This window comes from Cupriavidus necator N-1 (assembly GCF_000219215.1).
Taxonomy (GTDB): domain Bacteria; phylum Pseudomonadota; class Gammaproteobacteria; order Burkholderiales; family Burkholderiaceae; genus Cupriavidus; species Cupriavidus necator.
Genome location: NC_015727.1, coordinates 690,760 through 921,445, shown reverse-complemented (window position 1 = coordinate 921,445; position 230,686 = coordinate 690,760). Strand labels below are relative to the sequence as shown.

Annotated in this window: 188 protein-coding genes, 2 tRNA genes and 36 pseudogenes (1 of these 226 cut by a window edge); 70 read left to right on the top strand and 156 right to left on the bottom strand. The window is 61.9% G+C overall.

All coding sequences use genetic code 11. The features are described from left to right. The 5 genes from CNE_RS34210 to CNE_RS34190 form a co-directional block, all read right to left on the bottom strand. Positions 1-387 carry the 5' portion of a sensor histidine kinase gene (locus CNE_RS34210; RefSeq protein WP_013959330.1) on the bottom strand. 330 nt of this gene lie to the left of the window's left edge, so only the first 387 of its 717 coding nucleotides appear in the window; its start codon is at positions 385-387; its stop codon lies beyond the left edge, outside the window. A gap of 148 nt (positions 388-535) precedes the next feature. Then, the gene (locus tag CNE_RS34205; RefSeq protein WP_013959329.1) at positions 536-1,303 is read right to left on the bottom strand and encodes an SDR family NAD(P)-dependent oxidoreductase; all 768 of its coding nucleotides are present in this window, start codon (positions 1,301-1,303) and stop codon (positions 536-538) included. 72 nt (positions 1,304-1,375) lie between these two features. Beyond that, entirely contained in the window at positions 1,376-2,554 is a 1,179-nt protein-coding gene (locus CNE_RS34200; protein WP_013959328.1) for a thiolase family protein, read from the bottom strand. 324 nt (positions 2,555-2,878) lie between these two features. Beyond that, complete coding sequence (locus tag CNE_RS34195) at positions 2,879-3,865, bottom strand: Bug family tripartite tricarboxylate transporter substrate binding protein (protein WP_013959327.1); 987 nt, start codon at positions 3,863-3,865, stop codon at positions 2,879-2,881. A gap of 47 nt (positions 3,866-3,912) precedes the next feature. Next, positions 3,913-5,649, bottom strand: a complete 1,737-nt coding sequence (locus CNE_RS34190) for a long-chain fatty acid--CoA ligase (RefSeq protein ID WP_013959326.1) — start codon at positions 5,647-5,649, stop codon at positions 3,913-3,915. A 238-nt stretch (positions 5,650-5,887) separates the two neighbouring features. On the opposite strand from CNE_RS34190, the gene CNE_RS34185 reads away from it, so the two are divergent. Further along, a complete protein-coding gene (locus CNE_RS34185; protein ID WP_041229072.1) occupies positions 5,888-6,532 on the top strand; it encodes a TetR/AcrR family transcriptional regulator in 645 nt (214 codons plus the stop codon). A 190-nt stretch (positions 6,533-6,722) separates the two neighbouring features. Here CNE_RS34185 and CNE_RS40710 read toward each other — a convergent pair. The 3 genes and pseudogenes from CNE_RS40710 to CNE_RS34175 all read right to left on the bottom strand — a co-directional run. After that, positions 6,723-6,959, bottom strand: a pseudogene (locus CNE_RS40710) (FlhC family transcriptional regulator); the annotation flags it as partial. 67 nt (positions 6,960-7,026) lie between these two features. Further along, entirely contained in the window at positions 7,027-7,368 is a 342-nt protein-coding gene (locus CNE_RS34180) for a flagellar transcriptional regulator FlhD (protein ID WP_013959323.1), read from the bottom strand. Between the two features lie 559 nt (positions 7,369-7,927). Continuing rightward, positions 7,928-8,641, bottom strand: a complete 714-nt coding sequence (locus tag CNE_RS34175) for a TetR/AcrR family transcriptional regulator (protein WP_013959322.1) — start codon at positions 8,639-8,641, stop codon at positions 7,928-7,930. Positions 8,642-8,873: 232 nt separating this feature from the next. Between CNE_RS34175 and CNE_RS34170 the strand changes: the two genes are divergently transcribed. The 5 genes from CNE_RS34170 (at position 8,874) to CNE_RS34150 (ending at position 15,390) form a co-directional block, all read left to right on the top strand. Beyond that, the gene (locus CNE_RS34170) at positions 8,874-9,983 is read left to right on the top strand and encodes an NAD(P)-dependent alcohol dehydrogenase (protein ID WP_013959321.1); all 1,110 of its coding nucleotides are present in this window, start codon (positions 8,874-8,876) and stop codon (positions 9,981-9,983) included. 24 nt (positions 9,984-10,007) lie between these two features. Continuing rightward, positions 10,008-11,300, top strand: a complete 1,293-nt coding sequence (locus tag CNE_RS34165) for a cytochrome P450 (protein ID WP_013959320.1) — start codon at positions 10,008-10,010, stop codon at positions 11,298-11,300. 35 nt (positions 11,301-11,335) lie between these two features. After that, on the top strand, positions 11,336-12,301 hold the full coding sequence (locus CNE_RS34160) for a PDR/VanB family oxidoreductase (RefSeq protein WP_013959319.1): 966 nt from the start codon (positions 11,336-11,338) through the stop codon (positions 12,299-12,301). 99 nt (positions 12,302-12,400) lie between these two features. Continuing rightward, entirely contained in the window at positions 12,401-13,822 is a 1,422-nt protein-coding gene (locus tag CNE_RS34155) for an aldehyde dehydrogenase family protein (protein WP_013959318.1), read from the top strand. A gap of 563 nt (positions 13,823-14,385) precedes the next feature. Beyond that, positions 14,386-15,390 (top strand): NAD(P)H-dependent flavin oxidoreductase, encoded by a 1,005-nt coding sequence (locus CNE_RS34150; RefSeq protein ID WP_041229071.1) that lies wholly within the window; start codon positions 14,386-14,388, stop codon positions 15,388-15,390. A 65-nt stretch (positions 15,391-15,455) separates the two neighbouring features. On the opposite strand, the gene CNE_RS34145 is transcribed toward CNE_RS34150, so the two are convergent. Both CNE_RS34145 and CNE_RS34140 read right to left on the bottom strand, forming a co-directional pair. Continuing rightward, positions 15,456-16,502: a phosphotransferase family protein gene (locus tag CNE_RS34145; protein WP_013959315.1), complete on the bottom strand. Its 1,047-nt coding sequence runs from the start codon at positions 16,500-16,502 to the stop codon at positions 15,456-15,458. 47 nt (positions 16,503-16,549) lie between these two features. Further along, positions 16,550-17,311 (bottom strand): SDR family NAD(P)-dependent oxidoreductase, encoded by a 762-nt coding sequence (locus CNE_RS34140; RefSeq protein WP_013959314.1) that lies wholly within the window; start codon positions 17,309-17,311, stop codon positions 16,550-16,552. A gap of 296 nt (positions 17,312-17,607) precedes the next feature. Between CNE_RS34140 and CNE_RS34135 the strand changes: the two genes are divergently transcribed. Next, the gene (locus CNE_RS34135; RefSeq protein WP_013959312.1) at positions 17,608-19,248 is read left to right on the top strand and encodes a long-chain-fatty-acid--CoA ligase; all 1,641 of its coding nucleotides are present in this window, start codon (positions 17,608-17,610) and stop codon (positions 19,246-19,248) included. Between the two features lie 93 nt (positions 19,249-19,341). Then, positions 19,342-20,610, top strand: a complete 1,269-nt coding sequence (locus CNE_RS34130) for an ABC transporter substrate-binding protein (protein WP_013959311.1) — start codon at positions 19,342-19,344, stop codon at positions 20,608-20,610. 40 nt (positions 20,611-20,650) lie between these two features. On the opposite strand, the gene CNE_RS34125 is transcribed toward CNE_RS34130, so the two are convergent. Then, on the bottom strand, positions 20,651-23,347 hold the full coding sequence (locus CNE_RS34125; protein WP_013959310.1) for a LuxR C-terminal-related transcriptional regulator: 2,697 nt from the start codon (positions 23,345-23,347) through the stop codon (positions 20,651-20,653). Between the two features lie 244 nt (positions 23,348-23,591). On the opposite strand from CNE_RS34125, the gene CNE_RS34120 reads away from it, so the two are divergent. Continuing rightward, complete coding sequence (locus CNE_RS34120) at positions 23,592-24,749, top strand: acyl-CoA dehydrogenase family protein (RefSeq protein ID WP_013959309.1); 1,158 nt, start codon at positions 23,592-23,594, stop codon at positions 24,747-24,749. 210 nt (positions 24,750-24,959) lie between these two features. Here the strand turns inward: CNE_RS34120 and CNE_RS34115 are convergent, their stop codons facing one another. From CNE_RS34115 to CNE_RS34105, 3 genes are all read right to left on the bottom strand, one after another. Continuing rightward, positions 24,960-27,113: a 3-hydroxyacyl-CoA dehydrogenase NAD-binding domain-containing protein gene (locus CNE_RS34115; RefSeq protein WP_013959308.1), complete on the bottom strand. Its 2,154-nt coding sequence runs from the start codon at positions 27,111-27,113 to the stop codon at positions 24,960-24,962. A gap of 54 nt (positions 27,114-27,167) precedes the next feature. Further along, positions 27,168-28,373 (bottom strand): acetyl-CoA C-acetyltransferase, encoded by a 1,206-nt coding sequence (locus tag CNE_RS34110; protein ID WP_013959307.1) that lies wholly within the window; start codon positions 28,371-28,373, stop codon positions 27,168-27,170. Positions 28,374-28,575: 202 nt separating this feature from the next. Continuing rightward, the gene (locus tag CNE_RS34105) at positions 28,576-29,460 is read right to left on the bottom strand and encodes a LysR family transcriptional regulator (protein ID WP_041229069.1); all 885 of its coding nucleotides are present in this window, start codon (positions 29,458-29,460) and stop codon (positions 28,576-28,578) included. 146 nt (positions 29,461-29,606) lie between these two features. Between CNE_RS34105 and CNE_RS34100 the strand changes: the two genes are divergently transcribed. Both CNE_RS34100 and CNE_RS34095 read left to right on the top strand, forming a co-directional pair. Beyond that, the gene (locus CNE_RS34100) at positions 29,607-30,581 is read left to right on the top strand and encodes an NADPH:quinone oxidoreductase family protein (protein ID WP_013959305.1); all 975 of its coding nucleotides are present in this window, start codon (positions 29,607-29,609) and stop codon (positions 30,579-30,581) included. 42 nt (positions 30,582-30,623) lie between these two features. Further along, complete coding sequence (locus CNE_RS34095; protein ID WP_041229068.1) at positions 30,624-30,845, top strand: enoyl-CoA hydratase-related protein; 222 nt, start codon at positions 30,624-30,626, stop codon at positions 30,843-30,845. A 125-nt stretch (positions 30,846-30,970) separates the two neighbouring features. Here the strand turns inward: CNE_RS34095 and CNE_RS34090 are convergent, their stop codons facing one another. From CNE_RS34090 to CNE_RS34035, 12 genes are all read right to left on the bottom strand, one after another. Further along, the gene (locus CNE_RS34090; RefSeq protein WP_013959303.1) at positions 30,971-32,158 is read right to left on the bottom strand and encodes an adenylate/guanylate cyclase domain-containing protein; all 1,188 of its coding nucleotides are present in this window, start codon (positions 32,156-32,158) and stop codon (positions 30,971-30,973) included. A gap of 15 nt (positions 32,159-32,173) precedes the next feature. After that, complete coding sequence (locus CNE_RS34085) at positions 32,174-33,766, bottom strand: PAS domain-containing hybrid sensor histidine kinase/response regulator (RefSeq protein ID WP_013959302.1); 1,593 nt, start codon at positions 33,764-33,766, stop codon at positions 32,174-32,176. A 1,216-nt stretch (positions 33,767-34,982) separates the two neighbouring features. Beyond that, positions 34,983-37,652, bottom strand: a complete 2,670-nt coding sequence (locus tag CNE_RS34080; protein WP_013959301.1) for a LuxR C-terminal-related transcriptional regulator — start codon at positions 37,650-37,652, stop codon at positions 34,983-34,985. A 54-nt stretch (positions 37,653-37,706) separates the two neighbouring features. Next, positions 37,707-37,913: a hypothetical protein gene (locus CNE_RS34075; RefSeq protein ID WP_041229067.1), complete on the bottom strand. Its 207-nt coding sequence runs from the start codon at positions 37,911-37,913 to the stop codon at positions 37,707-37,709. Then, the gene (locus tag CNE_RS34070; protein WP_013959299.1) at positions 37,910-39,910 is read right to left on the bottom strand and encodes an acetoacetate--CoA ligase; all 2,001 of its coding nucleotides are present in this window, start codon (positions 39,908-39,910) and stop codon (positions 37,910-37,912) included. Before CNE_RS34070 ends, CNE_RS34075 begins: the two co-directional genes overlap by 4 nt. Next, the gene (locus CNE_RS34065) at positions 39,904-40,758 is read right to left on the bottom strand and encodes a hypothetical protein (protein ID WP_013959298.1); all 855 of its coding nucleotides are present in this window, start codon (positions 40,756-40,758) and stop codon (positions 39,904-39,906) included. Before CNE_RS34065 ends, CNE_RS34070 begins: the two co-directional genes overlap by 7 nt. 14 nt (positions 40,759-40,772) lie before the next feature. After that, complete coding sequence (locus tag CNE_RS34060; protein ID WP_013959297.1) at positions 40,773-41,549, bottom strand: glucose 1-dehydrogenase; 777 nt, start codon at positions 41,547-41,549, stop codon at positions 40,773-40,775. Beyond that, complete coding sequence (locus tag CNE_RS34055) at positions 41,546-43,792, bottom strand: hydantoinase B/oxoprolinase family protein (protein WP_013959296.1); 2,247 nt, start codon at positions 43,790-43,792, stop codon at positions 41,546-41,548. Before CNE_RS34055 ends, CNE_RS34060 begins: the two co-directional genes overlap by 4 nt. 37 nt (positions 43,793-43,829) lie before the next feature. Next, positions 43,830-45,959: a hydantoinase/oxoprolinase family protein gene (locus CNE_RS34050; RefSeq protein ID WP_013959295.1), complete on the bottom strand. Its 2,130-nt coding sequence runs from the start codon at positions 45,957-45,959 to the stop codon at positions 43,830-43,832. Positions 45,960-45,979: 20 nt separating this feature from the next. Continuing rightward, on the bottom strand, positions 45,980-46,444 hold the full coding sequence (locus CNE_RS34045) for an acetone carboxylase subunit gamma (protein ID WP_013959294.1): 465 nt from the start codon (positions 46,442-46,444) through the stop codon (positions 45,980-45,982). Next, entirely contained in the window at positions 46,441-48,441 is a 2,001-nt protein-coding gene (locus CNE_RS34040; protein ID WP_013959293.1) for a hydantoinase/oxoprolinase family protein, read from the bottom strand. The genes CNE_RS34045 and CNE_RS34040 overlap by 4 nt, the downstream gene beginning before the upstream one ends. Before the next feature lie 261 nt (positions 48,442-48,702). Then, a complete protein-coding gene (locus CNE_RS34035; RefSeq protein ID WP_013959292.1) occupies positions 48,703-49,518 on the bottom strand; it encodes an SDR family oxidoreductase in 816 nt (271 codons plus the stop codon). Positions 49,519-49,952: 434 nt separating this feature from the next. Here CNE_RS34035 and CNE_RS34030 point away from each other — a divergent pair, with 434 nt between their 5' ends. Beyond that, complete coding sequence (locus CNE_RS34030; protein ID WP_013958931.1) at positions 49,953-51,059, top strand: IS110 family RNA-guided transposase; 1,107 nt, start codon at positions 49,953-49,955, stop codon at positions 51,057-51,059. A gap of 261 nt (positions 51,060-51,320) precedes the next feature. Here CNE_RS34030 and CNE_RS40100 read toward each other — a convergent pair. Further along, a pseudogene (locus CNE_RS40100) lies at positions 51,321-51,533 on the bottom strand (IS630 family transposase); the annotation flags it as partial. A 518-nt stretch (positions 51,534-52,051) separates the two neighbouring features. After that, positions 52,052-53,175: pseudogene (locus CNE_RS34025) on the bottom strand (8-amino-7-oxononanoate synthase); the annotation flags it as partial. 90 nt (positions 53,176-53,265) lie between these two features. Between CNE_RS34025 and CNE_RS43360 the strand changes: the two are divergent. From CNE_RS43360 to CNE_RS34015, 3 genes and pseudogenes are all read left to right on the top strand, one after another. Continuing rightward, complete coding sequence (locus CNE_RS43360) at positions 53,266-53,589, top strand: DUF7696 family protein (RefSeq protein WP_080569686.1); 324 nt, start codon at positions 53,266-53,268, stop codon at positions 53,587-53,589. A 58-nt stretch (positions 53,590-53,647) separates the two neighbouring features. Further along, positions 53,648-54,542, top strand: a pseudogene (locus tag CNE_RS34020) (metallophosphoesterase family protein); the annotation flags it as partial. A gap of 171 nt (positions 54,543-54,713) precedes the next feature. After that, positions 54,714-54,914 (top strand): hypothetical protein, encoded by a 201-nt coding sequence (locus CNE_RS34015; RefSeq protein WP_041229283.1) that lies wholly within the window; start codon positions 54,714-54,716, stop codon positions 54,912-54,914. A 117-nt stretch (positions 54,915-55,031) separates the two neighbouring features. Here CNE_RS34015 and CNE_RS34010 read toward each other — a convergent pair whose 3' ends face one another. The 4 genes from CNE_RS34010 to CNE_RS41920 form a co-directional block, all read right to left on the bottom strand. After that, entirely contained in the window at positions 55,032-55,487 is a 456-nt protein-coding gene (locus tag CNE_RS34010) for an HU family DNA-binding protein (protein ID WP_041229066.1), read from the bottom strand. A gap of 108 nt (positions 55,488-55,595) precedes the next feature. Beyond that, positions 55,596-55,847, bottom strand: coding sequence for a hypothetical protein (locus CNE_RS34005; protein WP_238553225.1), 252 nt, complete (start codon positions 55,845-55,847; stop codon positions 55,596-55,598). A 61-nt stretch (positions 55,848-55,908) separates the two neighbouring features. Continuing rightward, the gene (locus CNE_RS34000) at positions 55,909-56,826 is read right to left on the bottom strand and encodes a tyrosine-type recombinase/integrase (protein WP_041229065.1); all 918 of its coding nucleotides are present in this window, start codon (positions 56,824-56,826) and stop codon (positions 55,909-55,911) included. Further along, the gene (locus CNE_RS41920) at positions 56,774-57,235 is read right to left on the bottom strand and encodes a hypothetical protein (protein ID WP_193351103.1); all 462 of its coding nucleotides are present in this window, start codon (positions 57,233-57,235) and stop codon (positions 56,774-56,776) included. Before CNE_RS41920 ends, CNE_RS34000 begins: the two co-directional genes overlap by 53 nt. A 680-nt stretch (positions 57,236-57,915) precedes the next feature. On the opposite strand from CNE_RS41920, the gene CNE_RS33995 reads away from it, so the two are divergent. Beyond that, a complete protein-coding gene (locus CNE_RS33995; RefSeq protein WP_013959283.1) occupies positions 57,916-58,404 on the top strand; it encodes a hypothetical protein in 489 nt (162 codons plus the stop codon). Between the two features lie 210 nt (positions 58,405-58,614). Next, complete coding sequence (locus CNE_RS33990) at positions 58,615-59,226, top strand: 3'-5' exonuclease (protein ID WP_013959282.1); 612 nt, start codon at positions 58,615-58,617, stop codon at positions 59,224-59,226. A 132-nt stretch (positions 59,227-59,358) separates the two neighbouring features. Here CNE_RS33990 and CNE_RS33985 read toward each other — a convergent pair whose 3' ends face one another. The 11 genes and pseudogenes from CNE_RS33985 to CNE_RS33930 form a co-directional block, all read right to left on the bottom strand. Beyond that, entirely contained in the window at positions 59,359-59,907 is a 549-nt protein-coding gene (locus CNE_RS33985; RefSeq protein WP_013959281.1) for a plasmid pRiA4b ORF-3 family protein, read from the bottom strand. 680 nt (positions 59,908-60,587) lie between these two features. Continuing rightward, a pseudogene (locus CNE_RS33980) lies at positions 60,588-60,740 on the bottom strand (type II toxin-antitoxin system RelE/ParE family toxin); the annotation flags it as partial. Between the two features lie 760 nt (positions 60,741-61,500). Further along, positions 61,501-62,190 (bottom strand): DUF6884 domain-containing protein, encoded by a 690-nt coding sequence (locus CNE_RS33975; protein ID WP_238553153.1) that lies wholly within the window; start codon positions 62,188-62,190, stop codon positions 61,501-61,503. Positions 62,191-62,550: 360 nt separating this feature from the next. Further along, positions 62,551-63,714, bottom strand: a complete 1,164-nt coding sequence (locus CNE_RS33970; RefSeq protein WP_013959277.1) for a YgeY family selenium metabolism-linked hydrolase — start codon at positions 63,712-63,714, stop codon at positions 62,551-62,553. Positions 63,715-63,730: 16 nt separating this feature from the next. After that, a complete protein-coding gene (locus tag CNE_RS33965) occupies positions 63,731-65,065 on the bottom strand; it encodes an MFS transporter (protein ID WP_041229280.1) in 1,335 nt (444 codons plus the stop codon). Between the two features lie 120 nt (positions 65,066-65,185). Next, positions 65,186-66,133: an N-carbamoyl-D-amino-acid hydrolase gene (locus CNE_RS33960; protein ID WP_013959275.1), complete on the bottom strand. Its 948-nt coding sequence runs from the start codon at positions 66,131-66,133 to the stop codon at positions 65,186-65,188. Between the two features lie 31 nt (positions 66,134-66,164). Continuing rightward, complete coding sequence (locus CNE_RS33955; RefSeq protein ID WP_013959274.1) at positions 66,165-67,412, bottom strand: M20 family metallo-hydrolase; 1,248 nt, start codon at positions 67,410-67,412, stop codon at positions 66,165-66,167. Beyond that, positions 67,409-68,641: a diaminopropionate ammonia-lyase gene (locus CNE_RS33950; protein ID WP_013959273.1), complete on the bottom strand. Its 1,233-nt coding sequence runs from the start codon at positions 68,639-68,641 to the stop codon at positions 67,409-67,411. The genes CNE_RS33955 and CNE_RS33950 overlap by 4 nt, the downstream gene beginning before the upstream one ends. A 21-nt stretch (positions 68,642-68,662) precedes the next feature. Beyond that, entirely contained in the window at positions 68,663-69,511 is an 849-nt protein-coding gene (locus tag CNE_RS33945) for a MurR/RpiR family transcriptional regulator (RefSeq protein ID WP_041229063.1), read from the bottom strand. 970 nt (positions 69,512-70,481) lie between these two features. Next, the gene (locus CNE_RS33935; RefSeq protein ID WP_013959271.1) at positions 70,482-71,504 is read right to left on the bottom strand and encodes a hypothetical protein; all 1,023 of its coding nucleotides are present in this window, start codon (positions 71,502-71,504) and stop codon (positions 70,482-70,484) included. Between the two features lie 17 nt (positions 71,505-71,521). Then, positions 71,522-74,185 (bottom strand): DEAD/DEAH box helicase, encoded by a 2,664-nt coding sequence (locus CNE_RS33930; protein WP_041229061.1) that lies wholly within the window; start codon positions 74,183-74,185, stop codon positions 71,522-71,524. Between the two features lie 642 nt (positions 74,186-74,827). Between CNE_RS33930 and CNE_RS38815 the strand changes: the two genes are divergently transcribed. Next, on the top strand, positions 74,828-75,319 hold the full coding sequence (locus CNE_RS38815; protein WP_049800725.1) for a helix-turn-helix domain-containing protein: 492 nt from the start codon (positions 74,828-74,830) through the stop codon (positions 75,317-75,319). On the opposite strand, the gene CNE_RS33920 is transcribed toward CNE_RS38815, so the two are convergent. The 3 genes and pseudogenes from CNE_RS33920 to CNE_RS33910 form a co-directional block, all read right to left on the bottom strand. Continuing rightward, positions 75,316-75,687: a type II toxin-antitoxin system VapC family toxin gene (locus tag CNE_RS33920; protein WP_013959269.1), complete on the bottom strand. Its 372-nt coding sequence runs from the start codon at positions 75,685-75,687 to the stop codon at positions 75,316-75,318. The genes CNE_RS38815 and CNE_RS33920 overlap by 4 nt on opposite strands. Then, positions 75,684-75,881: a type II toxin-antitoxin system VapB family antitoxin gene (locus CNE_RS33915; protein ID WP_013959268.1), complete on the bottom strand. Its 198-nt coding sequence runs from the start codon at positions 75,879-75,881 to the stop codon at positions 75,684-75,686. Before CNE_RS33915 ends, CNE_RS33920 begins: the two co-directional genes overlap by 4 nt. Positions 75,882-76,059: 178 nt before the next feature. Further along, positions 76,060-76,251 (bottom strand): annotated as a pseudogene (locus tag CNE_RS33910) (hypothetical protein); the annotation flags it as partial. 274 nt (positions 76,252-76,525) lie between these two features. Between CNE_RS33910 and CNE_RS42505 the strand changes: the two are divergent. Next, positions 76,526-76,654, top strand: a pseudogene (locus tag CNE_RS42505) (helix-turn-helix domain-containing protein); the annotation flags it as partial. A 564-nt stretch (positions 76,655-77,218) separates the two neighbouring features. Here the strand turns inward: CNE_RS42505 and CNE_RS33905 are convergent. The 4 genes and pseudogenes from CNE_RS33905 to CNE_RS33890 all read right to left on the bottom strand — a co-directional run bounded on the left by CNE_RS33905 (position 77,219) and on the right by CNE_RS33890 (position 80,999). After that, the gene (locus CNE_RS33905) at positions 77,219-77,974 is read right to left on the bottom strand and encodes an antitoxin Xre/MbcA/ParS toxin-binding domain-containing protein (RefSeq protein WP_238553152.1); all 756 of its coding nucleotides are present in this window, start codon (positions 77,972-77,974) and stop codon (positions 77,219-77,221) included. Positions 77,975-78,261: 287 nt separating this feature from the next. Continuing rightward, positions 78,262-78,648, bottom strand: a pseudogene (locus CNE_RS33900) (cation:dicarboxylate symporter family transporter); the annotation flags it as partial. A gap of 156 nt (positions 78,649-78,804) precedes the next feature. Then, on the bottom strand, positions 78,805-79,797 hold the full coding sequence (locus tag CNE_RS33895) for a tripartite tricarboxylate transporter substrate-binding protein (RefSeq protein WP_013959264.1): 993 nt from the start codon (positions 79,795-79,797) through the stop codon (positions 78,805-78,807). Positions 79,798-79,832: 35 nt separating this feature from the next. Then, positions 79,833-80,999 carry a mandelate racemase/muconate lactonizing enzyme family protein gene (locus tag CNE_RS33890; protein WP_013959263.1) on the bottom strand — a complete coding sequence of 389 codons (1,167 nt, stop codon included), beginning with the start codon at positions 80,997-80,999 and terminating at the stop codon, positions 79,833-79,835. A 109-nt stretch (positions 81,000-81,108) separates the two neighbouring features. Between CNE_RS33890 and CNE_RS33885 the strand changes: the two genes are divergently transcribed. Then, complete coding sequence (locus tag CNE_RS33885) at positions 81,109-82,020, top strand: LysR family transcriptional regulator (RefSeq protein ID WP_013959262.1); 912 nt, start codon at positions 81,109-81,111, stop codon at positions 82,018-82,020. Between the two features lie 310 nt (positions 82,021-82,330). Here CNE_RS33885 and CNE_RS33880 read toward each other — a convergent pair whose 3' ends face one another. Continuing rightward, on the bottom strand, positions 82,331-82,885 hold the full coding sequence (locus CNE_RS33880; RefSeq protein WP_013959261.1) for a hypothetical protein: 555 nt from the start codon (positions 82,883-82,885) through the stop codon (positions 82,331-82,333). Between the two features lie 296 nt (positions 82,886-83,181). On the opposite strand from CNE_RS33880, the gene CNE_RS43230 reads away from it, so the two are divergent. From CNE_RS43230 to CNE_RS33865, 4 genes are read left to right on the top strand one after another with little or no spacing between them, the layout of a single operon-like run. Next, positions 83,182-83,301, top strand: coding sequence for a hypothetical protein (locus CNE_RS43230; protein ID WP_080569685.1), 120 nt, complete (start codon positions 83,182-83,184; stop codon positions 83,299-83,301). Beyond that, positions 83,270-85,792 (top strand): DNA ligase D, encoded by a 2,523-nt coding sequence (ligD, locus tag CNE_RS33875; protein ID WP_041229060.1) that lies wholly within the window; start codon positions 83,270-83,272, stop codon positions 85,790-85,792. Before CNE_RS43230 ends, ligD begins: the two co-directional genes overlap by 32 nt. Before the next feature lie 31 nt (positions 85,793-85,823). After that, positions 85,824-86,717, top strand: a complete 894-nt coding sequence (gene ku, locus CNE_RS33870) for a non-homologous end joining protein Ku (RefSeq protein ID WP_013959259.1) — start codon at positions 85,824-85,826, stop codon at positions 86,715-86,717. Further along, positions 86,714-87,529 carry a tetratricopeptide repeat protein gene (locus CNE_RS33865; protein ID WP_013954363.1) on the top strand — a complete coding sequence of 272 codons (816 nt, stop codon included), beginning with the start codon at positions 86,714-86,716 and terminating at the stop codon, positions 87,527-87,529. The genes ku and CNE_RS33865 overlap by 4 nt, the downstream gene beginning before the upstream one ends. 44 nt (positions 87,530-87,573) lie before the next feature. On the opposite strand, the gene CNE_RS41620 is transcribed toward CNE_RS33865, so the two are convergent. The 4 genes from CNE_RS41620 to CNE_RS33850 form a co-directional block, all read right to left on the bottom strand. Beyond that, positions 87,574-87,741: a hypothetical protein gene (locus tag CNE_RS41620; RefSeq protein ID WP_158310043.1), complete on the bottom strand. Its 168-nt coding sequence runs from the start codon at positions 87,739-87,741 to the stop codon at positions 87,574-87,576. Between the two features lie 377 nt (positions 87,742-88,118). Further along, positions 88,119-88,433, bottom strand: a complete 315-nt coding sequence (locus CNE_RS33860) for an H-NS histone family protein (RefSeq protein ID WP_013959258.1) — start codon at positions 88,431-88,433, stop codon at positions 88,119-88,121. Between the two features lie 436 nt (positions 88,434-88,869). Beyond that, positions 88,870-88,946 (bottom strand) — tRNA-Ile (locus CNE_RS33855). A 106-nt stretch (positions 88,947-89,052) separates the two neighbouring features. Continuing rightward, positions 89,053-89,520 (bottom strand): hypothetical protein, encoded by a 468-nt coding sequence (locus tag CNE_RS33850; protein ID WP_013959257.1) that lies wholly within the window; start codon positions 89,518-89,520, stop codon positions 89,053-89,055. Between the two features lie 780 nt (positions 89,521-90,300). Between CNE_RS33850 and rpoD the strand changes: the two genes are divergently transcribed. After that, positions 90,301-92,331 (top strand): RNA polymerase sigma factor RpoD, encoded by a 2,031-nt coding sequence (gene rpoD / locus CNE_RS33845; protein ID WP_085959711.1) that lies wholly within the window; start codon positions 90,301-90,303, stop codon positions 92,329-92,331. A gap of 108 nt (positions 92,332-92,439) precedes the next feature. Here the strand turns inward: rpoD and CNE_RS33840 are convergent, their stop codons facing one another. Continuing rightward, complete coding sequence (locus tag CNE_RS33840) at positions 92,440-92,643, bottom strand: cold-shock protein (RefSeq protein WP_013959255.1); 204 nt, start codon at positions 92,641-92,643, stop codon at positions 92,440-92,442. Between the two features lie 348 nt (positions 92,644-92,991). Between CNE_RS33840 and CNE_RS40060 the strand changes: the two genes are divergently transcribed. Next, positions 92,992-93,192: a hypothetical protein gene (locus tag CNE_RS40060; protein ID WP_080569644.1), complete on the top strand. Its 201-nt coding sequence runs from the start codon at positions 92,992-92,994 to the stop codon at positions 93,190-93,192. Between the two features lie 394 nt (positions 93,193-93,586). Further along, positions 93,587-93,961, top strand: coding sequence for a hypothetical protein (locus CNE_RS33835; RefSeq protein WP_013959253.1), 375 nt, complete (start codon positions 93,587-93,589; stop codon positions 93,959-93,961). 110 nt (positions 93,962-94,071) lie between these two features. Here CNE_RS33835 and CNE_RS33830 read toward each other — a convergent pair. From CNE_RS33830 to CNE_RS33820, 3 genes are all read right to left on the bottom strand, one after another. After that, a tRNA-Ile gene (locus CNE_RS33830) sits at positions 94,072-94,148 on the bottom strand. Positions 94,149-94,794: 646 nt separating this feature from the next. Continuing rightward, entirely contained in the window at positions 94,795-95,787 is a 993-nt protein-coding gene (locus CNE_RS33825) for a quinone oxidoreductase family protein (protein WP_013959252.1), read from the bottom strand. Between the two features lie 47 nt (positions 95,788-95,834). After that, entirely contained in the window at positions 95,835-96,812 is a 978-nt protein-coding gene (locus tag CNE_RS33820; RefSeq protein ID WP_013959251.1) for a Bug family tripartite tricarboxylate transporter substrate binding protein, read from the bottom strand. A gap of 233 nt (positions 96,813-97,045) precedes the next feature. Between CNE_RS33820 and prpR the strand changes: the two genes are divergently transcribed. Beyond that, on the top strand, positions 97,046-98,968 hold the full coding sequence (gene prpR / locus CNE_RS33815; protein ID WP_013959250.1) for a propionate catabolism operon regulatory protein PrpR: 1,923 nt from the start codon (positions 97,046-97,048) through the stop codon (positions 98,966-98,968). A 566-nt stretch (positions 98,969-99,534) separates the two neighbouring features. Next, complete coding sequence (locus CNE_RS33810) at positions 99,535-100,761, top strand: MFS transporter (protein WP_013959249.1); 1,227 nt, start codon at positions 99,535-99,537, stop codon at positions 100,759-100,761. 466 nt (positions 100,762-101,227) lie between these two features. Here CNE_RS33810 and CNE_RS33805 read toward each other — a convergent pair whose 3' ends face one another. From CNE_RS33805 to CNE_RS42495, 7 genes and pseudogenes are all read right to left on the bottom strand, one after another. Continuing rightward, positions 101,228-102,244, bottom strand: coding sequence for a transketolase family protein (locus CNE_RS33805; RefSeq protein ID WP_013959248.1), 1,017 nt, complete (start codon positions 102,242-102,244; stop codon positions 101,228-101,230). Then, positions 102,241-103,086 carry a transketolase gene (locus CNE_RS33800; RefSeq protein ID WP_013959247.1) on the bottom strand — a complete coding sequence of 282 codons (846 nt, stop codon included), beginning with the start codon at positions 103,084-103,086 and terminating at the stop codon, positions 102,241-102,243. Before CNE_RS33800 ends, CNE_RS33805 begins: the two co-directional genes overlap by 4 nt. A gap of 45 nt (positions 103,087-103,131) precedes the next feature. Next, on the bottom strand, positions 103,132-104,460 hold the full coding sequence (locus tag CNE_RS33795; protein WP_013959246.1) for an MFS transporter: 1,329 nt from the start codon (positions 104,458-104,460) through the stop codon (positions 103,132-103,134). Positions 104,461-104,544: 84 nt separating this feature from the next. Then, a complete protein-coding gene (locus CNE_RS33790; RefSeq protein WP_013959245.1) occupies positions 104,545-105,294 on the bottom strand; it encodes an SDR family NAD(P)-dependent oxidoreductase in 750 nt (249 codons plus the stop codon). A 157-nt stretch (positions 105,295-105,451) separates the two neighbouring features. Next, positions 105,452-106,339: a LysR substrate-binding domain-containing protein gene (locus CNE_RS33785; protein WP_013959244.1), complete on the bottom strand. Its 888-nt coding sequence runs from the start codon at positions 106,337-106,339 to the stop codon at positions 105,452-105,454. A gap of 433 nt (positions 106,340-106,772) precedes the next feature. Continuing rightward, positions 106,773-106,859: a topoisomerase DNA-binding C4 zinc finger domain-containing protein gene (locus CNE_RS42990; RefSeq protein ID WP_238553224.1), complete on the bottom strand. Its 87-nt coding sequence runs from the start codon at positions 106,857-106,859 to the stop codon at positions 106,773-106,775. A 111-nt stretch (positions 106,860-106,970) separates the two neighbouring features. Continuing rightward, a pseudogene (locus CNE_RS42495) lies at positions 106,971-107,235 on the bottom strand (restriction endonuclease); the annotation flags it as partial. A 262-nt stretch (positions 107,236-107,497) separates the two neighbouring features. Between CNE_RS42495 and CNE_RS41915 the strand changes: the two are divergent. Both CNE_RS41915 and CNE_RS33775 read left to right on the top strand, forming a co-directional pair. After that, complete coding sequence (locus CNE_RS41915) at positions 107,498-108,154, top strand: hypothetical protein (RefSeq protein ID WP_013959243.1); 657 nt, start codon at positions 107,498-107,500, stop codon at positions 108,152-108,154. A gap of 1,249 nt (positions 108,155-109,403) precedes the next feature. Further along, the gene (locus CNE_RS33775; RefSeq protein WP_041229059.1) at positions 109,404-110,741 is read left to right on the top strand and encodes an IS110 family RNA-guided transposase; all 1,338 of its coding nucleotides are present in this window, start codon (positions 109,404-109,406) and stop codon (positions 110,739-110,741) included. Between the two features lie 394 nt (positions 110,742-111,135). On the opposite strand, the gene CNE_RS33770 is transcribed toward CNE_RS33775, so the two are convergent. From CNE_RS33770 to CNE_RS38810, 3 genes are all read right to left on the bottom strand, one after another. Continuing rightward, positions 111,136-111,486 (bottom strand): type II toxin-antitoxin system ChpB family toxin, encoded by a 351-nt coding sequence (locus CNE_RS33770; RefSeq protein ID WP_013959240.1) that lies wholly within the window; start codon positions 111,484-111,486, stop codon positions 111,136-111,138. Then, the gene (locus CNE_RS33765; protein WP_013959239.1) at positions 111,480-111,731 is read right to left on the bottom strand and encodes an AbrB/MazE/SpoVT family DNA-binding domain-containing protein; all 252 of its coding nucleotides are present in this window, start codon (positions 111,729-111,731) and stop codon (positions 111,480-111,482) included. The genes CNE_RS33770 and CNE_RS33765 overlap by 7 nt, the downstream gene beginning before the upstream one ends. Before the next feature lie 198 nt (positions 111,732-111,929). Continuing rightward, positions 111,930-112,142, bottom strand: a complete 213-nt coding sequence (locus tag CNE_RS38810; RefSeq protein WP_148271768.1) for an integrase — start codon at positions 112,140-112,142, stop codon at positions 111,930-111,932. A gap of 815 nt (positions 112,143-112,957) precedes the next feature. Here CNE_RS38810 and CNE_RS33755 point away from each other — a divergent pair. Further along, positions 112,958-114,073 (top strand): helix-turn-helix transcriptional regulator, encoded by a 1,116-nt coding sequence (locus CNE_RS33755; protein ID WP_013959237.1) that lies wholly within the window; start codon positions 112,958-112,960, stop codon positions 114,071-114,073. Positions 114,074-114,153: 80 nt separating this feature from the next. Then, positions 114,154-115,182 carry a hypothetical protein gene (locus CNE_RS33750; RefSeq protein WP_013959236.1) on the top strand — a complete coding sequence of 343 codons (1,029 nt, stop codon included), beginning with the start codon at positions 114,154-114,156 and terminating at the stop codon, positions 115,180-115,182. A 939-nt stretch (positions 115,183-116,121) separates the two neighbouring features. Here CNE_RS33750 and CNE_RS33745 read toward each other — a convergent pair. The 4 genes and pseudogenes from CNE_RS33745 to CNE_RS41350 all read right to left on the bottom strand — a co-directional run. Then, complete coding sequence (locus CNE_RS33745) at positions 116,122-116,700, bottom strand: phasin family protein (protein ID WP_013959234.1); 579 nt, start codon at positions 116,698-116,700, stop codon at positions 116,122-116,124. Positions 116,701-116,779: 79 nt separating this feature from the next. Beyond that, positions 116,780-117,523, bottom strand: coding sequence for an acetoacetyl-CoA reductase (gene phbB / locus CNE_RS33740; RefSeq protein WP_013959233.1), 744 nt, complete (start codon positions 117,521-117,523; stop codon positions 116,780-116,782). A 228-nt stretch (positions 117,524-117,751) separates the two neighbouring features. Then, positions 117,752-118,012, bottom strand: a complete 261-nt coding sequence (locus CNE_RS33735; protein WP_013959232.1) for an XRE family transcriptional regulator — start codon at positions 118,010-118,012, stop codon at positions 117,752-117,754. A gap of 417 nt (positions 118,013-118,429) precedes the next feature. Beyond that, positions 118,430-118,720: pseudogene (locus CNE_RS41350) on the bottom strand (hypothetical protein); the annotation flags it as partial. 73 nt (positions 118,721-118,793) lie between these two features. Between CNE_RS41350 and CNE_RS41345 the strand changes: the two are divergent. After that, positions 118,794-119,222, top strand: coding sequence for a BRCT domain-containing protein (locus CNE_RS41345; protein WP_148271767.1), 429 nt, complete (start codon positions 118,794-118,796; stop codon positions 119,220-119,222). A 309-nt stretch (positions 119,223-119,531) separates the two neighbouring features. Here CNE_RS41345 and CNE_RS33725 read toward each other — a convergent pair whose 3' ends face one another. The 4 genes from CNE_RS33725 to CNE_RS33710 all read right to left on the bottom strand — a co-directional run bounded on the left by CNE_RS33725 (position 119,532) and on the right by CNE_RS33710 (position 123,077). Continuing rightward, on the bottom strand, positions 119,532-120,314 hold the full coding sequence (locus CNE_RS33725; RefSeq protein WP_013959229.1) for a PIN domain-containing protein: 783 nt from the start codon (positions 120,312-120,314) through the stop codon (positions 119,532-119,534). 537 nt (positions 120,315-120,851) lie between these two features. Further along, positions 120,852-121,157, bottom strand: a complete 306-nt coding sequence (locus CNE_RS33720; protein ID WP_013959228.1) for a type II toxin-antitoxin system RelE/ParE family toxin — start codon at positions 121,155-121,157, stop codon at positions 120,852-120,854. Then, entirely contained in the window at positions 121,154-121,423 is a 270-nt protein-coding gene (locus tag CNE_RS33715) for a type II toxin-antitoxin system ParD family antitoxin (protein ID WP_013959227.1), read from the bottom strand. Before CNE_RS33715 ends, CNE_RS33720 begins: the two co-directional genes overlap by 4 nt. Positions 121,424-121,706: 283 nt before the next feature. Further along, on the bottom strand, positions 121,707-123,077 hold the full coding sequence (locus tag CNE_RS33710) for an APC family permease (protein WP_041229056.1): 1,371 nt from the start codon (positions 123,075-123,077) through the stop codon (positions 121,707-121,709). 191 nt (positions 123,078-123,268) lie between these two features. On the opposite strand from CNE_RS33710, the gene CNE_RS41615 reads away from it, so the two are divergent. Further along, on the top strand, positions 123,269-123,418 hold the full coding sequence (locus CNE_RS41615; protein ID WP_013959225.1) for a hypothetical protein: 150 nt from the start codon (positions 123,269-123,271) through the stop codon (positions 123,416-123,418). A 121-nt stretch (positions 123,419-123,539) separates the two neighbouring features. Here the strand turns inward: CNE_RS41615 and CNE_RS33705 are convergent, their stop codons facing one another. The 8 genes from CNE_RS33705 to bufA1 form a co-directional block, all read right to left on the bottom strand. Next, a complete protein-coding gene (locus tag CNE_RS33705) occupies positions 123,540-123,932 on the bottom strand; it encodes a SpoIIAA family protein (protein ID WP_013959224.1) in 393 nt (130 codons plus the stop codon). 526 nt (positions 123,933-124,458) lie between these two features. Beyond that, complete coding sequence (locus CNE_RS33700) at positions 124,459-125,376, bottom strand: DUF2242 domain-containing protein (protein WP_013959223.1); 918 nt, start codon at positions 125,374-125,376, stop codon at positions 124,459-124,461. Between the two features lie 4 nt (positions 125,377-125,380). Further along, complete coding sequence (locus CNE_RS33695) at positions 125,381-126,478, bottom strand: DNA-binding protein (protein ID WP_238553151.1); 1,098 nt, start codon at positions 126,476-126,478, stop codon at positions 125,381-125,383. Beyond that, entirely contained in the window at positions 126,454-126,750 is a 297-nt protein-coding gene (locus tag CNE_RS42490; RefSeq protein WP_238553150.1) for a hypothetical protein, read from the bottom strand. Before CNE_RS42490 ends, CNE_RS33695 begins: the two co-directional genes overlap by 25 nt. A 55-nt stretch (positions 126,751-126,805) precedes the next feature. Continuing rightward, complete coding sequence (locus CNE_RS33690; RefSeq protein ID WP_013959221.1) at positions 126,806-127,282, bottom strand: DoxX family protein; 477 nt, start codon at positions 127,280-127,282, stop codon at positions 126,806-126,808. Then, complete coding sequence (locus CNE_RS33685) at positions 127,279-128,091, bottom strand: HvfC/BufC N-terminal domain-containing protein (RefSeq protein ID WP_013959220.1); 813 nt, start codon at positions 128,089-128,091, stop codon at positions 127,279-127,281. Before CNE_RS33685 ends, CNE_RS33690 begins: the two co-directional genes overlap by 4 nt. Then, positions 128,063-128,953: an MNIO family bufferin maturase gene (gene bufB, locus CNE_RS33680; RefSeq protein WP_013959219.1), complete on the bottom strand. Its 891-nt coding sequence runs from the start codon at positions 128,951-128,953 to the stop codon at positions 128,063-128,065. The genes CNE_RS33685 and bufB overlap by 29 nt, the downstream gene beginning before the upstream one ends. A gap of 14 nt (positions 128,954-128,967) precedes the next feature. Continuing rightward, entirely contained in the window at positions 128,968-129,288 is a 321-nt protein-coding gene (bufA1, locus tag CNE_RS33675) for a BufA1 family periplasmic bufferin-type metallophore (protein ID WP_013959218.1), read from the bottom strand. A 116-nt stretch (positions 129,289-129,404) separates the two neighbouring features. On the opposite strand from bufA1, the gene CNE_RS33670 reads away from it, so the two are divergent. Further along, entirely contained in the window at positions 129,405-130,100 is a 696-nt protein-coding gene (locus CNE_RS33670) for a sigma-70 family RNA polymerase sigma factor (protein WP_013959217.1), read from the top strand. Continuing rightward, positions 130,097-130,750, top strand: a complete 654-nt coding sequence (locus tag CNE_RS33665) for an NrsF family protein (protein WP_013959216.1) — start codon at positions 130,097-130,099, stop codon at positions 130,748-130,750. The genes CNE_RS33670 and CNE_RS33665 overlap by 4 nt, the downstream gene beginning before the upstream one ends. Before the next feature lie 671 nt (positions 130,751-131,421). On the opposite strand, the gene CNE_RS33660 is transcribed toward CNE_RS33665, so the two are convergent. From CNE_RS33660 to CNE_RS33645, 3 genes are all read right to left on the bottom strand, one after another. After that, positions 131,422-131,634, bottom strand: a complete 213-nt coding sequence (locus tag CNE_RS33660; protein WP_238553148.1) for a hypothetical protein — start codon at positions 131,632-131,634, stop codon at positions 131,422-131,424. Positions 131,635-132,157: 523 nt separating this feature from the next. After that, positions 132,158-132,469 (bottom strand): helix-turn-helix domain-containing transcriptional regulator, encoded by a 312-nt coding sequence (locus CNE_RS33650; protein WP_013959214.1) that lies wholly within the window; start codon positions 132,467-132,469, stop codon positions 132,158-132,160. Between the two features lie 90 nt (positions 132,470-132,559). Then, entirely contained in the window at positions 132,560-132,787 is a 228-nt protein-coding gene (locus tag CNE_RS33645; RefSeq protein WP_013959213.1) for a hypothetical protein, read from the bottom strand. 113 nt (positions 132,788-132,900) lie between these two features. On the opposite strand from CNE_RS33645, the gene CNE_RS33635 reads away from it, so the two are divergent. Then, positions 132,901-134,078, top strand: a protein-coding gene (locus tag CNE_RS33635; RefSeq protein ID WP_238553147.1) for an IS3 family transposase whose coding sequence is annotated in 2 segments (ribosomal slippage) — positions 132,901-133,168 and positions 133,168-134,078 — 1,179 coding nt in all. Because the reading frame shifts where the segments join, the coding sequence is not laid out codon by codon here. Between the two features lie 79 nt (positions 134,079-134,157). Here the strand turns inward: CNE_RS33635 and istB are convergent. The 13 genes and pseudogenes from istB to CNE_RS33575 all read right to left on the bottom strand — a co-directional run bounded on the left by istB (position 134,158) and on the right by CNE_RS33575 (position 149,155). Further along, a complete protein-coding gene (gene istB, locus CNE_RS33630; RefSeq protein ID WP_041229269.1) occupies positions 134,158-134,949 on the bottom strand; it encodes an IS21-like element helper ATPase IstB in 792 nt (263 codons plus the stop codon). Positions 134,950-134,975: 26 nt separating this feature from the next. Next, entirely contained in the window at positions 134,976-136,517 is a 1,542-nt protein-coding gene (gene istA, locus CNE_RS33625) for an IS21 family transposase (RefSeq protein ID WP_041229055.1), read from the bottom strand. A 101-nt stretch (positions 136,518-136,618) separates the two neighbouring features. After that, a complete protein-coding gene (locus CNE_RS33620; protein ID WP_013959210.1) occupies positions 136,619-137,611 on the bottom strand; it encodes a hypothetical protein in 993 nt (330 codons plus the stop codon). Further along, complete coding sequence (locus CNE_RS33615) at positions 137,608-141,279, bottom strand: ATP-binding protein (RefSeq protein ID WP_013959209.1); 3,672 nt, start codon at positions 141,277-141,279, stop codon at positions 137,608-137,610. The genes CNE_RS33620 and CNE_RS33615 overlap by 4 nt, the downstream gene beginning before the upstream one ends. Beyond that, positions 141,269-141,955 carry a DUF4194 domain-containing protein gene (locus tag CNE_RS33610; protein ID WP_041229054.1) on the bottom strand — a complete coding sequence of 229 codons (687 nt, stop codon included), beginning with the start codon at positions 141,953-141,955 and terminating at the stop codon, positions 141,269-141,271. Before CNE_RS33610 ends, CNE_RS33615 begins: the two co-directional genes overlap by 11 nt. Then, the gene (locus CNE_RS33605) at positions 141,948-143,378 is read right to left on the bottom strand and encodes a Wadjet anti-phage system protein JetA family protein (protein WP_041229053.1); all 1,431 of its coding nucleotides are present in this window, start codon (positions 143,376-143,378) and stop codon (positions 141,948-141,950) included. Before CNE_RS33605 ends, CNE_RS33610 begins: the two co-directional genes overlap by 8 nt. A 376-nt stretch (positions 143,379-143,754) precedes the next feature. After that, a complete protein-coding gene (locus CNE_RS33600; protein WP_013959206.1) occupies positions 143,755-145,533 on the bottom strand; it encodes a hypothetical protein in 1,779 nt (592 codons plus the stop codon). A gap of 231 nt (positions 145,534-145,764) precedes the next feature. Further along, a complete protein-coding gene (locus tag CNE_RS33595; RefSeq protein WP_013959205.1) occupies positions 145,765-146,133 on the bottom strand; it encodes a calcium-binding protein in 369 nt (122 codons plus the stop codon). Positions 146,134-146,291: 158 nt separating this feature from the next. Next, positions 146,292-146,399: pseudogene (locus CNE_RS40035) on the bottom strand (H-NS family nucleoid-associated regulatory protein); the annotation flags it as partial. Positions 146,400-146,477: 78 nt separating this feature from the next. Further along, positions 146,478-147,050: a PIN domain-containing protein gene (locus tag CNE_RS33590; RefSeq protein ID WP_013959204.1), complete on the bottom strand. Its 573-nt coding sequence runs from the start codon at positions 147,048-147,050 to the stop codon at positions 146,478-146,480. A gap of 2 nt (positions 147,051-147,052) precedes the next feature. Continuing rightward, positions 147,053-147,514, bottom strand: coding sequence for an excisionase family DNA-binding protein (locus CNE_RS33585; RefSeq protein ID WP_012354456.1), 462 nt, complete (start codon positions 147,512-147,514; stop codon positions 147,053-147,055). Positions 147,515-148,355: 841 nt separating this feature from the next. Beyond that, positions 148,356-148,580: a DUF3470 domain-containing protein gene (locus CNE_RS33580; RefSeq protein WP_238553146.1), complete on the bottom strand. Its 225-nt coding sequence runs from the start codon at positions 148,578-148,580 to the stop codon at positions 148,356-148,358. Positions 148,581-148,738: 158 nt separating this feature from the next. Next, positions 148,739-149,155, bottom strand: a complete 417-nt coding sequence (locus CNE_RS33575; RefSeq protein WP_013959202.1) for a cupin domain-containing protein — start codon at positions 149,153-149,155, stop codon at positions 148,739-148,741. A gap of 260 nt (positions 149,156-149,415) precedes the next feature. Between CNE_RS33575 and CNE_RS33570 the strand changes: the two genes are divergently transcribed. From CNE_RS33570 to CNE_RS33560, 3 genes are all read left to right on the top strand, one after another. Further along, a complete protein-coding gene (locus tag CNE_RS33570; RefSeq protein WP_013959201.1) occupies positions 149,416-150,756 on the top strand; it encodes an MFS transporter in 1,341 nt (446 codons plus the stop codon). Positions 150,757-150,901: 145 nt separating this feature from the next. Then, positions 150,902-151,603, top strand: a complete 702-nt coding sequence (locus CNE_RS33565) for a helix-turn-helix domain-containing protein (protein WP_148271766.1) — start codon at positions 150,902-150,904, stop codon at positions 151,601-151,603. 76 nt (positions 151,604-151,679) lie between these two features. Continuing rightward, the gene (locus CNE_RS33560) at positions 151,680-152,333 is read left to right on the top strand and encodes a DJ-1/PfpI family protein (protein WP_013959199.1); all 654 of its coding nucleotides are present in this window, start codon (positions 151,680-151,682) and stop codon (positions 152,331-152,333) included. Positions 152,334-152,655: 322 nt separating this feature from the next. Here the strand turns inward: CNE_RS33560 and CNE_RS41340 are convergent. The 6 genes and pseudogenes from CNE_RS41340 to CNE_RS33530 form a co-directional block, all read right to left on the bottom strand. Beyond that, positions 152,656-152,831, bottom strand: a pseudogene (locus CNE_RS41340) (IS5-like element ISCARN85 family transposase); the annotation flags it as partial. Beyond that, positions 152,797-153,378, bottom strand: coding sequence for a transposase (locus CNE_RS40025; RefSeq protein ID WP_085959710.1), 582 nt, complete (start codon positions 153,376-153,378; stop codon positions 152,797-152,799). The gene CNE_RS40025 and the pseudogene CNE_RS41340, both read right to left, overlap by 35 nt. Positions 153,379-153,392: 14 nt before the next feature. Further along, positions 153,393-153,929 carry a hypothetical protein gene (locus CNE_RS33550; protein ID WP_013959196.1) on the bottom strand — a complete coding sequence of 179 codons (537 nt, stop codon included), beginning with the start codon at positions 153,927-153,929 and terminating at the stop codon, positions 153,393-153,395. A 248-nt stretch (positions 153,930-154,177) separates the two neighbouring features. Beyond that, positions 154,178-155,368 (bottom strand): extracellular catalytic domain type 1 short-chain-length polyhydroxyalkanoate depolymerase, encoded by a 1,191-nt coding sequence (locus CNE_RS33540; protein ID WP_013959194.1) that lies wholly within the window; start codon positions 155,366-155,368, stop codon positions 154,178-154,180. Positions 155,369-155,421: 53 nt separating this feature from the next. Continuing rightward, positions 155,422-155,856 carry a CopG family transcriptional regulator gene (locus CNE_RS33535; RefSeq protein WP_013959193.1) on the bottom strand — a complete coding sequence of 145 codons (435 nt, stop codon included), beginning with the start codon at positions 155,854-155,856 and terminating at the stop codon, positions 155,422-155,424. A gap of 498 nt (positions 155,857-156,354) precedes the next feature. Then, complete coding sequence (locus CNE_RS33530) at positions 156,355-156,762, bottom strand: lipocalin family protein (protein ID WP_269148753.1); 408 nt, start codon at positions 156,760-156,762, stop codon at positions 156,355-156,357. A 1-nt stretch (position 156,763) separates the two neighbouring features. Between CNE_RS33530 and CNE_RS40860 the strand changes: the two are divergent. The 3 genes and pseudogenes from CNE_RS40860 to CNE_RS33520 form a co-directional block, all read left to right on the top strand. Next, a pseudogene (locus tag CNE_RS40860) lies at positions 156,764-156,889 on the top strand (IS5/IS1182 family transposase); the annotation flags it as partial. Between the two features lie 248 nt (positions 156,890-157,137). Next, positions 157,138-157,419, top strand: a complete 282-nt coding sequence (locus CNE_RS33525; protein WP_013959191.1) for a hypothetical protein — start codon at positions 157,138-157,140, stop codon at positions 157,417-157,419. A 159-nt stretch (positions 157,420-157,578) separates the two neighbouring features. Then, a complete protein-coding gene (locus CNE_RS33520; RefSeq protein ID WP_013959190.1) occupies positions 157,579-157,995 on the top strand; it encodes a hypothetical protein in 417 nt (138 codons plus the stop codon). Here the strand turns inward: CNE_RS33520 and CNE_RS33515 are convergent. Continuing rightward, a complete protein-coding gene (locus tag CNE_RS33515; RefSeq protein ID WP_013959189.1) occupies positions 157,981-158,706 on the bottom strand; it encodes a GntR family transcriptional regulator in 726 nt (241 codons plus the stop codon). The two genes, CNE_RS33520 and CNE_RS33515, sit on opposite strands and share 15 nt — an antisense overlap. A gap of 201 nt (positions 158,707-158,907) precedes the next feature. Between CNE_RS33515 and CNE_RS33510 the strand changes: the two genes are divergently transcribed. The 4 genes and pseudogenes from CNE_RS33510 to CNE_RS33495 all read left to right on the top strand — a co-directional run bounded on the left by CNE_RS33510 (position 158,908) and on the right by CNE_RS33495 (position 163,057). Next, the gene (locus tag CNE_RS33510; protein WP_013959188.1) at positions 158,908-159,819 is read left to right on the top strand and encodes a TauD/TfdA dioxygenase family protein; all 912 of its coding nucleotides are present in this window, start codon (positions 158,908-158,910) and stop codon (positions 159,817-159,819) included. Positions 159,820-159,865: 46 nt separating this feature from the next. Beyond that, positions 159,866-161,287, top strand: coding sequence for an aldehyde dehydrogenase family protein (locus CNE_RS33505; protein ID WP_013959187.1), 1,422 nt, complete (start codon positions 159,866-159,868; stop codon positions 161,285-161,287). A gap of 162 nt (positions 161,288-161,449) precedes the next feature. Next, positions 161,450-161,566: pseudogene (locus CNE_RS40855) on the top strand (IS6 family transposase); the annotation flags it as partial. A 207-nt stretch (positions 161,567-161,773) separates the two neighbouring features. Continuing rightward, entirely contained in the window at positions 161,774-163,057 is a 1,284-nt protein-coding gene (locus CNE_RS33495; protein WP_013959185.1) for an MFS transporter, read from the top strand. Positions 163,058-163,084: 27 nt separating this feature from the next. On the opposite strand, the gene ubiT is transcribed toward CNE_RS33495, so the two are convergent. The 5 genes and pseudogenes from ubiT to CNE_RS33475 all read right to left on the bottom strand — a co-directional run bounded on the left by ubiT (position 163,085) and on the right by CNE_RS33475 (position 165,003). After that, a complete protein-coding gene (gene ubiT, locus CNE_RS33490) occupies positions 163,085-163,525 on the bottom strand; it encodes a ubiquinone anaerobic biosynthesis accessory factor UbiT (protein WP_013959184.1) in 441 nt (146 codons plus the stop codon). Positions 163,526-163,545: 20 nt separating this feature from the next. Further along, a complete protein-coding gene (locus CNE_RS41610) occupies positions 163,546-163,716 on the bottom strand; it encodes a hypothetical protein (RefSeq protein WP_158310042.1) in 171 nt (56 codons plus the stop codon). A 108-nt stretch (positions 163,717-163,824) separates the two neighbouring features. Beyond that, positions 163,825-164,130 (bottom strand): annotated as a pseudogene (locus CNE_RS33480) (DDE-type integrase/transposase/recombinase); the annotation flags it as partial. Then, positions 164,120-164,257, bottom strand: a pseudogene (locus CNE_RS40020) (IS5/IS1182 family transposase); the annotation flags it as partial. The pseudogenes CNE_RS33480 and CNE_RS40020, both read right to left, overlap by 11 nt. Before the next feature lie 494 nt (positions 164,258-164,751). Beyond that, positions 164,752-165,003 carry a hypothetical protein gene (locus CNE_RS33475; protein ID WP_013959180.1) on the bottom strand — a complete coding sequence of 84 codons (252 nt, stop codon included), beginning with the start codon at positions 165,001-165,003 and terminating at the stop codon, positions 164,752-164,754. Between the two features lie 546 nt (positions 165,004-165,549). On the opposite strand from CNE_RS33475, the gene tnpA reads away from it, so the two are divergent. The 3 genes from tnpA to tnpC all read left to right on the top strand — a co-directional run bounded on the left by tnpA (position 165,550) and on the right by tnpC (position 168,035). Beyond that, positions 165,550-166,038: an IS66-like element accessory protein TnpA gene (gene tnpA / locus CNE_RS33470; RefSeq protein ID WP_013954296.1), complete on the top strand. Its 489-nt coding sequence runs from the start codon at positions 165,550-165,552 to the stop codon at positions 166,036-166,038. Next, entirely contained in the window at positions 166,019-166,372 is a 354-nt protein-coding gene (gene tnpB / locus CNE_RS33465; protein WP_013954297.1) for an IS66 family insertion sequence element accessory protein TnpB, read from the top strand. The genes tnpA and tnpB overlap by 20 nt, the downstream gene beginning before the upstream one ends. Before the next feature lie 79 nt (positions 166,373-166,451). Beyond that, a complete protein-coding gene (gene tnpC / locus CNE_RS33460; RefSeq protein ID WP_404997160.1) occupies positions 166,452-168,035 on the top strand; it encodes an IS66 family transposase in 1,584 nt (527 codons plus the stop codon). 80 nt (positions 168,036-168,115) lie between these two features. On the opposite strand, the gene CNE_RS33455 is transcribed toward tnpC, so the two are convergent. Continuing rightward, positions 168,116-168,376 (bottom strand): hypothetical protein, encoded by a 261-nt coding sequence (locus tag CNE_RS33455; protein ID WP_041229049.1) that lies wholly within the window; start codon positions 168,374-168,376, stop codon positions 168,116-168,118. A gap of 172 nt (positions 168,377-168,548) precedes the next feature. Between CNE_RS33455 and CNE_RS41910 the strand changes: the two are divergent. Next, positions 168,549-168,758: pseudogene (locus tag CNE_RS41910) on the top strand (IS5/IS1182 family transposase); the annotation flags it as partial. 8 nt (positions 168,759-168,766) lie between these two features. Here CNE_RS41910 and CNE_RS40010 read toward each other — a convergent pair. Then, positions 168,767-169,084 (bottom strand): annotated as a pseudogene (locus CNE_RS40010) (integrase core domain-containing protein); the annotation flags it as partial. A gap of 65 nt (positions 169,085-169,149) precedes the next feature. Between CNE_RS40010 and CNE_RS33445 the strand changes: the two are divergent. Next, complete coding sequence (locus tag CNE_RS33445; RefSeq protein ID WP_017510466.1) at positions 169,150-170,403, top strand: IS256 family transposase; 1,254 nt, start codon at positions 169,150-169,152, stop codon at positions 170,401-170,403. Between the two features lie 46 nt (positions 170,404-170,449). On the opposite strand, the pseudogene CNE_RS33440 reads toward CNE_RS33445, so the two are convergent. Further along, a pseudogene (locus tag CNE_RS33440) lies at positions 170,450-171,327 on the bottom strand (IS3 family transposase); the annotation flags it as partial. Positions 171,328-171,396: 69 nt separating this feature from the next. Here CNE_RS33440 and CNE_RS33430 point away from each other — a divergent pair. Continuing rightward, positions 171,397-172,200, top strand: a pseudogene (locus CNE_RS33430) (IS5 family transposase); the annotation flags it as partial. A 251-nt stretch (positions 172,201-172,451) separates the two neighbouring features. On the opposite strand, the gene CNE_RS33425 reads toward CNE_RS33430, so the two are convergent. From CNE_RS33425 to CNE_RS33410, 5 genes and pseudogenes are all read right to left on the bottom strand, one after another. Then, a complete protein-coding gene (locus tag CNE_RS33425; protein WP_013959175.1) occupies positions 172,452-173,918 on the bottom strand; it encodes an ATP-binding protein in 1,467 nt (488 codons plus the stop codon). 263 nt (positions 173,919-174,181) lie between these two features. After that, the gene (locus CNE_RS33420) at positions 174,182-174,865 is read right to left on the bottom strand and encodes a hypothetical protein (protein ID WP_013959174.1); all 684 of its coding nucleotides are present in this window, start codon (positions 174,863-174,865) and stop codon (positions 174,182-174,184) included. 372 nt (positions 174,866-175,237) lie between these two features. Continuing rightward, positions 175,238-175,503, bottom strand: a pseudogene (locus CNE_RS42485) (DUF1016 N-terminal domain-containing protein); the annotation flags it as partial. A 20-nt stretch (positions 175,504-175,523) separates the two neighbouring features. Beyond that, positions 175,524-175,724 carry a hypothetical protein gene (locus tag CNE_RS33415; RefSeq protein ID WP_013959173.1) on the bottom strand — a complete coding sequence of 67 codons (201 nt, stop codon included), beginning with the start codon at positions 175,722-175,724 and terminating at the stop codon, positions 175,524-175,526. A gap of 532 nt (positions 175,725-176,256) precedes the next feature. Continuing rightward, the gene (locus CNE_RS33410) at positions 176,257-176,547 is read right to left on the bottom strand and encodes a hypothetical protein (RefSeq protein ID WP_013959172.1); all 291 of its coding nucleotides are present in this window, start codon (positions 176,545-176,547) and stop codon (positions 176,257-176,259) included. Positions 176,548-176,922: 375 nt separating this feature from the next. Between CNE_RS33410 and CNE_RS33405 the strand changes: the two are divergent. After that, positions 176,923-179,849, top strand: a pseudogene (locus CNE_RS33405) (Tn3 family transposase). 333 nt (positions 179,850-180,182) lie between these two features. Here the strand turns inward: CNE_RS33405 and CNE_RS33400 are convergent. Further along, a pseudogene (locus tag CNE_RS33400) lies at positions 180,183-180,723 on the bottom strand (DNA-binding protein); the annotation flags it as partial. Between the two features lie 5 nt (positions 180,724-180,728). Then, positions 180,729-180,848: pseudogene (locus tag CNE_RS43225) on the bottom strand (Tn3 family transposase); the annotation flags it as partial. Positions 180,849-181,507: 659 nt separating this feature from the next. On the opposite strand from CNE_RS43225, the gene CNE_RS33395 reads away from it, so the two are divergent. From CNE_RS33395 to CNE_RS43355, 3 genes are all read left to right on the top strand, one after another. Beyond that, positions 181,508-182,686 (top strand): hypothetical protein, encoded by a 1,179-nt coding sequence (locus CNE_RS33395; protein WP_013959170.1) that lies wholly within the window; start codon positions 181,508-181,510, stop codon positions 182,684-182,686. A gap of 139 nt (positions 182,687-182,825) precedes the next feature. After that, positions 182,826-183,152 (top strand): hypothetical protein, encoded by a 327-nt coding sequence (locus CNE_RS33390; RefSeq protein ID WP_013959169.1) that lies wholly within the window; start codon positions 182,826-182,828, stop codon positions 183,150-183,152. Between the two features lie 224 nt (positions 183,153-183,376). After that, positions 183,377-183,622, top strand: a complete 246-nt coding sequence (locus tag CNE_RS43355; RefSeq protein WP_420872221.1) for a hypothetical protein — start codon at positions 183,377-183,379, stop codon at positions 183,620-183,622. Here CNE_RS43355 and ybgF (CNE_RS33385) read toward each other — a convergent pair. The 3 genes from ybgF (CNE_RS33385) to CNE_RS41905 form a co-directional block, all read right to left on the bottom strand. Further along, positions 183,505-184,263 carry a tol-pal system protein YbgF gene (gene ybgF / locus CNE_RS33385; protein WP_013959168.1) on the bottom strand — a complete coding sequence of 253 codons (759 nt, stop codon included), beginning with the start codon at positions 184,261-184,263 and terminating at the stop codon, positions 183,505-183,507. The genes CNE_RS43355 and ybgF (CNE_RS33385) overlap by 118 nt on opposite strands. Positions 184,264-184,341: 78 nt before the next feature. Continuing rightward, positions 184,342-184,608, bottom strand: coding sequence for an H-NS histone family protein (locus CNE_RS33380; RefSeq protein ID WP_013959167.1), 267 nt, complete (start codon positions 184,606-184,608; stop codon positions 184,342-184,344). A gap of 175 nt (positions 184,609-184,783) precedes the next feature. Continuing rightward, positions 184,784-185,740: an H-NS histone family protein gene (locus CNE_RS41905; protein ID WP_013959166.1), complete on the bottom strand. Its 957-nt coding sequence runs from the start codon at positions 185,738-185,740 to the stop codon at positions 184,784-184,786. 1,255 nt (positions 185,741-186,995) lie between these two features. Here CNE_RS41905 and CNE_RS41325 point away from each other — a divergent pair. Continuing rightward, positions 186,996-187,289, top strand: a pseudogene (locus tag CNE_RS41325) (ISKra4-like element ISBte1 family transposase); the annotation flags it as partial. A 26-nt stretch (positions 187,290-187,315) separates the two neighbouring features. Here CNE_RS41325 and CNE_RS43220 read toward each other — a convergent pair. From CNE_RS43220 to CNE_RS38785, 5 genes and pseudogenes are all read right to left on the bottom strand, one after another. Further along, positions 187,316-187,651, bottom strand: a pseudogene (locus tag CNE_RS43220) (ISKra4-like element ISBte1 family transposase); the annotation flags it as partial. Between the two features lie 66 nt (positions 187,652-187,717). Next, a pseudogene (locus CNE_RS43215) lies at positions 187,718-187,982 on the bottom strand (ISKra4-like element ISBte1 family transposase); the annotation flags it as partial. Between the two features lie 46 nt (positions 187,983-188,028). After that, complete coding sequence (locus CNE_RS33360; protein ID WP_148271735.1) at positions 188,029-189,282, bottom strand: IS256 family transposase; 1,254 nt, start codon at positions 189,280-189,282, stop codon at positions 188,029-188,031. A gap of 77 nt (positions 189,283-189,359) precedes the next feature. Beyond that, positions 189,360-189,605: pseudogene (locus tag CNE_RS42465) on the bottom strand (ISKra4-like element ISBte1 family transposase); the annotation flags it as partial. Positions 189,606-189,665: 60 nt separating this feature from the next. Further along, positions 189,666-190,295 (bottom strand): plasmid pRiA4b ORF-3 family protein, encoded by a 630-nt coding sequence (locus CNE_RS38785; RefSeq protein WP_013959161.1) that lies wholly within the window; start codon positions 190,293-190,295, stop codon positions 189,666-189,668. Positions 190,296-190,558: 263 nt separating this feature from the next. On the opposite strand from CNE_RS38785, the gene CNE_RS33345 reads away from it, so the two are divergent. Beyond that, positions 190,559-192,070, top strand: coding sequence for an ATP-binding protein (locus CNE_RS33345; protein WP_013959160.1), 1,512 nt, complete (start codon positions 190,559-190,561; stop codon positions 192,068-192,070). Positions 192,071-192,275: 205 nt separating this feature from the next. Continuing rightward, positions 192,276-192,621: pseudogene (locus CNE_RS42460) on the top strand (EthD domain-containing protein); the annotation flags it as partial. 1,089 nt (positions 192,622-193,710) lie between these two features. Here CNE_RS42460 and CNE_RS33330 read toward each other — a convergent pair. Both CNE_RS33330 and CNE_RS33325 read right to left on the bottom strand, forming a co-directional pair. Next, a complete protein-coding gene (locus CNE_RS33330; RefSeq protein WP_013959158.1) occupies positions 193,711-195,192 on the bottom strand; it encodes an FAD-dependent oxidoreductase in 1,482 nt (493 codons plus the stop codon). A 132-nt stretch (positions 195,193-195,324) separates the two neighbouring features. Beyond that, positions 195,325-196,080 (bottom strand): SDR family NAD(P)-dependent oxidoreductase, encoded by a 756-nt coding sequence (locus CNE_RS33325; RefSeq protein WP_013959157.1) that lies wholly within the window; start codon positions 196,078-196,080, stop codon positions 195,325-195,327. A gap of 1,057 nt (positions 196,081-197,137) precedes the next feature. Here CNE_RS33325 and CNE_RS41605 point away from each other — a divergent pair. Continuing rightward, on the top strand, positions 197,138-197,689 hold the full coding sequence (locus CNE_RS41605; RefSeq protein WP_158310040.1) for a hypothetical protein: 552 nt from the start codon (positions 197,138-197,140) through the stop codon (positions 197,687-197,689). Positions 197,690-197,850: 161 nt separating this feature from the next. Next, positions 197,851-198,576, top strand: a complete 726-nt coding sequence (locus CNE_RS39990; protein ID WP_013959154.1) for an AbiU2 domain-containing protein — start codon at positions 197,851-197,853, stop codon at positions 198,574-198,576. Positions 198,577-198,798: 222 nt separating this feature from the next. Here CNE_RS39990 and CNE_RS43210 read toward each other — a convergent pair whose 3' ends face one another. The 8 genes and pseudogenes from CNE_RS43210 to CNE_RS39980 form a co-directional block, all read right to left on the bottom strand. After that, positions 198,799-198,861 carry a hypothetical protein gene (locus CNE_RS43210; RefSeq protein ID WP_404997166.1) on the bottom strand — a complete coding sequence of 21 codons (63 nt, stop codon included), beginning with the start codon at positions 198,859-198,861 and terminating at the stop codon, positions 198,799-198,801. Next, positions 198,846-199,088, bottom strand: a complete 243-nt coding sequence (locus CNE_RS33310) for a hypothetical protein (protein ID WP_404997159.1) — start codon at positions 199,086-199,088, stop codon at positions 198,846-198,848. The genes CNE_RS43210 and CNE_RS33310 overlap by 16 nt, the downstream gene beginning before the upstream one ends. A 133-nt stretch (positions 199,089-199,221) precedes the next feature. Next, positions 199,222-201,384, bottom strand: a complete 2,163-nt coding sequence (locus tag CNE_RS33305) for an endonuclease (protein WP_148271762.1) — start codon at positions 201,382-201,384, stop codon at positions 199,222-199,224. A 389-nt stretch (positions 201,385-201,773) separates the two neighbouring features. Further along, positions 201,774-201,914 (bottom strand): annotated as a pseudogene (locus CNE_RS39985) (methylated-DNA--[protein]-cysteine S-methyltransferase); the annotation flags it as partial. Positions 201,915-202,195: 281 nt separating this feature from the next. Next, the gene (locus tag CNE_RS33300; protein WP_148271761.1) at positions 202,196-203,485 is read right to left on the bottom strand and encodes a hypothetical protein; all 1,290 of its coding nucleotides are present in this window, start codon (positions 203,483-203,485) and stop codon (positions 202,196-202,198) included. Between the two features lie 18 nt (positions 203,486-203,503). Further along, positions 203,504-205,056, bottom strand: a protein-coding gene (locus CNE_RS33295; RefSeq protein WP_238553039.1) for an IS3 family transposase whose coding sequence is annotated in 2 segments (ribosomal slippage) — positions 203,504-204,594 and positions 204,594-205,056 — 1,554 coding nt in all. Because the reading frame shifts where the segments join, the coding sequence is not laid out codon by codon here. Positions 205,057-205,096: 40 nt separating this feature from the next. Beyond that, on the bottom strand, positions 205,097-208,261 hold the full coding sequence (locus CNE_RS33285) for an NACHT domain-containing protein (protein ID WP_148271760.1): 3,165 nt from the start codon (positions 208,259-208,261) through the stop codon (positions 205,097-205,099). A 349-nt stretch (positions 208,262-208,610) separates the two neighbouring features. Beyond that, positions 208,611-209,379: pseudogene (locus CNE_RS39980) on the bottom strand (IS110 family transposase); the annotation flags it as partial. Between the two features lie 495 nt (positions 209,380-209,874). Here CNE_RS39980 and CNE_RS43205 point away from each other — a divergent pair. Further along, positions 209,875-210,135 (top strand): annotated as a pseudogene (locus CNE_RS43205) (hypothetical protein); the annotation flags it as partial. Here the strand turns inward: CNE_RS43205 and CNE_RS43200 are convergent. Continuing rightward, on the bottom strand, positions 210,130-210,528 hold the full coding sequence (locus CNE_RS43200; protein ID WP_013959148.1) for a hypothetical protein: 399 nt from the start codon (positions 210,526-210,528) through the stop codon (positions 210,130-210,132). The pseudogene CNE_RS43205 and the gene CNE_RS43200 overlap by 6 nt on opposite strands. Before the next feature lie 852 nt (positions 210,529-211,380). Between CNE_RS43200 and CNE_RS33265 the strand changes: the two genes are divergently transcribed. The 3 genes from CNE_RS33265 to CNE_RS33250 all read left to right on the top strand — a co-directional run bounded on the left by CNE_RS33265 (position 211,381) and on the right by CNE_RS33250 (position 214,441). After that, entirely contained in the window at positions 211,381-211,935 is a 555-nt protein-coding gene (locus CNE_RS33265; RefSeq protein ID WP_013959146.1) for a YfbU family protein, read from the top strand. Between the two features lie 5 nt (positions 211,936-211,940). Further along, on the top strand, positions 211,941-212,681 hold the full coding sequence (locus tag CNE_RS33260) for an FRG domain-containing protein (RefSeq protein WP_158310039.1): 741 nt from the start codon (positions 211,941-211,943) through the stop codon (positions 212,679-212,681). Positions 212,682-213,263: 582 nt separating this feature from the next. Continuing rightward, positions 213,264-214,441 (top strand): IS3 family transposase gene (locus CNE_RS33250; protein ID WP_202947886.1). Its coding sequence is split into 2 segments (ribosomal slippage): positions 213,264-213,531 and positions 213,531-214,441, totalling 1,179 coding nucleotides; the frame shifts between segments, so codons are not numbered across the junction. Positions 214,442-214,539: 98 nt separating this feature from the next. On the opposite strand, the gene ybgF (CNE_RS33245) is transcribed toward CNE_RS33250, so the two are convergent. The 14 genes and pseudogenes from ybgF (CNE_RS33245) to CNE_RS42445 form a co-directional block, all read right to left on the bottom strand. Next, positions 214,540-215,298: a tol-pal system protein YbgF gene (gene ybgF / locus CNE_RS33245; RefSeq protein ID WP_013959144.1), complete on the bottom strand. Its 759-nt coding sequence runs from the start codon at positions 215,296-215,298 to the stop codon at positions 214,540-214,542. A gap of 75 nt (positions 215,299-215,373) precedes the next feature. Beyond that, the gene (locus CNE_RS33240) at positions 215,374-215,640 is read right to left on the bottom strand and encodes an H-NS histone family protein (protein ID WP_013959143.1); all 267 of its coding nucleotides are present in this window, start codon (positions 215,638-215,640) and stop codon (positions 215,374-215,376) included. Further along, entirely contained in the window at positions 215,624-216,172 is a 549-nt protein-coding gene (locus CNE_RS42455) for a hypothetical protein (RefSeq protein ID WP_238553218.1), read from the bottom strand. The genes CNE_RS33240 and CNE_RS42455 overlap by 17 nt, the downstream gene beginning before the upstream one ends. 291 nt (positions 216,173-216,463) lie before the next feature. Continuing rightward, on the bottom strand, positions 216,464-217,303 hold the full coding sequence (locus tag CNE_RS33235) for a hypothetical protein (RefSeq protein WP_041229042.1): 840 nt from the start codon (positions 217,301-217,303) through the stop codon (positions 216,464-216,466). 1,134 nt (positions 217,304-218,437) lie between these two features. Further along, positions 218,438-219,034: a hypothetical protein gene (locus tag CNE_RS33230; RefSeq protein ID WP_148271759.1), complete on the bottom strand. Its 597-nt coding sequence runs from the start codon at positions 219,032-219,034 to the stop codon at positions 218,438-218,440. A 367-nt stretch (positions 219,035-219,401) separates the two neighbouring features. Then, positions 219,402-220,133 carry a hypothetical protein gene (locus CNE_RS33225; protein ID WP_013959138.1) on the bottom strand — a complete coding sequence of 244 codons (732 nt, stop codon included), beginning with the start codon at positions 220,131-220,133 and terminating at the stop codon, positions 219,402-219,404. Positions 220,134-220,554: 421 nt separating this feature from the next. Continuing rightward, positions 220,555-221,589 carry an H-NS histone family protein gene (locus tag CNE_RS33215; RefSeq protein ID WP_041229041.1) on the bottom strand — a complete coding sequence of 345 codons (1,035 nt, stop codon included), beginning with the start codon at positions 221,587-221,589 and terminating at the stop codon, positions 220,555-220,557. A gap of 94 nt (positions 221,590-221,683) precedes the next feature. Beyond that, a pseudogene (locus CNE_RS33210) lies at positions 221,684-222,730 on the bottom strand (DNA-binding protein); the annotation flags it as partial. A gap of 176 nt (positions 222,731-222,906) precedes the next feature. Then, complete coding sequence (locus CNE_RS42985) at positions 222,907-223,098, bottom strand: GIY-YIG nuclease family protein (RefSeq protein ID WP_330995921.1); 192 nt, start codon at positions 223,096-223,098, stop codon at positions 222,907-222,909. Next, positions 223,025-223,384, bottom strand: a complete 360-nt coding sequence (locus CNE_RS42980) for a GIY-YIG nuclease family protein (RefSeq protein WP_330995922.1) — start codon at positions 223,382-223,384, stop codon at positions 223,025-223,027. The genes CNE_RS42985 and CNE_RS42980 overlap by 74 nt, the downstream gene beginning before the upstream one ends. Before the next feature lie 148 nt (positions 223,385-223,532). Further along, positions 223,533-223,749: pseudogene (locus tag CNE_RS39960) on the bottom strand (H-NS family nucleoid-associated regulatory protein). Positions 223,750-223,871: 122 nt separating this feature from the next. After that, a complete protein-coding gene (locus CNE_RS33205; protein ID WP_013959132.1) occupies positions 223,872-224,576 on the bottom strand; it encodes a dienelactone hydrolase family protein in 705 nt (234 codons plus the stop codon). A gap of 91 nt (positions 224,577-224,667) precedes the next feature. Further along, positions 224,668-224,814 (bottom strand): annotated as a pseudogene (locus tag CNE_RS43350) (H-NS family nucleoid-associated regulatory protein); the annotation flags it as partial. Further along, positions 224,803-224,975: pseudogene (locus CNE_RS42445) on the bottom strand (DNA-binding protein); the annotation flags it as partial. The pseudogenes CNE_RS42445 and CNE_RS43350, both read right to left, overlap by 12 nt. Positions 224,976-226,605: 1,630 nt before the next feature. Between CNE_RS42445 and CNE_RS33200 the strand changes: the two are divergent. The 3 genes from CNE_RS33200 (at position 226,606) to CNE_RS39945 (ending at position 230,176) form a co-directional block, all read left to right on the top strand. Next, the gene (locus tag CNE_RS33200; RefSeq protein WP_013959130.1) at positions 226,606-227,343 is read left to right on the top strand and encodes a hypothetical protein; all 738 of its coding nucleotides are present in this window, start codon (positions 226,606-226,608) and stop codon (positions 227,341-227,343) included. 173 nt (positions 227,344-227,516) lie between these two features. Then, the gene (locus CNE_RS33195; protein ID WP_013959129.1) at positions 227,517-229,358 is read left to right on the top strand and encodes a hypothetical protein; all 1,842 of its coding nucleotides are present in this window, start codon (positions 227,517-227,519) and stop codon (positions 229,356-229,358) included. 26 nt (positions 229,359-229,384) lie between these two features. Beyond that, on the top strand, positions 229,385-230,176 hold the full coding sequence (locus tag CNE_RS39945; RefSeq protein ID WP_013959128.1) for a hypothetical protein: 792 nt from the start codon (positions 229,385-229,387) through the stop codon (positions 230,174-230,176). Positions 230,177-230,686 lie beyond the last annotated feature (510 nt).

The window sequence follows — 230,686 nt, the reverse complement described above, 5'->3', positions numbered from 1 at the left end:
GCATGCTGCATCGTTGCGCAGTGAGAAGTCCTCTGTCAGCCATTCCAGGGCCGCAACTATCCCGTAGTTCAGCGCCACGGGACGCAAATGATTGGCAACGTGGCGGACCGTTCCAATGGTTCGTTCCACCAGTTTCCGCATCTCGCTCAGTTTCTGTTCGGCTTGCGGGTACTCGGCCAGCTCTAGCCTCATTTCCAGCAAAGAAATATCTATCTTGAGCGCCGTCAGAAACTGGCCCAGCTCATCGTGAATTTCCATCGCGATGCGCTTGCGCTCTTCTTCGCGCACAGCCTCGAAGTAAGTAGAAAGCTTACAGAGCTGCTCACGCGAGGCAAGCAGCTTCTCCTCAAGGAGTTTGCGCTGTGCTATGTAAGTGCCAACGAGCATTGGCGCATTGCCGGCCCGCGTGTGCTGGCGCCCTCCTGGAGTTGAATGATATGCTCCGAGCTATCCGACAGACGGATGTGATGGTTCACGCTCAGGGGCATGCTGTTCTCCAGCACTTAGCGCAGCGCTTTTCGTATTGGCAGGCCGCTCAGCGCGGTGCCATTCGGATGGCGCCGTCCAGGCGGATGGTCTCGCCGTTGAGCATCGGGTTCTCCAGGATGTGCAGCGCGGTGGAGGCGTATTCGTCAGGCGCACCCAAGCGTGATGGGTGCGGTACCATGGCGCCAAGCGAGGCGCGCACGTTTTCGGGCAGCTTCGCCAGCAGCGGCGTATCGAACAGGCCCGGGGCGATGGTGCACACGCGGATGGCGCGCTGGGCCAGGTCGCGAGCGGCCACCAGCGTCATGCCGACAATGCCGGCTTTGGCCGAGCTGTACGGGATCTGGCCGATCTGGCCTTCATAGGCGGCTACTGAAGCGGTCAGCACGCAGACGCCGCGCTCGCCGTCCACCAGTTCGTTCTTCGCCATGCGCGCGGCACCCAGGCGCAGCGAGTTGAAGGTGCCGATGAGGTTGATGCGCACCACCGACTCGTATTTTTCCAGCGAGCCCGGCGAGCCGTCCTTCTCGACCACGCGCACCGGCGCACCCAGCCCGGCGCAGTTGATCAGCGCGCGCAGCGGGGCCATGGCCTCGGCGGCGTCGTAGACCGCGTTCATCTGGTCGGTGTCGCAGACATCGGCCTTGACGAAGCGCACCTTAGAGCCGAGTTCGTCGACCGCCGCGTTTCCGCGTTCTTCGGACAGATCGGCAATCACCACGCTAACACCGCGCTCCACCAGGCGGCGCGCTGTGGCAAGGCCGAGGCCGGAAGCGCCGCCGGTTACAACCGCGGACATTGTGCTATTCAGATTCATCTTGGGTCTCCAGTACTGGTATGGAAAAAAGCGGTCCGGCCGCGCGCTGTTGCAGTCGCGGCTCGGGGGGGCTTACAGGCGTTCAATGATGGTGGCGTTGGCCATGCCGCCGGCTTCGCACATCGACTGCAGTCCATAGCGCTGACCGCTGTCTTCCAGCGCATGCAGCATGGTGGTCATCAGCCGCACGCCGGAGGCGCCCAGGGGGTGACCCAGTGCAATCGCGCCACCACGCGGGTTCAGGCGTGCCGGGTCGGCTCCGAGCGCCTTCTGCCAGGCTAGCGGGACGCAGGCAAAGGCTTCGTTGATCTCGTAGTGGTCGATCTGGTCCAGCTTGAGTCCGCTCTTCTTGATCGCACGCTGGCTAGCGGCAATCGGTGCGGTGAGCATCATCATCGGGTCGTCGCCACAGACGTCGAAGGCCACAAAGCGCGCACGCTGCTTCAGACCCAGGCGCTGCGCCGCGGATTCGCTCATCAGCAGCATGGCCGAGGCGCCGTCACTGATCTGCGAGGCGTTGCCGGCGGTCACGTTCCAGCCGATCTGCGGGAAGCGCGCGCCCAGTTCGTCGGTGCGGAACGAAGGCTGGAGCGTGCCCAGCTTTTCCACCGAGGTGCCCGGCCGGATGGTTTCGTCATGCTCGACCACGCCGTTGGGCGTGACGATCGGCAGGATTTCGCGGCGGAAAACGCCGCTCTCGCGGGCAGCGGCGGCCAGTTCGTGCGAGCGCGCCGAATAGCTATCCATGTCCTGACGCGACAGCTCGTACTTTGCCGCCACCAGCTCTGCCGCCACGCCTTGCGAGACCAGGCCCGGCGCGTATCGCGCTTCAATCGACGGACCATAAGGGTTCTGGCCGATACGCGCCGAGCCCATCGGCACACGGCTCATCGACTCGATGCCGCAGGCGATGACGATGTCATAGGCGCCCGCCATGATGCCCTGCGCGGCGAAGTGCACTGCCTGCTGGCTGGAGCCGCACTTGCGGTCGATGGTGATGGCGGGTACGTGGTCGGGAAAACCGGCGGCCAGCCAGGCCACGCGACCGGGGCCGGCGGACTGCTCGCCGGCCTGCGTCACGCAGCCGGTGATGACGTCGTCGACCAGGCCCGGGTCCAGCTGGTTGCGCTCGACCAGGCCCTTGAGCACTTGCGCCAGCAATTCGGTGGCGTGCAGTTCGGTAAAGGCCGACCCCGGCTTGGAGCGGCCCATCGGGCTGCGGATGGCGTCGACGATGACGGCTTGTTGCATGGATTGTCTCCTTTAATGTGGCTGGTAAAGTTGGATGTTGGAAGAGAGGCGCTGTCGAATGGCTGGTGTTAGCTGCATCAAAGCTGAAATTCGGCACTGTCGATGGCCCGTGCCGCGGGCGAACAGAGGAGGGAAATAGCGTAGCCGCCTCCATCTAGTAGCGAGGCCGAAGAGCGGCGCGCCGGCTGATGCGTAGGTTCGCGTAATCCATCACATTGATGCCTGCCTTCATGCCATCGGCGGGCAGACCACGATCGGACGACTCACCGCCGGCGTGTTGTTGCGCGGCTGACGGTAGATGGGCCATTCGGGTACCGGCTGCTTTCAATCGAGCTGGATCTGAGCATTGCGCACGATGCTGGCCCACTTGGGCGTATCCGTTCTCACTACGTTCGCCAGCTCCTCCGGCGTCGACCCCACCGGCTGCAGACCCATTCCCATTAGGCGTTGTGATACCTCGGGTAGCCTGACAATGCGGGCAATCTCTGCCGAAAGCTTGGTCGTAATGTCGTGTGGCGCGCGTCCCGGGAGGAAGAAGGCCATCCAGCCATTGGGCTCGAACCCGGAGAGGCCGGTTTCGGCGAACGTCGGCACCGACGGCAGTGCTTTGTGGCGCTGCGTGCCGGTGATGCCAAGGATGCGGAACTTTCCAGAATTGAGATAGCTGTAAGCCGTACTCACATCGACAAAGGCTGCATCCACCTGCCCGCCCAGCACATCGCTCACCAGCGGCGCGGCGCCCTTGTACGGGATGTGTACCAAGTCGATGCCGGCCCGCAGCTTAAGTTGCTCTCCGTGCAGGTGGGACGACGTGCCGTTGCCGTAGGAGCCATAGCTGAGCTTGCCCGGACTGGCCTTGGCCAGCGCGATGAACTCGGCCAGGGTACGGGCTGGCACGCGGTTGGGCACAACGAGCAGGTCGGAGGAACGCACCGCCAGCGAGACCGCCGTGAAATCGCGTTCAACATTGTAGGGAACCCTCTTGTACAGGCTAGGTGACTGGATCATCGCGGTGATGGCCATCAGGATGGTGTATCCGTCCGGCGCAGCCTTGGCCACGATGTCATTACCCAACATGCCGCTGGCGCCCGGCCTGTTGTCCACCACTACAGACTGGCCCCAGCTCTGGGACAGCCGCTGCCCAATCAGGCGCGCTACCGTATCGGTGCCGCCGCCGGCAGGATAGGGCACCACCAAGCGCAGCGGCCGCGATGGGTAAGCACTCTCGGCCAGAGCGTTCCATTGTCCAAGTGCCGCGGCGCCTCCTAGGGCGATTGCCCGCGCCAGCCATTGCCTTCTACTGCAATGCATTGCTATCTCCTTTGCCTATAGCTTCTTCTTCGTTAGCGCTATGAGGGTCAAACCGTTGAGCCCGACCGGTGCGCGGCGCTCTCTGCGTCCTGTAGGGCGCGCCACTGGACCTTTCCAGTAGCCGACTTCGGCAGCGCCTCGACGAACTCCACTATGCGGGGCACCTTGTAGGCTGCGAGGCGCTCACGGCACCACTGCATGATCTGCTCAGCGCCGGCCTCTTCGCGCCCCTGCATGCCCGGCTTGAGGGTGACAACCGCCTTGACGGTCTCGCCGCGCCGCTCGTCTCGGGCAGCGATCACACAAGCTTCGTGGATGGCCGGGTGCCCGTATAGAAGGTTCTCCACTTCGGCCGGCCAGACCTTGAACCCAGAGGCGTTGATCATCCGCTTGAGGCGATCGCGCATGAAGAAGTAGCCGTCCTCGTCGATATAGCCGAGATCGCCCGTACGGAAGAAGCGCTTGCCGTCGATCTTGATGAAACTCTCGGCATCCGCCTCGGGATTGCGCCAATAACCGCGCATTATCTGGGCACCGCTGGCCACAATTTCACCCAGCTCGCCCTGGGGCAGTTCTACGCAGCTCTTCGGGTCGATCACGCGAGCGTCGACACCGAAGGTGGCGATGCCCAGGCATTCCCGCTTGGGCCGGTGGCGCGGGTTGGACAGCAGGAAGGCAGCAGTCTCGGTCATGCCATAGGCCTCGATATAGTTCAGGCCGAAGCGTTCCTGCAGCATATTGGCCACAGCATCGGGCATGGCCGCGCCACCGCCGCCCAAAAAGGCGAGGCAAGTGAGGTCGCGCTCTAGGATGCTGGGCTGGGAGAAGATATCCACCAGCATTGCTGGCGGCGCGTTCCAGTTCGAGACCCGGTAGCGCTCGATCAAGTCGGCTGCGAGCAGAGGGTCCCAGCGCGGCAGCAACACGATGGTGGCGCCCAGGTAAAGGGGGGCATGGATGCCGTTCTGCATGCCCAGCAGGTGGAACATCGGCGCCACTGCTAGGAATACCGCGTTGGGCGTATTGCCGCGCCAAGCTTGGGAGCCCACTGCAGCACTCATCAGCGTGCCATGGGTATGCATGCAGCCCTTGGGGTGGCCGGTGGTGCCGGAAGTGTAGGCCAACATGCACAGCGTATCGAAGCCGGCGGCATGGGGCAGCGGTGCCAGGCCGGCTGCGTCTGCGTCCTGCCAGCGCACGAGTGTGCCGCCGGCCGGTATGAGCCCCGCCAGCGATGTGCGCTCGCGCAGCCAGGCCGGCACGGCTGGGCTGCCATCACACTCTCCTTCATCGGGCAGCATATCGGCATAGTCATGGACAATGACATGCTGGAGCCCGTCGCCATGCAGCGGCGCAAGCCGCTCGTAGAGCTCCGCTGCGGCGAAGGCCACGCGGGCGCCGCTGTCGGCGACCACATGCTCCAGCTCGGCGGTCAGCCACATCGGGTTGGCCGGCACCACTATGGCGTCGGCACGCAGGATGGCGTAGTAGGCAATGATGAACTGCGGGCAGTTCTGGCTATACAGCAGCACGCGGTCACCGGGCGCAATCCCGCATTGGCGCTGCAGGTAGCCGGCCATTCGCTCGATCTGACCGAGTAGGGCGGCATAGGAAATCGCGCTGCTGAAGTACCGGATGGCAGGCTTGTCCGGATAGCGGTGCGCAGCCACTTCCACGTTGTAGACCAGGCTGGTGCGCGGCACTGTCGCCTCGGCGGGCAGGCCGGGTGGCCAGAAGGGAGAGCGGCGGGGCTGGCCGACGGCGGTGCTGGGGAGCTGGGTCATTTGGACCGGCTCCCCGACGAGTTGCGCAGCGGCGCTGTCTTGTTCTTTGCTGTGTTCAATGCATGTCTCCGCTATTTCTCGATCTCAATGCCGCCAGAGTACGCGACATGGTCTGCGGTATCATATTAACTTGCCAGACGGTTGGCAAGTTTTGTAGTTGGTGCCTCATGCAACACCTGTGCCGGCTGATAACCTGGTTGTATGATGTTGGCTACAAATAGGTAATGCTTTCTCCACCATGGACAATCCACTGCAGTCCCAGAAGGCGGGCCAGTCCCGCCGTACCCAGCATGAAAGACGGGAAGAAGCCACGCGACGGATCATCGACAGTGCCGTCGAACTGATCTGCGAGAAGGGCATGGCTGGAGTCACCATGCGCGAAATAGGATCTCGTTCGGGCTACAGCCGTGCGCTGACAGCTCATCACTACGGTGACAAGGAGGGCCTGCTGGTAGCGATGATTGATCAGATCGTGGTCAACATCCGCACGGCGCGGCTGGCCCACAGCCAGGCCCGGCCTGGCTTGGAGTCCGTGCTGGATATCGTTCACTTCACCTTGGGGCGTGATCCGGCTCAGGTAAGGACGCTGCAGGCTTTTCACGCCATTCTTGCTGAGCGACGCAACACCGAAGGCGCCGTAGCAGAGGCTTTGGAGCGCATGACGAACGAGTCAACGACCCATGTCGAAGCGGAACTGCGCATCGGCATGGAGGCCGGAGAAATCCGCTCGGACCTCGATCCCGCCGTGGAAGCAATCGCGATCATTGGCGCGATGCGAGGCGTCTCCGCACAGCTGATCGGAGCTAGCCATGACCGCGCTGAGGCCGTTCGCCATGCGTTTGTGGGTATCATCGAGCGCGGCCTGCGGCACGGGATGAAATAGCCAGCCAAGTAGGCTGCTGGGAAGCCTGCGACTGCGGATCACGCGACGCTGACTTGCTCAGGCCAAAGTATCGCCAGTCTTGGCGGCTGATGGCCTCAGCCATCGGGTGCGCGGACGAGCGTCCAACTGTTCAGCGGGACGCACTCGTGGTCTTCAAAGCAGATCAGCTAGCCCAAGCCCAATTTGGCCATTGCGTTATGAATTGATAAGCAGCGCAAAAAAGAGACGGATGGATATTCGGTAACCAGGTGGAGAACCAGTCCGTCGAGAAGGGAAGCATACCTTTGGGAGGTGACACGCCGCGGATTTCTTTGTAGAGGCGAATCAATCGATCCCGCGAGAGCGTCGTCTCGCATTCGAGTACCTGCAGGCACGCGCCCAGGGTGATCAGCTCAATAGCGAGTTGAGTCTGGTTGACCTCCTGCAGAACGCTCTTGCGTTTCGGAAGTGGGGTAGCCGTGAAGAAGGGGCTGGCTGTGCCTTTACGAACGCTATCAACCGAGCGACTCCACTGATGATTGTGCTTGCAGTGTTGTGCGCTGGATTTGCATTTCGCGGTTCTTGATTGCAGCGGTCAAATTAGACAAAATTGCATGGTCATCGAAGCGGAACCTGCACAGTACCATGTCCGATGTCGCCAGCTTGGAGAGGTCCTCGGTTGATGTCAGGCTTATCAGGATACTCGCAACTTCCTTGCTGACACCGAGCTTAAGCATGGCTTCCATAGGGTTTCGCGCACCAGTCGCTGCGCCAGGTTGCAGGTAGGCGATATTAACCTCTCCGATTTCCTGGAGAAATTCATCGCGCCCATATCCAACCCGATTGGAGGTATTCATAGATACTTTCCTGCAACCCATCAGCCCCAGCAGGTCGCAAGCCATGGCGTTGAACAGGCGCGCGGGGATGGCGTCCGTGCGACACAGCCTATGCGTCAACAATCGGGACAGTGAAGTACGCCGCGCGACGGGGCTGGAGCGTGCATGCTGCCGCAGCGGGCGTGATTGCCCGTCGCGGACAGAAGTTGTCTGAGCGATTGCCGCGCGCCCGCACGGATGTCCGTGTTCCGGTGCGATGGCGCCATGAGTCCTGCGGTTACCTGTAAGGAAAGACTGCAGATCGCGACAAGGTGCCTGGGGCAAGGTTCATGCAGCGTACAGGAGTCTGGTGCGCGAGGCTCGCAGCCGGTCGCGCGTCTGCGCGGCCAGGCGTCAGCACCGTTGGCCGAAGCCCTCCGGCTTCGCCCTCCAGCAAGGACCACCGTTCGCCTTGCGCCATTCTGAATATTCAGATTTGCACATCTTTAAAGTCACGGTGAGAAAACGTTGTTCGGCCTATGAGTTTGATCAGCCGTGTAGAGCCGGCCGTCATAGGAGACGCCTTTGGCCGGTTGGAAAATCAAGCCAAGAGCAGAAACCGCTGCATCATCGCCGTCAGCTTGGTTTCAAGCTGGTCCCCCTCAAAGCGCATAGGCCCAGGGTCGGTCAGCAGGGTGAGCGTAAGCGTTCCCACGACCATCTGCAGGACGATCCGAACTTCTGACTCGGCACCGTCCCCGGCTTGGGCTTGCATCTTCTGTGCGAGCATCGGCGCGACCATGCTTTGGATGTGCCGGCTCAACCATCGCATCGGGTTGGCATCGGGGTCGAGCGCCGCAAAATGACGCAACACGGCTTTGAACATGCCCTGGTTCCGGCGGCACATGTCGACGTAGTATTGGACAATTCGGGCGGCGAGCTCCGCTGCCGTGCCTTGAGCCCAAGCCTCATCGTCCCGAAAAGCCCTGTCTGCTTCGGCCTTCATTTCCGCAAAAGCGGCATCCAGTACAGACGAAATGAAGGCGTCCTTGTCTTTGAAGCGGCCGTAGAAGGCTCCGGTAGAGGTATCAGCGGTACGGATAACATCGTTGATCAGGACGAGATCAAAATTTCTGTGCTGCTCGATCAGGCTCCGTCCGGCCAAGATCATCTTGGCAAGATTCGCCTCGCTGCGCAGCTGACGAGGCGGACGTAGCGCTGGCGCCTCCGCCGCTTCTGCCTTCCGGCGTTCGGCGCTGCTGGCATGGGTTAGGCGTTTCTTGTCATCTTCTTGGCGCTTTAGCGTGGCGGCCATGGAAATTGCAATCCTGAGGCTGGTACAGATCAGCATTATGCAGCAGACGGCCCCGCCGCTCGGCGGAGGTAGTCGATGCCATCGGCCTAGTTTGCCGAGATAGAGGTCCTCTAGGGAAAGCCCGCATTGAAGCCCTGAGATTGTACGCCAATAATAGAACCAGAGTTCTGATTCGCAAAAAGCGCCGGGCGCAACACACCGTTCCCCGGTGATAAGGCAACACGGAGACACAATGAAAATCACTGCTGCCGTGACACGGGCGCCGCACGCGCCGTTTGTCTTGGAAGAGGTCGACTTGGATTCTCCCGGCGCGGGAGAGATCCTGGTCAGGATCGTCGGCGCCGGGCTTTGCCATACCGATCTGGTCGCTGCCGAAGGATTGCTGCCGATCACCATGCCCGCAGTGTTCGGGCACGAGGGCGCCGGGGTTGTCGAGCAGGTTGGCGCCGGGGTGACCAAGGTGAAGCCCGGCGACAACGTTGCTATTACGTTCACGTCCTGCGGGCATTGCCCCCGGTGCGACCGAAACGAGCCGGCCTACTGCCATTCGATGGCAGCGCTGAATTTTGTCGGCCTGCGAAGCGATGGCTCGAAATCGATTCAGGATGACCACGGAGAAATCTCCGGAAACTTCTTCGGCCAGTCCTCCTTCGCTACGCATGCTCTGACGACCGAAAGCAACGTGGTGAAGGTGCCAGATGGAATTCCGCTGGAGATCGCCGGCACCCTTGGCTGCGGGATTCAGACCGGCGCGGGGGCGGTCATGCGCTCGATGGCATGCCATGAGAATGCATCGCTGGTGGTGCTGGGCGGCGGCGCGGTCGGACTAAGTGCCGTGATGGGCGCCGTGCTGCAGAAATGCCGAGCAATTATCGTGGTCGAGCCCAGCGCCAACCGACGCGAGCTGGCCTTGTCGCTTGGTGCGACGCATGCGATCGATCCAGGCCAGAGCCCCGATCTGGCTGTCGCGGTTCGCGCTATTGCCCCGCAGGGGGTCGATTATGCGCTGGATACCAGTGGCATCCCGGCGGTCATCGAGGCGGTGCCGAAGTTCCTGGCGCCGCGTGGCACCTTCGGCTTTGTCGGCGTGCCGCCCGCCCATGCGACCAGCTTGGGTCTGCCGGGCACGCTGCGCGAGGTCATGCGCGGCGGCTTCACCTATCGCGGGATCATTGAAGGCGATAGCGATCCCGACGTTTTCATCCCGCAGTTGATGTCCCTGTATCTGGAAGGGCGCTTCCCCTTCGACAGGCTCATTAAGACCTATCCGCTTTCCGATATCAACCGCGCAGTCGCGGAGCAAAAGCAGGGGCTGTGCGTAAAGCCCGTGCTGCTGCCCTGAGTCCCCAATACACCCCTCGATACCATGAACCACAACGATTTCGATCTTCCCGGCGACGTGGCTAGCGTACTGGTCGACCCCAGAGCCTACGCCGATCCTGTCCGACTGCACGCGGCCTACACTTGGGCGCGGGAGAACAATCCCCTGGGGCGCGCCGTCAATGACGGTTTCGACCCGTTCTGGGTCGTGACCAAGCACGCCGACGTGACTGCCATCTCGCGCGACCACAATCTCTTCCACAACGGTGACTACTCCGTCGTCTGCCGACCCAAGGCCATGATTGACCATGTGATCGCGACCACCGGGAGTCCGAACGTCGTTAGGGCGCTGGTCCACGTGGACGGCGACGAGCACAAGGGCCTGCGTGGGCTGACGCAGTCGTGGTTCATGCCCAATAGCATCCTGAAGCTGGATGAGCGCATCAGGGCGCTGGCTCGGCAGATTGTCGACAAGCTTCAGAAAAGTGATGGCAACACCATCGATTTCGCCAAGGACATCGCCCTGCATTATCCGCTGCACGTCATCATGGACATTCTCGGCGTGCCGCCGGAAGACGAAGCTCGGATGCTGATGCTGACGCAGGAGTTGTTCGGCGGCGAGGATCCTGAACTCAAGCGGGCCAAGCAAGAGCAAAACCCGAATGCGAATGTCTCGGCACAGAGCATGATGGCGGTCGTGGCGGATTTCAAGGATTACTTTGAGAGAGTCACCGCCGACCGCCGCGTCAATCCGCGAAATGACGTGGCGACACTGCTCGCAAACGCCGTTGTCAACGGCGAGCCAATCAGCGAGGTCAGCCGTCTCGGTTACTACGTCATCATCGCGACGGCAGGGCACGACACTACATCGTCCTCCTCCGCGGTCGCAATGTGGGCGCTGAGCCAGTTTCCCGAACTGCTACCCCGGCTCCAGGCCGACCCGTCGCTCATATCGCAGTTTATCGACGAAGCGGTGCGCTTCGCCTCGCCGGTGCGGCATTTCATGCGGACCGCGACGGCAGACACCGAGATCCGCGGGCGCAAGATTCGCAAGGGCGACTGGCTGATGCTGTGCTACGGCTCAGCGAATCGTGATGAAGAGGTCTTCGAGAAGCCCTTTGATTTCAACATCGATCGCAAGCCAAATCGCCACTTGGCGTTCGGCTTTGGCGCGCATGTCTGCCTGGGCCAGCACCTCGCGAAGATGGAAATGCGCATCCTGTTCGAGGAAATGATTCCGCGCCTGAAGCGCGTGGAACCAGCGGGCCAGATGGAACTGATTGCCTCTACTTTCGTCGGCGGGCCCAAGCATCTTCCCGTTCGCTGCGTCATGCAGTAACCGTTTTATCGCAGTCTGCAGCAAGGTATCGCGCCATGAATCCTCAAGACACTTTCTTCGTTCGCATTGCGCAACGCAACCAGGAAACCGACGACATCATCAGCCTGGAGCTGCGCGACCCGAATGGCAGCGTGCTGCCGCCATTCGACGCCGGTGCGCATATCGACGTCCACGTCGCTCCCGGTGTCGTCCGGCAGTATTCCCTGTGCAACGCGCCGTCGGAGCGCGATAGTTACCAGATTGGCGTGCTTCGAGACCCGGCTTCTCGTGGCGGCTCCATCGCCATCCACGAGCGGCTTGAGGCAGGCGAACTCATCGAGATCAGCGCGCCCCGGAATCATTTTCCGCTGAAAGAGGGAGTCAGAAGCATCCTGATCGCTGGCGGGATCGGAGTCACGCCGATGCTCTGCATGGCCGAGTCTTTGCACGCGTCGGGAGCCGGCTTCACTCTGCATTACTGTGCGCGCAGCCAGGACAAGGCAGCCTTTCGCAGCCGTATCGCGCAGTCCCCTTACAGCCAGCAGGTCGCCTTCCACTACGACGATCAGGCTGACGCGCAGAAGCTGGACCCCGCCACGCTGTTCGCCCAGGCAGGCAGCGATGCCGAGATATACGTCTGCGGCCCCGCCGGCTTTATCGAATGGATATGCCGCGCAGCAGAGCAAGCGGGAATCCCGAAGCAGCGTGTGCACTACGAGTACTTCAGTGCCAAGGCGGTTGATACGTCCGATGATGGTGCTTTCGATGTCAAGCTCGCCAGCACTGGCCAGGTGTTCCAGATTCCCGCGGAGCGCTCGATTACGTCGGTGCTGCTCGAGGCTGGCATCGATATCTATACGTCGTGCGAGGAGGGAACGTGCGGAACTTGCGTGACCCGCATCCTGGAAGGCGAACCCGATCATCGGGACGTCTTTCTTACCGATGAAGAGCACGCCTGCGGTAACCAGTTCACGCCTTGTTGCTCGCGCGCGAAGTCCTCGTTACTTGTCCTCGATCTATGAAGCGCCGATCCGCCACCCGGCGACCCAGGCCCGGCTTCGGCCTGCCGCGTGTCCCCTTGTGGCCTGTTGAAATCCGTTTGATTAAATGAGGTCCGAATAATGGGTGACACTGCTGAATTCAGCATGACCATCGATGGCAAAGCCGTGCCCATGCTGGCCGGCTTTGACGTACTCAACCCCGCCACGGAGCGCGTTATTGCGGTGGCACCGGCTGCGACGCCCGTACAGCTGGACGAGGCCGTTGCCAGCGCGCGGCGCGCAGCGCAGGCATGGGCGGGCTTGACACTGCAGGCGCGCCAGCAATATGTCGTCAGGATCGGTGAGACCATCCTCGCAAACCTAGAGGAACTGGCGCAACTGTTGACGCAAGAGCAGGGTAAGCCTTTGGCTCGGGCGCGGTGGGAAGTGGAAAGGGCAGCCTTCTGGTGCACCGAAATGGCCAGGGTCGAACTGCCCATGGAGACTGTCCGGGAATCCGCCACCGAGCAGGTTCGCATCCTGCGTGTGCCGCTGGGCGTGGTTGGCGGCATCGTGCCGTGGAACTTCCCGCTGGCGCTGGCGATGTGGAAAGTGGCGCCGGCCCTGATTACTGGCAATACGATGGTGCTAAAGCCATCCCCGTTCACTCCGCTGACGACTTTGAGGCTGGGCGAACTGCTGCGCGATGTCCTGCCTACGGGCGTTTTGAATGTCATCAGTGGCACCGATGCCCTCGGACCGTTGATGTCGGCCCACCCGGGTATTGACAAGCTCAGCTTTACGGGCTCGACCCAGACCGGCCGAGCCGTGATGGCCTCCGCAGCGGTTAACCTGAAGCGACTGACGCTGGAACTGGGGGGCAATGATGCCGCCATCGTTTTGGCCGACGCCGATGTCGAAGCCATTGCGCCTGCGCTCTTCTGGGGCGCGTTTGCCAACAGCGCGCAGTATTGCCTGGCGATCAAGCGGCTGTATATCCATGAGGACATCTACGACCGGCTGGCGCAGGCGTTGGTCACGCTGGCGCAGGAGACGCGCGTTGGCCCGGGTGATATGGAAGGCGTCCAGCTTGGGCCGGTGCAGAACTACCGTCAGTTCGAGCGGCTCAAGGCGTTGCTCGAGGACACGCGCAGCGCTGGATATCGCATTCTTGCCGGCGGTGATGTGCCGGAGGGAAGCGGCTATTTCTTCCCTGTCACGCTTGTGGACAATCCTCCGGATACTGCACGGGTGGTCTGCGAAGAAGCTTTCGGCCCGATCCTGCCGCTGCTTAAGTTCCGCGCCGTGGACGAGGTCATTGCGCGCGCGAATGACAGCGAATACGGGCTAGGCGGTTCGGTCTGGGGGCGCGACGAGGAGGCCGCTATGGAGGTGGCGTTGCGGCTCAACACCGGTACCGTCTGGGTCAACCAGATCCATACCATCGGGCCCGACAAGCCCATGGCCGGCCACAAGCAATCGGGGGTCGGCATTGAGAACGATGTCGATGGGCTGTTGGAATATACCGTGCCCCGAACGGTGTCGCTGAGGCGATCACAATAGAAAAAAGGTTCGTGACAGCGGCTCCGTGTCTCGTGGCGACGCGCAACCGGCCCAGCGCGCCACTTGGCTATCGCCCTAGTAAAAAGGGCAGGCTCCCTTGGTTTTGAAGACGAATGCACCCGATGTACCACCGAAGAGATCAAGCCGGCGCGGAAAGCCGCGAATTTGCCGACGATGATAGCAAGGCGCGAGACGGCCAGAAACGAAGCGAGCGTCGCGATAGCAATGAGCAATCGCCAAGGCAAACGAACTGGGCGTGGGCGGCTGCGACGGGGCACCGTGACTGGATGGAATCGCACACCCCGCTTGCGCACTACGATTAGCAGCCCGGAAGTCCTAAGTCATTGCTCGCGCCTTGGGTCCACCTCGAAATCGAACGGCTCTCGGCATATTAGCCTCCACCACTGGCAGTGGCACTCCCCGTCTTCCGGTGGGTGTGTCAACTGTCCGCGATCAAGCCGCTTCCATGGGGGCGTGTACTGCCGGCGAGCGCCAACCTAAGCCGCGTGCTACGCCTGCATCTCACGTCGCATTTAGCGCTGTTTTTCTATCCGGATATCAACATGTCCCTCCCTGCCGTTCTAGAAGGCCGCTTATCGCTGCCGGTCGTGTGCGCCCCCATGTTCATTATTTCCAATCCCGACCTTGTCATCGCGCAATGCAAGGCCGGCGTGGTCGGCTCCTTTCCCGCCCTCAATGCACGCCCGGCACCAGTACTGGAAGAATGGCTGGACCGCATTACCACCGATCTGGCAGAGCACAATGCCAAGCACGCTGACCGACCCGCAGCGCCGTTTGCGGTTAACCTGATCGTGCATAAGTCGAACGACCGCTTGGAGGGCGACCTCGAGCTGTGTGCCAAGTACAAGGTGCCCATCATCGTCACCTCGCTGGGCGCGCGCGAAGAAGTTAATCAGCAGGTGCACAGCTACGGCGGCATCGTACTGCACGACGTCATCAATAAAAAGTTCGCGAAGAAAGCTGTTGAAAAGGGGGCCGACGGTCTGATCGCGGTAGCGGCCGGTGCGGGCGGGCATGCCGGCGTGCAGTCGCCGTTCGCGCTTCTGCATGAGATTCGCGAGTGGTTTGATGGCCCGCTGCTGCTGTCGGGCGCCATTGGCAACGGCAATGCGATCCTGGCCGCAAAGGCCGCGGGTGCCGACTTGGCCTATATCGGCTCGGCGTTCATCGCCACGGAGGAGGCAAATGCGAATGAGGGCTACAAGCGGATGATCGTCGACAGCGGCGCCGGCGACATCGTCTATTCCAACCTGTTCACCGGCGTGCACGGTAACTACCTGCGACAGAGCATCGTCAACGCAGGCTTGGACCCCGACAATCTGCCGGTATCGGACCCGTCCAAGATGAACTTCGGCTCGGGCGATAACACCAGGGCTAAGGCCTGGCGCGACATTTGGGGGGCCGGACAGGGCATCGGCGCGATCAAGCGCGTGGTTCCCGTCGCCGAGTTGGTCGAGCGCTTCGCCGAGGAGTATAACGCGGCGCGGCATCGCCTGGGCTTGGCGCCCTTGGCCACGGCAGGCAGGGACAACACTGCCGCAGCCTGATGCCGGCTGGGGCACTGCGGTAGGGCATGGCCCCCCCTCGCGGCCGGCGACCTACTCCCCGGGAGCTACCGGCTCCCCTCGCGCCGCGCGCAGCGGAGCCCCAGCTCAGCCAGCGGCCGGACCTTGCGGCCCATCTCCAGGGCGCCGGGGCCTGCAGCGTTGCCGCCCGCCGCACGGGCAGAAACACCCTGCAGGATGGCAGCCATACGGAACAGATTGTAGGCCAGGTAGAAGTCCCAGTGACGGATGTCCGAGATGCCGCGTGCCCGGCAATAGTCCTCGACGAACGCATGCTCGGGCGGTATGCCCAGCGACAGGATGTCCACGCCGGCCACGCCGCGCCAGAGTTCCGGCGGCACGCGCCAGCACATGCAGTAATAGGACAGGTCAGCCAGTGGGTGACCCAGTGTTGACAGTTCCCAGTCCAGCACCGCGGTTACGCGTGGTTCAGTGGGATGCAGGATCAGGTTGTCCATGCGAAAGTCGCCATGCACGAGGCGGGTCTCGTCGCCGTCGGGTATGTTGGCCGGCAGCCATTCGATCAGGGATTCCATTGCCGCGACTGGCTCCCGGGTCGATTCGCGGTACTGCCGCGTCCAGCGATCGATCTGCCGCGCGAAGTAATTGCCCGGCCGCCCGAACGTGTCAAGTCCGACCGCGCGGTAGTCCACGGCATGCAGCGTTGCCAGCACGCGGTTGATATCGGCATAGACCTCCTGCCGTTCGCCCTTCGCCAGGCCTGGCAGCGTAGGGTCCGTGAAGTTACGGCCCTTTACGTACTCCATCAGGAAGAACGGCGTACCTACCACCGAGGGTTCTTCGCAGAACGCCAGCATGCGCGGCACCGGCACGCCGCTGTCCGCCAGCGCAGCCATCACGCGGAACTCACGGTCGATGGCATGCGCCGATGGCAGGAGCTTACCGGGCGGCTGCTTGCGCAGCACGAGCGATCCCGAACCGGTATCGATCACGAATGTGGGGTTGGACTGGCCGCCCGAGAGGGGGCGCACCCGCAGGCCGCCGGCGTCAAGGCCGCGGTCGCGGAAAAAGCCAGCAAGGCGCGCGGTGTCCGGCGCCCCCGCAGCGGCCGGCGTGTGGATATCGTTTTGCATGATTCGCGTGGGTTTTTGCCTGGCGAGTCCGTCGGATGGCCCGGCGTCTAGAGGGACGAAACGAGGTGGCCGCCATCCACGGCCAGCACCGATCCCGTCATGAATTCGGACGCATCTGACGCCAGCAGCAGAAGCGGAGCGTCCAGATGCGCCGGCTGGCCGAGGCGTCGCTGCGGCACACGCCGGATCAGCGCCTGGCCCGCTTCGCTGGCGAAGAAGTCGCGATTGAGCGCGGTTGCGATGTAGCCCGGCGCAAGCGCGTTGACGCGAACGCCGTGGCGCGCCCATTCGAGCGCCAGTGCCTTGGTCAGCTGGATCAGCCCGGCCTTGGCGGCGGCGTAGGCCGGCACCTGCTGCGCTACCCGCAGGCCCAAGATGGAAGCCACGTTGACGATGCTGCCGTGCTTGCGGACAATCATGCGCTCGCCCGCGACACGCGCCACCCGCCAGGCGCCGTTCAGGTTCACGTCAATAACCCCCTGCCAGTCGGAATCGGTGTATTCCACCGCCGGGCGCGTGAGCGCCACGCCCGCGTTGTTGACGACGCAGTCGAGCGGCGCGCCAAGATCTGCAACTGCCCGGTCGAAGGCGGCGGAAACGCTGTCCGCGCTGGTGACATCCATTTCCACCACGCACGCCATGCCGCCGGCCGCCCGGATTTCCGCCGCCAGCCGGTTGCCGGCATCCAGCCGGCGACCGGCCAATGCCACATGGGCGCCGGCAGCGGCCAGCACCTTCGCGAAGTGCGAGCCCAGTCCGCCGAATGCGCCGGTGACAAGCACCCGTTTCCCGTTGAGATCTTCGAACATTTGCCTTCCAGCTATTCCCCTGCGCACCCAGGCGCATCGTTATCTGCTGAAGCATTATCTCCAGCAACGCTGCCACGTGCCTCGTTCGAAGGAATGATTTGCGAGCGGCGCCATCGCGATCCTCTCCCCGCAACCGCGGGAAAACCCGGGCCGCGGCGCGGCCGTGGATTCATCCGTTCGAACGAGGCGACGCCCCGCCAACCCCGCAGATAATCGACTCGCAGGCTGTGGCCGGCCCATCTCGGGAATTCCGCTCGGCAGTGCACCACAACGACAAGACAGATGGAGACAACCGGATGACCACCGCGCCACTTTCCTGTTCGATGGAAATGCCCATGCTGCTTTCCACTCTGCTGCATGGGGCAGCGCGCCACCACCGCAAGACGGAAATCATGTCGGTGATCGACGGCGGCACGCATCGATATACCTATGCAGAATGCGAACAGCGCGCACGCAAGGTCGCGCAGATGTTGCTTGCGCAGGGCGCCCAGCAGGGCGACCGAATCGCCACGCTGGCGTGGAACGATCATCGCCACCTGGAGCTGTACTTCGGCGTTAGCGGCATGGGAGCGATCTGCCACACCGTCAACCCGCGTCTGTTCGCCGAGCAAATCGTGCACATCGTCAACCATGCGCAGGACCGCTTCGTGGTGTTCTCGCCCGACTTCCTGCCGCTGCTCTCGTCCATCGCGCAGAAGTGCCCGGGCGTGGAGAAGTGGATCATGCTGGCCGAGCCGGGCGATGGGCTGGAACTGAATGGCATCGCCGTGGCCGGTTTTGAGGCCCTGTTGGCGCGCCAGGACGGCATCTACGACTGGCCCGAGCTGGACGAGCGCAGCGCCGCCTTCCTTTGCTACACGTCCGGTACAACCGGCCTGCCCAAGGGCGTGGAGTATTCGCACCGCGCCACAGTCCTGCACGCCTATGCGTGCGCACTGCCCGACGCGCACAACCTCTCGGCGCGTGACGTGGTGATGCCGGTAGTGCCGATGTTCCATGCCAATGCCTGGGAGGCTCCTTTCTCGGCCACACTCACCGGTGCAAAGCTTGTACTGCCCGGCGACCGGCTTGACGGCGAATCGCTGCATCGCCTGGTCGAGCAAGAGGGGGTGACGTTCTCCATTGGCGTGCCAACGGTCTGGTTCACGCTGCTGCGTCACCTGCAGCAGCATGGCCTGCGCTTGCGCACCTTGCGTCGGCTGCTGCTGGGTGGTGCGGCCACCCCGCCGGCAATGATCGAAGGCTTCGCCCAGCTCGGCGTCGAGATCTACCAGGGCTGGGGCATGACGGAAACTGCCGCGCTGACAACGTGCGCCCGGCCGCTGCACCACCAGACGAGACTGTCGGACGCCGAACTGCGCAAGACTATCTTCCGCACCGCCGGCCGTGCCGCAGCCGGCGCCGACATACGCGTTGTCGATCGAGAGGGCCGCGAAATCGCCTGGGGCAGCGGGATTGCCGGCGACTTGCAGGTGCGGGCGCCCTGGGCCATCGCCCGCTACTACGGTGCCGCCGAATCTGCATTGCAGGACGGCTGGCTGCCCACCGGCGATATCGCCGAGATCGACGACGACGGCTTCATGCGGCTCATGGACCGTAGCAAGGACGTCATCAAATCCGGCGGTGAGTGGATTTCCTCGGTGGAGATCGAGAACATCGCCGCCAATGTGCAAGGCGTGCATCTGGCGGCATGCATCGCAGCCGCCCACCCGAGATGGGGCGAGCGCCCGCTGCTGGTCGTGCAGCGCAAGCCAGGCAGCAGTGTGTCCGAGCAGGAAGTGCTGGCCGAGCTGGAAGGCAAGATCGTCAGATGGTCGCTCCCGAATGCGGTCGTATTCATCGACGAGATGCCGCTGACGGCAACGGGCAAGCTCTTCAAGCTGCGATTGCGCGAGCGCTACGGCAATTACTTGATGGAGAGGATGCAGACCGCCTGACTGCAAGCACCAGGCAAAGCGAAACGCGACGACGGCACCAGAACCGTCCACGCGCAATACAGGCACAAAGCGCCAATTCAAGGAGACTATCCGATGAAGTCGCAGCAATCCCGGGCACGCGCCCGTCCCCGTCTTTCACTGTCCATGCTGTCCGTGCTGATACTGGCCGGCGCCGCGCCAGGCCTGGCATCCGCCACCGCGCAGCCGGCCGGCCTGTCGGACGGGGAAGTCCGCATCGGCGTGCTGACCGATCTGTCGGGCATTTACGCGGATGCCAGTGGCCGCGGCTCCGTGCTGGCCGCGCAGATGGCCATCGACGACTTCACGGCGCAAGCCAAGCCCAGCTTCAAGGTCAAGCTGCTTTCCGCCGACATGCAGCTCAAGCCAGACGTGGGCGCCAATATCGCGCGAACATGGTTCGACCGCGAGGGCGTGGACATGATTGTCGACTTGCCTTCCTCCGCCGTGACACTGGCCGTGATGAACCTCGCAGCCGAGAAGAATCGCGTGGTCATTCCTACGGGCCCGGCCTCGCTACGAATCACCAACGAAGACTGCATGCCCACCACGCTCCACTGGGCCTATGACGAGTTCTCGCAGGGGCAAGGCACGGCGCGAGCCATTACGGAAGCCGGTCACAAGACCTGGTATTTTATCGAGGCCGACTACGCCGGCGGCAAGGCGCTGCGCAACGGGTTCGAGGAAGCGCTGAAGTCTGCCGGCGGCAAGGTCGTGGGCGGCGCGAAACACCCGCTCGGCGCCTCCGACTTTTCGTCGCAGATCGTGCAGGCCCAGGCCTCGAAGGCGGAAGTCATCGCTATGGCCAACGCGGCCGGCGACTCGGCAAGCCTGATCAAGCAGGCCGCGCAGTTCGGCGTCACGCCCAGGCAGATCATGGCCGCGTCGCTGATCCATATCACCGACATCCACGGGCTAGGCCTGAAGTCGACCCAGGGCATGTACCTGACTGACGGCTTCTACTGGGACCGAAACGAAGAGACCCGCGTGTGGTCGCGCCGCTTCTTCGAAAAGCAGAAGAAGATGCCGACCATGGTCCAGGTTGGAACCTACTCGGCGGTGCTCCACTACCTGAAGGGCGTCAACGCCGCCGGCACCGACGAGGCGAAGGCCACCGTGGCAGCCATGAAGGCGATACCGGTCAACGATGTGTTCGCCAGGAACGGCCGCATCCGCGAAGACGGGCGCATGGTCCACGACATGTACCTGTTCGAGGTCAAGAAGCCCGAGGAATCCAGCTACGCGTGGGACTACTACACGCTGCGCTCGACCATCCCGGCCGACAAGGCCTTCCGCCCGCTGTCACAGTCCAGCTGCAAGTACGTCAAGCAGCAGAAGACCTGATCCGCGTGCGTGCCGGCGCTGTCCCGCAGCGCCGGTATCGTCAGGCGATCAGCCCCAGCTTGCGCGCGACGGCCACCGCGTGCGTGCGCGACGAAGCGCCGAGCTTGGCATTTATGCTGCGCAGGTGAGTCTTGACGGTCGTTTCTGAGACAAAGAGCCGGACCGCCATTTCCTTGTTGGCCATCCCGCCCGCCAGCAGGCCGAGCACCTTCAGTTCCTTCCTGGTCAGGCCATGATTGGCCTGCACTTGATGCGCGTCCGCTAAGGCTTCCACTGTGCCGGCCGGCCCGGAGCCGGCGCGTTCGGCAAACATGCCCGCGAGTTGCGCCACCAGGTCCCGGGCCGCCGGCGAAAGCCGCGGGCCGCCGCGCGCCCCCGCTGTGCCCATGGCGCAGATCAGGCGCGCCACCGGCTCGCCTTCGTCGATGAACGTACTGACAAAGCCCTCACTGGAAGCAAGTTCCAGTGCTGGCGCCAGCTCGTCTAGGGCAAGCGCGCTGTTGCCGGCCGCCTGCAACGCTGTCGCCAGCAGTATGCGCAGCTTCAGTGCCCGACGCCCTCGCTGTGCTGCCTGGGCCAGCGCCAGCGCAACGCGTAGCATCTGCGCGGCGCCGGCGGCGTCGCCGAACGCGATCGCCAGCCTGCAACGCGCCACCTCCACGGTCTCCACGTCGTTGGCATGCGGCGCAAACTCCGGGCCGAACGACCAGGCGTGCAGCGCCTGCGCCGCCGTCAGTTCCAGTTCCGCGCCATCGCGGTCGCCGGACAGCACAGCGATGCGCGATCGCTCCAGCCGCGCGCTGGCGACCATGCGCAGCAGGCCGGTCCGGTAGCCCATCTGTTCGCAGTCGTGCAGCCACTGCATCGCATCGTCCTCGCGGCCGTCGGCGAGCGCGCTGCGGCACAACAGCACGAACGTGACGATCAGGGGATCGATATAGGCCGCCTCGCGAATCAGTGGCAGGTAGGCGATCAGCAGCCGCTGCGCCTGATCGCCGCGCCCCGCTTCGTAGAGGGCTTCGGCGAGGAAGGCGCCGGCGATCTCCTGCCCGTCCACGCGTTGCTCGCGCCGGCTGGCGTCGGGCTCGTGCGCGCTGCGGAAGCGAGTCAGCGCCTGGCGTAGCCGCCCCTGGGTCAGGTCGATTGACCCGTCCAGGCATTGCGCCACCCGCATGTTCGCCCCGCCGCCGATCCCGGCGTGGACCTGCCGGCTGCTGTCCAGCATCCGGCGCGCCTGGTCGAAGTGCCCCAGGTAGATATGGCAGGACGCCAGCGAATTGAGCTGCACGCCGTAGGGAAACACGTGGCTTGGCGAGAGCTTGCGCAAGCAGTCCTGCCATGCGGAGTAGGCGTGGTCGAGCTTGTCGGTCAGCGCCAGGATGAACGCATGCAGCGCAAGCATGTGCGCGGCAATCTCGGCATCGCGCTCGCCGGCATCGTGCATGTCTTCGAGCAGGCGCAAGGCTTTGTCGCCGTGATGCAGGAACGTCAGCGCCCAGGCCTGCACCAGCCTCAGCCGTGGACGGTTCGACAGGCTGCTGGGCGGCAGGCATTCAAACCAGCGTGCCAGCAGGCGAACGCGCCCCTGCCACAGCAACGGGTCTGCGTGCTGCTGCAGCAAGTCCAGCGCAGCGGGAAAATCCTCCGCCTTGAGCGCGTGCTCGATGGCCGGCACCGGCCGGCCTTGTGCGATAAACCACTCGCTCGCCAGGCGGTGCAGCCGGGCGATTTCCGCGCTGCCATGCAGCTGCGCCAACCGGACCTTGAGAAAGTCGGAGAACAGGCTGTGATAGCGATACCACTGTCCGGCCGCATCCAGGCTGGTGAGAAACAGGTTCTCGTGCGCGAGCCGATCCAGCATCGCGGCGCCGTCGCCGCGCATTGTCACCGCATTGCAGAGGTCGGCGCTGAACGGGCTCAGCAGCGATGTCTTCAGCAGGAAGTCCTGCACCTGCGGCACCTGGCGCGAGAGCACATCTTCGGCCAGGTAGTCGGCCACGGCAGCATCGGAGCCGGAGAATGTTCCGATGAAAGCCGAGACATCCTCGCAGCGCTGCATCGCCAGCACCGCCAGCCAGATCGCCACGACCCAGCCCTCCGTGCGCCGGTGCAGCTTGCGCACGTCGTCCATGGAAACCGCCTGCCCGATGCGCTCGCGCAGGTAGGCGCCCGTCTCCTCGAGGGTGAAGCGCAATGCGTCGGTTGTGATCTCCAGCAGCCGTCCGTGCGCGCGCAGCCTGCCGAGCCCCAGTTCCGGCGTGCCGCGCGAACCGACCACGAACTTGCCGTGCGCCGGCATCTGCCCGAGCAACTGGCGCAGGAACTCCAGCGCGGCCGGGTGGTGGAGCGCCTCGAAGTCATCGATGAATATGGCGAACGGCATCGGGAAGCGCGTCAGCCGGTCGACCAGCGTATCCGTCGGCAAGCTGTCCTGCCTGGCGGCGACCACGCCTTCGTCCGCCTCGCACAGGGCGTCCACCGCCACGTTAAGGGATGCGAGGAAGATGGAGAAGTCGTTATCCGCGGCGCCAAGCTGGCACCACGCCGTACGCATGCCGGCGGCCACGCAGGCCGCGTGGATATCGAGCATCGTGCTCGTCTTGCCGAAGCCTGCCGGTGCCTGGACCGATACGAGCCGCACATCGCTGGCCTGTACGACGGGCGCCGCCAGGCGGTCCCGGGTCAGGTGCGTGCGCAATCGCTGGGGAGCGAGGAACTTGGCGGGCGGGGTACGCATGGCAATCTGGATGGGCCTTGCTGCTGGAGAGACACGCGTCGATTCTATCCGCTCATGGGGCTAGGCTGTAGCCATGGCGTGCTTTGCCGGCACCGGCGCCAAAATGCGGGAAAATCGTCCCTTTGGATGAAGTGCCGCGCGTGCGCAGGCGCTAATCTTGGCGGCATCCCGGCTTGGCCCGGCCAAAGCATGTAGCCGCCTGCCGACCGCACACCGGCAGGCGTCACCTGAGCGAGACAGGAATATGGACTTCAGTTTGAACGCCGCGCAGCAGTCACTGCAGGCACGCACCCGCGAGTTCATCGCGGAACACATCATGCCGATGGAGCGCGATCCCAGGCAGACCGCGCACGGACCCACCGAAGCTCTCCGCGCGGAACTGGTCGCAAAGGCCCGCGCTGCCGGCCTGTTGACGCCGCACGCCTCGAAGGAAGCAGGCGGCCTGGGACTGAGCCATGCCGACAAGGCGATCGTCTTCGAAGAAGCGGGGTATTCGCCCCTCGGTCCGGTGGCGCTGAACATCCACGCCCCCGACGAAGGCAACATCCACCTGATGGAAATCGTCGCGACGTCGGAGCAGAAGAAGCGCTGGCTGCAACCGCTGATCGACGGACACACACGCTCCTGCTTCTGCATGACGGAGCCGTCGCCCGGTGCCGGCGCGGACCCGTCCATGCTCCAGACCATCGCGGTGCAGGATGGCGACGACTACCTCATCACCGGCCGCAAGTGGTTCATTACGGGTGCCACGGGCGCCACCTTCGCCATAATCATGGCGCGCATGGAAGACGGCACGGCAACGATGTTCCTTGCCGACATGGACCAGCCCGGCGTGGAGATCGAGCGTCAGATGGACGCACTCGACACCTGCTTCACCGGCGGCCATGGCGTCGTGCGTTTCGACAAGCTGCGCGTGCCGGCCGCCGATGTCCTCGGCCAGGTGGGCGAAGGCTTCCGCTATGCGCAGCTGCGCCTCGCCCCCGCCCGCCTCACCCACTGCATGCGTTGGCTTGGAGCCGCCCGGCGTGCTCATGACGTGGCTGCGGACTATGCCCGGCAGCGCCGCGCGTTCGGCCGTAGCCTGGTCGAGCACGAGGGCGTAGGCTTCATGCTTGCCGACAACGAGATGGAACTGCATATCTCCCGGCTGACCGTCTGGCATTGCGCCTGGGTCCTGGACCAGGGCGGGAAAGGCCGGCACGAGTCAAGCCAGGCCAAGGTTATTTGTTCCGAAGCCCTGTGGCGCATCGTGGATCGCTCTGTCCAGGTGCTGGGCGGCAGCGGCGTGACCGACGAGACCATTGTCGCCCGCATTTTCAGGGACATGCGTGCATTCCGCATCTACGACGGCCCTTCGGAAGTCCACCGCTGGAGCATGGCAAACCGCATCGCCAGGGGATAGAAGAATGGCGTTTCCGGCCAACGGAAGCGCCCTTTTTCTCTTGTCGGGCGGTACACTGGGGCGGCCCCGGCCTTGCATCTTTGCGCGCCACCCCATGCGCTACAACAATCCCAGCGCGCGGCCGACAATCTCCAGCATGATCTCCGAACTTCCCGCGTAGATCCGCGACACCCGGGTCGTGCTCGGGCTCGAAGAGCCTTCATTTTGTGCTCATGCCGCTTCCGTGCGGTAGAACGATTCGCCGCGCCATGCCCGCTCGCGCAGCGCCTGCGTAGGCCGGAACCGGGAGCCGTGCGCGTCGGCAAGCGTATCGCAGGCAAGCACGAACGCGCGCACGCCGACGGTGTCGACCAGCGACAGCGGCCCGCCGGTCCATGCCGGGAAGCCCAGGCCGAGGAGGGCGCCGATGTCTGCGTCTTCAGGTGCTGCGATCACGTCCGCCTCCAGGCAACGCACCGATTCCAGTGCCTGGATATAGAGCAGGCGCCGTTTCACTTTCTCCACGTCGGGCTGTTGCCGTGCCGGCGGGTATTCCGCCGCCAGCCCCGGCCACAGGCGCTTCTCGCCGCCCTCGGGGTAGTCATAGAAGCCGCCGCCGCGCTTGCGGCCCAGCCTCCCGATTGCGTTCATGCGGGCGATGACCGGCAGGGCGTGGATGCGGCGCAGCGGCTCGGGCACGGCATCAGCCTCCGCCTGCCTGACCACACGCTGCTGCAGGTCCAGCGAGACTTCGTCCAGCACCGCCAGCGGGCTCGTCGCCATGCCGGCCATGCGGGCGCCGTTCTCGATCAGCGCCGGCTTGACGCCCTCGGCAAGCATCGCCATGGCCTCGTCGACGTATGCGCAGAAGATGCGGCTGGTGTAGAAGCCCGGGCTGTCGTTGACCACGATCGGCGTCTTCTTCAGCCGGGCAGCCAGGTCCATCGCGTGCGCGAGGGTTTCGCGCGACGTGCGCTCCCCCAGGATGATCTCCAACAAGGGCATGCGCTCCACCGGGGAGAAGAAGTGCATGCCGATGAAGCGCTCCGGCTTGCCAGTGTCTGCGGCCAGGCTGGTGATGGGCAGCGTGGACGTATTCGAGGCAAGGATCGCGGTGGGCGACAGTACGGCCACCGCACGGGCGATCACGTCGGCCTTGAGGGCACGATCTTCATAAACGGCCTCGATCACGAAACCGCAACCGTCGAGATCGCCATAGCGCTCGGTGGCCCTGATCAGCTTGCCCACGCGGTGCGCCGCTTCGCTTTCCGTGATCGGTGCGCTGGCGCCGGTGGCAATCTCCATGGCGCGCCGCCGGCCGGCAGCTGCCCGTTCGCGCGTGGTATCGATCAGCACGACTTCGATGCCGGCTAGGGCGGCTGCATGCGCAATGCCGGCTCCCATCATGCCGGCGCCGAGAATGCCAAGCCGCTGCACGGAAGCCTGGGGGATACCCTGTGGACGATGCGCCAGGCGCTCGTAGCGCTTGCGGTTGACAAACTGCGTGCGGACCAGATTGCGTGCGACCGGGTTGGCCGCGAGCTGTGCGAAGTACTGGGCTTCGATCGCCATGCCGCGCTCGAAGGGAAGCTGCGTCCCTTCATAGACCGCCGAGAGGATGGCGAGTGGCGCCGGATAGTTGCCTTGCGTGCGGCTGCGGACCTGGGCCATGCCGGCATAGAAGCTGCGCGATGCGTGCCCGGCCAGTGCGCCGGCGCACCCGGGAATACGGTAACCGTCCCGGTCCCATGGCTGGCGTGCGTCGCGATTGGCCAGCAGCCAGCGCCTTGCGCGCGTCACCAACTCCGCGCGGGGCGCGATCTCGTCCACAATCCCAAGCGCAAGCGCGCGCGCGGGTGTCATGGCCGAGCCTTCGAGCAACAGCGGCAATGCGGTCTCGATACCGAGCAAACGCGGTAGGCGCTGGGTGCCGCCGCCGGCCGGCATCAGGCCGACCCCGACTTCAGGCAGCCCCACACGCGCATCGGCCGCATCGGACAGGACGCGATAGTGGCAGGCAAGGCACAGCTCCAGTCCACCACCCAGCGCGGTGCCGTTGATTGCTGCCGCAAACGGTTTGCCGCCGGTCTCCATGTGGCGCATGAAGCGGTTCTCGGCCACAAAGCCGCGCACTGCGCTCAGCCCTGCTGCCAGCGCGGCGTCCAGGCGTGTGCGTACCGCTTTAAGGTCGGCGCCGGCAAGGAAGCTGTCCTTGGCGGAGGAGATGACAGCACCGACGATCGCGTCATCGGCCAGCACACGCTCCACGGCCTGGGTCATCCCCGCCGTGAACGCCGGCGTGTAGACATTGACGGGGAGATCGGCGCAGTCAATGGTGATCAGTGCAATCCCGTCTTGGTCGACGGAAAAGGAAATGGGATTCATCAATGCGTTTCCTGGTTCGGGATTCAGCAGTGCAAGCCTGGCGAATGGTGTGCTTCAGACACGCTCGATCAGCGTTGCCGTGGCTTGCCCGGCAGCGGCGCACAGGGTCACCAGGCCGCGGTGCAGGCCGCGGCGCTCCAGTTCGTCGAGCAGCGTGCCTAGCAGCATGGCGCCGGTTGCGCCCAGTGGATGACCCAGCGCGATCGCACCGCCGTTGACGTTCACCTTGGCATGGTCGATATCTAAGGCTCGCATGTACGCCAGCGGCACGACCGAGAACGCTTCGTTGACTTCGAACAGGTCGATGTCGGCAATGCCCAGCCCACTGCGCGCCAGCAGCTTCCGCGTAACGGGGACGGGCCCGCCCAGATTCATGTTGGGATCGCTGCCGATCGACGCAAAGTACCGGATGCGAGCGCGCGGTTTCAGCCCCGTGCGCTCGCCAAACGCCTTGCTGCCGACCAGTACCGCGGCGGCGCCGTCGACAATGGCGCTGGAGCTGCCGCCGGTGTGCAGATGCTCGATCCGTTCCAGTTCCGGATAGGATTGCAGCGCGATGGCGTCGAAACCCTGCTTGCCCAGGGCGGCAAACGCCGGCGCCAGTTTTGCAAGATCGTCCATGCTGGTGGCGGGCCGCACGGCTTCATCCCGCGCCAGGACGGTTTCGCCGATCACGTTTTGGACGGGAACCAGCGAGCGGTCGAAATAGCCTTGTGCGCTGGCATGTGCCGCGCGCATCTGGCTTTCCATGGCGTAGGCGTCCACGTCGCGGCGCGTCAGCCCCTCCAGCGTGGCGATCAGGTCGGCTGCCACGCCGTTCGGCATGTAGGCAAACTGCCTCGTGATGGACGGATCCGTATAGATAGCACCGCCGTCCGAGCCAATGGCGACGCGCGACATCGATTCGATGCCGCCGCCGACGGCCGCGTCGATCTGGCCCGCCATGATCGCCGCCGCTGCCTGGTTGACGGTGTCGAGTCCCGACACGCAGAAACGGTTGAGCTGGTAGCCCGGCACGCTGTCTCCGTAGCCCGCCGCCAGCAGTGCGATGCGGGGCAGGTCGGAGCCCTGTTCGCCCAGCGGCATGACGATTCCCAGGCCGACCTCCTCGATCAGCGCCGGGTCCAGTGCGTGGCGCTCGCGCAGTGCCCGCAGCACCTGCGCGGCCAGCGCAACGGGCGTGATGTCATGCAGGGCTCCGGTGTCGCGCCCCTTGCCACGCGGCGTGCGGACGGCGTCATAGAGAAAGGCTTCATTCATCTGGCTTCCTGGTCTGCAATCATTCGATTGGGTGCACCGCGCTGCTGCTGCCCCATGTTGCAGACGGATTATCTTGTGGCGCCCGGACGGCCTGCCTCGTTCAAAGGGATGAATATTTGGCGACTGCCACCCACGCTGCTCGCGGGGCGCCTCCATGGCGCCGCTGCCGGCCAGTCTCCCGCGGTCCGATGGACCCGCACGATCACCCGATCCTGCTCAACTCGTCCACAAAGACCTTGACCTTGCTGAGGTCGCCGCGATGCCGCGGATATGCCACGTACATGTCCCGGCGCGGAAGGCCAAGACCGGGCAAAGCGTCGACGAGGAATCCCGCCGCCAGGTCTTCGGCGACGAGGTAGGTCGGCAGGACCGCGAGCCCGGCGCCTGCAATCACGAGATTGCGAAGCGACGTGGAGTCACTGACGATGATCCGTGGCGTCAGATCGACTTCCACCTTCTTTCCGCGCCAGTGCGAATTCCACTTCAGGCGGGGCGCATAGGTGCGTAACGCCAGGTAGGTATGCGTGCTCAGGTCCGTCGGGCTGGCGGGCAAGCCATGTTGCCGTTCGTAGCCTGGCGAGGCGCAGAGCAGCAAGCCGAAGGACTGGACTACGCTGGTGACCACGCCTGTCTGGTGCGACGCGTCCAGCCTGACGGCCACGTCATACGAGCCATCGAGCAAATCGGCATAGCGATCCGACAGATCCACGTCGAAGCGCAAGCGCGGGTAGCGCTCAGCCAGCCTGGCAATGCAGGGCAGGACGCAGATCCTGCCGAATGCCGTCGGCATGGTGACGCGCAGCAAGCCTTCCGGCTCGGCCGCCTGGTTCTGTACGCGAGCCTCGGCATCCTGCAGATGTAGCAGCACATCACGCAACTCGTTGGCGTAGGTCTGCCCGGCTTCCGTCAGGCTCACGCGGCGGGTGGTCCGCTGCACAAGCATGCGCCCCATGCGGGCCTCCAGCGCCGCGATGCGCCGGCTGATGGTGGACTGCGTGACGCCAAGCTCCCGCCCCGCGGCGCCGAAGCCGCCGAAGTCCGCGACGGCGAGGAATGCCTCTGCCTCTGAGAAGTTAGCCTTATTCATGCGAACAGCGGATTTGTTATATCCCTCTGAATGTATATCCATTCACTAATCGTATCAATATACTCCTCCCACTCCCTCGCCTTCGGCAGTGCTGCGCAGTAGCACGCCACGCCATGCGTTTCGTTGATTTTCAGAGGATTTGAACGATGAAAGCCTTGCGGGTCCACCACTACGACAGCAGCGATGCCATCCGGCTCGACGAGGTCGCCATCCCTGAACCCGGGGACGGCGAGGTGCGCATCCGCATCGAGGCCAGCGGCATCTCTTTCGTCGACATGCTGATTGCCCGGGGTGGCTATCAGGTCAGGCTCACGCCGCCGTTCGTCCCGGGTTCGGAGTTCAGTGGGATTGTCGACGCAATCGGGCCCAGCGTTGCGCCTGGCCTGAAGGTTGGTGACCGCGTATGCGGTACGGGCAGTGCGGTGTGGGCGCAGTACGTATGTCTTCCGGCCAGCCACTTGCACCCCATACCGGGCAACGCCAGCATGCCGGAAGCCGCGGTCCTCACGGTCTCCTTCGGGACAGCGCTCTATGGCCTGCGCGAGCGCGGGGAACTCGTCACGGAAGAGACGCTACTTGTCCTCGGCGCCGCCGGCGGGGTGGGTTACGCGGCCGTCCAAGTCGGGAAAGCGCTCGGCGCGCGCGTCATCGCAGTGGCTTCGACGGCGCAGAAGCGCTTCGCGTTGCTGGCTGCAGGCGCTGATGAGGTGGTGGACGGCGCAGGCGATTGGAAAGACGCAGTGAAATCGCTCTCGGGGCGAAGCGGGGTTGACGTCGTGTTCGACCCGGTCGGCAACGACGCGACCGACGCCGCCTTCCGCACGCTTGGCTGGGGCGGGCGCCATCTCATGGTGGGCTTTGCTGGCGGTGATGTCCCCTTGCTGAAGTCCAATCTCGCCATCGTCAAAGGCGCGTCACTGGTCGGCGTTGACTACCGGCAGTTCGGGGAGCGCGACCCCGGGCGTCGCTTTGACCTCGAGCGGGAGGTGCTCGAGATGTGGAGCGACGGCAAGGTCAAGCCACTGGTCACGCACACCATCCCCCTGCACCGCTTTGATGCGGCGCTGGAGCACGCCCAGAGCCGGTCCACGGTCGGGCGTGTCGTCTTCACCGCTGAATAATCGCATCACAAATCGAAAGGGCGAATTGGCATCAGAGGCACCGTGAACTCGAGCGAATACGTCGGTCTCCACCGGGAAGGTAATATCCTCACGATAACGTTGAGGCGCGAGGGCAAGCGCAATGCGGTCAACCGGCAGTTGGCCGACGCGCTGGACGCTGCTCTTAACACGCTGGATGACGATCCCGGTCTATACGTCGGGGTGCTCGGAGGCACTGAATGCTTCTGCGCAGGCAGCGACCTGTCCTCCCGTGGGGACTATTGAGCGCCGCCACAGACTACGACCTTGAGAGTGTAGAAATCACGCCCACTCTGAGGCTGCTAGATCCCTTCGGTATTCGCGCGACAGGATCAATGGGGGCCGGCCGAGCCGAAGCCAAGGGCGCGGCTTCAATCGGGGGCATTTCCGGTTCTTCCAATCAGGAACCACGTACGCAGCTCACCTAGGCCCTTGGCCGCAATCGTACCGCGCTCCTCGACCTTGAATGATTTTCCTAGCCGCTGTCGGGTAGCCTCCGTTACCTGCACGCGACCAGCTACGCCATGGGACTCCATCCGGCTAGCAATATTAACGGCGTCACCCCAAAGATCGTAAATGAACTTTCGCCTGCCGATAACACCGGCTACCACCGCACCGCTGTTGATACCGACGCGCAACTGCAGGCTATGGCCGCTTCGCTTACTGAATTCTTCCAGCGACTCGATCATATCCAGCCCCATATGCGCCGCCCGTTCGGCATGATCGTCCGCCGGCATAGGTAGACCGGAGGCTGCCATGTAAGCGTCGCCGATCGTCTTAATTTTCTCCAGTCCGCGCCTGTCAGCGATATTGTCAAAATCGGCAAAGATTTCATTTAGTACGGCCACGAGTCCATTGGGACTCATGCCAGCAGAAAAACGGGTGAACTGCACGATGTCCGCGAACAACACGGATACCTCCTGGAAGTTGTCGGCGATGACTTCCGGAGGGCTAGCTGCGATAAGCTCGGATCGGGCCTTCAAACGCTCGGCTATGGGGGAGGGCAGCAGGGTCAGCAACAGGCGCTCGGATACCTGTTGTTCGTGAAGGAGCTTTTCATAAAGACGCTTGAGTTCATCACTCTGGCGAACGATTGTCTCTCGGCTAGCTTCCAGTTCGCGCACCTTCTGCTCTAGTGCTTTGCCGTATTTCAACGATTCCCTGTGCAACAGACGCACTTCCAGCATGTTGTGAACCCGCATGAGTACTTCGGCCAGATCAAACGGCTTGCTGACGAAGTCCTTCGCACCGGCTTGCAGTGCGCGCAACTTGTGATCAGACTGGGCAGTGATTACGATCACCGGAAGGTAGCTCTCAGGCTCGACTTCCTTAAGGGCGTCCATGACCTGGAACCCGTCCAAGCTAGGCATCTGGAGATCAAGCAAGATAAGGTCATAGCGGCTCTTGCGATGAAGCTCGCTAACCACACGCGGATCCGTCGTTGACATGACGCAAGTATAGCCGGCCCCGCGAAGCATTTGCTCAAGCAACAGGACATTGGCCTCCAGATCGTCGACGATCAGGATTCTTGCCCCAAGAATGTCGGATAAGCTGAGCATATCGAGCGTCCTACTTCATTGCTCCTGACCAGTCTCATGTTTCGTCCTTTCTAAAGCTGTGTTCAGTGCCTCCATAAATTCATTGAGCTTGATCGGCTTGGTCAGGTAGAGAAAAAAACCTGCTTTGATGCCCTTCTCAATGTCGCGCGGCATCGCGTTTGCGCTGAGGGCGATGACGGGAATATGCGCTGTCCTCCGGTCTTCCTGAAGCATTCTCAGCGCTTCGACGCCGTTAATGTCCGGCAGGTGGATGTCCATCATAATCACTTCTGGCAATGAAGTGCGCGCGAGTTCGACGCCGAGCGCCCCGGTTCCGGCAGTCAGTAGGTGCATATCGGTCCGACGCGCGATGAGTTGCTCAACCAGCTTCAGGTTGGCGGGGTTGTCTTCGACATACAACAGGGTATGCGGCGAAGAGCGGTTCTCTAGTTGTGCGTAGGCTGATACCCCAGGCCCGGCGCTCTCGTCTGTCATCTCCGGGGCGCTTGCCGCACCCAGTTCTACCCAAAATACGCTGCCCGCGCCAACCGTGCTTTCAGCGCCAATGGTCCCGCCCATCAGTTCCACCAGTCGCTTGGTCACCACAAGGCCGATGCCCGAGCCTTCCTCAGGCCCGGCTTCTTGCCCAAGGCGGTTGAACGGTTGAAATAGTTGTGCCAGCCGTTCCGGTGCTAATCCCGCGCCGGTGTCGCGTACACTGATGCGAACTCGCTCCCCCGTGGTCACACTCACTTCGACCGTTCCTTGATCACGATTGTATTTGATGGCGTTGGAAAGGAGGTTGACAAGAATCTGCTTCAGCCGGGTGCGATCAGCGCGGACAAAACACGGGGAATCGAGCAATGGAAAGCGCATGCGAATGCCGCGCTTCAGCGCCTGCTGCTCGATCATGCAGTGGCATTCGCGCAAGGCGTCCGACAGGGATACCGGCTCTGGCGAGAGCGATGCCTGGCCGGCCTCAATTTTTGCGAGATCAAGTACCTCATTGATCAGTTCGAGCAAGTGCCATCCCGCCTTCAAAATTTGGTCGATGCTGGCCTGCTGCGAGGGAGTTGGTGGCAGAGAATCCGAGGCCATCAACTGTGCGAAACCGAGGATCGCATTGAGCGGGCTGCGCAACTCGTGGCTCATGCTGGACAGGAAATCCGATTTCGCGCGGTTGGCCCGCTCGGCCGCAGCCTGCGCCTGCTTTTGGTCCTCGACGTCGGTGGCGGTGCCGAACCACTTGATGATATTTCCGTTGACGTCTTTAAACGGTAACGCGCGGCAAAGAAACCATCGATACGCACCATCGGCAGCTCTTTTCATACGGAATTCAATTTCAAATTCACTTCCGCTGTTTATGGCCACCTTCCAACGATCAATCGTGGCTTGCAGATCATCCGGGTGGACCCCTTGCCCCCAACCCCAACCCGATATTTGATCGAGCGCGAGGCCAGTATAGGTCACTCCCCGCTGGTTGACGTAGTCAACCCAACCATCGGGCTTGGCTGTCCAAACTATGTGCGGCAAGGCACCCGCGAACTGTCGGAAATACCGCTCGCCCGCGACAAAGTCAGGCTTAGAAGGCGAAAATTTTGCCGATGGATGCTTACGCGGGCTGCGCATGATCTGACCCCCCGAACCTAGCATACGAATAACTATATCCCCAGGCCGGCCTGAGAATCGATCGGATGAGCAAGGTGGCTTTGCAGGGGCTGCACGGTATAGCGGATTTCTGTGCGGATCGCCAACACATTAGTCAGGAAGGTCTTGCTAAGACCTGAGCCATTCTATCGGCCCTGGGCGAAAACGCAATTAACCGCCGTGCAGCTGATAGAGCATTGGCCATCAACGTTGTGTAAGCGGGCGAGGAAAACGCGGTTTGATGTGGGCATTAGGGGATTTGGCGGTGGGGCATGTACTCCAGCGTCGACTGCTCGCCCTGGTTGCCCGACCGCGCAGCGGTCTACCCCAGCATGGGCGAGGGAAAGGCAAAGATCGCGCGTAGGACGAATGGTTATTCCGGTTCAATTTTTACGCTTACCTTTGAAAGGGAACCCTGTACCGTTCCTCGCTGGAGGATATCCGCCACTCTATGGCTAGGGACAGCCGAAGGCCCCCAGCATGGTCAGTGCCGGGTACCTTCTGCCATTCTGGTTGGATGGTTCAGACAGTCATTTGAGCCACGCGCTATCTTCGCCCGCGTGCTGGTCGTCTCAACTCCCCACAGAGACCGTCTCCCCCGTCGCTGCCGTATCTAGCCGACCAACAGTGCGGTCACTCACCGAAGCCTTTCGGATGGAAAGGGCGGCCCTATCGCCGGACGGCTCGTTTCGGCCGACGCGTGAAAATATCGTATATCTCCATGGGGCTTCGTAGCTTGGATCGATTGGCTATGTCACGCGCCCCGGTCTGCCAAACAAAGCATATGGTTGGTCTGCTTGCGGGAGGATGGTTCCAATACGTTTAAGAGCTTCCGTTCGCCCAGCTACCGCGGGAGCGTTGGGGTAGCGTCATCGGGCTTTTCGCTGGCCTGCCGACGTTCCGCGCTCAGCAGGGATATGCCACCGTGACCATCGCTCTCAGCGGCGCGGTCGCTTTAGCTGTCTTGAATCCGCAGGCCATGAACGGTCTCTTGCTCGACCCTTGGCGGTCATCCGCCAAAGCTGAACCGAGCGACCGATACGGCCGATATAAAGACAATCGAATCTCTGACTCGCATGTCCGCTCATGACTTTCCGGCCCATCGCCCCGGCCAGACGCCTCTCATCGGCCAATTCCGCCAGTATGCGGCTCGGCGCGACCTACACAGGGCTAGATTCGCCCAACGGGCTCGCGCCAGTCACCGGATTTCCGCCTGCGCCTTGAGAATCGCCTGCGCTCGATTCTTGACATCCAGTTTCAGGTAGAGCTTCTTCAGATGGAACTTCACTGTGTTTTCCGAGAGGAACAGCCTTTCGGATATCTCGCGGTTCGATGCCCCGCTGCACAACAGATGCAGGATCTCGTGCTCTCTTTGCGAAAGCGTGTCGAACCAGGCAGCTTTGCGAGCGCGAGGTGCAGCGGGCGGAGGGGCGCGATCTACCTCCGATCCGGTTACCGGATCCAGCATGACGGCCAGCTCCGCGCCCTCGTCGAGCAGTGCCCGGTAGCAGCCACCGCTGCGCGCCGTCTCGCACGCGTGCTGAAACGTACGAAGCGCAAGCCTCGTCTGCCCCTGTCTGTGCTGGACCAATGCCTGCAGCACATTCAGCTTGACCGACAACAGCGGCCGGACTGGCACGATGGCCAGCGCCGACTTGAGCAGGTCGGCCGCCCGATCGAGTCGACGCTGCTGCAATGCGAGTCGTATTCTTCCCAGCAGCGGTCCGCTCAGCGCTTCCGTCACAGGAATCCATACAGGGTCCGGTGGCGCTGCGTCGCCTGACACGTGTGGCAGAAGCACTTCCATGCGCGCCGCGTCGCCGCTTCGTCCCGCAAGATAGAGGCGCTCCCAGGCAACCATCTCGCGCACGCCGGACCACTGACTCTGGAAGCTCAGGCGCTCCAGCGTGTCGAGCGTGTCGCCTGCCTGCATCATCCGCCCGCGGGCGACATGGACGCGCGCGATCGATACCATCGATAGCGCGATGAACTCCGGGACCGCGGCGAGCGTGATGTCTTCCTCGAACTGCGTCGCGAGACGTTCGGCAGTGTCAAGCGCGTCCGCCTCGTAGCATGCCCAGATGCGCGCCGCCGCCAGCGCCGCAGCCGCCATCCCGCGGTTAACGTAAGGTCGGGTGCCGGACGTCGCGCGCGGCGCCTCTGTCGCGAGCCGCGGCCGCCCGCCGAGGACCTGCAGCATGCACCGCAAAGCGAGCGTGTATCCGTGGCTGAACGCCGCTTGGGCGTAATCGTTGTGGCTGTCCGCCAGCACGAGCAAATGATTGATTTCTTCTTCGTGCCACGCAGCCATTGCGCTGAATGCGAGCAGGTTGGCAGCCGCGCCGAGTTCGAACGCCTCGAAGATTTCACGTGCGGGATGCTGCAGCGCCGGCACGTTCGCGAGACGCGTGGCGCCACGCAAGTCGTTATTGAACAGCGTGGCCATCGCCAGCACCACGTCGGGACTATGCGCTTCGGGATTGCCGCCTTGCGCACGGGTTGCTTCGAGATACAACAGCAGGGGATGCTTCGGGCCGCCGCGACGCAGGAACACCAGCGCCCATGCGATCTTCACCGAGAGGCTTCGATTGGCGATCACTTCTTGCAGTGGCAGCTTGTCGAACCAGTACGCGACCGTCACCAGTTCGGCCCCCGCGATGAGCCGCGATGCCCACTCGTCGAGCGTCCTGATCGCCAGCGCGTATTCGCGCGATTCGACCGCATGGAACATCGCTTCCTCCGGTACGCCGTGGTCCGCGTACCAGAGTGCGGCGCGTCGATGCACGTCGAGCACGCCATCGGGACGTTCGTGGCCGAACCGCTCCGCCAGGAATCGAGCGAACAGGCTGTGATAGCGATACCAGCCGGGACTCCCGTCGAGTGCCTCGAGAAACAATCCGCCTTGTTCGAGTTCCTGCAACAAGGCGTCCGCCCGATGTATGCCAGTCACTGCCTCGCAGAGCGGACCGCTCAAGCGCCGCAGTTGCGACGTCTTCAGCAAGAAGATCTGTACCTCGTCGCGTTGCAGCGACAGCGTATTTTCCGAGAGATATCGTACGAGCTCGAGCGGGGCGATATCGCGCGTCTCCTCGAGCGTGTGCCGGATGTCGGCGCGTACGAGCGCGAGCTTGAATAGCTGCACGCCGGCCGGCCAGCCTTCGGTCCGGGCCTGGACGAACGACGCCGTTTCCGCGTCGAACGTTTCATCGCCCGCGCTAATCAGGAGTTCGGCTGATTCTTTCGCTGAGAAACGCAGGTCCTCCATGCGCAGCACGAGGGCCTCCTCGGCCACGAGCAGTGCGCTCACCCCGATGTTCGGGAGGTTGCGCGAACCGATGTACACCCGACATCGTCCGGGGAGCGCGCGCAGCAGGTCGCGGAAGAAGCGCAGGATTGCGGCCTCATGAATCCACTGGAAGTCGTCGATGAAAAATCCGAGCGGCCCAGGGATCTGCGCGATCTGAGCGAGCACCCAGTCGAGCATGTTGTCCGTCGTCACGCGCGACTGTGCCGTCATGGTCACCCCGGCTTTAGCGACCATGCGCGCCACGAGCGCGATAAAGTACGCCTCGAAGCGGCGCGGATCGTTATCGTTTTCGTCAAGTGTCAGCCAGGCCATCGCCCAGTGCTTGGCGTGGCCGCCATCCATGATCTGCTGTAGTAGTGTGGACTTGCCGCTGCCCAGCGGGGCCTGCAGGATTACAACGTGCGGCACGCCCATCCGCGTCACGCGTTCCAGCAATGCGTGACGGACGATCGCGCCCGGGCGAGCGGCAGGCGGAAAGAACTTGTACTCGCGAAGATTGACGTCAAGCGTCGGGCCATCCTGACGCAATCCGCGTCGATTCGGGTTCGGAGAGACGGTCACGATCGTCCGGGCGGTTGGTTTGTCGGCACATCGTGCCCTATTCCCGCGACACCTTCAAGCATCACCGCGTTCGTCCTTCCCAATCGCGTCGGGCAACGGCGGCGTCCACCCGCCGACGCCCGCGTACGCAGACAGGGCGGCGGACAGCGCGCCGAACGGATTGCAGCAGAACGGCCGCAGGCAGGCCGCTTCGTGCGGCGCCTGCTCGTCGCCGCGCATCACGGGCGCTACTACGCCGGGGTTATCGGAAGCCGCCATCATCGCGGCACCGTGCCGGCGAGCGCCACGTATGCATCCAGCGCGTCGGGATTGACCATCGCGTCGCGGCTCGCCGCCTGCTCGACCGGATGCCCCATCAGGACCTTGCGCACAGGCACCTCCATCTTCTTGCCAGTCAGGGTGTAGGGAATCTGCGCCATCTCGACCATGACGTCCGGCACATGGCGCGGACTGCACAGCGTACGCAGCCGTTCGGCGATGTGCGCACGCAGCGTGTCGTCGAGCGTCGAGCCATCGCGCAGCCGCAGGAACAGCGGCATAAAGAAGCCTCCGCCAGGCAGCTCGCAGCACACGACCAGGCTGTCGGCCACCGCTTCGATTTCCTCGACGACGCGATAGATCTCCGCCGAGCCGATCCGTACGCCATAGCGGTTGAGTGTCGAGTCCGCGCGGCCGTAGATATAGCAGCCGCCGTCCGGCGTCAGGCGCATGAAGTCGCCGTGCCGCCAGACGCCGGGAAAGTACTCGAAGTACGACTCGCGGTAACGCGCGCTGCCTTCATCGTTCCAGAAGAAGATCGGCATCGACGGCGCAGGCTGCGTGACGACCAGCTCGCCGACCTCGTCGGCCACGGGCTCGCCCGCGTCGTTCCAGACGTCCACCGCCATCCCGAGCATGCGCGCCTGGATCTCGCCCGCCCGCACCGGCAGTACCGGGACTGCACCGACGAGCCCACTGCACAGCTCGGTGCCGCCCGACTGCGACGTGACCCACAGATCGGGCTTCACGCAGCGATAGAACCACGCGAACGTCTCCGGTGTGCTCGGCGCGCCGCTCAGCACGACGCTCCTGAGGTGCGAAAGGTCGAACTGCCGGCCCGGTGCGATGCCGGCCTTCTCCATCATCTGCACGAAGGTCGGGCTGCAGCCGAAGCTGGTCGCGCCGGTGTCTGCAGCGAGCTGCCACAGGCACTCGGGACCGCTCAGCATCGGGCTGCCGTCGTAGAGTACCGCGGACGCACCGGTCATCAGCGCCGCGACAAGCAGATTCCACATCATCCAGCCGGTCGTGCTGTAGAAGAACATGACGTCGCCGGCGTGCAGGTCCATGTGCAGATGCATCAGCTTCAGATGCTCGATCAACACGCCGACGTGGCTATGCACGATGGCCTTGGGCAGGCCGGTCGTGCCGGAAGAAAACACGATCCACAGCGGATGTTCGGCGCCCACGCGCTCGAAGCGGAACGCGTCGGCCGGTATGTCGGCGCCGGACAGCAGCGCATCCCACGCCAGCACCTCGCACGAAAGCGACGACGTTTCCACCGGCATCTCGCCGCCGATGTTCGGCAGCCAGACGAGCGTCTTCAGTGAGGGCAGCGATCGCGCGATCTCGAGTACTTCCCCAGCCCTGTCGAACACCTTGCCGCCGAAACGGTAGCCGTCTGCAGCGATCAGGACTTTGGGGGCGATCTGCTGGAACCGGTCGACCACGGTACGCACGCCGAAGTCAATCGCCGCCGATGACCACACCGCGCCGATGCTGACGGTCGCGAGCATCGCGACCGCGCACTCGGGCACGTTCGGCAGATAAGCGACGACGCGGTCGCCCGGTTCCACGCCCAATTCCCTCAGGCGCGTCGCGATGCGCCTCACCTGGCCCGCGAGGCCCACCAGCGTCAGCACCTGCAAAGGTTGCGCCTCGGCCGCGTGATGAAACGCCGGATGCGTTGGATCGGCGTGCGCGGCGTGCCGCAGCAAGTGCTCCGCGTAGTTCACGCGCGCGTCGGGGAACCAGCGGGTATCCGGCATGGGCGCGCCGTTAGTCACGCGCTGCGCCGAGCCATCGTGCTGCACGTCGTAGTATTCCCAGACCGCCCTCCAGAACGCGTCGGCTTCGTCGATGGACCACCGCCGCAGCGCATCGTAGTCCGCAAACGCCAGATCGCGATGGGCGGCGAGCCAGCGCATGAAGCGGGCGATATTGGAGCCGCGCGTGAACGTCTCGTCGGGCGTCCACATCAGTTCGCCTTCGGTCACCATGTCAATCGCCTTTCCCGCAAGACGGCAAGCCGTGCGAGCACGGTCTCCGGACGCGCCGTCGCGGGAATGTCCGCGACGTCGAACGTATTCGGCTGCGGCGCCGGCAGATCGTCATCGCTCCAGAATGCCTCCGGCACAAGGAGCCCGACCGGCCCGTGGCAGCAGGTCGACGGCGCCACCGTGAAGTCGGGGCCCGGCCCCTGGCCGAATTTGACCGCCGCCGGAAGCCGCAGCCCCCAATCCCAGCCATAGTGCCGCGCGACATTCGTCACGGGCTGATAGAGTTCGAGCCAGTGCGCTGCATCGTCCTCATCCCAGGCGCGCAATTCGTCCAGTACTACCGCATCGACCCCCGTGGTAGCGAACACCCGCAGGAAGTCGGCGATACTGGCTGCTGCGGCGTCGGCAGCGTCTTCATCGACCTCAACGTCCGGCGGCCCGCCGGCGAGCGCGAGCGTCTGGCCCGCCCAGTCGCGCGGCGTTGGTATTTTGAGCGTGAAGATCGTATCGGGCAGCGCCGCCCGCAGCGCCGTCGCGAGCGCCGCCGTATGCTCGCGTAGTGGCGCGCTCGCCAGGCACGCCTTCAGCGGAAGATGCGCACGCCTGGTCTTCCCAGCCATTTCTGCCTTCAGTGCCGGGTTGCGCACGAGCCAGGCTGCCACGATGTCAGCGAGGGGCACGGTGAGCACGTCCGAGCCGAGGAGTCCCTGCGCCTGGCGCATCCACGCGGCACACGCGGCGCTTTCGAGCCAGGGCGGGCTGCTTCCGGCAAGTAGTGGCGCGCTGTAGCTGTCGTGGTTGAGCCATAGCAGTCGGCGAATGCGGTTTGCTTCGGCAAGTCGGGACATGTGTGTCTCCCTGTTCAACACGCCGTGTAGCCGCCATCGATCACGAGGTCGGCACCCGTCATGTATGAAGAATCGTCCGAGGCGAGAAAGACGACGGCACGCGCGATCTCGTCGGGATCGGCAAAGCGATGCATCGGAATGCGGGACATCAGCCGCAACGCAAATGTGTCTGCGTCTCGCGGCGACATCGTGCCGACCGCGCCCGAGATCATGCGTGTGTTGGCGAATCCTGGGCATACCGCGTTGATACGGATGCCGTAGCCGCGGCTGGCGCAATGAATGGCCGCCGACCGCGTCAACAGGCGCACGCCGCCCTTGCTGGCGTTGTACGCCGGCAGGAGCGGTTCGCCGACCAGCCCCTCGATCGACGCGACATTGACGATTGCGCCGCCGCCCGAGACCTTCATCCGTGCAATCGCGGCCTGCGTGCCAAGGAAGACGCTGTCGAGATTCACCGACAGCGTACGTCGCCAGCCGGCGAAGTCGAGCGTTTCGATATCGGCGATCTCGGCGATGCCCGCGTTGTTGACCAGGATGTCCACCCGCCCCCAGCGTCCTACAGCGACGTCGAGCAGCGCTGCCCAGTCGGCGGGATCGGTCACATCGTGCGCGACGAAATAGGCGTCATGGCCTTCGCCCCGCAGGATGCCGGCCTGCGCCTCGCCTTCGTCCGCGCACGTGTCGGACAGCAGCACGTGCGCGCCGGCGGCGGCCAACCGGCGCGCGGTGGCGAGGCCAAGGCCGCGCGCCGCGCCGGTGACCACCGCACAGCGGCCGTCGAGCCGGCTCATGTCCGCGCCTCCATTGCATTGATCTGCGCCTCGAGTTCTGCTATGCGCACGTCCTTCGGATCGGGCATGAACGCGCCTTGCATCTGATCAGCCGGCATCGTGATGCGCTGGCCCATCGTCGTCGCATAGATCTTGGTGTTGTCCTCCCAGCTACCGAAGTAGGGCAACGTTGCGGGCGGCTGCGGCGTCACCCATTCCTGGCAGAACGCGTCGAATGGCCGGCCGCGTGCGATGCGTGCGAGCCGTTCCACTGCCCGCGCCTCGGCGGTCGCCTCCACGTTCACGACGAGCGTGTCCTCGTCGTAGACCACCTTGTAGATGTCGCGCGCATTGTCGTGCGACATCAGGTCTTCGCGCAAGTCCTTCATGACCAGTTCTGGGTCGCGTTCAAGCACGTCGCCGTAGCCGCCGCCGGAGCCCTGGCAGATCATGTAGATCTCGCCCTCGTTGCAGATCTCGAACGTCATGCCCATATCGTGGCTGCTGTACTGCGCGCCGGGAATCGGCTGCTTGTTCATCAGCTCCACGATATCGAACGCTTCGACGGCCTTCGGATTCTCCTCCAGCACCTTGAAGATGTTGATGCCCTTGATCTTCATGAGCTGATAGCTCGGGCATGAGTATCCGCCGAACAGGCCCTGCGCCGACGGGAACTTCGACCCTTCGCAGCCAGTCATGAACCCCCACAGCCCCGAGCCGCGCGCGGTCGCGATTTGCTCGTAGCCCATGCCCCCGCGGTATTTGCCCCAGCCGATCCGGTCCTTGGCGAGCCGCTGCGCGCCGAGCCGGATGATCGGCGTGTCTTCCTCCGCGATCTCGTGCTCGCCGGTGTCGCACATGAAGCCGAACACGGGCGATATCGAATGCTCCCCGTCGGCGTGACTGCGCGCGCCCTGGCCGTTGCCGTTGATGTCGGCGCAGAAGTTTCCGGTTACGTCACCGTGCTGCGTGAGGCCACCATAGATGAAGGTCGCGGCCTGGTCGTACTGCGACGCGATCACCGCCGAATAACGATGCGGGAGGCTGTAGCTGAGCTTGTTCATCGGAATCGTCCAGACCACGCAGCCCTTGAACAGCGGCATCAAGCTCATTGCCTGCGGCATCTCGCCCTCGGCGTCGAGGATCGAGTTGCGGTCCGTGATGATCTCGATCGGCGATAATACCGCCATCGTATGCGGCAGGTCTGGCCAGATGTTCTGCAGGAGGCCGGTGCAGAGCGCCGCCTTGAACGACGCAATATTCGTGTTCACCGAGCGGTTCAGGAACTGTGGCGACGATCCGCGGAAGTCCATGATCATCCGTTCACCCTTCACTGTGATCGCACAGGAGATCTTCTGCAACGCGTTCTCGCGCAGCGTCGAATCCATGAACTGCAGGACGCGCGTGGTGCCATCGGGCAGCTCGCGGATGCGGCGGCGCATCTCCGTTTCGACATCCTCCAGGTGGGTGCGCAGCGTGCCGATCAGCGCATCGCGGCCATATTGGTCCAGCAGGGAAATGATGCGCTCACGCAGACGCAGCACGGCATGCAGCTTGACCTTCATGTCCTCGAGCTGCAGGCGGGGATCGCGCACCGAATTCTGCAGGAACGTGACGAGGTCGCGCTTGAGCTCGAAGTTCTCGACGATCTTGAAGGGCGACATCTTGATGCCTTCGTCGTACTTGCTCTCGGCGCGCGCGGGCAGGCCGCCCGGCTCGGTGGAGCCGTTCTCGCCCTCGTGGATCGTCGACGACAGCCAGCAGACCAGCTCGCCCTTGTAGAAGAGCGGCATCATCATCGACTGGTCGGTGTTGTGGATGCCACCGTAGCGCGCATCGTTGTGGATGAAGCCGTCGCCGTCCTTTACGCCGACCGTGGGATCGTTCACCCAGTTCTTGATAATGAAACGGATCGGATAGAAGCAGCAGGCGGCGAACGCGATGATGCCGTGCGGCGCGATCATCGACAGGTCGCCCTGCGCAGTGTAGATGGCGGTAACGAGGTCGCCCCACTTCGCGCCTGGCGCGGCACCCATCTGGTTCACCATCGTAAAGGCCTCGGACAACGCCGAGTTGATCAATCCGCGCACATGGTGGACCTGGTGCGGATCGACCCCGCGCTCGAGCACTTCGTGCTCGGTCTTCGACCGCGGGAGGATGCTGTGATTGCGCATGATCTCGGGGTCGGGACCGAGGAACAGCGTGTTGTCGGCGATGAACTTGTCGAGCAGCGCCCGGTCTTCCGCGGTGATTTCGTCTTGCATGTCGAACTCCTTCGCTTGCGTTTAGCGCACTCGGAACTTATTTGCGCAGGAACCATGCGCCGCCTTGGGCCACGGCCTGGTAGATCCAGCCGGGTTCCACGAGGTAGGTGGTCGCGCGCGTGGTGATGACGGCCGGGCCTTCGATCTGCGTGCGTTCCGCCCGTGCCCGGTCGTCATAGATCGCCGTGCGAATGGGGCCGTCGTGGCCGACGAAATGGCATTCGCGCCAGCCGACCGGCTCAGGCGGCGGCAGCGGGTTATCAGTGACGGCGAGCTTGGCGAATTTGACCGACGGCTGCTCGACGTATGCGCACACGCGCAAGGTGTTGATCCGCACGCCAGTCTCCGGACTCTGCGACCCGTCTCCGAAGCGTGCGCCGTAGCTCTCGTGGAACAGTTCCATCAGCGTCAGCACGTGGCGCTGCGTCTTGAGGCGGGAGATCGGCGTGACGACCGCCGTCTGCACGCGCTGGTTGCCATAGCGCATGTCGAGCTCAAGGCGATACCGGATCTGCGTTGGATCCATGCCCTGCCGTTCGAGGTCTTCCCGCCCGCGTCGCTCGAGTTCCTCGACGCCTTTGTTGAAGGTGTCGTAGTCCATGAAGAATGATTTCGTATTCGGGTTGAAGAGGACCGTCCAGGTGTTCATCTCGTGGATGTGCATCTGATTGACGGTCCCCGCGCCGCATGCGGAGAAGGTAGACGAGTACGGCGGCGCCAGCACTTTCGTGATGCCTAGCGCCGCGGCGATTCCGCAGGCATGTAGCGGCCCGTTGCCGCCATAGGCGAGCACGGTGAAGTCCTTCGGCTCGTAGCCGCGCGTGCGCAGCTCCGTCGCGATGCCGTTCGCCATCGACGCGTCGACCTGCTTCTTGATCAGTTTCGCGGTATCGATGACGTCGAGATCGAGTTCATCGCAAAGATCGTCCTGCATCGCCTGCTTCGCGCGGCGCGGATTGAGCGAAATGCGGCCATTCGCGTAGTTCTTCGGGTCGAGATAGCCAAGCAACAGGTCGGCGTCGGTGACGGTCGGGTGCTGGCCGCCGCGGTCGTAGCATGCGGGACCGGGATCGGAACCGGCCGACTGCGGGCCGATCTCGACCGTCTTGTACATCCGCTCGTAGCGTGCGATCGAGCCGCCGCCCGCGCCGAGCGCGACGAGATGGACCATCGGTACACTGACCAACCAGCGGTCGATCACCGGATTGAAATCGTAGAACTTCTGCCCCCCTTGCACGACGATGCCGATATCGAAGCTCGTGCCTCCCATATCGGTGGCCACGACGTTGCCGAGTTCTGCCGCGGCAGCGAGGTATTCGCTGGCGGCAATACCCGAGACCGGGCCGGAGTGGACAGTCTGCAGCGCATCGGTCGAGTTGAGCTGCGCCATACCACCGGAATTGTGATTGACGAGCATCGGCTTCGCGTAACCCTGCTGGCGCAGATTCAGTTCGAGCGTGCCGAGGCCGTGGTACATGATCTGGTGCAGGAACGCGTCGATGATCGATGACGTGGCGCGCGAATACTCGCCCTTACGGCCGACGACCTGGTGCGACAGCAGGATCGGAATCGCGCCGAGCATGTGGGCCGGATACTCCTCCAGGAAGATCTCGCGCACTCGCAGTTCATGGACGGGATTGACGACACTGTTCGTGAACATGACCACGAGCGCCTGCGCGCCGGCGTCGACGAGCTCCCGGATGCGCAGTCGCACGTCATCCTCGTCGAGCGTCCAGAACACCTGGCCCAGGTAGTCGATGCGCTCACGAATCTCGCGGATCAGCGGGATCGAGACGAGCGGTTCTGGCCGGGCCGCGTTCGGGATGTCCATCTGCTCGGGCTCGGTCAGTCCTTCCCCGTAGCCGCGGGCGCGCGACAACGGCACCGTGTGCTTGAAACCGGTCGTGACCAGCAGGCCGACGCGCGGCCCCTTGCGCTCGATCAGCGCGTTGGTTCCCAGCGTCGTCGCATAGCGGACCGAATCGACCTCAGATAGCAGTTGTGGCGGCGTCAGCTCGAGCTGACGGCAGGCGTCGGCGAGCGAGTCGTTGAAGCCGACCGCGAGATTGTGATGCGTGGTGAGCGACTTGCCTTCAACACACTGATCGCCCCAGGCCACGAAGCAGTCCGTGAAGGTGCCGCCAATGTCGACGGAAACACGTTTCATGGTGGATTCTCCCCGTATTCTCAAGTGGATGACACGTCGGCTTCGGCACCGGCACCGCACCGGTGATGAGCGGCCGCATGCAGGGCGCGCTGCAGTTTGACCCGTTCGAGCGCCAGGTCGGGGGCTTGCGCGGGCTCGCTCATCTCGGGCCGGTCCTTCCATTGCGTCTTCAGTGCGTCGATATCCAGTTCAATGTCGTGCAAAGGCGGATGGCCGGGCGGCAGATACTCCGCCTCCACCAGGACCCCACATTCCGGGCAGTAGTATTCGAGGATGCGGCACCAGTCCGGATCCGGCGAATACGTGCGTGCATAGCGTTTCGTATCGAGCAGTGGCTTGTGGATTTCGCGCGGATCGCGGTCGTGGACCAGCAGGCCGCGCTTGTAGTTGTCGCGTGCACTGCCGTGCGCGTGGCCGCAGCGCCGGCATTCCCACTGCTCCGTGTCGAGGTCGATGCGCAGGGTTTCGGTAATCAAGACTTTCATTGCTCGTTCTCCTCGCGACGGCTGAGAAGGATGTCTCCCGCGGAATTGATTTGGAAGTGCCAGCCGGCGTCGATGCGCCCGGTGAAGAAGTCCTCCTCGAGCACCGCTGGACCGGCTGCGCTCACGGCGACGCCCTTCGGCTGGTCGCTGACGCGATAAAGCGGCAGTTCCGCCTGATGACCGTCGATGACGACAAGACGCGTGTCGTGGGTGACGGCGACCTGGTGGCCGTCTTCATCGAAACGGCCGTCGAGCTTCGCCTGCGGCATGCGCTTGATGGCGGTGAGCGAGACGGACAGGGTTGCATCCGGCGCTATGCCCGCTGGCAGCGTCTGTCCTTGCAGTGCGTAGTCGACGGTCTGGCCGTCGGGAGTCGCAGCTTCGAGGGTGTAGACCAGGCGGCAGTCGTCGATCGCCGCATCCTCGCCGAACATGGCCCGCGACACCTGCACGAGGAGCGCATCCATCGCGGCGGCGAGCGCGCTGTTGGTCGCTTCGGCAACCGGCGCGGAGAAGCTGTGGCCGACGTCCGAAAAACCGATGCCGTATGCAGAAAAGACAGCCGCCAGCCCCGGGATCAGGACGCGCTTCACCCCTATCGCGTCCGCGACACGACATGCCACGAGCGCACCCGCGCCGCCGAATGCCGCGAGCGTGGTGTCGCGCCGGATCGGCGTGTAGTCGGTGAGGCTGCCGGCGACCTTCTTCACCCAGGCGGCTTCCATGGCCGACACCGCTTCCATGTCGCCCATCTTCATCGGATCGGCTACGTGCGTGCGGATTGCCTGACGCGCACGCTCTTTGTCGAGCCGCAGCTTGCCCCCAAAGAACGACGCCGGATCAAGCATGCCGGACAATGTGAACGCGTCGGTGATCGTCGCCAGCGTGCCGCCGAGGCCGAAGCAGGCCGGCCCGGGCGCACTGCCGACGCTTTCGGGACCGACCGCGATCCGGTCGCCGTCCGCGCGGATGATCGAGCTGCCGCCGACACCAGCGCTCACGACGTTGCAGAGCGCGAACGACGTCGCCACGCCTTCGACATTGCCGTGCCGGTCTGCGCGCACGCCGCGCTCATCGACGAGGCCGATGTCGGTCGTCGTACCGCCGATATCCATCGACAGCAGGTGTTTCAGCCCATAGTGTTCCGCCAGCACGCGCGCGCCTTCCATGCCCCCTCGCGGGCCTGAGCTGTATGTCTTCAGCGCGATGGTCTTCGCGACACGCCCGGCATGGCCATCGTTGCGGAACACGAGCAGCGGGCTTTGCGCGCGCGCTTCGCGCAGCTTCTGCTCTGCGCTGTACAGGAAGCGCTCCATCGCCGGATGCAGGAAGGCGTTGAATAGCGCAGTCCAGGTGCGGCGGACGTCGTTGGCGTCGTCGGCCACTTCGTGCGCGTACAGGATCGGCAGCGCGCCGAGCAGGTGCGGGGGGAAGCTGCGCAGCAGCTTGCGTTTCAGGTGATGCTCGATCTGCGCGCGCTCCGGCCCGCCGATCGAGATCACGATCCGGTTCGCGCCCGACGCGGCGAGCTCGCCGACGGCGCGCACGGCTTCCGCTTCAGGCGACTCACCGGACAGGGCGATCGCGCGGCCACCGATCACTGCGTCGAACAGGTCGGTCGCACCGTCGGCGGCACGCACTCGATCAACCGCCAGCGAACCGCCGACGACGAGCCCGAGCCGCGGACCTTTGCGCTCGACCAGTGCGTTCGTGCCTTGTGTCGTCGAGTAGCGGATCGCCTCGGTCGACAACAGCAGCGCCTCGAGGTCTTCCTTGCCGTAGACCGCTTCGGATGCCTTGCGTAGCCCGTCGAACAGGCATTGCGACAGATCGTGCGGCGTCGTCAGCGTCTTGGTGCGGACGACCCTTTCGCCGTCCATCACACAGATGTCGGTCAGCGTGCCGCCGTTGTCGATATTGATCAGGCGATGCCGCGCGAGCCTGGTGCTTCTTGTGCTCGGCGAGGCATCATGGTTGCCATCGGATGGGACTCTCATGGGCTCTCCCGCTTCGTGTAATGCCTGCCCGGGGGCCGGCTCAGCGACCGGTCCTGCGCGTGGCGCGCGAAACGGCGGGACGCCCGCATTGCGGGATCGTACGGCAGTGCAGCATGGAAATTGAGGGGGGTTTCATGTTGTCTCCTGTGTTTGTGTGCTGATTGCGGAATTAGTCTAGGTAGGGGTGGGGTGGCTTCCGCCACCCGTCCGGGTAGTTGCGGGCTATGGATTGCCCGCATCGTCTTGCTGTCGCCGGCGGCGCTATACCCGGTCCGGAAAATCTGCGCCTGCGCGCTCGATTGCCGGCTTGACGCTGTCGAGCGCGCCCCCGCCGTCGCAGGGAACTACGGCACCGGATATGTACGACGCGTACGGCGACGCCAGGAACAGCGCGAGATTTGCGATGTCGGACGTAGTACCGAACCGGCGCAGAGGCACGGCGGCTTCGGCAGCCGCCAGTTCCGCGTCGGTTCGGGCAATCAGCTTGCGGAAGCCTTCCGTCGCGTCGATTGGACCGGGCGAGATCGCATTCACGCGTACGCCATCCGCCCCCCATTCGAGCGCGAGCACTCGCGTGAGCTGATCGATGCCGGCCTTCGCCGCGGCTGCATGCGCCTGGTAGCGCATTGGCACGGTTGCCTGTGGCGCAGTTATGTTGATGATCGACGCGCCGGGCTTGCGCAGATGCCCATACGCCTGCCGAAGCACGTGGAATGTTCCGATCAGATCGATATCGACGACCGCGCGGAAGCCATTCGCCGATATCGCATTCGCCTCGCAGAGAAAATTGCCGGCCGCACCCGAGACCAGTACGTCGATGGGCCCGAACCGGCTGACCGCACCGTCGATCGCCGCGCCGACCGCGTCGAAGTCGCGCACGTCCGCGCAGGCTCCGTGAACCAGCGCGCCGTGACCGAGGAGCGCAGCCACCGCCCCATCGACGTTCTCGCGCTTGCGGCTCACGACGCAGACGCGGGCGCCTCGCCTGGCAAATGCCTGCCCAACGTCGAAGTTGATTCCAGTCGTCCCGCCGAAGACCAATACGTGGCGGTCGACAAAATTGATGTCGATTTCCAAACTCGCGCCTCCATGCTGTGATGTTCGTTGAGGAGGCAGTGTAGATATCGGCCGGTCAGGCGATAGCTACCCGATCGGGTAGTTTGTGAGCATGGATTCCCCGGATTGGGTACATCACGCGCGGCTCAGGGATCAATGTGGTGCTGTGGAGCGTCGCTTGTCGGATCCGCGGCTATTGGCATGGCATTGGAGGTTGCGGAAGGGACGATAACCGCTCGAGAGCAGACCTTCAGATCAGGGGCGCGATTGTCTTCCCTTCAGCCTCATCGACTGGCGGCCTCCCCATGCGCCTCCAGCTGGTACTGGCTGAGGCTGTGTAAAATCGCACTTTTCAACTAGACAGAATGTATTGACCTGCCGCACCTCAAGCGACGTGGATTAGGCTTGAGGTGGGTTAAACCAACGGCCCAGAGCCACAATTGAGGGGGCAGGTCATGGACAAGTTTAGCAAGTACGTGGGCCTGGATGTCCACCAAGAAACCATTGCCGTGGCGGTGGCGGACACAGCTGGCGACGTCAGGTATGTCGGCGAGATCGGGAATACGCCGGAGGTGATCAGGAAGCTGGTTACGCAACTCAAACGTGACGGAGCCCGACTTTCGTTTTGCTACGAAGCGGGGCCGGGTGGCTACGTGCTGTATCGGCAACTGCGTGATCTGAAGCAGGACTGTCAGGTGGTCGCCCCTTCGCTGATTCCGCGCAAGCCTGGCGAACGCGTCAAGACCGACCGCCGCGACAGCCTGAGCCTGGCCCGGCTGCACCGGGCCGGCGAACTGACCGCGGTCTGGGTCCCCGGCGAAGCCCAGGAGGCCTTACGCGACCTCACCCGTGCACGCGAGGACATGAAGCATCTGCAGCGGCAGGCCAAGCAAAGATTGTTGTCGTTTCTGTCACGCCATGGCCACCGCTATAGCGGTAAATCCCGCTGGACCCAAGCGCACTGGCGCTGGCTCGAGGGGATCAAGTTTGCCTACCCGGTGCAGCAGATCGTGCTGCAGGAATACATCGATACGGTCAAGGCTTGCAGCCAGCGTGTGGCACGCCTGGAGCAGGAGATCGCGCGCGCGGTGCAAGACAGCCCGGTTTGGCCGGTGATCGAGGCCCTAATGGCTCTGCGCGGCGTGAGCCTGATCACTGCCGTGACGGTGGTGGCCGAGCTTGGCGATCTGCGCCGCTTCACCGACGCGCCGCAGTTGATGGCCTATCTCGGACTGGTGCCAAGCGAGCATTCCAGCGGCAAGCGCGAACGACGAGGCAGTATTACCAAGGCCGGCAACAGCCATGTGCGGCGAGTGCTGGTCGAGGCGGCCTGGACCTATCGGCATCCAGCGCGAAAGACCGCCACCCTCCAGCGTCGTGCCGAACGCACCACGACAGAGATCCAGGGGATTGCCTGGGAAGCGCAGAAACGGCTGTGTCATCGCTATCGTCACCTGAGCGCGCGCGGCAAACTGCCAGTGCAGGTCTGTACAGCGATTGCACGTGAACTAACGGGCTTTATTTGGGCGGTCGGCCAGCAGGCAGAGGTCAGACGGCCCTAATCGAACCGATAGACACCAGTGTATTTGGGCCAGGTCCGGCAGCGGTGGAGAATCCTCGCCCACACTAGGAGGCAACTGGAAACAGCACAACCCTCGAAACTAGACGGAGGCAGCTCCTCGACGAATCATTTGTCATGCGGTACCCAACCCGCGCATATCAGAATGATCAACCGTCGAAGAACCGCCGGCCCTGGCCCAAATACACTGGAGTTCAACCAGCCAAAAATAGGAAACCAACCAACTTGACAAGGTCAATACATATCAGTGTCCTGAGTCAGAAATTCGTAGACAAAATCGCCTGATGCTGGCGAGGATGTAATCGGCTGACTTTGTCCACACGAAAGGGTTGGGGTTGGCGTTGTTCAGGTCAAGGTATTGCCGGATAGCTTGCTCAAGTTTTCGGGTCGAGCGATGCGTGGCGCGGCGGATGTATTGTTCGGTGATGGTGGCAAACCAGCGTTCCACCTGATTGATCCGTTCATTTCACACCGACCTCTGCCTCATGGTGTGATGAAGGCCAAAAGACGTGTTATCGCGTTACTGCCTGAATTGCTGCAGTGAAGGCTTTTCCAGGTGGCGCAACCGATACCTTCGGGAGAGGGAGCAGTTTTACTACGCAAACGTAACTATTTCACTTCACGGCACGGCTTCACATCTTCATGCCGGGTCAGTAGCCAGGCACCACCGAAGAACTCTTCACTCCAATGGATAGGGCCAAGCGCGCGCAGCGCGTGGTAGGTCGGGTAGGGGTACGCAGGAGGGCGCCGTCGACCAGGCGGTCGCAGGTGATCAACGCTCCGGCCATCGATGCCCGGCTGTGGGGCCGGTGTGGAGACCTGGAGGTGAGAGTGGTGGTCTGGTTGGTAGCAGTCGTGCGGTCGGCAATGCTGGTCATTGTGGGATCTTGTTTTGGCAGTCAGACACGGCCGGATTCCGGCCTGGCACGGTTCGGAAACGACGGCGATGAGGTGAGAGATTCTTCATTCATCTCCTCACCGGGCCATGATGGCGGACAGGCTGTCCAGCAAGCGTGTTACGTCGGCTGTGGTATGCGACGCCGACAGTGTGATCCGCAGGCGCGACGTACCGTTGGGCACGGTGGGCGGGCGGATCGCGGTAACGCGGATGCCGTTGTTCTCAAGCGCTTGGGACAGGGATAGCGCGGCCTCGTTGTTGCCGACGATCAGGGGCTGGATGGGTGTACTGCTGTCGGCGAGCTGCCAGCCAGCATGCGGATGCCGGACCTCCAGGGTTTGAAGGTCATAGCGCAACCGCCCGATCAATTGCATCAGGTGGTCGCGGCGCTCGCGTCCTTCATGGCCTGCGATCAGCGCCAGGCTGCTCAGAAGTGCATGGACGATGGCCGGCGGCGCAGCCGGGCTGTGGATGTAAGGACGGGCCACGTTGGCCAGATGCTCCACAATCGTCCGATGCGCAGCGACAAAAGCTCTCGCCACGCCCGCTGCCTTGCCCAGCGTGCCGATATAGATCAGGCGCTCGGAGTTGAGCCCCAGGTGCTCCAGTGCACCGCGGCCTCGCTGCCCCAGCACGCCAAAGCCGTGGGCATCGTCCACCACGATCCAGGCGTCATGGTGCTCGGCCAGCGCCAGCATTTCGGCGAGCGGTGCCACGTCGCCATCCATGCTGAACACGCTGTCGGTCATGATCAGCTTGCGCGGGCTGTTGCAGGCAGCAGGCTGCCTGGTGAGCGCGGTGACGTCGCAGTGTGGGTACCTTTTCATCGTGGCCCGGCCCAGCAGCGCGCTGTCGATCAACGAGGCATGGATGAACTTGTCGCAAAACAGGGTGGCGTCGGCCGTGCCCAGCGCGCTCAGCACCGCCAGGTTGGCCATGTATCCGGTGCAGAAGTAGAGCGCCCGCACTTTGGGAATGTTTGGCGCGAACCGCCGGGCCAGCTCGCTTTCCAGTTGGTGGTGGGCGAGCGTATGCGCATTGCCGAGGGGGGAAGCGCCGCTACCCGCGCCGTAGCGCTGGGCCCCTCCGCTAAAGCCGCGATCACCGCCGGGTGGCTTGCCAGCCTGAGGTAGTCGTTGCTGCAAAAGCTCAGCAGAGGACGTGCTTCACGGTGTTTCACGCTAACCGTCTGGTGAGGTGCGGCAACGGGTTTTCCTGCAAACAAGGTCGCTTCCGCATTGCCGGAGCGGGCTTTTTTTGTTTGTAGGAACCCTCGACACAGGAGCTGAGCATGCTGCCTGCCATCGAACAGAATTCCGAGATTCGTGCCGCGATTGCGGCCATGCTCGCCCGCCGGCGGTCCGACTATGTCGGCCAGCCCAGTACGTGGCTCAGTTTGTGTGCAGCCGCTCATGTGGCCTGTCTAGCGGAGCCCGCCCAAGCGGCGTTCCTTTCCCAAGTAACGACCCGGCGCGGGGCCGACACAGCCCTGCGTCTTCGGGAGCATGCTGCATCCATTCGCGCTGCCGTCGTTCAAGTCCTTGAACGCAGGAGAAGCGCACTACGCAACGAACCATTGGCTACACCGACTCCGGGCATCCCCGCAGTTTCATAGAGGAGCGGCCCGCGCGGCCGCCCATCATTGGCAAGATCCGCCCCGGTAGCAAGGTTCTCACCAAGGCCGCGCCCACGCGCCGGCGCTGCGCGTGCTGGCCGAGCGTATCCGTGAGCTCTCCGATCACATGCCGGTGGTGATGCTGCAGGGCACGTTCTCGCACGAGCCGGCCGGCACGCTGGATCTGTTTCGCCTCGTTTGCAACCGCTATCCGGTCTATATTGCCGACCGCATCCACCAGGTCGCGCTGCACGAAGGCGGTTTCACCCCGTCGGTAAGTGCGCTCTTCACGCCGATGGAGATCGAGGCGCTGCTGGCCGATGGCATGCCGGACGTGGTCTTCACCTGCGTGCCGACGGTGAACAGGGCGATGCTCGCCGTCGCCGTGGGGACATCCGATGCGGCGACTGCTGTAGGGGACCATCTGGCAGCCTATCTGCCCGCCGCGGGGACCGTGAACCGCTCGCTGCGCGCGCGTGGCATCCGCACGATGGGTATCTCACACGGTACTGTCAACGGTTGCCAGACGAAGCATGGCGTGCCGATGGCCGGATTCGATCATGAATTCACCATTGGAGCGCTGTTCGACGCCGAATGCGACGGCTTCATGCTCGGCCATATCCACCGCGCCCAGCAATGGGATCGCGAGGGGCGGCTGGTCGCTATCCGGGCTCGATCGGGCGCTTCCGCTACGGCGAAATCGGTGACAAGACCTATCTGCAATGGCGCGTCGCGCCAGGGCAGGCAGAGACAGGACCGGTGGTGACGCCGGCACGCGAGACGCTGTGCATCGACTTCGACGGGCCGCCCGCATGGCGCAGCTCACTCGCGTCGCAGCTGAAGCGGCCGACAAGTTCGTGCGTATCCGCTGGGTCGTGGACGAGGAGCACCGCCAAATAGTCGATCGCGACGCCATAGGCGCCCTGTGTGCCGGTGCGGTCGAGGTCAAGCTCTCTACGCCAGCCAGTGGAGCGCGCTGGAACTCAAGGGACTATGCGGCTGCACGGCATGGTCAGACGTGATCGCGCTGGCCCGCCAGCTCGGTCAGAGCGACGACATCACGTTTGGCCTGCGCGAGGCCTTCCTGAACCACGTCAAGCATGGGCTTTCGGGCCGCAAGCGCGGTGGACCTGATCATCGGTATCGATCTGGCTGACCAGTCCTTCCAAGGGGCCGGCGGCCCGACAGCGGCGGCGCATTTTCTGCGCCAGTTGGCCAATGAGATTGAGGCCAATGTGTCGAACTTCGCGGACTGCCGCGAGGGCCAGCGTATTGCCGGAACCGAAAGCGGGAGCGGCTGCGTGGCTTACCTCGCGGACGTGTAGCCCGCTCCAATCAACTCATGGGGCGCTGCCCTATGGGTCGCTGCCCCAGTTCATGCAAAAACCCCGACCTCGCGAGATGCCGGGGCTTTCTTTTGCCCAGTGGGACGATGGGGTAGCTTACAAGGCGGCGTCCTTTAGCTTCTTCAGCGGACGCACCTTCACCTTCACGCTGGCTGGCTTGGCAGCAAACCATTGATCCTGGCCGGTGAACGGGTTCTTGCCGAAACGCTTCTTGGTGGCCGGCACTTGAATGGCCGCCACCTTGAACAGGCCCGGCAGGGTGAACTCGCCAGCGCCCTTCTTGTGGACCGCGCTCAGCACGGTATTTTCCAGGTGAGCCAGCACGGTCTGCACGGTCTTCTTGTCCAGCTCGGTCTGGGCAACCAAGTGTGCCAGCAGGCTGGACTTGTTGAAGGTGTCCTTGATCGGCTTTGCGACCGGCGCGGCCGCTGCACCGTTTTTGGTCGGAGCGGCCTTCTTGGCGGGGGCAGCCTTCTTTGCAGCGGTCTTCGTTGCGGTCTTCGTTGCGGTCTTCGTTGCGGTCTTTGCTACGGGTTTAGCTTTCGTGGCCATGGTCGTATCGGGTTGGAGATGCGCGCCTGCAGGCCGGTACTGGCATGCAGCGCACCAGCGAAGGATAGCAAAAGCCGGCATCCTTGCAAGCGGGAAATTCCCCGCAGTTCACTTGCTGACCCGGCGCGAAAGGGCCCGGGATGCGCGGCGTAAACGCGCGGCTGCCGCCTTCGGCGTATCGCCCACCTGGCTCCAGTCGTGATGCCACCACGCGATGATGGCCGCCGCGGCGGTATTCTCCGCGCCGGCAACGGCCACGACTTCTGCCGCGACAGCGGCCCACCAGGCCTCGCCTTCGCCGTAGGACGCGTTCGGTTCAATCGTGCGGCGGTAGAGGGCCTTGGCCGTTTCCAGCGGCATGTCCAAGGGACTCTCGTACAGCGCAGGCATTGCTGGTTTCTCCAGGGCGTTAGCCGCTGCGCTAGATCGCAGACTGCTGGATGGTGGCAAAGATCCGGTCGCACGTGCGATTGCTGGCCAGCCCGAGCATCTGGCTGACTTCCTCGCGCGGGAGGCCGGCGAGCAGCTGGCGGCGGCAGAACGTATTGCGCAGCGTGCGCGGGCTCATCTCGACATCTGTGGCGCCGATCGTATTGAGTATCTCCGAGACGATCCGGCCGAGGCTCATGTCGGTGATCGGCTGGCCGTTCGGGCGCAGGGTAAAGAGGCGATCGCCCTTGATCGGTAGCGCCCTTCGGCGCGCCAGCCAGTCGCGCAGCAGCGGCTCGGCAAAGTCCGACAGATGCACGGTGCGCGCCTCCCTTGGACCCTGAGCTGGAACGAACAGGTACGACGGCGCGGCGTCGGGATGGAGGTCGCCCATACGCGCCACGCGCGCCTCGGCCGCCGTGATACCCGTCCCGAGAAAGATTGCCACGATGGCGCGGCTGCGCAGGCTGGCCAAGTCTTCGGTGGGGGATTGGAGGTAGGCCTGCAGGCGCTGGTCAGTTGTCGCATCGAGGTATTGCGGTGTGGGCTCTTCCTCTGGCCAGCGCACCGAGGCAAGCAGGCCTGCGGCGGGGTTGTCCTCGCGCACGCCGGCGAAGACGAGATGCCGGCACAAGCGATCCAGCAGCTTCACGTACCGCATGCGGGTGGCCTGCGAGTAGGTCTTCGCCTCCGTGGTCTGCCAGAAGGCTTCAATGTCGTCGGTGCCGAAGCTGGCCACCGACGTACCCCGGGCCAGCAGGTGCCGACGGAAGTGCTCGAACATCGCCCGGTGCTGCACGATCGAGCGCTCAGCAAAGGGGCGCCTGTCCGCGCCGGCCGCCTCGCGGGCCTGCCAGTCACGGTAAGCAAGCGTGGGGTTCGAGAGCCAGAGGATGTCCATTCCAGTCATAGGCGAAGTTATATACTGAATTTGACTTTCCCCCAACACCTTGCCGCCTCGCTGAGGCGGAATTGCTTGCAGCAGAGGGGGGTTTAAAGCGCGGTCTTCCATTGCGATTGCGCCGCGCAGACACGCGCGCTCGAGTCAGCGCATAGCGGGGATAGCTTGCGTCCAGCATCTCGGCGATCTCGCTCAGCCGTCGTTCCTGGGAGAAGCAACAAGCCAGCAGGCACCGGTCGGCGCAGTAGCGCAGGACTTCGTGCAGCAGGGCGTAGCGCTTTTCCTCGGGGAAATTCAAATTGTCCGCCTCGGCCCAGGCGCGAAAGCCGGCATGGGCCATGGCGATCAGCGCCTCAGATGTGCCATGAAACGGCTGGAATAGGGCTTTTGCTTCAAGCATTTGATGGAGATCGGTCACGCAGCCTCCTGTATCGTGAGTGGTTGCAAATCCTTGCCCCAGCGCGCGGAGATCTTCGTGCGGCCCCGAACGCTCTCCTCAACTTCCACATCGGTGGTCGTGGCTCTCGGACTTTTCAGCGTAGCGGCTCGGCTGAAAAGTCATGGCGATGCGGCGCAGTCTCGCGTTGCCACGGACTGCCGGTCGTCACGTCTGGGCCGATGGGGTTGTCGTGCGCGAGATTTGTTGCAGTTGGCGGCATCAACTGCGGCTACCACTGCCACTACGGCGACAAGGAACCAACGGCGGTCCATCACGAGGGGTAATAATTTCACTTTCGTGAAAGTACATTCCGGGGGGCATTGCGCCACTGCGAGAGGCGGGGGCTAGGGCGCGGCGACTGAAGCGCGCAAGTCGCGATCTCGCGCAGCACGCGACGCAGCTCGACCTCTTCGAAGACAGCCGCGATACCATGCTTCGCAATGACGTGCTTGCCGCGCTTGAGTCCCTGATCACATCGCCAGTCTGCACTCCGTGACACGTGCGAGGCCCTTTATTCGCCGAGCGAGCCGGCTGCAGTCGTGCATTCGGGGATGTCGCGGGCAGGGCCTGGTGCATACCGCTGTGGCGGGCCGCCGCGCAAGCCGCCTCACCATTGCCATTTCACCGCGAGATGAGAATGGCATGCCGCGCCGCTATGGATGCGCGCAGGGGAGTGGTCTGCGGCACGCGAGAGCATCAAGCAGATCGAGTCGTGGCGACGTATTCCCATCCCGCTCGCATGGATGGCCGAGACGGTCTACAGACTCCAAGGGCTGGAACCCGCGTGGCCGCTCCTGGTCGAGCTTGCCTGGCTGTCGCCGAAGCGGCTTGGCGGGCTAATGCAATCGCTCGGGGATCCGTCTTTGCTGGCGTTACGTCGGCGATTCGATGCGAATTTCGACGGAGACGGCACCATCGAGGATCTTGCGTGGTTTCCAGCGTGGGCACTGACTGACAAACCGGGGCTGGCGGCTCTCCTGCGCGCGTGTGAGTCCTCGACGCATACATTGCCAGAGCAGGGGCTGCGGATCATGCTTGAACTGTTGAGCCTCGAACATGAAGGCCGGCAGCATGAACTTCTCGAACGAAGAAAGACCCTGCGCGGCCTGCATCCGGGCCTGTTCAGGGCCTACATCCGGACGCGATAACTGTGTCAGGCCGCGGCCGCGAACAAACGTCTCTGGATCCGCGCACCTGGTATCCAAAGCATGGCTTACCAATGGGGCAGGGCACCCAGAGCGTGGGAGAATGATGCCCTTTAATGCGGATGCCGTGCTGGTGCCATTCCTTGGTACGCGCTGATCACGCCAACATTTGGCAAAAAGCGGCCCGGTGCGCAGACTGACAAGAGGGGCCACGTGCAGACCGTTGCGGTGCTTGATTTTGAAACGACAGGACTGTCGCCGAGTCGAGGTGACCGAGCGACGGAGATTGCTGTCATCCTGATGCGTGACGGAAATGTTGTCGACCGCTATCAAAGCTTGATGAATGCGGGTAGGCGGATCCCTGCTGAGGTGGTGCGCCTGACTGGCATTACCAACGAGATGATCGCATCGGCGCCCGCCGCATCGACGGTGATGCGTGAAGCAGCACAGTTCGTGGGCAACTATCCCGTGGTGGCCCACAACGCGGGATTTGACCGAAGGTTTTGGCAGGCGGAGCTGGCTCACCTCGGCATGTCGGCACCGCAGTCGTTCGCCTGTACGATGCTTGTTGCGCGACGCGTTTACCCGCAGGCACAGAATCACAAGCTAGCGACGCTAGCGAAGATGCTGCACTTGCCGATGGCCGGCCGGGCGCACCGAGCAATGGCCGACGCTGAGGTCACCAGTGGCCTATGGTCTCGCCTCCAACACGATATCGCTGAGACCTACGGATTGGGGCAAATTGGTCATGACCTCATGACCCGTGTGCAAGCGACCAGCCGTGCCAACGTCGCAACCCTGCTGCGCTCGCTATGCACGGGTTAGCGGCCGTGGCCAAGTCTAAAGCAACCCCACACTGGGGACCGGTGGTAAGCCGTAGCCGGGGACCCAGTGAGATGATGTTGCCGCGCTCTTTGCGTAAGCGGAGCACGGGGCCCGCCCAATCAAACGCATCCCTTATCGCAGGGTACGCAGACTGGCATTGACTGCATTCACGTCGAATCCCGCGGGATCGAAAATCCCACCGACCCAGGTTCGGTAGTCGTCGTGCTGGCGATGTTCCGGATCCACCAAGGCTTGCAGGAACTCAGCATAGCCGGCGACGCTACCGACGTCTTCAGGTGGGCACGCGTTCTCGCCGGCCAAGCAAATCGGAAGCGTGAAGCACAGGTTTGGCGCACCCAGCGCCTCGACCACGATGCGATGCCGCCAGTTGTCCCCGAAGTCATAGCGGTATTGGAATTGGGTGGCTGAGCCAAGCACCTTATCCAGCCGCACGCCCTTCTCGGACCGAGTGAGGTCGTCTGGAAACTCGTCGTCCAGCACACCGTATGCCGTGCCGCCAAAGTCAAACAGATGGAGGTGACTGTCTTCCCAGCCCATCACCGTCTGGATGATCTTGTGCAGCTTGGGCAGTTGCACATGCGCGGGCACCACAAACCTTCGCCAAACGAGGGGTGTCACGTCCAGCAGTTCGATTCGCAGGGTGGCGGCAGGCTTCAGCATGGACGGCAGTCGGGAAACGGTTCAGGATCAGCTCAAACATTGTATCGGACGGCGCACGCGCCACGTCCCGGACGAAATTCACAGTGGCAAAAGCATGCGCGATGTGGGTTCGACAATCTCGCCAGGGCCGAGTTGGGTCAATATCGAGGGTCACCATCCTGACTTTGCGGCAGCACATCCCGAGCTGCCCCTTGCCTTCGCCTATCAAATGCAACGCCGTGGCGCACGGGTATTACAAAGTGGACCTGGGGATTGACTGGAAAATCTTGACCTGCCCGGTCTTTATCAGCAAGTGCAAGCGGCGAGACACTCGCTGGCGCAAGGCGGGGACGCAATATGAGGCTGGGCCCAACCGGTCCTGGCGGCTGAAGGTATCGGCGGGTTAAGCGCGCGCCGCTTTCCTGCTTGAAAGTGGCGGCAGTGCATAACAAACGACGGGCGCCAAGACTAGCGACCTCCGCTGGCTCTGGTAACGAGTGCTGCGGTCTGCCCGACGCTCGGGCGGGCCAGTTTTATCCATGAGGCCTGGGTCAGCGACACATGAAAGAATACTTAGGAAGCATCTGTGAGCTCGCCATCAAACGACCATCCAATAGAAGCACTTCTCCTAACCTACTGAATTTATTGGAATTTCCTAATTGTTGATAGGTTGCCGAAGCCGGCGCCGGGGGAGTAGGTCACCGATAGAGCCAAGGGTGTTCCGGCAGGCATGCCGCTTTCGCCTGGAGCTCGTCCTTCAGGTGCTGCGCCGCATCAAGATTGTCGTCGGAAATGTAGTCGACGATCGCCAGCAAATCCGCCCTCGCCCACGCCGTCCACTCAAGGGCGCGCACTGCGTTTCCGGTCGATAAGGGCCTGGGCTTCGTCCATGACACACAGGTACTGCTGACGCCTTGTGGGCGGCCAGCCGGTCCAGCAGCTTCACATACCGCATGCGGGTGGCCTGGGAGTATGTGCGGCCATTGGGGGTTTGCCAGAACGCGTCGACGCCGGCCGTGCCGAAGGAGGCAATGGTCGTGTCTCGTGCCAGCGGTGCCGACGAAAATGCTCGAATATCGCCTGGTGATGGATGATCGAGCGCGACGAGAAGGGGGCAGCGATCAGCGCCGGCCGCTTCGCGAGCCTGCCAGTCCCGGTACGCCTGCGTTGGCTTGCTGGTTGCTGAACCAGAGGGAGTTTGCGTCATGCCCACTGTTATATACTGAATTTACCCCATTCCACACACCTGCCACCGCTGCGCGGTGGATATCGCTTGCAAATAGGGGGGCAAAACTGCGGCCGCCCATAACGGTTGCGGCGCGCGGCGAGTCTTGCGCGAGTGCAGGCGTAGCGAAGGTAGGCGGCGTCCAGCCGTCCGCGATCCGCCCCAAGCGGTCCGCCTGCGTGAAGCAGCACGCCAACAGGCATTCCTCGGCGCAGTAGCGCACGATTTCTTGGAGTACTGCATACCGCTTTTCGGGCGGGAACTGCAGATTGCCGACCTTTGCCCACGCCTTCAGCCCTGCATGGGCCAACGCCACGAGTTTGCGTGCGTAGCTGGACCGGTTTGGCACAGGTCAACTGCATCCCGATGCAGTTGTCGGTCAAAATCACTCATGCCGGTACCTCGGTGGAAAGGTGGAGTTCCCTGACGCTGACCCAACGCGGGCGGATGTTGGCGCGGCCGCGCACGAACTCTTCCACTTCAACGTCGGCGGTGGGGCCGCTCGGCCCCTTGAAGACCGAGAGCACGCGAGCCTGGCGCGAGGGAAGAGCGGGCGCCGCCCGGTAGAGCAGGGTGGCGAGGGCGCCGGCCTTGATCCATCCATACGCGCGATAGAGCGGTGTGCCGTTGGCGTGCTGGCCGATTTGGTCGCGGAACGCCGGCTGCAATCCGTCAAGGAAGGCGCCGAGTTGCGACCGCTGCATCCCGATGCCACCACTGGTTTCCTGCAGGACAGGCGGCAGCGTGGGTCCGTACCGGCGGGCCAGCGCCGCGCGCATGACGCGCCGATACTCTTTGCCTCCGGCGAGCATCACTGTGCCGACGCGAGTTGGCCAGGAAGCAGGCCGAAGGTAGCGCGACAAGTCAGAGAGCATCTGGTCGGCGCGTTGCCGCGTCATGCGCTCATCGTAGGGGGCAATCTCGGTGTCGGGCTGCAGGAAACCGTGACGCGCGGACAGGATCAGGACGCGGGGCGCCGCATCGCTGCGCACGTGCGCCCGGTACGATTCATACATCACGTCCCGGTATAGGTCGATGGCGCGCGCATCCCGATCGAGCTTCGTGCCCGAGCATGCCATCAAAAGCAGGGCCGGCTCCTCACATCGTTGCGGGGTTTGGGTGCGTGGGGGAATAGCGGAAGTTGCTTGGTCGAATTGGTCGAAAGCATGGGCGTGGATTCGCGTGGCATGCTTTTCACTCTATAGACCCACTGCCAAAGTCAAGGTAACAGCACGCCACCGCCCCATCGTATGCGCCACCGGCAATTGCTGGACACTGGGCTAGAAGCGCACCGTCTCAGGGGTGGCGGACTTATGCGGCAGCCCTGCTGCGCAAGTCTTGAGCTGCCAACAAAGAGACTGGCAGGGCATGTCGCCCATAAAAGTTGCTCGATGAGGCGGTGCGCATGCTGTGAAGCAGCGTGCAGTTCAGCTGCAGTGTCAGGCCATTTCAAGCACCAGGTTGCGATAGATCTCGCTTGCTCCCTCCAGTTGTTCCAGCGCGATCGATTCATCGATGGTATGCGCGTCCTCCTCGCACCCCGGCCCCAGCCCGATGGTGGGGATGCGGCGGCGGCCGGCCGATTCGGAGCCGTTGGTGCAGAATGCCCAGCTTCCGACCTGCGGCGAACGCCCGGCTTGCGCGATGGCGCGCACCGCAGCCTGCACCAGCGGGGTGCCCTCCGGCTGCTGCCATGCCGGTAGCCAGCGGGTTGGCCGTGCCGATTCGCCGGTAAAGGTCCGCACCTCGTCGTCGGATACCGCCAGTGCGAAGTCCTGCAGGCCGGCGGCGCGCAGGCACGCTTCGATCTGGCCGAGGACGTCGTCGCGCGTCTCGTCGTCGAGGGTGCGGCGGTCAAAGCGGATGGTGGCCGACGTCGGGATCATCGAAATCGACGGATACGGCGAAGAGACGATGTCCGTCGGCACCAGCAGCGCGGCGCCAAGGACCGGATCGACCGGCAATTGCAGGCCTTCCAGCGCCGTCAGCGCGCGCGCGGCGGCGAGCAGCGGATTGACACCGAGGTGCGGCGTCGCCGCATGCGCGGGTTTGCCTTGGAAGGTGAGCTGGATTTCCAGCCGGCCTTTCTGTCCCGTCTTGACCTGCAGTTTCGACGGTTCGCAGATGACCACCGCATCTGGTTTGCACCGGCCCAGCACCGAGGCCAGCGCATGCCCTTCGATGACTTCCTCGAGCACGCTGGCGGAGACCGCGATGCGCTTGCGCAGCGGCCGCTCCCGCGCCGCAGCGGCGACGCCGCAGATGGCGGCGGCAATGCCGCCCTTCATGTCGGTGCTGCCGCGTCCATACAATCGGCCGTCGTGGATGGTGCCACCGAACGGCTCGAAGCGCCACGTGCCGGTGACCGGCACCACGTCCATATGGCCATCGAACAGCAGCGCCACGTCGGCGCCCTCAGGGCCGATCAGCCCGAGCACGCTGCCGTTGCGGTCCGTCGTCACCGACGTGAAGCCGGCTTCGGCCATGCGGCGTGACAGCAGCGCGGCCAGGTCGCCCTCCTGTCCGGACAGGCTGGGAATGCGCACCATCTCGCGTGCCAGTGATGCGACATCACTGAGATTGCTTGCTGGATCGATCATCATGGTATTTCTCTTGTTGTCAGCGGTTGACCAGCGCAGCCGGCACGCGCAGCACCAGCAGCGCACCGATCACGGTGAAGGAAGCGAGGAAGTACATGCCCCAGTCGGTCGAGCCGGTTAGGTCCTTGATCCAGCCGATCGCATAGGGACTGGCAAAAGCGGCGAGGCCGGCGAAGGAATTGATTGCCGCAATGCCGGCCGCCGCGCTGCGCCCTTCGAGGAAGGCGGTCGGCAGGCTCCAGAACAGCGGCGAGCAGACCATGCACCCGGCCGCAGCCACCGACAGCATCGCTACCGCGAACGCCGGGCTATGGCTGAACATCGTGCTGAGCGCGAGGCCGGTGCCGCCGACGAGAAACGGGATGACCATGTGCCAGCGCCGCTCGCGCGTCTTGTCGGAATGCCGGCACACCAGGATCATTGACACCACCGCGAACGCGTTCGGGATCGCCGTCAGCAGGCCGACGTCGAGTAGCGAGACCACGCCCGTCGAGCGGATCACTGACGGAATCCAGAACGCGAGGCCAGACAGGCTGGAGACCGTGCAGTAGCAGATCAGCGCCATATGGATCACGCGGCGGTCGCGGAACAGCTTCAGCAGCGACACATGCTCGGTCTTGCTTGCCTTCTCTGCTGCGATGTTGTGCGCGAGGCGGTGCTTCTCGGCCGCGCTCAGCCAGCGCGCCTCGGCGATGCTGTCGTCCAGGTACCAGAGCACGGCAAGGCCCAGCACCACCGACGGAATCGCCTCGAGCAGGAACATCCATTGCCAGCCGGCAAAGCCGTGGTGCTGGTGCATGCTTTCCATGATCCAGCCCGACAGCGGTCCGCCGAGGATGCCCGCCACCGGCACCGCGGTCATGAAGACGGCGATCACCTGGCCGCGGCGGTGCGACGGGAACCAGTAGGTGAGGTACAAGATGATGCCGGGATAGAAGCCTGCCTCGGCGGCGCCCAGCAGGAAACGCAGGATGTAGAACTGCGTCGGCGTTTTGGTCAGTGCCATGCAAGCCGAGATGCAGGCCCACAGGACCATGATGCGCGCCAGCGTCTTCTTGGCGCCGATGCGGTGCATCAGCACGTTGCTCGGCACTTCGAACAGGAAGTAGCCGATGAAGAAGATGCCGGCGCCGAGGCCGTACACCGTGTCGCTGAACTTGAGCTGGTCCAGCATCTGCAGCTTGGCAAAGCCGACGTTGACGCGGTCCAGGAAGGCTGCCACGTAGCAGGCCATCAGGAAGGGCAGCAGCCGCCAGGCCACCTTGCGGTAGAGCGCGTTGTCGTGCGCTGCTATGGTGTCTGACGTCGCGTTAGGGGTCGCGGCCGGGGCGTGAAGCGTCGGCGCGGAATGCAGGGAATCGCTCACTGTGTTCCTCCTTTGGATTTGGTGAGACAACAACGCCCCCTGCGGGCGCCGGAAGGCGCCTGCATTTCTTTTTTTCTCGATTGGGTTAGGGGCGGAAAAGTGCGCCGGCTACGCAGCCGCCAGCGCCTGCGGCGGTGTCGCGCCGCGCTGGCTGGTGATCCGGCCGTACGCCTCGGGGCGGCGGTGCCGCTCGAAGTTGAAGGTCGTGCTCTTGTACGACTGGCACAGGTCGAGGTCGCAGCGCGCGATCGCCAGTTCGTCGCCCTTGGTCGAGCAGGCCGCGACGATCTCGCCCGACGGCGCAATGATGCAGGTGCCGCCGATCATCTCGCAGCCTTCTTCCTTGCCGGCCTTGGCCACGCCGACCACCCAGGTGCCGTTCTGGTAGGCGCCGGCCTGCATCACCAGGTGGTTGTGGAACATCGACAGGTCGTCGTGCTCCGGCGCGGGCGGGTTGTGCACGGGCGTGTTGTAGCCCAGCAGGATCATCTCGGCGCCTTGCAGGCCCATCACGCGATAGGTCTCCGACCAGCGGCGGTCGTTGCACAGCGCCATGCCCATGACACCGCCGAAGCCTTGCCAGACGCCGAAGTCGTCGCCCGGCTCGAAATAGCGCTTTTCCAGGTGCTGGAAGGCGCGCCACGGCTCATGCTGGTCGTGGCCGGGCAGGTGCACCTTGCGGTATTTGCCGATGGTCTTGCCGTCTCGGCCGACGAGGATGGCGGCGTTGTAGCGCCGTTCCACGCCGCCCTCCAGCGCCAGTTCCGCATAGCCGAGGTAGAAGCCGATGCCGAGCCGCGCGGCGGTGTCGAACAGGATGCGCGTCTCGGGGCCGGGCATCTCGCGCTCGTAGAAGGCGTTGAGTGCTTCGGGATCTTCCACGTACCAGCGCGGGAAGAAAGTGGTCAGCGCCAGCTCGGGGAACACTACGAGGTGGCAACCCATCTCGTGGGCATGGTGAAGGTGGGCCAGCAGGCGGGCGACGACGTCGCGGCGCGAGTCGCTGCGCTGGATCGGGCCGAGCTGGGCTGCGGCGACATGGACAAAGCGGGACATGATCGGGAAGTCTCCTGTTATGCGGGGAATGTCAGGCGGCAAGTTCGAGCATCAGGTCGAGCAGCACGTCGGCGCCGGCCTGGATGTCGCGGTCGTGGGTCAGTTCGGCGACGTTGTGCGAAAGGCCGGCCACGCTCGGCACGAAGATCATGCCGGCAGGGCACATGCGGGCGAGCATCTGGGCGTCGTGCCCCGCGCCGCTCGGCATGCGCCGCACGCTGTGGCCGTGCCGGCGCGCGATGGCTTCGACGCGGTCAACCATGGCTGCGTCGAACGCTACCGGCGCGAAATCGGCCAGCGCGCGGTGGCTGAGGCGCACGCCCTCGGCTTTTGCCACCTCCTGCGCATAGGCCAGCGTGCGCTGCACGGCGTCCGCCAGCACGGCGCCATCGGTATTGCGCAGGTCGACCGTGAACACCGCGCGGTTCGGAATCACGTTGACGAGGTTCGGGAAGCACTGCACCTGCCCGACGGTCGCAAGCTGCGCGCCGCCCAGTTCGCGCGACAGGTCGCGTACGAAGCCGGCGACGCGCGCGGCGACGAGGCCGGCGTCGTGGCGCAGCCGCATCGGCGTCGTGCCGGCATGGTTGGAAGTGCCATCCACGGTGAATTCGGACCAGTGGATGCCCTGCACGCCGGTGACCGCGCCGATGGTGACGTCCTCGTGCTCGAGTACCGGGCCCTGCTCGACATGCAGTTCGACGAAGGCATGCACGCGGTTTTGGCCCACCGGTGCGGGGCCGGCATAACCGATCCGCGCGAGGTTTTCGCCAACCGTGGTGCCGTCGATGCCGCGCGTGTCCAGTGCCTGTTGCAGCGGCAGGTCACCCTGGAACACGAGGCTGCCCATCATGTCGGGGGCGAAGCGCGCGCCTTCCTCGTTGGTAAAGAAGGCGACCGCCAGCGGCCGACGCGTGACGATGCCGGCATCGTCCAATGCGGCCATGACTTCCAGCCCCGCGAGCACGCCGAGGTTGCCGTCGTAGCGCCCGCCGGTGCGCACGGTGTCGATGTGCGAGCCGGTCATCACCGGCGGCAGGTCTTCGCGGCCGGCACGCACGCCGACCACGTTGCCGATGCCGTCGATGCTGACCGCAAGCCCGAGCTCGCGCATCCACGACATCACCAGGTCACGTCCGGCGCGGTCTTCGTCGGTCAGCGCGAGCCGGCAGACACCGCCGCCTTCGATGGCGCCGACTTCACCCAGCATGGCGATGCGGCGCAGCAGCCGAGGCAGGTCGATCCGCGCGGATCGCTCGACGTTGAGGTCCGGGCTCACGCTGCCTTCCTCACGTCTTCCGGCAGGCGGCCGACGATGCGCTGGTACAGCGCGACATCGGTCGCGCCTTCGCTGCCGAACACCAGCACCCGGCTGGCTGCGTCCAGGCCAAGCTGTTCGCGCGTGGCGGGATCGGCCATGGCGCCAAGGCAGCCGGCCAGCCCCGCGACCGCCGATTCGCCGGCGACGATGGGCGCATCGCCATAGCGGCCGTCGGCCAGCAGGCGCACGCTTTCCAGCGCGGAGGCATCGTCGATGGTCAGGAAGGCATGCGCGCCGGGATGCAGCACTTCCCACGCCAGCAGCGAGACTTCGCCGCAGGCGAGTCCGGCCATCACCGTGTCGAGGGCGCCATGGACCGCGACGGGCTTGCCGGCGCGCGCGCTTTCATACAGGCAGGCGGCCTTGTCCGGCTCGACCACGATAAAGCGGGGACGCTTGTCGCCGAGCACTTCCCAGAAGTGCGCGCACACGGCGGCGGCAAGACCGCCCACGCCGCCCTGCACGAACACGTGGGTCGGAAGCTGGCCGTCTGGCAACTGGTGCAGCGCCTCGTCGGCCATCACCGCGTAGCCCTGCATCACGTCCTTGGGCACTTCCATATAGCCTTCATAGGAGGTGTCGGAAACCACGAAGCGCCCCAGCCGTGCCGCATCCTCGGCCGCCTGGCGCACCGAGTCGTCGTAGTTGCCGGCGGTGCGGACCACCTGCGCGCCGTATTGCTCGATGGCGGCCTTGCGGCCTTCGCTGACGGTGGCGTGGATATAGATCACGCACTGGCAGCCGAAGCGCTGCGCGCCCCAGGCCACGGAGCGGCCGTGGTTGCCATCGGTGGCGCAAGTGACCGTGATGTCGCGTACCACGTCGGCGTACCGGCCCGACAGCAGGTCATCGACCGACACGTCGCCCACGCCCAGCCGGCTGCCGATTTCGCGCAGCAGCAGGCGGCTGACCGCGTAGGCACCCCCCAGCGCCTTGAAGCTGCCCAGCCCGAAGCGGTCGCCTTCGTCCTTGTAGAGGATCTGCGCGACACCGGCAGCACGCGCCAGGCCGTCGAGGGCGACCAGCGGCGTCGGTGCATAGCCCGGCCAGCGGCGGATCTGCGCGGCGGCGCGGACAAAGGCGTCGCCGCCGAGCACGGCTTGCTGGCGCGCGCCGTAGGGAGCGCCGGGCGTGGCGGCCGGGTTCAGCGCGCACTGCAGCTTCAGGTTGGGGAGCGGGTGGTTCAAGACAGTCTCCTGGGTTGGGATCTAGCGATGCAGGTCGCCGTAGTGGTCATGGAGCGACTCGATTTCCTCGAGCCGCTCGCGTGCCGCGTCGCCAAGGATCAGCGCGAGGCTTGTGCAAAGGTGGTTGATCAGGCTGACGGCTGCGACGTAGGAGTCGAACACCGCCGCCCCGTGGTTGACGCAGCGAAGCACCACGTCGGAGCGCGCCGGGAGGTCCGTCGCGCTGGGGTCGGTCAGGATCACGACCTTGGCGCCGACGCGGTTGGCGTGCGCCACCATCGGCCACAGCAGCGTCACGCGCCGGCGGAAATCCATGACCAGCAGCACGTCGTCGGCCCCCAGGTCGGCCAGGTCTTCGGCAAGGTTCAGGCCGGCGCCCGGCGCCAGCGTCACGCCCGGCCGCAATTGGGTCAGCAGCGCCCACGCGTATTGCGCCAGTACGCGGCCGTTGCGGAAGCCGGCAATAAAAACCCGCCCGGCGCCGGCGAACAGCGCGACGGCGCGCTCGACATCGGCGGGGTTCAGGCGGTCGAAGGTCTGGGCGAGGTTCTGCAGGTCATTGGCGAGATGGCGCGCCAGCGGCGCCTGGTCATCGGCAGGGGCCTGCACGCCGGCCAGCTCGTACAGCGGCGAGCCGCGGTCGGCCTCGTCGCGCAGCAGGGCGCGGACCTCGTTGAAGTTCTCGTAGCCCAAGCGGCGGAAGAACCGGCCGGTGGTCGCCTTGGACACGCCGGCCTTCTGCGCCAGCTCGGTGGCCGAGTAGGCTGCAAGGTTGCCGATGCACTCTAGGGTCACGGCGGCCAGGCGGCGCTCGCTTTCGGTGAGCTGGTCGTTCAGCGCGAGGATCTTGTCTTGCAACGATAAGGTCATGGTCGGGTCCGAATGAAACTTCGGTTTCAGAAATATAGGCTGATGAAACTGCAGTGTCAAATAATATTGAGGATGAAACTTTAGTTTCATGAGGGGATTTTCGCGCACATTGGTGAGCGGGTCGAGGCCGCTCTCGCTTTTGCTAAGCGACGTCGAGCCTGCGCCCGCTGAAGCTGCAGGCTTCAAACGCAGCCGGTCATGAGCCTATGCTCGGCATCTGATCCAGATGGAGAGTTTCATGAAGAGCGTCGGCCGGTTCCAGGGCGAGCGGCCAGCGGAAGCCGACCAGCCGATGCGGCAAACACCCCCTGGTTGAGGCCTTACGAAGGGTGCCTTGGCCTTTTGACCTTGTCGGAAAAATCGATTGTGAGCCGCTCTACGAGGTCGCGAGTTTTGTATCGAGGTTCAAAAATTTTCAGCGACCTGCTAAGCGAAGAGGGGACGATTTCCAGCCAATCTTGCACGCGAGTGCCGGAAAAACAGGTATCCAACTCTGTCGTTGGCCCCCCAGCAGCCGCCAGCCACGCCACGCCGGGCCGCGACTGACCATCCACGACCGCCTGGAAGATCCTCGAAGCTCTCTCCGTCATCGACCACCTCGAAGTGATACAGGCGGTGATTGAACTGAAGAAGTCCGACACCGCCCGAATCCCCGGAGCATGCTCCTGCGGGAAGACGACATCCTTGGGCGGCCCGGACACAGCCCGCCACTTGCTGATGCGCCGTTCGAGCGTGCGGCGCATGCTGTCAGGGTAAGTCCGGGGCTGGGCGACCCCACCTCGGCCAGTGCGCGAGGCCTCTACATCGTGTCGTCGACACGACGTGAAGGTCGAACCCGAATGCTCAGCGAGATCAATGCGGACTGTGAAATCGCGAACCGGGCACGTCCACCGAGGCTCGGCATTCCGAGACCTCACCAGATACCGACGTGCACCCGTCCCGCCCTAACCCTGCGAGATCAGATCGGGGTTTAACGGGAGGTACCTTTCACCGATCGAGTACTGGCGCGCTTGCTTGTTGCCGTCTCTTTCGGGGTTGCAGGCGAGTTCGCCACGTTCGCTTTACCGGCAACAACGTTGCCAGAGGTTGATTTGCGTGGCGCAGCAGATCGCTTGACCGGTAACTTCCTTGTGACCGATTCATTGTTCCCCGCAGTCTTCGCGTTCGCAGGTGGCTTGCGGGTTGTCGCGACAGCCGATCTGGTCGCCTTTTTCGCTGGGGCCTTTCCTGCCGGTGCCTTGTTACGTCCGACAGCAGGCTTCGGCGGTGAAAAATCGTCGGCCAACTCGATGCCAAACACATCGGCCACCAGCGCGTCGTCGAGCACCTTGCTGGAAGTGGGTCGTTTGGTGGATTTGGGCAGGCCAGCGCCGGCCTGCCTGACGAGATCAGTGGCCTCGACGCGGCGCAAGGCGAAGAGCAATTCCGGCTGTTGGTCGAGCCGCGCGCCGACGCCGTAGAGTACGGCGGCAACGTGCTTGCACATTGACGCCCAGTCCGGACAACTGCAATTGAACCTGATTTCCTTCGGCATCGGGAAAAGGCCGGTGCCAGGTTTGCAGATGCGCTCCATCACGGCTGTCGAGAGCTTGCCCTGCAAGAGTTCCACGACCGAATCGATTGACCCCGCGCAATCGGCTCCGATCGCTCGCCATTGCTTTGCAGGACACGCCGTCACGGTCACAGCAACCGTGTAGAGGCTCGAACCCATTACCTGCGCGCGGACTTCGCCTGCCGTAATCTGAAGGTCGATCACGGAACCGTTGCGCACATAGGTGCGGCCGCGCGGCAGCCGGTTGGCATAGTCGCTGTAGACTTCCAGATTGTCGCACCAGGCCTTGCCCCAGAAGGTCTTGGCGATAGCACCGCGATACGACGCAATGGGCGACAGGACCGCACCAGCCTTCTTCGCCTTCGCGGCGGCCACCTCCGCCTTTTTTCTGCGCTCGGCGGCCGAGACATAGGGCTTCCATTCCCCGTAACCGTAATCCATTGCGGTTCCTCTGACGATCAGTTTTCCTGCGCGGCATGAACGTCGAGCTTCACGAGATCGAGCAATTCGCGATCGCTCATCTCGGTGAGCAGGAGTTCTGCGCCGCCCTCCAGCACATCCTTCACCAATTGCTGCTTCGCTTCGATCAACTGGTCGATACGGTCCTCGATCGTGCCACGGCAGATAAATTTATGCACCAGGACGTTCCTCTGCTGGCCGATACGGAATGCTCGATCAGTCGCCTGATTTTCCACCGCGGGATTCCACCAGCGGTCGTAGTGGATCACATGCGAAGCGGCGGTGAGATTCAGACCGGCCCCACCGGCCTTGAGCGAGAGCACGAAGAAGGGGATCAGCTCATCTTCCTGGAATCGCTTGACCAGTTCGCGGCGCTTGGCTACCGGGGTGCCGCCATGGAGCACAAGACCTTCGCGGCCAAAGATCGACCCCAGAAATGCCGCCAGTGGCTCAGTGGTCTCGCGGAACTGGGTGAAGACCAGCACCTTTTCCTGCTTGGCGGCAATGACTTCGGCCAGTTGGCGCAGGCGGGCGAACTTGCCGCTGTCTTCCGCGTGCCAGGCCGCGTCGCCCAACCACTGCGACGGATGGTTGCAGATCTGTTTGAAGCGCATCAGGAAGCTCAGCACTACACCCTTGCGACCAATGCCTTCGGCGTCTTCAAGCGCGGTGGCCAGATCCTTCACCGCACGCTGATAAAGTGCCGCCTGGCTCGGGCTCAGGTGGCACCAGGCCTTGAGTTCGGTCTTGTCCGGAAGATCGTCGATGACCCGCTTGTCGGTCTTTAGGCGGCGAAGAATGTAGGGCCGTACCAGCGTTCGCAGCGGACCGAAGTGCTCGGCCTGCGCCAGCCGCCTGGTAAAGTTGGCAAAGACTTTGTCTGAGCCCAGCAAGCCGGGGTGGGTGAAATCGAAAATGGACCACAGGTCGGACAGACGGTTTTCTACGGGGGTTCCGGTCAGCGCGATGCGCGATTGTGCCTGGAGTTGCTTGACCTGTCGCGTTTGCTTGGCGCCCGGATTCTTGATCGCCTGGGCTTCGTCGACAATGGCAACGCGCCATGGGATGGTGCCCAATACCGGCTGGCGCAGCAGCGAGCCAAAGCTGGTGATGACGAGATCGGTGTCCGCAAGCCGCGCGGGGTCCAGCGCACGCAATTCGGCCGCCGGCATGACCGACGGATGGGCGATCAGGAGGCGCAAGCTGGGGGCAAAGCGCTCGGCCTCTGCCGCCCAGTTGGCCAGCAGCGATGCGGGGGCGACCAGCAGGCTGGGCCGCACCTCGGCGCTTTCGCGCTTCAGCACGAGCAGCAGCGAGAGTACCTGCATGGTCTTGCCTAGGCCCATATCATCGGCCAGGCAAGCGCCCAGTCCGAGCCGGGTGAGCAGGTACAACCACCGCACGCCGGCCTGTTGGTAGGGCCGCAGGTTAGCCTTGAGTTCCGGCCCCGGGCTGATCTGCGCCAACCCCTCCGGCTGACGCAACTCCTGCAGGATGTCGGCCAGCCAGGGCCCTGCCACCAGCTGCGACCAGTCGCGGTCAGCGGGATCGGCGCTATCGTCGAGCGAAACACCCGCCAGAAGACGAAGCGCCTCATTAAAGGGTAGGCCGGTTTGCGCCGCCTTTTCCATGGCCTCGAATCGCTTCAGGAGGCGACCGAGCTTTTTCTTGTCCACCTCGACCCAGCGGCCCCGGATGAGTTGCAAGCCGTCGGCGCCTTTGAGCAGATCCCTGACCTCGGCGGCGCTGAGACGCTCGCCGTCGAGCGAGACTTCCATGTCGAAATCGAGTAACGCGTCCTTGCCCAGGAGCGAAGGCGGTTGTGCGCCGACGCTGGCTTTCACAACGGGACGGGCAGGGCGGCCCGATTGCCAACTGCCTGGGGTGCGTACGACAATCCCGGCGGCTTCGAGTTGGGACAGGTCCGAGAGAAAGCGATAGGCATCGAGCGGCGTCCAGCGCAGCGGATGGTATATCTCGCCGGTATCCACCATCTCGCGAAGCCAATCGCAGTGTTCCGCGGCGCGCTGCACCGGCAGCAGTAACGACAGCAGTTGCGCCTTGCTCCTGGCTCCTGAAAATTCCGCCAGGGCTTGCGACAGTGGCTGATGTTGCGCTTTGCCAAGGGCCGACAGGCGCGAGGTGTACGTCGCAAGGAAGGCGAACGGTGACTCCGGATCCCTGCGGTTCTCAGCGAGATTGAAATGCACACGGCCGACAAGATTCCACGCCGGGTGGCGCATTTTGAGGAAATCCTGAAGCGAGACATTGGCGGCCGCCAGTTCCTGATGCAAGGCAGTATCCATCTCGCCCCACAGCGTGGCCAGCACATCGGGCGTGAGATACTCGCCGCCCATCATTGGCGGCGCATCGTCGATCAGGGCATAAAGGTCTTGGGCAGCAGGCGTTGCGACCTCGATCTCACCGCCTTCGGGCGTAGCGCACAAGGCGGTGACATAGCGCGCGGCAAAATCACGCCACCAGGCCCATGCGGGGGGCAAAATGCGGTCGATTTCCGCCGCGCCCAGATGCAGCAGGCCATGCCCCGCGCCAAGGGCGAAGGAATTTGCCAGCCGCAGTCGCGTTTCATCTGCCAAGATTGGCGCGGCGTCCTCCGGCACCGCGAGCAGGTGTCCGCCGGGCGTCAGGTGTGGTGCGAGCATGTCGGCAGCAGTCAAAGGCGCCCGTCCCCATCGCACGGTTGCAGCAAGCGCTGACGCCGCATGTCAAGATAAGTGGCTGCGGCATCAAGCAGCAGGCCCGCCAGCCTAGGTCGGACCGGGCGAATCTCCGTTGGCGTCGGGGCCGACCGAATTATCGGATCGACCAGTCGTCCGGGGTACGCCTGGCCGCCGCGTTGTACATGTTCTGCGCACTGTTTTTGCATCTGCTGTAGGAGAACTAATTGCTATGTATTCACTCACGGAAAGTCGCTTCGCGCTTTGCCGCCCATCAAAGGGTACCAAAACCTCAATCATGCGAGATTGAACTGCACGGCGAAAATCAGTTGGCTAAGCTTGCGCGCTGGTTTGCAAACGACTAAATGGAGGCGTGTCCGTGCTCGACGACGGCGCTGCCGGAGTTGCGGTGCCGGCACGGCCTAGGAAAGCTCTCGGCCAGCCCGTGAGGCCCACCGTATGTAGCCCTCAGCGGCGGGTCTAGCGTGGACCAAGCAGATATGTATCTAAAATCGATCAATACCACCAATATGCTCGATTTGACGAGCATATTACTAGCTGCGGATGCGTTTTATATAATGTTCGTGAAATCGAGCAATATCGCTTTTTGCGAGCGATTTTCCGAGCATGAAAGTCTCCCAGTCCTCCGTCCTCTCCCCAGAATTGGCGCAGCAAGCGGCACATGTTGGCTGGCTGCTGGCCCGGCTACGCCAGGCTCGCCACATCAAGCAAGCCGACGCTGCGGTGCGCGCGGGGCTTTCTCGCAACACGGCCTATCGAATCGAGAAGGGGGATCCAGGCCTCGCATTCGGCCAGATGCTCGAGTACCTCATGGAGGCCGCAGAGCGTATCGAAGACGGCCTGCCTGTTCCGGCCAACCTCGAGCTGATCTCCGGCACCGCCTCGGCAACCTGTGCCGCGACCATCGTGCGCTGCAGCCGGCTCAACAATAGTCTCGCTCGAACTGCGCGATCTCGGTCACGGTGGCCGGCGTGTCACTCGGTATCCACTACGATTTGTAAACTGATCCGCATGGCGGCCTCCCACGCATGTCCGGGCAGCCAGTCTATGCCAGGATCTCTCTTATCTTTTCGGACGCATCGCTTTTTCGTTATCTAGTGCGCGAGCACCGCGCCGAGATTGAGTTCATCGGCAACTTTCTTCAATCGCTTGTCGCGCGTCCAGATGGTGATGCCTGGTTGTAGGCGCGCGGACGCCAACAGTGACGTGTCGACATATCCGATTCCACGATTGAACAAACCTTCGCGCTCGATCAGATAGAACGTCTCCTCCGGCGTTACAACTGGCGCGCGCGGCAGATCGAGCAACGCGCCAAGCACGACGTCACGGTCACGCAGACTACCGAGCGAAATCTCGCCTATCACATATGGATGAGCCAGCACACGCTCCTCGGCAAGCAGGCTAATCAGCACAGGATCAGAAGCGTTGATGTGGTCAATCCAGACCGACGTGTCGACAAGAATCATTCGACGTCCTGCCGGCGACGCGGCGCCCCCTTGATGCCCGGTTGACTACCGCCAAGATTCGCGAGTCGTTTCGCGGCTTCGCGCTGGATCAAGGCCTTTAGCGCTTCGCGCACGAGTGCCGTTTTTTCCTTCAGGCCCGTATAGGCTTGAGCCTTGGCGATCAAGTCGTCATCAAGCGCAATAGTCGTGCGCATCGGAACCTCCGTAAGTATCGGCACTAATTATAGCATCTTTTGATGCTTATAATAGTGCGTTTTGCGTCTCGTAATGAACGCGTTTTGCCGCGACATTCCAATGCAGTTACACGCGAGAACAGCCGAAAACCGCCTGCGAACACAAACCAGATAATCGTGGTGCGGTGTGGCCCGGCAGTCAGCAGAAGTTGCGACTGCCGGTTTCGAGCCTGCCGAGTAGCGGCGACAGATCCACCATGCGCTGAGCCACCAGGTGCCGGACCCCGTCTTCGCATTGCCATTGCCCATAGACTCCTGCTAGCGTTGCGCTCAGGATCTCCTTGCGGAATGCCTCCAGCACGCCGGGCCAGACAATCACGTTCACCAGTCCATCATTCGGGCACCCTCGCATATGTCCTCTTGAGCGAGATTCCCGAGCCTGCCCACTCGTTCTTCACTCGCAATAGCAAAGACTCGACCAGGCCAGCGGTTGACCGCGAGACCGACCCGAAGGACTGCGCGTATCTCTGGGATTGGGAGGACTTTCTTGATGGCAGGAGATGAATAGCTGGCAGCCGGGAGGCTAGCAATCATGTCCATCACATCCGTTCAGCAAGACTCACCATGCCAATCTGGCCAGCTAGGCCCGTGAGTTTGCAACTGGAATCTTTGCGTTGTACCTAAATACCAGCACGTCGACAGTTCAAAAGTGGGAAAGCGGCCAAAAGCAGCCCAGCGGCATGGCTGCCAGGCTCCTGCAGGTAGTCAAGAAGCATGGCCTAGATGAGGCCTAGATGTACTCTCCTGAACTGTCATTGGCTCTGACAATGCGGGGCTCGTATGGGATGGGGCGATCGGTGGAGGCCTTGCCATGCTCAACTTGTAGAGTCGCCGCGGCGGGGTTCGCGTTACTGCTGTAGGCGCCGATAATCGGACGCTGCATAACCCGGGGTCGTGCGGCTGGGGCTACCAGTATAGGTCTGCTTGGAGGACATTCTGATCTGGCTGAAGGCGGACATTCTGGTTTGGCCCTTACAAACTTTATTCGCATAATTTGCATTATGTTAAATCATGTCATCAAATGACCCATCAAACAGAAGCGCTTCGTCTAGCCCACTGAGTTTATTAGTATTTCTGTCGGTGGTGTGGCCGTGGCTACGAACCCGTGGGGCAAGTTGTCAAATTAGCTAGTCCAAACGACGTCGACTGTGGGACCTCTCGGACCGGCCCGACCAGTGGGCGGCACGCCGATGGCGCGGCCACTTTACTGCCCGTGTCGCGGGCGACCACTTCACGCCTGAGCAAATGGTCTGTCAGATGCTCTTTCGGTCTTCCGGACAATTGGGTGCGGTCATGTGTTATTCCATATCACCGCTTTTCGGGTGCTTGGCGATCCAGTCTTCCATATAAGCTATCACCGCGGCGGCACCCTCGTCCGACTCCAAAAGATCCAAAGGGACCGCGCCCCCCAGATGCTCATTCGGGGTGCTGAGCCATTTGAACGCGGCCCCTTTACTGCCTCGCACCTTAGTGGCCAAAGTCAAAGCGGGGGTTAGCAAGTCAGGCCGCGCGTACCAGGACGTCGGCTTGAGACTCACGCCACGTTTGCGCGGCACCACCCGCGGCAACTGCGCGGAAGCAAGTTCTTGCTCGGAAATGTGTTCACGTGTCCAATGACTGAGCTGAACGAGACTCGTGTTGGGCGGGCGTCGATGGTCGCAAGTGGGATTCACCAGTCCCACGACATTCGTGTTGTCGCGGATCATTTGCAGTGCCGGTGCCAGGTCCGTGTCATTCGAGGCAATTACGACCTGATCCACGTCGCCTGTTAGGGCATCATGGTAGGCATGCAGTGCGAGTTGGACATCGCTCTGCTTCTCCTCGAACTTCCAGATGTCTACGCGCTCACAGTGCCGGGGCCACTTGCCAGGGTTAGCGTGGTCGACCTTCGGCGCCCTGACTTGGGAAACGGAGAAGTATCCTTTAATGATTTGAAGCCGGCCTGTATTCAACGCCAAAGCAAGGCCGCTTAAAGGTTCCACACCGCCGAGTTCTGTTGCCGGCAGGTCTTCAGGGCCGCTGAACGTTTGACCAGTTACGCCCGCTCCGGCCAAGTGCAGTCTCTGCCGCCGTCGCGACCGAAAAAACGGTTGCAGGCCCCGGATTCGAGGATCCCACCCGCAACGGGCTGCCGCCTGTCGGCGACCTCTACAGTTCCGCGCTTGCCTGCAACGCTCGGATTATAAAGGTGATGCAGGTGATGCGGTTCTCCCGGCAGTGCTGTAATGAGCTCCCGCAGGAGAGTCGATCGTGTGATGGATGGTGCAGGTGAATACTGTATAAATATACAGTAAACTGTTGGCAGGAGTTCGCCATGCTATCCGTCGCCCCAGAAACCATTCTCGGCGGCGCTGGTGTAGGCCTTGATGGCACCACCGTCGAGATGGGCCGGATCGATATTCATGCCATGACCGGGCTTGACCAGATTGACGACCACAAGACCGATCGCGAGGGCGATCGTCGAAGCGATCTCGAAATAGATCACCGCCTTGACACCGACGCGCCCCGCTTCGTGGATATCGTTCATCCTGGCGATGCCAACCACTACCGAGGCGAAGATGATCGGCGCAAGGAGCATCCGGATAAGCTTGATGAAGATGTCCCCGAGCGGCTTGAGATGTTCGCCGATATCAGGCGCGAAATGGCCGAGCAGAATGCCCGCTACGATGCCGATGAGCACCTGGACATATAGCTTGGATAGATGCTTTTTCAGAATTGAAAGCCGCATGGTTTGTCTCCTGCATGTGCGATTCATTGTGCAATCGCCAGGCTTCGGGACGCACGTGGCCTATGGAGGCTGTAGCACAGCCTCCCGACGATCGCTACTGTATGGAAGTGGAACGCCACCAGACCCGATGGCGCTCCAAGCTGGATCGCTATGCAATCACTCGGGCTGGATGCCGGCGTCCTTTATGACCTTCGTCCACCGGATTACTTCTTCGTCGAAGAACTTCTTGTGCCCTGCTGGAGAAAGGCGATCATCGGCAACAACGGTGATACCCAGTGCCTCCTCCCGCTTGATCAACGCGGGGTCTTTGAGCGCGGCACGCAAGGCCTTGTTGATTTTCTCAAGTACCGCGGGCGGCGTACCGCGCGGGGCGTACATCCCGTGCCAGACGGTAAAGTTGAATCCGGCTAGGCCGCCCTCATTAAGGGTCGGGATCCCCGAAAGCGCCGGTACCTTGGAACGCTGGGCGCTCGTCACGCCGTAGGCTTTCACCTTCTTGGCTTCGATCTGCGGCGTACTGTTCGTGGCCTGCTCGCACATCAGATCGACCTGTCCGCCCATGATGTCAGACATTGCGGGCGCCGTTCCCTTGTACGGCACAAATGTCATGTCGCTCTTCAGCGTACTTTGCAGCAACAGGCTGCAGAGGTGCGATGCGGAGCCCATTCCCGCGTTGGCCAGGTTCAGCTTTCCGCCATTCGCGGCAATGAACTTTCGCAGTTCAGGGACGTTGTTAGGCGGCAGGTCAAGCTTGCCGATGAGTGTGGATGGCGCCTCGTTGATAAGCCCCAGGAACTCAAGGTCGGAAGTCTTGTAGCCCAGCTTCTTGTAGAGCGCGGGAGCAGTCGCCAGGCCGATATGGTGAACCAGCAGCGTGTAGCCATCCGGATTCGCCCGCACAACACGTGCGGTGCCGATGGTGCCGCCAGCGCCGGCGGTATTTTCGACAACTACTGTCGTGACGAGCGTCTTGCGCAGCGCTTCGGCGACGTCTCGCGCAATCTTGTCGCTCGGCCCTCCGGCCACGAACGGGACAACCAAGGTAATGGGTTTCTCCGGATACTCAGCACGGGCGTAGCCCGAGGTGACGAAGAGACCGCTGACAATACAGAAGGTTGCGGCGCGGGTTGCCGCTTGCTTGTTCCACATGGTTGTCTCCGTTGTGTTTTTTTGATTGCCGCGGCTCAAGCAGACAGTTGCTGCATCACGCTGTAGAGGTCAGACTTGCCCTCGAATCCGATACCAGGCAGATCGGGCATCGTGAGGTAGCCCTTCTCGACCTTGACACCGTCAGGGAAGCCACCGAACGGCTGGAACAGGTCGGGGTAGCTTTCATTGCCGCCCAGACCCAGGCCTGCGGCAATGTTCAGGGACATCTGGTGACCACCGTGGGGGATGCAGCGGCTTGCGGACCAACCATGTTGCTTCAGCATTTCGAGCGTGCGGAGGTATTCCACGAGGCCATAGCTGAGGGCGCAGTCGAACTGCAGGTAGTCGCGATCCGGACGCATTCCGCCGTAGCGAATCAGGTTGCGGGCGTCTTGCATCGAGAACAGGTCCTCGCCGGTCGCTATCGGCTTGTCGTAGTAGTTGCGCAGCGTCGCCTGCAGTTCGAAGTCCAGGGGATCGCCCGGCTCCTCGTACCAGAACAAGTCGTATTGCGAGAGCGCCTTGGCGTACTGGATGGCGGTATCGAGATCGAAGCGGCCGTTGGCGTCGACTGCGAGCTTCTGTCCGTCTTGCAGCACGCTCAGGATCGAATCGATGCGGCGCAGGTCTTCATCCAGCGATGCACCGCCGATCTTCTTCTTGACCACGGTGTAGCCACGGTCGATGTAGCTGCGCATCTCGTCCTTGAGCTTGCTGTGGTCCTGACCGGGGTAGTAGTAGCCGCCGGCGGCGTAGACAAACACCTTGCGATCGGGCTGCCCATTGCCGTAACGGTCGGCTAGCAACTGGAACAGCGGCTTGCCTTCGATCTTTGCGACGGCGTCCCAGATTGCCATGTCAATGGTGCCGATGGCGACCGAACGCTCGCCATGGCCGCCCGGCTTCTCGTTCTTGAACATGGTGTCCCAGATCTTGTGCGGATCCAGGTTGTTTCCGGTGGCGTCGACCAGCGACTCCGGATCGGCTTCCAGGATGCGCGGGATGAAGCGCTCGCGCATCAGCGTTCCCTGGCCATACCGGCCGTTGGAATTGAAGCCGTAGCCGACTACGGGCTTTCCGTCGCGGATCACGTCGGTGACCACAGCGACCAAGCTCAGCGTCATCTTGCTGAAATCGATGTAGGCGTTGCGGATGGGCGAGCTGATCGGGAAGGTCTTTTCGCGGATTTCTACGATTTTCATAATGTGTCTCCTGACTCACATGAGAGGAACGCTGGGCGTCGGAGTACGTAGCTTAGGCGCGGATTGGCGTACTACAATTGAACTACTTTCATTTCATTATTTTCCCAAGGTGAAGACTGAGATCGCGTCCGAACTGGAATTCTTCGTCCTGATTGCCCGGCACGGCACTCTGGCGGCCGCGGCGCGCGAACTGGATCTGACGCCACCCGCAGCGACAAAGAGGCTGGCCCTCATGGAAAGCCGACTTGGCGTACGTCTGGTTAATCGCACCACGCGGCGTATCAGCCTGACTAACGAAGGCGAGACATACCTGGGATATGCCCAGAGGATCCTGGCGGATTTGCGGGAGATGGAAAGCGTCGTGGCGAGCAGCGGTGCCGAGCCGCGCGGGTTGCTTCGCGTCAATGCAACGCTCGGCTTCGGGCGGACCACCATTGCGCCTCTGGTTTCCGAGTTTGCAAAGCGCTATCCGCAGGTGGAGGTGCAGCTCGAGGTCACGGACAGGCCGGTCGACCTCGTGGACAGTGGCGTCGACCTGGCGATCCGGTTCGGGACGCTGCCAGATAAGCGGTTGAGCGCCCGGCGGATCATGTCGAACCGTCGCTTCCTCTGCGCTTCTCCGGTCTACCTGGATAAGTTCGGATTACCCAAATCACTATCCGAGCTTCACAACCATCGCTGCATCATTCACAGGCAGAACGACGAAGCCCATGCCATCTGGCGCTTCGAGCATGACGGTCACCACGAAAGCGTAAAGGTCGGCGGCGTCCTGTCCAGCAACGACGGAGATATTGTGCTCGGCTGGGCTCTTGATGGGCACGGCATCCTGATACGTTCCGAGTGGGACTTGGCAAAGTATTTGGAGAGCGGCCGCTTGCGAGTCGTCTTACCACAGTTCAAGCTGCCTTCGGCTGACCTCTTTGTCTATTATTCACAGCGCCGTAATCAGACAGCGCGCGCGCGCGCTTTTATCGACTTCCTGGTAAGCAAATTTCAGAAGTCGCTTGAAGAGAAGGGATAGCGGGCGCCAGAGAACGGCCCTTTCGAGTTTGACGACCGCTAGGGGCTTAATGCTCATGGAGCGGCTGCAACGGGTCGATCAGAGACGGCCGGAGTATCGCCTTCCCAACTATGCCTGAGAGTAGCCGAGCAGCCGCTGAGTTGAACTGGCGTCAATTCTTCGAGTACCGCAGCGAAGTGAGCCGTCCGCACCGCTGGCCATTGGCCCACATAGATTCAACCTCAGAACGACGCAGCTGCTCGAAGGGGTTAGGAAAAAGAGTTAGCAGACCTAAGTGGATGATTGGAAGGAAAATTTTTCCACCTAACTGTTAGCAACGTTCCGAAAGCATTGTATGAACCAAGTTTCTGGCGCTCCATCGCCGGCGTCCACCCCGGCAGCTACACTGATAGCGCATCGGAATCACAACCCGCTGGTCGTCCTGCACCACCATCACAGGCGCGTAATGCCCCGGCAAAATACGCGAGTCCCGATCCATCAAATCGGCTCGCTGCAGGTCGGCAAGATTGCGCTGTGCCCTCGCGATCTTGTCGGTCGCGATGCGCTGATCGTTCTCCGCCTTCTTCGTCGGCTTGGCTGCCAATGCGTGCTCCGCGGCCGTCAGCCGGGTTTTCTGCTGGAACAGCTCCGTTTCCAACGCTCTCGCCTGATCTTTGTCACCCGCCGCCACAAGGTCGGCGACAGCGCCCTCCTTGTCGCTGGCGGCGGAAAGGAATGCGGCACGCATTGCCTTAGGCAGTTTGGACCAGCCGCCGTCTCTGCGCTTCTCCCAGAAAAGCTCGACAAAATGCTCAAAACTGACGGAGGCCCCGAATTCCCGAACGTACTTTCGATAGCTGGCGTGAATCTGCGCGGAATAGCACATCGCTGTCACCGTGGCGTTGTGGCCGAATAAGCCATTCTAGTGGCGCCGGCCTGACCCTGGAGGGCCCCCCTTCTTGAAAATGGGTGAGCACGCCGGTTGCACGGCAGGCCTTCCGAGCATACCTGTCAGACGCTGCCTTCTACATCGCATTGAGAGAGCGGCCTAGACTGCAGCAATATGGCAACCCGAGGAGCCGACATGTCAAATGTTCATGTGGTGCCAAGCAGCGACCAACGGAAGGTTGAAGTGGAGGTGGCGCAGAGAACACTCCCACATTCGACAGCGAGGACGCAGCGATTAGCTCCGGGACGACGCTGGCAAAAAGACTGCAGGCCGAGCTGATCGTCCATGGAAGGGAAGTAGCGATCCGGATGCGAAATGCCTATGGCAACGACCCCAGGGACGTCAAAGGCTAGAGCTCGCACTGCAGAGCGATCGCCCAACCTCGACCGCTATCAGAAGAAGCGCAACTTCAGCGTCACTTCAGAGCCGGCGGGAACACGACAGCGGCTCCAAAAGGCCAATCCGTTACGTTTCGTGGTCCAGAAGCATTGGGCACGGCGGCTGCACTATGACTTCCGGCTTGAACTCGATGGTGTTCTGCTCAGTTGGGCAGTGCCCAAGGGCCCTAGCTGCGATCCCAGCGAAAAGCGCATCGCGGTCCATGTGGAGGACCACCCGCTCGACTATGCCAATTTTGAGGGAGAGATCCCGGCCAAACAGTATGGCGCCGGCTCGGTGATCGTCTGGGATCGTGGCACGTGGGAGCCAATCGGCGATCCGCGTGAAGGTATGGCCGCAGGCAAGTTGCTCTTCGACCTGTATGGAGAAAAGCTGGCAGGTCGTTGGGAACTGGTACGCATCGCCAAGCCCGGTGACCAATCAGAACAGTGGATCCTGTTCAAGAAGCGAGATGCCTGGGCGCGACCACTGGCGGAGTTCGACGTGTTGGCAGCTTTGCCGGATAGCGTCATCGCAAAGCCACTGGGTACGCTGACTCAGACGTCACAGGGCTCAACCGAAATGGCTTCCGATTCCGCCATCACGGACGCCCCGCTCGCCCCCTTGCCGGCTAAGCTCGGGCCACAGCTTGCGAACCCGGCACCCGCACTTCCGACTGGTACCGGGTGGGTCATCGAAACCAAGTTCGACGGCTATCGCATCCTGGCCAGGATCTCCGACGCCCGGGTGACGCTCTTTACCCGCAATGGGCATGACTGGACCCGGATGCTGCGTTCGCTGGCCGCGGAGATCGAGAAGCTCGACATCTCGGAAGGCTGGCTGGACGGCGAGATCGTCGTGCTGCGCGATGGCATGCCAGATTTCAATGCCTTGCAGAACGCCATCGACGGGCATCGCAGCGACGCAATCGTCTTCTTCGCCTTCGATCTACCCTTCTGGGAAGGCCGGGATTTGCGCAACGTGCCCCTGGCCCAGCGTCGGGCTAAGCTGGGGGAGCTTGTCGGAGATCGCTCCGAACGCGTGCGCTTTAGCGAGGCCTTCGATGCCCCCCCGGCGCAGATCTTCCAGGCGGCGTGCCAGCTCGGTCTCGAAGGCTTGATGTTCAAGCGGGCGGACGCCTCCTATGTTTCCGCGCGCACGCAGACGTGGCTGAAGGCCAAATGCAAACTGCGTCAGGAGTTTGTGATTGGCGGGTTCTCGGACCGCAGTGGTGCGGCAGCCGAGGTAGGCAAGCTATTGCTTGGTGTGTATGCGCACAGGGAACTCCGTTACGTCGGCGGCGTTGGAACCGGCTGGGACAGCGCGACGGCGACAGAGCTCAGGAGGCGCTTGGCCGCCTTGGAGGTTGACCGAAGTCCCTTTTCGACGGAGGCGCATTCCAGCCGGCGATGGGGTGGAGGTCGAGAAGCCGCTGTTCGTTGGGTAAAACCCACCCTCGTTGCAGAAGTTGAGTTTTCCGATTGGACCCCTGAAGGCCAGGTGCGTCAAGCCTCGTTCAAAGGCCTGCGCGCCGATCATCCAGCTAAGTCGATCCGGCGAGAGGCGATCCAGACTACCGTGACGCCGCACGGTGTGAGCGCCATCAAGGTCACCAATCCGGACCGTGTCATCGACAAATCCACAGGTATCACGAAGGTCGAGTTGGTTCGCTACTACGAGAGCGTGGCGGAGCGGATGCTGCCCCACCTCAAAGATCGGCCGCTATCCTTGGTGCGCGCGCCGGATGGCATTGATGCGCCGACGTTCTTTCAGAAGCACGCGGAAACGGCGATGCCCGGCCTCACCGAGCAACCCCAATCCCTTTGGCCCGGCCATGCCGCATTACTCACTGCTGATTCGGCAGAAGCAATCGTCGCCGCTGCCCAGATGAATGCGGTTGAGTTTCATACGTGGAATTCGACGGCCCGCCACATAGCGTGTCCCGACCGAGTCATTTTCGACCTCGATCCTGGCGAAGGGATTGCATGGGAGACGATGGTCGAAGCCGCCATGCTGGTGCGCACGCTGCTGGATGAACTGGGGCTGCAGTCCTGGTTGAAAACGAGCGGCGGCAAGGGGCTGCACGTCGCCGTGCCACTGGCGCCGCAGCGTTCCTACGATGAAGTGAAGGCGTTTTCGCGGGCCGCCGTCAAGCACTTGGCGGTCACCCTGCCCCAGCGCTTCACCGCCCGCTCTGGGGCGGCCAACCGCAAGGGGCGGATTTTCGTGGATTATCTGCGCAACGGCTTCTCGCAAACCACCGCAGCCGCGTTCTCGGCTCGAGCGCGGCCAGGGCTCGGTGTCTCCATCCCGGTGTCCTGGGAGCAGCTTACCAAGCTGAAAAGTGGCGCTCAGTGGACTATCCGCGACGCCCGGGAATACCTCAGTTTCCAAGTGGCGGATCCCTGGCAGTCTTACTGGGAGGCACGCCAAAGTTTGACCGCCGCCATCGAACGATTAAGCTGAATGCTGGCGCATCTGTACTGTGGAGTATCCAATGCCTGCACGATCCCTCGCCTCTTTGTCTCTGTCGTTCGGCCTGGTGTCCATCCCCGTCAAGCTCTACACCGCCACCGAGACAAGTTCTGCCGTGCGCTTCAACTTACTGAGCAAAGACGGCGCGCGGCTGAAACAACAGTACGTTTCCGAGCAGACCCAAAAGGTTGTCGAGCGTGCAGACATGGTGAAGGGCTACGAGTTTGAGAAAGATCGCTTCGTGACGTTCTCCCCCGATGAACTCAAAGCCTTGGAAGAGAGCGCCAGCCACATGGTCGATATCGTTGCGTTCATTCCCGAGCACAGTGTGGATCCTCTGTATTACGACAAGGCGTACTTCATCGCTCCAGATAAGCGCGGCGGTAAGCCGTACAGCCTTCTACGCGAGGCCATGTCGAAGACCGGTCGCTGTGCCATTGCGAAGTGGGCCTCGAAAGGCAAATCGCATATCGTGCAGATCCGACCGGTCGAGGGCGGCCTGGTGTTCCAGCAACTGTTGTTCGCGGATGAAGTCCGCAACATCGCCGAACTGCATATCGAGGAAGTGGCAGTCTCAGATGCGGAGCTAAAGTTGGCGATGCAGCTTATCGAGCAAGCCTCGGAAGGCCAATACGATCCGGCCCAGTACAAGGACGAGGAGAAAGTCAGGATTCTCGCCGCCATCGACGCGAAGATCGCCGGCAAGCAAATCGTATCGCCCGAACCGGTTGAAGTCACCGCTGGCGGGCAGGTCATCGATCTGATGGATGCACTTCGCGCGAGTCTGTCCAAGAAGGGAGCGCCCGCGGGCAGAGCGAAGGCCGCCGAGCCGTCAACTTCCCGCAGAGCCGGTAAGCGGGGCACAGCGCCTTCTGAGCCGACCCCGATCCGACGCAACACCAAAAAGTCGGCATGAACCACGGCGAAGGGTTGACCACGCGCGATTTGGAGACGCGCCTGGGCGCTTCGCGCCGGCTGATCTCCAGTCTGGTAGCGGCCGGGCTGGTCACTCCTGCACGAGGCCCACGCGGTCAGTACGTCTTCTCTTTCCAGGACGTGGTTCTGATTCGCACCGCCGAATCTCTGCACAGATCGAGCGTTGCGCCCGCACGGATTCTGCGGGCGCTGCGTCGTCTCGAACGGCTCACACCGAACCGGCACCTATCGGCGCTGCGAATCTCCGCAAGCAGCGGAAAAATATCGGCATGGGACCGGCACGGCGCGTGGCTTGTCGAGAGCGGCCAACGTCTGATCGAGTTCGGACCGGATGAAGCCGATGTGCGAGTCGTTGATCTAACGCGAACGCGTGCCAACCAAGCGACCGCCGAGGAAGCCTTTGCGCGAGGCTATGCACTTGAACCTGTCGACGCGGATGCGGCTGAAGCGGCGTACCGACGCGCCTTAGAGATCTCGCCAGGAATGCTGAACGCCTACCTGAACCTTGGGTGCATGTTGGCAGACCAAGAACGCTTCGACGAAGCCATCAGGCTCTATGAAGGGGCATTGTCAGTGCTTCCGAACGCGCCGCAGTTGCATTTCAACCTGGGGGTTGCACGCGAGGATGTCGGCGCCCTGCAGTCAGCTCTGGCGGCATATGAACGATGCATTGAACTTGCGCCTGATGATGCCGATGCCCACTACAACGCAGCGCGTTTGCATCAGGAGTTGGGCCACTTCCAGAATGCGCTGCGGCATTTCAACGCATTCCGGAAGCTCGACCGTCCATAAAGCCACAAGTGGGTGGCCGCTCGATCAAGCGGTCACCAGCCCTCCTAGAGCGGACAATCGAGCGCGGCCAGCCGCGGCATTGGTGCCGCGCCGTCATGAGCGACGGCGATGCCGTTCGGGCGGCATTTCTGGCTGGCCACCCCGTCCAATGGGACGCCTTCCAAAATAACGTTTAGATCACTTAGAGCAAGAGATGCGTAGATCATTTTCACGCTTGAAAGTGATGGCTCCACTTTGCCATTGTGCCGTGGAAGCCTTCTCTCGGGGAAAATGGATGTTAATTTTGGCTTAATTCAGACTTAAGAATTTTTTGCGGCGTCGTATCATGCCTGGGCAGTCCTGCTACCGTCCGCGTCGCCGCCCCCGGTGACGCGGGCTTTTTTTGGGTGAGCGCCCCTTTGTGGACAGGCCGATTGCCTGGCATAGACGACTGGACGATACTGGGCACGGGCAACTCACCAGTTGCCCGATGATTTCTTCATGGACGTTCTGCGGCTCTCAACTACCGGTCCAGACACATTGATGCGCACAGTCTCGTGGAGAGTCGACTGAGTCGTCGTCATTCAAGGGACGACGCGCGTGCAATCGATCATTCCTGCTGGATAAGGAAACGCTCAGGCCGTTTGCCCAGCCACGCCGGCGTCCGGCCACGTCCCGACCAGGTTTTGCCGGTTTTGGGATCCATGTACTTCGGCGGAAGCGGTGCTTTCTCGGTGGCCGCGGACGCTGTACTTGTGGGCCGGCCCCGACGACGACGCGGCGCTATGTCTTCCGGCGACAGGCTATACCGAACCATCAGCTCGCGAATCTGTTCGATGACGCCCGCGACCTCAGTCGAACGCGCTTCTTCGATTTTGGCTTCCAACGCTTGCTTCTGCGCCAACAAATCCTGATACGTTGCCATTTTTGCCTCCGATTGTTCAGTCACAATTGACTTATACGCATTCCAAAGACCATCTGCAAGGTATTCGTCCTCTAAGACTTACGAATGAAGCTGATGGCTGATTGAAATCGCGTGGACTGTTTGTATTAATGTATGGCTTCGCTGTTAGCGTCAAAGCGGACTTCATATAGATGTCGGCTTGAAGTGAGGCTGGGCGACATCCGCACCCGATGACGTCGGCTGCGGATCGCAGAAACGGGTACGCGTTTGCATCAGTTCCCATCACAGCGACGCTTCATATACGTTGAGCGACGGCGGTTGGGCTTCCCACATAGCCCGGGCGAATTGCACCAGTCAGAGGAAGCGCAGTGTCGCTACCAAGACACATCAAGACCTCCGGTCGCGGTCTAGTCCAGGCTAAAGAAGCAAACCTGACGGATGGAAGCCAATGGTTGCGTGGTGGGCCTCCCGTGAGTCGAACACGGCACCAACGGATTATGAGTCCGCTGCTTTAACGAAGCATGAAAAAGGCCCAATTGGAAGGGGAAAGCCGACGCCAAGTTCTTACGCCTCAGCTTTCCACAGCATCTTGTCATCAATCAGCTGGTTGGCGACATCGCGTTACCAGCCGAAGCAACGATCACGCCGACGCTTCAGGCGATGCTACAGCCGGAACCACCTTCTTCGCCGAAGCCCGCTTCTTCGGCGCAGATTTCACTGCGGCCGCCTTCGGAACTGCTTTCGCGGCGACCTTGCCCTTGGTACCGGGGGCGGCCTTTTTCGCCGCCGCTTTCGTTGCGGAAGCTTTGTTGCCCGTCGCCTTCTTGGCGCCTGCAGCCTTCGCCTTCTTCGCCGCGAGCTTGTCCTTTGCGGCTTGCTTTTCAAAGCGGGCCGCGGCCTTTGCGGCTTCCACGGCCTGGGCAATCTCGCGCTTAGCCGCTTCAATTGCCTTCTTCGTGTCAGCGCGCAGCTTCAGCAAGCGCTTCTTCGCTGCCTGTGCCTCACGGGCAAGCACGCTGGCCTTTTTCGTTGGCACGGCCACCTTCTTTGCGGCAGGTTTTCCCTTGGCAGTTGCACTTACCCGCGTCGTTTTAGTTGCTGCGACCATGTTGGTTAATCATAGTTGTGAGTGAAGCGCGGAGTATAACCGCACGAGTGGCGTTACATAATAGAGCTCAGTTTCTTCTTTGAGTTGCATCCAACCGGTGCGATCAGCCGACGGCCGAGATGCCACCCTCTTCCGCACCGCTTTCTCATTGGTATTTGGTACATTCGCCAAAACAACAAAACGCAAGCCGATCTTGGCCTGGTCCTAGCGGGCTACTACCTCGACCATTCTGCTCACTTTAGGTGGTGGCTGTGGCTTCCTGGCCAAAGGTGCCTTTGGCTGGATCCTTGGCTTTCGCTGGATCCTTGGTGCATTGTTCGGTGTCACATTGGCGTGGCAGCGGCTGGTGCGCTGCGTGTTGCGCCTATGATCTTTCCCTACTTCCCACGTTTCGCGGCTCCCGCCCCCAGACGCGGATCTTGCTTGTGATCCGAAGGTGCACGGTGCCGGTCCGGACGATCTCCGGACGTGCCCTTCGCAGAAACAGGTGATGGTATTGCCCGTGAGCACCGGTACGGGACATGCGCCTCGTCGAGCGCGGTGGCAACGAGCTCGAGCATGCTGGTGAACCGCGAGAACAGGAGAATCTTTCGGCCTTCCTCGACGAGTTCGGGCAACATCTCTACCCACCGAATATTGCGTCGCACAACGTCGTCGGGTATGATCTAACGATCCCCATTCTGTGCACACCGAATTCCGCGAGAGGCATCCCGGCCTCGACTGTCCGTGCGTCATTCCACGATTTCGTTCGCACCCCGACAGGCTAATTGACCTGCCGTCATGTCCGCGACGATCGTCGGCCAACCTGTCGAGGAGAATGTATTGGCAAAGCCAGTTCGCGACAATTCAGTGTCCCGCGTGATCGCAGTTACTTCAAAAGCCGGCCGCCGCGCGCCAAAGGAAAAGACCCAGGCCGTCACAATACCGCTGGACATCGCGTCAATGGCGCGCCAGGAGGAGGAGCGTCAACGCCAGATGCGCGCGCTGATCGCGCTTGGCCGTGAGCGCGGCTATCTCACCCACGCGGACATCAACGATCACCTGCCCGACAACTTTACGCAAACTGCTGCGATGGAGACGATCGTCGGCACGTTCAGCGACATGGGGGTGGCCGTGTACGAGCAGGCGCCGGACGCAGAGACGCTCCTGCTAAACGATGCCGCGGCCGCCGCGGCATCCGACGATCAGGCGGACGAGGAAGCGGAAGCTGCACTGTCGACCGTCGATTCCGAATTCGGCCGCACTACTGATCCGGTTCGGATGTACATGCGTGAAATGGGTGCCCGCGAACTGCTGACCCGCGCTGGCGAAATCGAGATCGCAAAACGCATCGAAGACGGCCTGCAGGACATGATTCAGGCGATCGCCACGTGTCCGTCGGTCGTGTCCACGATTCTTGTCGATGCGGACCGCATCGTTGCCGGCGAACTGCGTATCGACGAACTGGTCGCTGGCATCAGCGACGACGTGAACGAAAGCGAAATGACGCTGGAGTCCGAAGAGGTTGAAGTGAAAGCAGAGGCCTCCGACGATGACCCAGACCGTGACGACGTTGAAATGGACGCCGGCGATCCGGAGACAACGAACGCGGCCCGCCTCGAACAACTCACGAGCGACAGTCTTGCGGTTTTCGCGCGCGTGCGTGCACTGTTCGAGCAGTTGCCGGATGTACCCGTTACTGGCAAAACCCGTTCCGCGGCCGTTGCGCAATTGCGCTCGGCGATCCAGCGCGAACTGGCGCCGATCCGCTTTACGGCCAGAACCATCGACCGCCTGTGCGCCAGTGTGCGCGCACAGACTACTGAGGTTCGTGCGATCGAACGCGGCATCCTGGAGATCACCGTCGACCGTTGCGGCATGCCACGCGATGTGTTTGTCGAGTCGTTCCCGGGCTACGAGACCGACCTTACATGGACCTGCCGCATGGCGGCGACTTCGCGGCACTTTGGCACGGCGCTTGAGCGACATCTGCCGGCCATTCAGGCCGGGCAGCAGAAACTCATCGAGATCGAGGCACGGGTCTCGCTGCCACTCCAGCAGCTCAAGCAGATCAACCGCCAGATGGTTGCCGCGGAGTTGAAAATGCGGCAGGCCAAGCGGGAGATGATCGAAGCGAATCTTCGTCTTGTCATTTCAATTGCCAAGAAATACGTCAACCGCGGCATGCAGTTCCTGGATCTGATCCAGGAAGGCAATATCGGCCTGATGAGGGCGGTGGACAAGTTCGAATACCGGCGCGGCTGGAAGTTTTCGACGTACGCCACTTGGTGGGTCCGTCAGGCCGTCACGCGCGCGCTTGCTGATCAGGCGCGCACCATTCGTGTGCCGGTGCATATGATCGAGATGGTCAACAAGCTGAACCGGATTTCGCGCGAATTCCTGCAACAGACGGGACAGGAAGCGCATCCCGCTATCCTCGCGGAGCGCATGGAGATGTCCGAGGAAAAAGTGCGCAGTATCCTCAGGATCGCGAGGCAACCTGTCTCGCTCGAGACCCCTGTGGGCGACGATGCCGACGCGACGCTCGGTGACATGATTGAGGATGTCTCTGCGAGTTCACCAACTGAGGCCGCGATTCACGGGAACATGCGCGCCGCGATCGATGAGGCACTCGACGAGTTGTCGCCGCGTGAGGCCAAGGTCCTGCGGATGCGATTCGGGCTCGATACGACCTCTGACCACACGCTTGAAGAGGTCGGCAAGCAGTTCGACGTGACCCGCGAGCGGATCCGTCAGATTGAAAGCAAGGCGATGCGCAAGCTAATGCATCCCAGTCGCGCTGACAAGTTGAGGCCCTTTCTTGAGCGCTGAGCAAAGGCGAGGAGTACACGCCCCCTTTCGACGCCCTACTTCAGCCCCGCAGCGATCACGCATCGCCCGATCGCTGCCCTGACAGGACGCGTTTGCGGCGCGGAAATCTTACAGCGGTTTGATATTCGCTGCCTGTTTCCCCTTGGGACCTTGCTTGACTTCAAAACTGACCTTCTGGCCTTCCTGAAGTGATTTGAAGCCGTTTCCCTGAACCTCGGAGAAGTGCGCGAACAGGTCATCGCTGCCGTCGTCCGGCGTGATGAACCCAAAACCCTTTGCATCGTTAAACCACTTGACGGTACCTGTTGCCATGTTCTGAATGTTCCAAGGAAGACTAGTTGTAGATGACGCCACCGGCTTGCGCCAAATGTGCGGCTATCTTGTATCACGGTGGGCCGTCGCCGACAATCCCTTGGTCGAGGCTTCACCAGCCTTTAAATGCCCCGGTGCATTGATTGACCCTGCTGCGACGCAACACACGCGTCGCTTGATTCCGTCGACAAAAGAGTTTACGGTAAATACCCGGTGTGCGCTTCCTGCGCGTCCCTCGCACCGATGCATTCACTGCCGTTCTCATCGTCCTCGTGGAATTCGATCCACGGACCAGCTGTCGTAGGTTCCATTTTCCGACCCCGGCAAACGCCGGCAAAGGAGGCCGCCATGCTAAGTCCGCACGAAATCGCCGCGCTACTACTGCTTGGCGATGCGCAAGATATCGATGATCTCGAACCAGATCAATTGGACGGCTTGCTGGCCCACAAACTGGTCACGATGGAGCACGGGCATGATAGCGGCAATGTTTATCCCCGCCTGACGAGTCAAGGACACTCCATGCTCGAAGCCGTGCGAAGCATTCGATAAGACTTCGTTTCGTGCCCTATCGCCGTGTCCCGCCAACGCCGGCCCCATGCACTTCTTGGTCCGTATGCTGCGGCTAACCGTTGTCGACCGGGGATGCGGAAGCGCAACGGCGGTAGCCGGCCCATGTCAGCCATCATCGTCCGTCGTCGAATCCCTGATTCGGCACCGTAAATTACCTACGCTACATTCTTCTGATCGCACAGTACCACCTTCCTTCCCTGATCACGTTCACCGAAACCGCTGATCACGTTCACCGAAATCCGCAAGCGAACGAAGCTGCCCCCTTACAATGTTGCCATGCAATATAGGACCAGGGCCGAAGAAGCGTACGAATAGCCACACGCCCTGTTTGCGGCTGGCAAATACGCGTACGCCCGCGCGCGCGGAGGACAGAATGGCGACAGCTCGAGCTGGAACCAGAGGGGAGGCACTGAAGCTCCTGGAGACAGAGGGAGTAACGGTGGTCGAGTTGGACTACGAGTCAGGTTGGCAGGATGCTGTTGAACTCGGCAGGCTCGGCCAGAAGGTTGGGATACGCGTCGAGTATCGCGGGCACGAAAACATCGCCGTCCGCTCGCCGGCTGCGCTCGTTGCCGGCCTATTGCGACCAAAGACAACGTTCCGGCAGCGGAATCTGTACTGTCAATTTGAGCTCAACAACTTGCCAGCAGATGAGCTAGAGAGCCTGGAGGCAAAGGCGGCGAAGTTGGGGGACTATATTCTCGCGGGGCACTTGATGAGGGAGGTGGATGCACAGTGGGCAGAGTAAGCTGGTGCGGTCTGCCCTCTCGACAATGAACGGTTCGCTGTAGGGAAGCACGGGTACTCGACAGTGTCGTTGTATCCCGCTATCCCTCGCATGCCGAGAACCATTATTATTGGTGGGCCGGGTGGGACTCGAACCCACTATCAGTCGATTATGAGTCGACGGCTTATACCACTTAAGCTTCCGGCCCTTGCGTGGAGCGCGAGATGTTACCCGAAGGCGACCTCTTGCTGCCTTCTTCGTGTCGGCGCGGAGTTTTAGCAAGCACTTCTTCGCTGCCTGAGCTTCGCGTGTGAGCGCGAAGCGCGGAGTATAACCGCAGCGGTGGCACACCTAATAGCGGTCTGGCTCATCATTGTGTGGCGACGTTTATGGCAGCCGGCGTAATCAGCTGACAGCCCGGAATGCTTAGTCCGCACTGGCGCGGCAGCGCGAAACCGGGAGCGAGAAGTCCGAGATGACGGTGCCCCCCGATCTCGGAAGCACGTAAGACGTCGACGCATCGGAGCGTGCCTCCCGATTATTCGCGAGCACAACGTTATCGGACTTTATCGCCGCGCCTCAGTACGCCGACCTCGCGATTGCCCTGCTCTGCTCGCTACGGCGAACCGCTACTGCTCAAGCTGGCGGATTCCCGATGGCGGTAGCCGGCCAGTTTGAGTCATCCGAAGTCGCGGAGTTGGAAGTCCGAGTCGGCCGATCAAGAGACGATCGGCAACCTCAGCTTCGATGACCGCTCACAACCGCTCTCCGGCCCTTCAGCGGGCGGAGGCCAGCCGGCCACAATCGAGACCCGGGGGATTGTCGGCGCCGCAAGCGCCCATCCGGTGCCGCCTCTAAACAGCAATCGATAATACGGACTTGCCGATTTGCTGCCGTTGCTCGATCATCGCATGTGCCTGCTCCACGTCGTCAAAGCCATAGCGGTTCGCGATAGGAATATGGATTTGCTTTGAGGCGAGCGCCGCGAAGATGTCATCCGCGCGTCGCTGTACCGTCTCAGGATCTGACATGTGGTCTGCCAATCGAGGCCGGGTCAGGAACAATGAGCCGCTCTCCCCCAGCTCCATGGGGTCCAGGTCGTCCACCGATCCGGAAACGTTGCCGTAGTTGATCACCAGCCCGCGCTTGCGCGTGGCGCGGAAGCTGTCGCGCAGTGTCGCTTTCCCCACCGAGTCAAATACCACATCAACACCACGGCCCTGCGTGGCCTCGCGTATTGCGTCGGCGAATCGGCCATGGTCGTAGAGCATGGCGTGATCGGCGCCGAGGCGATGTGCCACGGCACACTTTTCCGGCGAGCTGCCCGTCGCAAAAACAGTAACGCCGGCGGCCTTGGCCATCTGTACGAGCAACTGCCCGATGTTGCCGGAGGCGGCGTGCACCAGGCAGGCCTGCCCGGCATGCAGCCTGGCCACCTCGTTGAGCAGATAGTGGGCGGTGCTGCCCTGGAAGAGACTGGCCGCCGCCTGATCGTAGGCGATGTCGTCGGGCAGCCGGACCGCGAGCCCCGCCGGCACCCGGGCGTACTCGGCATAGCTGCCCCATGCGATGCACCATGCCACCCGGTCGCCGGGCGCGAAGCGGCTGACTTCGCTACCTACATGGACCACCTCGCCGGCTCCCTCCATGCCCAAGGTGCATGGGAGCCGCACTGGGTAAGTCGTCGACATCGCATATTTGCCCTGACGCGTATGCACATCCATGAAGTTGATGCCGGCGAAGGCGACTTTTACAACGATGTCGCCGGGACCGGGCTCCGGTGCTGGTACTTCCCGGCGCTGCAAGACTTCGGGGCCGCCATAGCTCTCGATCATGATAGCTTTCATTTCGTTCTCGGAAATTTGGTTGCGTGTAAAGAAAAGCGTCCAGTAAATCAGCTCGGTTCGATTCCGCTGGCGCGGATCAGTTGTTGCCAGCGGCTTCTCTCCGCCTTGACGTAAGCTGCAAATGCCTCTGGCGTCCCCCTGCCTGGCTCATTGCCCTGGGATAACAGGAGGGCTCGAATCTCTCGGTCCTCGAGCGCTTGATTGACGGTCTTGTTGAGAACCTGGACGATGGGCGTCGGCAGGCCAGCGGGGCCGACCAGCCCCTGCCAGTTCTCCACCTGAAATCCGGGGACGCCAGCCTCATTCATGGCTGGGACGCCCGGAAGCAATGGCGAACGCCCCTTGCTGGTAATCGCCAGAGAGCGCACCTTGCCCATACGTGTTGCCGGCAGCGCCGAGTACATCGGCTCAAACAGGAAATCAAGGCGGCCGCCCAGTAGGTCGACCATCGCGCCGGCGCCGCCTTTGTAAGGGATATGTACCAGGCTGCAGCCAGTCATGGACTTCAGCAATTCGCCGGAAAGATGATGCGCGCCGCCCGCTCCGCTGGAACCATAAGTCAAGCCGGTGGGGCTGGCCTTGGCGGACCGTATCAAGTCGGCCACCGTTCTGTACGGCGAATCCGGCCTGACCAGCAGCAGCAGCGGGCCGCGCTCAATCAGCGCGATCATTGTCAGGTCCCTGGCTGGATCGAACGAGAGGTTGGCAAACAGCGAAGGATTGACGCTCAATGGGCCAAGGTTGCCGATGCCAAGCACGTAGCCATCGGGCCTCGCCCGTGCCACGTACTGCGTACCGATGTTTCCCGCGCCGCCGGGCCGGTTTTCCACGACGACCGGTTGCGCCAAGGCAGTGCTCATGAAGCGGCCCACCTGGCGTGCCCGCAAGTCGGCGCTTCCGCCGGCGCTGTAGGCGACGACAAGGGAAATCGGCTTCGCGGGATAGCGTTCGGCGGCGCGCGCCACCGTTAGCGGGGCGGCGCCGAGCAAGGTTAAGGCGATGCGGTTGAAGTCTCTGCGATTCATGGGTTTCCTGCGGTGTGTTCGTAGGTGACCCCATGAGCGCAATGGCCATGCCAGATGCCGAAGCGAACCCAAACTTCCGTGTAACCAACTGATTTGTAATGAAAAATTAGTGTCACCGGGCCGCTCGGAGAACAAACAGGATTGAGTCACATTGGAACGCTACCGTTTCACTTTGAAACGATCGAATGAAACGCTAAACTACCCCCACCCTTTACGCCACCCGGCCGCTTCTCATGGAAGAACCCCCAAAGCCACGCCGCCCCGTGATCATTGGCGTCAGCGCATACCAGCTCGCCGAGCACATCCGCGACGTGGGTGCGGCGCTTCACGCGCGCGCGCAAGTGAGCGTGGTCGACGCGCATTTTGATGAGGCGCTCGCCGAGATTCAGCGTCGGCAGGAATCGGCGCCGTGCGACGTCGTGGTTTCAGCCGGCGCAAATGCTGAATTCCTGCGCAGCCACTTGTCGATTCCGGTGGTCTCCGTACGCGTCGGCGGCCATGACGTGATGGCCGCTATCGTCCGGGCCAGGGCAATCTCCGAACGCCTTGCCGTGGTGCTCCACCGCGATGCCGGTGATGACATGGCGAAGTTTGCGGAAGTGTTCGCTTTGCCAATTGCCTTTCGGTCGTACGAGTCTGCCCCGGACGTCCGCAACGTGATTGACGAGTTGCGGCGCCTGGACACGCGCGTGGTCGTGGGCGCGGGCGTAGTCATGCAGGCGGCAGCCGCAGCGGGCATGGCAGGCGTGTTCCTCTATTCCGTCGACTCGGTGCGGCTTGCGCTGGAAGACGCGATCGCCCTGGCGAACGCGAAAGCGGTCGAGCGCTCGCGGTATTCGCTGCTGAACAGCGTCCTTTACCACCTTGGCGATGGCGTTGTCGCGCTGGATGCCGCCGGCAGGCTGATCGCGGCCAATCCCGCAGCGGAGAAATTAGTTGGCAGTCCCCTCATCCCATCTACCGGGAAAACGCTCTCGCTACCATTCCCTGCCTTGCGTCCAGGACGTGCCCTGTCAGATGGCGAGCATGACAGCGGCGCCGTTGAGGAGATCGACGGACGCACGGTAATCATTGACCGAGCGCCGCTGTACGAAGGGAATGTGCGCGTTGGCGCGGTACTGACGCTCCGCCAGCCGACACGCGTCGAGAGGGCCTTTAACAGGCTCCGAACGCATCGGTACACGCACTCGCAAACAGCCAGGTACAAGCTTGAGGACATCGTAGGCGCCTCGCCAGCCATGGCCGCCACCATTACCCGTTGCCGAGTTGCGGCCGAGCGCAGCGATGCTACCGTTCTGATCACAGGGCCAACCGGCGTCGGCAAGGAACTGCTTGCCCAAGGCCTGCATAACGCCAGCCGCCGACGGCGGCACCCGTTCCTGGCGGTCAATTGCGGCGCATTGCCTGAGACGCTGCTGGAGACGGAACTCTTTGGCTATGAAGAAGGCGCCTTCACCGGCGCGCGGCGCAACGGTAAAGCGGGCCTATTCGAAGCCGCCAATGAGGGAACGGTCTTCCTCGACGAGGTGGCGGAGATGCCGTCGTTATTGCAAACGCGGCTGCTACGCGTCTTGCAGGAGCGAGAAGTGACGCGAGTCGGCGGTACCGACACCCTGCAGGTCAATGTCCGCATCGTTGCCGCCACGCATCGAGACCTGTGGGAGCGCGTGCGCGAAGGCGCCTTTCGGAAAGATCTCTTCTATCGCCTTAGCGTGCTGCGCGTCCAGGTGCCGCCACTGCGCGAGCGCCCCGAGGACCGTGACTCTCTCGCAACGGCGCTGGTAAGTGCGGCGATGCGACGGGTGCAGCTTGCAGACTTGCTTGACACTGTCCTGCCTGCCGCCCTGGTCGTCGCCAGACAACATGCCTGGCCAGGTAATGTCCGCGAGCTCGAGAACTTCGCCGAGCGTGTTGCCATGGCTTGTCTCGAAGCCGGCGCGGCAGTGCCAGCAAGACAACTGGCCGCACTTCTCGACCGTGATCCGGACCACTACGATTCACTGGCCGCTATGCCGGAGCCGCCCGACACCACGCTCTCTGGTATGACCATCGCCAATGTGAAGGAGATTCTCAAGGAGTGTGGAGGAAACCGTACCCAGGCCGCAAAACGATTGGGTATTGGTCGCTCCACCCTATGGCGCCTCCTCAAAAATTAGCGATTCTCAAGAATTTTTCCTGCACAAAGTGGCCACGCGGCCGCTATGGCGATCAGCGAGGATTCAGGCACCGTTGACCGAAGAGCCGCTAGGCGGCCTGCTCCAGTCGTTCGCGCCATATGGCTTCAACGACAGAGGTTCGGCCGACTCGGCCCTTCGGCCCTTCGGTCCTAGGTATTCGAATGACTCAGAAGGGGTCGCTTTGAGACCGTCGCCCTACCCCGCGGATACGCGCAGAACCAAAAAAAATTCATCGCCGATCTGCGGGGGACTGAGGGTCGCAGAACCCCAAAAGCGAGCGCCCTGGGCCTCGCTCTTGGCGGCCGTGGTGCGTTGCACCGGATTCGATTCCACTTCGCAGACAGGGAATCAGGCTTCGAGATCACGCTATAGTTCGAATTCGGGTCTCGTCATGTCGGCGACGATTCTCCGTATTGAAGCGTGCTCGATCGCGTCGGTCTGCAGTTGCAAAGCGGGGCATAGAGCGCGTCAGTGTCTCGTAATGCGAGACGCAATATTCAGGCTAATATCCGGCCGCGATTCAACATTGAGGATGGAGTACGAGAATGAGCGAGGACGTCCTCCAAGAGCAGAGTCCCGGTCGATGGCGTGCACTGGCGCTGCTCGCCGTCACGCTTGTCCTGTCCATGACGCCGTGGTTCTCGGCCGCCGCAGTGATTCCTCAACTGCGCGCGGAATGGGCGCTCTCCGTAAGTGCGGCCGCGTGGCTCACCATCGCGGTTCAACTCGGCTTTGTGTGCGGCGCACTGGTCTCGAGCCTACTCAACATCTCAGATGTCGTGCCGCCGAGGCATGTGATCATGGGGGGAGCGGTCGGGGCTGCCACAGCGAACGGACTGCTGGAGGTCGCAAGCGGAGCAGGAGTCGGAATCGCATTGCGCTTCGCAACAGGCTTTTTCCTCGCCGGCGTCTACCCGCCGGCCCTCAAGCTGATGTGCACGTGGTTCCGCAAGGGGCGCGGTATCGCGCTAGGGATTCTCGTTGGAGCGATAGTCGTCGGCCAAGCGATGCCCCATCTCATCAACGGACTCGGTGGACTGAACTGGCGGCTGGTCATCTACGTAACCAGCGTGCTGACCCTCGGGGGAGGCGTAATCACAGTGTTCGCGGTGAAGGAAGGCCCTTTTCCCTTCCCCAGGGCGAGGTTCGATCCCACGCAAACGTGGCGGGTATTCGCGAATCGCGGGGTTAGGCTCGCTTCGTTTGGATACTTCGGCCACATGTGGGAACTGTTTGCAATGTATGCGTGGTTCTTGGCGTTCTTCTCCGAAGCGCTGGTAGCCAAGGGAATCAGGGTTGGCCCGGCCGCGGCCTACGCGACATTCGCAGTTATCGCCGCTGGGGGGGTGGGCTGTTGGGTCGGTGGCATCCTCGGAGATCGGTGGGGCAGGACTAGGACGACCGCCCTCATGATGGCTATTTCGGGGACTTGCTGCGTGCTCATCGGGTTGTTGTTCGACTCGTCCCCCTGGCTGCTTTTCCTTGTTGGCCTAGTGTGGGGGTTCACCGTGGTCGCGGACTCGCCGCAGTTTTCTGCAATGGTGACAGAGCTTGCGGACCAATCTTATGTGGGAACAGCCCTGACACTGCAACTTGCCATCGGCTTCATTCTCACGGTCGCAACGATCTGGCTCATCCCGTTACTAGCGGGCGCCTTCGGGTGGCGATGGGCATTTGTGTTTTTGGCTCCTGGGCCTGCTTTAGGCGTGCTGGCAATGCTGCGATTGAAATCCCTGCCTGAATCAGCCCGCCTCGCTGGAGGAATCGGCTAATGACCAGCAAATCGAGGCCTTTACTTCTGAGGACCCGAGCGTTCCAAGATACAAAATCCATCTCCAGCTCGCCTTCATAAGTTTCGGGGCCAACCTTCAATGCTTCCTCACGCGCGCTTGCGTCTCCTCGCTAGCGACACTCAAATCGGACTCGTGGGCTTCCACCAGAAGCCCCCCTGCCATGGAACGAAATGCTCCAGAATCCACGGCCGTCTTGGCATGAGCGCTGGCATGCGCAGGAACGCTGGCATGCGCAGGAAATGAGGCGATGCGGTGAGCCAGTTTCCTCTCTGGGTCTATTTCCGGCCAATTTCGGTCAGTCGCAGCGATTCATTCGAACGGCCGAAGTCTGCTTTGCTTCGGCCGCTTTTCTTTTGGAGTGGCACGGAGGGCGTAGATTGCGGCACACGGACCAGCCTTACTAAGCGAAACTGTGTAAGGCGTCGGCACACGATCTCTATGGCCTCTACTTAATCCATTGCTTGATCGCCTTCGCCATTACATTCGCCGAAATGCCATAGCGATCGTGCAACGTGGGAAGTGCCCCTGCGTCCAGAAACTCGTCCGGCAGACCTACCTGCCGGAACGGTACTACGGTGCCCGCTTGCATCAGCGTGGTGGCCACAGCTTCTCCCAGCCCGCCGATCACCGTGTGGTTCTCGGCCACCACTACGAGGCGCCCTTGCCGCTTCGCCTCGCGCAGGATGGTCTCGGTATCGAGTGGCTTGATGGTCGGCACGTGCAGTACCGCCACACCGATGCGATCCTTCTCCAGCGCCTTGGCCACCTCCAGCGCGCGCATGGTCATGATGCCCGACGAGATCACCAGCACTTCACCGCCATCGCGCAGCAGCTTGGCCTTGCCCAGCTCGAACTTGTAGTTGTACTCGTCCAGCACCACCGGCACATTGCCGCGCAGCAGGCGCGCATACACCGGCCCGTTGTGCGCGGCGATGGCAGGCACCATCTGCTCGATGTCGATGGCGTCGCACGGGTCGATCACCGTCATGTTGGGCATGGCGCGCATCAGCGCCAGGTCCTCCGCCGCCTGGTGGCTGGGGCCGTAGCCGGTGGTGAGTCCGGGCAGCGCGCACACGATTTTCACGTCGAGGTTGTCCTCCGCGATAGCCTGATGCATGAAGTCGTAGGCACGCCGCGTGGCAAACACCGCATACGTGGTGACAAACGGCTGGGCGCCCTCGTGTGCGAAGCCGGCCGCGGCACCCATCAGGAGCTGCTCGGCCATGCCCATCTGGTAAAAGCGCTCGGGATAAGCCTTCGCAAAGAGATGCAGGTCGGTGTACTTGCCCAGGTCGGCCGTCATGCCGATCACGTTCTGCTTCTGCCGGCCGAGCTCCACCAGCGCGTGGCCGAACGGCGCGGACCGCGTGGCTTGCCCCTCGCCAGCGATGGAGGCGATCATCGCCGAGGTCTTGAGCTTCGGCTTGGCGGTGGCAGTCTGGTTGGCGTTGATGTTGCTCATGCTTGTCTCCCGGCTTCGAGGGCCTGCAGTGCGAGTTGCCATTCGTCGGCATCCACGCGGATAAAGTGGTTCTTCTCCCGCTGTTCAAGGAACGGCACGCCGCACCCCATGCGGGTATCGCAGATGATCATGCGCGGCTGCGCGCCGCGGTGCTCGCGTGCCGCGCGGAAGGCGGCGGCCACGGCGTCGATGTCGTTTCCGTCCACGCGCTGCGTGAACCACCCGAATGCTTCCAGCTTGGGCACCAGTGGCTCGAAGGCCATGATCTGCGTGGAGGGACCGTCAGCCTGCTGGTTGTTGACGTCGACCATGGCTATCAGGTTGTCCAGCTTCCAGTGGGCGGCAGACATGATGCCTTCCCAGATGGCGCCCTCATCCAGTTCGCCATCCGAGAACAGCGTGTAGACGAAGTTGTCCGAGGCCTTGCGCTTGAGCCCGAGACAACGGCCCACGGCGATGGTCAGCCCCTGTCCCAGCGAACCGCCCGACATCTCCATGCCAGGCGTGTAGCTGGCCATGCCCGACATCGGCAAGCGGCTGTCGTCGCTGCCATAGGTCTCAAGTTCCTCGGCGGGCAGGATGCCGGCCTCCAGCAGTGCCGCGTATAGCGCGATGGCGTAGTGGCCATTGGACAGCAGGAAGCGGTCGCGCCCTTCCCATAGGGGATCATCCGGGCGATAGCGCATGGCGTCGAAGTAGGCCACGGCGAGCACGTCGGCAATATCGAGCGCCTGGCCGATGTAGCCCTGGCCCTGCACTTCGCCCATCAGCAATGCATTGCGGCGGATACGATAGGCGCGGTCCCGCAAGGACACGGCCTGGTCGGTGGATGGATGTTGCATGGTGTCTCCTGCAATCAATTGGTCAGCATTCATGGATATCAGGTATCAGCGGTTCACGGAGCGGGCAGGAACGAGGAAGACCAGCATGGCGCCAAACACCACGGTGGCCGAGATGAACACCAGCCCGGCGGTGGACTTGCCAGTCAGGTCGTTGAGCCAGCCCACGATGGCGGGTGAGAAGAAGCCGGCCAGGTTGGCTACGCAGTTGACCGCGGCAATGCCCGCTGCGGCCGACATGCCGCCCAGCAGCGCGGTGGGCAGCGCCCAGAACTGCGAAGACGAGGCCAGGATGCCCGCCGCGGCGATGCACAGGCACACCAGCGATGCGCTGACACTGCCCAGCATTGGCAGCGTGGCAAACCCGGCCGCGGCCACCACCATCGGCACCATCAGGTGGAAACGACGCTCGCGGTGGCGGTCGGCGCTCATGCCAACCAGCGGCAAGGCCACGATGGCGCAGAGATAGGGCAGCGCGGTGTAGATGCCCACCCACAGCGGATCGGCCACGCCGGCCTTGCGGATGATCGTGGGCAGCCAGAATGTCAGGCCGTACTGGCCCAGCACCACGCAGAAGTAGATCCCGGCCATCAGCCACAGACGACGGTCGCCCATGAAGGATCGGATCGACATGTGTTGCGTCTTCTGCGCATTGTCGCCTTCGATATTGCGCTTGAGCAGCGCCTTCTCGGCGTCGGTGAGCCAGTGCGCCTGCTCGATGCCGTTGTCCAGGTAAAGCAGGATGGCCACCCCGAGGAACAGCGACGGCAGTGCCTCGAGCAGGAACAGCCACTTCCAGCCGGCAAGGTCGCCCATGCCGTGGAAGGCATGCATGATGTAGCCCGACAGCGGCCCGCCTACGATGCCCGCCAGCGGGATGGCCATGAAAAACAGCGACAAGGCCTTGGCACGGCGCTCGGACGGGAACCAGTAGGTCATGTACAGGATCACGCCGGGCGCGAATCCGGCCTCGGCCGCACCTAGCAGGAAGCGCAGGATGTAGAACTGGGTTGGCGTACTGACGAAGGCGAAGCAGGCAGAGATCACCGCCCACGTCAGCATAATCCGCGCCAGCCAGCGCTTGGCGCCCACCTTGTGGAGGATCACGTTACTGGGCACCTCGAAGAGGAAATAGCCAAGGAAGAAGATGCCTGCACCCAGGCCGTAGATGGTTTCGCTGAACTGCAGGTCGTTCAGCATCTGCAGCTTGGCAAAGCCCACGTTGACCCGGTCCAGGTAGGCGCCCAGGTAGCACAGCATCAGAAACGGGATGAGCCGCTTCACCACCTTGGCGTAGGTGCGGGTCTCGAAGCTGGCGGCATCGGCGTGCAGCGTTGCCTCGCCGCCCATGGGCGAGGCTGCGTATTTGGTTTTCATTGGTTGTCTCCTGCCTGGTTACGCCGCTTCGGCGGCGCACCGGCTGTTGATTGTTCCGCCTCTGCGGGCGGCTTCAACTTGAATTTAGTGGATCAGCATGCCGCCGTTGACGTCCAGCGTGATGCCAGTGAGGTAGGCGGACATGTCGCTGGCCAGGAATACGCAGGCATTGGCCACGTCGATGGCGTTGCCCAGGCGGCCCAGTGGGATGCCCTTGATGATGTCGGCACGCATCTCCGGGGTGAGCTTGTCGCCGGTGATGTCGGTCTGGATCAGGCCCGGGGTAATGGAATTGATTCGGATGCCGTCCGCCCCGAACTCGCGCGCCATGGCGCGGGCCAGGCCCAGCACGCCGGCCTTGGCCGCGCTGTAGTGCGGGCCGCCAAAGATGCCACCGCCGCGCTGCGCGGAGACCGACGACATGCACACGATGCTGCCACGCTTCTGCTCGCGCATCTGCGGCAACACGGCCTGCGACATATAGAGGGTGCCGCGCAAGTTCACATCCAGCACGGCGTCGTAGTTGCCGGCCTGGATATCCAGCGTGCGCACCGGCTGGGTGATGCCGGCGTTGTTGACCAACGCGTCGATGCGCCCATAGCGCTGCAGCACCGCCTGGGCCGCACGTTCGCAGGCGGCCTTGTCTGTCACATCGCATGCCAGCCCCAGGTGCTGGTCGCCCAGTTCGCTGGCGGCGGCCTGCGCGTCCTCGAGGCGCAGGTCGAGGATGACTACCGAGGCGCCCTGGGCCGCAAAGGCCTTGGCAGTGGCCTTGCCGATGCCACGCGGGGAGGCGGCGCCCGTGATGATGACTACGTTGTTCTCGACCAGCATCTTTGTCTCCTTTGACATTGAATTCTGTTAGGTCGAGTGTTGCCGCTGGCAGCCCGCCGATCAACGCGGTCTGCCTCAGCTATTGCTGAGAAATTTTCAGGTGATGGCACGACCGGGGTTCAGCAAGGCGCCGCCGGAGGCACTTTTGAATATTCGCTCAGCCAGAGTTCGACAACTGGCGCTCCATCCAGGCCAGGAAGCGCGCCACGCGCGGCAGGTCGGTGTTCTGCTGGGGATAGACGAGGTGGTGGCTGCCAACCTCGATGGCATGGGCGTCGTCGAACACGGGAACGAGCGCGCCCTTGCGGATCATGACAGAGGCCAGCAGCGTGCTTTCCAGCGCCACGCCAAGCCCCAGCGCCGCGGTTTCGAGCGACATGTAGGAGCGGTCGAAGGTGAAATCGAACGTCTTGCGACCGCCCGCGACGCCGAATCTGGCGAGCCATTGCTGCCATTGGACAAGCGGGGTTTCCGAATAGATGAGCCGCTGCGCGAGCAGGTCAGTCGGCGTCGCTATGGGATGCTTCTCGAGGTAGGCCGGCGACGCGAGCGGGGCAATGGTCTCGCGGCGCAAGGTCCTGACCTCGACATCGCGCCAATGGGCATAGCCGTGTCGGATATCCACGTCGTAGTAGCCGCCCGTGAAGGAGATGTCCTCATAGGAGCAGGACAGGTTCAACTGGATGTCGCCGTTGTCAGCCTGGAAGGATTCCAGCCGCGGCAATAGCCACATCAGGCCGAAACTGGGACTCGAGTGGACCCGCAGGATCTCGATGTTGGCTGGGCTGGAAGCGCGCTCCGTCGCACGATTCAAATCGGCGAGCACACCGGTAATGTCACGGAGATATTGCTCGCCGACAGGCGTCAGGACCAATCCGCGTCCTTGCCGGAAGAAGAGCGCCTGGCCGAGCGCCTCCTCGAGGTTACCGATCTGGTGGCTAACAGCGGACGCCGTCAAGCCCAGTTCCTCCGATGCACGGCTGACGCTCTTGGTTCTGGCAACGCTTTCGAAGGCAATGATGGCCTTCACCGGAGGAATCCGCATGTTATTTAGCCTCGGTGTGCAATCGTGGCACGCATTTGCGCCGGGGGGATCAAGGACATGGACGTATCGGAATTCTACGCGACGGCACGGGATTATCGAATTGGGCGTGTGCCATTACCACAATTCCCAATGACAGGGATACGCCTAGCTTCGGTCATTCCCACAGCAGACCGAGAATGACCGAATGGGGTCGGGAAGAGCCGACCGGGAGGCGGCAGGTCCTTGCCGGCGTCCGCGCTGCGCCGCCTCTCCAGTGATGAAGACCTGGCTCTGGCGATGCCGCAGACCGTTCATGAGACATACCTCGCAACCTAAAGCATCGTGTCGGTATCAAGGCAGAAAATCGACGCTCGAGCCTGCCGGAAAGCCAGCCTTCCCCGGGGGGGACCTTGTTAACTGAGAGCGCGGCGGCGATGATTGATCGAGCCGGTTCCTAGACGTTGCGGGACAGTCTGACCTTGCAACCGGGATAGTTTTGGCAACCCCAGAATGCACCAGCTGACCCTTTCCGCTCAACCATCTTGATTCCGCAGGCCGCGCATGTCGGCGTCCGGTAGTCGCCCCGAAACGCCTGCTTCAGCAACGTCGCTTGCTTGTACTGATCGAGGGCGCAGATCCGTTCGACGACGCCCGCACCATCAAGTAATTGAATGCCGGCTCGCTCTGCCGACTCCTTTACCGGTCGCCCTACATAGCCAGACAACGACCAGAAAACGCCCCTACGCACCTTGTGTTCGTGCATGACACCGGCAAGTGCGCGGACCTGCTACCTTCACCGGCTTACTCCATGCTTTGCATTGGACCACGGCCACGGGAACATCCAGGCCTGCCTTGTACAAGGTTGCATCGATGCCGCCATCGGGACCATGGGGGACGGTCTTGACCACGAACCCCATCGCCTCGTAGTACCCAACCGAGCGGCGAGCGCGGCGACCTGGGCTTCGAGCCGGGCGCGGGCAGCTCCGCCAGCTGTCGCCCGGCGGCGTCCAGTTCCGCCCGCCCCGGCTCCAGCCGCGCCTGGGTCGCGGCGTGGGCCCCGCGCTCCGCGGCCAACCCTCATGGACGGGCGTTCACAAGCGAAACACACTTCTGGCCGATATGGCATCACCGGCTCCTGCACTACCCTCGGACTGCCAACAACAGAGTGGGGAGAGGGTCATGAGCGGACGTTTCTTGCTGACAATTGCGGCGGCGCTGTCGGTTATGTGCACCGGGTGTGCGTCCATCGTGGGCGGCACTTCGCAGAACATCTCGGTGGAGGCGCGCCAAGACGCGAAGTCAATCACCGGTGCGGCATGCACGCTTTCGAATGACAAGGGGAAATGGTTCGTTTCGACACCGGGATCTGTCGGGGTCCAGCGCTCCTACGAAGCTATGAATATCACCTGCACTAAGTCAGGCTCGGAGCCGGGGACGACGGCCGCACAGTCGACGACGAAGCCCATGGCCTTTGGCAACATCATCTTTGGCGGCTTGGTTGGCGCGGCGATCGATATTGGGAGTGGGGCGGCATATGAGTATCCGAATTTGATCGCGGTCGAGATGAAGGCACTCGAGTTACCAAAGCCGGCAGAGCCAGGTTCACAGGCGGCCGCCGCTCCAATGACTGTCGCCTGGAAGCCGGTACCAAAGCCCACCCCTGGGCCTTTTACCACTATTGCTGAGGCGGTTGCTCTGAAAGACATGTGCACCCCCGTCGGCTACGCGGTCCTTACAGGAACTGGCCAGGAAGGGGATACCTACCGGGTGAACTGTATGGGCGGCATGACGAAGGAATATGCCTGCGCTGGCCAGAGTTGCTCACCGGCGCGCTAGGCGTTCCTCGTGCCGAACAAATTTGCCAGGAGATTGGGATGAGCCGCCAACTAAAAGAGCGACGTGAAAGGCCCACGACCAGATAGGAGGTCAGCCGGGCTTCGCAAATATGCGAAGCCTCACACATTTTGCGAATCCCGGCCAGCCCTCAACCATGTGGTCTGCTCGGCGAGCGTGGACTCACGATTTCGCGCTCGCCCGAGGCTAGACTATTTCACGAATACCGCATTTCGCCATGAGATGCAGCACGCGTTGAACGGCGGTGAAGCGGTGCTCTTGCCGTGATGGATCGCCCGCTGCCACGCACGACTGGAAAGCGGCCATGAACCAGTTCGCGATCCTCTACGAGGATCGCTTCACACAACCCCATCACTGAGATAGGATCAAAGGCCTGCCTTTAGTCTTGCACACAAAAATCCTGACACCCCCCGGCGAACCGTCTTGGGCACCCCCCCGCCGCATCTCCAACTCCATACTCCGCGACACCGGCAAAGACGACAGCGACCTAGGCCTGCTGATCGACCCGTTGATTTGCGATTGACAATGGTGGACAAGTTGCATTGGCGAGAATGCGAGACCAGGGTCGCTTGTCGGCCACAAATGGACGTTCGACCGCGACGTCCCACATCGTTGACAATCGATGTGCGTCTCGTCCGTTGTCGAGCCGGACCATCTAGTCGTGCAGACGCTGCGCATTATCCCCTCGACGTGACCGGCGGCACGCTGCCGAACGTATTCCGGCTGTAGCTGCGACCTGGTCAGGGCAGACCAGAATCGCCCCCGGCGTCCCGGTACGGGTAGGCCACTACATGCTTCATCATGAACGACTCGCTCGCGGCGTGGGAGAAGAAGCAGACGAAGTCTAACGCCTCGTAAATGGACCGGGACGGCAAGATGAACGTGGCTTGCGCTAGATCCTATGTATGAGGACGGGTCGGCAAATTCGCAGAGTGGTCCTAAAGTGAAGGCGCAAGTAAGTTACTTTGGAGCATTTCAAGGCCCTTCCGGCCCCGGCGTGGGCGGAGAAACCGATATGAGCTATACCGGTGAACGGCAGCGCCGCGATGACCGACAGGCCAATGGTGCGCGCTCGCAGCATGCACGCCGTGGAGCGAGCCCGCTTTGGAGCATGGTCCGGGATTCGTCGGCGACAGTGGTGAGCGGCGCGAGCCGCATCCCGTTCAGGAGATCGAGTCGAATTCGACGCATCCCATGGCGCTGCCGTTCATCAACGATGGTGGAGCAAGCCATGGCTATGCGCAAGCAAGAAGAAGACGTGGTATTCCCCAACGCGGCGGGGATCGACGTGGGCGCGTCGAGCCACTGGGTGGCGGTGCCGCGGGATCTGGCCGAGAAGGCCGGCTGCGAGCCGGTGCGCGAAGTCGGCGCGATGACCGACGACCTGCATGCGCTGGCCGACTGGCTACTGACGTGCGGCTTGGACACGGTGGCGCTGGAATCCACCGGGGTCTACTGGATCCCCGTCTATGAAGTGCTGGAGCAACGCAGCTTGACGGTCTGGCTGGTCGATGTGCGGCAGATGAAATACGTGCCCGGGCGCAAGAGCGACGTGCTCGACTGCCAGTGGCTGCAGAAGCTGATGAGCCTGGGGCTGCTGCGCGCGGCCTGGCGCCCCGGCGATGAAGTCTGTGTGGTGCGCGCGGTGGTGCGTCAGCGCGAGGTGCTACTGGCCGCGCAGGCCGAATGGGTGCAGCGTATGCAGAAGGCGCTGGTGCAGATGAACCTTCAGCTCGGCGAAGTGCTCAGCGACTTGATGGGCATGACCGGACAGGCCATCGTGCGGGCCATTGTGGCGGGCGAGCGTGACCCCAACGTGCTGGCGCGCCATCGCCATGCACGCGTCAAGGCCAGCGAGCGCGACATCGCGCGGGCGCTGACGGGTAACTGGCGTGAGGAGCACCTCTTCGTGCTCGGGCAGGCCCTGGCAATGTTCGACAGCCTGGCCCAGCGCATCCTCGAGTGCGACGCCAAGATCGAGGCGTTGCTCGCGCCGCTGGGCCGTCACGAGGTCGAACTCGGCGGGCCGGGCAAGCGGCGTGGCAAGAATACTCCGGAGTTTGATGCGCGCACCGCGTTGGCGCGCTGGTCCGGCGTGGACCTGACGCGCATCAATGGCCTGGCCGTTACCTCGGTACTGACGATCCTCTCGGAGATCGGCCCGGACCTGCGCCGCTTTGGCAGCGTCAAGCACTTCTGCTCGTGGCTGGGGCTGTGTCCCGGCACCAAGGTCAGCGGCGGCAAGGTCCTGTCGGCGCGCACCCGGCGCTCCACCAACCGGGTGCGCCAGGCGCTCAAGCTCGCGGCCATGAGCCTGTCGCATAACGACTCCGCGCTCGGCGCGTTCTACCGACGGCTGTGTGCCCGCATGGACAAGCCGCGCGCGAATACCGCCGTCGCCCACAAGCTGGCGCGCATGGTGTACTTCATGCTCACGCGCGGCGAGACCTTCGTCGACCAGGGCCAGCAGCGCTACGAAGAACAACAGCGCGAGCGCAGCATCGCCGCGCTCAAACGCCGCGCCGCTGCACTCGGCTATCAGATCTATCCCGTGGCGGTGGCGCCCTGACCCCAGCCGCCCTCAGTTTGGTTTCTCAGGAGGACCACATCCTGCAACCGACCCGTCCTCATACATAGGATCTAGAAGGGCAAGAACTTCTTTATCGTCCACCGGAAATCGCACCATCCAACCCTGGAGCCAACCGGACACACTTCTCCCAGTAGCGGCGGCCACCGCTTCACGCGAACGGCGTGCCCGGTCCAATAACTCCGACCGAGCACGAGCTGACGTAATTCCGCGTCGGCCCTACCAAGCTCAAGACGTAGGTCAAGCGCCTTCAACTGACCTGTTCGCCAGTATGCCAAGCAGCCAGTAGCCGTCCCTATCACTCCGCCGGCCAGGCCCGCATAACTTACCCAATCAGGAACGGCCATTGCTTTGCTGTGTTGACGTCTACTAACGGCTATTCAAGGATCGTTTGAAGACGCGCAAGCGCATCTTCCACAACCTCGGCCGGCGCCTGCTCGACCTTCTTGGCACCGCGAGCTTCAAGATCCAGCGTGCGCACCATGTTCACCAGCACGACACCTTGGGTCTCCGTGCCAGCACCGGACAGCGGAACAGCAAAACCAGCGAAGCGTGCGAAATCGCCACCCTGCGTAATCGGCGCAACCAGGGCGACACCGAGTGCATTGAATGGCGCGGGCGACAGTACGAGCGCGGGACGGAAATCCCCCTGTTGCTCACGCCCCTCCGTTGGGTTCAAGCTCACTCGCACAATGTCGCCTCGGTCAAACTTGACACGCCTCACCATACTTCGCGCCCAACCGGCTTGACCCCACTCCAATCAGCCAGCCCTCTGGGCGTCGGCGCCTTGGGATCGCACTGAGCAACCAGTTCATCGAGTGAATACTTGTGCCGGGCGGGCTTAAGCATGACGCCATCCGGACGCACATCCACAGACAGCTTGTCACCCAATGCCACCTTGAGTTGTTCAAGCAATGTTGTGGGGAGGCGCACGGCGGCGCTGTTGCCCCATTTTTGAATCGATAGTTCCATCGCTGCACCCCTTTCATGTAGAGTCATTGTAGATACGCAATCGCGATGGGTCAAGGTTTCTACATTGTAGCTACGTGAATCACCAAGTGCTGCCACCGCCTCTTTGAGCTCCTTGGCTGAAACGACGTCCAAATACGGCGCAACGTGGTCCAGTTCGGCATGTCCCAACGGCATTTGCACGGTTTCGAGCGAGTGCGCCTATGCGAGAAGCCGGCTGGCAAACGTTCGGCGGCCAGAGTGGCGGCTGTAGCCGGTGCCAAAGCCCGCCGCGCGGTGCAGGCCCGTGACGTAGCTCTGCAGACTATCGGCCGCCAGGTATTCGACCAGTTCGCCGGCACCATTGGTTCGGCGCTTGACACTCAGTTCGTACCTGCCGCCCTTGTGCGTGAGGACCAGGGCCGTTTGAGGCACGAGGCCGCGCCACATGCGGCGATCCATTGCCGTGCCCTTGTTGTTCTACCACCTCCATTCGATGTAGCGCTCCAGCGCGCGATAAACACAGCGCTTCTCCCATGTAGCCACAGTGATGCGCGTGTCCGATCGGCTTGCAAATATTAGGTTTTATGGTCCGTGACGTGGATCGGCAACAGATTTGCTTCGAGCGGCCCGTCTACGCCGCATAAGCAGGCTGATGGGCGCCTACGAGAGGGTCGGCCGAGATTCCAACATGCGAAGCTGCGCAGATAGGACAGTGCTCAGCGCCGGATTATGCGCAGCGACCACCGGGACGCCGCTCGAAGGAGGCATCTTGGGCCACCTACGGACGCTCACCCACGGCTTCAAGCGGACATTCGAACGGCGGCTCCGCCCTGAAAGCAGCCGATTTGCTGGCGGCTGACCTCACCGTCAAAGGCTACGTGAAAACGAGTACTTGGAAGCCAGAAGTTGTTTCTTCCTAATTGACATTATCGTAGGGAACAACGCCATCGACGATCTTCCGTCGATCGCGAGGCCGACGCTGGTGCTGGTAGGCGAGCGCGACTTCTGCGCCCCGCCGTACTTCTCTGAGGAGCTTGCGGAGCGGACTCGGGAGTCGACCTCGCGACAGCCGGAGGTCGGCTGGTGGCAATGCAAAATGTGGACTTCCCACAATCGCAATACCCCTCGTTGGTGGGGAAGTGGCCACCATCAAGAATTCGCTATCGTACTTAGCCATTAGATGTAAGAGCCTCGACCAAAAGGAGCCGCCTGACAGGCTCTGGTCGCTAATCCGTTGGGGAGCGGACATGCTAAGAGACCATCTGATTGGGGACCTTTACGAGGCCGCCATTCGACAAGACGACTTCCTGGAAGTCCTGCAACGCACCGCGGAGGCGGTCGGCGCGAACGTCTTTCACATGTTCAGTTGGGACCCGGCAAACAACTGTCCGCGCTTCTCGGTGTATACGCCAGCCTCCCAATTCGACTCTGTTGTCGCGATCTACGAGGCTTACTATGGTGCACTGGATCCGCGGCGCGATTTGGTCCAGCGGGCACCCGCAGGAGCGCTCGTTGCCTGCCAAGACCACATCACCGACCGAGACGTGGCTCGGAGCGAGTTCTACCAGGACTTCCAGCTCCCAACTGCTGGACACCGTTATCTGATGGGAACCCGCCTTCCCCGGCCCGGAGGAAGCGAAACCCTCCTAGGGCTCCTTCGCAACAAGGGAAGAAAGCCTTATAGCGACGCGGACAGAACGACCGCAGCCAGTCTGATCCCGCATCTCCATCGCGCCATCAACCTTTGGCAGGACGCCAAGGTTTTGCATCAGGACGCCGCGCTGGGGACCGAACTGATAGAGCAAATGGGCCTTGCGGTCTTCGCTCTGGACAAGGAGGGACGAGTCGTCTTTTCCAATACGGCTGGGGAGGCGCTGCTGAGCGCCGGGACAGCGCTCAGGCTCAGGCACGGTCGACTGGCAGCGCCCCACGCTCCAGACAATGACGCGCTCCTGGCTGCGATCCTTCGGGTTGCGCGATCCAGACGCGGGGAAAGCCTGGCGCTGCGAAATGCCACCGGAGCCACATACGACCTGTTCATGAGCATCGCCGGCTGTCCGGGGCAAACGCTGACGACTTTCGGGTCCGCATCGGTCCTGGTTACGGCAAGGACGCGTGGAAATGCCCCCCTTGTCACCGCCCAGCAGTTGCACCAGGCTTTTGGTTTGACGCCGGCGGAAGCGGCCGTGGCGGAGGCGCTGATAGAAGGCACGTCCCCAGAGGATTATGCGAACATCAAAGGGGTCTCACCTCACACGGTTCGATACCAGGTGCGGGCCGTTCTCGCAAAGACCAACTCTCGATCGCAAGTCAAAGCCGTGAGTACGATGTTATCGATACTCTCGCAGAAAAAGCCGGGTTGACTGGCGCGGGCCGCTGTGGCCCGCCGATGGCCCCGCTTCATAGTTGTTGGCGGAAATCCCCCAGTGCTGAACGCTAGTCGATGCCGATCGGCTTTTGGTGTTCCTGGCGCTTCTGCCCGGTCTGTGAAGGACGCCCTTGGGCGATCCGCTCTGCGGCAAGCGAACCTTCGGCGGCATCCTGCGCCGGCTTCCGCAGCGGCAAATACTTCAGCGTCAATACGGCCGACAACATGATCGAGCCAGTGACTGTGGACGCCGCAAAGCTGACCGTGACCTATCAGAGCGATGGCGCCGTGGATACGCTTACCGCGGATTCGAGCCAAGCGTGCCGGTTCGTCAATCCCGATAGCCAGTACGGGTACGACATGGTGGTTGGCAAGGCGGGCGTGGCACTCCTGCGCGACGTGCGCGGCTCCACGACTTCCGCCAGGCTGCTCGTGCCGGCGCAGAAGGTCCCCGCTGACCAGAAGGTGGGCGAATGGGTTGGCCTCACGTACGCAACCACTTCCACCAGCGCTGGCAAGTTGGTGCCGAGCCGCGTGAACCTGACGTTGGCTGCCGGCAACAAGGCCACAGCCGGTACGCGTTGCTATGCTGGCAGCAACCCGTGCTACGTCTTTACGGACGCCGATCTGCCTGTCTTCACCGAGGACGCCAACGGGCTCTCGACCACGCAATCGTCCAGCGGACAGGGCTATTCGATCTCCTTCGTTGGCACCGATGGCCGCGTCTCCATGTTCACCACCCGTCCTGGCGGATTCTCGGTGTATAGCAAGGCCTACACCATGACGCTGCCGACCGTTGGCTCGACGAGCTCGTATTGGGACTCCACCCTCGTTAACACCGGCGCAATGAGCACCTTTGAGTCGTACAGCAACAGGATTGACTCGGTGAACACTACGGCTAATTCCTATACCCGGACTCGCATCGAGGATGGGCGCGTGGACACGTGGACGATCAACAATCCCGTCGTTGGACTGCGGCATCGAGATGCTGCTACGGGCGTCAATGAGACGATTGGCCTGCGAATCCCTGCGCTGGGGCTTTCGGTGTCGATCGCCGCTAACGTTGCGCAGAATTTCTTCAGCTTGAGTATGGACCGTCCCTAAGCTGTTGAGCCTCTCGCCGAGGGGTTTTTCCCCTTGGCCTGGCTTTTGGCCCCTCGCCTTGTGCGAGGGGTTTTTTGCGTTTTTACCTCAAATCAAGTACTGTGCCGCACCGCCTCGCTCCAACCTTCTTGCAAATCGCATCGCTGGACTGGCCCGTAGTTGCGCAAAGCCATCCGAGCGGCAGCTCCGCCCTGAACAACGGACTTTCGCCCTGCGACCGCGAACGTTGCATTTTCGGCCGTAAGCCCCACGCCGCACCGTTACCAACTGTCCTCCGCGATCGCGCTGATTGTTCATCCTTCACCGAACCGTCCGCGACATCTTCATGACGTGGCGTACGCTCCCCGCGTGAGCAGGACGAAGACCAGGCATTAGTGCCTTTCGTTTGGCTCAGCATGCGCCAAGGCATGTTTGGTTACGTTTGGTCCGGCAGAGCATAAGCTGTCATTAGACTCCTCTTGAACAGGAGTAAGACTCGAGGAACGTGATCTTTTATGAGTCGGGACATCCGGAACAGCCATGTCATGGCGCCCGCTATTACGTGCTGCTGGCGGCCCTCGTGGCGGCGGCAGGACTTTTCTATTTGGCCTGGTCGAGCTTTCACATCGTGTGAAGTGCTGATAATGCTGTGGCCAGCGCATGCAGCAGTTCCCACCCTGGGCCACCGTCATGCCGCCCCTGGGAGCCTGTCAACGTAGCCGCGCGCTCTGGCCATCACCGCATCGGACTTGGCCTTGTTGCCTCGGCGCTTGCTCTCGCTGGGCGACTAAGTCCGGGTTCGCAAGAAATGCCTGGCCGCAGGCTTCCAGTGAGGTTGTATCGCATCCCGGCTGTCAACGCGCATAGCTCCACCCGCTGCTGCACCGGCTTCTCGCGCCTAGGCAAGAAGAAGCAGCCCGGCCGAGGCAGGCCGGGCTTCAGAGGATCGCTGCGGCAGGATCAGGCGGAAGCCGAAGTATTCTTCGAGGCGGCACGAGCCGTCACGCCGACCTGCTGTACGGCATTCGTTGCCACGGTGGCGACGGCCTGGATATTGGATTCAGCAATTTCCACGGCCTGCGCCGCGGCCTTCTCCACCGACTCGTAGGCATTGTCGGCGGCGGCAATAGCCGACTTCACGATCGCCACGGCCGATTCCGTGCCGGCCGGCGCATTCTTGGCGAGGTTGTCGACACTCTCTCGCAGTTTCTGTGAGCCCTCAGTCAGCATGGCCTTTGCCACTTTGGCGAGCTCTTTCTGTGTTTCCGACGTGATTTCATAGACGTGGCGGGCGTATGCCATGGCCTTCTCGCCAGCCGGCTGCACCAGCGACACGTGAACCTCCAGAAATTCCCGCGGCTCTTTGGCAGAGAGCGCGCGCCTGACGCCGTCCAGATTTTTCGTCAGAGCCGTTTTCGCAACCTGCATATTCAGCTCAACGAGCTTCTCATAGCCCTCGATGGCCTTGGATGTCAGGCTGCACAGGGATTCGAGGTTGGATTGATGTACCGCCAGAATTTGTTCTTGAGTAAGGACCACGCTACTCTCCGATGGTGAATGATGTCGCAAAATAAGGGGGGCACGGTGTCGCTAACGAACCATGTCCCGCCCCCCTCGGTTATTGCATGTGCTGCCCGCCGTTGATCGCAATATTGGATCCGGTCACGTAGGCCGCATCCTCGGAGCACAGATAGGCAACCAGGGCTGCCACTTCCTCGGGCTTGCCAAGGCGCCCCACCGGAATCTGAGGCAGGATCTTTGTATCCATGACCTCCTGCGGCACAGCGGTGACCATCTTGGTCGCCAGGTAACCCGGAGAGATCGTGTTGACCGTCACCCCCTTGCGAGCCACCTCCAGCGCAAGCGACTTCGTGAACCCGTACATACCCGCCTTCGCGGCCGCATAGTTGGTTTGCCCGAACGCACCCTTCGAACCATTAATGGACGAGATATTGATGATGCGCCCCCAGCCCCGCTCCACCATGCCTTCGCACAGAGGCTTGGTCACGTTGAACACCGAATCCAGGTTGGTGCGAATCACAGCGTCCCAGTTGACCTTGTCCATCTTCTTGAAGGCCATGTCGCGGGTAATGCCGGCGTTATTCACCAGGATGTCGACCTGCCCGACCTCGGCAAGAATCTTTGCCACCGTTGCCTGGCAGGCATCATAGTCCGCAACGTCCATCGCGTACGCACGGAAATTGCGGCCGGCAGCTTCCATAATGGCGAGCCAGTTGTTCACATTCGGGTTGCCTGGCGTATGCGTCACGACCACGTTATAGCCAGCGTCATGCAGCCTGAGGCTGATGGCCTCCCCCAAACCGCCCATACCGCCAGTCACCAATGCAATGCGTTTCGTCATCCTGCTTGTCTCTCACAAAGTTTGTTTGACCCCTGTCTTCCGGTCGTCCCGATTCTGTGTTCGGCTTTCGACCACCACTACCACGTATGCACGTGGCGCCAACAAATAACGCTGCCGCGCCAGAGTAGCGCGGTGATTTTTCCGTTCTGTGTCATTCGACTATCTGGGGCACTGAAGGCTAGATACCGGCGTAACCGGACAACCCTCTTTTGGGCGATGGCGCTGCAATCACCACGACCGGGAGGTAAGGCGTGCGAGCCAACCGCGCAACTCATCTGCGCCGATGTCTTGAAACTTACCGCAGAGAACCAGGGCGAGATCCGACTGAAGCGTCCCCAGCATGGCTGCAGCCTCGGACAAGCTAATGCCTGCGGCTCTCATACATGCCGTCATGTCCTTCACGATTTCCGCTTTCAACGGAATTTCCTCGGCGTCCTCGAAGCCAAGCAGTGCGTAGACATTGGTCGTCCCATACTCGAATCGAAACACGTGGCCCTTCTACCTTGTTGTTCTTGAACTTGGCCCCGGAGCGTCGCTGCGCTCGTACGGTGCCGGTTGAGGGCAGGATTATTGGTGCATACATTTGATAAGACAATCGGGGAAACACTAAGACGCTTATGGCCACAGATAGTCCACGGATCCAAAGCGATTTCATCATCTCGTAACAAGGACAAGAGGCTGGAGGCAGTCAACCTGGTCGGGGGCCAACCATCTAGAAGTTGCGTGGAGGGCTCTATTTGCGACCTGCGCTGGCCAGCCAGCGAGGACTGCGGCTCAAAGGCGCGGACGAAAAACCGGAGGGTGGCGGCGGCGTCGGTTACCCCGATACCGGTGGGCACGGCAATCTCGCGCTCCGGATTGAGCGTGACCGTGTCGATTGGCGACCAGTTTCGAGTGTTGCATGACCAGCGCTGCGGCCTGCGCTTCCAGCTTAGCGCGTCCCTCCACCTGCGCCACGGCCGCATCGCGCGCCTCGTGGCGTGCCGCCGCCAGTTCGCCGCGCAGGTCTTCGGCCGTGCGTTCACTCTTCTGGCGCGCCGTACGCTCCTGGCCCAGTTCGCGCAAGCTGCGCCGCTCACTGGCTTCAGCGCGTTCCTGCGCGAGCGTCACCGCCTCGCGGGCCCGCTCCAGCTCCGTCGAGAATTTGGTTCGCAACGCGTCCAGCTGGCGCCGGCCCGTCTCCAGTTCCGTCCGGCCCCCGCTTCGCACCGCTCGACGCGGCCCGTGGTCGCAAGGGCAACCGCTCAATTCGGCTTATCGAGGCGAGGCCGTGGCGGAACGTCAGATCGATGAGTTGATTGGCATAGTTAAGGGAGTGTTGGCCGACGGCATGGTCCATCAAGGCGAGGTGGAATTCCTGCTTTCTTGGCTAAACGCCAATCGAGCTGCTGCCGATCAGTGGCCAGCAAAGGCCATATATCCCAGGTTGGTAGCAGCACTGGCCGATGGAAAAGTGGATTCCGAAGAAGAACGGGAAATTCTCGATCTGCTCCTTGCTGCTGTCGGCGGCAATACCGCGCCTCAAGTGGGCGAGGCAAGCGATAGCACCTCGCTTCCGCTTTGTAACCCCGCCCCTTCAATCGTGTTTGCGGGGCAAAGCTTCTGCTTTACAGGGAAATTCAACAGTGGAACGCGTGATTGGTGCCAAAAATCGGTCGAGTCTCGAGGCGGTGTGTCAGCCGGCTCCGTGACAAAGTAGCTAAGTTCCCTTGTGATCGGGGACCTTGGCAGCCGAGATTGGCTTCATTCGACCCACGGAACGAAGATTTTGAAGGCCTGGTTTGAGCGGCTGAGCTGATCAGACATTGAGTAAGTACGGCGCATAGCCCCATTCGAGCGGCTCTATTATGCGAGAACGCTATGCGCATACGTGACCCCGGAGGCCCCGCTCGCCGGCGGCACACTTGAAGACGCACTCAAATTGCGCTCGCCGCCATTCTTGCTCGTGATGTCGAAGTGCCCGCGCTACTGTGCGGGGATCGCGAGTGCGCGACAGCCGAATAGCCGGTCAGAAATGATAGCTGATGGCGCCCTCGTTGTCGCTGATCGAGCGATTGGCGAGAAGCTTGGCGATAATGGCCTGCACTTCGCGGTCGGCGATCGCGTGTGCCTTGAACATGGCTTCGATGTGCTTGGCAAGCGTGACTCGCCTTCTCGGCCTAGCCACCTTTTGCGAGCGCGCGAGAATCTCTCGCGCTAGTTCTGCACTTGGCCTCTTGCCGGCGGCCTTCCCCGCCTTGGATGCCGACGGCTTCACGGCAGGCCGCGCCTTGCTCGCCTTCGTGTTCGGCGCAGGCATTCGCTTGGCGCTGGGCCCCTTCGCCTCAGGCCCCGCCGGCCACTCCTTTTGGAGCGCGGCGGACTCTGGCGCTGGGCTAGCGCTGTGCTCCGATGCCTTCACTGGGGGATCGGACGCATGCGTTGGGCCTTTGAAGGCCTCATCAAGCGATTCCACCCGACGGGCCGGCACGCCGAATTCGGTGTTAAGCCACGTGAGCAGCGGATCGAAGCCTTTGTCCCTGGAGAGCACAATCGCTGGGCCTTTCTCGCCTGCCTCGATCATGCGCCCGAGTTCGAAGGCGATGTGGAAGTCGAGAGCGTTGGGCCCAGTCCCGCTCGCACGCACCCAATGCCCTTTCTCCCCTAGAGCCTGCAGCCCCATGGCCAGCTCGATCGGGATTTTCTTTTGCCCTTCGCCGACGAAGACGATGAGGCTTGCTTCGCCGAGACTTGAAAAATCGATCGCCTGGACATTTTCTAGATCGACCAAAACCACGCCCCATTGACCCATATCATCCCCGAATAAAGACCGGCCACTGCAACAGGCCTGCGGTGGCGCGGCGTATTATTGTCTCGCATGAGCGGCTCTTTGGCCGCCACAACAATGTACAGCAAGCATTAGGGCTGCTTCGATGCCTCAGCCCATCGGTGTGCATCAGCAAGGCATTGCATTGCTTTGAGTCTGATGGACTGGGTCCGATTCGAGCCCGCTTTTGGAACCGTTGCCCGTTTGCTTTTCGGCCCTGCTGCAGTCGCTGATTGCGATGGTAGCCGTATTGCCATCGTCGATGCCGGGAGACATCAACCGAAAGAAATTTTTCGCTCTACGGACGTTATGGTCAAATCTGGCTGCGTTCAACGCATGCGCTTTGGGCGGTCCAGGCAGAGTCAATCATGGCGCACCGCCCTCCACTTTGATTGTCTACGCACTGCGTAGACATTTGAGGTCGCGTCGCTTCGCTGCCCGACGTCCGCGCTCGGGTAAACCTCCGCGAAGCGAGTTACCGGTGACAGGGAGAGTTGTTCGCCGAACTCAGGTCGGGCGGCGTCAGTCGAACAGCAGCGCGGCATAGTTGCGGGCGCTGTGCAGCACGTGCAGTACGTCGATTCGCGCAGGCGGATCGCCCAGCACGCGGTAGAAGATCTGATAGTTGCCGTGTACGCGGTGCCGGATGCCTCGGTCCTCATAGCGGGGTACCAGCGGGAAGGTAAGCGGCATGTCTGCGAGCGACAGGCACCGGTCGCGCAACTCCTGCACGAAGGAGAGCGCGCGACGCGGATTGTCGCGAGCAATATAGTCGGCGATGGCTTCGAGTTCGGCCTCGGCCAGCGGCGTCAGGCGAACGACGATCATGCGCCGCGCCCGGGCGCTCTGCCTGCCGCGGCGCGATATTTGGCCTCGAGGCGGTCGAACACGGTGGCTGCGTCGGTGCCGCAGCCCGCGTCTGCCTCGGCCAGGCTTTGCGCGAGCGCCGCGTCCAGCGCCGTCAGTTGCGCTTCGCGGTCTTGAATCAGACGCACGCCTTCGCGCAGTACTTCGCTCTTTGAGCCATAGCGGCCCGAAGCGACAAGTTCGGTCACGTAGCGCTCGAGTTGTTGTCCAAGGTCGGCACTGATCATATTTGCTCCTCTTCAGACAGGATTGGGCGCAAGGGCACGGCGAATGTCATGAAGTGTACCGCCCTTGATAATAGTTATCAAATTTCCAAGCTAAAAGTGGAATAAGATGCACCTCAAACAGGGCTACCGGGAAGGCCCGGTTATCGTGCCTTATCGATCCAGAGATAGCGAAACGGCAACGTCAGTAGCCGGCCAGTTACTGCCGCTTGCCTTCACCGTCATGCGGCCATTCGAGCGGCGGCTTCGTGTGACCATTGCGGTCAATGCGCTGCACCGACCCGGCTCAGGCTGCTGGCGTCACCCAGATCTTCTTGCGGTTCAGCAGTAGCGGAATGGCACCGATGGCAATGCCTCCTATACCGACGAAATTGGTGACCCAGTCGAAGGTCGGAATGCTGTAAAGCGCGATGAAGAAGAGGAAAAGTCCGCTTGCCGCCGGCCAGATAACGTGACTCACGGCAAGCCACAATCCATGCGCCAGCATTTTGCGGTAGTACCAGCCGCAGGCGAGCCCGGTCAGCCCAAGGTAGAAGCAGATCTGGAAGCCGATGGCTGTAATCGAATCCTGCAGGATGACGTTGATGGTTGGCAGGTAAGACGACACGAACAGCAGCGCGAGCCCCGTGATCCAGATGAAAAAGATAGCAATGTGTGGCGTCCGCCAACGCGGATGCAGACGCGCATAGCGAGGGTGGAGTGCGCCGTCGCGGCTCTTGGCAAAGAGTGTTCGCGTGAACTGCAGCATCTGCGTCTCGACCGTTCCCACCGTGCTCAGCAGTACCGCGATGATCGAGACGTAGCCCCAAGTCGGCCCGAAGAGCTTCTCCGCGATGGCGAAGATGATGTTCGTGTTGTAGTGCTGGATCTCGGCATCCGACAGGCCGAGCAGCGTGATGACGATGAAGACGAGGAAGAACGCCATCAAGAATACCATCGACCAAAACGCGGCGCGACCCGGGATGTGGTTCGAGTCTCGCGTCTCCTCACTGAGGTTCATGGTCACGTCCCAGCCGTAGAAAAAGAAGATTGCCACCAATGCGCCGTTGGCGAACAGCTCGGGCGAGAACGCGAAGGGCCAGAACCAGACCAGTGAGAACGGGTGTTGCGGCGCAGGTGTGAACGTGAAGAAGCTCGCGACGATGATCGCGAGCAGGATGACGCCCTCGATGATCGTCATCAGCACCTGCACGTAGCTGGTGAGCTTGATGCCCTTGACGACCACCGCGCTGACAAACGTGAGCCACGCGGCGGCGATCAGCGTCACGTAGTGCACGTTATTCATCATTGGTCGATCAAAGATGAGTAGCGTGGCATTTGCCGCCGGAATCATGGCGGAAACCATGAACACGCAGCACAGTACGAGAAGCGCCCAGCCGGCAAAGAAGCCGAGCCCACGCCCGAATACCATGCTCACCCACGAATAGGAGGTACCGGCGCTCGCCAGCGCACGATTCATGTTGATAAACGCGTACGCGATGCCGAACATGATGAGCCCGCACACCAGGATACTCGCCGGTGACAACGTGCCAGCCGTCCCGATGATTGTGGAAGTCGTGATCTCGATGCTGTAGGCGGGCGCGGTGCCGGCGATGCCCATGATCACCGATTCGACGATGCCCAGCGAATCGGCGTTGAGCTTGGCGGGTTGGTCCATGGAAGTGCGACTCGCGGTCGCCATTGATGGCCCCAACTTTTGCTCCGTGCGTGATGTGCTGGCAAGCTTCATTGCGCCTCCAAGGCTGCCATTTCTTCAGCTCGCAAACCGATCAATGCGAACTGGCAGTAGAGATTGCGTTGCCGGAAAGACACGTCCAGTCGCCTCTAAGGCCGGCAATAAAGCCACGTATGACTTCATGGCAACGCCAGGACCGTGTCAACGATAGGATCGCCAACTATCGCGCGCAGTTCACACAGCTGGACGTAATCATGGCGCAGGTGAAAAACACCGGCACTTACCTGACGCAGCAGTTCAGCGCGATGAGCTCCAGCGGTTAACGCACGGCATCCGCCTGGCAAACGCAGGCGGCGGGGGCCCGTTCTCGTGCTCCCGGACACCGGCCTCCTGACCCAGACGGACAAGTTCAACAGCATCCTAGAGGTGAAGTGCGCCCCCCGCTCAGCGAGCGCGCGTGCCTGCCGTATCGAGCGAACCGGAGATCCAGTCCCGTGCCTCGCGGGACTGGGCCATCTGGAAGCTCCTGACATAGCCCGGCACCAGGAATCGAAAGATATCGGCGGCGTGACGGATCCAGTCGAGATCCGTTACCACCGCGATGCCCTCCCAGTGCAGGTAGCGCGTCACGCCCAGTCTGAAGTCATCCCACATGGCGCCGACCGCCATCCTGGCGAAGCCGGGTCCGAGTTCGTAGTAAATGCGTACCTTGTCGTGCCGTGCGATTGCCGCGTCGACGGCGGGCATCAGCACCTTCTCGTAGTCCTCCCGTGTAACCTCGCCGCTGGCGCTGACCGCGACGACGTTGTCTGGAAAGCCGTTCAGGATCTCGATCATGACTGCTTCCTCCCGCCAGTGGCCGCAGAAATTGTAACTACCTGCGGTGCCAGTTCCAGACCTCCCTCGTCTGTCTTTCCCGTCCCTCTCTCACCGTATATGCAGGGTCCGGTAGCGGCAAGACAGCTTACAAGATCCGTATGCACGTCCCGTACCACAGGGTTATCTCCTGTCTTGTCCACTTTGTCTCGCGACGTGATATGTGATTCGTGCGCGGTTTGCGGGCGAATCCCGTCCCTGCCCCGCTTGCCTTCGGCTCATTCAACATGCCTCGGGACTGACAACGCCCGGACCAGTGTGACCGTGGTCGATTGCCGAACGCCTCATATGCCGGCAAAGACCCGGACTCCCACACGATGTTGCCAACGCTCGCAGCGATGCCGCCTCCGGTACTACCGCCGGCCACGCTGGCCAGCAAGGCCCCGGGCGTAGGAGTAACATTGACCCCCGAGTCACAGGTGCGCTTCCAGCCACGACACCTCGGCTACAAGAAAAAGGTTGTCGAGCGGCGCTTCACGGCCTGCGCTCAGTTCGTGCCGCTCACGCCCGTGGAGGGTGGCGCGGACGGTGCAAACGGTGTGGCTGGTGCAGCTGGTGCGGACCCGGCCGTCGGCGCTGTAGCGTCGAGCTTCGCCGCGGGTGCTGCAGTGGCCGGTGATCCATTAGGCGCCCTCGACGTCGGCGAAGGCGACGGTGCCGCTGGAACCGGTGCCGGTTCCAGTGCAGGTGCAGGTGCAGGTGCTACAGCGGGCGGCTGCACCGGAACGGGCGGGGCGGGCGGCGTGGGCCCGGCGGGCGTCGTCATCTTCATCGGCTCGCCCGGATGCGTCGGCGCGGGCTCGGGCAACGGCGCAACATGCGCCTTCTCCGCGGCCTTCACCGTCGCACGGTCGCGCCGCACCGGATCGACCTTCAGAAAATGGTCGACCAGATTGAAGAAGCGCTCGTAGAACACGCCGGCCGGAATTGTCTCGCTCGCAATTTTGACCATCGAGTCGCTGCCCGAGCCGATCGGCAATGACAGCGAGCCGAGCACGCTCAGGCCGACGCTGGCCGACGTGCTGGTCTTCTTCAGCGCATAGCGGTCTTGTACCGCGTTCACATAGGCGGTGCTCGACGTGCCATCTGCGTTCGCGTCCGCGCAGACGACGTGAAAGGCGATCACGACGTGCGTGTCGTTGCTCGGTTGGAAATTCTTGCTGCCATCGATCGTATCGGGATGGGCCGAACTCGACACATAACCCTGGCTCAGCAGCGCCCGGCGCGCGGCTTCACAAGTCGCGTCGGAATTGGCCTTGAACGTGCGCGCGTATGGGCTTGTCGCTGTGTCGAACTGCTCCTGCTGATAGAGCGGCGTCGGCGCCGGCGCCGAACTCAAACTGCATGCCGACGAGACGGTGGCAATCGCGCACAAAACGGACAACTGGCGGAATCGGTGGAGCATGACGTCAATCAAAAGCGCTCGGCCGTGTGACGCGCCGCGAGGCGCGGTCGGGATGATGCCGCCGCATGTGCCGTGTAATTATCATTTGCGCCGGTCGCGTTTGTGGCGACGCAATCTCGCTTGGCCGGGCCGTCAATATAGATTCTTCTGTTGACCGGGGGTTCCGAGCGCACGCGCGCAATTCTGCCAGCAGCTGGCGCGCCAACGCCGCTTCGGCCTCGGCCCGTTCGGCCCGGCGCTGCGCCGTGCCCAACTCCGCCTGCACCGCGTCCAGGTCGTGCGCCGACTTGCGCTGCGCCTCCTCGGCGGCCGCGAGCCGGGCCCGGACTTCGGCCTGCGCCACGGCCGCGTCGCGGGCCTCGCTGCGCGCCGCCAGCAGTTCGCCGCGCAACGCTTCGGCCGTGCGCTCGCTCTGCTGGCGCGCGGTACGTCCCGCATCCGGTTCGCGCAAGCTCCGCCGCTCGCTGGCTTCAGCCCGTTCCTGCGCGAGGGTCACCTGCTCGCGGGCGCGCTCGAGCTCGGTCGAGAATTGGGTGCGCAGTTCCGCCAGTTGCCGCCCGGCGGCGTCCAGTTCCGCCCGCCCCGCTTCCAGCCGGGCCTGGGTCGCCGCGTGCGCCTCGCGCGCCTCCGCCAGCTGCGCCGAGATGGCGGCCACCTCTTCCCGCGCCGCCGCGGTCTCGGTCCGCGCCGCGTCGCGCTCGGCCTCGGCGGCGCTGGCCGCATGGCGGGCCTCGGCGCGCAGCGTGGCCAGCTCGCCGGTGGCGGCCTCGTTGGCCGCCTGCCAGATGGTCTGGACCGCCCCGGCCGCGATGTCCTTCAACGCATCCGGCAAGTCGGGATGGTCGATGGTGACGCGCGTGCGTCCGCGCAGTTCCTGCCAGAACGCCTGCAGCACCTCGGCGGGCGTGCCCATGCTGCCCTTGCGTACCAGGCTATAGAGCTTGTTCGTGGTGGGCGTAACGCCATAGCGGAAGAACAGCAGGCCGCAGACCTCGCGGTACAGCGCGCGGGTTTCGGGGAAACGGCTGCGCAGCTCGGCAATGTCGTTGGCCATCGCGGCCTGCAGGGTGGCGTCGGTCAGATCCAGGTCGGCAGCGGGCAAAATATCGCGCTTGCAACCGCGCCGACGCCCGTTGTATCCAGTTCGCGACCGGAGGCAACCTGCCATCGCCACACCAGTCGGCCGAACTCCAGGGCGATCAGGATACTTGTGAATATTCCGATCGCAAACGCCAGTCCACCGGCCCAGCCGGCACCATAAAGTGACGGCCGCCCGCCGCTGGAAATATTTGTCGGCCCTGCAGGCAGGGTCTCCCGCTGCGCCCACCCGCAATGTGGGCAGGTCACGACTGATTCCAGGATGACGTCACGCATCGCACTATCCTCGCTGAAGATCAGACAGATCGCCCGCGCTTCCCGTCCACGCGGCTCAGTGCACCGACGCGTCCGTGAGACGCCGGCGAATCAGCCAGTCAACCGAGAGCGCCCCGGCTCCCCGCGCCAGCAGTACCAGCAGCATCGCCGCCCACTGGATATGCGTGGGCCATGCCTGCGGATAGACGAGCAGCTGGATCACCGTGATCATGCCAAGCAGTATCAGCGCCATGGGGCGGGTTGCCAGGCCGAGCACCAGCAGCACTGGCGCCGTCAGCTCAACGGATACCGCTAGGTAGGCGGCCAGTTCGGGCGGCAGCAGCGGCAGCCGGTATTCCTCCCGGAACAGCTCCACCGCCGTCGCCCAGTTCGCCAGCTTGGCCATGGCCGAATTCCAGAAGACGGTGGCGACCGCGAACCGCAACGGAATGGCCAGGGCTGTGTACGGCATGCGATCGAGCCAATCCACGACGCGCTGTGCGCGCGCGGCAAGCGTGAAGGGGGTGTGGGGGGAAGGCGTGGCGCGTGTCATGGCGAGAGATCCGGAATGGGTAAGTCAGAGGCCTGGGCCCGGCCGAAGCCGGTAAAGCTGCCGGCCGACAACAGCGTGGCCAGCCACGCGTGCGCGTCCACCGGCGGCGTCGGGCCCAATGCAGCGTGCAGCGGATGCCCGGCCAGCAAGGCCGCGGTGAATTGCCATTGCCACGCGCTGAGCCGGTCGACGTCGATGGCGTCCGATGTGCGGCGCACCAGCAGCCAGACCGGGCCCACCGCGGGGTCGATGCGCGCCAGGGCATGGTCGTCGCGGTTCAGCACCGCGCGCCAGATGGCATCGACGGGGAACGCGGCATGCACCACGCGCACCGCAGGATGCGGCAAGAAACGTATATCGCCGGCTGCGGATACGTCTGATTCCGCCAGGCGGCGTAGATCGAGCGGCGTGGCGTCCGGCGCGTGCAAGACTGCACTCACGGCCCACTCCAGCCGGGCGACGTCAGGCAGGTAGCCAATTGCGGCCGCCTCAGGCAGACGCGCCAGGAATTCCGCGAACGCCTCGCCGTACGCATCCAGCCACGCGCTCTGCGGGGCAGACTGCCCGATGAACAGCCGGGCCGCGCCTTCGAAGAACTCGGGGCCTACCAGGGCCTGGACGGCCGGATATGACAGGCGCAGCGCGCCTACGAGCGTGGCGGTGGCGGTGTTTCGGTAGATACCCAGCCGCGCCTGCGGTGCCAGCCCGTCCGCGATCACGTGCGCCGAGGCCTCACCGGCGGCAGGATTTCCCAGTTCCTGGGCGAACGCGCGCTGCAGCTCAAGCAATGAGGGAGGATCGGATTGCATGCTGCTGTCTCTCCAGTGCCGCCTGAGCGATACGCGCTTCCCCCATCAGCACATCGAGAGGCGGCACGTCCGTATCCCATTCGATCAGCGTCGGCACCGCACCGAACCGCCCAAGCGCCGCCTCGTAGAGCGCCCACACCGCCGGTGCCACGCGCGAGCCGTGATCGTCGATGCGCAGGACCTGCCCCTGCCCGAGTTGCCGCACGCTGTGGCCGGCCAGATGGATTTCGCCGATGGCGGCCGGCGCAAGCGCGTGCAGGTATGTCATGGCGTCCCATCCGTGATTGCAGGCGCTGACATAGATATTGTTGACGTCACACAGGATGCCGCACCCGGTGCGCCGCGCCACTTCGGCCAGGAATTCCCACTCGGGAATGGTTGAGTGGCGATACTGGAGATAGGTAGACGGGTTCTCGACCAGGATGCGGCGCCGCAGTGCGCCCTGGACCTGGTCGACATGCGAGCAAACCACGGCCAGCGCCTCCTCGGTCATCGGCAAGGGCAGCAGGTCGGCAAGATACGTGCCGCGGGTGATGCTCCAGGACAGATGCTCCGACACCAGCCCGGGTTCGACCCGTTCAACCACCTCGCGCACCCGCGCCAGATGCGCCAGGTCCAGCCCGTCTGCACTGCCCAGCGACAGGCCAACGCCGTGCAGCGATAGGGCGTAGTCACGGCGAATGGCGTCCAGGCAGCCCGGCGCGCGGCCGCCGCCCATGTAGTTTTCCGTATGCACCTCGAACCACGAAACGGCCGGGTGTTCCTCCACCACTGCCTGATGGTGCCGGAAGCGTAGTCCGATCCCGGCGCGCGGCGGGATCGGGCCCAGCCCGCGCGGGTAGGCGACAGCCGCGGCAGCCATGGTTCGCCCCTGCCTCATGAGGCCTTCAGCTTGCCGCCCTGGATCTTGCTGCAATCGCCGGCGGGCAGCAACACGAAGGATTTGCCATCGCGTGCCTGCGTGGCTTGTCCCGCGCAGGAATGCGCACCTTCCGCGCAGTCGTTCTTTGCCACGGCATTGATGCCATAGCACTTCTCCAGCTTGCTCTTTTCCATCCTCGCCATGTTGTCCTTCACGACCTGCGGCATCGCGCTCATGTCCTTCGTGGCTTGCGCTTGCGCGGGCACGGCGACCATGGCAAGCGCCAGCCCAAGGGCGGACGACAAGGTGGATGCGGCCAATACATGCTTGTTCATCTTACTTTCTCCTGACGGTTGCGGCCCGGGTCCGGATCCGTGTCAGGAGATTCGGCCCCACGCGACCAAAGGTTACGCATCCCCGGAAAAACTAATTGCGCGACAGGCGGCTCTCCATGAAGCAGAATTTAGGCATGTCTTCCCAAGCTGACCGCTCACAACGCCCAGGCCACCATGCCGGCGGCAAGCCGGGCCTCGTGGACGCCACGCACGATGCGGCTGGTCCTAGCCCCTTGTCCGAGCCGGCGTGCCGCCCGGACGGCAAGCCGGACTGGTCGGCCATGATGGCCCGCGCACAGGCAGGCGACCGCGCGGCGTACCGGCGCCTGCTCGAAGGCATCACCCCGTACATCCGGGCGCTGGCCGTACGGCAGGTCCACAACCACGGGGACATCGAGGACACCGTGCAGGATGTGCTGCTCACGATTCACGCCGTGCGCCACACCTACGACCCGGCACGTCCGTTCGGTCCGTGGCTGGTGGCCATCGCCCGCCGGCGCATTATCGACAGCCTGCGCCGGCGGGCACGCACCAGTGCGCGCGAAACACCGCTCGACACGGAACCGGAAACCATTTCCGACCCCGGCGCGAACCTCCAGGAAATGGCACTGGACGCGCGGGCGGTGCGCGACGCGGTGGACTGTCTGCCTGCCGGACAGCGCGAGGCGCTGCGCATGCTGAAACTGGAGGAAATGTCATTGAAAGAGGCTGCCGTCGCCAGCGGCATGTCTGTCGGCGCGCTGAAAGTGGCCACCCATCGCGCCTTGAAGACGTTGCGCAAACTGTTCGAATCCCAAGGTAGCAAGCCGTGAGAGAGACCCCTGACCTGATCGAGTCGCTGGTGGCTGACGCCAAGCCGGTTCGCCGCTTGCACCGGCCCTTGGTGCGGGTGGTGTGCTGGCTGTTGCTGGCTGCCCTGTTGCTAGCGCTAGTCATGCTCGTGAATGGCGTGCGGCCAGACCTTGCGCTGAAGTTGCAACAGCCGGTGTTCGTCACCAGCGTTGCAGCCGCCATCGGGACCGGCATCCTGGCCGCGGCGGCCGCGTTCATCGCCAGCGTGCCGGGTCGCTCGCGCCGGTGGCTGTGGATGCCGCTACCATCCCTGGCCGTCTGGATGGGCACAATCGGTTACGGCTGTCTGACGAACTGGGTGGAGATCGGGCCGGAAGGCATGTCGCCCGGCGAGACCGCGCGCTGCTTCGCAACGCTGGTGGTGGTCAGCACGCCGCTGGCCATTGCTTTGACGGCCATGCTGCGCTATGTGGCACGCCTCTCGCCTGCGCCGGTGGCGATGTGTGCGGGCCTTGCCGTTGCCGCGATCGCGGCAACGAGCCTGCTACTCATTCATCCGCTGGATGCTAGCGCGATGGTCTTGTTGTGGAATCTGGGTGTCGCGCTGCTGTTCGTCGGTGCCGGCAGTCTATTTGGACATCGACCGTTCGCTCGAATGGCACAACACTGAAGCTACCCGACGGCAACTCTCAACATGAGGCCTGTGTGACAAGCACTTGGCCACCACGCCCACCAGGAGGGCATGCCAGTAGAGCCGATGGAAGCGGAAGGCACGTCACAGTATTCATCACCCATTGTCTACGGTCCTCAACTGCGTCGGATAGGCCGAGAACTTACCGGCCAGCACGGCAGCACGAATGACGGTTGTACGTTGGAAGCCGCCCTTGACTCGGACCAACGGCCGAAGTGGGTCGCAATGAGACGAGCAGTAGACAACGGCGAGATCTTGCCGTTCATTGCACCGTTCGCTAGCATCGCCATTCCATAGTTTCATTATCATGAAAGTAACGGATTGGCACTACCCGACGGGCTTCTGGCATGCTCTGCAAGATATTTTATTAGGGTTTACACTCACCCTCGTCTTCTCCCTTTCACCGAAGGGATTTCAGCCCGCCCTTTGCAGCGGGCTTTTCTTCTTTTTTCGCTTGGTTTAGGTCTTCGCCTTAACACCGGCACGTGGTGCTAACCGGAAAGAAGCCACTGGGACGAAGCAAGCGCAAAATCCTGCGACCGCTTCCGGAAGCGGACAGCCGCCAGCGCCACACCAGCAGAGAGTGGACGGCCGGCCGCATCGAGATTCGCCGAACTCAGGATTCCCGACAACGAGCACGCGGTCGCGTGTCAGCCTCTGCAGCCCAGACTGGGCTCCTTCTGGAGACGATCGTGCATCGTCTCCCAGCGAATCAACATCATTGTCGCGGGTTCCTCATCCGCATCGGCTACGTCCGCCTCTGCGGCGCTGCGCAGATATACTTGCCGGGAGGCAATGGCGACGACCACAATGATGGCGCCGACGCAGAAGACCCGGTCCATGAATTGAAGGTGTCGCGCCATGGAAATTGCCGAATAGCAGGAGTAATTTGGTGGCGAGACTAACACCAGGATGTCGCGGCGTGATGTTACGCCGTTGCAGGATTGACAGCGCCTCCATTTCGCCATAGCGAGGCGCGGCCGCCGCCTGGGACACCACACCGGGCCTGATAAGATGCCAAAGACGATTGCGCCCCTACCGCGTGGCCATTACTGGGCCACGCCGCACGCGCCCTTTCCGCTGGACGGTCCGAACGGCCATGCCGAAGTCTTTCCTGGCGCCCACTGCGTCAGCGACGGCAAATGGGTTGCCTTCTATAAGCACGGTGAAGAGGTTTGGGCGTGCAATGCCATGTATGCCGCGGCCCATTTCGACTTTGCTCCTGCCTTCAGCGTCCACGCGCCGACGGAGGACTGAGCGCCTGGCTGTGACCGCAGCCGGCTAGCCCTCTCACTCAACATAACACCCAGCGCACAGCAAAATGCTGATCGGATATGCTTGGCTTGGCCGCACTTGAGGGCACCTGTCAAGAGCAACTCTGAACCTTTATGTATGAGCCGACTCGCCATGCGCTGGACGGACCGCCAAACGCATTCCCATCGCTTTGAGAATCGCCGATAGATTGCTCAGTACGGGATTTCCAGTTGGGGACAGCGTGCGATAGAGCTGAGTCGGATTCAGGTGAGCCTGCTCAGCCACAGCTTGGACACCGCCGAACGCCTTGGTCAACTGGCGAAGCGTGATCATCAGTTCGGCTTGATCGCCATCCTCGAGAATGGCGTTGAGTGTCTCTAGGGCAAAGGCCGGATCCTCGCGGAACATTTCGGCCATCGAGTCATCGTGGTGTCGGTCTTTCATTAGTTAGCCCTCCGTTGCCAGTCTTGCCAATACGCGCAAGCACGGTCAATGTCAGCGCTCTGCGTGCGCTGTCTGGCGCGGGCAAGAGTGCTACAGACTTTCCTGGTCGACAAATCGGCCTAGCGTACGTAGTGCTGGCAGCAGCACTTCATCCGCATAAGGGCAGCCGGTAAGGCCCGGATCGGTCTGGCCCGACTTCCTCGCTTCATCCGGCGCGTGGGACTCTTCGGCGAGAAGGCGTGCAAGCAGCGCCTCGTAGCCAGCCTTCCACGCTTGCGCGCCTGGAAATACCACGCGCAACTCCTTGAGAATATCCATCCCGGACCCCGTTGGCCGGATTAAATTCCCCCACCTTTGGCCACTGTGGTGGTCTAATTTCCTCGGACAGGTCGATAGGAGGACAATCCGGAATCGACGAGGAAAAAAGATAGATGACAAGAAGGCGCCGACAATTTGACGCCAGCTTCAAGCTGGAAGTAGTACGGATGGTGCGAGACCAAGGATTATCGGTCAGCGAGGTTTGCCGGTCGATGGAGCTTGGTGAGACGGCCGTTCGGCGCTGGATGGCGCAGTATGATGCAGAGTGCGCCGGCGGGCCTGGCGTGGGCAAGCCGCTGACGGCGGAACAGCAGCGCATCCGGCAACTGGAGGCGGAGAATCGGCAACTGCGCGAGGACAACGCCTTGCTAAAAAAAGCCTCGGCCTTCTTTGCGCGGGAACTGAAGTGAGCTACCGGGTGGTAGCCCACTTGCAACAGGAGGCCGTATCGGTCAGTAACGCCTGCCGGGTATTGCAGGTGAGCCGCTCGGGCTACTATGCGCACCGCCGCGCCAAGCCAAGCATGAAGACTCTGCAGGAGCAGACCCACGTCAAAGCGGCGTTCGCTGCGAGCGGCGCGAGCTACGGCAGCCGGCGTGTCATGCATGCGGTGCGGGAACAAGGGGTGCGCCTTGGCCGCTACCGGATTCGTAGGCTGATGCGCGAAGCGGGCTTGCGTGCGACCTGGAAGCGTAAGTTCGTGTCGACGACTGACAGCAAACACACTCTGCCAGTGGCAGAGAACGTGCTGAACCGGCAATTTGACGTGGCCGAGCCGAATCGGGCCTGGACTTCGGACATCACCTATGTCCGCACGGCCCAAGGCTGGCTGTATCTGGCGGTCGTGCTGGACTTGTACTCGCGCAAGGTCGTGGGCTGGTCGATGGCGCCGACCATGCCGGCCGACCTGGTGATGTCGGCACTGAGCATGGCGCTGCAGCAGCGAAGGCCAGCGCCGGGACTGGTGCTGCACTCGGATAGGGGCAGTCAGTACGCGAGCGCGGAGTATCAGGCCTTGCTGGCACGCCATCAGATTGTTTGCAGCATGAGTCGAAAAGGCAATTGCTGGGATAACGCGGTGACGGAACGGTTCTTCCTAAACCTGAAGATGGAGCGCGTGTGGCAGCGTCAATACGCCAACCACGCCGAGGCACGGCGCGACATCACCCAGTACATCGTTGGTTTCTATAATCCGGTGCGCTTGCACTCAACCCTGGGGTATCTGTCGCCCGCTGCCTACGAGGCGAAATCGACAGAAAAAGAACCTATCTGCCTGTCCGAAATAACTTGACCACTACACACTCAAACTCCCCCAGGCAGGACAGGAGGATTGTAGGGTAAGTGGCGCGTAGTAGAGGAACGAAGGCGAGTCAGCTTGGTTGGTCGGCCGCCGGAGCAGGGGTACCAAGCGGCGAGAGTGCCAGGCGGTTGGCGGCCTCCTTCAAGCGGTAGCTGCGCCCCTCGAACTCCAGCAGGTGAGCGCGGTGCATCAGGCGATCGAGGATGGTGGCGGCCATGGTGGCGTCACCCAGGTATTTGCCCCAATCCTGCACGACCCGGTTGGAGGTCACCATGATGCTGCGCTTGAGCTTGTAGCGCTGGTGGACCAGCGCCTGCAAGAGCTCGCCGGCGCCCTCGCCGATACGGCGCGCGAGGAACAGATCATCGAGCACGAGGAGGTCCGCCTCGAGCAGTGCGCGCAGGTGCTGACGCTGCTCGGCTGGGCTGCCCAGGGCGTATTGCACGAAGGCACTGTCCGCCTCCAGATAGCGCACCGCGTGGCCGGCCAGGGTAGCCTGGTAGGCGACGGCCTTGGCAATGTGGCTCTTGCCGGTACCGGGCTTGCCCACGATGAGCGCGTTATGGCCTTCGGCGATGAACTTCAAGGTGTGCAATTCGAAGCAGGCTGCGCGCGGCAGTTTTGGGTTGAAGCGCCAGTCGAAGTCGGCCAGTGCTGCGCGCTCGTCCAGTCCGCTTTGCTGGTAGCGGCGCTCAAGCAAGCGTGAGCGTCGTCGGTCTAACTCGTCCTGCAAGATCAGCGAGAAGGTCTCCAGGAAGGGTTGTTGGCAGGCCTGGGCTTGTACCACGCGTGTTTGCAGTGTGGCACTGATGCCGGACAGGCGCAGCGCACGCAAGGCACGCTCGATTTCGGTCATGCTCATACTCATGGGATTCTCCAGTGGGAGGGTTACAAGTCGGCGCTAGCTTGCGCGCCGAGGGCAAACAGGTCGGCGTACGCGTCGCCGTCCCGAATAAGGTGATGGTGCTGAGTCAGGTCCAGCTCGCCCTGCACAGGTGCCTCGAGGGCAGCCAGGGCTTGTTGCAGAAGCTGCTCGGCCAGGGCCTGGATCGAGGGGTAGTGCCGCACACCGTCTCGCAAGGCACGCTCGCACGCCTGCTCAACGATGCGCCTCGGATAGCGCCGCGCGAGCCCCACGACACCGCGCAAGCGGCGGTGTCCGACGCGGCCATCGTGCTCGAACCATTGCTGGCACAGTGCCAGCGTGGCAGGCCCGATCTGTTGGGCCTGTGCGAGGATGCTGCGAGTCTCGCGCGAGGGGTTGTATGGCCGCTCTTCGGGTGGCAGCAGGACGCTGCCGCGGCGCTGTGCACGGGGATGGGTGCGCAACAGCGCAAGTGTGGCGCGATCGCGAAGCTCGAGGTGATGCTCAAACAAGCGCACCAGCACCCGGCTGCCGATGGGCGCCGGGCGGGCGGCGTAGCTGCTGTGGTCGATACGCACGCAGGTGGCGTCGTCCACCGTGCGTTCGTACTCGGTGAAGTACGCGAAGCCGGTGAGTGGCAGTGGCAAGAGGTGGGCGCGCTCCTCCTCGAACATGGCCTGGACCTGACGGCAGGCGCTGCCGTGGATGCGCTGGGCAGCCCAGCGTGTCTCCCAGTGTTCGAGGAAGTCGTTTTGTTGCTCGATCGACTCGAAGCGCCGCCCCTTGAGCGCGGTGCTCTGGGTATGCTGGATCGCGCTCTCGACGCTGCCCTTGCGATTGGGGTCCCGGACTCGCGCCGGGTCGGCCACCACGCCGTAATGGGCCAGTACGGCACGGTAGAGCGCATTGAGCTCGGGCTCATACAAGTCGGGCTTGATCACGCCCTCCTTGAGGTTGTCCAGGACAACGTAGCGGGTCGCTCCGCCAAGGTAGCGCCAGGCCTGCTCGTGCAACTGCGCCCAGGTCTGTTGGCTGGAGTTCCAGACCACGCGCCGGAAGCTGCGGCGCGAGTAGCGCAGCGTCATAACGAACAACCGTGGGCGGCGGTACCGATCGCTGCCTGGCACACGCGTGAGCGCGCCTTCGCCGTAATCGACCTGAGCTTCCTCACCGGGAGCGAATTCGAGTCGGTCAAACTGTTCGGGCTCGCGTTGTACAAGCCGGCCGGCGAAGCGCTTGACGCTGTTGTAGGCGCCGGTGAAGCCGAACTGATCGACCAGGTCCTGGTAGATGGCGGTGTAATTGCGCCGCAGGCGCAACTGCGCCTCGATCCACTCCCGATACGGCTCACAGGACGAGGGGCGATTCGCCGGTGGCCGGGGTGGGGGAATTTGCGCACCAATCCCGGTGGCCGGGGTGGGGGAATTTACCTCCGCCTGACGCTGTGCAAGGCGGCGGATGGTTTTGCGGTCAACGCCGGTGACGCGCTCGATCTCACGTTGGCTCTTGCCGGCGGCCAGCAGCGTCAGGACGGTAGTTTGCAGATGTGGCTTCAAGACGTTCACCCCTCCCCCCTGTCAACGACAAAGGGATCAAAGTTACGTCCTGCCAGCAGGATGCCCCTGGAGGTACCGCGACCGGTCGCTACCGCATTGCTACGCAGTCATCAGGTGGGGGAATTTAAGCGGCCAAAGGTGGGGGAGTTTGACCGGCCAACGGGGATCCCGGAAAAGTCCAGGTCGCCCCAGAAATAAACGGGGCGCGTGACGTCGGTCCCATGCAGCCATGCAAGAATGCTAATCCCCAATGCCGCATTCCGCTCAAACACGCCAGGCGCAAAATAAACTGAACTGCCAACCGGTTGGCGCAGGCGCCTCGCGCTCGCTTTGTATCCTGATGCATATATCAGGACAAAGCCTTCGGCGGCGCTCAGCCTGCCTGCCGCCATCGCTTCGAACGTTGCGGCGTTTTCCACAAACAGGATCGGGGCGGCAGGATCGGCTGTACGCACAGCTACCAGCAGTTGCACTGGCTTGTCTGGAAAGGGGCAGACTTCCATGTCAAGCAACAGAGCAATGGCCTCCTGGTGGCCGTTGAGAACCTTAGACAAGCCCCAGAACTGCCGGCCTGCTACCTCATGGAGCATGAGGTTCTCGCTGGCAAGGGCCGGGATGCCCGCGAGACGCTCCAGCACCTGTTCCGGTGAACGCTGCAGGATGAGGATCGGGCGGGACAGAAGCCGCTCGCACAGCGCCGCGTTGCTGAAGCGCGCGAGCACAGCCTGCCGCCACTGAGCCATCCAGGCGACCACGGCACTGGGCTGGCGTCCCGTCTCGTCGCGAAGAAACGCTTCCGCTTGCGCGGCAATGACGAGCTTCGGTGAGCGCTCCCAGATATCAAGATCCCGCTGGCCGCGACGCTGGTCCAACACCAGCGCGAATCCGGGCTGCGTCTGCAGCGCTTCCAGGGCGCCCCACACGAACATACGTTCGCCATGGAGGGCGATCGAGAAAAACTCCGGCCACGTCCCGGCACTCAAAGGGAAGCTGATATCGCGGCGTCTCTCGACAAACGGCTTTGCCTCGATACGGTCCACCAGCGCATTCAGCAACGCGGTGAGGGCGGTCGGCCGGTGCTCCGGAATGCAATCGCCGCTCATGTCCCCATGTCCGAGACCAATTGCTTGCGTGCTTCTTGCAAGTCGAACTGCCCCGCCGCTTCACGCCGCACCGCCTCCCGGCGTTCAGTCCAGAGGGCATGTAGCCGGTCGGCCTTCAACAAAGAGCTGTCCACCTCGGTAATCTTATCGAGTTCGCCTGCCAGACCCTCCACCTTCATCAGGGAAAAACGATGCTCGAAACTGAACAACTCGAGCAGAGGGCCGGACGCGCGGGATGGCATGGCAACCACCAGTTGCAGGCCAAGGTTCTCATTGAGATAGCGCATCACGGCAGCGGTGCGGCCCTCGTCCATCTTGTCGAAGGCCTCGTCGATCATCATGAGCTTCAGGCTCGGCGTCTTCTCGAACTGGCGAAATGCCTGGGCCAGCACCGCGGCCCGTACTAGATAGGCCGGCGTCATTAGCTCGCCTCCCGAGAACGTCGCCATTCTTGCCAAGGACGCCTCGCGTCCATCCTCCGAGTACTTGCGGATGTCATATTGGCGATAGTTGCGGTAATCCGCTATGTCCTTCAGTCGCCGCAACGCGTGGTCGCGGTTGGTGTCGAGCAATAGCAGCTTGATGTCATCCAGCGCCATGACGCTGTCGGCGGACAGCACGCCTTCGGCGGCCGAGAACAAGTCCACCGGCGTTTGTGTCTCGGCCAGCCGGTTCAGTTCCTGGAACAGGTCGAAGTATTTTTTGTACTCCTTGACCATCTGCCCGTATTCGATCTCGAAACGGTCTTCGCCGAATGCCAGGCGCTTGAGCTTCTCGTTGAGCCGCTTGAGCGGGTCGATGCCCTGCTCCACCGCGGTGCGTACGGCCAGCGCGAAATGCGTACTGAAGGTATTGTTGAAACTCTTCTCGGCGCCCCCCAACTCGCTGGTGTTGTTGAGGATGCGCACTTGGTCGAGCCGTTCTAACATGGCCGAGATTTGCCGCCGGGCAGCGGGTATGCCGCCATAGGCTTGCCACTCATACTCGCCCTGCGTTGAGTGGCAAGGCTGAAAGTCAACCCGCTCATCGAACGAGGAAGACAAGAGATTATGCGCCTCCAGTTTCCGCTCGAATGCCTCGCGCTCCTGACGGTAGAGACCGGCTTGCTGACGCCGCCGTCCATCGAAGGACGCTGAAGTCTGCTCCGTGGCCGCTTGCCGCGCGCGCTGGTCAAGCCGTACCGGATCGAAGTGCGGATTGAGTCGGATCAGCTCAGCCACGCGGGCGTTTACCTGTCTCACGGCGTCCCGGCACTCCACAAGCTTAGCTTCGGCGTCAGCGATGTTCCCTTCGAAGCCACGCGCCTGCCCCGCCGCTTCGCCCGCTAAGCGTGACGCGGCATTGGATAGGCGGTGGTGGCCGTCCAAGAGCTGCTCCGCACGCGCCACGCGGCGCTCCAGGACGATGAGATCGGAGTCATCCAAGCTGGCGAGCTGCGCCCCGAGACTACTCAGCCCGCGCTGCGTTTCACCCAGCTCGTCCAGCATCGGCGCGACAGGCACAAGCTTCAGGCCGAGCAGACGCGCGCCCCATGCGGCCAACTCTGCGCCGCTTGCGAGATGTGCGTCCCTTTCCCGCGTCTTTTCGTCGATTTGCCGGGCAAGCCTCACCACGCGCTTGCGCCGCGCCTCTGCACCGAAGGCAAGTTCGCCGTCCTCCACCCATGACGAAAACATCTTGAATCCGCCGCTGGCCATGCCGTCCACGGTCAGTGCCTGTGGCGCGCCTCGCAGTGCCTGCGCATCCGCTACCTTGACATAACGGCCGTAGCTTGCAACCAGATAGGCGCGCGCGGTTTCATCGGCAATCACCAGCTCCTGCAACATGGCATCGGGCGTTAGCGCCTGGTTTTCCGCCCGCCGTTTGGCCAGTTCCCCCTGCACCACGGAAGCCTCCCGCCCTTGCCTAGTCGCCGGCAGCTCGTGTCGCAGCGCCCGGATGGCGCTCGCCTCATACTGCGCGGTCACCAGGATCACGAAGCGGTTGCCGCCCAAGAGCCCTTCGATGGCGTTCTGCCAGCGCGAGCCCTCCCGCGGCTGGACAAGGTTACAAAGCACCCTGGGATGGGCGCCCGGCATCTTGGCTTCGAGATATCGGACCGCGGCCTCCACATGCGCCGGCAAGTCAAAGTGGCCATCTTCCAGCCCTTGCCGGCGCCGCTTCAGGTCATCGATTTCCCCTTGCAGGGCGGTAGCGCGATCCGACTCCCGCGCCTGCTGCTGTACCACTGCCCCATACAGCCCGTCGGCGCCCTGCAGCCGCTGCGCAATGGGAGCCAGGGCGGCATCCAGTCTGGCGAACCGGTCGCGCCGCAAGCTCGCCGGGTCGATCTGCGCGCCTGTCAGCATTGCCGCGAGTTCACGCGCGGCGGCCTGGCCGTCGGCGGCATCGATTGCCGCGGCATCGACGACCAGACGCTCTACATGGGGCGCGTAAGCGCAGGTGTGCGCTGCTGGCTGTTTAGCCAAGGCAGCCAATTCATCCAGCACGCCTCGCAAGCCCGTCAGGGCGGCCAGGACGTCCAGCGCGATTCGGGTTCGGCTTTCAGTGGCCATGGCCATCTCGCGGCCGAGGCGCTCACGCTCCTGCGCCACCGGATTGCCGTTGAGCCGCCCCTTCGCAGTGCCATGCAATTCCGTGGCGCGCTTTAACGCCTGCGCGTGTCGGTCGGCAAGCGCCTGCTGCTTTTCGACTTCGGCCAGGGCGATGCGCCGGCAGGCCTCCAGTCTTTGGATCTCCTCCTCGACATCCTGCTGTCGGCGCAGCGCTTCGCCCAGTTCGGCCTCCATGGCCTCTTCGAATGCGGCAAGGAACGCATCTGCGTGTGCCTTCAGCACTGCCAACCGTTCGCGACACGCCAGTAATTCGGTGGCGATCTTGCGCAGACGTTGCACGTTCTGCATGAGCGACGCGATATGCCCGATCTGATCGGAGAAATCAGGCTCGGCCAGCACCTGCTCCCGGATCAGCTCGTCCACCGAGCCGACGGTTTTGCGGGCAATGGACTGGACAAAAGCCCGCGCCGCCGCTTCCGCCTCGCGCGGCCCGACCAGCGTCTTGCCGCCGCCGCGAAACTCGGCATAGAGCTTGCACAGATAGTCTTCGATGCTGTTCTCGAACGGCAGGACGCGCGGATAGCGCTGGCGCAGCCGATGATAGATATCCTCGACCTTTACTGCCGTAATCGAATTGCCTTTGCGCGACTCGATGAAATCCGCCTCCAGCACGCGGCTGCCCGGCAGCACAAAGTAGAGCTTGCGTGCCACATCGACGCTGCGGCCTTGCTCGCGTGTACCGGACACGGCGGCTTCCACGGCCACCACGGCGCTGAATGGCTCGGCGGACTCCCCGTCATCGGGTGCGAAGACGGCGACGACATAGGTGTGCGACCCATACGGCCGGACGCAGAGGTTGTCGCGCATGCCTACCGCGTAGGACGCGAGCGTCCGCCTCACCTTGCCGCCCGCGCGCGAGGCGCCGCTCTCGTCCTGCGCCGAGTTGAAAACGTTGATATGCTGCTTGCCGCCGGTCATGACCAGCTGGATTGCGTCCTGGAAAGAGGACTTCCCCACCCCGGTCGAACCCGACAGCAAGGTGGTGTGGCCAAAGGGGTATTCCCGGGACACCACGAAGCCCCAGTTGACCAGGATGAGCTTCTCAAGCTTCATTGTCAGGCTCCGGCGACGTGACGGCCGACACGGGCGTCGGTGTTTCGGCCAGCAGGGCATCAATGGAGGAATCCGCCACGAACTGCAGGATCGTCCCACGAATGGCGACCAGAGCGTCAGCATCTTCCACCTCGGAATCCGCCCGGTAGTCGATCAGGCGGGCACGCTTCAGGTCGGCGAAGAGCTTCTCCCGCGCAGTCTTGGCCGGCAGTGAGCGGCGCACCTGCGCAGTCAGCGTGGCATTCAGGTATTCCACGGTGACGAGCGCTTCGTTGCGCTCGTTGATCGAGCCTTGCCGCAGGCTTTCGTTGTACAGCAAGCGAAGCACCAGGCAGCATGCCACGAAATCGGCAGAGAGCTTCGCCCGCACGGCATCCACCGCGATAGCATCGTCCTCGGCGGGCAGTCCCGGCACGCGCGCCCCCGGCGGGTAAAGCCGAAAATAACTCTGATGCCGCTCGTGCAGCAGCCGGAACCCGCCCACGTCGAAGTACGCATTGAGCAGGCCCTCGATACGCACGGCGTCGTCGTAGAGTTGACGCTCGATGGCGCTGTCCTCGCGGTGCAGGATGGACAGCCCGAACAGGCGGCCGAGAATCTGCCGGAACGCCTCCGGCCTGACGCCTCCCGCCTTCAGTTCCGCTTCCACCAGTTGCCCAATCGTAATTTCATCCATGGCCAATGTGTCGCCTCCTGATTGCATAGTCAGTGCCCGACATGATGGCATTGTCCAGCGGCTCGGCGTCTAGCCGCTCCACGTCCAGTCCCTCTTGGTCCCGTGCTGCCTCGACTGCCCGCAACAACGATAACGCCTGGATGGCATCGTCGACCGGCAACTCGGACAGGCGCAGCGCGCCCGTGCCGCGCATGGAACCGAGCAAGTAATCCACGACCTCTTGATGCGACAGGGAGAAGGCCCGCTCCTCCGCTTGCCGTACGAATTGACGCAAACGCTCCTCCCGCGTGATCTCCGGAACGATGCTCACGGCCTGTGCCCGGTTACGCTCGGCGGCCTTTCTCGGCTGCACAGCGGCGGGATCATACAGCGCCACGCTTACCGGTGCGAGCGCCGCTCCCTGCCGCTCCAGCCACGCGCGCTGATCCCGCTCCGGGATATCCCCCAGGCGGCGGATCAGGGTGGACAATGCCGCCCCGCTGCCCGATGCCCCCATGAACAGACTCTGCGACAACAAGACCACATGGCGGCGGACATAGCTTTCCATAGCCCGGAACAATTCCGGCTGCTTGGTCCGGCAGGCCGCGGTCACCATCTCGTCGATCCGATCAAGCATCCATCTCAAGATAGCCCCGTCAGGCGCGGACTGCGCGGCCCATGCCGCGTGGTTGGCCAGGTCATCGTCAATGGCCTGCATCTCCGCCGCGCTCAACTCGTTAAGACGTTCGATTAGCGCCCCGATGTCCAGCCGGTGGCGCTCGGCATTGTCATAGACCAGGCGGGGCGAGAACTCATCACGAAAACGTCGCTCTACGAATTCGATGAACCCATCCCAATTGCCCTGCACATGTGCATCGAGCAGTATTTTGCGAGCCAGGTCGTAGAAGAGCTCGATATCTTCGGAGAGGTCGGCAATGACCCGATCGGCATACTCGTAGGCGTCGAGCAGGTCCTCCACATCGCGGCGCTCGATGAAGGCACTCAGTGCATTCTTGCAGGAGCGCATGTTGCGCTGACGGGTCCGTTCGCGTGGGCGGTCGGCCAGCGTCAGCGCCTGTGCGAAGATCTTGCCGGCTCGGGTGAAGCGGTAGGCGGTAACCAGCCGGACGCGATCCTCGGCGGTTTCGAGCCAGCCGTCCGCGACAAGGAGGCGCACGATGGCACTTGCCAGCTTCTGGTCGTCGGCCAGGTCACCGGCGGCGAATCCGTCTTCGCCGTCTTCACCGGTAGGGTCGGCCGGCAGCGTGGCGGACTGCATGGTCTGGACAAAGAGGTCACGCAAGTCCTCGCGCCCAAGGATGGAACGGTAGTCGGCATGAGAACCATAAAGCCGCGCATAGAATGCGCGGATGCAGGCAGCGATCAGCCCTCGCCTCTTCAGCGTCAACGGACGAAAGAACTGCGGATACCCCGAATCCACCATGGCGGCTGATGTCCCCCTTAATACTCTGGCATTGCACCTGCGTACCATCGACGCAGCGAACAAAATCGTACGATACCACCCCGCACTGCACTGCCCCGCCGCGCGACCTGCTTCAGGGATTCCATTACGCCTGGCGCCGGCGCACCCTGTGGGGGCTGCGCCCTGGCGACCCGGTAGTTGCCTTATGAGCCGGAATCGGTACGGCATTTGGACTTGGCCCAAATACGATGGGGGACGGGACGTCACCGGGACCCGCTCGGCGGCATCGAGCCACCCGCCAGCACCAGGGCCTGCGTCTGCGGCCGGGCCGTCACCCATCTATCTTCCCGTCGCATGGCGCTCGCCCCTGGCATGGCACCACCGACGGGCGCAAACCTCAGGCCGTCATCCCATAGCCCAACGCGCGAATATGTGTCCGGAACTTTTCTTCGTCCTCGAGCCGCACTACCACATGCTTATCACCGGCGCGCAGACACAGATGGGCGGTCTCCTTGCGCGTGGCCAGCATGGCTGCCATTTGCGCGTCATTGCAATCAATCAGCAGCGTGGTCCCCGCGACTTTCAGCGCCTTGCCCTGCTTGCCAGCCCGCTTGATGAAGGATTCCACCGTGTCTGGCAGCGGCTGGTGGTCCCGTCCCTGCAGGAATTCGCGAAGTTCGGCGATGTCATGCCCCCTCTCGACTGCTACGATGGCCTTCTGAAGGTCCAGCCGCCAGAGTCTGTCCGCCTCTTCGGTCGCCCACACGCCCAGAACCAGCGATTCTTCTGCCGACAGACGGCCCGCGATAACCTTGACCTGCATGCCGGGCATGACAGACAGCCTTACGCTAGACTGGACCGGCGCCGGCGTGTAGTGGCCGCTGGCGCCAAGGCAATAGGCACCCAACGAGGTCACGCGAAAATAGGCCAGGCCATCGTAGCGACTGAGGAACTGGAGTTCATCCGTTCCCCACATATCGTGAAAATTAGGCCGAGCCCCCGCCGGTTCGGTGTATGCGATATCAATGATGCCAAGTGGCGCCGCATACTCAAACAGGAAGCAGAGCATATAGCGCAACTGTAGAATGTCCCAGTCATGGTAGCCGCTGTGCCCCAGGCTGCCGTAGTCCGGCTCACAGATGTAAAGACTCCAAGGGTCGCGGGCCACGTCGAAAGTACGCCCAGTTGCCACCATGAAGCGAGAAAGCGCGTCGATGCTGATCCACTCGCCGGCCGGACAACGCTGCAGCATCTCGGCGATCGCGGCGCGGCGCGGCGCCGCTGCAGCCATCGCACCGCCCTTGGCCTTTTGCCCTTTGATGACATCGATGCGGCTAAATTCATCAAGCAGCGTCGCCTTTAGCCATTTCCGCCAGATTGTCCCAAGCACGTCAGCCGTTGGGGTCGCCAGGGCTGTCAGTCCGGCCTTGCTTAGCACCAGCTTGCTGCCGTTACGTTGCACAAGCCCGGCTGCCTGAAGCAGCATCGGCCAAGAAAGTGCCTTGATTGGCCCAATCTCCTGATCGGTGGGACCCGGCGCGTGCTCGGCGTAGTAGTCGCTACCGGAAAGTTGCCCGCACAACAATTGCAACGTTGCCGTGCCCGGCAGCGATGTCTTCTCGCTGACCTTAAGTTTTCCCTGATCCACCAGACGCAGTAACAGCGGTAGATCCACCAGGGCATCGCGCTCACACAGCCGCACCGTCAACGGGCTTTCACCGAACATTCCGGGAAGCGTATCGACCGTGTCCAGCCGGACAGGCTCGGGCGCGGGCACGAATGCCATGAGCCGCTCCTTCAAATCGGTGGGCACGCAGTGCAATCCGTTCTGGTAGTACAGAAACAGGCACAACGCCGTGGGCGGCCCATGCTGGTGGTATCGGCGCCGCTCGTCCCGGACCGAAAAGTTCGGCAAACGCCCGTACTTTGCTCGAAACTGCATGGCATTGAAGCAGCCGTCGCCCGCATACGTGGCCTCTGCCACCGCCAGACGTTGAGTTTCGTCTAGCCCTTCCCACAGCGCGTTCAGCCTGTCGCCGGCAAGGTTCCGTAGGATCTCTTCAACCAGCCCACCCTTCTTGCCGATGCGTGGAGCATCTGGAAGCCAGCGCATCAGCGATTTCAGATTGTCTACCGTGAGATTGTTCAGCGCTTCATTGAGGGAAATTATGGGCATAGGCAATCAGGGCAATTCTTCAGGCCGCTTCCGGCCTAGTGGTAAAGGCCTGGAATTCAGCAAACGTAATGATAGTCCGCACAATTTGGAATCGCGCTTCTGCAGCGGATAGGTCCTCGCATTCATCCCCACCTTCGCCCGCCGTAGTTAGACGTGAAAGCGGGCCAAACTGGCCCCACCACTGGGGATTCAGGCGAAGGATGTGTCCGGCTGCGCATGGGCTTGGGATGCTCAGAAGCTGTAGCCTTGGTCGCACCAGTAGTGCCAGTCGGAGACCGCAAGCCTCGTGCTCTGGTTGGCGCGAAGCGGGACAAGTTGGGCAAGGGGAACGACGAGATCACGCTGGTTGTGCTGCGCTCGAACAAAAATGGCAAAGCGGCACAATTGGTCATGAGCGAGTCCGGTGACGCAGACTTGCTCACTGACGCGTAGCGGAGAAGCGGCCAAGGTTTGACGTACCCGCGCTTCGAATGGAAAGCTCAGTGTTTCTTCAAGATGGCAGTACCACGCCATCGCGCATTCTTCTTCGGTGTATGCGTCGACAACGATCTCCATCGAGATGCGCTGTTCGCGTTTACTGTCAATTCTGCGCTTTGCCATGTGCGTGGTGGTCAGACGTCGAAGTAAGGCGTAGCAAGGCTATTCTTATGTTCCCACCCCCAGTCGGGAGCATGCCAAGACAAAGGGAGCCGCTATCACAGGAAGTTCGGGGCCTCAGACCGATCCGCTGTTGAAGCGGGGGATAACCTCAAGCATCACTATCCGACCCGGTAAAACTCCACACTCTGCCCCGCATTGACCGCCCGCCGCAGCCAGTCGGGCATCTCACCCTGCCCGTCCCAACTCTGCCCCGCGGCGTTGCGGTACCCGATCGTCGCCGCCTTGCCACGACGTCTGGAGGCCGAGCATCGGTCGCGGCGGAATGCCAAGATGAGGCCGGGGATTCAGATTGCCAGACTGTACTGCGTTAGGATCAACACCGTTTGCGTCAGGCCTTGCGCCGAAAGGGTAGTCAAATACTCCGAAGGAGACTTCGGTGGATTCTTCAGAGATGCACGGTGTTCCGCCACTGCCGCCAGGACCTTCCCTGCATTCAGATCAAAGAGGTCCACGACGAAATCGTCCGGGTGGATCGCCTCGACGTTGAACTCCTTGAGTGCGGTTTCCGGGAAGTCCTTCATATTGAACGTGATGATTGCCTCCGAGCCGCTATGAATTGCGGCCGCAACCACATGTCGATCATCAGGATCAGGCAACTCAATGGACTCAATAAGGTGCTCATAGCCGCTAACCAGCGAATCGCGAACACTTCGGTTCATCAGTTCGCGCGTGCCTGCAAGGCGATCCGCGGAAAGCTCCGGCCGCCGCGCAAGGAGGTTGCGAATCCACTCGTCATGAATTTGATTCGCCCACTTTGCACGGTACAGGTCGGTCAGCGCGAGCCGCATCAGCAGATCGCGCAGCGGAGCAGGATAGAGAGCGCAGGCATCGTAGACTACAGCGAAGTTGGAAGTCATGCTCAATAGCCCATGTCCAACTCTTGGGCCTGCGCTGCGAGTTCGTCTAGTGCCTTGCGTCGCTCGTCATCAATGCGCTGCTTGTAGCTGACAACGTCCTGGTAGAGGACGCGCCGATGCGTGTTGACTTTACGGAACGGAATCTCGCCCTTCTCCAGAAGCTGAACCAAGTATGGTCGAGAGACGTTAAGCAGGTCCGCGGCCTCTTGCGTCGTCAGCTCGGCGTGAATGGGAATGATGGAGACGGCGTTCCCTTGGCCGATTTCCGCGAGAACCTCGACGAGAAGCCTCAGCGCAGAGGTGGGCAATGTGACACTATGCAACTCGCCCTTGTCAGTCTTGAAATCGAATTGCTGCGTATCGGATCGGCTGTCCAAGGCCACCGCCAGGCTGCGGCTCGATTCCCGAGCGATAGCACTTTCGTCTGCCGAAGGCAGCGTCGTGTTGGTGATGGTTGCGTGCATGGGAAGTCCCCCGGAAGACATGTGAGTGTATAGTAATTCGAAATAATCGAATTCGCAATATCCGAAACGATTGGACCTCAGCGAAGATGATTTGCAGTCACGTGTGCGGTATGAGTTCTGTGATTGTGGCTTTGTCGTCACAAATCTCACCATGCTGTATATACCGCACACGAATGGCGCAGGCGCATGGGACGCCAACCCGTGGGCGATTGCGCTCAGAAAAAAGCGCGAGGCGGCGCCGCCCTGGATAATAAGGCCCGGTTATCGTGCCTTATCGATCCAGAGATAGCGAAACGGCAACGTCAGTAGCCGGCCATCGTCAGCTGTGCGTCTTCGCGCTCAGACAGCCATTCATGCGGCCGCTCCGCTCAAACAACGGACCACCGTACTTTTGTCGGATGGTCATCGGCCGTTTCTGCCGCTCGTCCAATCCCACGTGCAAGCGCCCGCATCGCACAAGCCCTAAGATAGATGGACCGTCGTCGGACAAGAAATAGCCGCTCACGGAAACGACCATTTCAGCCCCCTGAAGCTAGACGCCTGTACGCACTTCTACGAGCCCCTGTATCCGAGGCGCTTCGAAACCGCCTGCGCACCAATGCTTTGGCTGGACTACGTGCTGGACTGGAAATCCGGGAATTACCTGGATTGCTGGGCAGCCGAAGCAATCCCACGCAGAATCGCAATCTGCAGCTCTTTCGTAGCCGGTGTCCGGGTAGGTGTGCCACGCATCCGACGCGACCGCAATTTTCGTAGGATTGCGCTCCCCGAACCCACGTTTGCTCGCATGCTCCCATCACCTTTGCTGCATCTGTTCAGGGCCAGTCCGCAAATACGAAGGTCATTCTAAGAACTCGACCTTATTGCGGCGGGATGACCATGCGTCGGCCTCGGGCAGGGGGCCATCACCGACATTTACGGCTGGCCATGTGTTGGCCAAACGGCGGTTGATTTCGGTGAACTGCTGCTCAGAGTCTTTAAGGTCGTACTCGCTCTTGATCGCCGCAACCGGGCAGATCATTTCGCATATTGAGCAGTTTATGCAAACTTCAGGATCGATTGCCATGAAGTTTGGCCCTTGATGGAACGCCTCTACGGGACAGACCCCTACGCACTCTCCGTAGCGACAATTGATACAGGGCTCGGTTACTACGTACGCCATGATCTGCTCCTTTACAGAGAACTGCGGTAAGCCCGCAGTTCTCCTACCGGTCGGCCGTGGTCTTACGAAGACTTGCGGAAGCCTGCGGTACCAAAAAAGACGTTTGGCTTACGGTAGACAGCGAGAAGCAAGCAGCCCTCGTCAGAGTGGGTCTCATGCAACGAGCCAGGTTGGCGCCAAACAAACTGCCCTGCACGGCAGATGCCGTCGTGATCGTAGAACGAGCCTTCCAGTACGTAGCTCTGCTCAATTTCGGGGTGCTTGTGGAAGGGAAGCACTGCACCCGGCTCCCATTTCAGGAGCACCGTCATCTCTCCGGCCTCGTCGTTGCGGTACAGCACTTTCATGGAAATCTTTTCGAACTGGGAGGGCTCCCATTCGAAGGTGTTCGGATCCACATATACAGACCCTCCGGGAGTGGGATCCAGCTTGCCTTTCAGGCGCTCAGCAAAGTGCTTGCTTTCAGCGATGTCGGTCATGAGTCGTCTCCTATGTGACCTAGTGGATTTGCTTGGTGCAGGTGCAAATGCGCTGCCGCACGCTCCACAATGTAGTGCCAAGTTTCCCTTTAGTCAACCTATTTTTGGGTGATATCCGAGATGCAGTTACCTTTACGGCACATTTGTTTCCTTGTTTACCCTTGCATGCTTGCTAAAGTTTCCTGTCGGTGTACTATGCAAGCGCTGTTCTATGAAACAACATGTCCGCCGAAAGGACGAATAGGAAACAGGAGACATTCATGGATGCGTTTTCCGACTCAGGTCGCGTGGTGGGGGTCTCTCCCTCCTCACATCAAACCAGTGCCAGCAACAGCATGGGCAAGGTGGTAATGGCAAGCGTCATCGGCACTATGGTGGAGTGGTATGACTTCTTGCTTTATGGGACCGCCGCTGCGCTTGTGTTCAACAAGCTTTTCTTTCCCTCGCTGGATCCGCTAATGGGCACGCTTGCAGCGCTTGGGTCATTTGCTGTGGGATTCATTGCTCGTCCACTGGGAGGTGCTGTCTTCGGACACTTTGGCGACAAGATCGGTCGCAAAACTATGCTCATGACCACAATGTTCATGATGGGCGGGGGAACGTTTGCAATCGGCTTACTACCTACGTACGCGCAAATTGGGGCCTGGGCGCCAGCGCTGCTGATCCTGTTGCGAGTGATTCAAGGGATCGGCATCGGCGGTGAATGGGGTGGTGCGGCTCTCATGGTTATCGAGCACGCGCCACGCAACCAGCGCGGATTTTTTGGCAGCCTGGTGCAGATTGGTTTCCCACTTGGGATGCTTGCCTCGACTGGAATATTCGCCTATTTGAGCCGTATGCCTGATGCAGAGTTTCTTTCTTGGGGCTGGCGCATCCCTTTCTTGCTCAGCTCCGTACTAGTGCTCCTTGGCTTCTACATTCGTCTCAAGGTCACAGAATCACCTGTTTTTGAGGCTGCAGCAGCAAGCAGCGAACAGCCGCCCAAGATCCCTCTTCTGGAAGTGTTGACGAAGCATAAGCGCAACCTCTTGATCAGTATTGGTCTCAAGGTTTGTGAGGTTGCTTGGGTCTATATCCTCACGGTATTTGTGGTGGTCTATGGCACTACGGTGTTGCACATTCCAAAAGCCATCATTCTGGATGGTGTGTTGCTCGGTGCTGCGCTGGAGCTAATTACCATCCCCCTGTTTGGGTGGCTCTCGGATCGCTGGGGTCGCCGGACACTGTACTTCGTGGGCTCTGTCTTTACCATCGCAGCCGCATACCCCATGTTTCTCAGCATCCAGACGGGCAGTTCGGTCGTGATCGCACTTACAATTGCCGTCTGCATGAACCTAGGTCATGGCTCCATGTATGGACCGCAGGCCGCCTTGCTGCCTGAGCTTTTCGGAACAAGGGTTCGATACAGTGGGGCGTCGCTTGGATGCCAGGTGGCAGCAGGAATAGGTGGCGGCCTCGCACCAATGCTTGCTACTGCATTGCTGGCTCGCCAAGGCCATTTCATTGGCGTAGCCGTCATGATTGCTGTTCTGGGCGCCGTAACCTTCATTGCTACTGTTTTCAGTCCGGAAACTTATCGCGACAGCCTGTTTGAGTCCTAAACGGTTTTTTGCCGAAGTCTGACGGCAAATAAGAGGCCAGTAATGCACATTTTAGGGTGATTCGCCGATCGAATCCGCTTACAATCTTCATGGGAAACAGATGAAGTTTCCCATCCCTACTTCTAGGCGAATGGAAATTGCAAGCATGACGGCCAAAACTCTAGAGCGAAATCGAAGTTTCTTGCAGTCCGAGCGAGCACCCCGGCAGGATCCCGGTTCAACCCTCTCCCCTTCAGAGGATGAGGAGGCTGTCTGCCAACGGCTGCGGCAAGCCAGAATTGAACAGGGTCTTACGCTGGAAGCGCTCGCTGATCGGTCCGGCTTCACGAAGGGGTACCTCTCCAAGATTGAAAATGGAAAGAAGGCGCCTCCTATCGCATCGCTAGCGCGTATCGCGCGGGCGATGGGATTGGAGCTGAGCTACTTCTTTCTGGATCCAGACCAGAGTGGGACGACGGCCTCAGACGATAGTGTCGACTCACCAGTTTCAATCGTCCATCACTGGGAGAGAAAACCCGTAGTTCGGGGAGGGAGTGCCTACGGATACGACTATGTGAGTCTTGCGCATAAGAAGCACGCCAAACACATGGATCCGTTTATGTTCACCTTCCCCTCTGAAATCAACCTCGATTACTTTTTCGAGCATCCTGGCGAAGAATTCGTCTTTTTGCTATCGGGAAAAGTAGAGTTCGAGTTCAAGATCGGGGGAAAGCTTCAGCGCTACGTGCTCGAAGCAGGCGACAGCTTGTATTTCGAGTCGAGCACACCCCATCGCGGGCGAGCCCTTGAAGGCGATGCCCAGGCGATCGTTGTAGTAACAGAACCGACCAGTATTGAAAGCGTGTGATTACGTTGACTCGCGCTTTCTCAAACCAACGGGCACCGCCGGTTAGTGTTCGTGGACTATCTAAATTAGAGGCATAATGATGCGCGTGGCAATCGTTTTGTACAATCACATCGAACCAATTGAACTCGCCGTCATCGGCACGCTCTCGATGGCAAAGCGGGTAACAGATGAACTTTCGTATTTCACAGTCTCCGAAAAAGGCGGCCTGGTCGAACTGCAGAACGGGTTGAGGGTTGAAACCGACTATTCCTTCGCAAATGCACCGGCGGCTGACGTGGTAATCATTACAGGTGGCCCGGGATGGCGAGTACAAGTTAAGAACGAATTGATTTTGGACTTTATTCGACGGCGTTTTAACAATAGTGAGACGATCGCAAGTGTTTGCACGGGGGCATTGATTCTTGGGGCGGCTGGCCTGCTCGCCGGCAAAGTCGCCACTACGAAAGTCCCTGTGACAGGCCCCGAAGAGTGTCCGTTGAATACGCTTGCCAGGGACTGCCCTGACACAGAAGTGGTGGAGGCTGTTGTCGTAGATGAAGGGGAGATTGTTACGGGCGGTGGCGTAACACTCGGAATCGACCTCACGCTATATCTTTTGGAAAAATTCTTGGGCGAGGAAGTCTGCTATGAGACAGCCCGAATCATGGAGTACGATGCCGCTATGGACGTTAATCAGAGTCGGCGGCCGATTCTGCGATTCGACACGAGTTCTACCTCGTTGACGACGTAATAGCACGATCTGCGAATCGCCATTGTGAGTGCCTGTTGCTTGAGCGGTACCTAATCGATTCAACAACATTAACGACGTCTGTATGGCCGGTCCACGGGACGGTTGGGCTGCCTGTTTGAGACCAACCGTACCAACCAATTGGCCGAAGCTCACCGGCGCGATGCCACGGCGCAGAGGCCCGACCAATGTCAGCAATGGGATGGGACACCCCAACCCGACGACGGCGTGCCAGAGTGGAAGTGTTATCAACCACTCAAACTGGAAGGGGCGTCCACCATGCAGATTACGAAAATTGGGGATCGACCTGGCCAAGAACGTGTTTCAGGTCCAACGTTATGGCCGTTCGAGCATCCGCGGCAACCATATGAATCTTTGTGGTCCATCCGCCTCGGGATTTTCCAATGGCTTGGGGTCCGTTTTTTTTAATGCACCAGTACCGTCAGGATGAACTTTTATCGCCGTGCTATCCAGCGAGACCGCCTCGATCCTGATGCGAACGTTTTACGTCCAGTTTGTCGAATCGGGAAAAGATGCGACGAAAGCCTTTGAGGCGGCGGAACAGGCGCTCCACTTCGTTTCTGCGCTTGTACATCTCGCGATCATATTCCCATGGTTCAAGGCGATTGCTTTTGGGCGGAACGACGGGAATGAAGCCCAGGTCGAGTGCGAGCTGTCGCGTCTCATCGCCCTCATATGCCTTGTCCATTAGCAGGTGCAGTGGCCGATCTGGTGGCCCAACGCTTTGTAGCAGGGCACGCCCCTGCGGTGCATCACCGGCCTGGCCGGGTGACAGCGCGAACGCGATCTGCGCAGGCTGCAATTCCGTGAACACGCGATCCAGTACGCCGCTCTTGGACCATCGGTTCATCCGCGTGTAGACCGTGTGCCACCGGCCGAAGCGTTTTGGCAAACCGCGCCACTTGCAACCGTGCTCAGCAACATAAAGAATCGCATTCAAAATTTGCAGGTTCGACATGCTTACGTTGCCACGCTGACGCGGCAAGCAGTGTTCAATCTGTCGATATTGGGCTTCGGTGATCTCCATCACCGAAGGTACAACTAAATGATGCCGGCGCCACGGCCGCGAGCCAGCGCGCTCTGCTCGGCCAGCTTTGGCATTGGGCCTACCAACAGGCTGATCAGGTAGTACGAGGCGGCTTCGCCGTCCAGCGCCAGTTCGGAGCGGTCGGCCACGTCGCCGATGTAAAGCTGCGTCTGCCGGACCAGCGCGCTGTGCCGCTCGAACAGCGGCCCGGCTGGAGAGTTCAGGCCCAGCGCGCGGATCTGTTGCCACGCCGTCTCCAGCTTGCGCGCTCCGGCATCGAGGTCGAAGGCGGGGTTGTCCACGGTGGTCGGGATCAACTGCGCCAGGTTGGCGGCCTTGTTGTCCGGGCCATCGACGGTCGGGGGGAAACTCACATTGCCCGCCAGCACGACATTGACGGCGCCGCGACGCACCTGGGTCTCGCGCATGAAGTCGAGCGCGTGCCCGACGATGGCAAGGCCGCGCATTTCACTATCGGTGGCACGGATCGAATGCGCGGAAGCGCTCAGCACGACATACATCGCGCCACATAGCGGCACCAGGAACAGCACCGCGATCAGCGTGAGCTTCTAGTTGATATTCAGGCGCGCCATCAAGCGCTCGGCGGTGCAAAAAACGGAGGTCGTGGGGTCGATGATCGGGGCTTGGATTCCCCTCCTATCGGCCGTGATCCCGAGGGTTAAAGGGTGTTCGGCAAGGTCTTTGATGACGCTCAAACCGAGGGCATAAATGCCCTCGGTTGGGGCGCGATGCACGGATCTGGAGCGAGAAACCGGCACGTTTCTGCCCCCTGCGCGCTTCAGTCCGCGCGCGGATGTGCGAGGAAAAACCGCAGCATTTCCGCACTGGCGTCGGGCCCCTTCGGATCGGTGTAGGTGCCGCGGCGGCTGCCGCCCGACCACGCATGTCCCGCACCGTGGATCACCCAGTACTCGGCATCGATGCCAGCAGCCGTCGTTATCCTGTGCCGCGTGTAGTCGTGGCCCGCGCGCACGGTCTCGCGTTGCTTGTCCGTGCGCGCCTCGCCTTGCTCGAAAGGTGCCACCAGCCGGCTGCCATTGGACGGGCGCACGGTCTTGTCGGCATCGCCGTGGAACACGATCATCGGTCGGCTCGGCGCCATCAGCGGCGCGCTTCCGGCCTTTGACCTGCCGATGCCCTTGCCGCCCCGCATCGCGCCCAGCGCGGACGGCAGGTCGTGCGCGCAGCCCGCGGGCAAGCCCGAATGGATACCCGCCGCCGCGAACAGTCCGGGATAGCGCTGGATCAGCACTGCCGCCATCGCGCCGCCGGCGGAGAGGCCGGCCACGTAGACGCGCCGGGTGTCGATGCCGTGGCTGGCGATGACCTCGCGCGTCATGCCGGCGATCAGCGAGGGCTCGCCCCGCTCGGCTTGCTGGTCACCCGGCCGGAACCAGTTCCAGCACTTCGATGCGTTGGCGTCGGCGGGCTGGATCGGGTACAGCACGACAAAGCCCAGCCTGTCGGCGAGCTCGTTCATGCGGGTGCCGGCGGCAATGTCGTCGGCGTCCTGCGTGCATCCATGCAGCATCACGACCAACGGCATCGGCTCGCTGTGCCTGCCGGCCGGTATGTAGAGCTTGTACGAGCGGGTGCCCGCGTGGTTTGCGAAGGTCCGCTGGCTGAAGTGCCTGGCCTGCGCGGTAGCACGGGCGGGCGGGGATTGTGGAGCAGGCGCGCGCGCCGCTGCGCTGTCCGGGCCCGCGGTATCGGTGCCGCGAGCATGCACCGCGGCGGCATCGGCGGGTTCACCGGCGACACCGCCGGTCTGGGCCGCAGCCGTGTCGTGCGTCAGCAGGCGTTCAACCACCTGTGCAGGCATCGGCGCCGCCGTAGCGGCTCTCACTTCCACGGACGAGTGCTGGCGCAGTGCCCGCTGGATGGCCTCGGTGGCCTCCATCGGGCCTGCGGTCTGCAGCAACTGCATGGCCTCATGCATCGAGGCGAGGAACGCGTCATTCATTTTCATGCTTGTTTCCAGGCAACCCTGGCGAACCAGGGGGGCAGCGAAATTGCCGCAAACTACCGTATGCGCCCGGCCAGCGCAGCCTTGACTGCGACCGGCGCGTGAAAGGCGCCCAGCACCACGATGGATTCGATGGTCGCCAGCGCAAGCTCAGGACTGATATCCGAGGCAATGCTGGCCAGGCCCAGCACATGGATATCGAGTCTTTCATTGGCCGCGCGCGCAGCCTCCAAATCCTTCTTCGTAAAGTGCTGCAGCCCGAGTACCAACGCTCGACGGCTCACCGTTTCCCGGATGACCACCGCATGCGCGACGAGTTGGTTCCGGATGGCGGTCCGGATCAGGTCTGAGCGGTTCGAGTAAAAGCCTTCTTCGACCAGCAGGTCGATCTGCCCGAGGTCTACCGGTCCGAGGTTGATGGTGATTTTTTCCGTATCACCCGCCTTCGGTTTGTTCGTCAGTTGTGCGGCATCGGCTTTGTGAGGGGGCATTTCGTCGTTAAGCGTTGGGCAAGCGATGGAAGGAGCGCCAGATCATCCATGGACCATCTTACAGCCATCCATATACCATCCATATGGATGGTAAATTAATAGGTGAAGGACGGAGCAGGCGCAAGGCGAAAGTCAGGATGTGTCCCAGAGTCATCATGCGGTGCGGTGCGAAGGGCACAAACCGGTTGCTATCCGGCAACGCCGGACGGCGTCGCGTCGGATCGCATCACCTGAGGGAGAGGGGCGGAGTGTCGGCCGATGCCGGCCTCAGGCGTCGGCGGATGACGAAGGGGCACCGTATCGCGGCGCAACCACGCATGCCCCGTCAGAGCTGCGATCCGATCAGCGTAGCCATCCGGTCGCGCAGCGTTTCGGTCGATGGGCGATTGGCCCTCTGTGCGTACGTGACCGGGCGGGACAGCGTCATGTCACCCATACTGCGACAGAGCCGGCGGCGCTTCGACCGGCGCTTCATTTGCCCCGGGGCCGTGCCTCAAGTCAAAGATTGAGGCGCTGGAAGTACCCGGTCAGTTCAAGGTAACCCCGTCCGACCGCCTTGCCTCCCCGCAACGCGGTCACCGCGCCCTCCCAATAAACTGCGCCGGTGCTTGCGCGGCTGTCGACCTCCTGATCATCCATCAGCGGTGCCAGTTCGAGCGTGAGATCGCCTGCCTTCAACCGCATGGCAACCGGATAGCTGGTGCCGCTATGAGGCGAGCGCCAACGGCGTACCGGCATGAACTTGACCTTTTCGGGAGCCAGTACCTGCACGTGACCATCGCCGCCGCGCAACGTGCCGCCTCCCCAGAGCTTGCGCCCCGCCTTGTCCCGGATCTGGAAGGCCATCAACGCGCCGCCGTCATCCAGGTTGAGGTCGAGCCAGTCCCAGCCGACGGCCTCGTCGATTGCTTGGCTCCACTCGTTCAGACGCCTGAAGATTCGATACGAACGATATGCCTATGTCCACGAAGCCTTCCTGTCCGTTGCCTGTTCACTAATTTGCTGGAGCAGGCTAAAGCCCTGCATGAACTAATTTCGCAACAGCTTCTAAGGAAGACGTCACCGAAATCACTCAGAAGCAGGAAGACATCAAGCACCAGTTCAACCTCCTGATCGAGGATTCCAAGCAGCGACATGCCCTGCGGACCCTCGTGGCCGACAAGCGAATGGAGGCGCACCAGGGCGCGTTCAAGCGGGTCAAGCAGTTGCTTTCTGCGGGCCGGGACACGAAGGTGATTGAAGAGATCAGTTCTTGGATGGACGACAACTGCTTGTATCTAAGTGCAGAAGCACGAAAGGGCCGCGCTCGGCAACGCCCAGGCAAGGGCATCGTCGCTTGATGAGACCGGCAAAGTTGGTCTTGAGCCCAAGCACAAGATTCAATACGCCGACCTGGCCATGAAGAATTTCGACGCGATCATGACCGCTTATGGGCCTGTGGTCGATGGTGTCGATCTGCCTGCGCTTGGCGCAGACGAATTGAACCTGATCGCGAAGCGAGCGTGCAAGGGCGGCGATTCACAACCCTACCGGCTGCCCGATATGGGGCACAGTGACCCATGAGTACCGATCACAGCGGCGGTCGCACCACGCTTGATGAGGCCGGCTACCTCTCGGGATTCGCAAGCGTCCTGCGCGACCACATCCGGGCACGCCATGGGGCGTTGCTGCGGGAATGTTCGGTTGCTTCGCGCACCGCCATGGCAGTGATGGGCAAGGGCATTGCTGGCCCGGCACATCACCGCATTGCGCTCGCGGCGTGGTTGCGCAGCATCACTGCCTGTCAGGCAGCGGTGCTGCTCGCCGAGCGAGGGTTGGATCGAGTCAGTAGCGATTCTGCGGGCGCTGTTCGAGCAACTGTTCTACGCGCAGGCGTTGCTCAAGGATCAGGTTGTACTAGAACGTCTACGCGATCAGGATGACTACGAGCGCCAAACCACTGCGCGCCGGGCGCTTGCCAACGCGGACGTCGACACCGTCATCGGAACGAGCCAGCGCCATGCATTGGAAGGGATGCTCCAGGGGGCGGCCGGCAACAAGCGCATCAGCGTATTCGAGGCGGCTGAGATGTACCGGTCCGCTGCATCGCGTTTTTTTGCCCGGAGAGGAAAGTGCCGGCGCGAATTAGCGGGCGGATGACGGTGTCCGTCGTACCGACCGGACCCGGACCGGCTGCGACTCGCCGCGGAAGTACAGTTCGCCGCAGAGGATCGGGCCGCCATCGAAGTCGTAGGGGGTGCTTTGCAGGCGCAGCAGCGGCGCTCCCTCTTCCACGCCGAGGCGTCGCGCCACGGCTTTCGGCGCACCGACCGCCGTCACGTCCGAAACCACTTCGCTGAGGCGGTAGCCCAGCCGGCTTTCCAGCAGCGACATTACGTCGTTGGTCTCCGGATCCGCCTCGGCAATCCGCCGCATCAACGGCTCGCGCCCCATGATGACGAAGTAGCCGACGGCAAGATCGTCGAGATAACGCACGGTCGTCACCGCCAGCACTTTCTCGTCGGGCGGCAGCTTCAGCGCGCGGGCGACGAAGGCCGGCGCCTTGATGCTGCGCACCGATACCAGCTTGCCATGGGCGGTCTTGCCGCGTGCGCGGTGGGTCTCGTAGAAGCCATGTAGCGGCCCCAGGTCGGGCTTGTCGGACGGCCGCGTGACGAAGCTTCCCTTGCCATTGACCTTCTCGATCAGGCCGCTGTTGTGCAGGCCGGCCAGCGCCTGCCGGACCGTGATGCGGCTGACCGAGAACTCGGCCATCAACTCCGCTTCCGAAGGCAGTTTGACGCCGGGCACCCAGCTGTTGCTGACGATGCGCTGGCGGAGTTCCGCTTCGATGTCTTTGAAAAGTGGCATTTGAACCTGATTCGGGGGGGGCGCGCCGGGTGGGTGGGCTGGATGGTGGGCGATTATACCTATCATGATAGTAATGGGATTCTCCCCATTGACCTGTCATGACAGGTTGTGCAAACTTCGCGCAACAGGCCAGCGATTCCGGCCCGTGTATCCCTAGACGCCCCTATCCGCCATAAAACACCGCATTCGGAGAGAGACAACATGCAAGCCGTAGCCACTCCCGCCGCCGACTTCGCCCCCGCGCAAGCCAGCAGCGCCGAAACATGGCCGTTCACAGCCACCCGCTGCACGCCGACGATCGGCGCAGAGATCGACGGCATCGACCTCGGCCAACCGTTGGACGACAACACCTACCTCGCCCTGCGCCGCGCCCTGCTGAAGTACAAGGTGCTGTTCTTTCGTGACCAGGACATCACGCCGGCCCAGCACGTGGCCGCCGCGCGCCGCTTCGGCGAGCTGGAAGTCCATCCGATGATCCCGCATCACCCCGATCACCCGGAACTGGTGGTGTTCGGCCGCGACGGCAGCACGCGCGGGCGCGAGAACCTATATCACTCCGATGTGTCGTGGCGCGAGATCCCGTCGATGGGTTCGATGCTGCGTTGCATCACCTGCCCCGATGTGGGGGGCGACACCCTCTGGGTGAACATGGTGGCTGCCTACGAGGCGCTGCCGCAGGAAGTGAAGGACCTGATCGGCGAACTGAAGGGCGTCCACGACGCCATGCCCACGTTCGGCCAGGGCATTACCGGCACGCGCTACGACGAAATGCGCAAGCAGTTTCCGCCGATGGTGCACCCGGTGGTTCGCACGCATCCGGAGACGGGAGACAAGATTCTCTTCGTCAACGAGGGATTCACCACTCACTTCGCAAACTATGCCCGAGTGCGCCCCTACCGCATCGGCTCCGATGGCCGCATGGCCGAGATGGACCTGATGCAGTACCTGTTCCGCCAGGCCGCTGCGCCTGAATACCAGGTGCGCCTGAAATGGCGGCCGAACACCATCGCGCTGTGGGACAACCGTGCGACGCAGCACTACGCGATCCAGGACTATTTCCCTGCACCTCGCCACATGAACCGCGCTACCATCATCGGCGACAAACCGGTCTGATCGCCCCGCCCTCCGACTAACCGCCACGAACAACCAAAGCAAGAACATGAAGAACATCGACACCTTCTATGTCAATGGCGAATGGGCGGCACCCGCCGCCGGCGCCACCGTGATGGACATCGTCAATCCGGCCACCGAGGAAGTGGTTGGCAAGCTGTCGCTCGGCACCGTCGAGGACGCCGACCGCGCCGTGGCCGCCGCGCGCGCCGCCTTCCCGGCCTGGTCGCAATCCTCCCGCGAGGAGCGCCTGGCGTTGCTGGAGCGCGTGATTGGGCTGTACAAGGCGCGCCTGCCGGAGATTGGCGAGGCAGTCCGCACCGAAATCGGCGCGCCGGTGGGTCTGAGCAACGCCGTGCAGGCCCCGATTGGCCTGGCGGCCATGCAGTCCACGCTGCAAGCCCTGAAGACCTTCGAGTTCGAGACCAGCCATGGCAAGAACTACGTGGCCCACGAGCCGATCGGTGTGGCAGCGCTGGTCACCGCCTGGAACTGGCCGCTGATGCTGATCGCCACCAAGGTCAGCGCGGCCATCGCCGCCGGCTGCACCGTGGTACTGAAGCCTTCGGAAATCTCGCCGCTGGATGCGCACATCTTCGCCGAGATCATGCACGAGGCCGGCACGCCCGCCGGCGTGTTCAACATGATCTATGGCGAGGGCCGGAGCGTGGGCGCACGCTTGTCGTCGCACCCTGAAGTCGACATGATCTCCATTACTGGCTCTACCCGTGCCGGTGTGGAGGTGGCCATCAGCGCCGCCCCCACCGTCAAGCGCGTGCACCAGGAACTGGGCGGCAAGTCTCCGCTGCTGATCCTGGACGACGCCGACCTGCAGGCCGCCGTGCAGACGGGCGTGGTGTCGGTAATGATGAATTCCGGCCAGACCTGCGTCGCGCCGACCCGCATGCTGGTGCCGCGCGCCCGCTACGCGGAAGCGCAGGCGGTGGCAGCGGCAGTCGCCAATGCCTTCACGGTCGGTGATCCGGCGGATCCGGCCACGAAGATGGGCCCGATCTCGAACCGCGCCCAGTACGAAAAGGTGCAGCGCATGATCGGTGTCGGCATCGAGGAAGGCGCGCGCGTGGTGGCTGGCGGCCCCGGCCGACCGGACGGGCTGGACAAGGGCTTCTTTACCCGCCCCACCGTCTTTGCTGACGTGAACAACGACATGACCATCGCCCGCGAGGAGATCTTCGGCCCGGTGCTGGTCATGATCCCGTACGACAGCGAGGAAGACGGCATCGCCATCGCCAACGACACCAACTACGGCCTGGCCGCGTACATCGCTTCCGGCGACCCCGACCGCGCCCGCCGCGTGGCAAATCGCCTGCGTGCCGGCTCGGTGCGCGTCAACGGTGCGCAGATGGACCTGTCGCTGCCGTTCGGTGGCTTCAAGGCATCGGGCAACGGGCGCGAGAACGGCGCGCATGGGCTGGTGGAGTACATGGAGGTGAAGTCGGTCTGCATGTAACCGGCCTCCAATCTCCTCCGAGATGCCGGGCTTGCCCGGCGTCAGCTGTAGAACGTCGGCAGCAACTATCTGGCTCCCGCCGCCTGACCCAATCGGGTTCTGTCGTAGTAAGCGTGGGGTCAACTTTGCCGGTGTCGAACTCAACGCGTGCGGGCAACGGCCATGAACCCGGAGATTGCGAAGGTAGTGAAGCGTTTGCATTATCCGCTGGAGGTAATGCTGACCTGCGTGCGCCGGTATGTCGCTTATCCGCTGAGCCTACGTCATCTCGAGGAAATCCAGATGAAGTGCCCGGATGGGAGCGCTACGTCCGCAGCAGAGCAGTTCTATTCGCTGGCCGCCTGACCCCGATTCACGTGGTAGGCCCGGCTGTTCCGCCACGTCCTTACTGCGACAGAACCGGCAGGCATCACGCCAAAGATGCAGCGGCAATCCCATCAAGACGGTGCCCGCCACAGGAGCATCGCGATACCACCGGAGACAGGCATGACAGACACCGCGCATTACCGCCCTGGGGCCGCCTGGGGCATGGCCGCCCTGTTGGCGGCCTTCACGCTGATCAACTTTATCGACAAGGCCGCACTGGGCATGGTGGCAGTGCCGCTCATGGCCGAACTGCACCTGTCACCTGCCGAATTCGGCATGATCGCCGGCAGCTTCTACTGGCTCTTCGGCATCTCGGCCGTGGTGGTCGGCTTCCTGGCCAACCGGGTTCCGACCCGGTGGCTGCTGCTGATCATGGCCGCCGCCTGGGCGGTGCTCCAGTTGCCCATCGCGATCACCGGCGGCGCGCTCACCGTGCTGCTGTGCCGCGCGGCGCTCGGCGCCGCCGAAGGACCGGGCACGCCCGTGGCGCTTCACGCGCTCTACAAGTGGTTCCCCGACAGCAAGCGCACCCTGCCGGGCGCCCTGGTGATACAAGGCGGGATCCTGGGCATGCTGCTGGCCGGGCTGGTGATTCCGCAGATCACCCAGCGCTGGGGCTGGCGCATGAACTTCGTCATCCTCGCCGCGGTCGGCGCCGTGTGGGTGCTGGCGTGGCTGGTGTGGGGCCGGGAGGGTAACCTCGGCCATCAGGGTATGCAAGGCGCAGCCGCCAACGCGCGCCTGCCCTACGCCCGCCTGCTGACCGACCCGTCGATGCTGACGCTCTTCCTGCTGTGCTTCAGCGCGTACTGGACCATCAGCCTCAACCTGACGTGGCTGCCGTCGTACATGGAGAAGGCGCTGGGCTTCAGCAGCGTGACCGCCGGGCGCTGGGTGGCGCTGATCGTGGTGGCGGGCACCCCGGTGGGGCTGGTGGCCGGCTTCCTGTCCGAGCGACTGCTCAAGCGCGGCCGCGGCTCGCGCGTCGCCCGCGTCATGCTGATCAACGGCTCCGTCGTGCTCGCCGCAATCCTGCTGCTGTGCGTGGGCCAGCTGGACCTCGCACCGGTGCAGAAGGCGCTATTGCAGGCCGCCGCGACCGGCCTGCTGGCGGTGACCTTCGTGCTGTCGCCGCCGATCCTCGGTGAAATCGTGCCGCCCCTGCAGCGCGGCGGCCTGATGGCCATCTACACGGCCATCGGCAACGTGGCCGGCGCGCTCGGGCCGATGGTGATGGGCCAGCTGGTCCAGCACTACGGCAGCACCAACGCGCACGGCTACGAGACAGGCTTCATGATGGGCGCCGTGCTACTGGTCGTCAGCGCGCTGGCCAGCCTGCGCTGGCTGCATCCGGACCGGTCGCGCCAGACGCTCGGCAACTCGGTGGCGCCGGCGACGGCCTGACCAGCCGGTTCGGCTCAGTCAGGAAACTCAGGCAGCCATCATGGCGGACAGCCGCGTACTGGCCGCCACAACCCACGGCGGGCGCGGCGCCGCGTCCAGCCAGTACTTCACTTCGAGGCCGAGCGCCGTATCGCCCGTGATGGCGAGGCGGCGCTGGAAAAACAGGGTATCGGTGTCGGCCTCGCCCGCCAGCAGGCGCAGGTAGTCGCCGGCGCGGGCGCACAGGGTCAGCGCCGGCGCCGTGCCGTTGAAGGGGCCGATATAGAAGCCCCCGTCGGCGCAGCGGAAATGTACCGTCAGCGCCAGATCCTCCACACACAGCAGGAAACCATGGCCGTCGAGCGCGGCAGGCGGCGTGAGCCAGTCCGCCCGGCGCGCGGCTTCGAGGGCGCCGACCAGCGGCAGCGCATGCTGCGGCGCGGGCAGCCGGCGGTGCGCGCGCGCCAGCAGGGGAAACAGGACACTCATGCGCGCACCTCGTGGTCATGTCAGCAGATGCCGGGCTGCCCGCTCCAGTAGCCGTTGCTGACCTCGGCACCGGCCGGGGTGATCCCGCTCGGCGCCGCCTCGCGGGTGCCGGCGCGGATGCCGTCGAGCAGGCCGATCACGTCGAGCGTGCCGGTGGCCTGCGGACTCACGCGCACCATGCCGACGCCCATGCCCGCCATCTCCGGAACCTGCGAGTTCGGTTTTCCTGCCCATTGCGACAAGGGTTCTGTCGCAGTAAGGACGTGGTGGAACAGCCGGGCCTACCACGTGAATCGGGGTCAGGCGGCCAGCGAATAGAACTGCTCTGCTGCGGACGTAGCGCTTCCATCCGGGCACTTCATCTGGCCCTTTGCGATCATGTGCATGAGCTCGATGCCGCCCAGCAGGATGCGTGCGCAGCGAAAGTCCTTGAAGCCGAGCATCGGTCGAGTCAGTCGCTTGATGGCCCGATGCTCCTGCTCGACGATGTTGTTCAGGTATTTGCTCCGCCTGATGACGGTGGGCGCTTCACGTTCGGCGTTGATGTCGTGCAAGGCGGCCAGGTTGGCCGGGCTGCCGTCGATGGTCACCGTGCGCGAACAACCGGTCCATCTTCACCAGCGCCTGGTTGGCCATGGCGCGGATCGAGCGAAGCGGGTGGGACTTCGGCACAAAATCATCGAGCCTCCGTATAGTGAACAAGCTCTCCGTGAAGGTGTCTGCGCCGCGCATGAAAGTAGGGTTGGATGGGGTCTTCAAATCAACGCTTCAGTCAGTCGTCGCGCTCACGTTCGCTCGAGGTATTTCAGCGGCCTGCTAGTAGGCCACCGGCGAGATCTTGCCGTTCATTGCACCGTTCGCTAGCATTGCCATTTCATTATTTCACCATCATGAAAGTAAGCGTTGGTACCACCCGACGGCCCTTGCCATGCTCTGCAAGACTTCTTATTGGCGTTTATACTCACCCTGTCTCCTCCCTTTCACCGAAGGGATTCCAGCCCGCCCTTGCAGCGGGCTATTCTTTTTTCGCTTGGTTTAGGTCTTCGCCCTAACGCGGGCAGTGGTGGCGTCTGAACCGCCGCAGGGAATCTGCTGGCATTGACCTGTAGCGAGGCTACGCGAAAAGAAGCCACGGGGACGAAGTAAGCGGAAAATCCTGCCTCCCTTCCGGAAGCGGACAGCCGCCAGCGCTACACCGGCACAGAGTGCGTTGAGATTGGCCGAACTCAGGATTCCCGACAACGAGCACGCGGCCGCGCATCAGCAGCCTCTACAGCCAGACTGCGCTGCTCATTCTGCAGGCGCTCGTGCATCGTCTCGCAGCGAATCAACATCATTGTCGCGGGTTCCGCATCCGCATCGGCGACGTCCGCCTCTGCGGCGCTGCGCAGATATACTTGCCGGGAGACAATGGCGACGATCACAATGATGGCGCCGACGCAGAAGGCTCGGGCCAAGAAATGAAGATGTCGCGCCATGGAAATTGCCTGGTAGCAGGATTAGTTGGGTGGCGAGACTACACCAGGATGTCGCGGCGTGATGCTACGCCGTTGCAGGATTGACAGCGCCTCCATTTCGCCATATGGAGGCGGGACCGCGCCGCCAGTGACACCACATCGGGCCTGATGAGTATGCCAAAGACGATCGCGCCCCTGCCGCGCGGCCATTACTGGGCCACGGCCGCACGCGCCCTTTCCGCTGGACGGTCCTAACGGCCATCACAGTGTTCCCACTGCGTCAGCGACGGCAAATGGGTCACCTTCCATAGGCAGGGGGTAGAGGTCTGGGCGTGCAATGCGTTGTATGCCGCGGCCCATTTCGACTTCGCTCCCGTTCCCAGCGCGTGCGGGTCGGACGCCGCTTGAGGTGTGGTGACGACGGCAGACCTCTGCCCCCTCCCCGGCCATCAAACATAGCACCCCTAGGGAAATGCTGATCAATTGTAAGCGCGAAATTTGCCGCACATAGCGCCGGAAGCCCAGACGGCGCAGGATTGTGTCCACTGTTTTTAGTGGACACAAGTCATGGACCAGAGCGATTTGGATTGCTTGCCGCTGCGGGCGATCAACGTCGGCGCCAACGGCAAGCGCAGCTTTGACAAGGGCGACAAGCGGCGGTTGGTTGAAGCTTGCCTGCAGCCGGGGGTATCGGTGGCTGGCATGGCAATCAAGGCCGGGGTGAACGCGAACCAGTTGCGCCGCTGGATCGAACAGCACAAGGCGGAACAGAAAGACGCTGATGGCACGATGGATGCCATCGAAAGTGCGCCGGCGGCGTTCGTTCCCGTGGTGGAAGTTCACGCAGCCGGCCCCAAGGCCGGAGCGGAGCTGCCAACCGTGCCTGAACCACTGCCTGTGCGAACGTTGCAACCGCCGCAGCCATTGCCTGCGCGCCTGGTGGCGCGGTTGCCAAACGGTGTGAGCGTTGAGCTCGAATGCTCGGGGCAGGATGCCACGCTGGTAATGGCGACCATCGAAGCACTGGGCCGCTGCCATGTTCCGGCTCGACGCTGACCTGCAGGTCTACCTGCACCGCAATGCGGTGGACTTCCGCCTCGGGATCAATGGGTTGGTTGCCCTGGTCGAGCAGTCGATGCAGCATGATCCCTTTGCCCGCGCCGTCTACGCCTTTCATAACCGTCGGCGCAACCGCATCAAGCTGTTGCTGTGGGACCGCAACGGGTTCTGGTTGCTGCTCAAGCGCCTGGAGGAAGACCGCTTCGTGTGGCCGCGGCGTCAGCAGGCGGTGATCGAGCTGACGACCGAGCAGTTGCACTGGCTGCTGGACGGTATCGACGTGGACGCCGTGCAGCGGCACCCGTCGCGCAAATATCAGCACACGGGTTGAGTCGTCCGGTGTGACGTATACCCGATTGGACGTCGGCTGCACTATCGTGTTCAGCATGAACGAACACGACCTCTCCCAATTGCCGCCGGCCGCCCAGGCCTATATCCGCGAACTCGAAGCGCGGGCTGCTGCCAACGCTCAGCACATCGCCGAGCTGAACGAGCGCATCGGGCTCCTTGAGGAACAGTTCCGCCTCGCGCAGTCCAAACGCTTCGCACCAAGCAGCGAGAAGCTCAAGGACCGCGTGTTCGACGAAGCCGAACAAATGGCCGCAGCAGAGCCGGCCGACGATGATGAGGATGAGGTGCTCGCGCTGCCGGACACGGGGTTGCCGGAGCCTGATAAGCCCGCAGGGCGCAAACGTGGCCGCAAGCCGCTGCCGGCGGAGCTGCCGCGCCAGCGCATTGAGTACGACCTGACCGAAGACCAGAAGATCTGCCCGTGCTGCCGAGGTGCACTGCATCGCATGGGCGAAGAAGTCAGCGAACAGTTGCACATCGAGGTAAAGGCCTCGGTACTGCAGCACGTCCGCTTCAAATACGCGTGTCGGCACTGCGAGCGCAACGCCGAACGCACACCGGTGGTGACCGCACCGATGCCGGCGCAACCACTTCCTGGCAGCAACGCAAGCCCAGCGATGCTGGCGACTGTCACCACCGGCAAGTACGTGGATGGCACGCCGCTGTACCGCATGGAAGACGCGCTGGGTCGCGCCGGTATTGAAGTTGGCCGTGGCACACTGGCCAACTGGATCATCAGACCCGCGCAACTGCACTACAGCCGGCTGTACGAGGCGCTGCGCCGCTCGCTGCTATCGCAGCCACTGATCCATGGCGACGAGACGACGGTGCAGGTACTCAAGGAGGAAGGCAAGGCCGCGCAGAGCAAATCGTACATGTGGGTCTACCGCAGCGCGGAGGACAGCGAGCAACCCGTGGTGCTGTTCGACTACCAACCGGGGCGCGGACAGGAGTATCCGCAGGCGTTCCTCGCCGGCTACCATGGCATGCTAATGACCGATGGCTACAAGGCCTGGCGCACGCTCGAAGGCGTCACGCACTTCGGCTGTGTTGCGCACGCCAGGAGGATGTTCGTTGATGCGCAAAAGGGGCAGAAAAAGCCCAGCGCTCGAGTGCTAAAGGCGCTCGAGTCTTTCCAGGCGCTGTACCAGGTCGAGACGCTCGCCAAGGCAGAGCTGCCCGAAGGTGAAACGCGCGTCGACTACACGTACCGGATGCGTCAACAGCACAGCGTGCCGCTGCTGGAAGCCCTCAAGGCATGGCTGGACCAGCAGGCGCCGCAGGTACTGCCGGAAAGCCTGCTGGGCAAGGCCATCGCCTACGCGCGCAACCAGTGGGAATATCTGAGCCGCTACGTCACCGATGGACGGGCGCCGGTAGATAATAACGCCATAGAAAGAGACATCCGGCCATTCTGCACAGCGAGAAAGGCCTGGCTCTTTGCAGACACCGTCGCTGGGGCGAAGGCGAGCGCCATGATCTACAGCCTGATGCTTACGTGCCGCGCCTGTGACGTCGAGCCGTATGCTTATCTGCTCCACGTGCTCACAGAGCTGCCACAGCGCGCGCCGGACGCTGACATCAGCGACCTGTTGCCGTTCAACTTCGCACGGCGGCAAACCGCGCCGCCGCACCCTGCCTGAGCGTCAGATCGATCGTTGCCCCCAAGTCGGGGACTCCATCACACTGAGAGAAGCCCCTCGTTACCGGTAACGGCGAGGCGCTAGCGGGGCACGTTGAAGTAGAGATCCCACTGTTCCGAATCCGGATCGAGCCTGCGCACGATCGCGTCGTCCGCTCGCGCGATCAGCCGCTCCAGCATCTGACGCTTCGTGACCGCGTAACGGTGCGCCAGCCGTGCAAGAGCAAGGTCGGCTTCCGTACTGACCCACATGTCCAGCCGCCGCTCTCCGTTGCCGTCCTTGCCCGCCGTCCCGCGCCTTGCCCGATAGGCGGCTTGCCGCTGTGCTGTCGTCTGCGCCATCCTGCACTCCTTCATCTGCGTTACCCGGTAACACACCGTTCTGCAACGTTACCGGGTAACAATCGACTCCTCAAGGTGTGCTGAATCTAGCGCTTACGATCAATTCAGCCACGGGTCATCTGGCGGAAAGCGTGGCGCGTTGAAGGTGAAGGCATGGAAGACAAAGACAAGGATGAAACAAACGAGCTTTGCCGAAGTTGAGTTCGCGAAGAAGAAGCGCGTGACTCGGCGCGAGAAGTTTCTCGGGGAGATGGATCGGATCGTGCCGTGGGCACGGTGGACCGCGTTGATTGAGCCGCTGTATCCGACGAGCGGCCGTGTTGGGCGCCAGCCGATTGGCGTGGAGAGGATGTTGCGGATGTACTGTCTGCAACAGTGGTTCTGTAGTGGTCAAGTTATTTCGGACAGGCAGATAGGTTCTTTTTCTATCGATTTCGCCTCGTAGGCAGCGGGCGACAGATACCCCAGGGTTGAGTGCAAGCGCACCGGATTATAGAAACCAACGATGTACTGGGTGATGTCGCGCCGTGCCTCGGCGTGGTTGGCGTATTGACGCTGCCACACGCGCTCCATCTTCAGGTTCAGGAAGAACCGTTCCGTCACCGCGTTATCCCAGCAATTGCCTTTTCGACTCATGCTGCAAACAATCTGATGGCGTGCCAGCAAGGTCTGATACTCCGCGCTCGCGTACTGACTGAGCCTGTCAGATTTCTTGTGTGTTGAGGTCATGAGACGATATCGAAAGAAACGCCCTTATGACCGAAACAACAAGCATGACCAAGAAGAGCAAGAAATCGAGCGCGCCGAAGCTGTTTCCGGATGAGTTGATCGATCAACTGCTGGCTCAGGTACAGAACAAGGACGCCGAGTCGATTCTCGGTGAATCAGGTTTGGCCGGCCTGCTCAAGAAGCAGTTGGCCGAGCGTATGCTTGCCGCCGAACTGACGCACCATCTGGCCAGCGAGGCCAAGCAAGGCAAGAGCGGCAATCACCGCAACGGCAGCAGTGCAAAGACCGTCATCACGCCCAACGGCGAGCTGGAACTGGACATTCCGCGCGACCGGCAAGCCACCTTCGAGCCGCAACTGGTCGCCAAGTACCAACGCCGGCTGTCCGGCTTCGACGACCACGTAATCAGCATGTATGCACGCGGGATGAGCGTGCGTGAGATTCAGGGCCATTTGCAGGAACTGTATGGGCTGCAGGTCTCGCCTGACCTGATTTCCACCATCACCGACGAAGTGCTGGCCGAGGTCGAACAATGGCAGCAGCGCCCGCTGGAGGCGATGTACCCCATTGTCTACTTCGACGCGCTGCGCCTGAAGATCCGCGACGAAGGCACCGTCAGGAACAAGGCGGTGTACCTCGCGCTGGGCATCCGCGCCGATGGGCGCAAGGAAGTCCTCGGCCTGTGGATCGAGCAGACCGAAGGCGCCAAGTTCTGGCTCAAGGTCTTCAACGAACTGAAGAACCGCGGCCTGGAGGACATCCTGGTCGCCGTGGTCGATGGCCTGCGCGGCTTCCCCCAGGCCATCGAGGCCGTCTACCCGGCCGCGCAAATCCAGACCTGCATCGTCCACCTGATCCGCAACTCGCTCAACCTGGCGAGCTGGAAGGATCGCAAGGGCCTGGCGACCGCGCTCAAGCCGATTTACCAGGCTGCCACGGCCGATGCCGCTGCCACTGCGCTGGATGCCTTTGCCGGCAGCGACTGGGGCCGCAAATTCCCGACGGTGGCCGACATGTGGCGGCGGCAATGGGAGCAGGTCATCCCGTTCTTCGCCTATCCGCCGGAAGTGCGCAGAATCATCTACACCACTAATGCCATCGAGAGCATGCACATGCAGTTGCGCAAGATCGTCAAGAACCGGGGCCACTTCCCCAGCGACGAAGCCGCCAGCAAGCTGCTGTACCTGGCCTTGCGCAACATCGAGAAAGATTGGAAGATGCCGCCCATCACCTGGAAACAAGCGGCCAACCAGTTCGCCATTCTCTTCGGTGACCGCTTCACCAACGCCCTACGCTGAGATTTATTTAACCGACCTCAGCACACAGAATTCCTGACACCTCCTACTGACTGCCCCTATCCGAGTGCAGCACCAGTCCCGGCGCTGGCCTTCGCTGCTGCAGCGCCATGCTCAGTGCCGACATCACCAGGTCGGCCGGCATGGTCGGCGCCATCGACCAGCCCACGACCTTGCGCGAGTACAAGTCCAGCACGACCGCCAGATACAGCCAGCCTTGAGCCGTGCGGATATACGTTATGTCCGAAGTCCAGGCCCGATTCGGCTCGGCCACGTCGAATTGCCGGTCCAGCACGTTCTCTGCCACTGGCAGCGTGTGCTTGCTGTCAGTCGTCGACACGAACTTACGCTTCCAGGTCGCGCGCAAGCCCGCTTCGCGCATCAGCCTACGAATCCGGTAGCGGCCAAGGCGCACCCCTTGTTCCCGCACCGCATGCATGACACGCCGGCTGCCGTAGCTGGCGCCGCTCGCAGCGAACGCCGCTTTGACGTGGGTCTGCTCCTGCAGAGTCTTCATGCTTGGCTTGGCGCGGCGGTGCGCATAGTAGCCCGAGCGGCTCACCTGCAATACCCGGCAGGCGTTACTGACCGATACGGCCTCCTGTTGCAAGTGGGCTACCACCCGGTAGCTCACTTCAGTTCCCGCGCAAAGAAGGCCGAGGCTTTTTTTAGCAAGGCGTTATCCTCGCGCAGTTGCCGATTCTCCGCCTCCAGTTGCCGGATGCGCTGCTGTTCCGCCGTCAGCGGCTTGCCCACGCCAGGCCCGCCGGCGCACTCTGCATCGTACTGCGCCATCCAGCGCCGAACGGCCGTCTCACCAAGCTCCATCGACCGGCAAACCTCGCTGACCGATAATCCTTGGTCTCGCACCATCCGTACTACTTCCAGCTTGAAGCTGGCGTCAAATTGTCGGCGCCTTCTTGTCATCTATCTTTTTTCCTCGTCGATTCCGGATTGTCCTCCTATCGACCTGTCCGAGGAAATTAGACCACCACATTCAGTCTCAGTGACGAAGCCGTGGAAGACGCCCTCTACGACAGCCAGGCGTTGCGTCAATTCGTGGGTGTGGATCTGTCGCAAGAGTCGGCGCCGGATGCGACTACGCTGCTCAAGTTTCGCCGGTTGCTCGAGAAGCACAAGTTGACTGCCGCGATGTTCGGTGAGGTCAAGGCCGTGCTCAGTGAGCGGGGGCTGCTGATGCGAGAGGGCACGATGGTCGATGCCACCCTGATCGGGGCACCGAGTTCGACCAAGAATAAGAGCAAGTCGCGCGATCCGGAGATGCACCAGACGAAGAAGGGAAACGAATGGCATTTTGGGATGAAGACACACGTCGGCGCCGACGCCGACTCGGGACTGGTGCACAGCTTGCACACGACGGCGGCGAACGAAAGCGATATCGCTCACACCCATCACCTGCTGCATGGCGAGGAAAGCCAAGTGCATCTTGATGCGGGTTACACGGGTGTGGAGCGCAGGGATGAGATCAAACAAGCCCAAGGGCAAGGGACGATCCGCGCTGACATAAGCTGGCACGTAGCAGCAAAGCGCAGCAAGGTTGAAAAGATGCCGGAAGGTCGGTGGAAGGACCTGACGAAGGCAGTGGAGAGAAAGAAGGCCCAGATTCGGGCGCGGGTAGAACATCCCTTTCACGTGGTGAAGAACTTGTTTGGTCACAAGAAAACCCGCTACAAGGGCTTGGCCAAGAACACGGCACAGATGTTCAGCCTGTTCGGTCTCGCAAATCTGGTGATCGCCAAAAAGCCGTTGTTGGCGTTTCAGGGGAGCTATCCGTCTTGAAGATGCAAATCGAGCCCGAAAGGGCACGAGATGGGGGGCATGCGGCGCGAAATCGGGCTCAGATCTCTCTGCTTTCCGCATGGTGAAAATCGGGCACCAAACAGCCGTCAATCCCCAGCGCCGCTGCTATTGATCAGCAATTCCCTAGCGCGCGGGCAAAAATTCTGTGTACGGGTGTTATGTCGAATGAGTCGACTTCCTCGCAGGACATGGAGTCCGTCGTATTCATACCAGTCCAGTCCAATCTGGTCTTAATGACGTTTCAGAAACTCGGCGAACAACGTGTCGTCTATGAGGTAGCCGCGCCCTGCCGTCTTGGCCAGAACACCGGACTTGCGCAGGCGCTCCAGAGCGGCACGGACCTTCGACACCGAAGCGGTGAAACGCGGGTCTTTATTGAGCAATGTAATCGTGCCCTTAGCGAACGGTGCGTGACCCTTCGCGATGACGCTCAGCAATACCTGTTCAAATGGCTGCAGGCTTGCCAGCAGACCTTCCCAGCCCGCGATAAGTCGTCCGTCTTGAACGAAGCGATTCAGAGCAAGCTGCACGTCCGTCACGCCCTCGGCTGACATCCATTTCACCAGGTCCTTCATCAATGCTGGCTTGTGACCGAGATACTCGAATGCTTTTACAAGATCGTCGACATCAAGGGTCTTATCGGTGTGCACTGATGCATAGTGTTTGGCCAGGGCCTTGGGGTACTCGATACCCAGTGCGGGAAAATCGAGCAACTGGGCAAATTGATACATCGGTCCGCCGGAAGCGACCGTCATTGCTGCCAAGGCCTCTTGCGAGGAACCCGTGAAAACCGCGAGGACGTCTCGCTTGCGCTTCTGCAGAACCGCTCGGATCGTAGCGATGGCTGATCGACCGTCGGCGATCTCGGCCAGCACTTGCACTTCATCCAACATCAGTAGAACCGTATGGCCAGATTGCGACGCCAGCCGTGCGACCAGCGTGTCAAACCGGAGTGCAGGATCGTCGGGCAGCTTGCGCCTGGTAGGCTCTTCGCCCAGCTCGACACTGGCGCTGAGCATCCCAATTTTCTTGACGGGTGTTTTCCCGATCTTTCCGGCGCGGGTCGTGGGCACAGTGAGATCATCAAGCGCCTCTTCCAACGCATGGTTGATTGCCGCCAATGGCGCAGCCTGATTCAACCAGAGATCCGCATAAACGGGGACGAACCGCGCTTTTCGGGATACAGGAGTGAGATCCTGGTCCAGGAAAAACGTCTTGCCGACCCGCCGTGGTGCAAATAATGCAATTGGCCGCCCAGGCTGAGCTTGGAGTAGTTGCAAGTAAGATTTCGCCAGTTCGGGCCGGCGGATCTCGATATCGTCGAAGGTAATCATGTGGGTATTGTCGTCCATTGTCGTCAAAACGGCAATTGTCGTTTTGACGACAATGGACGACAGCGAAGGTGACGTGCCTGACTGCCACAAGAAGCCACGCCAAACGCCCTTCCCAACCACCTGCGCCCATCCACTACGCCACGGACAAGCGTCCTGCGGTAGATGCGCCTCTTTGCGCACCTGGGCTGTACTAACACCCCGGCTTGGACGGCGAAGGGGGTGCGCCCGGGACGTCCCCTTTTTGTCAGACATGAACCGCATACTGGGGTCGGGCGCCAGCTCGAAGCCCTTGGAATTCATTGCCGCGATCGCATCGAAGATGAGGCGCGCGATGGCATCTTGGTCATCAACGAAAGATTGCATGTCAGCGTCTCCCATTTGGAAGCCGGGGTGCATCTGGTTCAGCGCAATGCCGACGGCAGGTGTCTCTTCTACCCTGAAACCAGGTCGATGGCGGAACTCGCTGTCCAAATTCGGGAGGCCTTGGGTCGCATGGGCGAGCCAGGTCGCGCAAGAGCTTGATCCTCTAGATATGCGCCGGATCCAATTCCCGAATCATCGCAGCAACGCTCTTCGCATTGAGATCCGTGCCATGTGAGAGCAGCGTGGCGTACAGCGAAACGAGTTCACGCGCCTCTCGCGCGCGGGTCGGCCTTGGCGTGTTCGATCGCCTTAAGTGTTTCTGAGTCGAGCACTGCTTGGGCGTCTGACGGAATGGCAAACAGTTTGCCGTCGATGTCATGGACGTGTAACTGTTCATGGGTGACAGCATCCGTCACCAGCGCGCGGCCGGTCAGGCGCAAGGCGGCTTGGAGATGTGATTGTCCCGAGACGATCCGGTATTTCCGTCCTTCTGATCGTCTCACCACCGCGTCAGTGGGGATCTCGCTGAGCTCGATAGCGCCGAATCCGGGGAGCGACATTTCCTCGATGCGATTCTTGATACAGGCGACCATCACGGCGGCGCCGGGGCGCTCGGTTGCCGCTAGCCGTTCATATTGACCGAGGAGGATGTTGGCCTTCTCGATTGAGGGCGTCGTATAGACAAAGGATTGGATGGCGGTCGGCGGGCGCGTCAACCGGGTCGCCATGATTGCGAATGCCCAGTCCCTCTTGTAGTTGCAGTGTGGGCAAACCCAGCCGTACTTGGTGGCAATCAGGATGCCAGGGGCGCCACCTTCGACTCCGTGGCGATGATCGGCGCTGTTCCTGCAGGTGAAGGCGCGCAGAACCGGGCCGCCGAGGCAGACCTGGTTCTCGTTGAGCTTCTGAACCTGATCGTCGGTGAACGGTGCGCGAATGTAACTCATGGCATGTGAGAAGGCAGTTTGGGCGTAGCGTCGCTATCGCCGCGCAGCCGGCACCCGCCACGCTCTGGAGTCTGCCCGGAGGCTTACAGAAACTCTGGGCGCCGGGACACACTGCGGCCGCCGCGTCCTTCCAGTTTATGCCCGGGAGAAGGTCTATGTTGCTTTTGGCCGGGCCCGAACCTTTTGTGTGCTGCCCGACCTAAATCCATTCCGCTTCCTCGACTCGAAGCAGCCAGGACAAATCTGCCCGTCCTGCTCGTGGCGCAAACTGCCGACCATCGACTTCGTGCACGTGCAGCATTTTCCCGGTGGCTGCGCGACTAGCCATGCTCGGCGGCCTCCTTGGCATATCATTCGCGCTGTTCGTTTGGACCAAGCCTCGGCAAGCGCGCGCATGTACTTGAGGTTGCGCGGCGAAAACCCTAATGTCTGGAAACGTCACCCGCAGATCGCGTGCGAGCCGGTCTATCCCCCGGGCTGCCCATCCCTGCTGTGCTGCCGCTCGAGGATGTCACGTCCGATCTGCCAATAGAGCGTCACGAGTTCCCGGTGACCGAGAGGACCGCACTCCGGCGTGCCTGCTCGACCCGAGTTTTCAACCCAGCGAGCCAAGCGGTGTAATCGGGGGAAGGGAGCAAGGCGGCCGCATGAGCAGCCTCTAACTCGATGCTCGGTCGATGCGTGCCTGAGCATTGCTCTTTGCATCGACCATCGCCAGCTCCCGCGTGCCAAACGCGTCGCATTGACTTTCAAAAGTACCTTGCCCGTCAAGAGTGTACGACCAGTGCCAGTGCCCGAATGTCCTCTCAGACAACTCCATGACGACATCGTGGTTCTTGTAGAAGAAGCTGTCTTCCATCTGCTCTCCAGTATTCGCGGTAACCCCACCCCAGGCCATCTCGCAATAAGTGTGGGTGGTGGAGTTCAGGAGAGTCGAGGCATGACGTCAGCCCTGACCTAGATAGACATCAATAGCGCGCTTGCCATAGTGGATAGCCGCTTGTTCGGCTGCCTCGCGCGTGAAGTAGTCGGTTTGGTCAGTAGTCGGGCCGTAAACCATTTCAAAGTCGAGAACTGGCCGTCGGACGGCGAGCAGGTAATGCCACTTTTGCCCCGGTGGTGTCCCTGCTGACCTGGGCGACTTCGAAAGCCACAACATTGACGTACATGCCACGGTACGGCTCGTGGACACAGCGCAGCCCCTCGCCCATGGTCGCCCCCGTTCGGGTGGTCATCTAGGGAATTCTAGGAAAAACAATCTAATGCCAACAGGAGCACCAAACGCAGACCGCCAGAGAGCCTCGAAGCCCCCCACAGCGATTGACTTGGTCGGCGGTCTTGCGACTGCTGCCCGGCACCAGGGAAGCGCGTGACGATGCCGCGCTGTATTGCTATTTCGCGTGCAGCATGACGGTCCCTTCAGATATAGTCGGCGCGCTGGCACCGGTACCCGCAGCGTTCGCGGCGATCCAGTCCTTCGCCTGCTTAACGCTTTCATCCACGCCCGCCTTGTCATTGCAGGTGGTGACAGAAAAGCCGCCATCGGCGGTCCGCACCAGCGTATAGCTGACAAAGCCCTGGACTGAACGCATCAGGGATTCGATTTCCGACGTCCGCTTTTCCAGCAGATCAAACAGCTCTTTGGCGCCGGCTCCCGAATAGGATCTGATGACAGTGTGCATGATCCGTCCCTCCTATAAATGGCCCCGGATTTCGCGTAGTCGCGCTGCAAAGCGTGTGCTTGCACCAGTCTAGTCCTTCGCCGCCAACCCCGGGCGGCATGCCGCCCACTGTCGCAACCCCGCCGGCGCAGCGTGACGGCGCCCGGCTCACTCCAGGTCGGTGATCCACCGCGGGTTCAAGGCATTGTTCGGATCGAGCGGGTTCTGTATCGGGGTAGTCGTCCTTTTTGTGCAGAATCTTACGGTTTCCCCGCAAAGCCTTTCTTTACAAGGCGCTCCGAGCAAAACAGACAACCGCCTGCTGGCCTTGAGTGACTTCGGGAGTACCATGTCCGCCCGCGGTTTTGGATCGTATCACCTGGATGGGAGCGGACGATGCCGGGCTTGGGATTTCGCTATGTGGGAAAAGACAGCTTGCCTTCTCGATTGTCGGAATTTGATGTCGAGTACTATTTCGCGCTGACCGGCAGCGACATTGCCGCAATTAACCAGAAATTTCGGCGTGCTGGCCGGGCCGGAGCCGCCATCCAGCTGGCATTTCTGCGGGCAAGTGGACGTACTCTTGACCAACTGAACACACTCCCCCGTCAGCTCTTGCGATACGTGGGCGAAAAGCTGGGGTTACCAACTCCGACGATCGCCTCGCTGCGCACCATCTATCAGCGATATCCGACGCTGTATGAACACCAGGTCTGGGCCTGCCAATACCTCGGCTTGACACGAATCGATGACGATCACTGGAGAGGCCTCGAAGCTTGGATGCGGCAAGATGCTGCCGAATCGCTGTCCCTTGAGGAGTTGATTCAGCACGCCCACTACTGACTGTATGAGCGACGGATTCTGATTCCTTCCACACGAGCGCTGCTGAGCCTTGCTCGTTCAATTTGGGCGGGCATCGAGCGAGATTTGCTGGTGACGATTGAGGCGGTCGTCCCCCTGTCGCAGAGAGCAGAGGCCGAAGCTGCAGTGTTCGCCCAACATGCGACATCGGGAACGACCGTGCTGGAATGGCTCAAGAGCCCGCCAGGACGGCACAGCCCCTCAACCATAAACGAGACGCTGGCCAAGATCCGCTTCCTGAAGGGCCTCGGCGCGCATACTTGGGCGTTTGATGCCATTCCGATCGAGAAGCAGCGCGCCTATGGCCAGCGTATCCAGGCTCGCCGTCCTGCCAAAGTCCGTGAACTGAAGACCTCCACGCGTACGATTGAGCTGGTGTTCTTCCTGCGTGTGACCTTGCTCGAGCTGACGGACGCGATGCTCTACCAAACCGGGCGGCGCGTTTCAGACCTAGTTCGGCAGGCCTACAACAGGACCACGACTAAGCAAGCGCGCTCGGCGATCGAATACCGGCAGCAAATAGTCGAGATCAAGGCCTTGGTTGACGATACCCGCCGCTCGGCCGAAGAACGGCTGGCGGACATCGGCAAGCTGCTTGAGGGCCTATCTGCCAAGCCCCCGGCAAGCCACGCCGCCGCCGTGCGCGAAACGCTTACGGAAGACCACCACCGTATCCGCAACCTTCTGACTCCCTTGCGGGAGTTGGAATTTGCCAGCAACGGCACCGATCCGGCCCTGCGGCAGCTTGAGTTCATCGGTCGTCTGTACGACCAAGGCGCGACGGAGTTGCCGCCCGATTGCAAGGTGGCGGTGGGCGCGAGCTGGCGTGACCTGGTTGATGGCGAAGACCGTCAGCGCGCGTTGCGTGCGATGGAAGCTTGCGCGATCACGGGGCTGCGTAAGGGGCTGCGCGGCGGTACCGTGTGGATCATCCATAGCCTTTCGTTTCGAGCACGCGATCAACTGCTGATCCCGCCGGCTCAGTGGGATTCTGAGCGGGACCGGTATCTGTCCACACTTGGCTTGCCGAACCAGGCGGACACGTACCTCAATCCCCTCATGGATCATCTGAAGGCGGGCCTCGCGGCACTGGACGAGGCCCGTGCGGCAGGCCACGTCACGATCGACACGAACGGCGTGCTGCATCTATCACCACTCGAAGCGGCGGAAACCGACGGCATACCCACGCGCACCCGTGATCTGCTCTTCAAGGACATCGGCAACGCGCAGTTTGCCGACATGATCCTCGAGATGGATGCCCGTACCAATTTCAGCGAAGTGCTGCTGGCGCGCAAGGCCGGAGACGCGCACGAGCTGATCGCGCTCTACGCCGCGCTGCTCGCACATGGCACCGAGCTCGACGCCAAGGGCGTCGCCGCCATGATTCCGCAGCTCGATCCGACGCACATCTCCACTGCGATGCGCGTGCTTGAGATGCCCGGGCGGCTGCGCCGCGCGAACGAACGGGTAGTGGAATTCCAGCGCACGCACCCGATCACCGAGTTATGGGGAACCGGTCAACGGGCGTCCAGCGATTCGATGAGCCTGGACACATCCCCACATTTGTTCTATGCCCGTGCCGATCCTCGACGCCGCACCCATGCCGTCGGGATCTATACGCACGTGCTGGACCAGCACGGAATCGTCTATAACCAGCCTATGGTGCTCAACGAACGCCAGGCCGGCGTGGCCATTGAAGGGGCCATGCGCCACAATGAGAACCGCAGCGACGGCGGGCTGCTTCGACTCGCGGTCGATACCCACGGATACACGAACGTTGGGATGGCAGTGTCCAAATTGCTCGGCTTTGATCTATGCCCATGGCTACGCAATCTGTCGGAGCGCAAGTTGTATTTGCCGCGCGGCTTGCAGGTAACGAATGGACTGTCGGCCGCCGTCTCGCACGAGATCTCGCTCAAGGCAATCCGCGACGGCTGGGATGGCTTGTTGCGCCTGATCGCCTCCATCCACTCGGGTAGGCTGAGTGCAATCGTCGCGCTGCAGCGGTTCGGCAGTGCCGCCCAAGGCGACCCTATCCATCGGGCAGCTGATCATCTTGGTAAGATGCTGCGCACACTCTTCTTGTGCGATTTTTTCAGCAACACCGAGTTTCGTCGGGAGCTGCGCACGCTACTCAACCGAGGGGAATCGTGCACCAACTCCAGCGTGCCATTTACTCGAACAAGGTACGCCATAATCGCGGGCGCCGTCAGGACGAAATGATCGCGATTTCCGGATCACTGACACTGCTGACGAATCTGATGATTGGCTGGAACACCCAGCGTATGCAAGCGACGGCTGATGCTTGGCGCCGCAAGGGGCAACGGATTGAAGATGACTGGCTGCGCCGCATGGGGCCCGCACATTTCGCGCATGTGAATTTCCGGGGCATCATGAGCTTTCCGATCCACCTGTATCAAGACAGCGTCCTTGAGGTGCCACCGCAGCGGCGGGCGGTGTAGCAAGAATCGAGATCTTCGCCGACATGCGGTTGCTGGGCTGAACCAAGCCCGCGTCCATCAAGCCCGCGCGGAAACCAAACGCGATGCCCTCCGATCCGCAGTCCAGAAGCAAGCGGACGAACTAGCCGAGATCACCGGACGGCTCGACGCCCAGCAGCAACTGCTGACGGACTATCGGACAAAGCGCGTGGCGCTGTTCCAGCAGCTTGAATGCGTAAGGTTTTGCACGAAAAGAACGGCACTTGCAAAATCGACGGATTTTCAACCCATTGATTCAAAAGGGAAATTTTAAGGGAACCGTAAGATTTTGCACGAAAAGGACGACTACCCGTTCTGGCGCGCGGTGCGCTCCTGATCCAGTTCGCGCAGTGCCCGCCGCTCGCTGGCCTCGGCCCGCTCCTGGGCAATGGCCACCTGCTCGCGGGCGCGTTCCAGCTCGGTCGAGAATTGGGACCGCAGCGCCGTCAGCTGGCGGCCCGCCGCCTCCAGTTCTGCCCTGCCCGCTTCCAGCCGGGCCTGGGTGGCGGCCTGCGCCTGCCGCTCGGCGGCGAGGTCCCTGGCTTTCCGCGACCGATTGACGCGCTTCTTCCAGCTGGGCTGAGAGCGCCGCGGTGTCCTCGCGCGCGGCCGCAGTGTCGGCGCGCGCCGCATCGCGCTCGGCTTCGGCGGCGCTGGCCGCCGCGCGGGCCTCGGCACGCAGCGTGGCCAGCTCGCCCGTGGCGGCCTCGTTGGCCGCTTGCCAGATGGTCTGGACCGCCTCGGCCGCGATGTCCTTCAAGGCCTCCGGCAGATCGGGGTGGTCGATGGTCACGCGCGTGCGCCCGCGCAGTTCCTGCCAGAACGCCTGCAGCACCTCGGCAGGCGTGCCCATGCTGATGCAAGATCTTTGGCCACCTCCATACCCCGTGGCAGATAGAGCTTGCGCTCCGACAAATCGCGTAGCCGCGGACATAGATCGAAGCCGAGCAGCTTCGACACAACCATTCCCAGGTTCGTATAGACCGCATTCCGCGGCAGGTCCTTTGGCTTCTTGCAACCAGTGATTGCACACCGATTCAGGCTTGGCGCATATTCCTGCAGTTAACCCAAACCGAAGTGGCATCTCGAATTGGCATCAGCCAAGCTACCTACGCCCGTCAAGAGAAGAATTGCGACCCTGGCGAGTATGTAAGAGAAAGGATTGCCAACGCGCTTAACTGCTTCTTATCAACCTGGGATGACGAGCCGCAGCTGAACGCGCGCCGCTGCGCTTTGGGCGCGGTCTGCCGCCATTGGATGTGCCGCTCACTTCTCAAGGCATGCGACAGCGCCTGACGCTGCCCTCCCTTTCCTGCCGCCCTTATCTCATCCATTTGGGTTACTGACGAGCCTGGCCCGGCACTTCTATGATGGTGCTGAGGCTCGACCATAAGGCAGCAACGGCTTTGGACTAATTCGCGACGCGGCCTCCGCCGTGCCGCAGGGCTTTGGCACTGGTGATGGTTGGTTCAGCCACAACCTCGTGACCAATCTGGCAAAGCTGTAGCGCGCTAGCATCAATGCCGGCGAGGATCGTGGACCAATCTCAATGGCAGCCTTGGAGCCTCGCCCGCTTCTCGACAGTGGGGCTGAGCATATGCTTGATTGCCACCTGGTAAGCAATTCCTAGGAGACCCACCATGGCTAAGGGTCAGTTGCGCGGCAAGCGCAAGGCAAAGACGCCTACCATGGGCTGGATCAAAAGCCCGACTTGGGACCTCGTTTGGGTGCTGAATGCACTGTGGTTAGCCCCGCTGACCCTTTTCCTGGCGTGGGGACATGACGACGTGCGCGCCAGCCCGGTGGACGGGCTGTTCTTTGTCTTCGCGGTACCTCTATGGTTCGGCCATCGCGTCTCGTCGGCCTGGTTGGCCTACGCAACCCCGGCTTTCCGCCCCCTGCTCACCACGCAGCGGCTGCGCTTCGTGGTAGGCCCGTTGGCCATTGCGGTGGCCTGCTTCGCCCTGCTTTTGGCACCCGAGAGCGTGCTGCCGGTGCCGCTGAGTGAGCGCGTGGTCTGGTTCGCCGTCCTGGACTACCTGCTAGTGAGTCACCATTTCGCCGCGCAGCACTTCGGGCTGCTTAGCCTTTACCGCGCGCGCGCAGGAAGAGCGTCTGATGCGGTCACGCGACGGCTTGATCGTTGGTTCGCGCTCGTTGTGGGCGGCGGTTTCGTCGTACTGGCAGAGGCCTTAGCTGGATCGATCGCCTTCCAGGATCGCTGGATCGCCCCCCTCCTGGGCGCGGGCTGGTCGGACGTGTTCGCGCGCACGCTGCATGATGGCGGCATCGCCTTCGTCGTGATCCTGACCGCCCTGATGCTATTCGTCGAACTGCGCTCGCAGCGCGCATCGCTGCCGCGCATGGCCTACGCCCTCGGCGTTTCGTCCATGGTGCTCTTCGCCTTCCTCGCGCGCGACCCCTTCCTGTTCATTGTGCTGTGGAGCGTGCAGCATTGGAGTGTGGCAATGGGACTCACCTCGCTCACGGCTTCCGGCGGGGACCAGGTGCCACGCACGCACTGGCACCAGTTGCTGGCGCCAATCAATCGACGCGGCTGGGCAGTGCTGCTTGTGCTCGCCGTCGCCTCCACCCTGCTGCTACCGGTGCTGGAGGTGGAGGCCGTGACCGACGAATACGCCTACGCCGATCGCATCTTCGGTGATGCGGCGCTCTGGCTGCGTTCCTCGCCTTTCGTGCCGGCGCTGCTGGCACTGGGTTTCGCGACTGGCTTCATCCACTACCTGCTGGATCGCGCTGTCTACCGCTTTTCATCGCCAGAAGTTAGGCAGGCCGCCCGCGCGCTGGTGCGGCCCTGACTTCTTTCACTGACGGAGCATAAGGGCGTATCTTGGTCGCCAAATAGGCGCTTGGGACGACGACGCCTTGGAACCGCGGGATATCTCGGCCACCGCCAAACGAGCGCGGCAAGCGCGAAGGCTTCTTCTAGGAGACCGCATGACTTACGTGAAAACCATTCGGGCCGTCTTGGCCTCCGGGCGCTTCATCGCCATCGACCTGCATCTGCACGAAAGCGCCCCGCATGCCGTTGAGGTGCTGATGTGCCTCCGGCCGGTCGAGCGCGGTATCGACGTGCCCCTCCAACCTCTGCAAACGCCGGCCGCGATGACCGCCGACCAAGCGTTCGCGTTCGCCTGGGCGAAGGCGCAGGGGGTCGCGCAGCACCACGATGACCCCATCGTGGGCGTGCAAACGACGGTTAATAGGCTGTCCGACAGCGCGATCGCGGCCGTTACCGGCGGATTGCCCATCACGCGCATCTAAGCCGGTCACCGGGGCGGAAGTCCCGGCGTACAGGTTTCCGGAAATTGTCGTCATTGTGATAAGAAGTGCTATTTCCTGCAGACCAAGGGCGACCGCCACTACCAGGGCACCACCTTCCGGGCGCCGGCACTGTCGCGCCTGTGCCCGGTCGAGGCCTACGCGGACTGGGTGGGACCGGCGCGGCTGAGCGCCGCTCCGGTGTTTCGCGCGATTGCCGGTACACGATGACCATGGCGTTCTTTGAGCCGGACCCGACCTTCACCAAGGTCACGAAGGCCTGGCTCTGCGCGAATATGTTCCTCAAGAACTCGATCGGCTCGGCGCTCAAGGGCCAGCGCGAACTGACCCGCACTTACTTCAGCGTCTTCAGCCGGTTGTTCGCCGCACGCGCGCCTTCGGTACCGGGATACTTGGCCACCACCTGTTCCAGCGTTTTGCGCGCGGCATCCTTCTGGCCGGACTCGAGCTGATTATTGGCCACCGCGATCATGGCGTCCGGCACCTTGGGATGCGTCGGGTTGGCATTGATCATTTTCTGCAGCGCCCAGGTGGACCCCTTATAGTCGCGCTGCGCGTAGAGCGAGTTGCCGAGCCAGTACTGCGCCAGCGGCAGGTACGGGCTCTGCGGATACTTCTTGATAAACGACGAGAACGAATTCCCGGCGCTCCTGAAGTCGCCCGCCTGGAAATGCTTGAGCGCAGCGTCGTATTCGGGCTTCTCGCCCGGCTGCGACGTGCCCTGGCGGCCTTCGACCGAAACCTGCTGCGGCTCGAGCTTCTTCAGGCGCGCATCCAGGTCGGCGTAGTAGTCCTTCTGCTGCTTCTGCAGCGTCGCTACCGTGTTCTGCAGCACTTCGTTCTGGCCGCGTAGCCGCGCAAGTTCCTGGCGTAGACCTTCGAGCTGGTTCTGCAGGTCGAGCGTAGTGCGGCTATTCTGCTCAATGCGCTGGGTCGCCGTCGCCTGGAAGCTGTTGAACTGGTCGCGCAGGTTGATGACCGTTTTGCGCGCCTGCTCATCGTCGAACACGCCGGCGTGCGCCTGCGTGAGGGGCAGCATACCGCCGCTCGCCATGGCGGCGAGCCACAACAGGGTGGAAACGTGTACTTTCATAAATGGGTCGTCGTGGGTCGTGTCGGTTAGCCGTCGTCAGATCGCTGTTGGTCTGCGGGCCAAATGCATCGGCGGCCCCTATCCTACCCGGAAAAACTCAACGCTCTGCCCCGCATTGACCGCGCGCTTGAGCCATGACGGCATCTCGCCCTGCCCGTCCCAGGTGAGCCCTTCCGCGTTGCGGTAGCAGACCACCGGCGCCGGCGGTGCGGCCGGTGGCGGCGGTGGGGGCGGCGGTGGCGCGAAGCACCCCGCCGCGTCGAGCTCTTCGAGGGTGAGCCCGTAGTCGTCCATCTGCGCCTGGATCCAGCGGATCGCGTCCGTCCGCTCAGTTTTTGCTGTCATCGCTGCCGTCACTGCTGTCGTTGCCTTCGTCCTGGTTGTTAGGCAGCGCCGCCGTCCCCGGCTTGTTGCCCGGCTCTTCCCCTTGGGCTTCCTGCGCAGTGGCCGCCGAACTTCCGGCCTGCCGAGTTTGCTTGTCAGAATGGGGGCGGACCGGCCGCGCCCGCCGACCTGTCGTTCAGTACAAGAGATCGATTAGGAAACGCTCGGGCTTCTTGCCAATCCACGCGGGAGCCCGACCGCGCCCCGACCAGGTCTGGCCCGTCTTCGGGTTGCGGTACCTCGGACGCGGCGCGGCCTTCGTCGGAACAGCGCGGGCAGCGGGCTCAACACTGGGCTTGCCCGCAATGTCCTCAATGCTGAGGTCGTACTCCTGCATCCACTGCCGAATCTTTTCCACGACCTCTGGCACTTCCGTGGCTCGCAACTGCTCAAGTTGCGCATTGACAGATGCCAGTTGGGCGAGCAGTGAGGATTGGGACCGGCTTTGGGTTGCGGTAGGCGCTTTTTGCTCCTGTCGCGGCTTCCGAGTTTGCGTCTTCCGAGTTGGCGCTTCCGGGGCAGCCTCCACTCCAGGCAGTGTTATCTGCTTCGGCCCGCGCTTCCGGGTTGGGGTTTCGTGAGTCATGACTTCCGGAGCGGCAACTTCAGCTAGCATTTTCGGCTTCCGACCGCGCTTCGGGGCCCGCGTCTCTTCCGGCGCTGCTTCCGGAGCTGGGGCGTAAAGCGGTGCGACCGGGGCGGCCGTTTCGGTCAGTTCGTCCTGGACGGCAGCTTCCATCGGTTCTTCCGTGGCCAGGACTTCAACCGGAGCTTCGGCCACGGCTTCAGTGGTCGCTTCCGAGGGCATGGCTTCAATGGGCGCTTCCGGCGCGTCAGATTCAGTCAACGCTTCCGAGGCGGCGGCTTCCAGCGATTCTTCCGATGCCACGTCTTCCGTTGAAGCGTCCGGGGCTGCGTAAGGCCGCCGGCGCCGATATGACACGGTCGCCGTCGGGCCGCTATCCCGGCTTGTCGACCAGAAGTCCAAGCGTCGGGCCTGAGTGTCAACGCTGCCACCACCGACGCCTGCACCACTGGATTCACCAATGACGGGACCCGCGTCGCGCATCGCCTCAGCGATGGGAAGCTCCATCTGACCAAATCCGTCCGTCGCATTGCTCGCGACAAGGGGTTCAACCACGCTCTGGGGCCAATTCGTTCTCCTTCATTGAAGTCACTGCAGGTGCAGACGCTTCCTAATCCCATGGACGGTGAGACCTTGTCTCTTGCGTGTCGTTCGCTTCTCGCCTGCGCCAATCCTTCCTTACGAATTCTCGCGCCCAATCAACGCCGTACGACTTCGGGACCTTTCTACCGACTCGTCGTATTCGACGTCCTCGGGCTCGGCGTAATAGAGAGACTGGAAGGTCTCGTCGGCTTCCCTCGGCCGCTCGCAGCAAGGCTGACCAGGTCCCTTCTATCGAAAATGTCGATCCTTTCGCAAGTGATTGACTCACAAAGAATTTGGGGGCGCGACCGTATCAAATGCATCAGCGCCCGATGTCAACTCTAGACTGGCCGCCTGCCACACGAAGCACGTTGCCCTCTGGCGTCATCTGCCGCGGAATGTCGTTGAATGTCGGCTTGCCCGGCCTTGCCGCTGTGGCCGGCCGTAACGTTGATACTTCCGCCACTCGACGCGTCCGGCCGGTTGCAAGAGGACCCACACGACTTTTCTTCGGTTTGCGTGCCGATGGCTTTGGGGGTTTCGCGGCCGAACGGCGCACCTCCGGTGGGTTCCAAACTTCTATGTAGCGCTCGCCGGCCAGCGCCGAGGTTGCCAGTATCATCGTTACCAGGCCGACCAGTAGCTCTTTGGACAATCTCGTCTCCGCATTGTGTTGTCGCGACCGGAGCGAGTCCCGCTTTTGGCCGCGGCGTATTCTCGCACACCGTCCCTGAGCCCAACGCGGGGGGCCGTCGAACGCGACCGTCTGTTGGTGCCCGACCGGAGACCGTCCGTTCAACCCGAGGCAGCCCAGGCGCGCGCGGTTGGAGCGGGCTGTGGCCACGACGCGCACGGCAGGATGGACGCCGGCTGGCGATGCGAGCCTCCAGCCGAGCGTGCGACCGACGACGCCGGGCTTCATCGCAGCGTGCCTGCCGCCCAACCGATGCGCCAGTTCGGCGCACCCCGCGTCGCGGGCCATCCGGCGATCCGCACGCCGGATCAGCTTGCCGAGAAGTTTGCCCTCCTCGGGGCTGGCCTCAGGGTCCAGATCCCAGCTCAGGCTTTCCCGGCGGCGCAACGCTGGAAAGGGGCAGCCGTGCCACAAGTGCCACTTGGCGCCATGCAGTGTCTTGATCAATGCGGTATTGCTGGGGCCATCGCTATGTGCCGGCCGGCCCTTGATCAGCTCGAGGAGTTCATTGTCTACCTCGACAACAACCGACACTTCATCGTTAACTACGGTGACCGCTATCGGCATGGGGAGCCCATTGCATCAGGTTTTGTCGAGTCGGCCGTCAATCAGGTGGTCAGCAAGCGGTACGTCAAACGGCAGCAGATGGCCTGGCGGCCTCGGAACGCGCACAATCTGCTGCAAATCAGGACTGCCGTACTCAATAACCAGCTCCGGTCTTACGTTGAACGATGGTATCCGTCCATCGCCCGGGACGAAAACCAACGCCTTGCCGCTTAGTCGGCCCCCGTTTTGGCGCGGTCTCTCATCTGTTCGAGATTCTGTACCCGCATGGCGATGTGGAACCAATCGAGAACGTAGTCACCGCGGTCACCAAAGCCGAGCTGGGCAAACCGTACGGTATCCCCGCCGTCCGACAAGAAGGTGACCGGCTGACTGGGTTGCACACCTTCTCGTAGCAGGAAGTTCCACATACGATCGGCCGGTCGGCGCTCCAGCTTGTGCACGTAGCCAAAGCTATGGCCGGCATCTTGATCCCGTAGGGACTTCCCGACGATCACTTCAAACCAGCCATCCTGGCGGCGCCGGTGGCCGGCCCGCCGCAGGTAGCCGCCATCAATGCCGACCGCGCGGATCGGACTGGGCTTGGCGATCTCAGGCGAGCGGACGCTCGCCACCTCCGCCTGCTGCCGGGGCGTCGGTGGCCTGTTCCGCTTCCAGTCGGCGACCGAGCGTGGTGACCTGGCGCCGGATTGAGCTGGCTGCCAGCACATGCTCCAGCGGCAATACCTCTTGCAGAACGTTGATGGTCAGGCCATACGACATCAACGCTGCAAACTTGACCTCGAGATACTGCAGTTCTGGGCTGACCCGCTCGGGCAAGCAGTTGGCGACCGGGCTGAAGGTGGGGGCGTCGCCTTGGCACCGCCGGCAGGGGTACAGCCTGGGACTGTCGATCGACAGTCGCCCGAACGGGAGGTGTCAGGAATTCTGTGTGCTGAGGTCGGTTAAATAAATCTCAGCGTAGGGCGTTGGTGAAGCGGTCACCGAAGAGAATGGCGAACTGGTTGGCCGCTTGTTTCCAGGTGATGGGCGGCATCTTCCAATCTTTCTCGATGTTGCGCAAGGCCAGGTACAGCAGCTTGCTGGCGGCTTCGTCGCTGGGGAAGTGGCCCCGGTTCTTGACGATCTTGCGCAACTGCATGTGCATGCTCTCGATGGCATTAGTGGTGTAGATGATTCTGCGCACTTCCGGCGGATAGGCGAAGAACGGGATGACCTGTTCCCATTGGCGGCGCCACATGTCGGCCACCGTGGGGAATTTCCGGCCCCAATCGCTGGCGGCGAACGCCTGCAGCGCGCCGGCGGCGGCGTCGGCCGTGGCAGCCTGGTAAATCGGCTTGAGCGCGGCCGCCAGGCCCTTGCGGTCCTTCCAGCTCGCCAGGTTCAGCGAGTTGCGGATCAGGTGGACGATACAGGTCTGGATTTGTGCGCCCGGGTAGACGGCCTCGATCGCTTCGGGGAAGCCACGCAGGCCGTCGACGACGGCGACCAGGATGTCGTCCAGGCCGCGGTTCTTCAACTCGTTGAAGACCTTGAGCCAGAACTTGGCGCCCTCGGTTTGCTCGATCCACAGCCCGAGCACCTCCTTGCGCCCGTCGGCGCGGATACCCAAGGCCAGGTAGACGGCCTTGTTCCTGACGGTGCCTTCGTCGCGGATCTTCAGGCGCAGCGCGTCGAAGTAGACGATGGGGTACATCGCCTCCAGCGGGCGCTGCTGCCATTGGTCGACCTCGGCCAGCACTTCGTCGGTGATGGTGGAAATCAGGTCAGGCGAGACCTGCAGCCCATACAGTTCCTGCAAATGGCCCTGAATCTCACGCACGCTCATCCCGCGTGCATACATGCTGATTACGTGGTCGTCGAAGCCGGACAGCCGGCGTTGGTACTTGGCGACCAGTTGCGGCTCGAAGGTGGCTTGCCGGTCGCGCGGAATGTCCAGTTCCAGCTCGCCGTTGGGCGTGATGACGGTCTTTGCACTGCTGCCGTTGCGGTGATTGCCGCTCTTGCCTTGCTTGGCCTCGCTGGCCAGATGGTGCGTCAGTTCGGCGGCAAGCATACGCTCGGCCAACTGCTTCTTGAGCAGGCCGGCCAAACCTGATTCACCGAGAATCGACTCGGCGTCCTTGTTCTGTACCTGAGCCAGCAGTTGATCGATCAACTCATCCGGAAACAGCTTCGGCGCGCTTGATTTCTTGCTCTTCTTGGTCATGCTTTTTGTTTCGGTCATAAGGGCGTTTCTTTCGATATCGTCTCATGACCTCAACACACAAGAAATCTGACAGGCTCCCCGAACGCGCTACGAAATACCAGGTGATGGTGGCCCTTGCAAGCCAACTGCGCCCCGCACGTGGGACACACGCTGGTCCGGGCAACTGCCTCGGCAACCTGTGCCGCAACCATCGTGCGCTGCAGCCGACCCAGCAATGATTTCGCCTCCGCTAGGTGCAGCCCCAGCGAGCCCACATCGAGGCGGTCTCTCTCGAACTGGGCGATTTCGGTGACGGTGGCTGGCACGCCTCCATCGTCCTGCACTACGACTTACAAGCTGATACGCATGGCCGCCCTCCTCCCGTGGAAGCTGCGGCGACCAGTCTACCCCTCGAACTCTCGCAACCGATCATTGACGGTCTGACGGTCAAAGCGACGATCCAGCCAAGTCAGCCACCGGTCGACCTCGTCGCGTAGGTCTTCCAACACGATAGGCCGCTCGCGCAGCGACTCGATCCAATCGAGGAATTCATATTCACTGTGTTCGTCCCTTGCCTCCAGATACCTCTCGATCCCGCCAATGTCCTCGGGTGGGCAAGGCCCGCAACCCGCCACGCAACGGGGCAACTGGCCAGGCCGTTGCCGCAGCATACGCCGCTCCATCCGTATCTCGTGGCGCCACCACGCGTTGAAGTCATACACGTAGACAAAGCCTTCGTGTTCGCGGAGATGAAACGCGGTCAGCGGCAGTTCGTTTGCGACTGTGCAGAACTGCAAGACGCCCTCATGAGCGTCGCCGTAACGCTTGCCACGAATGCTGAACGTGTGCAGATGTTCGCCCGCCCAGCCCATGACTATCTGGAGGACATTGTGCAATTGTCCGAGCGTCAAGTGCTCAGGAACGAGGACGCGTCGCCAGACCGCGGGCTCAGGCCGCGCAGAGCAATGCGAAGTTGAAGGACGGAGATCGCCGGCCCAGGATCGGAAGCCATGCGCGCATTGTAGGTGCCTCATTGGCCTCTCGGCAGTGGTCCGGTGGTTTGCCCCGTTTTGGCGCGGTCTCCTTGTACGAGGCTGGCGGCTGGAGAGGAGAAGCAGCACCCCTCACCCATAAGATACTTTTTTGTAACTTAAATTAACAATCGAGACTTTAGATCTCGTCAAGGCCTTCCGCCTTGACGAAAGAGAGTTAGTTTTTCCGGCTCAGGCCTTGTCCCCCCTAGCCTTGCGGGTCATGATCAATTAAGATACATAAATGTAACTAAAGTAGCGAGAATATGGCCTCCTGGGAATTCTACGGACGGATGGGAACGCTGGAGACGCTGGATCGGATCGTTCATGGTCCAAACTGGTTCTTCTGCCGCATCCAAGGCCGACGACGCATTGGCAAGACAACCCTCCTGCGTGAGCTATCCAAGAGCGAACCGTCGCTAATAGCCCGGATGGTCTACATGCAGATACCAGACTCAGACGAGCGAGATGTGGCGGCTGGGTTCCGTCGGGCGCTGGAAGACTGCGAATCCGAGATCGCAAATGCACTGGCCCCGCAAGTCACTGACTTCGCCTCGATGGCTGGCGTGATTGGCGATCTATGCCGCCGCGGCCTGATCGTCGTGTTGGACGAATTCCAATATTTCACGGCGACAAGGCTCTACGCCTTCAACTCATTCCTGCAGGCGCAAGTGGACCAGCTGCGCGATACGCAAGGGGGCGGGCTGTTTGTCCTTGGCTCCCTGCAGTCGGAAATGAGCGCGCTCCTCGACGACAAGGGTGCGCCACTCTTTGGGCGGCTCACAGCGACTATCGATCTGCAGCACTGGGATTTCGAGGACCTGATCGAGGTGTACCGCGCCCACGATATCCGCGATCCGCACCATTGGCTCACGCTCTGGGGCTTCTTTGAGGGCGTTCCCAAGTTCTACCGGGACGCGTATGACCAAGGCCTGTTTCAGGTGGATTCCCGGTTTCAGGAAGCCTTGCTCGAGCGGATGTTCCTTCGCGAAGGCAGCCCTCTGGCCGAAGAAGCAGACACATCCTTCCTCCGTGAGGTGAAGGGCAGACTGCTCTCAGTCCTAAATTTCCTCGCGGAACATCCGGGCTCGAGTCACGGGCAACTGGTCGGCACACTGCTGCGGGATGAAGACGAAGCGTCGTTGAAGGTCACAGTCAAGCGCTTGGTCGAGAATTACCATATGGTCGACAAACGCCACCCGGTGTTTTCGGAGAGCAAGAGCCGCAACGCCCGCTATTACATCACCGACAACTTTCTGCAGGCTTGGCTGTCGGTCGTGAAGCCGGCGCGGGACGCATCCCGCATGCGCCCGCTTTCGAAGGCGATCGATCTGACGCTCCCTCGGCTGCACGGGCACGAGGGATACGCGTTCGAGAAGCTGATTCGTCAGTTGCACGTAGAGTGTTCGCGAAAGGGCGCGGGCGACTTCTCGCTGACCTCCATCGAACTGGGTTACTGGAATCGGCCGCGAGACGAACAGAACGCGATCGAGATCGACATCGTCGCACTTGACGAGGACGCCCGGCATATCCGCTTCGGCTCGTGCAAACGCAGTGCGAGCAAGCACATCCGGTCCTCGCTTTCCGAATTTGAGCGACACATCGAGCGATTCATGTCGACAAAGGAGGGGCGCCGGGTGAATGGATGGACGTTGACCAAGGCGCTGTTCTCGCCTGTTTTTTCAGACGAAGAGGCTCGGGCGCTGACGGCCGCTGGCTACCAGTGCCTGGACTTGCCAGCGTACGTCAGGATGCTAACGTCTTCTCGGTCAGTGTGATGCACTGGCCGGCGGAAGCTTCGGCACCCTTCTCCGGGCCGATCCTCTTGATGCATGGCAGGAGCGCCGCGCCACGCTGCCCATCGCCTGCGTCCTCCTCCTCTTCTTGTTGCAAACCAACGGCCAGCCGATCACCTCAAACCCTGGGTGGGACCGTGCGCGCTGGGTTGGGAGCGATCGACATCAGCGCTGCCGACATGAGTCCACACTCAAGCGCCCGCCCCGCCTCACTCACGAGGCCTGGCTCGACATCTGGCATCAGGATCACACTCAGGTCGCAATCGAGACGCAGGACGACTTCCTCTACGTGCAGAACGTCGTCGTGCATCCGCTCACACATGGAGCCCCCATTATCGACGCCGTTGTCGAGGAGTGTTTCCCTGCCTCCGCCATGACGGACCCGCACGCGTTCTTCGACGCCGTGGGAGATGAAGACAAGCTCAAACGAAACAGCGGATCCATGATGGATAGCTGTAACCGCTTCATCGACTTCGACAAGCTGGATGTCGTTCCCCACCAGCCAATACGTCATCAAGACACCGGCCGCCTGACGGAACACACATCAGAGTTCAGCCCGCCCCAACAATGTGGCGACGGCGGGCCTCTTCTCTCTCGCGCATGCACCCCGCGGCGAACCCTGCATCAAGGTTGCACCTGAGTTGATTGGGACCGCATCTTGTATGTTCGCCCGTGTCATCTCGCCAACGACCGCGAGCGTCCGCTCGCCGCTTCGCATTTCCAGGTGTGCGGCGTCAGCATGGCCGGCAGGTGCCGATTATGGAGGCTCGACGTTCAAAGCCTTAACCCGCTACGCCCAGGGCGTGCCGCCGCTTAGCCAGGCTCCCCCTCTGCTGTGAGTCCAGACCATTTACCCAGGCCGCGACAATACCGTTTCCTGCAAGCCTGATGCTGCCGAGTCTTCAGGATTGTGCTACCGGTGCGACGACGTCCAGCGTCTATGACCGAGGCGTGAGCCAACACCGCGTAGCTGCATGAGCAGGGGAACATGTTGATGCGCCGAGAACCAAGGAATGGCTTGTTCATATCTAGCCCAATCAGGAGAGGGCGACGGTTGCGCCCTTTGTCTCGTCTCCTCCGGGAAGGAGATTCCAGATATTGCTTACCGCCACGCCATAGACTTACGGCCGCAGGCATCATCACTTCGCTGCGGCTCGGCCTGTGCGGTCTTCCTTCTTTATCACGAAGATGTGCCGGCTCTGCCAATGCCCCTCTCGCAGTCACCGACGCGCCCGAGCAGAATCGTCTTAAAGAACGCTGCCGTCTCTTCCGGTCGCTCGGCAACCCATCCAGACATACCTGGCGACATCGCATAAGCACCGGTGACATAGCTGGAGCACGCGGAGCAGAGCCGGAAAAAACACCCCGGCCATTTCCTCGGACTTGCCGAAACGCGTGGCCGGAAGATTCTGTGGCATCAAGACGCGATTCTTCTTGGAATCCAAGGCGGTCATGTCCTCGCCTACGTTCGTATTCACATACACCTCGCCAGCCTTGCCCCCTTGCGGGCTAACGCATACGCGCCCGTCCGATGCCACTTGACGCCCCAGTGCTCACTTCGCCAGCCTCATTCATCGGAATCTCCCTCCTGATTGACACGGGCTCCCGCACGCCATTTGAAATTAGAAACCGGATGCTGAGGAGGCGGCGTGCCGCCCGGCTTGCCGCCCAAAGAAGGTGGCGTCCGCCAACGACATCCCGGAACTGTATCCCCCGCCCCAACGCGGCAAACCACAGGCTGTCCGTCCGGCAGCATAGAGACCGCGAATCGGCACGCGCTTCTCGGTGAGCACTTGACCACTTGGCAATGTGTCCAATCCCCCCAGAGTGAAGTGCGGATAGAACGCGTAGTCGACGCGACAATCCAGAGCGACAAAGGGCGGCTCATCGAGCGGTTTCAGCCACTTCGCCGCTTTGTGGAACATAGGATCGGCGCCTTCGGCGGCGTGCCGGTTGTAGCTCGATACTGTGGCGCTGAGTGTTCCTGGCGGCATGCCCAGATCGCGTTCGACCTCCTCCCAGGTGTCGCCAGCGGCCGCGATACCGATACGCGTGAATTCTGCTGGCTGCTGAAAAGTCGCGCTGTCGACCAGCAGATAAATTCGGTCGCCGAGTTGCTGCATGATGTGGTGGCCAATCCGACCGTGATAGCAGTCCTCGTTGAGAAAGCGCTGACCGCGTTCGTTGACGAACACACCCTTGATGAGCGATTCGGGTGCGTAGAAAGGGAGGCTGACGAAACCCTGGTCCATGTGGATCGCGGCACCACCCACGCTCAACCCCATCAGGATGCCCGAACCGTCGTCTCCTGGGCTGCCGATCGGCTCGTTCGCACGCAATAGGTTGGGTGCGTGGCGCCTGACCATGTCGCGATTCATCACGAATCCGCCGGCGCAGAGAACGACGCCCCTGCGCGCGCGCGCGAAGAGCATTCTGCCGTTGATCCGCACGACAACACCGTGCACGTTGTTCGCCTCATCGGCAATCAACGCGAGCACCCGACTGTCATAGCGCACATCCACGCCCAGCTTGACGACGCGCGCAGCCAGCACGTCCATCAGCATGCGCCCGCCGCCCCAGCCAACCCACTGCGGCGTGTGTCCGCGAGGGCAAGGCTTGGCGTTGGCGGAGAATGGCCACGCCTCCTCACTGCCTGACCAGATGAGACAATCATCAGTCTCTGGCTCCAACATGCGCTCTGGCAGAAAGGTGTTCTTGTAGGTCAGTCCCTGGTCGACCAGCCAATCATAGTGGGCACGGCTGCCGTTGGCGTAGATGCGAACCTTCGCCTCGTCGGCATCGGGCCCGCCTGCCATCAGCAGGTAGCGGTACAGATCCTCCGTGTCGTCGATAAAGCCCGCCTGCCGCTGGGCAGGCGTACCTCCGCCGCCGCCTAGGTAAATTTCCCCCCCAGACAGGGCACTCGTACCGCCACTGCCGGAGGCGACCTCGAATAGGGTGACGGAGGCACCCGTTTGCGCTGCTTCGATAGCGGCACATGCGCCAGCCGCCCCGAAGCCGACTACGATAACGTCGACTTCCATGTCCCACTGCAGGACGTCCGCAAGGAGACAGGGGCGTGTGACAGAGAACTCCAATGACATGAATCAGCCTCGTGAGAAATGAATACAGACACTTGTTAATCAACAATGGCTGGATGCGCTTGCGCAGGTCCACCCAGATGTATTGCTGTAATGCCTAGGTCCGCCTGCGCCTCGTTGACCACTGGGTTGTACTTACCCCCAGTACGCCTGCCCGCCATCAAGCGGCACCGTCGCACCCGTGAGGTATCCCGCCTCTGCGCTCACCAGGAAGGCGACGGCTCGGCCGATGTCCTTCTCGCAGTCTCCGACGCGCCCGAGCGGAATCGTCTCGAAGAAGGCCGCTGCCTCTTCCGGGTGCTCGGCGACCCACCCGGCCATGCTGGGCGACATCGCGTGCGGTGCGATGGCGTTGACCCGAATGCCCGTGCTGCCCCATTCACACGCGGCAGCGCGTGTCAGCGCGCGGATGGCTTCCTTAACCGCCGCGTAGTGTCCGTAGCCCGATGCGTCCCAGCGCACGGCAGCAGACGAAACACAATTCACTATCGAGCCATCGCCGCACAGGTGCGGATAGCAGGCGCGCATCATGCGCATTGTGGCGAGCGGCCCTGAGTCTATGCCTTGCATGAACGCTTCATCTGTCACCTCCAGCAGACGCCCGAGAGGCACCACTTGGGCGTTGTTGACAAGTACTTGGACGCCGTCGAAGTGCGCCACAACCTGCTCGACGCAATGTTTGATGCCTTCCTTTAACATCACGTCGCACACAAACGGGTGCGCCTCGCCGCCGCGGCGGCGGATCTCGGCGCATGTGTCGTCCAACTTGCCGGCAGTCCGGCCAACCAGGGCAATGCGTGCCCCCTCAGCCGCAAGAGCGTAGGCAATACCTTGCCCTACGCCCTGGCCCGCCCCGGTGATCAATGCGACCTTTCCCTTCAGCCGGCTCATACCCGTCCCCCTTCATCCCATGCGCATAAGCGCGCATTCGCCGATGCTCTGTTCACGACGTCCTGTTTCCTTTAAGCGATTTACGCCACCAATCTGCGTTCTCGCTAAACTACGTTCGGTGCTTGTCCAATGAATCGTCTGTTCAGACTACGAGGCGACGTCGCGCGCCGTTCCGCTCTTTGGACTGCAATGGGAAGGTCAGGGCGGCCGAACTCCTCGCAATATTCGTGGTGGACACGAACGAACGGAACTGACGACCCCGTTCGGTAGAAGAGGGTTGAGATTCGCCGTGCCGCGAAGCGCTACTTACGGAAGGAAGAAGCAAACTCGACCGAACCAATGCCCCTTGTACCTCGATAGCTGCCGTTGAGGCGGCACCGGATTGGATGGCTGCAGTGGGTCGGCAAGAGACGAACGAACTGCGGCCGAGGCGCTTCCCTGTGCTCAGCACAGCAACCGCAGCGGCAGTAGACGGAGTCATGGTCTGGCGCCGAGCCGTTGGCGAATCTGCCAGGCCAGCACGTCTACCGAGCGAGTGGCTGGGGCGAAACGAAAGCGACCCGGTGCGACCCACTCCCCAAGACGCATCCATCCATCAGGAAATATGCAGACGTGCAGGTCCTCATTAATGACGACCACACCAGCCAGCCCTGGATGGGTGGTTACCCCGTGGCAGGGAATGCCGAGGCGCTCCAGATGACGTCGCACGGCACTTGCTCGCATGGCGGCTTACCCCGGGTTGTCCCGCCATTCTGAGGCCAACTCTAGGAGCGCATCAGTTTTCGCACCGAATGGAAGTTGTGCCGGGGCGCGAGGCGTCATTAGTCCCGATCGCTTATTATCCTGCGGACGGCCAGTGGCATCAAAGGTCTTGGCTTGCATGTCAAATACGCCGATGTCGACCCGCCACTTTCATAGTTTCGCGATCATGAAACTATCGGAGCCCCCTCATCGTCCCGGTATTAGGGGAGCATTCGCCAACTCAGGACTCACGACAACGAGCGCGTGGCCGCTCTTCGGCATCCGCAGCCGAAGGGTGCCGACTCTGCAGACGGGCATGCATTGTCTCGCAGCGGATCATCATCATTGTCGCGGGTTCCTCATCGGCGTCGGCCTGGTCGGCCTCCGCGGTGCTGCGCAGATATGCTTGCCGGGAGGCGATGGCGGCGATCACAATGATGGCGCCAACGCAAAAGACCCGGGCCATCAATTGAAAGTAACGAGCCATGAAATTTCGCAACGGGTAGCAGGAGGTAAATTGGTGGCGAAGCTACACGAAGATGCCACGAAGCGGTGCTATGCCGTTGAAGGATTGACACCGGCTCTGTTTCGCCGTAGAGCGCCAAGCCTGATGAATATGCCTCAAGAAGCGATCGCGCCCCTCCCGAGCGACCACTACTGGACCAGGCCGCACACGCCCTTCCCGCTGGACGGTCCGAACCGCCAATATGAGGTCTTCCCCGGCGCGCACTACGTCAGCAACGGGGTCACTTCTTACAAGAACTGGGCGTGCATGCTGACGGCGCAGGAAGACACCCTGCCCTTCTCTCCCAATCAAACATACCACCCCAGCAACCAGCAAAATTTCGGTGTACGGACGTTATGTTAAATTTACCGCAGTTGCTCGAGCTGTCACCGGATGGCTAACTAGCCGTGGAGCCATTGACGACCTTTCCCACGCGCCGGCAGTGTGGCCGGCCTGGCGTCAGCAATGGCCTTCTCTGCCGTCAACCGCCTCCCGGCTTGGGGCGGATAGCCCTACCTGTCATTATGCAAGCAGATCTTTCCTTTGAACGACAACTCGCCAATCTCAAGCATGAATCGACGGCCATTGCATATTACGTATATGCGGAGAACACCATTGAGCATGCTGCATCACAATCAAAGAAGCTACTCAGCAGGCTAAACCAGACGCCAACATTCTGGCTTACAACCTCTTCGGCTCTCCAGGCATCGGCTTACATCGCAATAGCCCGAGTTTTTGACGAGAAGAGTTCACGATACAACGTGTTCGCGTTACTCGATGCCATGGAACATGAGTTCTCTATATTTGGTCGTGAAGGCCTCGCGCAACGCAAGATAGATGGGCAAGCTTCCCCGCCTTGGCTCTCGGAGTATCTCGATAAAGCTTACTATCCGACGAAATCCGACGTCGACAGACTCCGTCGCTACGTAGATGCTTACAATCGCCTCAATCAGAGAGCGCTACTGCCTGCGCGGCACACGTATTTGGCGCACCGTTCGGTATTGGACAGCCACAACGTCCAAGCATTGTTTGGCAGAGGAACAGTGAAGCAACTCTGGCGAATTGCTACATTTCTTCTGCGACTAGAGAATGCGTTGTGGGAACTGCTTCACAACGGCAGAAGACCGATTCTACGGCCTGCGCCGTATGCCATACAGGGGCTGTTTGAATCGTCAAATAGTCATTCGTCGTCGCCTCATGTCAGGATCGTTCACGAAACCAGGCTTCTCATGGAGATGCTGGAGAAATAAGCTCAGTTCGAACCGCCCGCGTTGGAAGGCGGTACACGGATACCCCTTGATGGAGAGTTGCGCGTCTCGGGAACGTTTTTCAACAAGGAAATGCGCAAAGAAAAAGCGATCCAGTCCGGCTGCCGACTCGCGCAAAGGTGCTCCGAAGCCGGCGTAACGTTCTGGCCATCCGAAAGACGGCTCGTTTCTGCAGCCTTTCGGATTTTTCCGCCAACCGCTCGGTCAGTCCGTTGCCGTCACTCGGAATTGCTCAATGGACTGGCCGGCATTCACCGTACGCTGCAGCCAGCCAGGAAGGTCTCCTCGACCATCCCAGTCTGTCCCTGCGCATCTCGGAAGAGAACTCTCTCGGATGCCGCTTCACCGTCCTTTGGCTGATCGAAACAGCCCACCGCATGCAGATCTTCCAAATGAATTCCGTAACGTGCCATTTGGGTCTTCACCCACAGGATCGCCTCCGCGCGCTCGCGCAGATTGTGAACTTCTGAGTCGAGAAGGAGGGGCAACTGCATATGGATTAGAGCATCCAGATCGGACGAGCGACGGGCGGCGCAGGAAATGGAGATGAAAGATGAAATGCACTCTCACGTCTGATTCTAGCTGACCGCCATGGCTGCTTCCGTGTCCGTAAGACCCTCCGGGAAGTCAATCCCGTACTTCAACCTGTGAAGGAAACATCTCCGTCAGGATTCTGACCGAATCTCTCATGTCCATCATATAGCTCTCGAATGCCAGCTCGGAGCCGCCAATCTGGAACGACCAAGTCACCGGCTGGAGCGCTTCCATCTGCGCCCGTACGATGGATTCCCCCTCCAGATAATCCACAAGATCGTCGATTTGGAACACTGGAGCTCTCCAGAATCGAATAGACGCACCGTCGTTACGCCGCGCCACCCCGGTGCGCAATAGGTTGATGAATTCGTGCGCCTGTCTCACAGGGTGCGCGCCCATCCGGTAACCTGTGAACGCGCGGTTCGCCGTGATGATACCAGTGTGGATTTTGTCGACCGGACCTTGTCGCCAGCCCAATGCGCGATGCAGCTCTTCCTGGTTGCCCGGTCGTTGTAGCCACGCTCGGCGAATGTCTAACTGCCTCTGCGCTTTTATCAGGTGTTCGTAAGTGGTGCGCAGCTCATGTGGCGAGCATGGGTGATACGAATTCTTGCATTCAAAGACGAAGATTTGGTCATCTCTTCGGCAGAAGATATCCGTCTCTCGCCGTCCGTCGATGTTCATCGTGATGTTTGTACGGACTTCGAATCCGGCCTCCTGCAAAGCCTCGCTTACTGCGCGCTGCATGGGATCGTCTCGGGTATTCTCGGCTGTTCGAAGGCGATTGGCCGTTACGATGTTCCGTATCAAATTAGACTTACCTACGACGGCCGGCGCTATGGCGTACCAACCGTCTGACTCAACGAAAGGACGGTATTGAAGATCGATGAAATTCTCCTTATCTGAGAGCGTAAGGAAATCAAGAACTTCTTCGGCTCTGTCATCTGGCAGCACGAACTTCAAGGTCGTGAGCAGCTGCTCCCGTTTCATGACGGGAATAGCCGACCGCGCGATGAGGCCATGCCGCCTTTCGCCGTCTGGGAATGTCTCGAACTTCATGCGGAACACAAGGTCGATGATCATGAAGAGGCGCTGAACCTTCGCAATGTCGAGTACGGTCAGTCGCTCTGTCACGGCGAGCTGCTCCACGTTATCCCCCGCGTAGAAACCGTCGATACCAGCGCTGTTGATCATCGCCATCTCTTCAAGGAATCGTCCGCTGTGCAGCAAATAGTCCCTGGTGGCGGGGTCAGGCGGTATTGCAAAAACGAGTCGCTCTATAGGTTCTTCGCGAATACCGACGAAGTTCCCAAGTCCTGCGTCAAACGCCTGTCGGACAAACTCCTCGATGGTTCTAATTCTGAGCCCCTGCTCTTCTCCTTCCCTGCGCAGTTCCATCGTCCTCAGGATGGATTGCACGTCCGTCTGTATGTACCCCAATCGTATGGACTTCTCGACAGCAGCATCTTCGGCCGCTATCGATACCTTGTTGCCTTGTACGATGGCGACATAGGGAAGGCCATCAATCATGATCTCCGCGTCGGCGAACTGCTTCAACTTCATCGCGTCTACGAGTAGCGACTGGTAGACGTTCTGATAAGGGGAGGCGATATGCTCGTCGGTAAGCCTCCACATGTACGGACTGATGCCGCCTTCTTCTCTAACGAATGAAGTGAGGAGCGAATAGCCCTCTGCAATCTCTTCGATTGTCCAATAGTCTAAAGATTCCGGGCTGCTCTCTCGATCCGCCGCGCGCCCAAGGGAGAACCTGAGATTTACAACGACAAGCAGCGTCTTGAGAAGCCGCAAGCGGCGCGAGTGGATTCGCGCGCTGATGCTTCGACGGAGTTGTCTCGCGTAAGGCGAGATGGTAGTCAATGCGAGCACGGACTCCAGATATCGATGCGCAGTGGATGAAATGCCGACATATGGCGATAGTACAAGCGCCGCCTTCACAACCTTCCGCACCGTGGCCGCACGATAGCCGTATCGCGAAGCCCGTAACGCCCCACCCCGCCGCAGCCCTGCAATCACGGAGTCCGCGTCTGAAAGCATCAAAGCAGCCATCGTAGCCACAGCTTCCTTCGGGCGATTGTTTGCAAGCTCCTCGCGCAACATCGATATCCCGGTTTCCCGCGCGCTGGAATCCTCTGGTAAGGCACTTTTGGCGAGTGCTGCGCTGAGGACAGCGGCGATTGTCGCCTCGTTCTTAAGATCTTGTATCGTCGCAAGCAAATCCATGTCTCTCTTTTCCATTTTTCTCGCAGCGCAGCAGCGCTCCCCGGTAAATCAGCGTGGTGGAACAAAACTCTCCAGCACCTGGCGGAACTCAGCGGTACCATGGCACCACTAAGCCCGCCTTTCGAAGCTTTGCGGCGCCTTCAGAATCAGCACCTAGACCGCCTCGTACCAAGCCATACCCCTGGAGTGAACCAACATGTACTACGCCGCTATTCAGCAGGCCACCCAAAGTGTCGAGAATCTCTACGTCCTCCTCGACAAGGCCGAGAGGTATGCTCAAGCTCAGAATTTCTCTGTGTCCGAACATATGACGAGTTGGACTTCTTAGGTCCGCTGTCTTTCATCGACGGCTGAGCAACACTTCTTGTTGGCTTTACCGCTTGACGCCGTCTCTCCTTGCGTGCCTAGCCATTAGCCCAACTCGCGCCTTCCAGCGACAGTAGCGTCTGCTTCGCAGACAACCCTCCAGCAAAACCCGTCAGCTGGCCGTTCGAGCCAATTACACGATGGCAAGGCGCGATGATGGAGATCGGGTTGCGACCTGACATGGAAAATGTGGCTGGCTGGAAATCCAGAGTTACCCTCTGGCCCGTTTTCCTGATCCTGCTTGTTTCTCTGCGAATCATGAAGAGTGTGGCGGAGGTATTCTGGAAAGTAGCGTAACGACGTGCTTGCATGCTTCCGCATCCGAGAAGGATGCGGTGGCTATGGAACTGGCAGTCATCTCTGCCGCCAGCGAAACCATGCCTGAGTGCTGTAATTGAGCTGTCGCTATCCGTCGGCTCGGCATAGCCAGAATGTTGGGGGGCCTCAGAAATGAGATCTCTCAACTTTTACCCTCATCCTTGAACTCCGTATCCGTCGGCGTAATCCAGGCTATCGGACCGTAGACTTCGCCGGCTCCGGATACGCGAACCAGGAGTCTATCCAACTCTCCCATACCGATGTCGTGATTTGGCCGCAGAATTGGCCAAGACCTCCCGGAAGCCAAATCAGGGTGGCGTGGCTCCGTGTCTGGTACGCCGTATTCATCGCGAAGAGAATCAATTAAGCGGAGGCATCTGGCAGCCGAATCGGCAGGGCCGCCGTCATCGGTAAGCGCAAGGAGCGTCTTGCGTATGTATGCAGCGGGTACCGGAACGACGTCGTAAGCATTGCTCATGGACGAAGAAGGAATCCGTGTTGTGACAAGTCTCTCCACTGTCTGCCACGTAACCGGCCCTATAGCTCCATTTCTCTCCAGTTTCAGGAGCAACAAGAACCCTTCCTCATCAGGTGCCGCTGCAATGGCTTTGGTTAGAAGCGCACGGCCGGGTACAGACGGCGCAGACTGCATAATCTCGTAGACGTGAGCGCGCAACACGGGATATTCTTGGAGAAGAGCCGCCAGCTCGTCTCCCATATGCAGCGCATCCATTCCCTCGCCGCCGATGTGTCCATCAGTCACCAACTCAACGAATCGCTGCGCCGAGGAAGGTGTTCCCATCTTCATTACGGCTCTTCGCCAGTCTGCGTTAGCGTAGAAATGAGGATCGAACTCGGCTAGTGTGAAGAGCATCGGCTCGGCTTCCGACGAGGGGGATTCTGCGAGAAGCGATACCATGTCTGCTAGAAATCGTGGCTCGCATTGTGGAGCTGGCATACCCTTAATGATAGCGATCGCTTCCATTGGGTGAGTGGAGAAGGGGACAAGCGAAAGCCACTCGCGAAGCTCATACCCGTCGCTCTGCACGAGAATCCAAGGCTCCTTCTTTGCAACCTCGAAGATCTCGGCAATACCGTCGATAACGATCGCGATATCTATCTCTTCCCCAGAAAGCACTAAGTTCGTGAGCAAGCGACAGCGCGCTCGCCGCGGCGCTGCCGCGATGAGCTGGCGGATGAGGTCGTCACGCTGGCCGTGAGGCAGGCCACAAGCGATGCTGCCTATAGCTACTGCCAGGTATTTATCCTTGCTCGTAGCGGACTCCTTGAGGCGGGAAGAAACGGCAAGGAATATCGCGTCCGCCGCCTCTGCCGAGTCGCCGGGTCCAGCTGCTCGTCTTGCGCGCCTTTCCTTCACCCGGGAAAAATCGCGTCCAAACGGGAATCGCTTGCCGGCTTCGGCGATTGTCAACGTAGTTGTCACGTCACCTCACGCAACCTGCTTTAGTTCTGCTGGCTCAATCCGTTCCGGATTGAGCCAGACTTCGTCTGCCAAACTCCAGTTCCGTGTCGGCCCGGACCAACGCTTGGGCGTTCTGGCCTTAGCCTCAGCATAGACTGCTTCACGGTGCGCCAGCACCGCCGCGGCTACGCCACCGTGGCGCTGCGCCGGTGTCACGAATTTCAGCCCACTATGCTTGTGCACGTGGTTGTACCAACGCACAAATCGCTGCGTCCATGCACGCGCCTCGTCCACGCTGCCGAATGCTTGGCGCGGGTAGTCCGGCCGATACTTGCAGGTCCGGAACAGCGACTCGGCGTAGGGGTTGTCATTGCTCACGCGCGGCCGGCTGAACGAAGCGACCACCCCCAGGTTTTCCAGGGTGGCGAGCATCGTCGCGCCCTTCATTGGACTGCCGTTATCCGAGTGCAGAACCAGAGGACGTCCAGCCAGACCTTCGGCCAAACTGGCTCGCCGCATGAGCAACGCCGCCAACTCCGCCGACTCCGCCCGATGCACTTCATGACCGACGATCTTGCGGCTGAACACGTCCAGCATCATGTACCAGTAGTAATACTGGCCCTTGATTGCTGCCGGCATCCAGGTAATGTCCCAGCTCCACACCTGATTGGGTCCGGTGGCGCAATGGCTGGTCACCACCCGCGCCGAGGGCTTGCGCGCACGACCGCGGTGATGCTGCTGCGACGCGCTACGCAAGACACGATAGAAGCTCGACTCCGAGGCCACGTACTGGCCGCGGTCCGCCAGCGTCGGTACGATCTGGCTGGGCGGCAAACTGGCAAACTCCACGCTGTTGGCCACCGCAAGAATCTGCTGGCGTTCCGCCTTGCTTAGCTTGTTGGCTGGCGCTGGCCGCACAGTGGTGGTGCGAGCATCTGCGACCACCTCGTCGCCTTCTCGAACCCAGCGCTGGAAGGTGCGCAAGCTCAGACCCAACTCGTCGCAAGCCTGTGCCAGTCGGCAGCCAGAGCGTTCTGCCTCACGAATCAACGATATACACAATCGGCGATCTGGGACGTTGATCAGTCGTCCTCTTTTTCTCCCCAAATCGCCTGGGCTTTTTTTCTCAGGATGAGCAATGCGGCCGCCTCCGCCAGCGCCTTCTCCTTTCGCTGTAATTCCTTCTCAAGCTGCTGGATGCGCTTCTTGTCACCCTTGGACTGAAGTCGTTGTTCTCGCGCCTGTTCACCGGCGTTGGCATTGGCCGAGCGACAGGCCTCCCGCCAGGCAGCGATCTGCTCCGCGTAAAGACCCTTGCGGCGGCAATACTCCGCCAATTCCGCTTCATTGAGCGGCGCGGTTTCCAGTACCACCGCAAACTTGTCCTCCGAGGACCACGCCTCGGGGTTCTTTCCATCTCCCGGCACCGGGACTCCTTGCGCTTTCATCTGTCGACGCCAAGCATACAACGTCTGCTCCGCAACTCCCGTCTCCCTTGCCAACGCCGACACCAACGCGTTCTCGGGGGGCATCATGCGACGCAACAGCGCTTCCTTTCTCTCTGCTGAATAGGCTCTCATTCACTCTGACTCTACCGCCCCCAGACTGGGTCAATCGAAATCAGGTGACACGACAACAATTCTGACGCCGGGGGGCTTCTGGCTCGTTGGTGTCTCGCCAGTGCGTCGCCAGGATCTGCGCTGCAGTCTCTGCAAGGTCGTCGTCCTGCAGATACTCTCGCATCAGCGACGAGGTTTCTGGGGTTTTGATAGCAGTAAACGCCCATTGGTACTCACTGGTGTGTGGACTGCGCGCTTCGTTTGTAGCGTCATCCTGACTCCACCCATTGGCCTCTGCTTGACTTCGGAAGTCTCTGAGGCGCCGTAGATTGTCGTCGAGCATCGCCCTAAGCGTGTCCAAGAGTCGGTCAGAGGGCGCTCGGCTGGCGAGTATTGCGACATGCGCAACCTGCGTGCGGCTTGCGCCAGTCGCCAACATGCGAGCACCCCAATCGACGACGAAATCCCGAACCCGTTCCAGCAAGCCAGCGTCCGGTGTGCCCGCTGACTCATTCGAGTCCCGGATTCGATGAGCGAGGAGATCCGCGAACGTCGCCAACTGTTCGTTGCCGGCCGCTGCCGCTCTAGCGCCGATAGCGTCAATCAAGCTACCCAAAGGAACATGCAGAAGCCGTTGCTCGAGACCAATGACTCTGGCGCGCGCGACATCATCGGTCTGCCCGCGCGAAAATAGTGCCCATGCCTCCAAATACGCATCCACGACGCGGCCAGTTACCGTCGGCCCCAGCACGCAGGCTGCAGCGTTGGCTCGACTCTCATCGATTTCCGGGGCAATCACCAGTTCAACCAGTTCATTGTCTTCAAGCGAAAGGTTCGCCTCACTCAGGAGAGTGTCGGCGACATAGAAGAGGGCCTTGCCAGCGCGTACGCGGGCAAGCACACCCAGTGCTACCGCGATTGGATAACGCAGACGAGCCTGATTGACTAGCGCATCGTCTTTTGCATCATCCATTGCCTCGACTATGCCTACGACATCATCGCTGCGGTCCTCGTCCCCGTGCTTGGCCAAGATGCCGCGTAGCTGCTCTGCCGGCGACTCACCCTTCGACGCACGTCGCCCAATAGCCTCTTCCATCCTAGTCTTTACGCTGGCATCCGACACATCGTCCAAAATGGACTTCTTCGCCACCAGGTCGAATGTTTCTTCACCTGCGTTGGCAAGCACTTCAGCTACGTGGCGATCGGCGCGTCTGAATGCAAAAGCTTCTGCAATTGAGGCCTGTACTCCCGGGTCTGGGTCCGCTTTCGCTACAGCGCTTGCCAAGTCCATGCCATCAATGCCACTACGTATGGCGATCTCATATAGCAAGTTCTCGCGACTGTTCTTGGAAAGCCCTCGAATCTTCGCCTCTGCATCCTTTCCTATGACGGAGACACGGAATCGCTGACAGTTACGAAGCGCCCTGAGACTAATCTGATCGTCTTCGTGAGAAATAAGGGGCCAGATTGCATCGAAGAACTCCGCCCGTCCCGAGGTCAGCATAAAGCGCACCGCACGGTCAACTTTGCCAGGGGTATGCCATCGTGAAGCGAAATCCTGAGCGGGGGTTCCTACTTGGTTCCAGATTTCGTCCGTCGAGCGGAAGATCATCTCCGCTGCAAGAATCGGGTCTACCTCAAATGCGGCGAAGATAGCGTTGACACATGCTTCTTGCTGCTGCTTATCGCCGCGCGCGAGGCGCTCGACCGCAAAGTAGATGGATTCTTCCCACGAAGGCGCATCAAGGATTTCCGTCTTCAAAGACTCTCGTGCCTTTCCGTCGCTCGCTGCCTCCAGCATACGACGCTCGACATGATGGGAGGCGTACCACTCCTGAAATTGATGATGCTGAAACGAAAAGCCCGCGGTGTCGCCCAATCTCATGAGGACGTGATGGTTCACCAGTACACCTAACACGTCGGCCGGTCCAGGTCTGGCAGCAATCTGTCCATCATCAAAAAGAACGCTCGAAGTCTCCGATACTGACCGCCGCGCCTGGTTGTCAGAAATGGAAGGCTGCGCGCTCCTCGCGCCAAATACCGCCAGCCCCTCCAAATATTGGAGTTGAAACCCCTCTACGACGGCCTGAAGGGCCTCTGCGTTGGCGTGGTTCCTTTCATGAGCGGCAACGAAGCCCCGTAGAATCTCTTCTTTGGTCATCGGAAATTCGGCGCCTTCTGGTAGCGAGAGGAGAGCTGTAACATAAAGTGGCGTCGTGATGAGTTGCCGTACGTGGGGTGTACGCCATGCACGGTCTACGATTTTTTCACCTTCTTCACCCTTCACAGCGGTTGCGATCTCCATCTGCTGTGTTTCATTGAGCGGCAACAACTCAACCACCAAGCCGTCTAGCGGCACGTCCATTGTCTGCTTGCGTGTGGAGACCATGACGCCAAGTTCCGGCAGTTGCGCTTTCAGCGTCTCTAGCTGTACACGCGCCCGCTTCCGTGAGTTCGAATCCAATTCGTTCCAGCCATCGAGAAGCAAGGCCACCCCTGGCTGCCCCGCTACCTCCCTGAAATCTGCTTCCGAGATTCCATGGAACGCCGGGCGTCTAAGGATGGAGCTAAGGAAGTCCAAGTCCTCCGTCGCCCAGTCGCCGAGGGATACAAAAACTGGCGTCCCTGTCGCATCGGCCAGCATGCTCTCCGCGACCTGAAACAGCGTGCTGGTCTTCCCCATTCCAGGCGGCGCTACAAGAATGAGGTCTTCCAGCGAAGTGACAGCGCTGGCCAGCGCCCTTGTTGTCACAGATTCCTCGAAGCCCTGGACTTCCAACGTCAGCGGGACCGAGGTGGACGGCCACTTCGCCGTTCGCCGGAACACCTCCAGGTCTGCAACTGCCGCAACTTTCAGCCGTTCGCCCGCGTCTGTCTTCGTCGCCGCACCTTGTGGAATACCTTCTCCATAGAGAACACGCCGCCTCGCGTCATCCTCGGCTTCGCGCTTCCACATGCGCAGCTCGTTAACCGTGAACTTCGAGTCGGTAGAGTCAATAGCGGTGCCGTGATCGCGACACATCCAGATGCCGTTTGTTGTGGCGGAGCGCTCGGCAGACGACATCTTTTCGTCATAGCGCGGTCCGCCTCGTGCAGCTGCGCAAATATGCGAGGCTGTTCCGACGTTGATGGCCTTGTTGTTGTCGTCGGCGGTAGCGCCAACGGTGGCCCTTCGACAACCTGGAAATGAACAAAGCCATCCCGCACGTTTTGCTATCTCCAGCACGGTCTTCTGCGTAAAGTCGTCTCGGTTTCTAGTCGCCACGGTACGTATGCTCCATTACCGGCAGCCCAAACTCGAAGGTACCGAGCTTCGGCTGCGAATATTTGGTCTTCTTGGGGCTATGTGCCCGAGCATTCTAGCTCGCCGCAGAGGTGCGATGAAGCCGCCGCCCCGGAAGCTCGATGGCCACGAAAGTCGGATTCATTAAACACTGAACTTTTGAAAACGCGTCTAATGCGCGTTACGCAAACTGCCTAAGCCTCCAGCCTGAAATGAATGGCGGGTAGGCGCGCGAACGCGCTTCGGAAGACCAATTGATGGTGGCCCTTGCAAGCCAGCTGCGCCCCGCACCTCCCTTCAGGCGTGTGAGGTGGTCGATCCTTTGGCGCACCGTGACGGGAAGGGCCTGGTGACGCGCCTTCTCCAGGGCGGTGAGTTGCTACCTGGCGAGAGCGAGTTGTTCGCATTCGCGCAGGAGGCGATGGTGCATTTCGGGGGCAGTGGAGAACCGTCGTAGCACCTGACCTCCCCCGGGCAAGCCGGTTGGCGAACCCATGTTTGAGGTCGTCCCAGCAGCCGAGCGTGCGCAACAGCTTTTCCATCCGGTTGCGGTGCTGCAGGACCTCCTTCTGCAGCTCTGCGCGATCGCGGGTCAGGTGGCGCAGCGCCTCGTCCTGCACGGAGGGTACGTGGACGACGTGCATGCGGTCGCGCTCGCCGTGCAGCCATGCGCGCAGGTTGAGCACGAGCTTGATGGCATCCAGGCGATCCGTCTTCGGGCGCCGCCTGTGGCGTGCGGCCGGAATGCTCGCGGCATCGACGACGTAACATTCAATGCCATGTGCCTGCAGCGCGACAGATCCAGAACGCGTCTTGGCCGGCTTCGTAGCAGACAACAGTGCGCACGGCGGCCGGCAGCGACCATTGCTGCTTCTGGCAGTCGATCAGATTCAGGCGGGCCTGCAGGCGCACGCCGGCCTGCGGATTGGTGAGGGTGTGCACCGCGGGCTGGTCGCGGCGACCGTCTCGTGGAACGCTATCTGCCAGCTGGCCGTGGCAAGCTCAAGTGAGACCGCCAGCACGAGTTCCTCTCTAAACCGATCCAACTGGGCGAGTTGCAGCGGCTTTAGCGCGCTATTTCTGGACCGGATGCCGCAGAACACCTTTGCGCACGATCGGCGCCTTGGACGGGCGGGGAGCTCTGGTCGCGAAGCCATTGCGCCAGGGCTGCACGCCGCCGCGGCGGCGCGTAAGCCGACAGCCTCTCGGCATGGTCCGCATGGGTACCGCACGATGCTGTCGACAATCGCTGGCAGGAACCCGACCCAGCCGACGCTTCTAGGCCGGGCCGAAAACATAAAGACCGGCCTCTTTATTGCTTCTGGGTATATGTGTCATTTCCGGCTTTATCCCGGCATGCCCCCGACCGGACACGGCACGTTGTGTAGGTGTATTGACGGCATAAAGCCTGCTCCCCCCAGGAGCAGGCTTTATGCCGTCTTTGGTTGTCTCATTTTTTTCTAGTGAAGCCGCGATTTGTGAGCTAGACTGCTTCCCGTCAGTCTCCTAAGGAGCTGATGTGGTGCCAGCACGAGTAACTCGGCTGGTTCCCGTATATGCCTCAAGGGCGAGCGGGTTTCGACAGTTCCGAAATCTTCCTGAACACAGGACCGCTCATGCCCATGTCTCTCGCGCAGGTGCGCGCACTCGCTTTCCGTCGCCAATCCGGTCTTTGCTTCTATTGCCATTGCCCAATGTGGCAGCAATCCATGGAAGCGTTCGCAGCCAGTTTCGATATATCCAGTCGTCAGGCTCGGCACCTGCAATGTACGGCTGAGCATGTGGTCGCTCGGGTTGACGGTGGTGGCGACTCACAAAGCAACATCGTGGCCGCCTGCCGCTACTGCAACACCAAGCGACACCAGCGCAAGGCCGCGCGGGATGCGGTCCATTACAAGCAGCATGTTGAGCGGCTTATGGGTCAAAGGCGCTGGCACGCCGCCTGGGTGTTTGAGAAGCAGTTGCGTTCGGGCGGACCGGTAGCCGCCGGCGGCGGCACCGATGTCAGACATTGAGGGGCACCAAGGAGTGCGCCAACACTCCTTGAAGAACTCGAAGATGTCGTCATCCGGCTCTCGCGGCCAGGGCTCTCCGCGGCGCTCAACCGAAATGAGTATCCCATCCCCGTACATGCGCTTCCCGATCTTCGGGAACTCCACCATCGCGGCCACGGATACTCCAAAGTGCTCATCCACGTTCCAGCCGTACACTTCCCCTTCCACGTCAAATCGAAGGATATCCGGGAGTTCGTCTTCTCCCGAGTGACAGCGACGGACGTTGCCCGAGGGTTATCGCGTGAATGGATAGCGTCCATTATGGCGCGAAGTCGAGGGTCGAATGAGTCCTCGAAGGTGAGCTCAGCGGCCCTATGCATGCCGGGCAGCTCGATCAGCCAGAATGGCGTAATGCCGCTCGGCGTCAACGAGCTTATGACCTCCCACCACAGCTCCTCGGTCACAGGGAGCTCGAGCTCCTTCGCGCGAGCAAGCGCCGCGCCAACATTGAAGATGACGTAGTGTGCCGCCTTCCGATTCAGGGTCGCGAGATCCGCTGCGCGAAGGGACGCGTAGGTTTGATGGCCAAGAAAGGCAGCAAGAAGCTGATGTACGTGGCCGAGCCTGATTTTAGGTGCGTGCTTGCGAAGGAGGGCGTGCGCTTTGCCGCTCCAGCTGGAGAACTGGTCCATGGTTGTCTCTCATAGTGCGGCGAACGTTGAGCGTTTAGCGTCCACCGCCTCGACAATCATGCGACGCGGAAGAAAGAAGATGAGACTGAACCAGTTTAAGAGCCCGGGCGATTCACGCCCTACCAGTGATTTTGCCACCAGACCGGCTCAAAAGCAAACAGTGACTTAGCCTGCCGCTCACAACCAACAGCCATCCGCCTTTGCCAGTTCACGACTCCGCTTGCAGGCGTCTCGGCGACATAAAGCCCGCCCCTTTCACTACGGGCGGGCCTCTCGCGACCACGACGTCGGGGCTCCCTGGCCCCGACTTGGACGTGTCTTGGGTGCTGCGCTATGCTAACGCTTTGCGTCCACCGAACCCCACTGTGAGGTCACAATGAAACTGTCGAGTGCAGAGAAGCTGATCTTGATGATGCTCTGCGACATCTCGGAGAAGTTGGAAGTCAACGGCAGCTCCGGGATCGATGCGAAGTTCGTGCGGAACGCGATCGGAACTGACAACGCCTGGGGTATCGAGTGGGAGTACTCGATGCTGTTCCACGAGGACGAAGAGCCCACGCCACCAAAGGTTACCGAGGTGGTGAACTATCTGGACATGTGGCGTTTTATTGAACGCTCGTTCCATCAGCTTAGTGACCCAGACAAGCAGCGCCTGGCCGAGGAAGCTGGTGTCTTCGGAGTGGACCCAAAGTTTCGCGGCTTTGATGGCAACAACGAAGGCGAGTATATGAACATCGCGCGATTCATGATTGAAGACTTGAATCGATTTGCCGAGTTCGCGGAGCGCGATCTCAATTCGCACTTTCCGATGGTAAGCACTTACAGGCGAATGTTCGGGCTCTTCGAGCCCATGCGCCGCAAGATTGGTCACCATGCCACTATGAATTCCCTTGGCGTGGACGATCTGATTCAGCTCCTGAAGCGCAGCTGATGGCTATGCAATCCTTCAGCGCAAGGAGCCTCCAGGCGTTTGTGGACATCACGAACAGGCCCGAGTGGCACGGTCGTGTCATGCTCTTCCGCGGCCAGCCGGTGCGTGGCAATCTCCTGCCGAGCATCGCAAGGGCGAACCCCACTTACGACAGCACGCAGCTCGAGCGCACGATGTTGGATCAGTTTCGGTTGATGGGTTCGTCCCTTCTGTCGAACGTCGAAAAGACCGAACTTGAGTTGATGATTGTTGCTCAGCACTTCGGCCTGAAGACCCGTTTGCTGGACTGGACTCGAAGCCCGCTTATTGCACTGTATTTTGCCTGTAGTTCGGGTGGCCCTGGACCGGCATACGTTTACGCGATGGATGCCAGCGTTCTGGCGAGCAGCTTCACCACCGACCCATTCCTTGGCGCTGAAAGCGAACGCAAGAATTCGGCTAAAGTACCGATAACAAGCGTCTTCCAGCCCCCCATGAACAACCCACGTATTACTGTTCAACAGGGATGGTTCACTTTGCATCGGTATTCGGAGAAGCGCGGCGCTTTTATCCCGTTGGAAGAAGCGTCAGATTTTGCGTCACATCCGGAAGCAGATGTCGCTGGTTTGGTTGAGATTGAGATCCCGGAACGAGCTCGCAGCGACCTAGTAGCTACATTGATGCGACACGGAATAAGCCATCACACAATTTATCCCGACTTGGCAGGATTGGCGCAGCACCTGAACTCCGTCCACGCGCTGTCATAGAAAGGGGTTGTCGAGGACTCCGGCATTGAGTCCTCGACAACCCGGGACGTTGATGACTGCGGACCAGTCTCGATTATTGGAGACCCTCCGATAGTCGCTGCAGGCGCTCGATCGACTTCTTGCCGGTCTCGTTGTCTTCCTTGAGTGCAACAAGGCGAGCTCCTCGATGTAGTCGCAGACTTCGCGCGTGTTACTTAGGGACTGGTTGAGATCCAGCCCAAACTGCTGGTGAATCTTACGCGCCTGGAACCGTTTGATTCGCTCAAACAAAAGTCCTTCGTCCGCTCAGCTTCGTGCATCCGGATGAGGGCAAGTGGATCGAGTATGGAATGTGCACGCGCTGATCGCCACCCTAGCTGACCTCTGCGCAGTACCGCCCCGGAACGTAGGGGCAGTCAGTCACCAGCGGTGGGGATAAAGGCGCCTTCTGAGAGGGAAGCACCTGCAGCGGCGACAGTGCCCCGTATAGCCGGCCGACTGGACCCTTTCGGGGTCATCGCTAACCCCACACTCTGTGGTGGTCTAATTTCCTCGGACAGGTCGATAGGAGGACAATCCGGAATCGACGAGGAAAAAAGATAGATGACAAGAAGGCGCCGACAATTTGACGCCAGCTTCAAGCTGGAAGTAGTACGGATGGTGCGAGACCAAGGATTATCGGTCAGCGAGGTTTGCCGGTCGATGGAGCTTGGTGAGACGGCCGTTCGGCGCTGGATGGCGCAGTACGATGCAGAGTGCGCCGGCGGGCCTGGCGTGGGCAAGCCGCTGACGGCGGAACAGCAGCGCATCCGGCAACTGGAGGCGGAGAATCGGCAACTGCGCGAGGATAACGCCTTGCTAAAAAAAGCCTCGGCCTTCTTTGCGCGGGAACTGAAGTGAGCTACCGGGTGGTAGCCCACTTGCAACAGGAGGCCGTATCGGTCAGTAACGCCTGCCGGGTATTGCAGGTGAGCCGCTCGGGCTACTATGCGCACCGCCGCGCCAAGCCAAGCATGAAGACTCTGCAGGAGCAGACCCACGTCAAAGCGGCGTTCGCTGCGAGCGGCGCCAGCTACGGCAGCCGGCGTGTCATGCATGCGGTGCGGGAACAAGGGGTGCGCCTTGGCCGCTACCGGATTCGTAGGCTGATGCGCGAAGCGGGCTTGCGCGCGACCTGGAAGCGTAAGTTCGTGTCGACGACTGACAGCAAGCACACGCTGCCAGTGGCAGAGAACGTGCTGGACCGGCAATTCGACGTGGCCGAGCCGAATCGGGCCTGGACTTCGGACATCACCTATATCCGCACGGCTCAAGGCTGGCTGTATCTGGCGGTCGTGCTGGACTTGTACTCGCGCAAGGTCGTGGGCTGGTCGATGGCGCCGACCATGCCGGCCGACCTGGTGATGTCGGCACTGAGCATGGCGCTGCAGCAGCGAAGGCCAGCGCCGGGACTGGTGCTGCACTCGGATAGGGGCAGTCAGTACGCGAGCGCGGAGTATCAGACCTTGCTGGCACGCCATCAGATTGTTTGCAGCATGAGTCGAAAAGGCAATTGCTGGGATAACGCGGTGACGGAACGGTTCTTCCTGAACCTGAAGATGGAGCGCGTGTGGCAGCGTCAATACGCCAACCACGCCGAGGCACGGCGCGACATCACCCAGTACATCGTTGGTTTCTATAATCCGGTGCGCTTGCACTCAACCCTGGGGTATCTGTCGCCCGCTGCCTACGAGGCGAAATCGATAGAAAAAGAACCTATCTGCCTGTCCGAAATAACTTGACCACTACACTCCGGAACATGTGGGGTTCGTCGGAATTTGAAGATCCCCCTCATGCACACCTTCGGTGCGTGGTCCGGCCCAGCTGGAGCCGCCCGCACTTACTTGAGTGTCTTCAACCGGTTGTTCGCCGCATGCGCGCTTTCGGTACCGGGATACTTGGCCACCACCTGTTCCAGCGTTTTGCGCGCGGCCGCCTTCTGGCCGGACTCGAGCTGATTATTGGCCACCGCGATCATTGCATCCGGCACCTTGGGATGCGTCGGGGTGGCATTGATCATTTTCTGCAGCACCCAGGTGGACCCCTTATAGTCGCGCTGCGCGTATAGCGAGTTGCCGAGCCAGTACTGCGCCAGCGGCTGGTACGGGCTCTGCGGATACTTCTTGATAAACGACGAGAACGCATTCCCCGCGCTCTTGAAGTCGCCCGCCTGGAAATGCTTGAGCGCGGCGTCGTATTCGGGCTTCTCGCCCGGCGCCGACGTGCCTGGGCGGTCTTCGCCCGAAGCCTGCTGCGGCTCGCGCTTCTTCAGACGCGCATCCAGGTCGGCGTAGTAGTCCTTCTGCTGCTTCTGCAGCGTCGCCACGGTGTTCTGCAGCACTTCGTTCTGGCCGCGTAGCCGCGCCAGTTCCTGGCGCAGGCCTTCGAGCTGGTTCTGCATGTCGAGCGCGGTGCGGCTGTTTTGCTCAATGCGCTGGGTCGCAGTCGCCTGGAAACTGTTGAACTGGTCGCGCAGGTTGATGACCGTTCTGCGCGCCTGGTCATCGTCGAACACTCCGGCATGCGCCTGCGTGGTTGGCAGCATGCCGCCGCTAGCCATGGCGGCGAGCCACAACAGGGTGGAAAGCCGTACTTTCATAACGGGTCGTCGTTGGTTGTGTCGATTAGCCTCGTCACATCGGCGTTGGACAGAGGGCCGAATTCATCTGCGGGCCTATCCAACCCGGTAAAACTCCACGGTCTGCCCCGCATTGACCGCCCGCCGCAGCCAGTCGGGCATCTCGCCCTGCCCGTCCCAACTCTGCCCCGCGGCGTTGCGGTAGCAGACCACCGGCGGTGGTGCCGGTGGCGGCGGTGGTGGCGGAGGGGGCGGCGGATCGAAGCACCCCGCCGCTGCCAGCTCCTCCATGGTCAGCCCGTAGTCGGCCATCTCGGCCTGGATCCAGCGGATCGCCGCCGCCCGCTCAGTCTTTGCTGTCATCGTGTTCGTTGTCGCTGCTATCGCTGCTATCGCTGCTGTCGCCGCCATCTTCCGGGCTCGGGGCGCTCGCCCGCTGTGCTTCGGCTGGCGGTTCGCGTTGGGTGTCGCTAGGAGGGCGCTGGCTGCGGGGCCGGGCCGCTGGCCTTGCGCCGCCGTCGCTCGGCGCTACCACCCTTCCCCCGCTCGCGCGGCGCCAGCCGTAATGCGGGGCCCGCTTCTCTTCCGGCGCTGCTTCCGGAGCGGCAGTTTCTGTGAGCGCTTTCGGCTTTCGACCGCGCTTCGCGGCCCGCGTCTCTTCAGGCGCTGCTTCCGGAGCTGGGACGTAAAGCGGTGCTACCGGGGCGGCCGTTTCGGTCAGTTCGTCCTGGGCGGCAGCTTCCATCGGTTCGTCCGTGGCCAGGACTTCAACCGGAGCTTCGGCCACGGCTTCAGTGGTCGCTTCCGAGGGCATGGCTTCAATGGGCGCTTCCGGCGCGTCAGATTCAGTCAACGCTTCCGAGGCGGCGGCTTCCAGCGATGCTTCCGGTGCCACGTCTTCCGTTGAAGCGTCCGGGGCTGCGTAAGGCCGCCGGCGCCGATATGACACGGTCGCCGTCGGGCCGCTATCCCGGCTTGTTGACCAGAAGTCCAAGCGTCGGGTCTGAGTGTCAACGCTGCCACTACACCCAACATCAGGAACCAGTTTGTGAGCAGGGAGAATGGTGACCTCCAATGCAAAAAGCCCGCCGGCTTGCGCTCGGCGGGCTTCGGACGGAATTCTTGAGTGTATCAAATTGACGCCCATTTTCGACAAGAAGTGTCGAATGGTCAACGCTTACGTTTGCTAGACTGCCAAGAATCCTTCGGATTGGTCGCGCACCAGCATCTGGACTACATAGTTAAGTAGCGACAGCGCCTTGAGGCTGTTCGTCTCCGTATCGTAGTCAATGGATTCGCCGTGGATGACCAGATGCCGATTGAGACCGACAAAATCAGCTCCCCTCTGGTCTTCCGACATATTGACTTGACCTATGGCAGCGAGCGGCGAAAGCCACGCTGCCTCGAACCCCTCGCGCTCCTTGGATTGGACGTAGGTTGCAGTCTGTGGAAGCTTATCCCGCCGCCGCATAAAGAAGTAGCGGCCGGTCTTCGCAACGCAAACACCATCCGCCTGCATAAGGAAGACCGGCGTAGATAATGCATACTGGCCAGCCCGATGCGCGGAGAAGGCCTGCCCGAGAATCCGCGCACGATCAGACAGCTGATCAACGAGGAACGACTCAATCGAATCCAACCTCCCTGAAAAGTGCTCGCGCAGTGCTGCTTCGGCTTCCTCCTCACCGCCCTCGTTGACTAGTACGTCAACGAGATCTAAAGGCATGGTGAACGCCATTTCCTCGTCGAAGTACCAACCCCGATCGGCTAGCATCTTCATCGCTTGCTGATGCTTGGAAGGGAGTTCCTTTGCAGCCTCCGCTATTCGTTCGGCGATTTCCGCCCAAGGCTGCGACACCAAGAAGCCCACCACCGGACTCACTGCGCTGACGAGCGTAGAAATCGTAGTACGTGCAACCTGCGCAACCTTCGTCAAATCCGACAACTGGCTGCCGAGAGCGTCGGAGAGCTTACCGGACTTTTGCCTCTGCAAGCGGGAGATGTCGCCTTTGTCTTCAGGGTCATTCATGGACGGGCACAAAAGCAGTTTCCGATACCCGCCATTATCAACGATCCCAGGGTGGCTTCTACGCCGCCTCCTCCATGCAGACAATGCCACCTTCGCGCAGCAGCCCGTCCACGCGCTGCAGGCGGTATGCGCGGTGGTCGGGGCGGCGGCGCGCATACCGCCGCGTCGAGGCTTCCAGGTGAGCCCGTACTCGTCCATCTGCCCTGGATCCAGCGGATCGCATCCGCCCGATTGCTGTCATTCGCTGCCGTCACTACTGTCGTTGCCATCGTCCTGATTGCCAGTCAGCTCCGCCGCGCCGCGCTCTTTGCCGGGTTCTTCCCCTTGGTCTTCCTGCGCGGTCGGCACCGAACTACCGGCCTGCGCCGCCGCCCCCCGTCGCGTTCTCGCGGCGCCACGCGCAAGGCGGCCAGCAACTGGGGCGCGAGTGCCGCTTTCGCTTCTGCCCGCTCGACCCTGAGCTGTGCAGAGGGCCGGCCGGGGTGCAGGCGACGGTGGCTGCTGAACGGGCGGGCTTGGCCGACAATGAGGCCGGCCTGCTGCCGAGGCAGTGTCGCTGGCGCGCGCTGGAGACCGACAATGTGCGGCAGGCCTTACCGGGCCCAACACGATGCGCTGGCCGGGCGGGTGCGTTTCTAGACGAAGCGCTCAAGACGGCACGTGTCGCAGCGAATAAGGCGCGCGACTAGTCACATCTCCCAGGATCCTAGAGCGCATAAGTGATGCATTGGTATCATATGTCGGTTATCCGTTGCGGAATCGGAACTGCAGCGGAGATGCTGAGTCTCAAATGTGGTTGTATAGCAAAGTAATCTTGGGTGATGACATTGCAATGCGGCGCTTGATCAATTATGATCATCGCACTGGAGTTGCTAACGCGTTCGCAATGCGATTTGCTATGCATTCCACGCCGTTTTTCAAATCCTCCCCCCTGCTGAGGTGAAAGCCGAAAGCCTGCGGGAGGTCCGGTCCGAATGGACCGGAAAGGCTTAGTTTATAGCGGGGTGTCCAGCTCCAAAAGCTAAGCGCCGCCTTGGCGACCTGCGCCGAGGTCCCACCGGGAGTGGGATATCCAAGAGAGGCCCCCGCGACCTATTCCTGAACGCCCCCTCTCCGCAGGGGGCGTTTGCTTTTCTACTTCTTCTTGGCTTTCCCCTTGCCTTTGCCAGGCTTCGGCTCGGGCTCGCGATGGTCTCGATCCTCCCACTTGGCTGCCAAGATGCGCGAGACCTTGTACGATTTTTTCCGGAACGGCTTGTCGTATTCAATGTCCTCGGGGTACGCCGTTTCAACGCGAATCATAATGTGCTTCTGGTCGCCTTCAGGCTTGAGCCGCTCCATTCGCAGTATCACGTTGTACTCAATCTTCGTAGGCGGTTCACCATCGACGTCGTCGACCAACTCCACCTGCAGAAAATTTCCGCCGGCTGCCTGCCATAGGCTCGTCTCGCCCTGCAACAGGTCGATCAGGATTTGCGGCAAGTACGAAGACAGCCGATGGCGTTGCTCACAGAACATCCGCAGCTTCGCACCATCCTTGATTTCATGCCCCGTCGGCACCTGCTCGCCCGCACGCGGCGTCCTGCTGTAACAGTGGTTCGTGTACGAAATCCTCACCGGCACTTTGGCAAAGTTGCCCCGCACCAGCACCGGGACAGTGTGCCTGGTGGGCGCAAGATGCGTGATGTCGTAGAACGCTTCTCCAACACGGATGAGGGTGGGTTCGATCATATGGACAGGTAGTGGCAGACGCGCATTATGCCTTTTGGCGCGCTCGTCTCCCGGCATTTCACCTGCGGCTTACCGCCACCACCTCCCCACGGTCGTACGAAAGCAACATCATTTCCTGTTCGGCTAACTACCTTGTTGCGCTGTGTTCGGCACGAAATCGGGACTAATTGGGCACCGAGCCTGCCGGAGAAGGAGACCGCGCCAAACCGGGGGCCGACTAAGCGGCAAGGCGGTGGTTTTCGTCCCGGCAGATGGACGGATACCATCGTTCAACGTAAGACCGGAACTGGTTATTGAGCACCGCGGTCCGGATTTGCAATAGGTTGTGCGCGAGGGCCGGCCCGCAGGTCGTCAATAGTCGTGGGGACTAATCATCATGGTCAGCTTGCGAGTGTAGCTTCTGTTTGTTCAACTGCGGTAAGCCTTTGAAGGCCTTGTAGCTGTTTGCGTTGTCCTCGTCAGCAAGTGGGTCAACTAGCCCGGCTTGGCCTTCGGCCAATTGGATTAACTTCTTCAACACCTTGTCCTCGTCCTTTCGGAAGAAGACGACAAGCTCGTCGTCGGTGGACGTAGAAGGCCGCTCTTCCCTACCGTATCTCCGTTCGTAGCGGTGCTTTTCATACAGAAGCTTCTTTCGAGAGGCCCAGTCGTAGAAATTCAGTTCCCACATGAATTGCTCATTGACGATCCGCCCGGCCGTGTTGGCATACAGCTCGTGCGTGCGCCGTGCGAGTCGCTCACATGCACCTACTCCGAAATCAGGTCGTGCTGCTGTTGCCCTACTGTAGCGATTCATTATCGCCGCTGCGGTCTCGACGGCTTTTGCCACAACGTCCGCGAGACTACTTTTCCACTGCTTCTCGATGGCGTCAGAGAGCCTAGAGTAGGCCGCGTTTACATGGTTTGCCTGCCTCTTGAGGTCGTCGCTCGGCATACCATCCTCGACAAACCCATCAAACGCTTCGACATTGGTCTTTAGCTCTCGAATTCGATCATCAAGCTCAGATCCTGCCTGTACCTTTGCGAATGCAACGGTAACATTGACGGCGACGTGAACCTCAACCTTCGACGAGTCAGGATAGTGGGTGTAGTGGTTCACTATGACCTCTGCAGAGCGGAATTTCGGTGGGAAACAGCAGGCAACCGGATTTCCGTTATTTTGGAACCTGTAAATTATCGGTAAAGCCTACCGGATACCTAATCATTCCACTGTAATCCAAATCGGTGTGTAATGGCCCCTGACCAAGCACACCGCCGCGTCCAGGTCCTCCAGGGTGAGCCCGTAGTCGTCCATCTGCGCCTGGATCCAGCGGATCGCGTCCGCCCGCTCAGTTTTTGCTGTCATCGCTGCCGTCACTGCTGTCGTTGCCTTCGTCCTGGTTGTTAGGCAGCGCCGCCGCCCCCGGCTCGTTGCCCGGCTCTTCCCCTTGGGCTTCCTGCGCAGTGGCCGCCGAACTTCCGGCCTGCCGAGTTTGCTTGTCAGAATGGGGGCGGACCGGCCGCGCCCGCCGACCTGTCGTTCAGTACAAGAGATCGATTAGGAAACGCTCGGGCTTCTTGCCAATCCACGCGGGAGCCCGACCGCGCCCCGACCAGGTCTGGCCCGTCTTCGGGTTGCGGTACCTCGGACGCGGCGCGGCCTTCGTCGGAACAGCGCGGGCAGCGGGCTCAACACTGGGCTTGCCCGCAATGTCCTCAATGCTGAGGTCGTACTCCTGCATCCACTGCCGAATCTTTTCCACGACCTCTGGCACTTCCGTGGCTCGCAACTGCTCAAGTTGCGCATTGACAGATGCCAGTTGGGCGAGCAGTGAGGATTGGGACCGGCTTTGGGTTGCGGTAGGCGCTTTTTGCTCCTGTCGCGGCTTCCGAGTTTGCGTCTTCCGAGTTGGCGCTTCCGGGGCAGCCTCCACTCCAGGCAGTGTTATCTGCTTCGGCCCGCGCTTCCGGGTTGGGGTTTCGTGAGTCATGACTTCCGGAGCGGCAACTTCAGCTAGCATTTTCGGCTTCCGACCGCGCTTCGGGGCCCGCGTCTCTTCCGGCGCTGCTTCCGGAGCTGGGGCGTAAAGCGGTGCGACCGGGGCGGCCGTTTCGGTCAGTTCGTCCTGGACGGCAGCTTCCATCGGTTCTTCCGTGGCCAGGACTTCAACCGGAGCTTCGGCCACGGCTTCAGTGGTCGCTTCCGAGGGCATGGCTTCAATGGGCGCTTCCGGCGCGTCAGATTCAGTCAACGCTTCCGAGGCGGCGGCTTCCAGCGATTCTTCCGATGCCACGTCTTCCGTTGAAGCGTCCGGGGCTGCGTAAGGCCGCCGGCGCCGATATGACACGGTCGCCGTCGGGCCGCTATCCCGGCTTGTCGACCAGAAGTCCAAGCGTCGGGCCTGAGTGTCAACGCTGCCACTACCGACGCCTGCACCACTGGCTTCACCACTGACGGGATCCGCGTCGCGCATCGCCTCAGCGATGGGAAGCTCCATCTGACCAAGTCCGTCCGTCGCATTGCTCACGACAAGGGGTTCAACCACTTGCTCTGGGGCCAATTCGTTCTCCTTCATTGAAGTCACTGCACGTGCAGACGCTTCCTTATCCCATGGACGGTGAGACCTTGTCTCTTGCGTGTCGTTCGCTTCAGCGGATCTCGTCCCCCGCTCAGTCTTTGCTGTCATCGCTGCCGTCGTTGCCTTCGTCCTGATTGTTGGGTAGCGCCGCCCCCGGCTCGTCGCCCTGTTCTTCGCCCAGCTCATCCTGCGGAGCGTCCCCCTGACCGTCGCCCTGCTCTTCCGGCGCGGTCGCCGCCGAACTGCCGCCCTTGCGCCGCCTTCCACCAGCGCCACCGCCGTCGCGTTCGCGCGGCGCAACGCGCAGGGTGGCCAGCAGCTGACGCGCGAGCGCCGCTTCCGCTTCGCTGCGCTCGGCCCGGCGCTGCGCCGCCGCGAGTTCCGCCTGCACGGTGTCCAGGTCGCCCGCCGCCTTGCGTTGCGCCTGCTCGGCCACTGCGAGCCGCTCGGCCAGCGCCACGGCCTGCGCTTCCAGCTTGGCACGGCCCTCCGCCTGCGCCACCGCGGCATCACGCGCCTCGCTGCGTGCCACCGCCAGTTCGGCGCGCAGGTCTTCGGCCGTGCGCTCGCTCTTCTGGCGCGCGGTGCGCTCCTGGTCCAGTTCGCGCAAGCTGCGACGCTCGCTGGCTTCGGCGCGTTCCTGCGCGAGCGTCACCGCCTCGCGCGCCCGCTCGAGCTCCGTCGAGAATTGGGTGCGCAAGGCGTCCAGCTGGCGCCGACCCGCCTCGAGTTCCGTCCGCCCCGCCTCGAGCCGGGCCTGCGTGGCGGCGTGCGCCAGCCGCTCGGTGGCCAGCTCCGCGTGCACGGTGTCGTGCGCCTGCCGGGCTTCCGCCAGTTGGGCGGCAATGGCCGCCGCGTCCTCGCGCGCGGCGGCCGTCTCCGCGCGCGCCGCATCGCGCTCGGCTTCCGCTTCGCTCGCGGCGTGCCGGGCCTCCGCGCGCAGCGTGGCGAGTTCCGCCGTCGCGGCCTCGTTGGCCGACTGCCAGATGGTCTGCACCGCCTCGGCGGCGATCTGCTTGAGGGGGTCCGGCAGGTCCGGATGGTCGATGGTCACGCGGGTGCGCCCGCGCAGTTCCTGCCAGAACCCCTGCAACACCTCGGCGGGCGTTCCCATGCTGCCCTTGCGCACCAGCTGATAGGGGTGATCGTCCTTTTGCTGTAGATTGATACGGCGACCGTCGGAAAGTCGCTCGCAGCAAGGCTCTCCGACTTCCCTTTATATCGAAAATTTCAACTCTTTCGCAAGTCGTTGATTCACAAGAAATTTGGGAGCGCGACAGTGTCAATTTACAGCAAGAGGACGATCACCCCGCCTCAGGCTGTCCAAACAGGAAGGGAACGGGCATTCTCCCTAGCGATTCGCCTGAGTTCCGACAGCACGACGTGAAACGCATGGGTCTTGTTCATTTCGAGATTGAGAGGGAGAGCCACATCACCGATTAGTTTGCGCTCGAGAATCCACGGATCTTCGATTGCATGCCACGCAACGAATGCGTTCTCCCACATCCAGCGCGAGAGCACCTGCTCCCCATCGGCAAACGTGAGTCAAGGTCAAGCGCAATGTGGAGCCTTCCGCATTGCCCCGATAGTGATACTGCACCCGGTGACGCAGGCGCTGTCGGCTGGCCGGCTTGCCATTCAGCGGAGCCGCGCGAGGCGATATCCCGATGTATAGAAGCGTCAGGTCACCAACGCGAATGCAGTCACTGGTTGGAACTCCGGCCGGAACCTGCTTGAAATACCATGCATACAGCCCCGGCTCTCGCGGGACGGGACATGGTTTCGAAAGCACTTCTTCGCGCGACCATATGCGGGACGGACTTGACAGGTTCAAACAATCCTCCAGGGGCCTTCAATACACGGGCAAGCTAAGATACGGTAAATCGGCTATCACAAGGGGCATTGCACGCCTCGCTATTGAAGCCAGATAGTCTACGGTGCTATCCAACCCGGAAAAACTCCACCGACTGCCCCGCATTGACCGCCCGCCGCAGCCAGTCGGGCATCCCGCCCTGCCCGTCCCAACTCTGCCCCGCGGCGTTGCGGTAGCAGACCACTGGCGGTGGCGCGGGTGGCGGTGGTGGTGGCGGAGGGGGCGGCGGATCGAAGCACCCCCGCCGCTTCCAGCTCCTCCATGGTCGGCCCGTAGTCCGCCATCCGGGCCTGGATCCAGTGGATCGCCTCCGCCCGCTCATTTTTACTGTCATCGTTGCGTCGCTGCCGTCATCCGAGTTCAGGGCGGCATGGCCGCAGACGGGATGCTTCCCGGCTGGCGATGATCAGCGCCAGAGGTGGCGCGCGAAGAACGTCAGCGTGCGGTCCCAGGCGACCTGCGCCCAAGCGGCGTCGTACTGGGTACCGGCGATGCGGCCGTCGCCGATGGCTTCCTCGTTGGCAAAGGCATGGTGCGCGAGGTAACGGTGGAACGTCGAGTCGACGCCGCCGGCGCGCAGCTTCTCCTCGAGCTTGTCGAAGTTTTCGGCCGCAAAGAACGCGTCCTGCGTGGCCGAGTGGACGAGCACCGGCGCCTTAATATTGGCAGGGTCGATGGCTTCCAGCGGCGGCATGCCGTAGAACGGCACACCTGCCTTCAACTCGGGGATGGCGTTCAGCGACAGCAGCGTCAGCGCGCCACCCATGCAAAAGCCAGTGATACCGATGCGGCTGCTCAGGGTGCCGAGGTACTGCATAGCGCCGCGGATGTCCTGCGCCACGGCGTCGCCGAAGTTCAGCTTGGACATCAGGTGGTGGGCCTCTTCCTGCTCGACCGTGCTGGCGCCGCGGTAGAGGTCCGGCACTAGCGCGTAGTAGCCGGCACGCCCAAGGCGGTCGGCCACGCCGCGAATCTGGTTGTTCAGGCCCCACCACTCCTGGACAACGATGATTGCCGGGGCGCCGTCGGTGCGATCCGGCTTCGCAAGGTAGCCGTTGACCGACTGGCCGTCGGGACGGATGAACGAGACGGTCTGACCGATGTGTCGCATGATTGGCTGCTCCTGTCGTTTGCTGTGGACCAGATGGGCCGGATGATAGCGCAAGGGAGGTGTCGGCAGCGGCAAGCGGCGAACCCGGCGACTATGCGCCCCGGAAAAACTCCACCGACTGCCCCGCATTGACCGCCCGCCGCAGCGAGTCGGGCATGTCGCCCTGCCCCTCCCGACTCTGCCCCGCGGCGTTGCGGTAGCAGACCACTGGCGGTGACGCTGGGGCCGGCGGCGTGGGCCGCCTGCCAGATGATCTGCACCGCCCCCGACGCGATGTCCTTCAGCGCATCCGGCAAGTCGGGATGGTCGATGGTAACGCGCGTGCGCCCGCGCAGTTCCTGCCAGAACGCCTGCAACCACCTCGTCGGGCGTGCCCATCCTGCCCTTGCGCACCAGGCTGCTTGGTCCGCTATGATGAACTCACGAACCACAGAGGGAAGGCGCAATGGCTTCAAAACTGATCCACTACATCATGAGTCAACGCTTTCAAGACGTTGTCGGACGCGGTATCGAGCAAGCCGTGGCCAGGACGCGTGCGTCAGGCTTGACTCCGGCAGGCGATCCGAACATAAAGCCGAGCGCTGCTCCTACGACGACTGTCATCGTTGAAGCTGTCCCTTCCGCAAAGCCCGTACGCACGCAACGCTATCGAAAATTGACATAACTGGTGTTATGTCCAAAACCGTAAGAGGGGAGCGGCTTTTTGCTGCATCAGCCGCCAACTTCGCGCAAAAGTGTAGGAAACCGGAATTAGCCGGACGACGTGCGCTTTTGCCGGACTGGAAATCCGGAATTTGCCGGACTGGCGTGGAATCCCGTGACGCTGGGCCCAGGACCTGACGGTTCGGTTCACCGTCGCCCTTTGGTTGACGTAAGCAGTGGATGGGTCAAGAAATACGCGAGGCGGACGTCAATACGGGGCACCATCATGTCGAGTCTGAGCCATGCGTTACATCCCGATCCGAGACCAGTACCTTCCAATCCTAGCCCGCGACCGCGATGCCTGGCGAACTCGGGCGGAACAGCGCTTTGACGTCGAAGATCTCATTCGGGCATGCGTTCCGGATGCCGCCAATTGCGATCCAAGCGTTGTGACCGACGCGATCCGGGAGTGTTTCGATAGTTTCGATGGCAGCATTCCGGTATGGCGGCTGTTGTCGCAAGATCGATAAAAAGGCCCGCACCGGGGGCCTACTACACTGCGACCGCTACAGCCTCAATTGCCACCAGCGTCGGCAACCGCAGCCATTTTCGGTCGCTGGCCCACGGCTTCACTCGGACATTCAAACGTCGGCTCCGCCCTGCGGAAGCAGCCGTAGAGGTTGCTCTGGGTCGAAGGGCAGTTCAGGGTCGTTCTGGGACCCTCCAACCACCCCGCAGATCGGCGAAGAACCATTTTTTTTCTCCAATGCCCTGCGAGCTGAAAACATAAAGTTATGTGCGATCCTCCCTATGCCGACACCCCTTCCTCTGCAGGGCATGGGCGCCCGCCTTGCGAATGACAGTGCCGCGACAGATGCCGCATGACTCAAATCATTCAACCCGACTAAACATCAATAATTATCGCAAGTGACCCCTTATTTTCTGTGACATAATCAATCGCTTACTAGCATTTACCAAAACGACAATCCAAAAAACGCGGTGCCATGCCACATAGGCAGTCGATAGCCTCGCAAGTCCACCGCAGCCGGAGTTCCGGTGATGACCAATTCGCCTCGCGAGTTTGAATGAACATCGAATAGTGATCGCGCAAGCAATCCCCCCATCTCCATTGCGGCCGCCCTGCAGGCATTCGGCAGACTTCGAATACTGGGAAGCAGCCCGGCTGTTGCCAGATTCTGCGTTCCGCCGCGGTCTACTGATACGTCGGGGAGGGGAGGCGACAGACGATGCCGAAGAACTCCCAACGCATTTTCGGCCTGCGTGTATCGCACGCGAGTTACTCCCAGCACTAACCTTGGCCCTGAGTTGGCAGATTTGACCGGATTCAATCCGTGGAACTTGCAGAACCGAACGCGATGGAATATCAATGACCAAAACAGACGTCCGCAGATCATTCGTCCCATTTCATTCGAGCTACCTGTTCGAACTTGCCACCAAGGCGCAAAAGGACAGTGGTGGCATACCGTGCTCAATCATGAGCGTCGCGGCTATCGAAGCACTGCCTGGCGATATCGCTGTTTCGTTGCATGCCAGACAGGAATTTGAGAAGACCGCCCGCAACGAATCGAACCAGAACCAAGACCGTTGGGGGCGCAAGAAGTGGGAATTTACGGTATCGAACCTCGAACCTCTCACGCCTATGGAAAGGGGATTCGCCGATCGGATCAAGGAACTCACGGACCAGAAGCGTTCGGGACTCGATCAATACTACGTCCTCGACGGACTGTTGCGAGAGGAGACACGAAATCCTACCGACCCCAAGGACAAGAAGGCAGCGTGGAGATCAACGCTCCCCGAGGGCGTCGGCGAGCTTTTCGAATTGCGCAACGCGATTGTCCACCGAGGCGGCTCGGAATTCCTGTACGACCACGACGGAGCACTTGTCAACGCATCCCGCGCTTTACCGCCAGTACTCACGGCATTGAAAGACGTTCTGAACATCGACACCTCGAATTCGCAATGTTCAGGCTGGCTGGAACTGATTGACACGCCCGCACTGGCTCGCTGGAGCCTAAGCGTCACCAAGTATTTCATCAACAGGACGCTTGAGACACTGCCCGACACAGCCGGTTTCACCTATCTCAAACACAATGCGCATCTTTAGGCTCCGCCTGGTTCATCCGATATCGACAAACCATGCTGGATGCCACCGTGACACGACGCCAGCAGGAATCTTCATCGATGCCGGAGGTTGCGTTAGCATTCCGGGTGTCGACGCGATATTGCGCCAATTTCGCTACCAGACGCCGGTTTCATTAATTTCTGCCCGTCACCGTCATGTCCACCCCAAAAAAGCCGAGCCAGGTCAAGCGTACAACGAAGGCGCCAAGTACTGCCCCCATGAGGGGGAATGTCGATGGCCATGAACTCACGATCCTCAGTGTTGTCGAGGATTTGCTTCCAAACGGCAGCCATTTTGAGCCGATCGAAGAGACTGGTGATGCCGCCATCAATCACATCCTGCGATGGCTCATCCCTCCACGTTGGCCTGCAGACGTATTTGCGGTCGCCGCGACCTTGATGGAAGCTTCCGGCTGCTATACGGAGGCGTCCCTTGTGGAGGGTCATTACCTTCGTCACAGCGTGTACATCAATGAGGTTCTCGACGCCGCCGACGAATGGAGGAGCACAGGCCAATGTCCGCAAGTGGTCAAAGTGTGGTGGTATGACCTACTCATGCTCCATGGGGGCGTCAGTCTGGCAAAGATCCAAGCCAGCATCCCTTATAGCCCTGTGGTATTGACCCTTATGCGCCTACTCGCCGTTGCTGACGAGGCATCGGCAGGCGTCGGCTGGATTTCGCGGGATAAGGAAAAAGCGACCGAAATGACGGAACGCGCGGCCCTTTCCCTTCTTGATCGAGTGGGAGAGATCGACAAGACTGCCCTGCTACCCTATGTCCCACATTCGATTTGCGAGAAAGTTCCCCCAACGAAGCTCACCGTACTACCCAAATCCTTGACTCCCTCGGTCGGCTGCACGGTGCGTGCGATGAGCCATCACCTAGCGCTTCTACCCCCGACCAGCGTCGTACAGTCAGAATGGGTGCTCCCAGACAACGGACCGAGCGGCGATGTGATGCGACTGCTCGTTATCCCATTTCCGTTTCGTGTCGACGACGAAAGCTTTGTTGCTGCGGGCCCAACGCGGGAGATGCACAGTGGCGCCAAGATGCAGCCGTACTTCACTGTCAAACCGACCTGGCTCAAAAGGCCAGCAGTCACGGCCAAAATGCTACGTGACGAGTTGATCGCCCCGCTGGTCGAACAGGCAATTGCTAAATTTGGATCTGATGCGATTGACGGTGTGCTTTTCCCGGAGTGCGCTTTAACGGAAGAGCTCGCCAGCCAGTTGCTCGATGTGCTGGCCCGCAGGCCAATTCCCGGGCTCAAGTTTCTGATTACCGGGACCATGGCCGCGGGCGAGCCGGGGCACGAAACCTACGATGGACAGCCCGGCCGCAATCGGGCGAAAACGATGGTTTTCGCACGCGGGAACGTTAAGCTCAGCGAACGCGTGCTATATGACAAGGCGCACTCCAAACACCACCGTTGGGCGCTTGACAAAGAGCAGATCAAGCGATACGGCTTGACAGGCGTACCCTCTCCCGCGCCACTTAAGGTCTGGGAGCACATTGCGGTTGACGGTAGGCAACTGCCTTTCCTCGCGTTACGCGACGACCTCTGCATGACAGTACTCATCTGTGAGGATCTTGCCCGCGCCGACCCGGCCATGCCTGTCATCAGATCGGTCGGTCCCAATCTAGTCGTGGCCCTCCTGATGGACGGGCCACAGTTGGCCGTACGCTGGCCCGGTCGATATGCGACCGTACTGGCCGAGGACCCTGGCTCATCCGTCCTGTCTATCACATCCGCCGGCATGGTCGATCGCTCCAATCTGGGAGAACGCAATCCCGCACGCGCAGTCGGCCTCTGGAGACACGACCAAGGCGCCAACACAGAGCTCTATCTTCCTGCGGACCATCATGGACTCGTCCTGACGGTAATCGCGGAAAAGGATGAACAATACTCGCTCGACCATCGCACCGATCTGAAGACGACCCGACGCTGGAAACTCGAAACAGTCACCCCGCTTGCGGTAGCCGCCGATTGGCTCTAGTCTGACGTCATCCCGAGGTAATTCCTATGAAACTGATCAAAGCTCGCAAAGGCGTCTATGGGCGCCAGGCAACGGCCGAGGAACGAACCCGTCTTCAACGATTTGCCGACAGATATGTGACATCGACGACAGCGAGTTCGACTGACAACAGCGAGCGGCTGAGGGCCATCGCTCGGTCCATGTTGCGTGACAAGGCGAGCGGCAAACTGGTAATCGTGGGAGCGGATGCCACCCGCGCCAATGCACGTACGGGGAGATTCGTAGTCGCCGAGGATCCACCGCTGCGCGTCGGTCGCGCGCCGACGACAAACGTCGTGGCCAAGAGAGCCCCATCTTCCCTGGCGAAAGGCCCCTCGACAAAGACTACGACAACTAAGAGCTCGCCGACCAAACGCGCCATAATCCAAGGCGTCCCGGTCAAAACTGCGACCCAGAACACGCCGGCCAAGCGCGCCGCCACCCAGAGCGGCGCGGTCAAAACGGCGCCGGCCAAGAATGTGCCGTCCAAGCGCTCCGCCTCCAAGGGCGGCGCGACCAGAACTGCGCCCACCAAGACCGTGCCGGCCAAGCGCGGCGCGGCCAAGACTGCGCCTACCAAGACGGTGCCAGCCAAGCGCGCCGCGACCAAGGGAATCGCGGCCAAAACCGCGACCACCAAGACCGCGCCGGCCAAGCTCGCCGGGACCAAGGGCAGATCAACCGGAAGCGGCGTCACCCCACCACCCTCTCCAATCAAAAGCGCCGCGTCTGCTAGGCGCACGACGACGGCTGTCAGTCGAGCGGCGAAATCGCAGGAGCGGCGACACGCCAAGGCTTGAGTATGTGGCCTGCCCAGAGGGCACGCCACGCGGCGTCGGGAGGGATTGCGCGACGGCGCCATGCCCCTAGCGGGTTGGGCCTAGGTTAGCCGTGGGCGATGGCCTGCACCTCGTCGGTCGCCGCTTCGACCACCCGTTCGGGTGCCGAGGCCCGCAGGTCCCGGGGGTCATCGTACTTTCCATGCAAAAAATGGTGGTAGCCGACCGCGGAGCCGCCCGCAGCAAGGTTTCTCGGTGCAATAAATCACGTGCCGACGGTGCATTCGTAAGTCCTTGATAGCCAAAAGCTTTCGGGGGCATACCGCCAGAAAATGCACGCAAAGTACGATGACCCCTAGTGAGCGTGCTTCCTCTCGATGCGGTAGCTTCCGTGGCCAACCCGATGTCCTTTCCGAAAGCGAAGATGTGCGAGAGGTCCACGCCCAGGGGAGCAAACAAGAAAGCCCGCTAGACGGACTCTTGGGCCGAGCGCAGGCACCCTACTGGGTGCCGTCGCGCTCATAGCGGTAT

Bases quoted from the DNA above. Each gene is read 5' to 3' on its own strand.
- CNE_RS33800 (WP_013959247.1), bottom strand. From the start codon at position 103,086: ATGCAACATCCATCCACCGACCAGGCCGTGTCCTTGCGGGACCGCGCC.
- CNE_RS34070 (WP_013959299.1), bottom strand. From the start codon at position 39,910: ATGGTGACCGAAGGCGAACTGATGTGGACGCCCGACGAGACGTTCACG.
- CNE_RS40025 (WP_085959710.1), bottom strand. From the start codon at position 153,378: ATGGAGATCACCGAAGCCCAATATCGACAGATTGAACACTGCTTGCCG.
- prpR (WP_013959250.1), top strand. From the start codon at position 97,046: ATGGAAGAACCCCCAAAGCCACGCCGCCCCGTGATCATTGGCGTCAGC.
- CNE_RS34110 (WP_013959307.1), bottom strand. From the start codon at position 28,373: ATGAATGAAGCCTTTCTCTATGACGCCGTCCGCACGCCGCGTGGCAAG.
- CNE_RS33765 (WP_013959239.1), bottom strand. From the start codon at position 111,731: ATGGAACTATCGATTCAAAAATGGGGCAACAGCGCCGCCGTGCGCCTC.
- CNE_RS34170 (WP_013959321.1), top strand. From the start codon at position 8,874: ATGAAAATCACTGCTGCCGTGACACGGGCGCCGCACGCGCCGTTTGTC.
- CNE_RS34140 (WP_013959314.1), bottom strand. From the start codon at position 17,311: ATGTTCGAAGATCTCAACGGGAAACGGGTGCTTGTCACCGGCGCATTC.
- tnpB (WP_013954297.1), top strand. From the start codon at position 166,019: ATGTTCCGGCTCGACGCTGACCTGCAGGTCTACCTGCACCGCAATGCG.
- CNE_RS33515 (WP_013959189.1), bottom strand. From the start codon at position 158,706: ATGCCACTTTTCAAAGACATCGAAGCGGAACTCCGCCAGCGCATCGTC.
- CNE_RS33475 (WP_013959180.1), bottom strand. From the start codon at position 165,003: ATGGCGCGACATCTTCATTTCTTGGCCCGAGCCTTCTGCGTCGGCGCC.
- CNE_RS33305 (WP_148271762.1), bottom strand. From the start codon at position 201,384: ATGGAAAAGAGAGACATGGATTTGCTTGCGACGATACAAGATCTTAAG.
- CNE_RS33715 (WP_013959227.1), bottom strand. From the start codon at position 121,423: ATGATCAGTGCCGACCTTGGACAACAACTCGAGCGCTACGTGACCGAA.
- CNE_RS34165 (WP_013959320.1), top strand. From the start codon at position 10,008: ATGAACCACAACGATTTCGATCTTCCCGGCGACGTGGCTAGCGTACTG.
- CNE_RS33415 (WP_013959173.1), bottom strand. From the start codon at position 175,724: ATGGAAGACAGCTTCTTCTACAAGAACCACGATGTCGTCATGGAGTTG.
- CNE_RS33970 (WP_013959277.1), bottom strand. From the start codon at position 63,714: ATGATGATCGATCCAGCAAGCAATCTCAGTGATGTCGCATCACTGGCA.
- CNE_RS33575 (WP_013959202.1), bottom strand. From the start codon at position 149,155: ATGACCGACATCGCTGAAAGCAAGCACTTTGCTGAGCGCCTGAAAGGC.
- CNE_RS41615 (WP_013959225.1), top strand. From the start codon at position 123,269: ATGACTTCATGGCAACGCCAGGACCGTGTCAACGATAGGATCGCCAAC.
- ligD (WP_041229060.1), top strand. From the start codon at position 83,270: ATGGCAACGACCCCAGGGACGTCAAAGGCTAGAGCTCGCACTGCAGAG.
- CNE_RS34120 (WP_013959309.1), top strand. From the start codon at position 23,592: ATGGACTTCAGTTTGAACGCCGCGCAGCAGTCACTGCAGGCACGCACC.
- CNE_RS34060 (WP_013959297.1), bottom strand. From the start codon at position 41,549: ATGAGCCGGCTCGACGGCCGCTGTGCGGTGGTCACCGGCGCGGCGCGC.
- CNE_RS39990 (WP_013959154.1), top strand. From the start codon at position 197,851: ATGCAAGCAGATCTTTCCTTTGAACGACAACTCGCCAATCTCAAGCAT.
- CNE_RS33505 (WP_013959187.1), top strand. From the start codon at position 159,866: ATGAAGAACATCGACACCTTCTATGTCAATGGCGAATGGGCGGCACCC.
- CNE_RS34150 (WP_041229071.1), top strand. From the start codon at position 14,386: ATGTCCCTCCCTGCCGTTCTAGAAGGCCGCTTATCGCTGCCGGTCGTG.
- CNE_RS33825 (WP_013959252.1), bottom strand. From the start codon at position 95,787: ATGAAAGCTATCATGATCGAGAGCTATGGCGGCCCCGAAGTCTTGCAG.
- CNE_RS33960 (WP_013959275.1), bottom strand. From the start codon at position 66,133: ATGTCCCGCTTTGTCCATGTCGCCGCAGCCCAGCTCGGCCCGATCCAG.
- CNE_RS42990 (WP_238553224.1), bottom strand. From the start codon at position 106,859: ATGGTTGAGCGGAAAGGGTCAGCTGGTGCATTCTGGGGTTGCCAAAAC.
- CNE_RS33860 (WP_013959258.1), bottom strand. From the start codon at position 88,433: ATGGCAACGTATCAGGATTTGTTGGCGCAGAAGCAAGCGTTGGAAGCC.
- CNE_RS33570 (WP_013959201.1), top strand. From the start codon at position 149,416: ATGGATGCGTTTTCCGACTCAGGTCGCGTGGTGGGGGTCTCTCCCTCC.
- CNE_RS33580 (WP_238553146.1), bottom strand. From the start codon at position 148,580: ATGGCAATCGATCCTGAAGTTTGCATAAACTGCTCAATATGCGAAATG.
- CNE_RS33865 (WP_013954363.1), top strand. From the start codon at position 86,714: ATGAACCACGGCGAAGGGTTGACCACGCGCGATTTGGAGACGCGCCTG.
- CNE_RS33535 (WP_013959193.1), bottom strand. From the start codon at position 155,856: ATGCCCCCTCACAAAGCCGATGCCGCACAACTGACGAACAAACCGAAG.
- CNE_RS33205 (WP_013959132.1), bottom strand. From the start codon at position 224,576: ATGCGACACATCGGTCAGACCGTCTCGTTCATCCGTCCCGACGGCCAG.
- CNE_RS33260 (WP_158310039.1), top strand. From the start codon at position 211,941: ATGCAATCCTTCAGCGCAAGGAGCCTCCAGGCGTTTGTGGACATCACG.
- bufB (WP_013959219.1), bottom strand. From the start codon at position 128,953: ATGGCTGCCGCGGCTGTCGCCTACCCGCGCGGGCTGGGCCCGATCCCG.
- CNE_RS33985 (WP_013959281.1), bottom strand. From the start codon at position 59,907: ATGCTGAAGCCTGCCGCCACCCTGCGAATCGAACTGCTGGACGTGACA.
- CNE_RS33895 (WP_013959264.1), bottom strand. From the start codon at position 79,797: ATGTGGAACAAGCAAGCGGCAACCCGCGCCGCAACCTTCTGTATTGTC.
- CNE_RS33750 (WP_013959236.1), top strand. From the start codon at position 114,154: ATGCCGATCGGCTTTTGGTGTTCCTGGCGCTTCTGCCCGGTCTGTGAA.
- phbB (WP_013959233.1), bottom strand. From the start codon at position 117,523: ATGACGAAACGCATTGCATTGGTGACTGGCGGTATGGGCGGTTTGGGG.
- CNE_RS33395 (WP_013959170.1), top strand. From the start codon at position 181,508: ATGGCTAAGGGTCAGTTGCGCGGCAAGCGCAAGGCAAAGACGCCTACC.
- CNE_RS33360 (WP_148271735.1), bottom strand. From the start codon at position 189,282: ATGACCAAGAAGAGCAAGAAATCAAGCGCGCCGAAGCTGTTTCCGGAT.
- ubiT (WP_013959184.1), bottom strand. From the start codon at position 163,525: ATGAGTGTCCTGTTTCCCCTGCTGGCGCGCGCGCACCGCCGGCTGCCC.
- CNE_RS33650 (WP_013959214.1), bottom strand. From the start codon at position 132,469: ATGAAAGACCGACACCACGATGACTCGATGGCCGAAATGTTCCGCGAG.
- CNE_RS33595 (WP_013959205.1), bottom strand. From the start codon at position 146,133: ATGGCAAAGCGCAGAATTGACAGTAAACGCGAACAGCGCATCTCGATG.
- CNE_RS34105 (WP_041229069.1), bottom strand. From the start codon at position 29,460: ATGAATAAGGCTAACTTCTCAGAGGCAGAGGCATTCCTCGCCGTCGCG.
- CNE_RS41915 (WP_013959243.1), top strand. From the start codon at position 107,498: ATGAGCGGACGTTTCTTGCTGACAATTGCGGCGGCGCTGTCGGTTATG.
- CNE_RS34030 (WP_013958931.1), top strand. From the start codon at position 49,953: ATGGACAAGTTTAGCAAGTACGTGGGCCTGGATGTCCACCAAGAAACC.
- CNE_RS33425 (WP_013959175.1), bottom strand. From the start codon at position 173,918: ATGCAATCTTTCGTTGATGACCAAGATGCCATCGCGCGCCTCATCTTC.
- CNE_RS33345 (WP_013959160.1), top strand. From the start codon at position 190,559: ATGGCCTCCTGGGAATTCTACGGACGGATGGGAACGCTGGAGACGCTG.
- CNE_RS34055 (WP_013959296.1), bottom strand. From the start codon at position 43,792: ATGCAAGACGAAATCACCGCGGAAGACCGGGCGCTGCTCGACAAGTTC.
- CNE_RS33920 (WP_013959269.1), bottom strand. From the start codon at position 75,687: ATGATTCTTGTCGACACGTCGGTCTGGATTGACCACATCAACGCTTCT.
- CNE_RS33265 (WP_013959146.1), top strand. From the start codon at position 211,381: ATGAAACTGTCGAGTGCAGAGAAGCTGATCTTGATGATGCTCTGCGAC.
- CNE_RS42985 (WP_330995921.1), bottom strand. From the start codon at position 223,098: ATGTGGGAGAACGCATTCGTTGCGTGGCATGCAATCGAAGATCCGTGG.
- CNE_RS33660 (WP_238553148.1), bottom strand. From the start codon at position 131,634: ATGGCGCGACACCTTCAATTCATGGACCGGGTCTTCTGCGTCGGCGCC.
- CNE_RS33775 (WP_041229059.1), top strand. From the start codon at position 109,404: ATGGCTATGCGCAAGCAAGAAGAAGACGTGGTATTCCCCAACGCGGCG.
- CNE_RS34160 (WP_013959319.1), top strand. From the start codon at position 11,336: ATGAATCCTCAAGACACTTTCTTCGTTCGCATTGCGCAACGCAACCAG.
- CNE_RS40060 (WP_080569644.1), top strand. From the start codon at position 92,992: ATGCTAAGTCCGCACGAAATCGCCGCGCTACTACTGCTTGGCGATGCG.
- CNE_RS34130 (WP_013959311.1), top strand. From the start codon at position 19,342: ATGAAGTCGCAGCAATCCCGGGCACGCGCCCGTCCCCGTCTTTCACTG.
- CNE_RS34125 (WP_013959310.1), bottom strand. From the start codon at position 23,347: ATGCGTACCCCGCCCGCCAAGTTCCTCGCTCCCCAGCGATTGCGCACG.
- CNE_RS33620 (WP_013959210.1), bottom strand. From the start codon at position 137,611: ATGAGCGGCGATTGCATTCCGGAGCACCGGCCGACCGCCCTCACCGCG.
- CNE_RS33685 (WP_013959220.1), bottom strand. From the start codon at position 128,091: ATGCAATCCGATCCTCCCTCATTGCTTGAGCTGCAGCGCGCGTTCGCC.
- CNE_RS33240 (WP_013959143.1), bottom strand. From the start codon at position 215,640: ATGACAGCAAAGACTGAGCGGGCGGCGGCGATCCGCTGGATCCAGGCC.
- CNE_RS33850 (WP_013959257.1), bottom strand. From the start codon at position 89,520: ATGGTCGCAGCAACTAAAACGACGCGGGTAAGTGCAACTGCCAAGGGA.
- CNE_RS41610 (WP_158310042.1), bottom strand. From the start codon at position 163,716: ATGGGCGTCGGCATGGTGCGCGTGAGTCCGCAGGCCACCGGCACGCTC.
- CNE_RS33610 (WP_041229054.1), bottom strand. From the start codon at position 141,955: ATGGATGAAATTACGATTGGGCAACTGGTGGAAGCGGAACTGAAGGCG.
- CNE_RS41905 (WP_013959166.1), bottom strand. From the start codon at position 185,740: ATGGAGCTTCCCATCGCTGAGGCGATGCGCGACGCGGGTCCCGTCATT.
- CNE_RS33200 (WP_013959130.1), top strand. From the start codon at position 226,606: ATGACCAAAACAGACGTCCGCAGATCATTCGTCCCATTTCATTCGAGC.
- CNE_RS33585 (WP_012354456.1), bottom strand. From the start codon at position 147,514: ATGCACGCAACCATCACCAACACGACGCTGCCTTCGGCAGACGAAAGT.
- CNE_RS34115 (WP_013959308.1), bottom strand. From the start codon at position 27,113: ATGAATCCCATTTCCTTTTCCGTCGACCAAGACGGGATTGCACTGATC.
- CNE_RS34010 (WP_041229066.1), bottom strand. From the start codon at position 55,487: ATGGCCACGAAAGCTAAACCCGTAGCAAAGACCGCAACGAAGACCGCA.
- CNE_RS33455 (WP_041229049.1), bottom strand. From the start codon at position 168,376: ATGGCGCAGACGACAGCACAGCGGCAAGCCGCCTATCGGGCAAGGCGC.
- CNE_RS34190 (WP_013959326.1), bottom strand. From the start codon at position 5,649: ATGACCCAGCTCCCCAGCACCGCCGTCGGCCAGCCCCGCCGCTCTCCC.
- CNE_RS33835 (WP_013959253.1), top strand. From the start codon at position 93,587: ATGGCGACAGCTCGAGCTGGAACCAGAGGGGAGGCACTGAAGCTCCTG.
- CNE_RS33420 (WP_013959174.1), bottom strand. From the start codon at position 174,865: ATGAGTTACATTCGCGCACCGTTCACCGACGATCAGGTTCAGAAGCTC.
- CNE_RS33330 (WP_013959158.1), bottom strand. From the start codon at position 195,192: ATGTCATTGGAGTTCTCTGTCACACGCCCCTGTCTCCTTGCGGACGTC.
- CNE_RS33705 (WP_013959224.1), bottom strand. From the start codon at position 123,932: ATGATCGAGATCCTGAACGGCTTTCCAGACAACGTCGTCGCGGTCAGC.
- CNE_RS34205 (WP_013959329.1), bottom strand. From the start codon at position 1,303: ATGAATCTGAATAGCACAATGTCCGCGGTTGTAACCGGCGGCGCTTCC.
- CNE_RS34135 (WP_013959312.1), top strand. From the start codon at position 17,608: ATGACCACCGCGCCACTTTCCTGTTCGATGGAAATGCCCATGCTGCTT.
- CNE_RS33235 (WP_041229042.1), bottom strand. From the start codon at position 217,303: ATGAATGACCCTGAAGACAAAGGCGACATCTCCCGCTTGCAGAGGCAA.
- istB (WP_041229269.1), bottom strand. From the start codon at position 134,949: ATGAGCATGACCGAAATCGAGCGTGCCTTGCGTGCGCTGCGCCTGTCC.
- CNE_RS33795 (WP_013959246.1), bottom strand. From the start codon at position 104,460: ATGAAAACCAAATACGCAGCCTCGCCCATGGGCGGCGAGGCAACGCTG.
- CNE_RS34045 (WP_013959294.1), bottom strand. From the start codon at position 46,444: ATGAAAGTCTTGATTACCGAAACCCTGCGCATCGACCTCGACACGGAG.
- CNE_RS33670 (WP_013959217.1), top strand. From the start codon at position 129,405: ATGAAGCAGAATTTAGGCATGTCTTCCCAAGCTGACCGCTCACAACGC.
- CNE_RS34005 (WP_238553225.1), bottom strand. From the start codon at position 55,847: ATGCCGCTGGAAACGGCCAAGGCCCTCTACCGCCGCACGATTGAACCG.
- CNE_RS34000 (WP_041229065.1), bottom strand. From the start codon at position 56,826: ATGACTGGAATGGACATCCTCTGGCTCTCGAACCCCACGCTTGCTTAC.
- CNE_RS33600 (WP_013959206.1), bottom strand. From the start codon at position 145,533: ATGCCCATAATTTCCCTCAATGAAGCGCTGAACAATCTCACGGTAGAC.
- CNE_RS33495 (WP_013959185.1), top strand. From the start codon at position 161,774: ATGACAGACACCGCGCATTACCGCCCTGGGGCCGCCTGGGGCATGGCC.
- CNE_RS33930 (WP_041229061.1), bottom strand. From the start codon at position 74,185: ATGCTCGCACCACACCTGACGCCCGGCGGACACCTGCTCGCGGTGCCG.
- CNE_RS33755 (WP_013959237.1), top strand. From the start codon at position 112,958: ATGCTAAGAGACCATCTGATTGGGGACCTTTACGAGGCCGCCATTCGA.
- CNE_RS43360 (WP_080569686.1), top strand. From the start codon at position 53,266: ATGCTGCCTGCCATCGAACAGAATTCCGAGATTCGTGCCGCGATTGCG.
- CNE_RS43355 (WP_420872221.1), top strand. From the start codon at position 183,377: ATGACCATGGCGTTCTTTGAGCCGGACCCGACCTTCACCAAGGTCACG.
- CNE_RS33645 (WP_013959213.1), bottom strand. From the start codon at position 132,787: ATGGATATTCTCAAGGAGTTGCGCGTGGTATTTCCAGGCGCGCAAGCG.
- CNE_RS34155 (WP_013959318.1), top strand. From the start codon at position 12,401: ATGGGTGACACTGCTGAATTCAGCATGACCATCGATGGCAAAGCCGTG.
- CNE_RS33380 (WP_013959167.1), bottom strand. From the start codon at position 184,608: ATGACAGCAAAAACTGAGCGGACGGACGCGATCCGCTGGATCCAGGCG.
- CNE_RS38785 (WP_013959161.1), bottom strand. From the start codon at position 190,295: ATGAGGCACCTACAATGCGCGCATGGCTTCCGATCCTGGGCCGGCGAT.
- ybgF (WP_013959168.1), bottom strand. From the start codon at position 184,263: ATGAAAGTACACGTTTCCACCCTGTTGTGGCTCGCCGCCATGGCGAGC.
- CNE_RS33710 (WP_041229056.1), bottom strand. From the start codon at position 123,077: ATGGACCAACCCGCCAAGCTCAACGCCGATTCGCTGGGCATCGTCGAA.
- CNE_RS39945 (WP_013959128.1), top strand. From the start codon at position 229,385: ATGAAACTGATCAAAGCTCGCAAAGGCGTCTATGGGCGCCAGGCAACG.
- rpoD (WP_085959711.1), top strand. From the start codon at position 90,301: ATGTCCGCGACGATCGTCGGCCAACCTGTCGAGGAGAATGTATTGGCA.
- CNE_RS33915 (WP_013959268.1), bottom strand. From the start codon at position 75,881: ATGCGCACGACTATTGCGCTTGATGACGACTTGATCGCCAAGGCTCAA.
- ku (WP_013959259.1), top strand. From the start codon at position 85,824: ATGCCTGCACGATCCCTCGCCTCTTTGTCTCTGTCGTTCGGCCTGGTG.
- bufA1 (WP_013959218.1), bottom strand. From the start codon at position 129,288: ATGAACAAGCATGTATTGGCCGCATCCACCTTGTCGTCCGCCCTTGGG.
- CNE_RS33690 (WP_013959221.1), bottom strand. From the start codon at position 127,282: ATGACACGCGCCACGCCTTCCCCCCACACCCCCTTCACGCTTGCCGCG.
- CNE_RS34195 (WP_013959327.1), bottom strand. From the start codon at position 3,865: ATGCATTGCAGTAGAAGGCAATGGCTGGCGCGGGCAATCGCCCTAGGA.
- CNE_RS34145 (WP_013959315.1), bottom strand. From the start codon at position 16,502: ATGCAAAACGATATCCACACGCCGGCCGCTGCGGGGGCGCCGGACACC.
- CNE_RS42490 (WP_238553150.1), bottom strand. From the start codon at position 126,750: ATGCGTGACGTCATCCTGGAATCAGTCGTGACCTGCCCACATTGCGGG.
- CNE_RS33790 (WP_013959245.1), bottom strand. From the start codon at position 105,294: ATGCTGGTCGAGAACAACGTAGTCATCATCACGGGCGCCGCCTCCCCG.
- tnpA (WP_013954296.1), top strand. From the start codon at position 165,550: ATGGACCAGAGCGATTTGGATTGCTTGCCGCTGCGGGCGATCAACGTC.
- CNE_RS34040 (WP_013959293.1), bottom strand. From the start codon at position 48,441: ATGAGAGTCCCATCCGATGGCAACCATGATGCCTCGCCGAGCACAAGA.
- CNE_RS34185 (WP_041229072.1), top strand. From the start codon at position 5,888: ATGGACAATCCACTGCAGTCCCAGAAGGCGGGCCAGTCCCGCCGTACC.
- CNE_RS33975 (WP_238553153.1), bottom strand. From the start codon at position 62,190: ATGGCATGCTCGGGCACGAAGCTCGATCGGGATGCGCGCGCCATCGAC.
- CNE_RS33590 (WP_013959204.1), bottom strand. From the start codon at position 147,050: ATGACTTCCAACTTCGCTGTAGTCTACGATGCCTGCGCTCTCTATCCT.
- CNE_RS33935 (WP_013959271.1), bottom strand. From the start codon at position 71,504: ATGGATTACGGTTACGGGGAATGGAAGCCCTATGTCTCGGCCGCCGAG.
- CNE_RS34065 (WP_013959298.1), bottom strand. From the start codon at position 40,758: ATGTCCCGACTTGCCGAAGCAAACCGCATTCGCCGACTGCTATGGCTC.
- CNE_RS33215 (WP_041229041.1), bottom strand. From the start codon at position 221,589: ATGAAGGAGAACGAATTGGCCCCAGAGCAAGTGGTTGAACCCCTTGTC.
- CNE_RS33840 (WP_013959255.1), bottom strand. From the start codon at position 92,643: ATGGCAACAGGTACCGTCAAGTGGTTTAACGATGCAAAGGGTTTTGGG.
- CNE_RS33390 (WP_013959169.1), top strand. From the start codon at position 182,826: ATGACTTACGTGAAAACCATTCGGGCCGTCTTGGCCTCCGGGCGCTTC.
- CNE_RS33230 (WP_148271759.1), bottom strand. From the start codon at position 219,034: ATGATCGAACCCACCCTCATCCGTGTTGGAGAAGCGTTCTACGACATC.
- CNE_RS33770 (WP_013959240.1), bottom strand. From the start codon at position 111,486: ATGGTGAGGCGTGTCAAGTTTGACCGAGGCGACATTGTGCGAGTGAGC.
- CNE_RS33805 (WP_013959248.1), bottom strand. From the start codon at position 102,244: ATGAGCAACATCAACGCCAACCAGACTGCCACCGCCAAGCCGAAGCTC.
- CNE_RS34075 (WP_041229067.1), bottom strand. From the start codon at position 37,913: ATGATGGCGGCTTCCGATAACCCCGGCGTAGTAGCGCCCGTGATGCGC.
- CNE_RS33725 (WP_013959229.1), bottom strand. From the start codon at position 120,314: ATGGGTCAATGGGGCGTGGTTTTGGTCGATCTAGAAAATGTCCAGGCG.
- CNE_RS33820 (WP_013959251.1), bottom strand. From the start codon at position 96,812: ATGAATCGCAGAGACTTCAACCGCATCGCCTTAACCTTGCTCGGCGCC.
- CNE_RS33310 (WP_404997159.1), bottom strand. From the start codon at position 199,088: ATGCAGTTGCCCCTCCTTCTCGACTCAGAAGTTCACAATCTGCGCGAG.
- CNE_RS34085 (WP_013959302.1), bottom strand. From the start codon at position 33,766: ATGCGCAGCCCGCGTAAGCATCCATCGGCAAAATTTTCGCCTTCTAAG.
- CNE_RS33890 (WP_013959263.1), bottom strand. From the start codon at position 80,999: ATGAAAATCGTAGAAATCCGCGAAAAGACCTTCCCGATCAGCTCGCCC.
- CNE_RS33560 (WP_013959199.1), top strand. From the start codon at position 151,680: ATGATGCGCGTGGCAATCGTTTTGTACAATCACATCGAACCAATTGAA.
- CNE_RS33410 (WP_013959172.1), bottom strand. From the start codon at position 176,547: ATGCACACTGTCATCAGATCCTATTCGGGAGCCGGCGCCAAAGAGCTG.
- CNE_RS33995 (WP_013959283.1), top strand. From the start codon at position 57,916: ATGCGCGCAGGGGAGTGGTCTGCGGCACGCGAGAGCATCAAGCAGATC.
- CNE_RS33810 (WP_013959249.1), top strand. From the start codon at position 99,535: ATGAGCGAGGACGTCCTCCAAGAGCAGAGTCCCGGTCGATGGCGTGCA.
- CNE_RS38815 (WP_049800725.1), top strand. From the start codon at position 74,828: ATGAAAGTCTCCCAGTCCTCCGTCCTCTCCCCAGAATTGGCGCAGCAA.
- CNE_RS34100 (WP_013959305.1), top strand. From the start codon at position 29,607: ATGAAAGCCTTGCGGGTCCACCACTACGACAGCAGCGATGCCATCCGG.
- CNE_RS41605 (WP_158310040.1), top strand. From the start codon at position 197,138: ATGCATTGTCTCGCAGCGGATCATCATCATTGTCGCGGGTTCCTCATC.
- CNE_RS34090 (WP_013959303.1), bottom strand. From the start codon at position 32,158: ATGCTCAGCTTATCCGACATTCTTGGGGCAAGAATCCTGATCGTCGAC.
- CNE_RS34175 (WP_013959322.1), bottom strand. From the start codon at position 8,641: ATGGCCGCCACGCTAAAGCGCCAAGAAGATGACAAGAAACGCCTAACC.
- CNE_RS33785 (WP_013959244.1), bottom strand. From the start codon at position 106,339: ATGCGGATTCCTCCGGTGAAGGCCATCATTGCCTTCGAAAGCGTTGCC.
- CNE_RS34200 (WP_013959328.1), bottom strand. From the start codon at position 2,554: ATGCAACAAGCCGTCATCGTCGACGCCATCCGCAGCCCGATGGGCCGC.
- CNE_RS33325 (WP_013959157.1), bottom strand. From the start codon at position 196,080: ATGAGCCGGCTGAAGGGAAAGGTCGCATTGATCACCGGGGCGGGCCAG.
- CNE_RS33565 (WP_148271766.1), top strand. From the start codon at position 150,902: ATGACGGCCAAAACTCTAGAGCGAAATCGAAGTTTCTTGCAGTCCGAG.
- CNE_RS33445 (WP_017510466.1), top strand. From the start codon at position 169,150: ATGACCAAGAAGAGCAAGAAATCGAGCGCGCCGAAGCTGTTTCCGGAT.
- CNE_RS33510 (WP_013959188.1), top strand. From the start codon at position 158,908: ATGCAAGCCGTAGCCACTCCCGCCGCCGACTTCGCCCCCGCGCAAGCC.
- CNE_RS33720 (WP_013959228.1), bottom strand. From the start codon at position 121,157: ATGATCGTCGTTCGCCTGACGCCGCTGGCCGAGGCCGAACTCGAAGCC.
- CNE_RS33540 (WP_013959194.1), bottom strand. From the start codon at position 155,368: ATGAAAATGAATGACGCGTTCCTCGCCTCGATGCATGAGGCCATGCAG.
- CNE_RS33615 (WP_013959209.1), bottom strand. From the start codon at position 141,279: ATGAAGCTTGAGAAGCTCATCCTGGTCAACTGGGGCTTCGTGGTGTCC.
- CNE_RS34180 (WP_013959323.1), bottom strand. From the start codon at position 7,368: ATGAATACCTCCAATCGGGTTGGATATGGGCGCGATGAATTTCTCCAG.
- ybgF (WP_013959144.1), bottom strand. From the start codon at position 215,298: ATGAAAGTACGGCTTTCCACCCTGTTGTGGCTCGCCGCCATGGCTAGC.
- CNE_RS33700 (WP_013959223.1), bottom strand. From the start codon at position 125,376: ATGCTCCACCGATTCCGCCAGTTGTCCGTTTTGTGCGCGATTGCCACC.
- CNE_RS33880 (WP_013959261.1), bottom strand. From the start codon at position 82,885: ATGTGCTATTCCGCGCAGATTCACGCCAGCTATCGAAAGTACGTTCGG.
- CNE_RS33195 (WP_013959129.1), top strand. From the start codon at position 227,517: ATGTCCACCCCAAAAAAGCCGAGCCAGGTCAAGCGTACAACGAAGGCG.
- CNE_RS33945 (WP_041229063.1), bottom strand. From the start codon at position 69,511: ATGACCTTATCGTTGCAAGACAAGATCCTCGCGCTGAACGACCAGCTC.
- CNE_RS34050 (WP_013959295.1), bottom strand. From the start codon at position 45,959: ATGAAACGTGTTTCCGTCGACATTGGCGGCACCTTCACGGACTGCTTC.
- CNE_RS33605 (WP_041229053.1), bottom strand. From the start codon at position 143,378: ATGGTGGATTCGGGGTATCCGCAGTTCTTTCGTCCGTTGACGCTGAAG.